The sequence below is a fragment of the Chryseobacterium aquifrigidense genome, assembly GCF_006716485.1.
Classification (GTDB): Bacteria; Bacteroidota; Bacteroidia; order Flavobacteriales; family Weeksellaceae; genus Chryseobacterium; species Chryseobacterium vietnamense.
The window spans coordinates 2733052-2963737 of sequence record NZ_VFPD01000001.1; the positions used below are offsets into that span (position 1 = coordinate 2733052).

Sequence of the window (230686 nt, forward strand, 5' to 3'; positions counted from 1 at the left end):
CAATAAGACACAATAAACTGTCATAGCTGGCCAGATATATTCTATCATTTTCGTCATAAAAAGAGGATCATGTCAATATGAATTGCATAAAAATACACTGATTATCAATGTAATTATTATTAATCCTACAGATTAATTCACCAATCTTCAAAAATTAATCAAAGTTTAACCTAAGAAATAGAGGAAGAATCTTCACGAATGATTATTTTTGATAAAATATACACATTTAGAATGTCAATACACTTTAATCCTAGAGATATTACATGGCTTGCCTTTAATGAAAGAGTTTTGCAGGAAGCCATGGATGAAAAAGTTCCCTTACATTTAAGAATACGTTTTCTCGGAATTTTCTCCAATAATTTAGATGAATTTTTTAGAGTACGTGTTGCCGGATTAAAGCGCGCCATGGATTTTAAGGAAAAAGTGATTGCTGAATCTTTTTATCAGCCGCCATCCAAGATCCTTCAGAGAATCAATGAGATTGTGATGAGACAACAGCTGAATTTCGATAAGACCTGGAAAAAAATCCAGACCGAAATGGCTGAGCATAAAGTTTTCATTAAAAATTCCAAAAATCTGACAGCAAAACAAAAAGAATTTGTCAGACAATATTTCGATGAAGTGGTAGAATCCAATGTAATCCCGATTCTTCTTCATGAAAACACACCTATGCCCTATCTGAGAGACAAAAGTCTTTATCTGGGAGTGGCCATGAGAAAAAAAGACTGGCAGTATTCCAGCAATTATGCGATTATTGAAATTCCGTCCCGTTTTGTAGGAAGATTCGTATTGCTGCCAACAGAAGATCCTGAAGAGAAAAATGTAATGCTTCTGGAGGATGTAATCACCTTCAACCTTCCGCACATATTTTCTTATTTCGGGTATGATGAATTTGCGGCTAATGCATTTAAAGTAACAAAGGATGCCGAACTGGATCTTGATAATGATATCAGAACCAACTTCGCAGAAAAAATAGAAAAAGGACTTAAAAACAGAAGAAAGGGAAAACCTACCCGTTTTGTTTTTGATAAAGATATGGATAAAGCTCTGCTGGAACTCCTTATCAGAAAGCTGAACCTGACTAAGAAGGACAGCATCATTCCCGGAGGAAAAATTCATAATTTCAAACATTTCATGGATTTCCCTGATGTTTTTGAAAAGTATGAAAGACCTGTTGAAAGAACTTCTTTTACGCATCAGGCTTTTGAACATGGGGAAAGGGTGACAGATGTGATTTTAAAAAACGATGTACTCCTTACTTTCCCTTACCATAAGTATAATCCGGTGATTGATCTTCTCCGTGAGGCTGCTATGGATCCTGATGTAAAATCAATACAGATTACAGCGTACCGTCTGGCAAGCAGTTCAAAAATCATTAATGCCCTGATCTATGCAGCCAGAAATGGTAAAGAAGTAACGGTAATGCTGGAGCTTCAGGCAAGATTTGATGAAGAATCCAATCTGGAATGGAAAGATATGCTGGAACCCGAAGGAATTACGGTGCTTGTCGGCATTCCAAACAAAAAAGTACATGCCAAACTTTGTGTCATCAAAAAGAGAGCACACAATAAAACAATTCAGTATGGCTTTGTAAGTACCGGTAATTTCAATGAAAAAACAGCCAGAATATATGGTGATCACCTGCTCCTTACTGCTGACCGGGGCATTATGGCAGATATCAATAAAGTATTCAATGTATTAAAGAAACCAAAAGATGACTTTATTCCTATTTTGAAAACTTGTAAAAATTTATTAGTTTGCCCTCAGTTTATGCGTGAAAAGATTGTTCACCATATCGATAAAGAAATTGAAGAAGCCAAGGCAGGGCGAAGAGCAGAAATCATCGTTAAAGTAAATTCAATGAGTGACCGTGCTCTGATTGAAAAAATATATGAAGCTGCTAAGGCCGGAGTGGTGACCAGAATGATTGTAAGAGGTATCTATTGTGCCGTAAATCAAAAGGAATTCAAAGAAAAAATAAAAGCCATCAGTATTGTAGACGAATATCTGGAACATGCCAGAGTTATGTATTTTTATAATAAAGGGGCCGAAGATATGTACATTTCTTCCGCAGACTGGATGACAAGAAACCTTGACTACAGAATTGAAGCTGCTGCTAAAATCACTGATAAGAACCTTAAGAAGGAATTAAAAGAGATTCTGGACATCCAGCTTAAAGATAACGTAAAAGCAAGGATTTTAGACAAAAAGCTGAGCAATGAATACGTAAGAAATGATAAACACGAATGCCGATCACAAATAGAAACCTATAAATATTTAAAAGCTAAAACAAGCAAGAAATGAAGATAGCAGCGATAGACATAGGGAGTAATGCAGCCCGCCTTCTGATCAATGAAGTGAAGATCAATAACAGAAAACCTGAATTCATCAAGCTGAACCTTCTCAGAATTCCTCTGAGACTGGGAATGGATGTTTTCACGATAGGAAAGATAGGTCCGGAAAGAGAAAAAATGGTCATTGATTCCATGAAAATCTTCAGTGACCTGATGAAAATATATAAAGTAGACCACTACAGGGCCTGTGCTACCAGTGCTATGCGTGATGCTGCCAACGGTAATGAAATTATCAATCTGGTAAAAAATACCTCGGGAATTAATATCGAAATCATTTCCGGTGATGAAGAAGCTACTTTGATCTACGAAAATCATGTTGCAGAAGGTCTCGACAAAGAATTCGCCTATTTATACATTGATGTGGGTGGAGGTTCTACAGAGCTTACCTTCTACGAAAATGGAAAAATGGTTTACGAAAAATCTTTCAATATTGGAACGATCCGACTTCTCAACAATCTTGTTACAATGGACAACTGGAAAGAAATGAAGGATGAAATCAAGAAAAATATAGTCAGTAAAAAACCAATTGTAGCCATTGGTTCGGGAGGAAATATCAACAAGGTATTCTCCATGAGCAAGACCAAAGACGGGAAACCAATGTCTCTGTCTCATCTGAAAAAGGTTTACAAAGAATTCAATGAGCTTTCCGTAGAAGAAAGAATGACCAATTATAACCTGAGAGAAGACCGTGCCGACGTACTGGTACATGCGCTGGGCATCTTCAACAATGTGATGTCATGGTCTGATATCAACAGAATTTTTGTTCCTAAAATTTCTGTAGCAGACGGACTGATCCATAATATTTACAGCCAGTTACAGCACAAAAAGTAACAGCAGATAACAATATTGTAAAGCCAGCCATTAAGCTGGTTTTTTATTTTGGCATCCATTTCCCGCAATATTATTGTGAACGGGATGAAGGCCTTCGAACATAGTTGATAAACGACGAAGCAGTCTCTTATGTTATTAAGTTTTGGCTAAAGCCAATAGGAAGATTTGCCATTTTTAAAGGTGGGTTAAAACCCACCCCTATTGAATTTAATAATACAACTTTTTACTTTTTACTTTTTACTTTTTACTTTTTACTTTTTACTTTTTACTTTTTACTTTTTACTTTTTACTTTTTACTTTTTACTTTTTACTTAATAAAAACTTTTCCAGATTTTAAAGTAAAACCTCATCTTCATCCGTCATACCCATATCAATAGCAAAGCAATGAACCCAATCAAAATAATTCTTACAGGCGCTACAGGAATGGTAGGCGAAGGTGTTTTAATGGAATGTCTTGAAAATCCAAATGTTTCTGAAATCCTGAGCATAAGCAGAAAACCTTCTGGAAAAACACATCCCAAGTTAAAAGAATATCTCGTTTCTGACTTCCTTTCGATTGATCTGAATGATGAAAGGCTAAAAGGATATGATGCCTGTTTTTTCTGTGCAGGAATCAGCAGTGTAGGCATGAATGAAGAAGAATACACCAAAATCACTTATGATATGACCATTCACTTTGCAAAAGCTGTTTTGAACCAAAATCCTGACATGGTATTCAACTATGTTTCCGGGACAAGTACAGACAGTACAGAGAGTGGAAAAATGATGTGGGCACGTGTAAAAGGCAGAACAGAGAATGATTTGAAAAAAATGAATTTCAAGGGAGCTTATAATTTCCGTCCCGGATTCATGAAACCTGTTGAGGGTCAAACCAATGTAAAATGGTTTTTTAAACCTTTTATTTGGATTTTTCCTGTTTTTTTTCAGTCAAAATCATTAACTTTACACGAAGTGGGTAGAGCAATGATCAATGTGACACAAAAAGGGTACCCTACATCTACTTTAGAAATTAGAGATATTAAAAATTTAGCGCTATGAGAGACATGTTAAAAAGAATTGTTCTGGTTATTTTTGTACTCTTGCTTGTGACTGCTGTTTCAGGGTATTTTTATATGCAGAAACATCCTTTGGAAGGAAATAAATCAGGAACGATTTTAAACTTTTCCGGAAAATCAGGAAAATAATATCATACTAAAGCTTCTCATTCGAATATAATTTTATCTTTTATCGGAAAATACACCTATTTTTTAAACATTTCTTAAAATCCCATTAAAATAATTGCGAAACATAAAGTTCATTTTTGTATTCATCTAATTGAAGTAAAAAATGGTCAACAACTACCTATTAAAAGGGTCTATGATTGCCGCCAATGAGATCAGCGGAACTTTATCCATGTATGAAGTGGCCACGCCTGCAACACTTGGAACAGGTGAGATAAAAGCTAAACAGGCCACCTTCAATATATTCCCAAACCCTGTGAACAAAGGAAATACGCTTTATTTCAACAGAAAACAGGATTATGAATTGTATGATATGTCCGGAAAATTGATCGGAAAGGAAAAGAATGCTTTAACAATTAACACGGCCAATCTTTCTACTGGTGTTTATCTTGTAAAAACTTCGGAAGGACAGATCAAGAGAGTCATTGTAAAATAAACATACATTACAGTATACCATTCTATTTGAGGCTTCGGATTTTCCGGAGCTTATTTATTTATAAATAAAAATGATTAGTTTTAAACTTTTATAACCTCAATGAAAACACAATTAGAAAATATTATTCAACATGTCTGGCAAAAAGAAAAGCGAAATCTTTTTACTTTTCTTACCGGTGCAGGGATCTCATCTGACAGTGGAATTCCTACCTATCGGGGAATAGATGGAATCTGGGTAAAAGGAACCCAATTTCACAAACCTGAAGAATTCGGGACCTTACGTTATTTCAGACAACATCCTGAAGAAGTTTTGCAATATTCTCTTTTCAGAAAGAAAATGTTTGAAAATGCTTCTCCCAACGAAAGTCATTTTGAACTTGTAGATATTGAAATGCAACTTCAAAACAGATTTCATTTGATTACCCAGAATATTGACAATCTTCATCGTCGTTCAGGAAGCCAAAGAATTTACGAAATTCATGGAAACAACCGAGAAATAAAATGTTCCAACGGATGTAAAGAAATCCTGAATTTACCTGTAGAAATAAATGGAAAAGAACTGGATGAAGATCTTACCATTAGAGACAAGGAACTTTTAACCTGTTCTCATTGTGGGCATTGGATGCGTCCGAATATTTTATGGTTTGATGAATATTATGACGAAAAAACAAATAAAAAATTTAGTGCACTTAAAATTGCCAAAAACAGTGGTGTTCTTTTTATTATCGGGACTTCCGGAGCAACAAGCCTTCCTATTGCCATTGCCGAAACTGCTCTTAAATATGGAGCTTTTATTGTTGACATTAATACAGAAGACAATAACTTCACAGACCTGATCAAAAATAAAAAGAATACATTAATCATCCGCGAAAAATCAACCGAAGTCCTAAAGACTATTAAAGAAATTATAAAAAAACAAAATCCTAAATCTTATTTAAGATGATTTAACTTTCTAAATGTCTGCACAAATCATTTTATTTCTATATTTATCCTCAACAAAACCCAATTCACTATGAAAAATATTAAAACTGCAGGAATTCTTGCTTTCCTGCTGCTGGGAACAGCTACCGCTTTTTCGCAATCCAGAAAAGTAGAATCTACAAAAGGCGTGGAAAAAACAGAAAGCGATAAGGTTATACATGTAGAAGGTGTAGGCCACAAACTCAATTATACTCTTAACGGAGGGGTTGTTGAAGTAGAAGGTGGCGACAACACCTTAACAGTCAAAGGAAGTGCTAAAAAAATTACGGTTTCCGGAACAGGTAATACAGTATACATCGATAAAGTGGACAAAATTTCCATGGAAGGCGGCGGCAATATGGTCTACTACCGGACTTCCGAAACAAAATCTGGAAAGCCTGATGTTTCTATAGAAGGGGTAGGAAACAAAGTTGTAAAACAATAAAAACATTTTTTCGGAGTCTGAAAAGTTTCATCGGAAACCTGACGGGTTTTTAAAACCTGTCAGGTTTGGTAAGCTTAGTTGGACTCAATATGCAAATAAAAAGACAGGCCTTAAAAAAGCCTGTCTTTTTAAAAAATATCTCAGATATATTTTACTCTACGTTGATTACCTTTTCGATTTCCGGAGCATGTTGTTTGATTGTATTTTCAACACCCAGTTTTAAGGTTGAAAAATTCAATGAACACCCGGAACAGTTACCTAAAAGTTTCACAAACACCTGATTATCTTTCACATCAATAAGCTCAATATCACCTCCGTCTTTATTCAAAAACGGTCTGATGCTTTCCAGAGCTTCCATTACTCTTGTTACGGTATCTTCGTGCGTTATGTTTGTTTCCATATTTTTTCAGTTCAATTCGGTTTTTTCAAATTTTATTGAAATTATTATTATTTTGCTTTTGGCGAGCATCCTGCCATCGTGGAAATCTTCACAGCTTCAGTAGGAGGAAGACTTTTATTTCTTTCCACTAAGCTCTCTACCATTTTTCTGGCAGTTTCTGTGTAGATATCTGCAATTTTGGATCCTTCCTGAAGCGCAGCCGGTCTTCCAACGTCTCCTGCTTCTCTGATGCTTTGGATCAAAGGAATTTCTCCCAATACAGGAATTCCAAGATCTTCCGCTAAATATTGTGCTCCCTGGTTTCCAAAGATATAATATTTATTGTCAGGAAGTTCTTCCGGTGTAAAATACGCCATATTTTCGATCAAACCAAGAACCGGAATGTTAATACTTTCCATCTGGAACATCGCAATTCCTTTTCTTACGTCTGCTAATGCAACATGCTGAGGTGTACTTACAATCACCGCTCCTGTTACCGGCACTTCCTGGATAATCGATAAGTGAATATCCCCTGTTCCCGGAGGAAGGTCAATTAATAAGAAATCCAGCTCTCCCCATGCAGCATCTCTGATCATCTGGTTCAAAGCTTTTGAAGCCATAGGACCTCTCCATACTACAGCCTGATTAGCTCCTGAGAAGTATCCTATTGAAAGCATTTTAACCCCATAATTTTCGATAGGCTTCATCAGATTCTTACCATTCACTTCCACAGAAATTGGCTTTTGCCCCTCTGTATCAAACATGGTAGGAACTGAAGGACCATAGATATCAGCATCCAACAATCCTACTTTAAATCCCATTTTAGCAAGCGTTACTGCCATATTTGCAGAAACGGTAGATTTCCCTACTCCTCCTTTACCGGAAGCAATAGCGATAATATTTTGAATTCCCGGAATTTGTTTTCCTTTGATCTGACTTTGCTGAATTTCACTAGGCTCCGGAGAAACGATTTTAAGTTTTAAATGAATGTCTTCTCCAAACTCACTGGCAAAAGCCTGTTTCATGGCAGCCTCCAGTTTTTTCTTTTCGTGCATTGCAGGTGAATGAGCAGTCATGTCAATATAAACATCGTTACCCATAATCTGAAGATTATTCACCAAATCGTCTACTTCTATTTCTTTAAGGAATTCCTGAACCTTTTCTTTCGTCAACATATAAATATAAATTGTTTACAAATTTACGGATTTTTTCGGTAATTTAGAATCAATAAAATCTATAATATCAGGTGATAAATCAGATCGTTAAAAATTTCTTATTTCTGTTTTTTCATTCTGGCACCACAACCAATCCCAGAAAGCAATTGATATGAAAACGACCTCCTATCCTTCCAAATATGCACAGCCAAAAGGAATTTTCACCGTTGGGAAAACGAAATTCAAATGGTATGACCTCGCCAGTGATCCTTCGGAAGTTTCCCAACAGGACATTGATAGTGCACAATGGTGTATTGAAAATGCTGAAGAAAATTTTAAAAACATCAGTGATCTCGGATTCGTTATTATGCATCGTTGTGGAAAAAACTACCTTTTGTTAGTGTGTACATGGCGAAGTGAAAATGAACTGTGGGAAAGCGTGTATTATGATGGCTCCGGAAAATTTGAAATATGGGACAGGAACAAAACCCACCTCCCTACTTACTGTGTATGGGAAATGGGGATTGTATATCATGAATCTCAGTCATGGAAAAAATATCTGGGATCCGGACGGGAAGAAAAAGACCAAAAAGATTATCTGAAGGATTTCTTTGAGGGAGAAGTTTAAATATTTACACTGTTATTCAGACAAAGGAAGAATCTTATAAAAAGAAGGCATTCTTCATTCCACTCCGTTTCATTCAGAATGGCATGCATCAAATAATTTAAAGTAAGATGATCAATTGGCTCTGTTTTTTTCATCAAACTTTACGTTGCGGTCAGTTCCTTTTACTTTTTTGTTTCCAAAAGTATAGGTTGCGGATACGGTAAGTCTTCGGGCATCGTAATAATTGTTGTAAGAATGAGTTCCTGTGGTATAATAGATTTCCCCCTGGCTTTTCCCTTGTTTTAAGATATCGGAAACAAATACATTCAGCTGAAGGCTCTTTTCCATAAGATTCAGTTTCACCCCTGAGGTAAGATTTCCTGCAAACTTCATGTAGGAATTTCCGGAATTGGAAGGCAGACGGAACCAGTAGTTTAAGATTAACTGTACTGTTTTGCCGGAGTCGACCGATATATTATTCTGAAAATCAAAATCATAGCTACTTCCTTTTCTGGAAAGCGCATCGGTTGCAAAAACATCCGTACTCATATAAGAATAATTGGCGGCGTAATTCGCTTCCCATTTTTTGAAAAAAGTATCAGAATAATTCAGTGAAGCTCCCATACTATTCTGATTGTAGTAGTTTTCAAAAGTACTTATTCTGTTTTCTCCCTTCAGGTTTGCCAGCTGGCCAAATGCGTCCACTGTTCTCTGAAAATAGACTGACGCGGATAATTTTCCTTTATAAACGTAGGAAAGCTCAAAATTATGATTGATAGAAGGCTTCAGGAAAGGATTTCCGGTAAAATAGGAATTGATATTGATGTACCAGCGGTAGGGATTAATCGCACGGAATCCCGGTCTGTTGATTCTTTTGGAATAATTCAGATTGAAAGTATGACTTTCATTGCTTTTATAGCTGATATAAGCCGTTGGAAAAAATTTCCCGTAAGAATTTTCAGTCTGCTGTCCGGAAGTTAAAGAGTTGCCGTTCACCACAGAATATTCATAGCGTAAACCCGCCTTTGCAGACCATTTTTCATTGAATGCCTTTTCAAAACTGATGTAAGCTGCATAATTTTTCTCGTTATATTCAAACTCATTGCTTTTCAAGGGATCAGTAATATATTGTCCGTTCGTTAAGTTCTGATAAAATATACTGGAATTATTATCAAAATTAGTGAATTTAACCCCAGTTTCTGTTTTTGCAAACTGATAAGGTAACGTAAGATCAGCTTGCCCCGAATAAATTTTATAATCTACCATAGAGGGTGATTTTACCACAAATCTGCCTCCCGAACTCTCTGTTGTAGTAAAATCAATAGTGGTTTCCGGAGTATTGGAAAAATAATTCCCTGTAATACTCAGCTTATTATCCTGTTTCCCGAATTTCAGATCATAATATGCACTGACAGTATGCTGTCTTCCTGTAGCTCTGTGCTCTGCATCAGTCAGAAGTGTATTGGTATAAATCCCATTCTGGAAATAGTTTGAAGTATTTCTGATATCCATATTGGAATGTCCGAATCCGAAATCGTAAATAAATCCGACATTGGATTTTTTACTTAACTGATAATCCAAACTTAAATTGGCACCAAGTCCATCCCCGAAATCTCTTCTGTTATCGTTACTTTTAAGACCATCTGCACCTTCTATCCAATAGTTTTCATAAGAATGCTTTTCATTTTTATTCTGTCTCAGCTTTAACGAAGAACGTAGTTTTTCATTCTGATAATTGATCGTTACACTATTTGAATTCCCGGTATAGGTTTGCTGCTGAAGACTGCTGGTAAGGCTTCCACTCCATCCCAGGTTTTGATTTTTCTTTAAAACAATATTGATCAATCCGCTGTTTCCCTGCGCTTCATATTTGGCGGGAGGTGCTGTGATGACTTCAATTTTTTCTATATTTTCGGATCTGAGACTTTTGAGATAAGTAACCAGTTCAGCATCTGATAAATTCAGAATTCTGTCGTTAATCATTACTGCCACTCCACTTTTCCCAACAATGGAAACTCCGGTGTTATCATCTACTTTAACCAGAGGAGTCGTCGCAAGAGCATCCACCGCATCCATCCCCTGTGAGGCAACAGAATTGGATACATTGAAAACCAGTCTGTCTGTTTTTCTCTCTATCAGTTTTTTTCTGGCAGTAAGCGTAACCCCTTCAATTTGTTTTTCATCCTTTTTTTCAATAAAAAAGTCCTGTTTTACTGTTCCGTTAATAGCAATATCTTTATGCGACATTTCAATACCATCCTGGATAAGCCTGATCGTATAGTTTCCGTTTTCTGAAAGTTTCAACGAGTAATTTCCTTTTTCGTCTGAAATAGCAGTCTGCTGCTTCTGATTTTTTACTGCAACCACCTCAACGTAAGGAACAGCATTTCCGGTTTGGGTGATCTTCCCGGTTATACTTTGGGCCAATGCAGCTAAGGGCGACAGCATGATTACAGCAAGTAGTGTCTTCTTCATGAATTATATCGTTTTTAATAAGACAAACCGTAATGGACTTTTATTACATCACTTTTACTGTTTTTCAATATCTTCGTTCTTTAAAATCAAAACATGAAAAAAGGGCTTATTGCATTTTCCATATGTATCACTCAGATTATTTGCGCACAGAATTACTCTCAATATGTCAATCCTATGATAGGAACCGGAGGCCATGGCCACACTTTTCCGGGGGCAATTGTTCCTTTCGGGATGGTACAGCTTTCTCCCGATACGAGAATTGACGGAAGCTGGGATGGATGCAGCGGTTATCATTATTCAGATTCTGTGATCTATGGTTTTTCTCATACGCATTTAAATGGTACAGGTGTTTCAGATTATGGTGATATTATGCTGATGCCCACCATGGGGAATCCAAGCCTGAACAGCAAAGAGTATTCTTCAAAATTTTCGCATAAAAATGAAAAAGCAACAGCAGGATTTTATGCTGTCAAATTAGATAAAAACAATATCGATGTTCGCCTTACAACGACAAAAAGAGTCGGTTATCATGAATACACTTTTAACAATGCTGGCAATGCCAATATTATCTTAGACCTCAATCACAGGGATAAACTTCTGGAAGGTGAAGTAAAAATTATTGATGATACAACCATTGAAGTTTTCAGAAGAAGCGAAGCATGGGCTACCAACCAATACATTTATGCAAGAATTGAGTTTTCAAAACCTATGAAAATTTCAAAAAAAGAGGTCAATGGAAAAGAAGAAAGCAATCTTTTTACCGGAACAAAACTTGCCCTGGCATTTTCAGCCAACGTTAAAAAAGGAGAAAAGATCAGTGTAAAAGTCTCTCTTTCGCCTACAGGCTATGAAGGAGCAGGAAAAAATATGCTGGCAGAAGGACAGTCAAAAGATTTTGAAGCAGTAAAAAAACAGGCACAATCGGAGTGGGATAAAGAACTTTCAAAAATTGAGGTGAAATCCGATGATAAAAACAAATTAGCCGTTTTTTATACTGCTCTTTACCATGTTTTCACACAACCCAATATCAATATGGATGTTGATGGAAAATACAGAGGCAGAGACAACAAATTGTATAATGCCAATGGTTTTGATTATTATACCGTATTCTCCCTTTGGGATACCTTCAGAGGTGCTCATCCGCTAATGACTTTAATTGACAGAAAGAGAACTGCTGATTTTATCAATACCTTCATCAAACAATACGAACAGGGAGGAAAACTTCCGGTATGGGAACTGGCTTCCAATGAAACAGAATGTATGATTGGCTACCACTCCGTTTCTGTCATTGCTGATGCTATGGCCAAAGGAATTCAGGGGTTTGATTATGAAAAGGCATTTCAGGCAGCAAAAGCTTCAGCTATGCAGGATATTTTTGGTTTGAATGCGTATAAACAGAATCATTATATCAGCATAGATGATGAGCATGAAAGTGTTTCCAAAACAGTAGAATATGCTTATGATGACTGGTGTATTGCGCAGATGGCAAAAATTTTAGGCAAAAAGGAAGATTATCAGTATTTCATGAAACGTTCTCAGAACTGGAAAAACCTTTACAATCCCAAAACAGGGTTTATGCAGCCAAGAAAAAACGGAAACTGGTATGAACCTTTTGATCCGAGAGAAGTCAATAACAATTATACGGAAGGAAACTCATGGCACTATTCTTATTCTGTACAGCAGGATATTCCCGGGCTTATTGCAGCCCATGGAGGAAAAGAAAAATTTGAAAAGTTCATTGATGCTATTTTTACCGCTCCTGATAAAACTACCGGAAGAGAACAAGTGGACATTACAGGATTAATGGGGCAATACGCCCAGGGAAATAAACCAAGCCACCACATTGCTTATCTGTACAATTTCGTAGATAAGCCAGAAAAAACAGATGCCAAAATAAAATATATCCTTGATAATTTTTATAAAAACACGCCCGGCGGACTCATCGGAAATGAAGACTGCGGACAGATGAGTGCATGGTATATTCTAAGTTCTATGGGAATTTATTCTGTAACTCCGGGATTACCGGAATGGGAAACCACAACACCTTATTTTGATGAAGTTAAAATTCATCTTGAAGACGGCACAACAAGAACGATTACCAAAAATACAGGAAGAGCTGATTTCAAAAAATTAGGATTCGAAAATGTAAAACCTGTTAAAGATTTTAAATATTCTGAACAAACCGCTTCCCCAGTAATTGCCGCAGACAGAATTTTTGATTTTTCTACCAAAGTAGAAATCACTCCACTGCATCCAAACGACAAAGTATATTATATGACGATGGATGACAGTGACAGCAATAAAAGAAAAACGTTCTCAACTTATAAAGGACCATTCTCCATCACTAAAACCACTCAGGTAATGGCTTATGTTGAAAGAAACGGAGAGAAAAGTTCTGTAACCACTGCTCATTTCAACAGAAGACCTAATTACTGGGATATTAATATTCTGTCAAAAGTGACTCCACAGTACAGCGCTACCGGAAACCTGGCTCTTATCGACGGAATCAGAGGAGATGTGAACTGGAGAAAAGGAGAATGGCAAGGATATCAGGGGCAAAATTTTGAAGCTATTATTGATTTTAAATCCCCCCAGAATATAAAAGCATTATCTTCCACCTATCTTCAGGACAGCAGAGCATGGATTATGATGCCTAAGAAAGTAGAATATTATGCTTCCATGAACGGAAAAGATTTTGTTCTTCTTAAGACGGTTGACAACAACATCGATCCAAAGGATGAAAAAGTACAGATTAAAGACTTTTCTACTGAAATTCTTCCTACCGAAGCCCGATACATCAAAGTAAAAGCGTACTACTTCGGAAAACTTCCGGAATGGCATCAGGGAGCAGGAGGTGATGCGTATATCTTTATTGATGAGATTTCTGCGAAATAAAAAATACAATTATGAAAAAATTATTATTACTATCCTTTATACTTTTAAGTGTCATAAAAGTTTCAGCCTGCTCATGTGTATATGAAACATTAGCATATAATTATCAAAATTCTGAATTTGTAGGTATTATCAAAATTTTGAAAGTATATGACGAAAATACTGAGCAAAGAACCTATAAAGCAGATATTGAAATTGAAAAGATGTATAAGGGAACAACATTCAAAACCATGAATGTGAGAGGACTCATTGGAAATTCCTATTCCGGAGCTTGTGAAATTGATGTACTGCCTAATGAAAGGTATCTGATCTTTTTAAATAAAAATAATAATACGCCTTCCATTTCATCCTGTACTCCAAAATCAAAACTGGAAAATAAACCAACAAAAGCTGAAAATTTGTGGCTTAAAAATAAGGAAAAGGCCTTTACCTATTTAAATAATAATACATTCAGGTTTATAGGCTTACAGTTTTCCCATTGCTATGATGAAACCCAAACTGAATCTAGATCTGATTTATCAAAAATCAGTGGATTCAAGCCTAAGCAGCCTTTTGCCATCTATAAAGTAAAAATAGATGACACATCAAAAATTCAGGAAATTACTCCTGTTACAACTTTTGGAAGTAAGGATAGTATGATAGAAAATATACTGAAAACAAAGATGAAAGTCTTCACGCCGACATCTTTCTGGAATCCCAACCCAAAAGAAGCCCTTTTATTCCTATCTTATCATAAAGAGAATATAAATGACCCATACGGTGAGGTCATCTCCTGTGATTAATACTAAAATAAACCCTTCTTCAAAATTTTGAAGAAGGGTTTATTGGTCAATTCATTCTTTCCGACCATTGCAGGACCTCCGGAAGTTCCATGTCAGAAAATTCGATGTGGATGACTCTTCTTTTCTTTCCATTGGTGGTTCGGTTGGAACCGTGAAGTGTTAAAGGTTTCATCAGCATAATTCCCCCTTTTTCCACGTTGCAGATTTCTTCGGTTTCTACAGTCCAATCAATAGTCTCGGGTCTGTAAATGCCTTTTGCATGAGATTGTGGAACCACTTTCAGCGCTCCGTTGTTTTCATCGGTATCATCCAGATGGATTCTGATGGTATAGATATTTTCCAAAACGTTGAGTGGTGGCTGTACTGCGAACTGATTTTGTTTGGTAGTCCATGGGCCGAAACCTGCCAATTCCAGTTTTTTATCTACAGAAATAGTCAGATCCTGATGATAGGCTACATACCAGTTGGAGGTTTCAGGCTTATCAAAATAGATGCTTTTAACTACAAAATATTTTTCTCCGAAGATTTCCTTTATCACTTCCCTGATATTTTCATTAAACACAAGGTCTTTGATTTCAGGAACTTCTTTTAAAAACTGTCTTATGGCAAAAAGGTCTTCAGACTTTCTGAAATTTTCTTTAGAGGTGTCAATATTTTTCAGCACAAGATTGATATCTTCTAACTCTTTCTGCGAAAACACATTATTAATAACAGCAAAGCCATATTCTTCAATATGGCTTTTATGATTTTTTAAGTTATTTAAACTCATTGATATTTAAATTTTGTCTAATGGTTCAGTTAATTGTCCTTCCCATTTTGAAACCGCTGTAGTTGCCAGTGTATTTCCCAATACGTTCGTCATACTTCTACCCATATCACAGAAATGGTCAATAGGTAAAATCAAAGCAATTCCTTCCGGCGGAATCCCGAACATGGAACAGGTTGCTACGATAATTACCAGAGAAGCTCTCGGAACTCCCGCAATTCCTTTTGAAGTAAGCATTAATACCAAAAGCATGGTAATCTGCTGTCCAAGAGTCATTTCAATTCCGTAGATCTGAGCAATGAAAATTGAAGCAAATGTCATATACATCATACTTCCATCCAGATTGAATGAATATCCTAGAGGTAAGATAAAAGAGACTACTCTGCTGTTACATCCGAATTTCTCAAGTTCTTCAACTAATTTCGGGAATACTGCTTCTGAACTTGTGGTAGAGAAAGCAATCAGCAATGGTTCTTTAATTCTTTTTAAAAGGTCAAAAAGACGGTTTCCTAAGATGAAATATCCTACCAATAAAAGGACCAGCCAAAGCACTCCTATAGCAAAGAAGAAGTCTCTTAAATAAATAGCATATACTTTAAAGATTTCAAACCCATTGGTGGCCACTACAGCTGCAATAGCTCCCAATACTCCAAGCGGCGCAAACCACATAATATATCCTACCATTTTAAGGATCGCATGAGCAATGATATCAAAAAGCTTTACTACAGGTTTAGCATATTCTTCTCCTAAATTAGCCAGTGCAACTCCGAACATTACCGCAAATACAACAATCTGCAGTACTTCATTGGTGGCGAAGGCTTCAAATAAACTTTTAGGAATCATGTGTTTTACAAAGTCTTCCATAGAAAAACTTTTGCTGCTTTTAAGAAGTTCATCAGCAGAGGCAACATCCTGAATCGGTAATTTTGTAACATGCCCCGGCTCCAGCCAGTTAACGAGGATCAACCCGATAAAAAGGGAAATCAGAGAAGCGGAAATAAACCAAAGCATGGCTTTTGTACCTACTCTTCCGATCATTTTAATATCACTCATTTTGGCAATCCCCACTACTAACGTCGTAAAAACCAATGGAGCAATGATCATCTGTACCAATCTGATAAAAACTGTTCCCAACAGTTTTATATTTTTAGAAAATGGTTCTGCACTATCCGGATAGCTCACGTGTACAATACCTCCAATTCCTACACCCAGAAGAAGGGCAATGATAATTGCTATAAAAAGTTTATTCTGTCCTTTCATATATATAGTTCAATTTGCGCAAATATAATGGTTTTTCAATTGGCAGACGATTTTCTTCTATAGAGTTGAATTTCGCATTAAGTTTTTAATCCCTGAAAATTAAAACCCTGGTTTAGAAAATATTGTAAAAAAATTAAGAAACATTTATTGAATTTTTATTCTTTTGGTACAAATTTTATTATTACATTTGAGTGTATAACAACATTAATAAATATACAATATGAAAAAAACTATTGCAATGGCTGCATTAGCTGTAGCTGTATCTTTCGGTGCTATTTCTTGTAAAAAGAAAGTTTCTGATGCCGACCTTCAGACTCAGGCTACAACTATAGTAACTTCTAATCCCAATGCTTCTGTTGAAGTAAAAGAAGGTGTAGCTCACTTAAGCGGTACTTTCGCAGATCAACAGTCTAAAGACGCAATGATTGCAAAATTAAAAGCAATCAGTGGAGTAAAAGACGTAATGGATATGTCTACTATAGCAGCTGCTCCTGCACCTGCACCAGTGGAAACTACTTCTGCTGTAGATCCTGCTGTTCAGAAAAAAGTTCAGGATGCGGTGAAGGATTTCCCTTCTGTAAAAGTAGAAGTTGTAAACGGACAGCTTACGCTTACAGGAAATGTTTCCGGCCTACAGGCTAGAAAAATCAAAGAATCTGTAGATGCTTTGAAAATCGGAAAGTATAACAACAACCTAATCGTAAAATAATTTAAGATGAGCGAATTACAAGATAAATATTCAAGCGTAGTTTCAGCAGCTCAGTCTGCAGGGATTTCCAATCTTCAGGTTCAGGAGCAGGACGGAATTCTTTATGTTTCCGGAAATGCTTCCAATACTGCAGCTAAAGATGCTGTATGGAACGCTTTAGGAGCTATTGATTCTACTTATTCTGCTTCAGATATCAATATTGATGTACAGGTTGCAGGTCTTTCTTCAGGAGCTTCTTTAACAGTAGCAACGGAAGAATCTAATCTTAACATCAGACAGGAGCCTTCTACTGAAGCTGCCGTTGTAGGTAAAGCTGCCAAAGGTTCTTCTGTAACTCTTATTGAGCAAACTTCTGATGACTGGTGGAAAGTAAAAAATGCTGACGGCCAGGAAGGATATGCTTATTCAAGATATTTAAGAGCATAATTTTTATTAAAAAATAATAAATTTTCACAAAAAAAGCATAGAAACATCCCAATTTTGGGATGTTTTTATATTTTTACGGCTCTGAAAAAAAAACTAATGAAGAAAACTCTGTTGCTATTGACTTTGATGTTCACAGTCATTATTCTGCACGCCCAAAAACTACACATTGACGGAAAAATATCAGATTCTGAAAAGAAAGCGATAGAAAATGCCACCGTCTATCTTTTGAAACAAAAAGATTCATCCATTATCAATTACACAGCCACGAACAAGGAAGGTAAGTTTTCTCTGAAGATTGATGAAATGAAAGAACCTTCCATTCTGAAGATTGATGCGGATAAACTATCTTCCTATTCAAAAAAATTCGAAAAAATAGATCAGTCATTATCTCTGGGAGATATTCAGCTGGAGAAGCAAGGTATTGTGAATGCTATTGATGAGGTAAAAATCACAGTTTCTCCGGTAAAAATTAAAAAAGATACCATTGAATTTAATGCTGCCGCTATCAAAGTACGTCCGGACAGTAAAATTGAAGAACTTCTGAAACAGATCCCCGGCGTAGAGATCAGCAATGAAGGAAAGATTACCGTGAATGGAAAAGAAGTAGATCAAATCATGATTAACGGTAAGCCATTCTTTGATAAAGACGGTAAAATTGCCCTTCAGAATTTACCTGCAGATATTATCAAAAATATTCAGTTTACCACCACCAAGACCAAGGAGGAAGAACTCAGCGGAAAAGCAGCCAAATCTCAGAATACCACCATCAATTTTAATATTGATGAAAAGAAAAATAAAGGTTTACTGACAAGACTTACGGTCGGCTATGGATCAGATAAGCGATATGAAGCAAGCGGACTGGCCAGTTATTTTAAAGGAGATACGAAAATAAGTCTGTTGGCTTCTTCCAACAACATCAATTCACAGGGATTTTCGAGAGATGAGGTTTTTGACAGTATGGGAAATGGCCGGAATGCCTGGATGATGCAGGGAGGATCTGTCTCCACGGTAGGAAATGTAACTTACTATAGCCAGGGTGGCGGTGCAAAAGGAATTCAAAGGTCTACAACAATTGGATTAAACTATAGTGACAAGCTGGGAAAAGATGCTGACCTGGATTCTTTCAGTCTGATGCACTCTGATTCTAATATGGAAACAAGATCTAAAGTTTCAAGATCTACCCTTCTGCCCAATTACACCCTTCAGACCAATTCTGAAAGTAACGGAGAAAATGAATCCAAACAATACAATTTTGATACTTCGGCTAAAATTAAATTAGATTCCATGACAAGTATCTACCTTTCTCCAAGGTTTACAAAAAACAGCAGCTTCAGTTTCAATAATTCAAGATCTTCTTCTTTAAGGAATGGCAGTCTTCTGAATGAAAGTAATGCTTATTCAAGTAATGATTCGGAAAGCAACTCATTTAATCCATACCTCTACTTTTCAAGAAAATTCAAGAAAAAAGGGCGTTCGATTTCAGCGAATATGAACAGTTCTATTTCCGAATCTAAAAGAGACAACCTGAACCAGTCTCAAAACACGTTCTATCAACCTAATGGAACAACAGTAGACAACAGGGATCAATTAGCCAGAAATAAAAATCAGAACAGCAGTTTTAATTTTACTGCCGGATATACAGAACCTGTCTCCGATTCTTCAAGTGTAAGTTTTGAAGTAAAATATGAAACAAGATCTGCCAGAGATTTGAGAAATGTAAACGATTTTGATAATACGACAGGAGATTACACCAAATTCAATCAGCTTTTATCCAACAATATGAAGCAAAGAATTAATCAGATCTCTCCTGAGTTCACCTATCAGCTTAATAAAAAGAAACTGAATTTCTGGGCTTCCATGAATCTTGATATTTCAGATATGAAGGTAAATTCTATCTATAACGGACAGCAATATGATCTGCAGAAAAATTTTGTACTGCCCCAATATAATGTCAATCTTTACTATCAGCTGAGTGAAGGAAAAACCTTAAACATTTACAACTATTCCAATTTCACCATTCCCACCGCAGAACAACTGACTCCGTATAAAGATGAATCAAACCCCCTGATTACCTATCAGGGAAACCCTAATTTGAAAAATACCTGGACCAACAATCTTTATCTCTATTTCAGTAATTATAACAAAGTAAAAGATCTCAGCTACTATTTCAATATTGGTTTTACGTACAGAAATAATGACATCATCAATTTTTCTACCTATGATAATGCAGGAAAACAGGTGATCACTTACGACAATGTAAGCGGAAACAAAAGCATCAATGCCGGTGCAGGTTTCAGTAAAACCCTGAAATGGGAAAATAACAAACTTACCATCAACCCGAGATTCAATATGAATTATGCTTACAATAACGGTTTTATAGACGGCCAGAATTTTACCAGCAACACCTATAGTCTTAATCCGGGTCTTAATCTGATCTATGAGATTAAAGATAAAATGACCATCAAGCCTTCTTACAGACTTGGATACAATTTTTCAAATTATACCAATTACAATGTAACGAATGTAAATACAGCCAATCAATCCTTAAAACTGGAACTGACTAATTATATGCTGCAGGGAAGGTTTGTATTTGGGAATGATTTTGAATACAATACCAATTCCAATATTGCTCCCGGCTTTAAAAAGGATTTCTATTTCTGGAATACCAGTCTTGGATATTCATTCTATAAAAAGCAGTTTACAGCAAAGGTGAAAATCTATGATGTACTCAATCAAAATCAAAGTGTAAGAAGAACCATCACCGATTCTTATTTTGAAGACCGTGAAGATCTTATCCTGAAACGCTATATCATGTTTTCCATCAGCATGAAACTGAATAAGTTTGCAGGAAAAAAAACGCAGTAATGCAACACCATACTTTTTAATATATATTTTTGACAACAGCCGGATATTTCCGGCTTTTTTTTGTGAATAACCTAAACTTAACCCCCGAACACCATTACAACTGAAGATGTAATATTCCCATCCTCCGGAGGGGTGGCGAAAATTCAAAGAATTTTTGACGGGGTGGTTTTTACACTAACCTTTTAAACAAGATATACAGATAAACCTATTTTTATTTTTAAATTAGCAGCAAATTTTTTTTATGAAGATCCATATTTCAGTATTATGTATTCTTTTTTTCATTCTAGGAAAAGCCCAGAAAACGGAACAGAAAGATACTTTCGTTAAAGATAATTTCACCAAGAAAGAATTTTATATTCCAATGCGTGATGGAGTGAAGCTTTTCACAGCAGTGTATATCCCAAAAGATATATCAAACAAAAACAAATATCCGTTTCTGATGCAGAGAACCTGCTACAGCATCGCCCCTTACGGAGAAAGTGAATATAAAACGAAGGTAGGTCCCAACGCCTATCTGATGAAAGACAAGTATATTTTTGTGTATCAGGATGTACGCGGAAGATATATGAGTGAAGGTACTTTTACCAATATGACTCCACAAGTAGAACGTAAAACAAAAAAAGATGTTGATGAAAGTACAGATACCTATGATACCATAGAATGGCTTTTGAAAAACATCAAGGACAATAATGGTAAAGCAGGTCAGTTCGGGACATCTTATCCCGGATTCTATACTGCTGTAGGAACGTTGTCACAACACCCTGCTTTGGTAGCTTCTTCACCACAGGCACCCATTTCTGATTTCTGGAATGACGATTTCCTTCACAACGGAAGGTTTATGCTGGGCTATTTCAGAACCTTCCCGGTTTTTGGGGTTCAGAAAACAAAGCCGGAAAAACAGGCTTGGTATATGGATTCTTTCATCAAGCAGACTTCTGAGGATGGCCTGAAATTTTACAGAGATATGGGTACGCTGAAAAACGGATATGAAAAATATTACAAGAATAATTTCTTCATGACAGAAATTATGAATCATACCAACTATGATGAATTCTGGCAAAAAAGAGGACTTCTTCCTCATCTTAAAAATATCAACCATGCTGTCATGACTGTTGGCGGATGGTTTGATGCAGAAGATCTTTCCGGACCATTAAATATCTATAAAACCATCGAAAAAACCAGCCCTAAAGCCAAAAACACGATCGTAATGGGCCCTTTCTCTCATGGTGGCTGGTCTCAGGAACAGGGAAAACATTTCCATAGTGAAACGTATTTTGGGGATAGTATTGCTACCTATTACCAGAAAAATATTGAAACAAAATTCTTCAATCATTACCTGAAAGGCAATACCAAAGAAGATGCAGGACTTCCTGAAGCGCTGATGTATGACACCGGTGCTAAAGAATGGAAAGAATTTGCTTCTTATCCGCCTAAAAATGCTCAGAAAGTAAACTTCTATCTGGCTGATAAGACTTTGAAAAAATCATCAGGACAAGGATATTCTGAATATTACAGTGATCCTGACAATCCTGTTTTAAGTTCAGATCATTTAAAAGATTTCAATGGTTTCACTCCAAAAAATTATATGTCGGAAGACCAGAGATTTGCTGTCGGAAGACCTGATGTATTAACCTTTACTACAGATGTTCTGACTGAAGATATTACATTTGCAGGAGAGATCATGGCCAAACTGAATATTGCTTCCACATCCACAGATGCTGATTTTGCAGTAAAACTGATTGACGTTTATCCTGAAGATTTCAAGCCTGCAGAAAAGAAGGACGGGGTGATCTATGGAAACTATCACCAGATGGTAAGAAGTGAAATTATGCCTGCAAGATTCAGAAATACCAAAGAAAAGGGAGAAGCTCTGGTTCCTAATCAAAAAACGGCTGTTAATTTCAGACTTCAGGATGTGGTTCATACCTTCAAAAAAGGACATAAAATCCAGATTCAGATCAGCAGTACGTGGTTCCCGCTTTTTGCAGTCAACCCGCAGAAATTTATGGATAATCCGAATTTTGCCAATAAAGAGGATTACACCAAAGCATTTATTAAAGTATATGATGACAGCTCTATTGAAGCTGAAGTTTTAAAATAAATTGAAAAAGCTGTTCAGACGAACAGCTTTTTATTTTTGAATACTTACAGTTTATTTTTTAGGTTTTGGCTAAAGCCAGATGCATGTTGATTTATTTGATAAGTGGGCTAAAGCCCACTTCTATTGATGGAAACAGTAAGTTATCTTTATATTTAAAGTAATTAGCTTACGGTCAGATAAAGTAGTATTGAGACTCCTACGGAGTGACAAAGATTGAGAATAAAGTGCCTCAAAAAACTATTCTTCAATGGTTCTGAAGGTCAGATTTACTCTGGGAGTATTCACTTTTGTAGTGGGTGGAAGTCTGTGAAGCCAATTGTCCTGTGTAGTACCTTTCATAATTAATAAGCTTCCGTTTTCAAGGAATACTTCTGCCTTTTCTTTGGTTGTTTTATGTTTGAATAAAAATTTTCTTTCAGCACCAAAAGTCAGAGAGGCAATAGCTCCGTGTTTCTTCAGATCTGTTTCACCATCGCTGTGGTAAGCCATGCCTTCGCTTCCGTCGTGGTATAAATTGAGCAGACATGAATTGTAGGTTTCTCCCGAAACTTCTTCACATTTTTTCTTCAGTTCCAATAGCTCAGGAGTCCAGAATTTGGCATATTTTGTTCTTTTCGAATAGGTATATTCAAAAGCTTTCTCTCCGAACCAGGCTACTTTTCTTTTGGTTAAAATCAGTTTTCCAAAAATTAATGCTTCATCATTCTCCCACGGAATCTGGTTGAGCAGATAATCATAGTAAAAATCCGATTTTTCTTTGGAGAAAACCTTGCCGTAATAATGGACTGTTCCATCGTGTGGAAGTATATTAAGGGGATAATCGGATATTTCTTCGAATAGACTCATCATGATTTTTAATTACATGTTTTTATTATTAAACACAAATGACACCAATATCTTTCACAAATAACACGAATTCAGATCAATAGGAATGGGCTTTAAAATAATTCAACAATCCATTTGGTTTTAACCAAAACTCAAATGTAATATTTCGACTGTAAAAGAAACAAATGCTTTTATATTTAAACACAAATGGCACCAATGTTTTTCACAAATGACACAAATCTTTATATCAATAGGAATGGGCTTTAGCCCATTTAACAAAAATAATCTAATCCATTGGCTTTAGCCAAAATTTAATAATTGTAGAATCCTTTTGTGGTAAAATATTCTACGAGTAAATATGTGATCCTTCCCAACCCACAATAAGCTGCTTCCTATCACTTCCCCATCTGTAGCCTCCCAGATGCCCTGTAGACTGAATCACACGGTGACATGGAATAAGAAATGCAACCGGGTTACTTCCAATGGCTGTTCCAACAGCCCTATAGGCTTTAGGATTTCCTATTTTTTCGGCTAAAGTTCCATAAGTTGACAATTTCCCCATCGGAATGGTCAGCAGGCTTTCCCATACTTTCAACTGAAAATCGGTTCCTTTTAAATGTAATTTTATCGTATTGAGCTGTGTCCAGTCTTTATCGAATATGGACAGTGCATTCTTTTGAAGAGCATCCTGTTTTTCAATAAAAGAAGCATTGGGGAACTTCTGTTTCAGTTCCCCGAATGCTTTTTCTTTATCGTCTTCAAAAGCCATATAGCAGATTCCTTTTTCTGTAGAAGCTGCCAGCAGAGTTCCGAAAGGGCTTTCGGAAAAACTGTAATGAATATTAAGGCTTTTTCCTCCGTTTTTGTATTCTGCCGGAGACATTCCTTCTATTTTTACAAACAGGTCGTGAAGCCTGCTGGTACTGGAAAATCCTGTCTCGTATGCAGTATCAAACAAACTAGCTTTTTCTTCCTTCAATAAATTTTTAGCATGTTCAAGACTGATGAACTGTAAAAATTTTTTCGGACTTGTTCCCGCCCAATCTGTAAAGATCTTCTGAAAATGAGCAGGGCTCAGGTGAATATTCTCTGCCACTTCCTCCAAACTTGGCTGAAGCCTGAAATTGCGCTGGATATATTCTATCGCTTTGGCAATTCTGTTATAATCTATCTGACTTTGTGTGGACATCATACTATTGTTTTTTACCTCACAAATTTCCAAAGAATATACGGCAGAAAAAATCCGATTCTTGCGGAATTAGTTGTTGTTATAAATATCGTTATAAGCAAGCATTTTATAATATAACTTAGCTGCAAGGAAAGCGGTTGGCTTAGCCATTGGAGAATCCATTAATTCTACAATATCAAATGCTACTACATTACATTTTTCAAATACTTTTCTTAATAATTCAAGTGTTGGATACCATTGTAATCCACCTGGCTCAGGAGTTCCTGTAGAAGGAGCAATTGAAGGATCAAAAGCATCAAGGTCTATGGTAATATATACGTTTCCTGAAACTTTTTCCAATACATCATTCACCCAGTTTTCGTTGTTCGCAATCTCGTGAGCAAAGAATACCCTTCCTTCCGGTAAATACTGAGCTTCTTCAGCATCCATAGAACGGATTCCCACCTGAACTAAGTTATGTTTCTGATTAGCTTCAAACACTGCACAAGCATGGTTAGAAGTAGAACCGTGGAATTCAGGACGTAAGTCTGTATGAGCATCCAGCTGAAGAACGGTAAGGTTTTCAAATTTCTCTCCTACTGCACGGATAGAACCGATAGACACAGAGTGTTCACCTCCAAATAAAGTAAATACTTTCCCTTCGTGATTCAAAAGTTCTTTTGTTTTCTGATAAACGGCTTCTGTCATTGCTTCCGGAGTAGAATTTTCAGAAACTTCTCCTGCTAAGTAAACTCCTTGTAGATAAGGTTCTGTTTGAGTTTCAATATCGTAAAGCTCCATGTTTTCAGAAGCGTCTAAGAATAATTCCGGACCTTTATCAGCTCCTTTTCCCCATGTTGAAGTTCCATCATAAGGAACAGTTACCAACATTACCTTTGAATTCTCTAACGTTGCGTTTTCCTCGGGAATTCCTGCGTATGTTCTCATGCTTTATTTAAAAATTTTAATGTTTTAAAATTGAAATATGACCACAAAGATACGAAGAGTTTATGAGTTGGAGAGTAAGAGCGCCGGAGAGTTTATGAGTTACAAACCTGCAACCTATCATCTATCATCTATCATCTATCATCTATCATCTATTATCTATCACCTCTTCCCTTTCCACTCTCAACTCAAATAGCTATTTTTGTACAAAACTCATAATATGCCTTTAAAAGCTGTACTTTTCGATATGGATGGGGTCATTGTAGATACGGAACCATTACACAGAAAAGCTTATTTCAAAACGTTTGATGAATTGGAAATTGCTGTTTCCGAAGAATTATATACCTCTTTTACCGGAGCATCCACCAAGAGAGTCTCTGAAACCTTGATTAATGAATTTAATTTAAATCATACTTACGAAACAATTGCAGGAATCAAAAGGTCTCATTTCAAAGATTATTTTTATAATGATGATGAGTTCGACTTAATTCCTGGAGTAAGAAAACTGATCGAGCATTATCACGAAAATGGGCTCAAGCTGATTCTGGCTTCTTCTGCAACGATGGTAACCATCAATATGGTTTTTGAAAAATTCGGACTGGAGCAATATTTCAGCGGGAAGATCAGCGGAGCAGATTTAAAGGAATCAAAACCTCATCCTGAAGTTTTTCTTTTAGCTGCAGAAATGTCAGGAGAACCTGTGGAAAACTGTATGGTGATTGAAGATTCTACCAATGGGATTCTGGCGGCCCACAGAGCAAAAATTTTCTGTGCAGCGTACAGAAGCCAACATTCCAAAAATCAGGATTACACGTTGGCGGACACTGTGATTTCTGATTATGAAGATCTGGAAATTGATAAAATTTCAAAATATTTTTAAATAAAAAGCTCTCAGAAAAATCTGAGAGCTTTTGTTTTGTATACGTTGGCGAAAAGCCAATTGACTTTTTTAATACCCAAGAAGTTTCAATACATCTTCCGGTTCCTGTTTTTCACGGAAAATTTCGTATTGCAATTCACCGTTTTCATCTTTCTGAATCAGGACGTGTCTTGGCTGAGGCATCAGACAGTGGTGTACTCCACCGTACCCTCCGATAGTTTCCTGATAAGCTCCGGTGTGGAAAAATCCGATATACAAAGGTTTTGTATCACTGAAAACAGGTAAATAAATCGCATTGGTATGCTGTTCAGAGTTATAATAATCATCCGAATCACAAGTCAGTCCTCCTAAGAATACCCTTTCATATGTATCTTCCCAACGGTTAAGCGGAAGCATGATAAAGTGTCTTGAAATAGCCCATGTATCAGGAAGCGTGGTCATGAATGAAGAATCAATCATATTCCACTTTTCTCTGTCATTCTGACGTTTCTGAGAAATGATTTTATAAAGATTCGCGCCACTTTCCCCTACTGTAAAGCTTCCGAACTCGGTATAGATATTAGGTTCTTCTACTCCTTCCTCTTCACAGAATTTTTTGATCTGAGAAACGATTTCTTCCACCATATACTGATAGTCATAATCAAAGTTCAGAGAAGTTTTGATTGGAAAACCACCACCGATGTTCAGTGAATCCACTTCAGGAGCAATTTTCTTCAAACGTGCATATACACGAAGACATTTGTACAATTCATTCCAGTAGTAAGAAGTATCTTTAATCCCGGTATTGATGAAGAAGTGAAGCATTTTCAATCTTGCATTCGGGTGTTCCGCGATCTTCTGACTGTAGTAAGGAATGATATCTTTATATCCGATCCCTAATCTTGAGGTATAGAATTCGAACTTCGGTTCTTCCTCTGATGCAATTCTGATTCCGATATTAAAGGTAGAATCGATGCTTTCCGTAAGTTTATCCAATTCTCTGTAATTATCAAGAATCGGAGTAATATTTTCAAAACCGCTGTTGATCATATCTGAAATCTTTGCCAGATAATCATCAGTCTTGAAACCATTACAGATGACTTCAATATTTTTATCTACTTTCTCTTTTTCATAAAGAGACTTTACAATATCCATGTCATAAGCAGAAGAAGTTTCTATTGAAATATCATTTTTCAATGCTTCTTCCAATACAAAATTAAAATGACTGGATTTTGTGCAGTAGCAGTAGGTATAATTCTTTCTATATTCGGTTTTTTCAAAAGCTTCTTTAAACCAGCTTTTTGCTTTCTGAATATTTTGAGAAATTCTCGGCAGATAGCTAATCTTTAGCGGAGTGCCAAATTGTTCAACTACGTCCATCAGTGGAACGTCGTGAAACAACAAATTGTTCTCAGAAACATTAAATTCCTCAGTAGGAAAATATAATGTCTGATCAATAAGTTCCGAGTACTTTATTTTCATTTCTAAACAAGTGAATTAAGAAATGCAAAATTGCTAAAAAACTTTCATTTTTAGGTGTTAAAATTATTATAATTTTAAATAAACACCCAATATTGAATCTTGTAGAAATTTAACTCTGATAATCAATACGTAAACTTTTGGATATATTCATTCCTTTTGGCTTCTGAAATCCCCAATACCTGCTGAATATATTCATCTGTAGAACCATACTTTTTATTGATCTCCCCAAAAGCTGCATCAAGATACCTTTTTTCTACCCAGCTCAGTTTTTCCAATACCTGTAAATCCATCTTTGGATAGATAAAATGTAAGCGATTGGCAAGACGAAGTCTTTTCTCAACCATATCCTTTCTGTAGTTGTTGGATAGCAGATATTCATTATAAATGGTTTCTTTATCGAACTTCAGAATTGTCAAGATGAGCGCGGTAGTAATCCCGGTTCTGTCTTTTCCTGCGGTACAGTGGTAAAGAACAGGATCTTTAGATTCCAGAATTTCGGTAATAATCCTTTTTATCGTTTCCGGATTTTCAGTAACGTACTCACGATAGAAATCTATCATTCTTTTGTCTGCATCAGATGCATTCACTTTACCTTTCAGAACCAGCTTTCTAGCCTGAGCCAGCTGGTCTCCTTCATCTTCAAACGCTGAATATTTTTTATAAGTTACCGATGCAGGAAGCTGATCCGGTTTCTGAGAGATTTCTTTAGAATTTCTAAGATCAATTATTTCTTTTATTCCCAGCTTATTAATATCATCAAAAGATTTCTTTTTAAGCTTATGAAGATGGGCACTTCTGTAAAAACTTCCCTCTTTTAAAGTTCTTCCTTCTGTATTTTTAATATTTCCTACCGTCCGGAAATTCGTTACTTTTTTAACATGAATTACTTTTTCAGTTTCATTTTTACCATATTCAGGTGTTTCAAAATGCTGTGTTTTGCATGAAACAATACTGCATAATGAAATGGTGAAAACTGATATTTTGATTAGTTTATTCAATAGCCTTTTTTATAATATGTTTTGGCTAAAGCCAATGGACTTTATTTATTTATCTAAACGGGCTAAAGCCCATTTCTATTGATAATTGATTCTTTAATAGATTATTGGATATTCTATTTCACTAATTCCTACAAATAACAAGACATCACCTGATTCATATTCCACGGAAACCTCATCTTCAACAGCGAAATTCCGGGTTCCTATTCTTGAAGTAATGCTTAGGGCTTCTTTGGTCAAAGGCCAGTTGAGTCCTTTTGTAGTGATGTTATTCACTGATGGAAACGGATAAAGAGAAATCATTCTATTTTTCACTCCTTTCAGTGTAAAATGATGGGGAATAAAATAATATTCTGAGAATTCATCATAAAATTTTATTTTCATCTGGTCTTTGAATGCAAAAGCAACGGTAAGATTTCCAAGAAAATGATCCTGCTCGCCACCGCTTCCTCCGAAAACCTCAACCTCTGAAAAACCTTTTTCCTGAATAATTTCCAGCGCTTTGTGAAAATCTGTTTTTTCCTGATCTAATGTAAGGATGAATTTTTCCTCATACATATCCTCATCTGATCCCGAGTGCGAATCGAAATCACCGGAAATAAAATCCAGCTTATCCAGAGGAAATCCCATTCTTTTCAAATAATGGAAAGCACCGTCTGTACAGGCAATCAAACCATAATTTTCCGGATTGGGTAATGATTTTGGGGCATCTCCATTGATGAAAAGTAATGCTCTATCTCTCATTCGGGTTCCAGTATTCTTCCGGTTCATTGTTCAGTTTTGAAATATATCTGGCCAATACAAAAAGATAATCTGAAAGCCTGTTTAAATATTTAATCAGTTCGGGACGTACTTCTTCGGATTCATTCAGAAATACCAGTGAACGCTCTGCTCTTCTGCATATTGTTCTGGCTGCGTGTAAAAAAGTCGCTGATTTGCCTCCTCCAGGCAAAATAAAATACTGAAGTGGCTCCAGTTTTTCGTCAAAAGCATCCATCCATTGTTCCAATTCTTCAATTTCCGTTTCTGAAATAATGATCGGAAGGCGGGATTTCCCATTGGCAAGCATCAGCTTATCCACAGGTGTTGCCGCTTCTGAACCTACAGTGAACAGATCAAACTGTATTTTCTTCAGCTGTCTCAGCACTTCCTGATCTTCGATATGACTTTTTGCAATCCCGATGAATGAATTCAGCTCGTCTATATTTCCATAACTGTCTACTCTGGCACTGGCTTTAGAAACTCTTGTTCCGCCGTATAGTGCAGTCTGACCTTTATCTCCTGTCTTTGTATAAATTTTCATAGTACTAAAATACCTTTTTTTATACAATGTAAAAAGTAAAATATAGTAATAGCTTCCTGTCCGGTCTGAAAAAATAAAACTGACATTAAAAACTAATGTCAGTTAATATTTGTGTATAAAGGTTTTATATCTTTTGAGACTACTTTCCCTTGTTAAGCATGACAAAGCAATGCTGATCTCTTTATTGTAAGATTAAAAAGTATAATTGACGTTGAGCTGAAAAGTGGTTCCGTTAAATCCAAACTGGTTAACTTCCCAAGGATATCTGAACCTTCCTCCAAGGTCCGTTACCACATCTCCTTTGCTGTCTATGACATCCGGATAGATATTAAATAAATTATTTACCACTCCGGAAATTTTAAGGTCATTCGTTATTTTATAGGTTAAAACTACGTCTGTAACTACCTTACCGGAAAACGTCTGATCTTTGGCAGGATCAGTGGCGTGCTGCCAGGTAACAGACCCAAAATAAGTATTGTTTAAGTTAAAATTAAACTTTGTAATATCATAAGAAAGACTCAGAATAGTTTTTGTTTTTGGTCTTGCAGAGGTAATTCTGGACTGTTCTTTTCTGTCAAAAAAGTTTTCTGAGTAACCATTTTGAGCCAAAATAGGTGGAACGGCGATATTATCTACTATTTTAGTTTCATTGTAATTGAAAGCAGCAATAACTCCCAATCTTCCTTTACCAATAGCGGAAGTATTATAATTAGCAACGAAATCTATCCCCTGAGTAACGGTATTTACTGCATTGGTGAAAAACTTCAGGGAGGTTATTTTATTATTGTTTAATATGACTTCCACTGGATTTGTCAGATCCGGACTCCCCGGAGCGCCTGTTTTGTAACCAATATCTCCTGAGAAAAGTACCCGGTCTTTAATTTTTATTCTATAATAATCAGCTGTGATAGTCAGATTTTTAAAAGGTTTTATGGCCAATCCTCCGGTAATGTTAAATGCTTTTTCAGCATTTAATTTAGCCACTCCAAGATCAGATCTTACAATCTGAGAATCATTATTAAAGGTACCCTGATTAGCTACCGTATTCCCTGTAATTTTTGTCTGAACATTGGAATAATAAATCTGGTGTAAGGAAGGTGCACGGAATCCGGTAGAAACAGACCCACGAAAAACCAATTTATCATCTAATATCTTATATCTTGCATTTCCTTTCCAGGAAACATTATTTCCAAAATCACTGAAGTTTTCATATCTCACCGTTCCTCCAAGCAGCAGGTCTTTCGTAACATCCCACTCAGCATTCATATAAGCTCCGATATTCTGACGGTTTTTATTAACTTCATTTTGAGGCTGCAGTCCCGGAAATGATTCTGCACCACTTCCTGTATAAGACGCTTCTTCTCCTGCCTTTGCCTGATAGTTTTCATTGCGTACTTCAGCTCCGGCTCCTAAAACAAGCGCACCAAAATCACGGCTGATATCTATGTTTCCTATAATATTACTGAACTGATGACCACCTGCCTTAAAACGGGTTGGGGAATTGGCACCCAAAGACGTATTAATCGTGTTTGCTACAGCATAATCTACGGCATTAGAGCCAAAAGTCGCACTCCCGTCAAAACTCCATTTTCCAAACATACCTTTCCACCCGGAGGTTAGATTATAATCATAAACATCTGTTTTAAATTCCGGCTGAAAACCATTGTAAGGTTGTCCTTTTGGAGTTAATAAGCCAAAATCTGAAGTTACCCAATAAGGTGTTCTGTACAAAGCAAAACTGGTCCCACTTCTGTACGTTGTCCCCCCAAAAGCATAAAATTTACCTGTTTCACCCGTTGGCAATTCAAAATTGACAAACATATTGCCCACTTTTGTTTCCGGTTGTCCAATGATCATTCCTAAACCAGGGTTAGCCTGAGTCCAGGCATTATCTACACCAAAAAGTTCATCTTTTGTAATAGAGCCGGCACGGTTCGTTTTATTTTGGGAGGAAAATCCTAGTGTAAGATTCAGACTTCCGGTTTTTGCGACTCTGATTCCCATATTGAAATCTGCTCCGATATTAAAACCATCTCCTTTTGAAGTGACACCTGAAAAAAGATTGACCGTACTTTTTCCAACACTGTTCTTAAGAATAATATTAATTACTCCTGCAATAGCATCAGAACCGTATTGTGCAGATGCCCCGTCTCTCAATACCTCTACGTTTTGTAAAGCTGCTGAAGGAATACTTTTCAGATCTGTACCTACTTCACCTTTTCCCGGGGTATCATTTACATAAATTAATGCACTTTGATTTTTTCTTTTACCATTTACCAAAACCAATGTTCTGGAAGGCCCTAATCCTCTTAAATCTGCAGGATCAAAATGAGCCGTTGCATCAGAAACGGTTTGTTGTGATGAATTGAAAGATGGAACGGCATAGGTTAAAGCTTTATCAAAAGTTACCTGCCCGGTGGATTTTAACTGTACAGCAGAAATATTATCAATGGGAATTGCTGAGGTAATGATGGTTCTTGGCTTGGTTCTACCGGTGGTTACCACAACCTCATCTATTTTATTTTGTTTTATGCTGTCCTGAGCATATCCCATTGCACCAGCTCCGCTTAATACTAATGCATAGATTTTTCCATTAAATAAATTATTCTTCATGTCAATTGTTAATTATTCAATAAATCTAGTAAAAAAATTAATATTAAATACAAAAACAAAATATATAATAATAATTCAATTCCATATTTGCGAAAATTATACCATTTCACAAAAAACAAGAATTGATTTACAAAACATAAAGTAATTTATTAATAACATGAAAAAAAATAAATCAATAACATCTTATTTGTATAAAAAAATTAATTAGTTAACTTCAGAAATAAATATGATTTAATTCGTTCTGATAAGTATTTTTCAACGGGTTGAGATTGCTTCGCCTATGGCTCGCAATGAATGAAATGATTAGGAATAAAAAATGGCCGGGAGAAACCGGCCATATCCAAATTATTTATTTACCTCTACGTATTGTATGATGGTCTGATTTTTTGGGTTGTAGATAATGGTACTACTGTTGGGAAATCTTTTCAGTTTATAATACTGAATATTTTTATCGGATTTAAGATCCTCGAGAACCTTGGTATCAAATGTATTGTCAGGAAGAAATTTTGATATAAAGCTTATTTTATCAATAATATTCTGTCCATCAATCTTTCTGGCCGTTTTATCAGATTTCTTTTCGTCCGATGTTGGCTGACCTTCCAAAAATGGCAGCAACACTGCAATGTCGGCTTTATATTTTAAAATATATCCCTGAGGTCTTCCCGGAATTCTGATTTTCTTTCCTTTTTCCTCCGAAACAATAGCAGCTTCGGTACCAGGAAAAACGGTATTGAACTTAACATCTTCGGAATTCGTTATAGAATTAATAGATTCATTTACAGTTTTCTTTACGGCTTCTTCAACAACCTGTTGCGTTTTTTGCTGTACAGTTTCAGTTGTTTTCTGGACGGTCTGGTCAATTTTTTCTTCTATCTTATTGCATGATACTAATAAAAAAGCTGTAATAACAGGCAAAATATACTTCTTCATAATTCTAATAATGGCGATTTCTTTATTAATATACTTTTCTTCTAACGCAAAAGTAGGGATCAATATTTTAAGAAAGAAAAAATATTTTTTTACGATCCGAAATACTACTGACAAACTGTTGTCATAACCCTGTCTTACCTTTGTATCAACAACAAACAAAAACAAAACATTATGACAACTACAGCAACAGCCACTAAACAATTCATGACTTCTGAACAGCTATTACATGACTGGCAGGGACACAGAAATCTGACAAGAAGAGTTATTGAAGCTTTTCCAGAAAAAGATTTATTTGAATTTTCAATAGGCGGAATGAGACCGTTTGCAAAACTGGCAGTAGAGCTGATTGGCATTGGCGGACCTGCTTTGAAGGGAATTGTTGAAGGAACTATGGAAGCTTACAACGAAGAAGCTTTTAATCCAAAAACAAAAGAAGAACTTTTAAAAAAGTGGGATGAACAAACAGAAGTAATCAACCATTATTTCAATATGATTTCTGAGGAGCGTTTCCAGGAAACTTTCAATTTATTCGGAGAATATGAATTTCCGGTATATCAGAACATTCTTTATTTTGTAGACAACGAAGTTCATCACCGTGGACAAGGTTATGTTTATCTTCGAGCATTAGGAATTGAACCTCCTTTCTTCTGGGAGAGATTTTAATAAAGTAAAAAGGCACAATTGCAGAAAGGTTAAACACAACTTATATCTTTTTTTGCGACACAACAAATTTGCTGATTTGCAATTTTGCCTTTTACTCCAAACATTTCATTTATTTGCCTCAATTAAGTCTTTAAACCTCAACAGCTGTCTTGTTGGGGTTTATTATTGATGTCTTTCCACCATTTTAACGAGCATTTCATTCAAACGTGTACGAAGACTTTCCGGCTCCAGAACGGTAGCATAATCTGCAAAAGTGATCAGCCAGCGGGGAAATCCATCACTGATCCATTCTGTCTCAAAGGTGAGCTCCATTCCCTGTTCGGTTTCTACTTCTTCTATCAATCCGTAATATTTTTTAGAATTTACCAAATGATTCATGATCTTTTTGTCAACCAGAAGTTTCGCTTTAACCTTATTTCCATTCGATTTTTTACGGTAATCATTCACTTGTCCGTATTCCTGCAGAAAAGGATTCTGTGTTTTGGAGATTTCCAGGATCCTGTCGATACGAAACTGCCTGAAATCTTTTCTTAAAGTACAATATGCCATGATGTACCAGATATTAAATTCGAAAAACATCCCGACTGTTTCAATAGCTCTGTTATCCACTCTTCCATCTACAGTCTTATATCTGATATTGAGCTGGGTTTTCTCTGCAATGCTTTCCAGAATAATAGGAATTACATTTTTAAGTGAATCTCCGGAATCTGTATGAAAGCTGAAAACATCGATTTGCTTTTCAATATTCTTAATCAGGTTTTTATCAGAATATTTCAGTACAGAACGCACTTTTTCCATGGCCGCCTGATAATGATTTCCCAGACTTTGGTGGGAAAATTTCTGCATCAGTTTTTCAGCAGTAATAAAACTTAACACTTCTTCTTTGGTAAACATAATCGGAGGAAGCTTGTAACCATCCATTAAAGAATAGCCGTTACCCGCTTCTCCAACAATAGGAATACCCGCATTTTCGAGAGTTTTCACATCACGGTAAATGGTTCTGATACTTACATCGAACTTTTCAGCCAGATCCTGTGCCCGTACAACAGGTTTCGACTGTAATTGGGTAAGGATAGCCGTTACCCTATCGAGTTTTTTTAGATAGTGATCGTTCATTATGTAACAAAGCTAAAATTCTTTTTTGAGAAATGAGACGGCTTTTTTTATTAATTTTATTTTTAATCAAACAGTATCTTCTTTATGCTTCATAGTCATTTTGTTCAGTCTATTGAAAAAATTTTAAAACCGGAACAGGCAGTCATAGACGAACTTGTATCCCATCTGGAATCCAAAGCTTACAGAAAAGGGGATTTTCTGTTAAAAGCAGATGAAACGTGCAGATATTTCTATTTTATTGAAAGGGGATTGGTAAAACTGTTTTTTGATAATGGTGATAAAGATTTTATCATGACTTTTTTTACTGAAAATGCATTTTTCGCTGAACTGAGCGGTTTTCTTACAGGACAGCCGTCAAAATACATGATCGTTGCCCTGGAACCTACTGAAGTTCTGCGGGTACACAGAGATGTAATTGAAGGATTATGTAAAAAATACCATACTGCAGAAACACTTTTCAGTAAACTTTATTCCAAAGCTCCGGTGAATATGATGGGAAGGATCAGTGAGATGCTGGAAGACGACGGAAAAAAACGCTACCATAATTTCATGGAGCAAAGACCGGATCTTATCCAACGCATCAGTCTCGGAGATCTTGCAGACTATATCGGAATCACTCAGGTTTCTTTAAGTAGAATAAGAGCACAGAAGTTTTAGTTATTGAAGACCGGATATATATCATCTACCTAACAGTAACTTCCAGCATCCAGCTTTTAAAAATCTTTCCTTATAAAATTTATCATTTGTAAAAAAATTCAGGAAAATACAGTTCTACATTTGTCACATAATTAATCAAAAAAAACAAATATTATGTCACAAAGAATCAACGCATTTGCGATCGGAAACAAGGCTGTAAATGCACTTCACAACATGGGATTTCAGGTTCAAAACTCTTCACTGGACAATTCATTTCTGGAACTGATGTATTTCCGTGTTTCACAAATGAACGGATGTGCTTTCTGCCTGGATATGCATTCCAAAGAATTGAGAGCAAAAGGTGAAACTGAGCAGAGAATATTTCTGGTAAGCGCCTGGAGAGAATGTTCATTTTATACAGATAAAGAAAAAGCCGGATTGTTATGGGCAGAGACTTTAACTGCTTTAAACGGTAAAGAAGTGAATGATGAAATTTACGCAAAGGTAAGTCATCATTTTTCTGAAACTGAAATGGTAGATTTAACTATGGCTGTGATTGCGATCAACAGTTATAACAGAATTAATATTGCCTTTGGAGCAGATGTAGGAGCGTACCAGGTTCCGGAAAAAGCAATGTAACTATGATTACAAAAATGTAAAAAACTCAGCCTGGCCGCTGAGTTTTTTATTTAATTTTCTTTAAAAGTATTCACCAGTTTATCGAGATTCAAACTGCGGGCAGACGCATCAAAAATCTCACGATACGTACCTTCTTTATTGTAAAGCTCATCATGAGTACCATTTTCAACCACTCTTCCTTTTTTCATCACATAAATGGTATCTGAATCCAGAATCTGTGAAAGTGAATGGGAAATAATGATTACCGTTCTGCCTTCTTTTATCGCATCTAAAGAATTTTTGATCTGTTCAGTGGCTATTGCATCCAGGCTGGCTGTAGGTTCATCCAGAAAGATAATGGGAGGATTTTTAAGAAATAATCTGGCAATGGCAATTCTCTGCTGTTGTCCTCCTGAAAGCTGAGTGGCATCATGCTGGTATTTTTCCGGAAGATCCATAATCTGATCATGCAGGTAAGCTTTTTTTGCAGCCTCCTGAATTTTTTCAAAACTGGCATTCATATCTCCGTAACGGATATTATCTTCTATACTTCCCTGAAAGATATGATTTCTCTGGAGTACAAGACCAAGATCACTTCTCAGAAAAGTATTGTCAAATTCATTAAGGTTGACTCCATCCAAAAGAATCTCTCCGGAATCCGGAAGATAAAATTTACACAAAAGATTGATCACCGTTGATTTTCCTGCACCGCTCAATCCTACCAAAGCTGTCGTTTTCCCGTTTTCAATTTTCATGGAAACATTATGTAAAGCTTTCGTACCGTTGGGATAAGTGAAATCAACATTCTTCAGTTCAAAAGTTCCTTTGATTTCTTTTTCTACAAAGTTTCCGTTGGATTCTGTTTCATGATCTGCATTCAGAATATCAAAATACCCTTCGGCATAAATCATGGCATCGTTCATATCATCATAAATCCTGTGGAGCTGTCGGATTGGTGCCGAAACGTTATTAAAAAGCATAATATGAAGCATGATAGCACCGATAGTCATTTGCTGATCAAGCACCAGATAAACGGTTAAAAGAATAATCAGAACAACACCGAACTGCTCAATAAAAGTTTTTAACCCATCATAAATAAAATTGGTTCTTCTTGTGATCATCTGGCTTTCCATGAGTTCCATCTGCAGGTCATATTGTTTTTTTCCTTCAAATTTTTCACGGACAAAACTTTTAATCACCATGATAGAATTGATCAGGTTCAACAGTCCTGATGTCTTTTTTTCTCTCTGATTTCTAAGCTGGCGTCTCACTCCGCCCAGTTTTTTGGCCTGCAGCGAACTGATGTAGAAATAAATGGGAACAATGATCGTAGAAACGAGCCCTACGTACACATTCTGCATATACATAATGATAAGGGCAATGATGGCATTGGAAAAAAGAGGCAGGATATCAATAAAAAAGTTCTGAACTAATCTTGTCAGACTTTCTATTCCGCGGTCTATCCTGATCTGTAACTTTCCGGACTCGTGGTTTTCATCATTAAAATAAGCGACTCTGTAAGTTAAAATCTTATCAATGGCTGATTGTGCCAGCACGGAGCTCACATTAATCCTTATTTTTTCGCCGTAAAATTTCTGTCCGAAGTTGATAAAAATGTTCAACAGCTCTTTTCCCAGTAAAATAATGGAAATAATGATAAGAATATGAATTCCCTCCGACATCGGATGTGGAAGATGAGTAAGCTTGGTGACTTCATCCACCGTGTATTTCAAAACAATCGGGTTGACCTGTGCTGCAAGAGCTCCCAGAAAAGTAAGAAACAGTGTTCCGTAAATCATGGGACGATAAGGTCTGATGAATGGAACAAGTTGTTTATAGATTCCGAATAAGGTAACGGTTCTGTTAAAAGGTTTAGCCATAGAAATCATTTTAAATGAAAAACGTACCGCTTTCAAAAGAAAAAGGTACGTTTTATTATCATGTTCAGCAAGTGAATGTTTATATTTTATCCTTCATACATGTAAGTTGTAAGGTAATGCAGTTCTTTTCTGCTGGCTTCTTTAGACTCTGCTTCTGCCTGTTCTAAAGAATATTGGGAATTGATTTCCTTTTTCTGTAAAACAAATGAATTGTTAGCATTTTTATCCACTACATCATTAAAAATATGTTCAATTTCAGAGTTCGCTAAGGTAGCAAAGCTGACTTCTTCAAAGCCATGTAACAATCGGAGATCATCAAACTGACTGAAATTTTCATTGACAAATCCCTGCAGCTGTGCTTTGGAATCAAAGTTACCAGCCCAGATATTATAAGCATACTTCTTCTTTTTAGGCTTATCTAAAATACTTTGATACACGAAGTTTTCACCCAGATAGGCTTCTCTTACCTGCGGATCATTGGCAAGATCTTCCGGAAGTCCTTCTTTCAGGATCTTTCCTTCAAACATGATATAAGTTTTGTTGGTAATTGCCAGGGTTTGCTGTACGTTGTGGTCGGTAATCAGAATTCCTATATTTTTATCGACAAGACTTCTTACGATTTTCTGAATATCTTCTACGGCAATCGGGTCTACCCCTGCGAAAGGTTCATCCAGAAGAATAAAGTTCGGGCTTGTGGCAAGACAACGTGCAATTTCTGTTCTACGTCTTTCTCCTCCGGAAAGAAAATCTCCTCTGTTTTTACGGACATGCTGTAAAGAAAACTCTTCAATCAGTTCATCACATTTGATCTGTTGTTCACGCTTCGAAAGCTTGGTCAGCTGCAATACTCCCATGATGTTTTCTTCCACAGACAATTTTCTGAAAACGGAAGCTTCCTGTGCCAGATATCCGATTCCTTTCTGGGCTCTTCGGTACATGGCATCGGTAGTGATCTCCTGCTTGTCCAGGAAAATTTTTCCTGAAGTAGGCTTAACCAACCCTACAATCATATAAAACGATGTGGTTTTTCCTGCCCCATTCGGACCCAGCAAACCAACAATTTCTCCCTGTTGAACCTGTACAGAAACGCCTTTTACAACTTTTTTAGGACCGTATTCCTTGATTAAGTTTTCTCCTCGTAAAATCATAGGGCAAATATATCAAAAATATAAACTTCACTTATAGGTTAATATCAACTTGTTTAGGTTAAATGCAAACTTGTTCATTTACAAACCATTGTAACTTTTCATCATTTTAATCTACTCATCATAAAACATCTCAATCAATTACAAATAATAAGAAATGGAAAATTACGGGTATACAAAAACAGAAAATGTGCACAACCAGCAAAGCAATGTTCCTTACCGTTCAGAAAAGAAAATCCCTGCAGCTATATTGGGAATTCTTGTGGGGTGGCTGGCTTTAAATAAATTTTACCTGGGCTATACAAAAGAGGGAATTATTCAATTGGTTCTGAATGTTGTCACTTTAGGTGCAGCCTCCATCATACCTTTTATTGAAGGTATTTTATATCTCTTTATGAGCGATAAACAATTCGATGATACGTATGTGTATGGGAAAAAAGGCTGGTTATAAGAATCAGAAAAATCATAAAAATTCCGGCTGTTCTTTTCAGAACAGCCGGAATTTTATTTTAATACATGCGATCTTATTTATTCAACAAGATAGCTGCTTCTTTTGCAAAATAAGTAAAGATCATATCTGCTCCTGCTCTTTTGAAACATGTTAAGCTTTCAAGGATGGTTTTATCATTATCCAGCCATCCGTTTTGGGCAGCTGCTTTTACCATGGCATATTCTCCGCTTACATTGTATACTGCGATCGGAAGATCAATGGCTTCGCGTACTTTAGAAACAATATCCAGGTAAGGAAGTCCCGGTTTGATCATGATAACATCTGCACCTTCGTGGATATCTTTAAACACCTCATTCAATGCTTCACGGGTATTGTGGAAATCCATCTGGTATGTCTTTTTATCTTTCGGAATTTCCATATCATCTTTCGGAGCACTGTCTAGCGCGCTTCTGAAAGGTCCATAGAAAGAACTTGCATATTTGGCAGCATAGCTTACAATTCCTACATCTGTAAATCCACTTTCTTCCAATGCTTCACGGATGATCTGTACTCTTCCGTCCATCATATCACTTGGTGCCACAAGATCAGCACCTGCTTCGGCATGAGATACTGACATTCTTGCCAGTGCATCATTGGTAGCATCATTTAAAACTTTTCCGTTTTCGATGATTCCATCGTGTCCGTAGATCGAATAAGGATCTAAGGCTACATCGGGCATCACAATCATTCCCGGAACGACATCTTTAATCGCTTTGATGGTATTCTGCATCAATCCGTCTTTGTTCCAGGCTTCTTTTCCTGTATTGTCTTTCAGATGTTCTGACACTTTCATGTACAAATTGACAGCTTTCACTCCCAAAGAAAATAATTCCTTACATTCCTTCACTGTTAAATCTATACTCCGCCTGAAAATACCCGGCATAGATGGGATTGCTTCCTGCTTGTTTTCGCCCTCCATTACGAAGATCGGCATTACAAAATCATCAGTAGTAAGCACATTTTCTCTTACCAGACTTCTGATAGATTCATTAACTCTAAGTCTTCTATTTCTTGAATGTATCATTTTGGAATACTTTTTGAATAAGTTTCTACAAATTTAATATAAGTTCTACAAAAAACTATTGTATGAAATTGTAGAATTTGTTACATTTGTTACATATATTCGAGAAATTATAAATTTGATGAAAAAACTTTTACTTTTATTTCTATTTGCAGGCACTTTTGTTGGGTTTTCCAATAATTTAAAAGCTCAGCTTAGAGAGCCGGGTTCCATCACTCAAAAGGCGGATGATGGTGTACTGCTTGCCTATCCGAATCCTGCAAAGGATTTCCTTATCATTAAGGCAAAAGATTCTTCTTTAAGAATCAAAAGCGTGACTTTTTATTCAATTTTGGGTATGCAGGTCGCTAATTATACGGTAAATATGAACTCCGGAGAGATTAATATTGAAAAATTAAAGCCCGGAAAATATATGATCCGATATATTTTAAGTGACAACACACAGAAAGTTACTCAAATCGTGAAACAATAAATTAAAATCCTGATAATCATCAGGATTTTTTCTTTTACATTAATTCTGTTTTAATATTTCCGTAACTTTCGGGACTTTTTCATACTAATAGTAAAAAAGAACAATTTAATGCTAAAAGCTGAACATATTAAAAAGACCTATAATGCCGGAAAAAAGGTCGCACTGGATGATTTTAGCATCCATGTTCCAAAAGGCAGTATTTATGGCCTTTTAGGTCCCAACGGAGCCGGAAAAACTTCTTTTATCCGTATCATTAACCAAATTACTCAGGCAGACTCCGGAGAAATCCGGATCAATGGTCAAAAGCTGAACCCAGGTCATATTAAAGACATCGGCTATATGCCTGAAGAAAGAGGACTTTACAAAAACATGACTGTTGGTGATCAGATCCTGTATTTCGGGGAACTGAAGGGAATGAGCAAAAGCGATGCTTTGAATGAAGCCAAAAAATGGTTTGAAAAACTGAACATCGACCAATGGTGGAAGAAAAAGCTTTCTGAACTTTCTAAAGGAATGGCTCAAAAAATCCAGTTTGTAGTTACTGTTCTTCACAGACCTCATTTGTTGATTCTTGATGAACCTTTTTCAGGTTTTGACCCCGTGAATGCCAACTTAATTAAGGACCAGATCATTGATCTTAAAAATAACGGAACGACCATCATTCTTTCTACCCACAGAATGGAAAGTGTGGAGGAAATGTGTGATTATGTTGCTTTAATCAACAATTCAAAGAAAATTATTGACGGAAGAGTTTTTGATGTAAGAGAAAAATTCAAGAAAAATATTTTTGGAATTACGCTTTCTGAGGTAAGCAATGATCAGTTTGAAAATTTCAGAAACAAATATGAGATCTTCAACCTATCCAATGAAAATAATCTTGTCTCTTTTGACCTGAAAAACGAAGAAAGTCAGAATAATATTCTTCTGGATCTTGTACAGGTAGGTAAAGTAAGATCATTTGATGAAAGAATCCCAAGTATGAATGAAGTGTTTATTAATGCTGTAAGTAACCATTCTTAATTTTATGAATAATATTTTTTTAATTACCAAGAGAGAGTTTCTTACGCAGGTTAAGAAAAAGTCTTTCATTATATTAACCCTGCTTGCCCCTGTGATGATTATTGCTTTCGGAGCAGTTGTAGGATTAATGTTTAAGGCGAATGAGTCACACAGTATTATAGAAGTGGTTGATAAGAGCGGACTGTTTACCAATCAGCTTAAATCCAATGATAAATTAAACTACGTTTTTGTTTCTGCAGCAGATGAAAAGTCCAAGATTAACAATCTAAAAGGAAATGAATCTCTGGATGGTATCCTGATTCTTCCTGAATTGAAAAATCAGAATTTTGATGGCCTTGAAAAGGAAACCAGACTTATTATCAACAGTAAAATAGGGTTTGATACCAAGCAACAGATTGTATCTGACATCAGCAATGTTGTGAGAAAAGAAAAAATCAAGCAACTGGGCATTCAGGAAACTCAGTTAAATGATCTTGATAAAAACTTTACCTTAAAAACCATTAATGTAACGGATAATAATAAAGAGGATTCTGATCTTGCTTTTGGGGTGAAATCCGGATTAAGTATGGTACTGATGTACGTTACTTTTATGTTCATCATTATTTATGGGGTAAGGGTAATGCGAAGTGTGCTTGAAGAAAAAAATAACCGTGTCGTAGAGATCATTATTTCTTCTGTAAAACCTTTTGAACTGATGATGGGAAAAATACTGGGAGTAACAATGGTTGCACTGACCCAGTTTTTGATCTGGATTACCATGTCTGTTATTGGTGCATTGGTATTAAATACAGGCTTTTCTCCTCTTCAGAAAAATATTCCGGGTGGAAATGAAGAGATTGCAAGCAAACTGGATATGGGACAGCTTGCGACTCAGATTTCACACAGTTTACTGGAGCTGAATTTTCCGTTAATCATTTTTGTATTCATTGTATTTTTCCTTTTAGGATATATTTTCTATAGTTCTATTTATGCAGCTATTGGTTCTGCGGTGGATAACGAAACAGAAACACAGCAATTTACTTTATTTGCGATCTTACCGTTAACATTAGGAATGTATGGGAGTTTTACATTGATGAACAATCCGGAAGGCCCTTTAGGCTTCTGGTTATCAATAATCCCTTTTACTTCACCGGTTGCTATGATTGCCAGAATTCCGTTCGGAGTTCCTGCATGGCAGATTGCACTGTCTATTACATTATTGCTGGTAACCACAATTTTTATGATCTTCCTTGCCGGAAAAATCTACCGTGTAGGAATTTTAATGTACGGAAATAAAGCTACCTTAAAAGAGCTTTGGAAGTGGATTAAGGGATAAGAAGTAAAAAGGCTAAATAATCAATACCTTTATTTTGTAAGGTTTGTAATAAAAAAATCCCGGAAATTTAATTTCCGGGATTTTTTATATTCTGAAATATTCTATTTGAATATATAGCTTAAAGTAAGTGCAATTACCTGTTCTGATTTTTTCTTATCAGTACCCTTGGTTTCTTTTTTAAGACCAGGATAAGTATCACCAAGACCTAAGTCATATTTTACAGCTACTTCAAGTTGTCTTTTGTAGCTATATCCTACTCCCAGTCCAAGTCCCCAGTTAAAGCTCTTCGCCTTACCATTTACACCTGCCGGCTGGTTGGGATCGGTAACATCCGGGTCATAATAAGGCCTGCTTACAGGAGCGTCTTTAACGTTCTGGCTTAGCAAAAAGTTAAATCTAGGTCCTATTAGTCCAAAGAATTCTGATTCTGCTTCAGAAAAATATCCTTTGAAATAAAGAGGCACACTCAGGTAGTTATTAGCATATATTGCATCATAACCGCTTACACCTTTAGCATCTTTATCTTTTCCTGTTTCTCCTGCACCATAGTACTGAACTTCAGGTTGAATAAAGAATTGGTTTGCCTTTCCTACGGGGATCAATGCCAAAGCTCCAGCCTGGAAAGTGTATCTTGGGCCTGAAGGATTGTGGGCGTTAGATACTCTGGAGTAGTTTAAACCTCCTGTTACTCCAAATCTTGTACTTTTCCATTGCACCTGCGCAAATGATAAAGCAGAAAGCGTTAAAGCTGAGGCTAATAAAAGTTTTTTCATATGTTGAGTTTTATATTATCCTAGAATCTTAGCTACAGTAGCACCAATATCAGCAGGAGAATCAACAACGTTAATACCGTTTTCTCTCATGATTTCCATTTTTGCCTGAGCTGTATCTTCAGCACCACCAACGATAGCACCTGCGTGACCCATTGTTCTTCCTTTTGGAGCTGTTTGTCCAGCGATGAAACCTACAACCGGTTTAGTAGATCCGCTTGCTTTGTACCATCTTGCTGCTTCAGCTTCAAGACCTCCACCGATTTCACCGATCATTACAACGGCTTCAGTTTCCGGATCGTTGATGAAAAGTTCTAATGCTTCTCTTGTAGTTGTTCCGATGATTGGGTCACCACCGATACCGATTGCAGTAGAAATACCATAACCTGCTCTTACAACCTGGTCAGCAGCTTCATAAGTAAGTGTTCCTGATTTTGAAACGATACCTACTTTACCTTTTTTGAAAACGAAACCTGGCATAATACCAATTTTAGCTTCTTCAGAAGTAATGATTCCAGGGCAGTTTGGTCCGATTAATCTGCAGTCTCTGTCAGCAATATAAGATTTTACTTTTACCATATCAGCTACAGGAATACCTTCAGTAATACATACGATTACCTTGATACCTGCTTCAGCAGCTTCCATGATAGCGTCTGCTGCGAATGCCGGTGGTACGAAAATGATACTTACGTTTGCTCCTGCTTTTGAAACAGCGTCAGCTACAGTGTTAAATACCGGCTTTCCTAAGTGCTCGCTACCTCCTTTTCCTGGAGTAACACCACCTACTACATTTGTTCCGTATTCAATCATCTGACCAGCGTGGAAAGTTCCTTCGTTCCCTGTAAATCCTTGTACAATTACTTTAGAATCTTTGTTTACTAAAATTGACATTTTATTGTTGTTTTAATTTATTTATTATTTTATTAATGCTCACAAATTTACTTAAATTTCTTTGATTTTAGATAAAACCTTTGGAATTGTTTATTTGAGATTTCTCAGCTTTACTTCTTTTTTCAGATAAGTCTTGAAATCTTCTGCAAACATCCCGATATAGGTTCCTTTTTCAAGATCTCTGTTCACCCCTGTTTTTCCGAGAAGCACGGATCCTGACTCAATTTTGTTACCGGAAGCAATTCCTACCTGTCCCCATAAGGTCACCTCATCTCCGATGATACAGCATCCTGCAATTCCTACCTGAGAAGCAATCAGACATTTTTTTCCGATAACGGTATCATGTCCGATCTGAATCTGGTTATCCAAAACGGAGCCTTCTCCAATGATGGTAGAGTCTGTAACTCCCCTGTCAATAGTACAGCCGTTTCCTATCTCCACGTTGTTTTCAATAACAACATTTCCAACAGATATCAGACGGTCAAAATTTCCGTTTAATTTTCTGTAATAAAATGCATCACCACCTAGTACGGTATTGGACTGGATGATAACATTATCACCGATTTCTGTACGGTCACCAATGACAACATTAGGAAAGATTAAGGTATTTTTCCCGATTTTCACATTGTTTCCGATCACTGCTGAAGAGTGAATCTTTGTACCCTCTCCTATTTCCACGTCGTGAAGTTCTTCTGTGAAATTATAGATTCTGGTAAAATGAGTATTGATTTTATTAAAGTCTCTGAAAGGATCGTCAGAAACTAAAAGTGCTTTACCTTCCGGACAGTCTACTTCTTTATCAATTAAAATTATAGTGGCTGCAGAGTTTAATGCTTTGTCATAATATTTGGGGTGATTCACAAAAACAATATCACCTGGTTTTACCATGTGAATTTCATTAGTTCCCAATACTTCAAAATCTTCCGGCCCTACAAATGCCGAGCCTATTATATCTGCAATCGTTTTAAGCTTTTGCGGAGAATGGAATCTCATAACAATAGATTTTCTTATAAAACAAAATTCGGAGTGCTGATGCAAACCGAATTTATGTAAATTTTATTTATTCTTTTACTCTTTCTAAGTAGCTACCGTCTTCAGTGCTTACTTTAATTCTGTCTCCCGGTTCGATGAACAAAGGAACCATTACTCTTGCTCCTGTTTCAACGATTGCGTTTTTAAGGGCGTTTGTTGCAGTGTTTCCTTTTACACCCGGATCAGCTTCGATAACATCAAGGTATACGGATTGTGGAAGTTCAGCAGAAAGTGGAGTTTCATCAACTTCTTTCAGGATGATTGTTACTTCTTCACCAGCTTTCATAAACTGAGAGTTCTCAATCATTTCTTTATTGATGTATAACTGAGAGAAGTCATCATTGTTCATGAAGTGGAATCCGTTCTCATCATCATACAGATACTGGAACTTTCTGGTGATTACTTTTACTTCATCAATTTTGTGTCCTGCAGAGAAAGTATTATCAATTACTTTACCGTTAGTCACAGATTTTAATTTTGTTCTTACGAAAGCAGGTCCTTTTCCTGGTTTTACGTGAAGAAACTCGATTACTTTAAAAATATCATTGCTATACTCGATGCAAAGACCTTTTCTGATATCGTTACTTGTTGCCATTAATATATATTATCTTTTTTACTTAAATTGTATTGGCTGGCAAGCAAACAGGCAGATTTGCAAATTTGCTTTTTAGCATTTCTCTTAATTACTCTCTTTACCGGTTCCGTATCCTTTTACGATCCCTCTTGGTGAGTTTTGAATAAACTGTAAGATTTCATCTCTTTCAGCCGTTGGAAGCATTTCTTTTTCAATATGGGAAATAGCCTGGGAAACGTTCATCTTCATTTGGAAGATTGCTCTGTAGATTTTCTGGATTTCAAAGATTTTTTCATTCGTAAACCCTCTTCTTCTTAAACCGACAGAATTGATACCAGCATAAGACATAGGCTCTCTTGCTACCTTTACATAAGGTGGAATATCTTTTCTTACCAAAGTACCTCCGGAAATCATTACATGTTTTCCGATTTTACCGAATTGGTGAACTGCTGATAAACCTCCCATAACGGTATAATCTCCAATCTCTACATGACCTGCAATACCACAACCGTTTACGATGATAACGTGATCTCCAATAACGCAATCATGGGCAATATGCGAAGTAGCCATAATAAGGCAGTTCGCTCCTATTTTTGTATATCCTAAAGCCTTTGTCCCTCTGTTTACGGTAACGCACTCTCTGATTGTCGTTTCGTCACCAATAATTACCTGGGTATCTTCACCATCAAATTTCAGATCCTGGGGAATTGCAGAGATTACAGTCCCGGGAAAAATCCTACAGTTTTTTCCTATTCTTGCACCATCCATAATGGTTACGTTAGGACCAATCCATGTTCCTTCTCCAATTTCTACATCCCCTGCAATGGTAGTGAAAGGTTCTACGATTACATTTTTGCTGATTTTCGCACGTTTATCTACGGCTGCTAATTGATGAATCATTTAATCAACTTTATTTTTTGCAACTTGAGCCATAAGCTCTGCTTCTACTGCTACAGTGTCTCCTACATATCCATACCCCTGCATATGAACAATTCCTCTTCTGATAGGCTCAATTAATTCAATTTTGAATATAAGCGTATCTCCTGGAATTACTTTTCTCTTGAATTTCACCTTATCAATTTTGATGAAATAAGTAGAATAGTTTTCAGGATCCGGAACGCTGGCCAATACAAGAATTCCTCCTGTCTGTGCTAATGCTTCTACCTGAAGAACTCCAGGCATTACAGGTTCTTTAGGAAAATGTCCAACGAAGAAAGGTTCGTTCATTGTTACATTTTTCAAACCTACCACGTGAGAGTCTGAAAGTTCAAGAACTTTATCAATTAATAAGAACGGGGGTCTGTGAGGCATAAGCTTCATAATTCCGTTGATATCGAATACCGGTTCTTTTGTCAGGTCAAAATCCGGAACATTTTTCTTTTTCTGCAATTTCCACTGGCGGTTTAGTTTTTTCGCAAACTGAGTATTCACAAAGTGTCCCGGTTTGTTAGCAATAACTTTACCTTTTATTTTTACTCCTGCCAAAGCAAGGTCACCAATTACATCAAGTAATTTGTGTCTCGCAGCTTCGTTAGGATAATTTAAATTAAGATTGTCAAGAATACCGTTTGGTCTGATCGATACATTATCTTTTCCAAAGGCTTTCTTTAATTTTTCTGTTGTTTCAGGCGTAAGATCTTTATCTACATATACAATGGCATTGGAAATATCTCCACCTTTGATCAAACCATGATCTAAAAGCATTTCCAATTCATGCAGGAAGCTGAATGTTCTTGCTGATGAGATTTCGTCTTTAAATTCTGAAATATTTTTAAGAGTAGCATTCTGAGTACCAAGTACTTTAGTCCCAAAATCTACCATGGTAGTTACTTCGTAAGTATCTGATGGAATGATGGTAATTTCCGAACCTGTAGCCGGATCACTGTATGTAAGAACTTCTTTTACAACAAGATACTCCCTTGCAACAGTTTGTTCAACGACTCCCACACTTTCGATAGCTTCCACAAAGTACTTTGAGGATCCATCCAAAATTGGTGGTTCAGAGGCATCCATTTCTAAAATTGCGTTATCAATATCACAACCAACAAGGGCTGCTAAAAGATGTTCGCAAGTGGTAATTTTTACCCCTAATTTTTCTAAAGTAGTTCCTCTTTCCGTTGCTACAACATAATTTACATCCGCTTCTACCTGAGGATGTCCCTCCAGGTCTGTTCTTACAAATACGAAACCTGTATTTTCCTTAGCAGGTTTAATGGTAAGTTTTACTTCTCTACCCGTATGAAGGCCAATTCCAGCAAGAGTTACCTCCTGCTGAAGTGTTTTTTGCATATCACTCATTAGTATTATCTTTTGAGTTATTCTCAAGATTATTTATTCTATTTACTATTCCAGGTAAATTCCTGAAATGAACATAACTCCTTAAATAGTCATTGTAGCTGATTGCGGGTGAACCATACAATGTTTCTCTGTCATTAACACTGGAATTCACACCACTCTGAGCCTGGATTTTCACCTGATTCCCTATTTTGATGTGTCCTACAACACCTACCTGTCCCCCAATCTGGTTCCAGTCACCAATAGTTGTAGAGCCAGCAATTCCTGCCTGTGCAGCAATGACGTTGTTCTGACCAATTTTCACATTGTGGGCAATCTGAATCAGATTATCGATCTTAGTTCCTTTTCCTATTATTGTAGAGCCTATTGTAGCTCTGTCAATACTACAGTTTGAACCAATTTCCACATCATCCTCAATAATCACATTTCCAAGCTGTGGTATCTTTTTGAAGCCTTCAGCTGTTGGCTGGAAACCAAAACCATCCCCTCCGATTACCGTGTTGGAATGAATCACACAGTTATCTCCGATAATACAGTAGTCATAAATTCTGGCACCACTGTCTATCTTACAGTTTTTACCAATTTTCACTCCTTTTCCTATATATACATGCGGATAGATCTGTGATCCTTCTCCTATCTTAGCTTTCTCAGAAACATACGTAAATGCTCCGATATAGGCTTTATCCCCTATAGCAGCTGTGTCATGAATAGATGAGCCATTTTCAATACCTTCTTTTCTTCCCTGCATTTCCTGATATAAATTCATCAGAATCTGAAAAGACAGATAGGCATCTTTTACAACGATTAAGGTAGGGTTATAATGATTTTTCTCCAGAAGTTGTTCCGAAACGATGATAACAGAGCACTTTGAGCTATCCAAATAATGAGAAAATCTATCTTGTGCTATAAAAGAAAGATGTCCTGATTCTCCATTTTCAATTGGTGAAACTCCCGTAATAAGTGCATTCTCGTCACCTATTATTTTTCCGTCAATAAAACTTGCAATTTGCGAAGCTGTAAATTCCATATTCTGCAAAGATAAGAAATTCTATAATTTGCAAACATGTTTTAGTTTCAGATCGTAAATTTTAATATTCTTTAAGAGTCCAATCTGGAGATATCTCTTGGAAACATAAGGATATAGCGGGTTGTCTTATTCACGATCAACCCTGATAAAAGCTGATCTTCCGACTCATGCAGCCTTGTTCTCCTGCCATTTTTATGCAGTAAATAGATGGGCTGTTTCTCTGCATGATAAGGGAATAATTTTCTTTTAATTTCATGTACCAATTCATTACCATTATCGATTCCGAAAAGTTCATTACTCTTTTTTATTTTTTCCTTAATTATTTCCTGATCAAATGGATGTGATGAAATAATTGTTTTAGGCAAATTTCTCTGAATTACACATTGGCACCAATATGATAATACAAAGTCATCCGAATTCTGCCATTCTTTCATTGCCTGAATCACATCATTATCGTCAAGTTTTGTAAATCGTTCTATATCTTCATCCGTTGCAGCACTTTTTTCGCGGTATAAAAAATATTTCAGATTATCGGTAGCAGGAAGTTCTGCTCCCTGAGAAATCAGATACTTTGCTCTTTCCAGAATCTTAACCAAAAGAAACTCTGCTAATGCTGACGTTTTATGATAGTATACCTGCCAGTACATAAACATTCTGGCTGTCAGGAAATTTTCAATGGAATAAATACCTTTTGCATCAATCACCAGCTCGCCTTCATCACAGACATTCATCATGGAAATAATTCTCTGGGTATTAATATTTCCTTCAGAAACTCCTGTAAAAAAACTGTCTCTTTTAAGATAATCCAAACGGTCAACATCCAGTTGGGAAGAGATCAGTTGGTTGAAAAATTTCCTGTGATATTTTCCCTGAAACATTTCAATAGCCATTGACAGCTGCCCTTCGAATTCCTCATTAAGCTTATTCATCAGCAGTAAAGAAAGATTTTCATGATGCCAGTCATCCATCAGCATACTTTCCAAAGCATGAGAAAACGGACCATGACCAATATCATGCATCAGAATGGCCAGCATTGCACCTTTTTCTTCTTCCTCCGAAATTTTCACTCCTTTCTGCTTCAATGTTTCCAGCGCAGTGAACATCAAATGCATCGCACCAAGAGCATGGTGAAATCTTGTATGGGTAGCACCGGGAAATATGAGATTCAAAAGCCCTGTCTGCCCGATTCTTCTTAATCTCTGAAAGTAGGGATGCTCAATGATATCAAATAAAATTTCGTGTGGTATTTTGATAAATCCATGAACGGGATCGTTGATGATTTTTAGCTTATTCTGCATTGAAACGTCAGTATTAGTAAACAAAGTTAGGCATTTTAAAGTTTAGCCATTTATTAAATTACTATTAAAATATAGGGATAAGAGAGTCTTCTACCAAATATTTTTCATCAAAAAGCATCATCATATCCATTATAGAAATTCTTTGGCAGCTATTTATTTTCCATTCAATATTTTTTGAAAACCTTTTGCGACTGTTGTATTAAAGGATTATCTTTGAGAGAAAACACGGCAACCTTTAATGAGAAAGTATTCTCTTTTCCTTTTATTACTTTTAAGTTTAAATTTTTCCGCACAAATGATCACCGGGACGCAGAAGTTGGAATCTTTGTGCAGGGTTTGGGGATTTTTAAAATATTACCATCCTCATGTGGCAAAAGGGAATCTGAACTGGGATAAGCAGCTTTTTCAAAAAATCAATGAACTTCAAAATATTAGTGATAAACAATCTCTCAATCATTTGTATTCTGAATGGATCGAAAGTCTGGGGGAAGTTCCGTTATGCAGAGAATGTTCAGTGAAAGATCAGAAAGTTTATTTTCTCAAAAATTTTGATCTGCGCTGGATTGACAATTCGCAGATTTTCTCTGATGATGTATCTCAAAAGCTTCGTTATATTGAAAGCAACCGGAATCTTGGAGATAATCATTATGTTGGAAAAGGGGGAAGAAAAATATATTTCAGAAATGAAAAATCTTATGGATCCGGATTTACTTCCACAGCGATTAGCCTACTGGAGCTATTCCGTTACTGGAATTATGTAGAATATTTCTTTCCCTATAAATATGAAACCGATCAGAACTGGAATGATGTTCTTACAGAAATGATTCCAAAATTTCTACTGATTGATGATGATGAAAATTTTCACCTGACGTTAGCAGAGCTGGTCACTAAAACAGATGATTCACACGCCTATATTTCGTCGAAAGAAATTCAGCTTCATCTGTATGGCCAACGAAAGGTTCCCGTAGAATATTCCTATGCTGAAGGAAAATTAGTAATTACAAAAATTAATAACACACGGTTAAGACATCAAAGTCAGCTGCAAAAGGGAGATCTTATTTATGATATTGAGGGAAAAACCATTCCGCAGGTGATCAACAATTTGGGAAAATATGTGCCTGCTTCCAATTCATGGGGTAAGGTCAGTAAAATAAAAGACAAACTTCTCTTTAGCAACAATGATTCTGTTGCTTTAAAGATTGAAAGAGAAGGACAAAATCTCGAAATAAAAACCAGAACATATTTAATTAAAGATATTATTCATGAAAAGAATCCTGTTCCAAAAAAGTGGAAATTTATGGATTATGAGAAGAAAATCGGGTACGTGAATATGGGAATTATAGAAAAGGAAGATCTTGATGAAATGTACAGCAGTTTACGATCTACGAAATCCATTATCTTTGATCTGAGGAATTATCCGAAACAAACGATTGTACCCTTAAGCTATCTTCTTCTTCCGAACCCGGCAATCTATTATCAGTTTACTTTTCCTGACACCAGCTATCCCGGAAAGTTCTACATCAGAAAAAATGTCACCGGAAGAAAAAACCCTGAATACTATAAAGGAAATGTCATCGTTTTAGTAGATGAGAATACGCAAAGCCAGGCAGAAACCACAACAATGATGTTCAAGCAGCATCCGAAAGCTAAAATTATCGGGAGCCATACTTCGGGAGCCAACGGAGATGTCATTATGTTTAAAATTGCTGACCTTGACACCCGTTTTACAGGTCTCGGTGCCTATTATCCTGATGGCAGAGAAACCCAAAGAATCGGAATTATTCCTGACATCCTTATAAAACCAAGTGTAGAAGGAATAAAAAACGGAAAAGACGAAGTGCTGGAAAAGGCTTTGGAGTATATAAAAACCACTGATTAAATGAAAAGAAAATGTGAATTATTTTACCGTATTTTCATTTAACTAATATTTAACTTTTAATCTTTCGATTTTGTGAGATTTTAAAAGGAATTGGTCAACATTTTGATACAATAACCATGTAAAAAATAAATTATGTCAGAAAAGATATTATGGATCGATGATGAAATAGATTTACTTAAACCTCATATCGTATTTTTAGAAAAAAAGGGTTACCAGGTTACTCCTGTTAATAACGTGAATGAGGCTTTGGAACTTATGGATTCAGAGAAATTTGCGTTAACGCTAATTGATGAAAATATGCCCGGCATTTCCGGATTGGAAGCAATTCCTATGATTAAGGAAAAAGACAATGCCTTAAAAATCGTAATGGTTACCAAAAGTGAAGAGGAACACATTATGGAAGAAGCAATCGGTTCCCAGATTGCCGATTATATATTAAAGCCTGTAAACCCTAACCAGATATTACTTTCCCTAAAGAAAAACCTTCAGGAAGATAATCTTGTTGAGCAAAAAACAATTTTGCAGTATCAGCAGGAATTCAGGAATCTCTCTATGGAACTTTCGTACCTGAGAACCTACCAGGAATGGGCAGAATATTATAAAAAGATCCTTAGCTGGGAAATCAAATTTGATAAGGTAGCAGACAATGAGTTTGCAGATCTTCTGCAGTCTCAGAAAGAAGAAGCCAATATTCAGTTTGCAAAATTCATTGAGAAAAATTATGAAAACTGGCTGACAGATTCAGATAAGCCGATGATGAGCCACACCCTTTTCAAGGAAAAGGTAAAACCTGAAGTGGAAAAAGAAAAAGTTCTTTTACTGATGGTGGACAACCTTCGCTATGACCAGTGGAAAGTAATCGAACCTCTGTTTACGAAATATTACAATAAAATATCGGAAGATTATTATTACAGTATTCTTCCTACGGCAACACAATACGCGAGAAACTCTTTCTTTGCAGGATTAATGCCATCCGAGATTGAAAAACGTTTCCCGGATAAATGGTTCAATGATAATGAAGAAGGAAATAAAAATGAGTTTGAACGTGATTTTCTTGAAGACCAGATGAAAAGAATTGGTCTTGGATCAAAATCCATGAAGTATCTTAAAGTACTGAACGCGGATTTTGAAAGAAAGATCTACGATGATTTCAATCAGCATAAAAATAATGATCTTTTAGTCATTGTATACAACTTCATTGATATTCTTTCACATGCTAAAACAGACAACCATATTGTAGATCAGCTGATCCGTGATGATAAGACTTTCCGTTCCCTTACGTTCAACTGGTTTGAAAACTCTTCTTTACTGAAGATCATTAAAACGGCTGCTGAAAACGGATATAAGCTGGTTATCACAACAGATCATGGAACGGTATATGTGAAAAAGCCAAGTAAAGTGGTGGGAGACAGAGAAACATCTACGAATATCAGATATAAAACAGGTAAAAGCTTAACGTATGATGATAGTGATGTGTGGGCCATTACCAACCCGGAAAAACTTTTCCTTCCCAAAGGAAATCTAAGTTCTAAATATATTTTCGCTAAAAACAATATATTCCTGGCGTATCCTAAAAATTACAATCATTTTGTTAATTACTATAAAGAAACTTACCAACATGGTGGAATTTCACTTGAAGAGTGTATTATTCCTATCAGCGTATTAGAACCCAAGTAGTTTTTTTCATAGTTTATTTAATTTTGGGTTAAAGGCGGAAAAAATCATTCGATTTTTTCCGCCTCTTTTTTAAGGCACTCATTTTGCATACCAGAAAGCAACCTTAAATAAATATAATCTTATGAAAAAACACATTTTTATTGCAGCAGCATTTGCAACAATATTTTTAACTTCATGTAATAAAGAAAAGAAAGCAGCAGATTCCACAGTCACTCCTGTAGACAGTGTTGCTTCTATCCCTTCTGATTCAGCAGCTGTTTCAGGAACTCAGGATGAAATTGTAAAGAGTACTTCGAAAGACAGCAGCGGAAAAACGTTGGATATGACTTTCAACAATACCAAAAATACCGCTACAGTGGTTTTCAATAATGAAACAATTGAACTACAGGGACAAAAGCCTGCATCAGGAATATGGTATAAAAATGATCATTATGAACTGAGAGGAAAAGGCGAGGAAATAGAACTGACAAAAGATGGTAAAACAGTTTTTAAAAAATAAAATCACTTATTAAAATAAAAAAGCCGGCTTTGAGATTCAAAACCGGCTTTTAAATTTCCGCTTCTTTTTTATAGTTCATATCTTCGTAAAAAATAAATCATGTTTATTATTTCGCTTACTTACAAGAGTTCTGTTGAAGATGTAGAAAGACTTATTCCCCGGCACAATATTTTCCTCAACAAATATTATGAATCCGGGAGATTTATTGCTTCGGGAAGAAAAGAACCCAGAACGGGCGGAATTATCATTGCGAAAGCAGCATCTAAAAAAGAGGTTGAACAGCTCATCACTGAAGATCCTTTTTATATTCACGGAATAGCAGATTATACCATCACTGAATTTATTCCATCCAAATACAATGAAAACTTTAAAATTTTTATAGAAGACTAATGAGATTAATCACATACAATGTCAACGGTATCAGAGCGGCTTTCACTAAAGATTTTCTGGGCTGGCTGAAGACTGCTGATCCGGATATCATCTGTATCCAGGAGAGCAAGGCCGGAAATGATCAGATAGATATCGAAAGCCTTGAAAAATTAGGATATCACAGTTATTGGCATTCCGCGGTTAGAAAAGGCTACAGTGGGGTCGGAATTGCTTCAAAAATAAAACCTAATCATGTAGAGTATGGTTGTGGCATTGAGAGCTATGATAATGAAGGAAGAATCATCCGTGCAGATTTTGACGGATTTTCTGCAATCTCTGTATATGTTCCTTCTGCCTCAAATATTGAGAGACTGGATTTTAAAATGCAGTTCTGCCATGACTTCCTTGAGTATATCAGGAATTTAAAAAAAGAAATCCCCAATCTTATTATATCCGGAGACTTTAATATCTGCCACGAGGCTATCGATATTCACAATCCGGTTGGCCTGAAGAATGTTTCAGGATTTCTTCCTATGGAAAGAGAGTGGATGACGAATTTCATCAATGAGTGTGAACTGATTGACAGTTTCAGATTCTTTAATAATGAACCGGATAATTATACGTGGTGGAGCTACCGCCAAAATTCAAGGGAAAGAAATAAAGGCTGGAGGTTAGATTATAACTTCACTTCCTATAGTTTAAAAGATAAGCTTACAAGGGCTGTCATTCTAAAGGAAGCTGTACATTCTGACCATTGTCCTGCTTTAGTAGAACTTGATGTATAATTGACACTATAAGCATCCATACAAAAAGCCAGCTGAATCAGCTGGCTTTTTTTTAATTTAAATCATAAAATTAATCGACAATTTCATATTCGACCGGAATGGTACCATGACTGATATCCCCGATCTCATCGAACGCAGCTTTAGACATGTCTAAAGATCTTGATGAATGGTAAGGCCCTCTGTCATTAATTCTCACTATTACCTCTTTACCATTTTTAAGGTTAGTTACCTTAACGTTTGTTCCAAATGGAAGCGTTCTGTTTGCTGCAGTAAACTTTGAGTTATCAAAGATTTCTCCGCTAGCGGTTTTTCTACCGTTAAATCTATCGTGGTAGTACGATGCATAACTTGTTTTTTTCGCATCTAAGGCATTACTTGTAAAAGAGTAAACACCCAGGGTTGAAATCATCATTATGATTACGAGAATGAATCTTTTCATCATTTTGAACTTTTATTGGTTTTGACGGAGCAAATGTATCAGGAATCTTTATAAAACCCTATTCGATTTGTTAAAAACAGTTAATAAAATCATAATAAAAAGTTAAACAACCGTGTAACGGCCTATGGATAGGGCTTTTAGATCACACTGTTAAAAAGTGTTAAAAAAAAGCTTAAAAAGTTAATTTAATTAACTAATTTATGCATAATTTAAAAACTAACAAATCAAAACAATCTGATAATCAATTACTTAAAAATAATACATTGTTAAGGTTTTAATCAAACAAAATAATTTTTAAATTAAAATTCTTAAATCCCGGATCTGAAGAACTGACCGCCAGAAGATGTCAGGCCCTCTCCTATCAACTTTCCGTATTAAATTTTAACATCTATATACAGTGTTAAAATTTCAAAGCTTGATTTTACTCAAAAAAGTAATAGGTAGAAATTTTAAAAATTACCTCCATATTATTTATAACCATCAAAAAAATAAAAGAACCTCTCTTCTGTTAAAAGTAAAAAACCAATGATTTCTCATTGGTTTTTGTTATGTAATTAAATAAATTTCTTTATTTTAAATATTCTAATACATAATCATACGTTCCACTCGGATATACTACAGACATACTAGGAGATCCTGTAACAGCAGCTCCGGTAGATGTATCATATGAATACAATTCTCTAGAATATACTGTGTTAGTACCTGCTTTATAAATAGTAATTCCGTACAAAGCTGTAATTCCACCAGGAGCCGGAATTGTTACCGCAGTAGTTGTTCCATTGGCAGCAAAAGTTCCTTTTATACCATAAATCTGTGCGTTGTTTACCTGTCTGTTTGTAACAGTTTCAGTAGTAAGAATATTTTCTTTACCCGCTCCACCTAATGGTAACCATTGTCCTGAAGCAGAAGAAAATGCTGGTGTTGGAGTAGGATTGCTAAAATAGTAAAAACCTACACCTACAGTTTGACCTCCGATACCTGATCCTGTAGCAGGAGTAGTACCAGCAACAGAGTTATATACGATCATACCATCATATGCTGTAGGAAACTTTAATGCATTAGTTACCGGTGTAACAAATGTAAAAGTCGTTAAGTTTGTTCTTGGAACAGATAAACCTTTTCCTAAATTGTTTGATGAAGGGAAACTTGAAGCATCTAAGTAAACTGATTCTCCACCTATGGTTGCATTAATTGTATTATTTGTTTTGATCTGTGCATTAGAAAAGATACCTACAGCTAATAATACAAGAGCAGAAATTTTTTTATTTGTGTTCATTTCACTATTATTTTAAATTATAAACTTGTGCAATACCATGCACCACTGATGAAAGTATACTCTAATGCCGAACCTGATACAGCTGGAGAAGTAGTTGTACTAGAGTGAACACCAGTAACACTAAATCCAGCACCACCTGTAGCATCAACTATTCTGAACTTATCACCTGCAACTGAAGTTGCTACTGCAGGAGCTGCAATAGTTACATTCGTAGTTACCAACATTGATTCATTCTTGTTAATAGCTGTTGATTGTGAAACGTTAGTATATCCAGTTGCAACAGAAGTTCCAACGAAAGGCTTCCATTCAGGAACTGTATTATCGAAATAATAGAAACCAGGGCCGGTAATTTTAACTTTTCTTGCACCTGTTCCTGTTCCGGAAGTAATGTAGACAATGGCTCCGTTCTGAGGTGCACCATATGTTCCACTAGTATCATCCTTAGAAGATAATTCTGCTGCTGTCATACGAGGGACTAGTAAGGCATCAGGTCTAGCATTGTCTGTAGTATTGGCTACTACGTCTAATGTTGCGGCAGGTGTGGTTGTGTTAATCCCCACTCGCCCCTGTTGAGCCTTAGAAACGGCCGAAAGGCCAACAAGCATAATTGCTGTTAATAAAAATTTTTTCATAAGTTTTTAAAGATTTTTAATTACATTTTTTCATCAATATTTCCAAAAAGCTTAATATATCTCAACTTGTGAACACTGAACTAAAAATAAAATATTCAAATAACTATTTCAATTGATTTTTTACTTTATTTCAATGATTAACTTACTGAAATCATACGATTTAAAAATATTGCTTCTTGGGCAAATTTAAGACATAATTTTCGATTTTAAATACATTATAATAGAAAATTAAAAATTCTTAATTATACAAAATATTAACAAATTGATTATCAATAAAATAAAAATAAACTACCGAGAAAATTCTATGTTAATTTTCGTTAATAATTTAATTTTAAAAATGATATTTTTACTTGATTAATAAGCATTTAGCTACACCAATTCTCCATATAAGTCAAATTCTTCAGCAGAGGTAATTTTAACGTCTGCAAATTCGCCAATGGAAATATAGGTATCTTCTGCTGAGACCAAAACCGTATTATCTACATCTGGCGAATCATACTCTGTTCTTCCAATGAAATAATTCCCTTCTTTACGGTCAAAAATACATCTGAATACTTTACCTAATTTCTCCTGATTTTTTTCCCATGAAATTTGAGACTGCAGTTCCATGATTTCTTCTACTCTTGCCTCTTTTACTTCCTGTGGAATATCATCTTCCAAAACATAAGCTGTGGTATTTTCTTCGTGAGAATAAGTAAAGCAGCCTAATCTGTCAAACTTCTGCTCTCTTACCCAGTCTTTCAGCTCCTGGAATCTTTCTTCTGTTTCACCCGGATATCCAACAATCAGTGTTGTTCTGATGGCCATGTCAGGAACTTTTTCTCTGAATTTTCCTAAAAGGGCATCTGTTTTCTCGTGAGTAGTTCCTCTCTTCATAGATTTTAACAGATCTGAATTGATGTGCTGAAGAGGGATATCTATATAATTACATACTTTAGGTTCTTCGCGGATAATATCAAGAACATCTTCAGGGAAGCCGCTTGGGAAAGCATAGTGAAGACGAATCCATTCTACTCCTTCTACTTTTACCAATTCTTTTAAAAGGTCACCTAATGCTCTTTTTTTATACAGGTCCAATCCATAGTAAGTAAGATCCTGCGCAATAAGAATTAATTCTTTTGTTCCTTTTTTGGCCAGTTTCTGAGCTTCTAAAACCAGTTTTTCAATTGGAGTTGAAATATGCCCTCCTCTCATCAACGGGATAGCACAGAAAGAACATGGTCTGTCACAGCCTTCAGAAATTTTAAGGTATGCGTAATGTTTTGGAGTTGTCGTTAATCTTTCTCCTACCAGTTCATGCTTATAATCTGCACCAAGATGCTTTAAAAGTACCGGAAGGTCTCTGGTTCCGAAATATTGATCTACATCCGGGATTTCTTTTATCAAATCCGGTTTATATCTTTCAGACAGACAACCTGTAACGAATACTTTCTCAACCTCGCCTCTGTTTTTAGCATCAACATAATCAAGAATGGTATTGATAGATTCTTCTTTAGCATTATCAATAAATCCGCAGGTATTGATTACCACAATATCCCCACGGTCTTCGTGAACCACTTCTTTGCCATTGGCCTTCAGCTGGCTCATTAATACTTCAGAATCATATACATTCTTGGAACATCCAAGAGTGACTACATTGATTTTCTTCTTCCCTACAGATTTTGTACGCATCGTTTTGATTTTGAGTCTGCAAAGATACAAAATATTGGAGAGTTAAGATTAAAAAATGAAAACCACTTTATAAAAGTGGTTTTCAGGGATATACTTTAAAAGTTTTTTTCTTTAAATCCAGGGGCATTCTGGTCTTTTTCTGAAAGTATGGCATCTTTTTCATCTACCTTCCAGTCGATATTGAGATCCGGATCATTGAATTTCACACTGCCTTCAGATTCTTTGTTATAAAAATTATCACATTTATACGAAAATACTGCATGGGTACTCAATACAGAAAAGCCGTGTCCGAAACCTCTGGGAACATAAAGCTGTACTTTATTTTCGGCCGTAAGTTCTATTCCGAACCATTTTCCGAATGTAGGAGAATCTTCTCTAAGGTCTACCGCCACGTCCCAAACGCTTCCTTCAAGGCAGGAAACCAATTTTGCCTGGGCATGTTCTCCTTTCTGAAGATGCAATCCTCTCAATACTCCATAGGAAGATTTAGAAATATTATCCTGCACAAAGTGCCCGTTCATTCCGGTAAGTTCCTCGAATTTTTTTTCGTTGAACTTTTCAAAGAAGTAGCCTCTTTCGTCTTCAAATATGGTAGGCTCTATGATGTAGCAGTCTTTAAGCGGGGTTTCTTTAATTTTCATAATAGTTAAAAACTCTATTTCAATGTGGTTATTAATGTTTTAAACAAGATCTTTGTATCGTTTCTGAATGACATATTTTCAAAATAGTCCAGATTCATTTTTACCTTGTTTGGAAATAATACTTTATCATTATACGCTAAAGGATCTTCCTGATTATTCAGAAGATATTCTTCATCTCTGTATTTAATACTTGCTTCACAGGTAAGTCCCGGTTTAAGTTCCAGAACTTTTCTATCTGCTCCGGTAAGTTTATCGTAATAGCCTTCAATATCAGGTCTGGGGCCTACAAAACTCATATCTCCTTTTAAAATATTAAACAATTGCGGAAATTCATCCAGCTTAAATTTTCTGAGCGTCTGCCCTATTTTGGAACAGGTTCTCTTCTGTTCATGAATTGTTTTAATTTTAAAAATGGTAAATGGTTTTCCATACTGCCCTATCCGGGTCTGAAAAAAAATTCCATTGGATGATGTATCAAAGCTTGCAATTACATATAAAATAATCAGTACAGGCATAAGAAAAAGGATTAATATTGCCGCTAAGGCAAAATCAAAGACCTGTTTCCAATATTTATACTGATTCATTAAATGATATTAAATTCCAAAGTAAGTATGAACTACCTTTGTTATTCTTTCTCTGTCATCATCAGACAGGTTAGAGCCTGAAGGAAGGCATAATCCGTTATCAAAAAGTTTTTCAGAAACATTCCCGCCATAATAAGGAGAAGTTTCAAAAACCGGCTGTAAATGCATTGGTTTCCAAAGTGGTCTTGATTCAATATTGTCTTCTAAAAATGCATGTCTTAAACCTTCTCTGTCTTTACCTGTAATTTCCGGATCAACGATCACTGCAGATAACCAGTGGTTGGAATAGAAATCATCTCCTGACTCTGAAAATACGGTTACTCCTTCAATATTGCTGAAGAGGTCAACATAGAAACTGTGCATTGCTCTACGCGCAGCCACTCTGTCTTTAAGCACTTCCATCTGCCCTCTTCCTATTCCTGCCACGATATTGCTCATTCTGTAGTTGAACCCGATGTGTGAATGCTGATAGTGTGGTGCATTGTCTCTCGCTTGTGTGGAAAGGAAAACCGCTTTATCTTTATCTTCCTGAGTATGACAAACCAAAGCGCCGCCTCCTGAAGTGGTAATAATTTTATTTCCGTTAAAACTTAAGATTCCAAAACGTCCGAATGTTCCGCATGCCTGTCCTTTATACGTTGAGCCAAGAGCTTCTGCAGCATCTTCTATCACAGGAATCTGGAATTCCTGAGCAATGGCTGTAATTTCGTCCATTTTTGCCGGCATACCATACAGGTGAACTACAATGATTGCTTTAGGTTTTGTTCCTTTCTGGATTCTGTCTTCGATGGCTTCTCTTAGTGCTTTCGGACACATATTCCATGTAACTGGTTCGCTGTCAACAAAAACAGGAATTGCTCCACAATATGCGATTGGATTGGCTGAAGCCGAGAAAGTCATAGATTGGCAGATTACCTCATCACCATGTACAACTCCACACTCGATAAGAGCAAGGTGTAATGCTGCAGTACCTGCAGAAAGAGCAGCTACTTTTGCGTTTCCACCTAAAAACTGCTCCAGATCACTTTCAAATCCGTTAACATTAGGCCCCAACGGAGCTACCCAGTTTTCTTCAAATGCCTCGTTGATGTATTTTTGTTCATTCCCTCCCATATGTGGCGAGGACAGCCAAATTTTAGTATTCATATTTTTGATTCGTAACTTTTATATAATATTTTTTTTGATAATTCTACCCGGATTTCCTACTACAACTGAATAATCAGGAATATCGTTAATGATGACCGCACCGGCACCTATGACACACCATTTTCCTATTTTGATTCCCTGAATTACAGAAGCTCCTATTCCAATCTGAGAGCCTTCACCGACTTCTACTCCTCCGGCAAGTGCCGAATTGGGTGAAATATGAGCAAAGTCTTCAATCACGCAATCATGATCTACAGATGCATTGGTATTGATGATACAATGTTTTCCAATGGCAGTATCTGAATTAATTACCACGCCTCCCATAATTACTGTTCCCTCTTCTATTTTCACTGAACCAGAAATAATTGACTTTGGGTGTATTAACGTACCCATCTCTTTATCAATCTGTTCTGCGATTTTCTTACGGGTGAGATTATTTCCAATTGAAATTACAAGGTGATCTGTATTGTCCGGAATTGTTTTAAGAACCGGAAATCCATAGCATTCTGTTTTACTGATGTCATGATCAATAAAAGCCTTTATTTCAATTCCGGAAGCAGCTGCAATATCTGCTATTACTTTACCGTGTCCGCTTGCTCCAAATAAATACATTATTTTTTCTTTCCTTTAAAAGGTTCTATGGTAACATGTCCATCTGCTGAAATACCTTCTCTTATAAAAACTTTCTTTATGGTAAGGAATATTATTTTCAGATCCAGCATCAGAGATACGTGGTCGACATACCAGACATCTAAATTAAACTTTTCTTCCCAAGAAATAGCATTTCTTCCGTTAATCTGTGCCCAGCCGGTAATTCCCGGTCTTACTTCGTGTCTCCTTGCCTGATGTTCATCATATAAAGGCAGATATTGTACCAATAAGGGTCTTGGACCTATTAATGCCATATCACCTATCAGAACATTAATCAGCTGGGGAATTTCATCAATTGATGTTTTACGGACAAATGATCCTACTGCCGTAAGTCTCTCTGCATCTGACAACAGATTCCCTTCAGAGTCTTTTTTGTCATTCATTGTTTTGAATTTTATAATGGTAAAAATTTTACCATTTTTCCCTGGTCTTCTCTGCAGGAAAAAAGGTTTCCCTTCATTTGCAATGGCCAAAGCAATAAAAAAAACAATAAAGACAGGGCTTATTATAAGCAAACCGGTTAAGGCTAATATAAAATCAAAAACTCTTTTTACAAAAACACGATACATCTTTTTCTTTTCTCTTTATTTTTAAGCGTTAATAATTTTATCATAAGATTGTTGTACCAGAAATTCTCTTTCCAGGAATTTCCTGCTGTTCTCCCTCATTTCTTCAAAGTCGTTTGTATCCATTTCTACAAATTTATCTATTGCTTTTATCATCTCTTGAAGATTCGCTGAATGTACAGCTATACCGCAATTATTCTTAACTACATCTGTTCCGATATCTGTACAAGAGTCGGTAGCGGTAAGAACCGGCAATTTAAACTCAAGATATGAGAGTAAACGGGATGGATAATTTGGGATGGTAAAATCTTTATGCAGAAAGATCAGCCCAACGTCGCATGACTGTACCAGCAGGTCATAATCAGTTTTGGGAATGGCAGATAAAAGCAATGCATTTTTAGGGCGGAAATTATCAAACCATTTCCTCATTCTGCCAAATTCTGTTCCTGAACCCACTATCACAAAAAATAATCTGTCATCTTCAGCTTTAGCTTTTAAGGTTTCTATCACAAACTCAATTCCCTGGGGTTTTCCCAAATTCCCACCGTAGATAAAGATTTTTCTATTTTCCGGGATGCCATACCTGGCGTGAATGTCTTTATATTGGCAAATAATTTCTCTGTTTAAAGGCAAGAGCTCAATAGCATTTGGATTTACCTCCAGTTTTTCTTTAGGAATAAAAGAATTATGCTCCATCACAAATTTTAGATTGGCATCAGACATACACCCAATTTTATCTGAGATCAAATATAATTCTTTTTCTTTATTTCTAAAGTAATTGTAGAGTAATCCTTTCTTAGACATCAGCTGCATATCCACAGCATTTTGCGGGAAGATATCCTTCAGAAGTAAATATGTCTTAGCCTGATCTCTTTTTTTGATATATTTAATAAGGTTTGTAAAAGTAATAGGAGGTGTGGCATAAATAACCAGATCAAATTTTACTTCCGGTAAGTATTTTTTGATTGCTCTCAGAAAGAGTTTATCTATTGTTAAGGTAGAAATTCCCTTTTCAATAAAGTTCGTTTTCTGGATATTAAGTGTTTTTACATTCAGAAAAACAGTATTCCCTTCTTTATTCACTTTTGTTTCTTGATTTTCGCATCTTTCAACAGGGGAAACTATATACAGGTGATGCCCATGCTGGGAAAATTCCCGCATTAAATCTTGATAAATACCACGTTCTTTTAGGGTGTTTATCTTCACTAAGGTAAGAAACATTATATTCATAATTTACTCCAGACTACTCTGTTAATGTAATCGGTATAGCTTAAAATAATTCTAACCGTTTTTTCTGACACATTGGGCATAGAATAATCTGCCACAAGCCTGTAGTTTCTATTTTCTCCTGTTTGCTGCTGCCTAAGCTGTACCAATCCCTGTAATATTCTCTCAGGAGATAATCCCACCATCATTACAGAAGCTTCTTCCATAGCTTCAGGTCTTTCATGTGCTTCTCTAATGTTAAGCGCTCTGAAATTAAGGATTGAGGATTCTTCTGAAATGGTACCGGAATCCGACAGTACTGCATAACTTCTCATTTGAAGAGCATTGTAATCATGGAAGCCAAGTGGTTTCAGAAACTGAATTTCAGATCTTACCTGCACCTGCATTTTATCGATCATATTTCTTGTTCTAGGATGGGTAGAAAAAATGATTGGATACTGATATTCTTCTGCGATTGCATTAAGGCTGTTGATGAGTCCTTTGAAATTTTTATCTGAATTAATATTTTCTTCTCTATGTGATGATACAACAAAATACTTTCCTTCTTCAAGATTTAATCTTGTAAGAACATCGGAATTTTTAATGCTGGGAAGATAGTGATTCAGAACCTCATACATCGGGGATCCTGTTTTAATGATTCTGTCAGCGGGAAGTCCTTCTCTCAAAAGGTATTCTCTGGCAATATCAGAGTATGTCAAATTGATATCTGAAATGTGGTCTACAATTTTCCGGTTGGTTTCTTCGGGAACTCTTTGATCAAAGCATCTGTTTCCGGCTTCCATGTGAAAAATCGGAATCTGTCTTTTTTTGGCAGGAATAGCACATAAGCACGAGTTTGTATCTCCGAGTACTAAAAATGCGTCCGGCTTCACTTCCTCGAGAAGCGGATCTATTTTAACCAAAATATTCCCAATTGTTTCTGCAGCTGTTTTTCCTGCTGCTTCCAGAAAATGGTCAGGTTTCCTTAAGCCTAAATCGTCGAAAAAGATCTGGTTAAGTTCATAGTCATAATTTTGTCCTGTATGGACTACAATGTGTTCTACAGCTTCGGAAGTATCTAAAGCTGATAACACTCTTGATAATCTAATGATTTCCGGCCGTGTGCCCACGACTGTCATTACTTTTAATTTCATCATATGGTTATAAAAAAGTTATTCTTATAAAGTGGAGAACTACAAAGGTAAAAAACGCGAGTAAAGTTTGCGAGAACAACCTGTATTTGTTTTTCAATTTTTCATCATTATTAATAAAAAAAGGATAAAAAATGATTAATGAAGCTAAAAACCAGGATAAATAGGCAAATCTATGAGCGTGATTTACTCTTACCAAAAATAAAAATATAGTATTTGTAAAAATAAAGACGTTCACTATCCTATGATAAGTGACATCTTTTATCTTTTCAATGAATATAAAATAATAAGAGATTGCCATGATAACCGAACTATAAACAATCATATCCCAACGAAATACCTGCTCATCTATATTCTCTGTAAAATATTGGGCTCTTTCATCTGGAATTAAGTTGGCTACGGTATGTTCTATTTCAATTCCAAAAAAATAGGAAACAGGAATTGCCAGTCCCCACATCCAATAGAATTTTCTATCGACTTTATTTACCAATCCTGAGAAGATATATACCAATACCGGAAGTCCCAAAGAAAAATGAGATCCAAATGCTAATATCATGAGTAAAGACTTCCACCATTTGTTTTTAATAAAAACAGCATATAAAAACATTGCGGATGCCATCCCTTGCCTGATACCATATACATTATAATTCCAGTAATAAAGAGAAGCTGTATGACAGATAAAAAATAATATCCAGTGCTTTTTAGAAATATGTTTTGATACCAACACCAACAGTGCTACGGATACTAAACCACATATGACAAAAAAACCTCTCTCATTGGTAATATACGAAGTAAGTAAAATAAAATACCCGAAAAACAAGTCCTTATTCGGCATTGGCGAAATTCCTTCTACACGTGCTATATCAAAGAATTCTCTATACATTTCGGAGTCTGTGAAACCAGTAATCCCGACTGGTCTGGAACCAATAAGGATAACTAAAAATAAAGGAATTAGATAGAAATAGCCTGTATTTCCATCTGTATTGAGTAACCGTTTTTTTGAATAACTATCTATCACAACTGCTGTAACCAGCAATGATGTAAACAGATAGAATACAATTGAAAAAGCAACCGGTGTATACATTTATTTATACTTTTACGAAATATGTATCAGGGTCTTCCGGGTTGAATGCTTCGTTAATCCAAAAAATGGTGTAAAGATCTTCATTTCCTATATTTTTAATATTATGGGTATACCAGATAGGCATATCTACATAAGCGGGTTCATCACCTTTTAAATAAAAATCGAAGATTTCATCAGTATCAATTTTTCTCAATTGGATAAGTGCTTCTCCTTTTATTACTGCAAATCTTTCAATTTTTCTGGTATGGAAATGGTCTCCTCTTGTAATCCCTGGAACTGTTGTAGAGAATGAACACTGCCCACCTATTCCTAGTCTGATTACCTCAACAAAAGCTCCTCTCGGATCTGTATGTTGTGTAAATTTTACAGGATAGTGGTTTTTAATATCGAAATAACAACGGAAAGTATTGAACAAGTTCAGATCAAAAGCTGAGGTAAGTTGTGGAACCTCACCATTATCAAAATATAATCTCTTATAGTTTTCAAGTTTTGCCAATACTTCAGAAACTTTATTTACTGAAGTATGTTTCACTTCGTAAAGCTCTTTAGTATCCGCCGTTTCTATCTGGCCGATGATTTTCTGTACAAGTTCCCCTACGTAGATTAGTTTCACTTCGCTGTCATTATCAATAACAGGAGTTTCGCCATGTGTAAGCTTGTAGCAGAAGGTGGCAACGAAAGAGTTGTAGTTTGGCTTTCCAAAAGGTCCGAAAACATTAGGAATAATCATTCCTGTAAATTTTCCGTCAGCTTTTTTTGCCCAGTCTGCCAAAAGCACTCTTCCTTCTTTTTTTGATTTCCCATACAGGTTATCTTTTTCTTCCTGAGAAGATGATGAAAATAAAACATGAGCCTTTGATCCTGTTCGTTCCAAAGAATCTGTTAATTTCTTTACGAGTTCAATGTTGTTATTGAAAATCACTTCAGGATCCGGATGGCGGTTCATTGCCGCAAGATGTACAATGACATCACATTGTTTTACAAATGCATCCAGCTGATCCGGATGATCAAAAAAAGATCTGTCAAAGTCAATTCTCTTATACTGCTCAGGCTTTAACCCTAGTGTATTGTAAAGATGTGATCCTACAAAACCGTTTTGTCCGGTTATTCCTATTTTTTTCATCATTATATATTTTCAAAATAATCCAGAGGGAAACGATGGTCATCATCAATTTCACCTAAAGAATAGTTTACCATTACTAAAAGTTTCGATCCTTTTTCTTTTGCCTGAATTGTGGAAGCATATCCTGCCGGCATATGAAGCACATGCAATTTTTCGGCGTTCAGCTCAAAAGTAAGAATCTGAAGATCTTTTGAGGGATTTCCCCAATGATCAATTTTAACCAATTTAATAATAAAAGCTCCCAGGATGGCTGCAAACCAGCGTTGTTCTGTTTTATGTCCCGCCCATCCTCTTATATAGTCGATGCTGTTATTCTCAATGCAATATATTCTTTTTATTGCAGAAGCATCATAATTATTATTGAAAAACAAATTTCCTCTTTCATCTGCATATTTTCCGCCTTCAATAATTTCTGGCCTATTCATTCTTTTAGTCCGGATATTGCATTATATCTTCTCCCAATACTTCTTTTCTGATCAAAGGAAGTTTCAGAAGAAGTTGTTTCATTCCTTGTACATCCTGCTGCTTTGTATTATGAGAATGATAATCTTCTATTTTTGAAATGTCTTTCATGCCTTCTGAGAAATACTTATCGTAATTAAGATCTCTGTTATCTGCAGGGATTCTATAGAAATCTCCCATATCTTCTGCTTTCAGCATTTCCTCACGTGTACAAAGAGTTTCGTAAAGCTTTTCCCCATGTCTTGTCCCTATTACTTTGATCAGACTATCTGATTTAAACAATTCTTTCAGAGCCTGAGCCAGATCACCGATCGTTCCCGCCGGTGCTTTATTTACAAAAAGATCTCCTGTATTTCCATTTTCGAAAGCAAATAAAACAAGTTCCACAGCTTCTTCCAATGACATTAAAAATCTTGTCATCTTTGGATCTGTAATAGTAATAGGTTCACCATTTTTGATTTGTTTTACAAATAATGGAATCACAGAACCTCTGGATGCCATAACGTTTCCGTACCTCGTAAGACATACTGTTGTATTTTTCAGATTTCTGGAGGCTGCTACTACAACTTTTTCCATCATTGCTTTTGAAATCCCCATGGCATTGATAGGATAGGCTGCCTTATCTGTACTCAAACAAATCACTTTCTGAACATTATTTGCTTCAGCTGCATCAATTACATTCTGTGTTCCTTCTACATTGGTTTTTAACGCTTGCATAGGAAAAAATTCACACGAAGGAACCTGCTTCAAGGCTGCGGCATGAAAAACATAATCCACTCCTCTCATAGCCTGTTCAATACTTCTGTAATCTCTTACATCTCCGATATAAAACTTCAGTTTATCATTTTTAAATTGATTTCTCATATCGTCCTGTTTTTTCTCATCACGGGAAAAAATACGAATCTCTTTAAAATGATCAGTATTGATAAATTTACGAAGAACAGCTGTTCCGAAAGACCCTGTTCCTCCAGTTATTAGTAATACTTTATTTTGAATATTCATGGAAAATTTTTAATATATTATTATAATGACTGATAAAAGAATAGTTGTTCTTAAAATGTTTCTGAGCATTCAGGCTCATTCTTTTAAAGTCTTGTTCATTCACGTTACTGATCGTTTCTGCAATAGCTTCGGGATCGTTATAATTTACGAAAAAACCTGTTTCATTATCCAGATTCATATACTGAATGTCTCTATATTGGGTTGTAATCAACACACAGCCATTCTTTAATCCTTCTATCAGGGATATAGGCTGGCCTTCTGCATTGTAATTGGTGGGTAGAATCAAAAAGTCTGCATTCTTTAAAAGCTGATCTTTGACTTCTCCCTGAACCAACCCTTTATAGACAACATTGTCTTCCATGTTATTTTCTTTCACAAAAGTAAGAAAGTAATCTTTTGCTTTTTCAACGCTGTCAAAAGTCACATCATCCGAGTTACTTAAAAAGTTTCCACAGAAATAAACCTCTGGAGAAATATTATATTTTTCTTTAAGGATCAGGGACGAATGTAAAACATCCAGATAGCCTTTACTCTCAATAAGATTAGAAAGATACAGAATCACGGGTTTGTTCTGATTGTATTTTTTTTCTATCGGCTCATCATTTTCAAATTCAGGAATTCCATTGGGAACTACTTTTACTTTTCCTTTATAATTGTCTACAAAATCAAAAAGGTCCATATATACTCTGGACAAAACAATAATACAGTCACATTGATCATATGTTTTCTTGATTATTTTCTGAAGGAAAGGAGATTGTTCAAGATAGAACGTTTTAAAATTTCCTCCATGCAAATGGGCTACGATTTTCTTTCCGAATAATGTAGAAATCCAGACGAACATGAAATCCCTGTAAAAACCCAGTCTGGACTGTGCAACAGCAATGTAGATCATCTTTGATTTACCCATCGTAGTCATATAAAAGTAAATCAGTTTGATGCAGGCTGTAAGGTATTCCAGTACCTTCTGAAAATTACTGTCTGTATCTACACTTACCGTGATATATTTGAACGAAATCATTTGCTTCTTCAGTTCGTCCAAAAGCATATCAAAACATATAGACTGACCGCTTATATTTTTAGGGGAGGATTTTACTCCCATTAAAACAAATTTCATCTTTGCAGTTTTATATTACCCGGGCTAAAGATTCTGATAATAACAAATACAATCACCAGAGTAATAGAGTTAATAATAATATTAAGGAGACCAATATTCGAAAAGGCAACAGATCCCGAAATAAAGAGCGTGTAAAAATAAATATATTTAAATCGTCCTTTCTTGCATCCCTGGTAGAGTGTATTGGCAATTCCTCCAAGAAGAAAGTAGGCAATCAATAAACCTATTGCTCCAAAGTTCATATAGGCCGCATAATTACCTACAGGAAAGGATGTCATATAATCATCATCTACACGGTAAGGTTTGTCAATAAACCGTTTTTCGTTCGACATTACTGCCAGATAAAGACCATCATCTCCTTTTGGAAGTTTACTTATATCGCTTCTTATAATGGGATGCAGTAAAATTTTTGCGACATCTACATATCCTTCTCCATACCAAAAGCCATGTCTGTCAAACATATCTATGATAAATAAATACCTATCCAGTCCACTCATATCAGAAAGCAACTGAGAAGACTGATAAGAGTTTTCGTCTTTAGTTGTCATCACAGATACCAATCCTTCATTATTCCATGCGGCCGTTCCTCTGAATTTTGGGATGATATACATTACTCCAAAGAAAAGTGCTATCAGTAAGATATATTTAGGCTTAAAAAATTGTTTTATGGATGCTGGTCTTTTTATTTGTATAACAATAAAACAGAATATAAGCATGTATAATATCTGAGTACGTCCTCCGGTAAGCAGGGAAGATAGCAGGAAGGTAATAAAAAATGCTCCCAGGTTGATCTTTTGTACCAAGTTTAACCGGTCTCTTAAAAGATAGAGATATAATACATAATACCCTATAATCTGCTGGGTGAAATAGATATATCCCAGTTTACTTATATTTTCATTTCTATTGATAAAAATTTGAAAAAGATTATCAAGCTGTAAGGATTTAAAGTTATAAACAGCAAGTAAGTAAAATATAATACTTAATAAAAATAACAAATTCTTACTTTGTCCCACTGTAATTATATCCAGCTTTCCGATCAAAGAACTTAACATTTTTTTCAGAAAAGATACAGTACCAATAATAAAAAAAACAATACAGCCTACGTGCAAAAGAATATACTTGAACAGCAAGTTATCTAAATTATCAGTATCAACAGGAGTGTAGATAACATCAGGATGCTTCACTATATAAAACATATAGGGAGTAGCCAGTACTGAAAAAAACAATATAATATTTATGGGTAAAAGAAAATCATACTTTTCATACCCAAAAATTTTGTAATTCTTCTTAAAAAAGAAAAATACCAGAGTAAGAAATATTATATATAATATTATAAAAAAAGTCATCTAAGCTGTTTTAGAATTTTCTCATTGATAGAAAGAAATGCGGGCCATGAATATTTTTCTTCTGCCAGTTTTCTACATCTTGCAGACATTCCATCCTTTTCAGAATTATTTAATATTTCCAACACTTTTAAAGCTATATTTTTAGGATCTGTAGTAGATATTCCACCTACATTTTCATTGCAATAGGTATCCAGGATCATAAATCTTTCTTCCTCATTATCAGCAAGCATAATAACCGGAACTCCTGAACTGAAAGCCTCAAGTGTTACCAATCCTAAATTGGGGCCGTCCACAGTCTGTAAGTAAAGATCAAACATAGGAATAACCTCATTAACATTATCTATAAATGGTCTCAAAAAGACTTTATCTGATAATTTATAATCTTTTATCATACCTAGCAGTTTTTCTTTTTCTGGACCTTCTCCATAGATAACACCTATTGTATCTTCGTCCTCGATATGTCTGAAGGCTTCCACAAAAAGATCAACTCTTTTTATAGGATAGAGTCTACAACATATTCCTACAATTTTCTTATTCAGAGGTAAATTAAACAGTTCTCTGTTTTTTTTATCAGCAACGTTAAATTTATTGATATCTACAGGAAGCCTGTTGATGATTACTTTGGAAGGCTCGACCTTATTTTTTTGCTTTAGCTGTAAAGATAAGTATTCACTCAGTCCGACAAAAATATCTGTATTTTTATTAGGCAGGTTAGTTTTCCATATAAGTTTTTCTTTGGCATCCGCATTTTCATACACATGCATGGTAATATATATAATTTTAATTCTTTTATAAAAAATTTTCAACAACCAAAAAACTAGTGCAGAATCAGGCTGGCTACAGTATACTGTATTAATACTATTTTCTTTAAGGTATTTTTTTACTTTAAAGATCTTTGAAAGCATTTTAAAAGTATTGGTCTTATCAGAACCGTCAAACTGATGTATTCTTTTTCTATCAATAGCCGGGAAACGTTCCAGTAAATCCATATTGCCGGAAAAAACAGCATAATGAAGATTATCATATTGCTGATCCAAATTTTCGAATAACTGTGCAGAAAAACTTTCTGCCCCTCCAAAACAGAGTGTATTAGAAACAATCAATATGTTATTCATTTCCTTTTAAAATTTGTTTATTAATAATATACATAGAAATACCAAACAAGCTACCACACCAAAGTATATTATATCCTAAAAAAGCAATTACAGAACCTGTAAGACCAAAATAAAACGTAAACGGATAATATAATAATGCGGCAACTACAATCATAAAGACTGAAAAGTATAAGGCCACCTTATTTTTATCCATTACTGTAAATAGATAGTTGTAAGGGATCTGGATGAAATAAACCAAAATTGAAATTAAAGATAGTTTCAATAACCACAAGTGGTTCATATCAAAATTCTTGAAGAGATAATTGATGTAGTCTGAGACAAAATAAGAAATCAATAAAATAACAAGTCCTGCAGCAAATAACGGAACTGCAAGTTTTATTGAATTTATTTTTAACCTGTGAAGTGACACTTTATACCATTCTACCTGCTTATTAATCAGAAAGCTACTGATTGCACTTGTAAAAATAGAAAATATCCCCAGAATGGTAATAATTATACTGAACAGACCAAAATCTTCCGGACTGCATATCTTTTTTACTATAAATAAATTCAGTCTTGCAGATAATAAATATATTGTGCTGCTCATTAACAGTGGCAATGTTCTTTTAAAAAGATCAGTCTGATAAGTATCAAGGAATATGATTTTTTTAGCAATTCCTTTTTCAAAAAAAAGAAGAATAAAGTTGACCAAACACCAGATTATACTGTTAAATAAAAATATATAGCTGATCTGATGCAGATCAAATCCTTTATAAATTCCAAGAAATACAAAAGATATAAGGCTTATATAGTGCATGCTTTTTAATATTGAAAATTTTAAAATTTCCTCCTTAGAAAGCAATGTATAATAATAGGTTTCAGACAAAGAATCAATTCCTCTGGAAACGATCATTAACAATACAATTTCACTGAAAATATCCAGCTCCAATAGTACAAATGAAATAATAAATATAGATAATGAAATCAGGATTCTAATAATATATAAAGATATGGCATATTTATCCCTAAGTTTTGTTTTCAGTACAAAATCACGCCGCATAGTTGTTAATAACGCAACGGCTAAAACACTGGAGACCAACTGCCCCACAGTATTAGCAAATGTAAGTTCTCCAATTTCTGCAAGGGATGCTTTCTTGGAAAAAAAAATAAGGATAACAAAAACTGAAAATCCGGCAATATATTCCGGAGCAGACATCAATAGCATATTTTTGAAAGCTTTAATTTTATGTTTCATAAATCTTCTATTTAGTCTGATTCTCAGAATATTCTTTTGCAGGATTACCTATTACAGTTTTATTATCTCCAATATTACCAACCACATTGCTTCCTATACCAATAAGACTTCCTTTGCCTATTTTTACTCCATTTCTGAAATTTGAAGAGGCTCCCAAATAACAGTTCTCTCCAATGATGACATCCCCACAAATAGTATTATTTGCAGCAACCAAGGTATAATCCCCTATTTTAGCATCATGGTGAACAACAGTATTAGGGAGAATACAAATATGATTTCCTATTTCTGCATTGGCAGTAGCTACTACTCCTGCCATAATAAGGACGTTCTTTCCTACCTTTACATTCCGTCCGATAACAGCTTTGGGATGTATAAGAGTTGTAAATCTGTCAATCTCTATTTCAAGTCCATCAATTATCTGTTTTCTTTTTTTATAAGAATCAGGACTGCCATTGACAGCCAATACTTTGGCTTCAGGAAATTCCTGAAACGCCTCTCTGCTATAGATTTTAATGCCATACTGTTCCATTCCGATCATCGAAGGATTATCAGAAATAAAACCTATACAGCACTGTTCTTCAGACAGACAGTCTAGTGCCTCAATGCCAGTCCCGCTATAGGGAAATATTAATATTTCTTCTTTAGTTTTCAATAGTTTTAAAGTATTCAGCTGTTCTTAAGATACCTTCTTCAAGATCTACTTTTGCTTCAAAGCCTAAAATTTCTTTTGATTTTGCTACACTTGGGATTCTCATTTCAATGTCTGCGCTAAGAGCATCTTTGAAGATGATTTTACTGTTGCTCTTCAACACTCTGCACACAGATTCAGCCAGTCCTAATGTTGTAATAACCGTTCTCTGGTTACCCAAGTTGAAGCTTTCTCCGATAGCTTTGGGATCTTCAATACATCTGATCAGACAGTCTACAAAATCATCAACAAAGCACCAAGCTCTGATTGCTGTACCGTCTCCATAGATATAGATATCTTCATTTTTAAGCGCTTTTTTGATGAAAATCTGTAAAGCACCTTCCCCGGTTTGTCCAGGACCATATACGTTGAAAGGTCTTACAGTAACCACAGGAAGTTTATGCTGCTTGTAATATGCATGAGCCAAATGTTCTCCGGCAAGCTTACTTACTGCATATACCCATCTAGCTTCTCCTACGCTTCCTGCAACCGCAGTGTCTTCTTCTCTACTTTTGAAAGCGTGGCTACCAAAAATTTCAGAAGTACTGAAGTCTACAAATCTGTCTTTTATTCCGTTTATTTTTGCTGCTTCCAACGCATTCGCAGTTCCGATCATGTTTACGCTCATTGTTCTTACCGGATCTTTGATTACAGTATCAATACCTGCAATACCTGCTGCGTGAACAACCACGTCAGCACCTTTCATGCTTTCTGTTAAAAATGCTAAGTCTAAAACATCTCCTTTGATGACCGTCAAATTCTGGTGATTTGCTAACCCACTTGAGCTTAATGTATCTCTGTGAAAGTTATCATACACCACAATTTTATTATTTTCTATGTAATGTTTAATCAGAGTATTGGCAATAAATCCTGCTCCTCCGGTAATAAAAATCGTTTTGTTAGTTATCATTTTAAATAATTTTTTTTTGATTCGTTATATAGTTATATTCTGTTGACTATTTGTGAGATTTTGAAGACGGTATCTTCTGTCAGTTTTTCATACAATGGTAAGGCAATTCCCTTAGAGTATGCTCTGTAAGCATTCGGGAATTTTTCTCTATAATCCAAATTGTATTTGTCTACATAGTATTTCATAGCAGGAATACATTGAGCACCATAGTTTGCCCCAATTTTGTTGCTTCTTAAAAATTCCAGTACCTGACTTTGCTGTAAACTATCGTCAATTAAGACGTGAAAAGTCTGCCATGTATGATTTCTTCCTTCAGGGACTACGGGTAATGTGATCTTTTGGTTTACAATTTCCGATAAATACACATCTGCCAGCGTTTGTTTCAGCATAAGGATATTATCCAGCCTCTGGATTTGGCTGTGAGCCAGTGCTGCCTGAAAGTCTGTCATCCTATAATTGTATCCTGCTTCTACAAATTCCATTCTGCCATCCTGCATTTCAATACCATGATTTCTAAGTATTCTTACCTTTGCTGAATACCCGGCATTATTCGTTGTCAGAATTCCTCCTTCACCGCTGGTAATACTTTTACGCGGATGTAACGAGAATGAACCGAAATCACCAAATGTTCCTACTTTTTTATTATTCTGGGTTGCTCCCAAAGCACATGCAGCATCTTCAATGACATACAGATTATGCTCCCGGGCAATATTCATTATACTTTCTATATCACAGGCTAAGCCAAACTCATGAACCGGAATAATAGCCTTTGTATTCGGAGTAATAGCTTCTTTTATTTTATTGACATCAATATTAAATGTATTTTCATCAATATCTACAAAAATACATTTTGCACCCACCAGTTCCACTACATTAGCTGTAGCCACGTAACTGAATGCAGGTATAATGACTTCATCACCAGCACCAATTCCTAATGTAATTAATGCAAGATGTAAAGTAGAAGTTCCGTTACTCAGAGCTGAAGCATATTCTGCTCCCAAATAATCAGAGAAAAAGGTTTCTAATAAGCCTACATTCTCTCCCTGCACCAGCATTCCAGATTTTAAAACATCCACAACACGGTTAATATCTGTTTCATTAATATCCGGACTTGCCAGTGGAACAAAGTTTGACAACATAATTAGTTTTTTAATTGATAAATCCTTTCAATAATATCTACTACTTTCAACCCTTCCAAAGCATTGGTTGTAATAGTATTTCTTCCTTTTAACACGTCCACTACATTTTCAATAATATAGTGATGGTTGGCTGCAGAACCTTTATATGCACCATAATCATTTCCAGGATTGGTAGGAGGCAGTTCCGGCATTACATAATCTTTCACATTGCATAACTCTACTTTATCCATATACTGACCACCGATTTTAATAGAACCGTTTTCGGCAATGATAATCATAGAACTTTCAAGATTCTGATTCCATACGGAAGTAGAATAATTTAATGCTCCCATCCCTCCATTTACGAAATCGAAACTAATAAATCCTGAGTCTTCAAAATCTGTAAGAGTCTGGTGATTAAAATCAGCAAATTTTGCCTGTATATTGGTAATATCACCGAACAACCAGTACATAATATCGATAAAATGAGAAAACTGTGTAAATAATGTTCCTCCATCCAGATCTTTCTTTCCATGCCATGATTCCGGCTTGTAATATCTATCATCACGATTCCAGTAGCAATTAAGCTGCACCATGTATATTTCACCTAATTTTCCGTTTTCTACCATCTCTTTTACCCAGGCAGAAGGTGGAGAATAACGGTTTTGCATTACGGCAAAAACCTGTTTGTGTTTGTGCAGGGCCTGAAAAATAAGTTTTTCTGCATCCTGCTTGTTCAATGTCATCGGTTTTTCCACAACAATATGCTTTCCGGCATCAATTGCTTTATAAGATTGTTCAAAGTGGAATCCGTTGGGAGTAGCGATATTGATAACATCTGCTTCTATTCCTGATTTCAAAAATTCATCTAATGATGTAAAGAAAGGAACCTCATAGCTTTCAATTCCTAAAGCAGATTTATCCTTTATGTCTATAAGAGCTACAAGCTCACATTCAGAATTTCTTGTGATCATCTCGGCATGTCTCTTGCCAATATGTCCGCAGCCCACTACTGCAAATTTTATTTTTTCACTCATTTGCATATTTAAATTTTTGAAACTTTATTATTTTCTAATTTGTATTTTTCTCCACTTTCTTCACAAACGGCAATATTGTCTGTGTCAAACTGAAGTTTATGCCCAAATTCGCTCATCCAACCCATTTGTCTGGCAGGGTTTCCCACTACCAATGCATAATCCGGAACTTCTTTTGTAACCACAGCTCCTGCTCCGATAAAAGCATACTGACCTATATTATGCCCACAAACAATCGTTGCATTGGCTCCTATGGAGGCTCCTTTTCCTACATGTGTTTTCAGATATTCATTCTTTCTGTTTACAGCACTTCTCGGATTTATTACATTGGTAAAAACCATTGAAGGTCCTAAAAAGACATCGTCATCACATGTTACTCCTTCATAGATCGAAACATTATTCTGAACTTTTACATTCTTTCCCAAAACTACCTGGGGAGAAATGACAACATTCTGTCCAATATTACATTTTTCGCCCAAAGTGCAACCTGTCATAAGATGTGAAAAGTGCCAAATTTTGGTTCCGTTTCCTATTTGACATCCTTCGTCAATAACGGCTGTTTCGTGTGCAAAAAAATCCGACATATCTGCTTTATATTAATTAAAATAATTCTTAATTTCTGTTATAATAATATCCAGCACTTCCCGATCAAATTCTGTATGTACAGGAAGAGAGATAACTTCTTTGCAAAGCCGCTCCGTAACCGGAAGACTAAAGCCATTCTCTACATATTGAAGAAAAGCTTCTTGTTTATAAAGAGGCAAAGGATAATATATCATACTTGGAATATTCTTTTCTGCCAGGTATTTTTGCAATCCATCTCTTTTTCCATTTTTCACTCTAAGGGTATACTGATGAAATACGTGGGTAGAATTCGCTGCTCTCTCAGGAATTTGAATTTCAGATATCCCTGCCAAATTCGCATCATAATAATCTGCCATTCTATTTCTCGAAGCTGAGTACTCATCCAAATGCTTTAGCTTAACTTTCAATACAGCAGCCTGAATCGTATCCAATCTTGAATTACAACCTAAAACTTTGTGATAGTATTTCTTTTCCTGGCCATGGTTGGCGATCATTCTTATTTTGAAAGCTAACTCATCATCATTTGTCATCAATGCTCCTCCATCACCATAGCATCCCAGATTTTTTGACGGAAAAAAAGAAGTACATCCGATATGTCCGATAGTTCCTGTTTTTTTAACAGTTCCATCTGAAAAAGTATAATCAGAGCCGATTGCCTGAGCATTATCTTCTATAACAAAAAGGTTATGTTTTTCTGCAAATTTAAGAATTTGTTCCATATCAGCACTTTGCCCATATAAATGAACAGGAACAATCGCTTTGGTATTGGGTGTAAGATATCTTTCAAGATCTTCCAACTGTATATCGAAAGTATCTTCGTTTACGTCTACCATTACAGGTTTTAATCCTAAAAGACCAATAACTTCAGCAGTCGCTACGTAAGTGAAAGCAGGGCAGATTATTTCGTCACCGGGTTGCATATTAAGGGCCATCATGGCAATTTGAAGAGCATCTGTTCCGTTGGCACATGGGATAACATGCTTTACTCCGAGATATTTTTCGAAGTCCTGTTGAAATTCTTTTACAGCAGGGCCATTAATAAATGCTGTATTGTCTATACATTCCCGAATACCGGCATCTATATCTTCTTTTATTTTCAGGTATTGACCTTTAAGATCAACCATTTGAATTTTCATATTTTAGTTTTTTGAGTGTATATAGAGGTGCGTTTTAACTTATGACAAGTTCACTGATTTTATTTCCTATAGAAAGGCAGGAAGTGGCAGCGGGAGAAGGGGCATTTCTAACGTGAATAATATTTCCGTTTTTCACGATATCAAAATCATCAATTAATCCTCCATTTCGGTCGCAAGCCTGGGCTCTTACCCCTGAACCTCCTGGTACAAGGTCATTTTCCTGTATTTCCGGTAAAAGTTTCTGAAGTGCTTTTGTAAACGCAGATTTGGAAAGTGAACGGTGCATTTCTCCCATTCCTGTTTTTCCATATTTCGCTACGATTTTTCTAAATCCCGGCCATAGCATGGTCTGCATGGCTTCATTGAAGTTGAAATCGAAAAAATGATATCCTTCTTTTTTGAAAGCCAGCACGGCATTAGGACCGGCTTCAATATTATCATCAATCATTCTGGTAAAGTGAACGCCAAGAAACGGAAAACTAGGGTCAGGTACCGGGTAAATAAGGTGTTTTACCAGATATTTTTTTTCATCCTTAATTTTATAATATTCTCCCCTGAAAGGAATAATGACCACATCATTTTTTTCGTTGGTCATTTTGGTTATCTTATCAGAATATAATCCTGCACAGGAAATAAGTTTTTTGGTCTTAAACTCGGAAATATTAGTGCTGACAATAATTTCAGATCCCTTATCAATAATGTTTTTTACTTCATTATTAAATCTCACTTCTCCTCCTAATTCTTCAAAAAGTTCTTTTATTTTTTTGGCGATTCCCGGGTAGTCGATAATTCCGGTTTGTGGAACTTTAATTGCTTTTACGCCTTCACAGTGGGGTTCAATTTCGCGGAATTCTTCTCTGGAAAGATATTTTAAATCCTGAAGTCCGTTTTCAACTCCTCTTTTATATATATTATCTAAAAGGGGTAATTCTTCCTGTGAAGTAGCTACAATAATTTTTCCGCAAAGATCATATCGTATGCCGTATTTCTCAGCAAAGTTAATGACGGAATTATATCCTTCAATACAGTTTTTAGCTTTAAGGCTTCCTGGTTTGTAATAAATCCCGCTATGGATTACTCCACTGTTATGCCCCGATTGGTGCAATGCCACATCGTTTTCTTTTTCCAAAATGAGAATCTTAGAATCGGGATTTTTCAGCTTAGTCTGATAGGCTGTAGCTAATCCTACCAGACCTGCACCAATGATTATGATATCATAATTCATGATCTTTTATAATCTTGCATCAACCAGATTTCTGTCTAAACATGCTTTGGTATCAAAAACCACTGCATTTTCTTTTTTAAGCAGATCCAGATCCATTTCCAGAAACTCATTGTGAGATACTGCAATAATTAATGAATCGTATTTTTTGCCCTCCTGAAGAGTGTCCAGAATATCAATTCCATATTCGTGCTTTACTTCTTCTTTGCTTGCCCACGGATCATAAATATCAACATTTACTCCGAAATCAGCAAGTTCTCTATAGATATCTACAACTTTAGTATTTCTGACATCCGGACAGTTTTCTTTGAATGTAACTCCTAAAATCAGGGCATTCGAATTTTTGATCACTCCTCCTTTTGCAATCAGAAGCTTCACTACTTTAGCAGCAACGAACTTTGCAATAGAATCGTTGACACGTCTACCCGATAAGATAACATCCGGGTGGTATCCTAACTGTTCTGCTTTGTGTGCAAGGTAATAAGGATCTACAGAGATGCAGTGTCCTCCTACCAATCCCGGTTTATATTTAAGGAAATTATATTTTGTTCCTGCGGCTTCCAATACATCATTGGTATCGATTCCCACTCTGTCGAAAATTAAAGCTAATTCGTTAACAAAAGAAATGTTAACATCTCTTTGTGCGTTTTCAATAGCTTTTGAAGCTTCTGCAACTTTAATGCTTGGTGCTTTGTGAGTTCCGGCTGTAATGATTTTCTTATATAGATTATCAACTTCTTCAGCAATCTTTTCGGTGGAACCTGAAGTTACTTTTTTAACACTGGTAAGTGTATTTACTTTATCTCCCGGATTAATTCTTTCCGGAGAATATCCTACAAAAAAGTCTTCGTTAAACTTAAGTCCTGAGTATTTTTCAAGAACCGGTACGCACTCTTCTTCTGTACATCCAGGAAAAACAGTAGATTCATAAATAACAATATCTCCTTTCTTGATGATTTCTCCCAACATTTTTGAAGCAGAAATCAATGGATTCAGATCCGGAGCATTATATTTATCAATAGGAGTAGGAACTGTTACAATGAATACGTTAGCTTCAGCAATATCAGATAACTGGCTTGTTGCTTTATAGCCTAAGGAACCATTAGATTCGTTATATTTTTTCAGTTCGTTATTTAATTTATCAACATCAGCTTCAAGCGTTATATCCTTTCCGTTATTAAGCTGATCAACACGCTGTGTATTGATATCAAATCCAAAAACAGGATAGTGATCTGCAAATTCAAGAGAAAGAGGAAGACCTACATAGCCCTGGCCTATAACCGCTATTTTATATGTTGTTGTCATTAACTAAATTTATTTTTTATTTTTTGAAACCAAGATTGTTCTGTATGCTGGTTATAGCCATAACCATATTTATTACTGTATCCTAAATTTTCCCTGCTTACATCGTTAAGAACAAACCCGACATTAGTGATTTTTTTCTGATCAATATTACGGTTGGCAAATTCCAACAATGCTTTTTCTGTGTATTTGGATCTGGAAACGTAAATGGTTACATCAGAAAGTTCAGCAATAAGGAAAGTATCGGTTACAAGAAGTAATGGTGCAGTATCCAGAATAATATATTCATATTTTTCTTTCAATTCTGCAAGAAGAATCTCATAACGACCGTTAGATAGCAATTCCGTTGGATTTGGAGGAATCATTCCTGAATAAATTACATCCAGGTAAGGATTAAAAGATGATACATGGATAATATCTTCAAGTTTAGTCTCGTCATTGTATAGGTATTCCGTAAGCCCGGCAAGTCCTTTTCTGGCAGGATTATATCGCTGAAGCTGAGGGTTTCTGATATCAGATCCTATGATAATTGCTTTCTTCTTTGGATTGGCCAATGTCAAAGCTAAGTTCACAGATGTGAATGTTTTTCCTTCTCCTTTTACTGTTGAAGTAACAAATACTACTTTACCTTTTTTCTCTTTTGAAAGCATGAAATTCATATTGGTAATAAGAATTCTGAACGCTTCCGCCATGGGAGTAATATCATTCATTTTAACAATCTCAGAATCTCCTTTTTCAAGACTTGGCAATTCTCCAATAATAGGTGCATGCACTAGTTTTTCAAGATCATGTTTTGTAACAATTTTATTGTTGAAGATGGTAGATAGGTAAATAATCAAAAATGGAATTAAAAGTCCCAAAAACAAAGTTGAAATAAGGACTATCTTTTTATTAGGTGCAATAGGACTTGCTAATGCGTATGCTTTATCTATTATTCTCGCTTTAGGAGCGGTAATAGATTCAGCAATTGCTGTTTCTTCTCTTTTTTGAAGTAACAGCAAGTATAAATTTTCCTTGATCTGCTGTTGTCTTTCAATACTTCTGAACATTTTCTCAATAGAAGGAAGTTTAGATATTTTATCTGAAACCTTATTCTGTTCACCAAGATATTCATTTCTTGCCAGCTCAAGACCTGTTTTGTTTCTTTGCAAACTCTGCTCAATAGACTGACGCATTGTGTTGATCTGTTTGGTAATATCTACCACTGTCGGGTTTTCTACAGTTGCAGATTCCAAAAACCTGTTTCTCTGAAGAATCAGTTGGTTATAAGTAGAAATTCCGGCTATAGCTTCAGGATTTTGTAGCCCTACATTGGAAGGTAGAGCCTGATACTGGCCCTGTTTATTTACAAAACTGATCAATGCATTAGTAAGTTCCAGTTGTGCATCTACATCAAGCTGTTTTGCCCTTGCAGCGGCAGAACTTTCCAGACTAATTTTTGCTTCTGTTTCAAGATCTGTAAGGTTATTTTTAGATTTAAATATTTCTTTTTGACTTTCTACATCACCAAGTTCTCCTGTAAGCCTTTTAATTCTGTCTTCGATAAAGTCAAGTGTCTTCTTAGATTCCGAATTCTTATCTAAAATAGCATCATTATTGTATGCTACAACCAAAGCATTAAGTACATCTTGCGCTTTTGTAATCTGTGGATAACTCATATCCAGTTTTAATACAGTAGCATCTTTATTAATTAAGCTTACCGCCACCATATTTTGCAGCATGTCTACTTTAGCATCTACTGTTGAAATGTAAAGTTCAAGATCATTCAGATTTACTTCTTTTAAAGCAGCAGGATTATACTTATCATTTTTAGTGATGATAATATTAGCAAAAGGAAGTCCTATTGTCTTACCATAACCGGTAATAATTTCTTTTTGGGGCTTGTCTGTACTTACGAGAAGTTTCTCCCCTTCTATTTTTAGCAGAACAGGAGTGAAAATCCCCCCCGGTTTCTCATTAATTACCCTTACTTCAATGGGTGAGGTATCCTTATAAAGTTCAATTTTTCTAAGTTTAGACTTTGCAAAAATATCGGTCTGAAGGCTTTTATTAATGACTACTTCTTTCATTAGTCTTTTTGACTTCAGCATCTCAATTTCATTAGCAATACTGTTTGTTTTCAGACCTCCTAAATTTGAAAAATCCGGTAAAACGCCTAAATCATTATTGATGGGAGATGACGAGTTTTTGGCATCTTTTACAAGTACTGTTGTCTGTACATTGTAAATGGGGGTCATAAACTTCAATGCAACATAGCCTATTACCAAAGCAATAAAGGCACTTAGAGCAAACCATGGCCATTTTCTTACATAAGGCTTTACTATTTCATTAATATCAATATTACTTGAACTATTTTCTACTTCTAAAGATGGTGAAGACTGCTGGATGTTCATTAATTTTTTTATTTCTTAAATAAACTTATTACTACTGCTATTGCTGTGATAGCTATAGAAGCTGCCGTAAGGTAAAGAGTCGTATTGGGATTCTGTTTTGCTAAAACATCTTTGGTATTGCTTGAGGAAACAATAATGGCATCCCCTTGCTTAAGATTATAATATGGAGAATTAATTAAATTAGCATCCTGAATATTGATACGGCCATGAGAAACGACACCATTTTCAGTTCTGATAACCAATATATCTTCTCTTTTTCCATATTGTGTCAGGTCACCAGCCATCCCTAATGCATTTAAAACAGTCGCCTGTCCGTTTGCTATAGTATAGTCTCCCTGTCTGTTGACTTCTCCAAGTACTGTAACTTTAAAATTCGAGAGTCTGATATTAATTGTTGGATTAATAACATATCTGGTCATTTTTTCTCTAAGTTCATCTTTAAAAGCGGTCAAACTTTTCTCTGAAGTATTCAGTTTCCCTAATATAGGAAAATCAATATCTCCATTTGCATCTACGATATAAGTTGGTCCTGAAAGTACTGTTGATCCCTGGTTAGGAGTATTTCCGCCGGCCATAGCATTTGTCTGGATAAGTTCTGAGGAAGAATAATTCTGATTAAAAGGTTTTACAACATCCATATCTTTCGCTGTGATCAGAATAACCAACTGATCCCCCACCTGGATTGTGTTTGCTGAATTTTTAGCAGAGGCATTAATTGCAACCTGTTCGATATTCTGCATATAATTTAAATCATTCTTAGCATTAGGATTCACTTTGCAGGAAATCACTAATGAGGATGCCAAAATTACTGCTAATATTTTTCCTTTCATTATCTTGTTAAATTATGCAAATATACATTTATATTTTATCTATTTATCCAGGGCCTCATAGATTGAATTATTGCTTCGGAATTCCGGCACTATTGTTTTAAGAATCCTTACCACTTCCACTTTATCTCTTCGCAGGGAAGCCTTCGTAATTTCTTTGGTAAGCTTGTCTATATCTTCAAATCCCATGGAAGGATCTTTAGAAATCATAATTTTATCATTATGCGTAGGAAGTGTTTTTGCATCGTCGCTCAAGAGTTCTTCATAAAGCTTTTCTCCCGGTCTCAATCCTGTATAGATGATCTTAATATCTATGTTAGGTTCGAATCCTGATAGTTTTATCATTCTTTTTGCCAGATCAATAATTTTTACAGGTTCCCCCATATCAAAGACAAAAATTTCACCTCCTTCTCCCATTGTTCCGGCCTGAAGTACCAGTTCACATGCCTCAGGAATCGTCATGAAATATCTTACAATCTCCGGATGGGTAATGGTTACCGGACCTCCGGCTTCAATCTGCTTTTTAAAATGAGGAATTACAGAACCGTTGGATCCCAATACATTTCCGAATCTTGTTGTAATAAACTTGGTAACGTTTCCTTCCACATTCTGAAGCGACTGCACAAAAAGTTCAGCAGCACGCTTTGAGGCTCCCATTACGTTGGTTGGATTTACAGCTTTATCTGTAGACACCATTACGAACCTGTTCACTTTATACTTGCTGGATAGTTTTGCAACAATCTTAGAACCTAATATATTAACAAAGATAGCTTCATGAGGATTTTCCTCTACCAAAGGTACATGCTTGTAAGCTGCGGCATGATATACCATTGAGAAATGATACGTCTGGAACAGAGATTCCATCCTGTGATGATTGGAGACATCTCCTAAAACAAATTTGAAAGCGATATTAGGAAACTTCTCTCTCATTTCAAGTTCAATTTCATAAAGAGGTGTTTCTGCCTGGTCTAAAACGACAATTAATGAAGGATTGAAGAGAGCAACCTGTCTTACGATCTCGCTTCCAATGGAACCTGCTCCACCGGTTACTAATACTGTTTTATCAAAATGTCTGCTCTTAACTTTTTCATTCTGAATTTTAATAGGTTTTCTATTTAACAAATCTTCAATCTGAAGATTTCTAATAGATCCACCCAGATCACTGTCTCTAAGTTTCTGTACAGATGGAGCCTTAAAAACATTAAGATCCTTCTCTAAAAACAGATTCACCCATGTATTCATCTCATCTCTGGCCATCATTTCTTTAACGATAAGAACGCCGTCAATAATAAGATCTTCTTTGGTATTTTCTTCTATTTTTTCCTTTCCATAAATTGGTTTTCCCAGCAAAGATGCACTTTTGGAGTCTGTTCTTTGTGTCAAAAAACCTACTACCTGATATGGCAAACTCGGATTATCAAGAATAGCACGTGCAATGGCAATAGATTGTTCATCAATTCCCAATACCAGAATTCTTTTTTTAAGGGCGCTTCTTCGGTATTCCCTTACAATATGGAAAAATTCCTTCACATAGAGTCTGAAAAGAAATAATCCCATAAATGAAATTACAAAATAAAGCATCAGATAAGGAGTAAGGATAAACTTACTTCCTGTGATCCAGAAATAGCAGATATTTATTGTTCCGATAGCCAGCATTGTGCAAAAGCAAGATATCAGCAGCTTAAATAAGTCTATAAATGTGGAGTGGCGGATAATTCCGGCATAGGTCTTGAAGGCATACATAAAAGCAGCATTTACAAGGATAATAAAAGCGAAAATCAGGCTTTTATCATCATGATAAATAAATTCCTGTTTGGTAATTTTTGCGATAATGTAAGTGGAAAGAAATAAAGATATTACAAGAATAATAATGTCTATTACAAGAATTATCCATCTAGGAAGATATCTTACGTCTGAGAGATTGACAACATTATCCCCTCCAAATATTGTTTTTCTAAGAGAATTGTACATTGTCTGTATTGGTGTTCATATTTAATTAAGGTATAATATCTTATTATCCAATCAAAGATAATTCTGATACAATCATGCAAAAATAAAATAAATTTATTTCAATATGCTGAAATCAAAAATAAATTTGATGTTGTATTTATAAAATCTAACAATTTCATTGTTATACAGCTAAATCCACAGACAAAAATCATACCATACAAACTGTTTATGAAGGTGATATTCATCTGTACAAATTCTTATTTTAGCCGCTTTTTCTTTAAAAGAATTATTAAATCTTTATATATCAATCTTTTTCAATGAACCGATTGTTTTTTTTCCTAAAAGTCATACGTCAAGTTTTTTTTATTTATTAATATTTAGTCAAAAATATCAATTATTTTCTCATACTCAAAACCTTTACTCATCAAATATTTTATAGTTTTGGTTTTTTTTTGATATTCTTTCAAGCCAGTTTGTTTGGTGTAATAATCATCAAAAATTTTTCTGATTGTTTTCTCATAATCGGCATCATCAATCTCATCAAAACAAGAGTTTATCAACCTCTCTGAAATCTGTTTTTGTTTCAGATTGATCTTAATTTTGTTCTTCCCCCAATGCTTGATGTAAAATTTCCCCCGGATATAGCTCCTGGTAAATCTTTCTTCGTTCAGATAATTTTCTTTCAGCAGAAATAAAATGATTTCTTCCTTTGCTTCATCAATAAGCAAAAATTCTCTCATCTTCTGTTCTACTTCTGCATGGCAGCGATCCTGGTAAACACAATAATTAACCAGTTTCTGTTTAATTTCGTCGAAGGTATAAGATTTCTTTTCCATTTGAATAAAAAAAGAATGAGCAGCTTGCCCATTCTTTATATGATATTGGAATGTCTGTTAGTAATTGAACAGAGCTTTACCTTCCATTAATTCGTTAACTTTCTTTCTTACAGATCCAAGAACTTCTTCATTTTTGATATTGTCTACCACTTCAGAAATTAATCCGGCAATAGTATCCATATCATTTTCTTTCAATCCTCTTGTTGTAATAGCTGCAGTTCCCAATCTGATACCAGATGTTGTAAATGGTGACTTGTCATCAAAAGGAACCATGTTTTTATTACAAGTAATATCAGCAAGTACTAATGCTTTTTCAGTTTCTTTACCGTTTACTCCTTTATTTCTAAGGTCTACCAACATCAGGTGATTGTCTGTACCACCGCTTACGATATCAAAACCTCTGTCTATCATTGCTTTTGATAATGCCTGAGCATTGGCTTTAACCTGTTTTGCATACGTTTCAAACTGTACATCCAAAGCTTCACCGAAAGCTACAGCTTTACCAGCAATCACGTGCTCAAGAGGTCCTCCCTGAATACCTGGGAATACAGCTCCGTCAAGTACCTGGCTCATCATTTTAATTTCTCCTTTTGGAGTTTTGTGACCGTAAGTATTTTCGAAATCTTTCCCCATCATGATCATACCTCCTCTTGGTCCTCTCAGCGTTTTGTGAGTAGTAGTAGTTACTACATGACAGTGTTCGAATGGAGAATTTAATAGTCCTTTTGCAACCAAACCAGCAGGGTGAGCGATATCCGCCCAAAGCGTAGCACCAACTTCATCTGCCACTTCTCTGAATTTAGCATAATCCAAATCTCTTGAATAGGCTGAGAAACCTGCGATAAGCATTTTCGGTTTTTCTCTCAACGCTACTTCTCTCATTTGATCATAATCAATAAGACCTGTTTCCTGCTGAACTCCGTAAGAAACTACGTTATACTGAATCCCTGAGAAATTCACTGCGGAACCGTGAGTAAGGTGTCCTCCCATTGAAAGGTCCATTCCCATAATTTTGTCACCTGGTTTCAAAACTGCAAGATAAATGGCAGCATTCGCCTGAGAACCGGAATGTGGCTGAACATTCACGTAGTCTACTCCGAAAAGTTCTTTAGCTCTGTTGATCGCTAAAGTTTCAACCTCATCTACTACTTCACATCCTCCGTAATATCTTTTTCCGGGATATCCTTCAGCATATTTATTTGTCAGTACACTTCCCATTGCTTTCATTACATTTTCAGAAACAAAATTTTCTGATGCAATAAGCTCTAAACCATGGGTTTGTCTTTGTCTTTCCTTTTCAATCAGGTCGAAAATAATATCCATTTTACTTTTAGTTTTTGAAATTTTCACCCCAAATGTACGGAATTTTCGTCGAGATTTCTCTATTGAAAAAATGATTTTTAAACACTAAAAAATGAAAATACCTATGAATAAATTCAATATTATGATTGTTTTAATTGTCTTAAAAAGCTTCTAAAATTCTTCATCTGACAGTTCCTTATTTACCACTGCACCAGCAAAATTTCCCTGTGCAACGGCATTGGCTACGGAACGCATCATGGTTACATTATCGCCACAGGCAAAAACTCCGGGAACGGTTGTTTTCTGCATCATATCTACTTTAATAAATCCCTGTTCTGTCAGTTCGCATCCCAGATCATCGGAGACATTCAGGTTTTGTTCAAAAGGAATTTTCGCATACAAAGCCTGTAGAGGAATTTCTTTTCCGTTTTTAAAAATTATTTTTTGAATGGAGCCGTTTTTATGTTGTATACTTTCAATTTCATCTTCGTTAAGAATAATTTTATTCTGTTTCAGTTTTTCAAGCTGTTCTTCAGTAAGAGCTGCTTTTCCATTGGTAAACAGAGTGAGATTTTTAGTCAGATTAAAAATCAGTTTTGAAAATTCGTAAGCCATATCTCCATTGGAAAGAATTCCGGTAACCTCGTTTTTTACTTCATAGCCATGACAGTATGGGCAGTGGATCACAGAAATCCCCCAGCATTCTGCAAATCCGGGAATATCCGGCATAATATCTTTAACTCCTGAAGCCAGGATAAGTCTTTTAGCATTAAATTTTTCACCAGACGAAGTTTCAATCTCAAAACCTTCGGTTGTCTTTTGTGTTTTCACTACAGTTCCGTTATAAAATTGAACTGTATTGTATTTTTCGACATCTTTTTTAGCAAGCTGTGCAATTTCCGATGGTGTTTTGCCATCATGAGTAACAAAATTATGGGAATGCGGTGTTTGTCTGTTGCAAGGTTTTCCGTTATCAATAATCAGGACATTTCTTAAAGATCTTCCTAAAGACATTCCTGCTGATAATCCTGAATAGCTTCCTCCTGTTATAATGACATCAAAGTTTTTGTTTTCCATAGCTCAGTTGATAATTGATAATTGATAATTGATAATTGATAATTGATAATTGATAATTGATAATTGATAATGCAAAGTTAACTTAAAATCAATTAATGCAATAAAGTTGCAATAACTTTTATCTATTAACTTTATCCTGTCTGCAAATCATCATTTTTATTCTGATTGAAAACTATTTCCACTCATTTTTGACTTCAGTAATTTCATCCTGAATTCTTTTATTGATATCTATTTTTGCTCCCTGTAAACTGAAAATTGCAGTTCCTCTTTCTCTTGCGTATGGATTGGTAATAGAATCAGTTAATCTTGCAACTTCAAAAAAAGAACCGGATTCTTTAAGTTCTTTCCCTGCTTCAGGAGCATCCTTTATTCTAATGACATTTTTATATTTCCTGCTTACATCGATCCAATTAATATAATCTGCATGAAATGACATTGCCGTAACGCCCGCTTTTGAATAGTAGTTGATAGCTCCGGTCTGACCATAATTATCACACAGCACCATGGTATTTCCGGTTTTTGACAGCCTGGAATATTCTTTATCTACTTTTTGAGCCAGCTCTTTCCAGCCTTGCATATCAGCAAAATCCTGTGGCAACGGATGATCTTTTCCATCTTCCCAGCGAAGAAGTCCGAATTTTTTGTATTGATCCTGGTGAGACACAATATATTCAGGGCTTTTATTCGGGAAGGCTACATTATATAAAGGAAGAAATAAAAGTACAGGGATAAGTACGCTGACCGGTTTCAAAAACCTCTTCCAGCCGTTTTCAAATAGATGTCCGAAAAAAACAGCACCAAAAGCAATATAAACCGGATAAAGCCCTATTGCATAATAATCTTTGCTTTAAAAAACAAAAACAGAGTAATAGTGATGATATAACTCCAAAAGAAAAACCTGAATTTTTCAAAAGGTTTGTACAAAAGCAATGCTCCCAAGCCTGCAACAAGAACAAAAATAACTCCAACAAAAAATAAAATCTGAGATTTCATAAAATCCATTCTATCCACATGCACAAGCTGTTTTTCAGAAAGTTCTTTCATATGATGAATAACCGGAAACTGATTCTGATACTGCCAGAGAAGATTCGGAAAAATAATAATTAAAGCTAAAAGAGCAGCCCAATACACGTGAGGCTGTATAAAAATCTTCCTTTGCTCTGTCAACAGTAATGCAGGAATAAGCCCTAATAATGAAAAAGCAATGTTGTATTTATTTAATATTCCTATTCCGACAATGGCGGCACCAATGTAAAGCCATTTTACTTTTGAAGAATTGAAATATTTAATCAAGGCATAATAAAGGAACAGCCACAGAAAAATTTCTAAAGAGTTGGGCTGAAACAGCATATTTATCCGGAGGAGTACTGAGAACAAAATCCCTAAAGAAGCAAGTATTTTGGCAAAGAGGCTTCCATTAAGTTCTTCAACAACTTTCCATGTCAGTACAATGGTCAAAGCTCCGAACAGCGCTGGAAAAAATTTAACCCAAAAGACGGAATTCCCTAATATTTTAATCATCCATGCCAACCAGGAGTTAACGGGAGGAACGGAGAGATATCCCCATGCAAGATGATTAGCCTGATCAAGATGCAGGTATTCATCTCTGTGCAATTCATACTCAGGACTTATCAACGAGTATTGGAAGGCAAACTTTGCAATGATAAAAAGTAACAGAATCCAGTAGTCTTTTTTCATGGGATATAGTTTGAAATTTAAAAGTAAGACATTTTGAATTCACGATTTGTTACATTCTTATGCCTTTTTGAATTTATTATTAATTATTTCACTTTTTATTTTTTGAATTTTGTCAGCCCAATAGTTAATTTCTTCAATCTTCTCAGGACATTCTTCCATAGGAGTTTTCTGGCAGGCAGCTAAGTATTCCTGATAGGTTTTCAATATATCATTCAGGTATGTTTCATAGTCTTTAGGATTTTCAGGAATATATCCTATTCCGTCGCAGCCACAGGAATGGAAGCATTTTCCTGTTTTAAAAAGACTTTCTACAATCTTCCATTCTTTAACAGCTGTTTTTTTAGGGGCTTTGAAATCTTTCCCCAGATCAGCCATCACATTGCTGCACTCGGGACATTTTATAGTTCTGTTTTCAATCTCTGAAACCATTTTTTGCAGTTCTGCAGTTTCTGTCTTTGTAAAAACTGATCCTACTTTACGAATTACCTTCCCATCAGGCTCATGGTATACTTTTTCTTTTTCTTCCCTTTTTATAATATCATATACATCTTGCTGCTTAAATGATTTTCTGCATTTAAAGCATACGTAATGTGATTTATAAGTTTTCCCGGCGTATCTGCACATTTTTCGTAGATTATCAATTCAAATATAGGAATTTACACTTGTAAAAGGTTTTGGTATAAAAAAAGAATCCCGGAGAAAAAAATTCCTCCGGGATTCACAGTTTAAAAGTGTATAGTGTAGTTTATTATTTTTTATTTGCTTTTTCTTTAAGCTCTTCTTTATCTTTATCAGAAGGGTTCCAAACCTTCACTTCGGTATCTTTTGTGATATTTGATCCCGGAAGAACCTGAACGTTGATTCCGTCACTTGCTCCCAATTTCACATATACTTTTTTGAATTTCCCATCCTTTTGTTTTACCTCTACGAAAGGAACATCTTTTCCTTGTTTCTTTTCATACTGCACTAAAGACTCATCCAATAATAATGCATTTTTCTGAGAACTCAAGACAATTTCACCATTCGCAGAAAAACCTGCTCTAATATACTCATTATTAGGATTAGATACATTACCTTCTACCGGAAATTTAATAGTTCCGGCATTATCTTTCCCTTTTGGAGCAATCATCGTTAATTTTCCAGGGAATGTTTTATTTTGAAGAGCACCGATCACGATGTTCATATCCATTCCTTCACTCAGTTTTCCTGCTTGTGCTTCATCGATTTCGCCTTTAAAGATCAGGACGTTCAAATCCGCCACTGAACAGATTGTAGTTCCCGCGTTAAAGTTATTGGCTTCAATCACCTGACTTCCTGCTTTTACCGGAACTTCAAGTACAGTACCTGAGGCTTTGGAGCGAATTTCTGTAGTAGCCAGGCCTTGTCCTTTAAGTTCAGGAGTTGCTCCTGTTTTAGCGATCTGTAATCTTTTCTGAGCGGTATTCAATTGCTGCTGGGCATTTTTCAACGTCTGCTGTTGAGAATACAGCTGCTGCTGAGAGTTCAGATACTCCTGTTTAGAAGCTACTCCCTGCTTGTATAATTTGTCCTGCATTTCAAACTGCTTTTGCATATTTCCTACATTCATCTGTGCATTGCTGATCTGGATCTGTGCATTCTGAACTTCCTGCTGAGCAGCGTTAACTTCAGAGATGCTTGGAACAATTTTTACAGTAGCAATCAATTGCCCTACTTCTACTTTATCTCCTTCTTTTACTAAAATCTTATCGATAATCCCTGCAATATTGGGTTTGATTTCAATTTCTTCTTTTGGAACAATTTTCCCTGTGGCCATTACTTTATCATCCATATTCTGAACAGTAGGCTTACGGGTAAGGAACTCCTCACCTTCTTTAGAGTTTGATTTTACAAGATAGCCAAGCCCCGAGAACAATGCCACTGCAAATAAAAGCCCCAAGACTATATAAATGGCTTTTTTCCAGGTGAATTTCTTTTTCATATGTATAGTTTATTTTTTATTAAATAGATTGAAAGATTTAAGTTCAAAGTTTGATTCTCTATATTCTTTTTTATTCTTAAATCTTAAAATTGTTTTATTTTCAAATTAATTATTCTGTTCTTAAAGCTTCAATAGGTCTGATCTTTACAGCTCTCTGTGCCGGAATCATCCCGATGATCAACCCCAGAATCACCATGACAGCCATTGCGGCAAATACGTTTCCATAGTTTACGGTGGGATTATAGAAAGGAAATGAATCCTGACCTTGCGTAACGGCATTGAGAATCATGAGGACGAAAATCCCAGACATAAAGCCTATTAATCCTGAGGAGAGTGTAATGACAACACTTTCCAGCAAAATCTGATTTCTCACTTCGGCAGGCTTCGCTCCCAATGCTCTTCTGATTCCGATTTCTTTGGTTCTTTCTTTTACCGTAATCAAAAGGATATTTGAAATTGCAATTACTCCTGCAAGAATAGTCAGTGTACCCACAATAATTGTTAACAGCTGCATTCCCGTAAGGAAACCTGTCAGCTTTTTAAATTCTTTTCCAAGGTTGAAACTTCCGAAAGCATTGGTATCTTCGGGAGATACTTTATTCTTTGTTTTTAACACCTGCTTTACATCTTCTTCCACAGAATTGACGTTGGCATTCGGTTTACTGACAATAGCAAACATGTCTATCTGGTCTCCGGCATTATACATTTTCGTATAAGTGGAAAGTGGAATAAAAGCGGTCTGATCATTTTCAAAACCACCTCCTTTTTTTACACGGAAAACTCCAATTACATTAAAGAAAAGTCCTTTAATATTGATTGATTTTCCTATTGGATTCTCTTTTTTCTTGGAATCAAAGAAGTTTTTATAAATTTCTTCTCCAATGACTACTACATTTTTATTTCCGGAAACATCGGCATCATTGATATAACGTCCGAAAATCAGTTTCTTTTCTGAAATCTTATTTCCTACAGAGTAATCTCCCGTAAGCGAATAGGTTCCGTTTTTTCCGTTTCTGGACATGGCTTCTCCGGGAGTTCCGGTAAAGCTTCCTCTTGCATTTTGGGGCGAAATATAATCTATGGCTGTTACTTTTCTTTTCAGCATTTCCATATCATTCAGGTTCAGGTGAACTTCTCTTCCTTTAGGAAATCCTTCGTATGGAATAGATGTTTTCTGCGCCCACAGGAAGATTGAGTTGGTGGCAAACCCGGAAAATAATTTATCAAAACCATTCTCCATTCCTTTTGCGGCTCCAAGAAGACTTACATACAAAAACATCCCCCATCCTACGCCAATCATGGTAAGAAATGTTCGGAGTTTATTATTCCTTAGTGAATAATAAATTTCCTGCCAAGTATCTTTTTTAAATATGATATTCACCTTGTTGAATTATAAGTTATAAATTATCAGTTTTGAATTCTATTAATTCGTTCTTCTTTTTTGCTTTTTTACTGTTTAGTCTTTGAGCAAATTATTCTGTTCTCAACGCTTCGATCGGTTTGATTCTTGACGCTCTGTATGCCGGTACAAATCCTGCGATCAGTCCTGAGAAAATCAGTGCAATAAATGCCATAATAATGGATCCCCAGCCTACACTTGGGTTTTTGATGAAAAACTCTTCAAGACTGTTACCGATAAGGTTTAGGGTAAGAACACCTATTCCCACTCCCACAAGTCCTGATACGACTGTAATCACAACACTTTCCTGAACAATCAGACCTACGATTCCGCTTGGTTTTGCACCAATCGCTTTTCGTACTCCAATTTCTTTAGTTCTTTCTTTAACGATATACACCATAATGTTGCTGATCCCAATGATTCCGGCAAGCAGTGTCCCTAATCCGATAAATCCTACAATAGCGGTAAGTACCGCCATAAACATGAATGTATCATTCATATTCTTGGCATTGTTCCAGACACGAACTCCGTTTTCATCATCAGGAGAAACATTTTTTCTCGATTTCAATTTATCTTTAAGCTCATCCCCGTATTTGATAGCCTGATCAGGAGTCAGCTTATCACTATATGAAATGTAAGCGATATTTACTGTATCAGAGCCCTTTTTCATCTGTTGCAAGGTGGTAATAGGAACAGTGATATGTCTTTCGTCCCAGTCTCCTCCATCATCTGAAAATACTCCTACCACTTTAAACATGGTTCCATTGATATCCAGTTCTTTTCCTACGGGACTTCCGTTCTTAATCAGGTCTCTCTGTACCATTCTTCCAATGACTGCGACATTTTGCTTTCCCTCCAGGTCTCTTGGAGTAATATATCTTCCATCAATCATTTTCCTGTTCTCAATCACCTGCTCTCCCGGTTCGGCTCCATGAATCTGATAAATCCCGCTTTCTTTACCATATTTCACCATTAAGCTGGCATTATATCTCGGGCTGGAAGCTCCTACATTTTTTTTATCAGCATTAATAAGAAAATCATAGTCTCCATTATTCAGCGTAACTGTACGATCAGACTGCAATCCCTTATAGGCCAATGTTGTTTTTCCTGTAGTAATGGTAATCAGATTTTTGGCATCACCTGAGAATCCTTCAGAGAAAGCATTCTGAAGCCCCGTTCCAATTCCAAAAAGTACAATGAAAATAAACAGTCCCAAAGCTACCGTAAACCCTGAAAGCACCGTCCGAAGTACATTACTACGGATAGAACTGAATATTTCCTGCCAACGATCTAGGTCAAACATAGTTTTTATTTTTTTACTTTGTAAAAAAGTCAATTAGCTGCTCTCTCAATTTTCTTCGAAGTCAATTAACTTTGTTGTCAATTTGTTTCTTCATCAGACTTTAATTACGCTCTAATTATTTTTCACATTTCTAATCTTTTTTCAACATTTTACTTAACAAGATAAATGCTGTTTTTATTAAATTTCCAATTTTTGTTAATTCTTCTATTTGAATATAATTACATTCTATAACGATATCAAAACAAGAATCCAACTCAATGACTGAACCTCTGGCAATTTCAAAATATCTTTTCCTTTCCAGTTCAGATTTTCTTGAACATCCTTCGGTAATATTTAATACTACAGAAGTAGAAGCTCTTCGTATCTGGTCAATTATATTAAACTTTTCATGATCAGGAATTTTAGATAAAACTTTATAACATTCTATTCTTAATTCTCTGGTTGACTGATAAACGTCAAGCTTATAATGGTTCAGTTTTAAAAACATTTTTATTTTTTTTCATATTCATTTGTCTGTGTGTTATAAATTATTGATCCTTCTCATTGTAAATTCACTTGTGAAGCAAAATTGACCATTCACTATTCACTTATAGTACAATCTGCTTAATAAACTCATCACTTTCAATAATTCCGTCCTTCAGTACAACGTTTCTTTTGGTCTGCGCAGCAACATCAGGTTCGTGGGTTACAACGATGATTGTTTTTCCTTCGTTATTGATATCCTGAAGCAGTTTCATAATATCATGAGTAGTTTTGGAGTCCAAAGCTCCGGTTGGCTCATCTGCCAGTACTACTTTAGGATCTGTAATCAAAGCTCTTGCGATAGCTACTCTCTGCTTCTGTCCTCCTGAAAGCTCACTTGGAAGGTGATTAGCCCACTGTGCCAATCCTACTTTCTCCAGGTATTCCATAGCTTTCTGATTTCGCTCTTTTCTCGGCACATTCTGGTAGTACAGAGGAAGGGCTACATTTTCTAAAGCTGTTTTATAATTGATAAGGTTAAAAGACTGGAAAATAAATCCTAAGAATCTGCTTCTGTATTCTGCAGCTTTTACTTCAGATAAATGCTCGATAGGTACTCCATCCAACTCATAGATTCCTGAATCTTTTTCATCCAGAATCCCAATAATATTAAGAAGTGTAGACTTTCCGGAACCGGAACTTCCCATAATGGAAACAAACTCCCCTTCAGAAATATTCAGATTAATTCCTTTGAGAACATGAAGCTTGCTTTTCCCTGTATCGTATGACTTATTTAAATCCTGAATTACTAACATTAAGTGATGTATGTTTTATACCCAATAAGTAGATGATATTTTCAAATTGTTACAAGAATAAAAATTTATTCAAATATTTTTTTGTTTAACACACTAAGCCTTTATTTATAATACTTTATAAAATACCGTTTAACTGTAACTCAGTATTTGTATCTATTTATCCCCAAGATTGCTGTCTAGCCTATTATTCGAGCTAGTTTCATGTAAATGTGGAAAACTTTTCAAGCTAAAAGTCAGCCTATTAGTATTTACCTCTTTCAAAATCAGTTCTTTTTTTCGAACTTTGCTATTAGTTCTTTACAAGAAATATGAATTTGGGGAAGTGAATAACTTTAATTCACAATTCACAGATAAACAAAAAGTTAAGTATTTCCGGAACGTTATCCACAAGGATCTAAATTATTTAATTATAAAGATATTTAATATGGGAATTTTTGATAAAAGAGTAAGTTATAAGCCATTTGAATACCCGGAGGTTCTTCAGTTTGTAGAAGCCATCAACAAATCGTTTTGGGTGCATTCGGAAGTGGACTTTACTGCAGATGTTCAGGATTTTCATTCGCAGTTGGAACCACATGAAAAGCATGCTGTGAAAAATGCGCTGTTAGCCATTGCACAGATCGAGGTGTCTGTAAAGACATTCTGGGGGAATTTATACAACCACCTACCAAAGCCGGAATTCAATGGATTAGGATCTACTTTTGCAGAATGCGAGTTTCGTCATTCTGAAGCATATTCCCGTTTATTAGAGGTATTAGGATATAATGATGAATTCCTTAACGTGATCGAAATTCCTGCTGTAAAAGGAAGAATTGAGTTCCTTGGAAATGCTTTAAAACATGCTAATTCTGCAACACCTAAAGAGTACGTTTCTGCTTTACTCTTATTCAGTATTTTAGTAGAAAACGTTTCTCTTTTCTCGCAGTTTGCCATCATCCTTTCTTTCACAAGATTCAAAGGTTTCATGAAAAATGTTTCCAATATCATTGCATGGACTTCCGTAGATGAGCAGATTCACGCGAATGCAGGAATTTACCTGATCAACAAAATCCGTGAGGAACAACCTGACTTATTAACAGACAGCGATATCGAAGATATCTATACTTTAGTAGATGAGTCTATCGCAAGAGAAGGTGATATCCTTAGCTGGATCTTTGAACTGGGAGAAATCGACAACGTTTCTAAAGAAGATCTTCTTAACTTCATGAAATACCGTGTAGATGACAGCTTGAAGAAAATCAATATGAAAACAAGATACAACATTACTCCTGAGCAGTACAGACCAATGGTATGGTTCGAGGAAGAAGTTTTCGCCAATTCATTAGATGATTTCTTTGCCAAAAGACCTGTAGACTATACGAAGCACGACAAGAGTATTACAGCAAACGATTTGTTTTAATATTGGGGCGCGAGCGAAGCGAGCGTCAAAGCAGTCAGGATCAGGATTAATCCTTTTCTGATTAATAAGTGGAATTGCTGTTCATGAATAAAGCACAAATACAAAAGAAATGATCAATGTAATAGTAACCTATACGGTAAAACCCGAATTTGTTCCGAACAATAAAACCAATATTCAAAAGTTTTTGGAAGATTTTAAAAATTTAGATCCTTCCACCTTTGAATATAAAGTTTTTGTAAAGGAAGACGGTGTTACTTTTGTACATTATTCAAACTACATCAATGAAGAAGTTCAGCATGAAGTTTTGAATGTTCCGTCTTTTAAAGAATTTCAGAGATTAAGAGACGAAAGCGGGCTGAACGGTTCCCACAAAGTAGAAATTTTACAATCAGTACTATAATAAAACAAAATTCCGGAGTGACTCTCTCATTCCGGAATTCGAAAATATAACATCTATGGAAGAGCAAAATTCAAATATATGGTGGCTCAATGAAGAGTCCGAGCAAATGCTGAACAGAGGATATCTGTTGAAAGGTGAAACGGTAGACGGAGCTATCGACAGAATTACCACTGCCGCTGCAAAAAGGTTATACAAACCTGAACTTCAACCGGCATTCAAAGAAATGATCACAAAAGGATGGATCAGCTTCTCTTCTCCTGTATGGGCTAATATGGGAACCGAAAGAGGTCTTCCTATCTCATGTTTCAATGTTCACATTCCGGACAGCATTGAAGGAATCACTCACAAAATGGGTGAGGTCATTATGCAGACTAAAATCGGAGGTGGTACTTCAGGTTATTTTGGGGAATTAAGAAACAGAGGAACCGCTGTAACGGATAATGGAAAGTCTTCCGGAGCAGTTTCATTCATGAAACTTTTTGACACAGCTATGGATGTGGTTTCTCAGGGAGGTGTAAGAAGAGGTGCTTTTGCGGCTTATTTAGATATTGACCACGGAGATATTGAAGAATTTTTATCCATTAAAGATATCGGTAGCCCGATTCAGAACCTGTTTACCGGAGTTTGTGTACCGGATTACTGGATGCAGGATATGATAGACGGTGATATGGAGAAACGTAAAGTTTGGGCAAGAGTATTGGAAAGCCGCCAGCAAAAAGGTCTTCCATACATTTTTTTCACAGACAACGTGAACAGAAATAAACCTCAGGTATATAAAGATTTAGGAATGACGGTGAACGCAAGTAATCTTTGTTCTGAAATCATGCTTCCATCTACTATGGAAGAATCTTTCATCTGCTGTTTATCTTCCATGAACCTTGAGCTATATGATGAGTGGAAAGATACTGATGCAGTAAAATTAGCAGTATACTTCCTTGATGCTGTATTATCTGAGTTTATTGACAAAACTGAAGGTAACTATTACTTACAGGGTGCAAGAAACTTTGCGATGCGTCACAGAGCTCTTGGATTAGGAGTTTTAGGATACCATTCTTATTTACAGAAAAACATGATTCCGTTTGAAAGCTTTGAAGCTACTCAGTTCAACGCAAGAGCATTCAGACATATCAAAGATCAGGCTGAACAGGCTTCAAGAGAGCTTGCCAACATCTATGGAGAACCGGAAGTATTGAAAGGTTACGGATTAAGAAATACCACAACAATGGCTATCGCTCCTACCACTTCAAGTTCTGCAATTTTAGGACAGACTTCTCCGGGAATCGAGCCTTTCTCTTCTAACTATTATAAAGCAGGTCTTGCGAAAGGAAACTTTATGCGTAAGAACAAATACCTTGCAAAACTATTGAAAGAAAAAGGATTGGATAACGAAGAAACATGGAGAACAATTATGCTCAACCATGGATCGGTACAACACCTGAACGAGCTTACTCCTGAAGAAAAGGCGGTATTCAAAACGTTCAAAGAAATTTCTCCAATGGAGATCATCTCTCAGGCTGCACAGAGACAGCAATACATTGATCAGGCACAGTCACTGAATCTTCAGATTCCTTCTACAATGCCTGTAAAAGATGTTAACTACCTTTATATTGAAGCCTGGAAAAAAGGAGTAAAAACACTTTACTACCAAAGAAGTTCATCCGTTTCAAAAGAAATGATGGTTAACTTCGTATCATGTTCAAGCTGTGAGGCATAAGACCAAGTAATAAACACGCTATATTTAAAAAAGCACACTTTTTAGTGTGTTTTTTTATTTATCAGAGCTTTTACAGGCCATTTATGCAAAAAAATTAAGAGATACTCCTTTCTTTACAACAAAAATGTAGCAAAAAAACTTAAAATATTTAAAAGAAAATTAAATCATAATAAATTTTCCTTATTCATTATTACTTAAAATCAAAAAATAAGCACATAAGCAACTAAAAGGAATCTTTTTTAAAAAAAGATATTATATTTATGACATCAGATTGTACACAAAGAGATTTGTATCATTATCTGATAGCTAAAACTCAAATATGAAAAAACTTTTATTTACCTTATGGGTAAGCGGATTTTCCATCGCTTACTCTCAGAATCTGAATTTTTCTGATGCAAAATTTAAAGCTTTAATTCTAAGTTCAAACTCAACGAACCAGATTGCACAAGACTTTAACGGAAATTCTATTGCCATAGACAATAACGGAGATGGAGAGATTCAGCCTTCGGAAGCGCAACAGGTTAAAGTTCTGACGATCAGGTTAGATTCCGGCCAGATGTATATTGACCCTAATGGTGATACATTTGACCCGAATAACATCAACAGTACATACTACAACAGCCATTTGCCAGATGGGATTACAGATGCATTACTGTTCTCCAATCTCGAGGAACTTTATTTCTGGAATACCAAGACGGCCAACATCAGCTTTACAAATAATACTAAAATCAAAAAAGTTCAGGGAAGACCTTTTTATTATGACTTATCACAGGGAGGGCAATATATGGCATCTCCTATTAACCTTTCTTTTGACAACTGTTCAGGAATTCAAAATATTGCCGATATCATCGCCTATCAAATATCTGGTAATCAATGGACTCCTGATGAAAACAGTTTAAGAATAAAAAACTGTCAGCAGATCAACAATAATGCAGTGATTAGTTCCGCCGAGCTTAAAGAGCTGTATATTGAGAATTCCAATATTCAAACTCTTACATTCGATTCCTGTCTATTTCTGGAAAAAATTGCTGTTCCTAATCTGAATACGTTAACCAAAATTTCAGTAACAGGAGGTTTCAGTTCTTCGGGGTATTCAGAACAGAATATTGAACTGATTGCCAATAATTGTACAAACCTGCAGGAGATCATTGCAGATACAGATCATTATGATTCAACAGGATCCTATTTCTCTGATGTAAACCTTAATGGCTGCTCTTCTTTAAAGAAAATAACGGGACTGAATGCACCCACAATTGATTTTAGTACAACAGGACTGATTAACCTTGAAGAATTAGATTGTTCTTTCTATAACAGATACCTATACTCTACCACTTCAGGAATTTATTTTGGGGATGTTAATACTTTAAACCTTGCAGGGCTTCCAAAACTAAAAACCCTGAAGGCTTTTAATCAAAAGATCACCAATAATGTAAACTTCAGCGCCGCTCAAAAATTGGAAAGCATTGATCTCACTAACTCCTGCGGATATATGAATACAGTAAACACAAGTAACCTCCCTTATCTGCATACCTTAAAAACAGATCGGTTTATGAGCAACGGTACACAAGGCGCAAACAATCTCCAGAACATTTTCACCAACAACTGTATTGCACTCACGAATTTCTCATTCGACAATAATAACGATTTAAGAAAACTTGATTTAGAGAACTGTCCGGGACTGCAGAATCTGTCAATCGGGTATATGTTCTCTGATTTAGAAGAAATCAACCTCACCCAATGTACCGGATTTAAAGATATTGCGGTAAGCAACACAAAAATATCCACTCTGGATACCAAAGATTGCGCTAATCTACAATCCTTGAACCTTTCCTATAATGATTTGCTTACTTCAGTTAATACTTCAAATAATACAAATTTAGAATCATTAACATTAGCCAATCTACCTTTGCTTACCCCAATCAATACTGCCGCCAATATTAATCTGAAGAATGTACATTTTAATACCTGTCCTAAGATTATCCAACTTGATCTTTCCACATCATCACATCTGGAATCTGCTACTTTATGGAATATGTCTAATCTCACTTCTGCTAATCTGAGAAACGGTTCTACAGAAGATTTGATTGATCTCACCAATAACAATTCCAATTTATCCGTTTGTGTGGATGATGCTCAACTGAATGAACTTCAGACCATGTATCCTGATATTACATTTACCACAAACTGCAGCAATTCTTTCCTAAAGAGTGACAACGCAAACTTCAATACAAAACAGATCAAAGTCTTCCCTAATCCGGTAAAAGATATCCTGCAGGTAAGCGCCGAAGCTTCTATAAAAAATGTAAAGCTTATTGATTCTCAGGAAAGACTTATTTTTGACAGAAACTTCAGTAAGCCTATTGTAAATATTGATCTTTCAGGCTATCCTACTGCCGTTTATATTATAAAAGTTACAACAGATAAAACCCAGGCTACCAAAAAAATCATTAAAAAATAAGTATCTTCAATACAATTATTTCCATTAAAAATCATAGAAAATTCTCTGGTTTTTTTGGTTTATATTTGTGTTTATTGTTTAATACCAAAACTACAGATATGAAATTCGGACAAGTAGAAGATCCTTCAAAAATAGATTTCACATTACCTAAAGATCATCCTAAAACCAAGGAAATACTGGCCCTCAATAAAAAGGGTCTGGAAAATATTTCAATCGGATGTGCGAAATGGAATAAAACAGACCTTAAAGGCTTCTATCCTAAAGGAACTAAGGATGAACTCACCTATTATGCCACTCAGTTTAATTCTATCGAATTGAATGCAACTTTCTATGGAATGCCAACTCCCGATCAGGTAAAAACCTGGAAAGAAAAAACGCCGGAAAATTTTAAATTCTTCCCTAAGATCACCAATACCGTTTCCCATTTCAGAAGACTGATTGATGTTACTGATCCTGTGACGCATTTCGCTTCTGCTGTTATCAATTTTGATGAAAAACTGGGAATGGCTTTCCTTCAGCTTCATGATAATTTTAAACCCAAGGATTATGACAGACTGGAAAAGTTTGTAAAAGAATGGCCAAAAGAAGTTCCATTAGCCATAGAACTCCGAAATACAGAATGGTTTACCGATGAAGAAATCCTGAACACCACATGTGAACTTTTCGAGGCACATAATATCACCAATATCATTGTAGATACTGCCGGAAGAAGAGACATGCTTCACATGCGCCTTACCACCCCTAATGCATTTATCCGTTATGTAGGAGCTAACGCAGAAAGTGACTACGAGAGACTGGATGACTGGCTGAAACATCTTGCCCAATGGAAAAAAGAAGGCCTTCAAAATCTTTACTTTTTCGTACACCAGAACATTGAAAAAGCCTCTCCTTTACTATCTGCCTATTTTATAAAGAAGATGAATGAAGAATGGAAAACAGATATTCATGTTCCGCAAATGGCAACAGAAAATACCGGAACACTCTTTTAGCAGAGTATAAGACAAATACTAAGATAAAATTTAAATACCTTCATTTCAACTGATATCTCAGACTGCAATGATTCCTTTCTGTAACGAAAAAATTCGTATATTAGAGTATGATGTAATTCACTAAACATTAGCTTTAAAACATAAATTATGGAAAAGGAAATTTGTACAATCAGTATCGCTACCAACTGGCTTGGTGATGACTATATTTTTTATGAAAACCGTACCATAAAAAGAGTATATGATAATCACAGTTTAAATTCCAATAAGAGCGAATGGCTTGACCCCAAAGAAATCAGTAAACAAAATAAGGATAAACTTATCAAAGCCTGTCCTGAAGAATTTAAGGAACAGATTATGCAGATTCTGGATTATCCTTAAGAGAAACTAAAAAGGTAATGAGTATGGGAAACTCATTACCTTTTTTATTTATTTTTTCTGAGAAGCAATACGAGATTGAGAAATAGAAGCAGAAAGTCCAGTGTGATCCAGATTCCCAGTTTTGTATTCTCATAATTATAAGCGTCCACCTGCTTTTTGGCCGCATCAGAAAGCTTCATACTTTGATTGATGTAGTTCTGCACTTCTACAATCTGATCAATATTCTTATTAGGAACAGAATGTTGTGAAAAGTACACCAGGTTTTTCTTTCCAAGATAGCCTACAATCCAGTATTCATCAGACTTATCCATTTTCAGATATTCTATCCTGTAATATTCCGGGCGTATTTTTCCAATATGCTTAGGCTCAAGGGTTGTATTCTGATCTGTTTTATTTACTTTGATCAGATAAAAATCCAATGCCTGCGGAAGTTTATTAACCACCTGTAGCCCCACAGAATTATCCACAAATGCCACAGCACTTTTCTTGATAAACCAATAGGTAAAAACAGAAATTGAAAAAACAACTGTTACAATACGAAACAGCTTTGCCCACTTGGCCATACGTCCCGATTTAACCTTAAACAGGACCAATGAAAGGACACAAGCCAGAAATATGATAAAAATAATAAGTGTCATATTTTACAAAGATACTTCTTCTCTCTATTTTATCATTGTCTGAGGTCAATTTTTTAATTTTAGCCAGTCATAAAAAATGGTTTTTCAACCTTTATTTCCCTTTGAGCTGATAAGTATTTCTTTATATAAAAATGATCCGAACCAAATGTTGTATACTCTATTGGTTCGGATCCTTAATTTTTGATATGCTTAAAGCAGATTCAATTTATTCTAATGGTATCTTCTACTCTACATTCCATTCCTTATAAAACTGGTCCAGGAAATCCAACATATAGTGGTGTCTTTCTTCTGCCATTTTTTTTCCTTTTTCAGTATTCATCATATCTTTCAGAAGCAATAACTTTTCATAGAAATGATTGATTGTTGTCCCGTCAGATTTTTTATATTCTTCTTTGGACATTCCTAATTTGGGTTTTATATCCGGATGATACATCAGGTTATTTTTAAAGCCTCCAAAATTGAATGTTCTGGCAATTCCAATAGCACCTATGGCATCAATACGATCGGCATCCTGCACAATCTGAAGTTCAATGGGAGGGTTTGCCGGAGCCTGATCTCTGTTTTTGAACGAAATATTTTCGATCACAAATAAAACCTTGCGGATGGTTTCTTCAGACACCTTCTGATCTTCAAGAAATGCTCTGGATATTTTGGGAGCAATGGTTTCGTCACCGTTATGAAATTTAGGATCAGCAATATCGTGAAGAAGTGCAGACAATTCTACTACCTCTTTGTCACAATCTTCTGTTTCTGCTATCTGAGCAGCCAGTTTCCAGACTCTTTCAATATGAAACCAGTCATGTCCGGCTTCTGCTCCTTCTAATTTTTCTTTTACAAATGCTACTGTGTTGTCAATCGTACTTTTCATTTATCTGTCAGTTCATTTAAAATAATATCCCAGAGTTTGCTGTTGTAACTTCTAAAAAAATTGATATGCCCTATTTCCTGTTTATCCGATTCTGAAGCAGCTACCAGCCTGTAAGTAGGTTTAAGGTTGGAATAAGTATTATTTAATAAACTTAATACGCCTTTTTCCGTAAGCCATACATCATCTTCAGCGCGGATTACAAATACTTTCTGGGTCAGATTTTTAGAAAAGTCATCGGTTTTTTCCAACAGCTTGTTGGTTGATTTCTTGTTTAAAATTAAGGTTCTCCAGTCATATGCGCAATTTTTTGGAAGACTTTCTCCAAGCCCAAACCAATGTGCAGGAAAATATCCTAACAATGAAGTCGTTAAAGGCTGTGCTATTCCAAAGCCTAAATACGCTTCAACTTTTGTTCTCCCTTTAAGGTTTCCTACAAAGGCATTTTGTGTTCCTACAAAAACAAATTCTTCAAAGATGTTGGAATCTTCATTCATTCCGAGAATGAGTGCGCCTACAGAATGGCCCAGACAGTACTTTTTATAGTCTTTAAACTCTGATTTGATATATTGAGTGACCGCTTTATAATCTTTTGATCCCCAAAGCCTCATAGAGCCATGAAATCCCCTCATATTTTTCGGTTTGGAAAGTCCTATTCCTCTGTAGTCATAGGTAATCACTGTAAACCCCTGTTCGCAAAAGTAGCTGGCAAAAGAAAAATAGACCTGCTGCTTTACCCCTGTTGCTGAATTGATCAGTAATAGTTTCCCATGATCTGTTTCCGGTTTAAACAAATGGGCTGTTAGTCTGATATTATCTTCCGTGGTTAGTATTAGTTTTTCCATAGTATAAAAAGAAAAAATCCACTATAAAAGTGGACATTTTACTTATATGTTTATATTAAGTTTTAAACTTTTGATATGTGGTAAATAGCTAAAAGAAATCTGAGATTCTCGGAAGCCCTGTCTGAGAGCCTTTGCCTCCGGAAACCCTTGATGAAACTTCATTTCCGAATTTCACACATTCTTCAATAGAATTCCCATGGCATAATGCAATGGCAAATCCTGATGTAAATGCATCACCCATTCCCATTTTATATACTTTTTCGTCCTTATCGTTTCTGTAATATTTCATTTCTGTACCATCAAAATAAATGGTTGAATTGGTATCATCTCTTACAAATACCTTATTGAAATATTTTTTAAGAACTTCTTCTCTTTTTTCTTCTCCAAAAATAACGTACAGCTCATTACTTTTAGCCACTATAAAGTCAACCATTTCTAAAATTTCTTCGTTGACTCTCATTGCCGGAGAAGCATACAACCCTACTTTCTTCCCATATTTCTTAGCTTTCCTAACGGTATGCTCCACAACATCCATAGAAACTTCAAGCTGAACCAGCACAAGATCAGTGGTATGAAAATATTTATCCGCTTCGTCTATATGCGATTTGCTAAGATACTTGTTGGCCGCCGGTACTACCACAATAGCAGCATTTCCGTGAGAAGTCGTCACATAGGCAGTTCCTGTAGCTTCTTTATCTGTTTCATGAACAAATCCTACATTTACATTTTCGCTTACCAGATTCCTCATGATCTGTTGTCCAAGAGGATCCATACCAACGCATCCTATAAAGTATACACTTGCTCCCAACCTGGCTGTACCTACGGACTGATTAGCACCTTTACCTCCAAAGTAACTATCTGATTTGATAGCTAAGACGGTTTCATTAGGCAAAGGAAGTTTTTCGGTTTCAAGAACCAAATCTATCGATGAGCTGCCCACAACAATAATACGAGGTTGTTCTGATGAGAAATTCATTAGCTTTAAAATTTATAACTGACAAAATTGTGTCTCAAAAATAACTAATTTATAATTAACTTATTTCAATAAATTCAGTAATTATTTTCACTGGTTGCTGATCTTTGTTGTAAGCTATATAACTTGCGTAAAATCCTTCTCCATATCCGGTTTCAAAAGCAAATATAGTTCCGGGATGTTCCTTGGCAGGTTTCAGAAAGGCATACTGATCTATTGCTCCATTTTCATCAAAGAAGTAATCATGGAAAAACTCTTCATAGATTCCCATAAAATCACCTCCTTTATTTTGATATAATCTTTGCTCCAGTTCATTAAGGCTGTTTTGGGTATCAACATCCATCAGACATCCCATCCCACTTTCTACAGGATATCCAAAAACCTCGCCCTCCTCAAGATCTTTCATTTTCTGTCCTGCGGTGGTGGCCATTTTCCATTCTTTAATTTCAGAATTATTGAATATAATTTCGGCATAGGCAACACAGTTGCTGTCTCTTTCTTTGTGTAACATTACTGAAAAATCTCCCTTGGGAAATTCTGTAGTGAAAGGAAGCATATCATTAGTGATCAAAGGATCACACGCAACCAGTTTCCCGCTTGAAAGATAAATCTTTCCTACTTCAAAACTTTCCAGCAGCGGACTTTCTACAAAGTCTTTCGAGAATAGTTTTTGTATGTTTTCTATGTGTATCATTGTATTTATTCTTTAAACCATCAGGCTGGATACAATTATTTATGTGTATCCAGCCTGAGATTTTGACAAAATTTATTGTCTATACTTTATAAACTTTTCAGTTTCTCTTCAAGGATCGCAATCTTATCCTGAGCGTCTTTTTGCTTCTTACGTTCACCTTCTACAATTTCCGGCTTGGCATTGGCAACAAACTTCTCATTGGAAAGCTTCTTTTCTACTGAAATTAAGAACCCTTTTAAATATTTTACTTCTTCTTCAGTTTTAGCCTTCTCTTCTCCTAAATCTAAGTTTTCACTTAAAGGAATAGAAACTTCAGTTGCTCCTACAAGGAAAGTAAAGCTTGGCTTATCAGTTTTCTGTCCAAAATGGATTTCAGAAATATTAGCCAGCTTTCTTACTACCGCTTCATTGGCAAATTCAGATGCATTGGTAAATACCTCAACCGCTTCTCTTGGTGAAATTCCTTTTGTCTGGCGGTAGTTTCTAACTCCGGAAATCAATTCAGCTGTGATTTCAAAGTTTTTAATGACTTCTTCATTAAAGCTATCTGCCTCCTTCTGCTGAGCAATAACAAGAGCTTCGTCAATACTTCTCTCTGAAATTAATTGCCAGATCTCTTCAGACTGGAATGGCATGAACGGGTGAAGCAGCTTCATCAATTCTTCAAAGAAATAGATGGTTTTATCATATACTTCTTTAGAAATTCCCTCTCCGTAGTTAGGCTTGATAGCTTCCAGATACCAACCGCAAAAATCATCCCAAATTAATTTATAGATCAGATGCAGCGCATCAGAAATTCTGAACTTCTCGAACTGATCATTAATTTCAGCGATGGTTTTGTTTAATTTATTTTCAAACCATTCGATAGCCTGGTTATCTGTAGCAACAGCCGGCTTATCTTCATGGTTCCACATGTTGATCAGACGGAATGCATTCCAGATCTTCGTCATGAAGTTTCTTCCCTGAAGCATTAAATCTTCATCAAAAAGAAGGTCATTTCCAGCTGCAGAACTCAATAGAATTCCTACACGTACACCATCAGCCCCATATTTTTCCATCAATTCAATAGGATCCGGAGAGTTTCCTAGAGATTTGGACATTTTTCTTCTCTGCTTATCTCTTACAATTCCTGTAAAATAAACATTTTTAAACGGAACTTCTTTTCTGTATTCCAATCCAGCCATAATCATTCTGGCTACCCAGAAGAAAATAATATCTGGACCTGTTACCAGATCAGACGTTGGATAATAATAGTTGATATCTTTATTTTCAGGATCAAGCAATCCGTCAAAGACAGACATTGGCCATAACCATGATGAGAACCATGTATCTAATGCGTCATCATCCTGTCTTAAATCTTCAAGATTAGCAATAATTCCTTTTTGTTCTTCTAATACTACAAGAGCCTGATGCTTATCTTCAGCTACTACGAAATCATTTTCTCCTTCTCCATAGTAATAAGCAGGAATTTGCTGTCCCCACCAAAGCTGTCGGGAAATATTCCAGTCACGGATGTTTTCCATCCAGTGCTTGTAGGTATTTTTAAACTTCTCAGGATAGAACTTAACCTCATCATCCATTACTACATCCAAAGCAGGTTTAGCAATTTCAGACATTTTAAGGAACCATTGTACTGAAACCTTAGGTTCAATAACAGCACCTGTCCTCTCGGAAGTTCCTACTTTATTAACATAGTCTTCGGCTTTCAGCAAAAGATCTTTTTCTTCAAGTTCTTTAGCGATTTGTTTTCTTACATCAAATCTGTTTTTTCCTGCATAATGTAATCCATGTTCATTAAGGTTTCCGTCATCATCCAGCGCATCAATCATTTTCAGCTGATGTTTCTGTCCGATTTCGTAGTCATTAATATCATGTGCCGGTGTAATTTTCAAAGCTCCTGTTCCGAATTCAATGTCAACATATTCATCTTCAATAATTGGGATTACTCTGTCAACAATTGGTACGATTACATTTTTACCTTTCAGGTGAGCATATCTTTCATCATCCGGATTGATACATACTGCTGTATCCCCAAAAATAGTTTCAGGACGTGTAGTAGCTACTGAAAGGAATTCTTCTGAACCTTCAATCTTATATTTAAGGAAATAAAGCTTTCCGTTCTGCTCTTTAAATATTACTTCTTCGTCAGAAATATTAGTCTTTGCTTCCGGATCCCAGTTGACCATTCTATAGCCTCTGTAGATCAGTCCTTTATTGTAAAGGTCTACGAAACTTTTGATAACCTGCTGAGAAAGTTTATCTTCCATGGTGAAACGGGTTCTGTCCCAGTCGCAAGAACATCCCAGTTTTTTCAGCTGTTCAAGGATAGTTCCGCCATATTTATTGGTCCAGTCCCATGCGTGGTTTAAAAACTCTTCACGGGTAATATCTGACTTATTGATTCCTTCAGACTTCAGTTTAGCAACAACTTTAGCTTCAGTAGCAATTGAAGCATGGTCTGTTCCCGGAATCCAACAAGCATTAAACCCGCGCATTCTTGCACGACGGACCAGAACATCTTGAATGGTATTGTTCAGCATATGTCCCATGTGTAGTATCCCCGTCACGTTGGGTGGAGGAATGACTATGGTATATGGTGGTTTGTCATTAGGCTCTGAGTGGAAAAATTTGTTTTCCAACCAGTAATTGTACCATTTTTGTTCTGTTTCCTGTGGATTGTACTTTTCTGAAATCTGCATAAATTCTATTTCTTTGGCTTGCAATTTGCAAAAATAGTCTAAAGAAAAAAATTTTTAAGCATGAATTAAAATAATTTTTAACTTTGTTTCACAAAATTTATCTAACAAACGTATTAACATTCAAGAATATGAAAAAATTAATTGCAGGAATTGCATTATTCGGGACATTTGCTCTGGCATCTGCACAAACAATTACATTTGATAAAACGACTTTCGATTACGGAACTATTAAGCCTAGTGCTGACGGTACAAGATTCTTTACTGTAACAAACTCAGGTGATAAGCCTTTGATTCTTTCAAATGTAAAACCTTCTTGTGGATGTACGACTCCTGAATTCAGCCAGGATCCTATCATGCCTGGAAAGTCTGCTAAGATCAAGGTTGGATACAATACAGCTATCCCTGGCCCTTTCAACAAAATGATTGAGGTTTTCTCTAATGACCCTGCAAACAGCAGAAGTGTAATCTACATCAAAGGTAACGTAGATGCTAACGCTCCTGAGCCAAAAGTATTGACTCCTGCTGAACAGAAAGAAGCTGCTAAAGCTGAGAAAAAAGCTGCAAAACTTGCAAAAAAGGCTGCTGCGAAGTAAGCTCTACTCAAAAAAATAAAAGAACCGTCTCCATTGAGGCGGTTTTTTTATTACATTTATGTTTGGTTAGATAGCAGATGATAGGTAATAGGCTACAGGAAATGTATCTAGGTTTGGGCTGAAGCCTTCGGATTTATTTATCTTTAAAATGGCTGGGCTAAAGCCCACCCCTATTGAATTTTAATAACATTTTTACTTTTATCTTTTTACTTTTATCTTTTTACTTTTATCTTTTTACTTTTATCTTTAAATAAAAAAAATATGGACACCGATTTCTCAGATAACTTTAAGGTAAGTGGAAAATTTTCAATAAAAAAAACATCAACCTCTTATAAAGGAAAGCTCACGAAAGAAGAAGGAGAGCAAATGCTGATTCAGGAAAAAGAAAAACTCCGTGAACTGCAGGAAAAATTATATGCTGACGGAAGCCAGTCTTTGTTGGTGGTATTACAGGCTATGGATGCAGCAGGAAAAGACAGCATGATAGAACATGTTTTTGGAGGCGTCAATCCTCAGGGATGTAATGTAACCAGTTTTAAAACACCAAGCTCCAAAGAATATTCTCATGACTTTTTATGGAGACATTACCTTGCTTTGCCGCAAAAAGGAATGATCGGGATTTTCAACCGTTCTCATTATGAAAGTGTTCTGGTATGCAAAGTACATCCTGAATATAATCTGAGTGAAAAAACATGGTCTTCCGTAAAAGATTTTGACAGCAAATTCTGGGAAAACAGATATGAAAGCATCCGTAATTTTGAAAAACATCTTTCACAAAACGGAACTACTATCGTGAAGATCTTTTTACATGTCTCTAAGGATGAACAGAAAAAAAGGCTTTTGGACAGAATAGATGAACAGGAAAAAAACTGGAAATTCTCTGCCGGAGACCTTCCGGAAAGAGCTCTGTTCGATCAATATATGGAAGCATATGAAAACGCTATCAATGAAACATCAAAAGATCACGCACCGTGGTATGTACTTCCTGCAGACAGTAAATGGTTTGCAAGAGTAGCAGCTATCCAGATTATTATTGATACTTTGGAGAAAATGAATCTCAAATATCCTACTCTTTCTGATAAGGACAGACAGGAATTACAGGAATCTAAAAAACAATTGGAAAGCGAATAAAGTAGGTTGGAAGATGGAAGCATGAAGATGGAGGTTTAAAATCATTACGTGTAAAAAACTTCACTCTTCCGGCCTCTGACTTCCAGCTTAAAAAAATCACGAGAAAATCTATAAGCCGGATTTTGTACTTCCGAAGAAGTGCCTGTTATTTATCTACGTATTACATTACTGCAATACTTGAGCTGATTACCCCTCGGCTTTCAGGACGAGCCGCCCCTATTTTCATTGCTGAAAAGAACCGATATACTTATCATTGCACCGCAAAGAGTTTACCTGGTTTCACTACAGCCGAACTGTACCTGCTTTCTGTTGCACTTGTCCTACCCTCACGGGTGACGGATGTTATCCGCTTTGCTGCTCTGTGGTGTCCGGACTTTCCTACCTCCCGTAAAACGGGAAATCAACAAGCCGATTTTCTCGCGAATGCAAAGGTACACAAATTTTGTGGTAAAAAGATAAAAGAGCGAAATGACTCCAAAGCTTTATCCTTATGTAAATGGCGTTAGTTGCTCCATATCCTTCCGTTATTTTTGATGAAAATTATGAATGATGATTCCAAAATATGAAGAACGTATTCGCTATTCTGCTATTTAACTTTTTACCTTTCTACGATTTTTAATTATAATTTTCACCAATTACTACTTTATCATTATCTTCGTGCCATTATATATCTATGGATTCCAGAGAAAAAGAATTTGCGCAGCTTATCAAAGATAATCAGGGATTGATTATTAAAGTATCGCGTCTGTATACCAATTCTCTGGAAGATGAAGAGGATCTTTTCCAGGAAATCGTGTTACAGCTCTGGAGAAGTTATGATTCTTTCAAAGGAAACTCCAAAATTTCCACATGGATGTACCGTGTAGCGCTCAATACAGCCATTACCCTCTTTAGAAAAAAAAGCAAAAGCCTTCCTACGAATGAGCTGGACATCAACCACAGGGATTTTGTGGAAGATGACGATGAAAAACAGCAGCAGGTATCACTTTTGTATACTGTAATCAAGACTCTTCCTAATGTAGAAAGAGCCATTGTCATGATGTATCTTGACGATCTGCCTTACAAGGACATCGCAGAAAACCTCGGAATCACTGAAGTCAATGCACGTGTGAAAATGAACAGATTAAAGAAAACCCTTAAAGAACAGATGGAAAAATATGCCTGAATTTGATTTAGATAGCTTTAAGAAAACGTGGCAGGAACAACCTGTACAGCATAAATATGACAACACTGAGATTCTTCAGATGTTGAATAGAAAGTCACGTAATTATGTGAAATATATTTTCTGGATCAGCGTCGTAGAATTTCTTTTCTTTTCAGTATTAGGCCTGTTTTACTTTTTCCCTGAGGAGGAATCAGACAGTTTCCGCAAAATGCTGGAAAGATTAGGTGCCCAGGAAGCTCCTGAAGTAGAAAACAACTTCGGGCATGCTTATTTAGCTATAAAGGTCTTAAGTTTATTGATCACAGCATATTTTGTACTGAAATTCTACCAGAATTACCGAAGAATCAAGATTGAGGAAAATCTAAAGGGTCTTATTACCAGAATTATTAAATTCAAAACAACAGTCAATGCTTTCATTCTTATCAGCATTGTATTATTGCTAATATTCACTTTTGTACTGGTTGCTTTTATCTTTTATATATTGGATTCTCAGAATATACAGCCAAGTGGTTCAAATCTTACGATTATTATTGTCGGAATTGTTGTAAGCACATTACTGGCGGTTTCTATGATCTGGCTGTACTACAGACTGGTATATGGCACTATTATTAAAAAACTTGATAAAAATCTAAAACAACTTAAAGAAATAGATTCTCAGGAAAGTTAATATACATAGGCATAGTTCGGGATATAATTGTTAATTTTATTCCACCAAATCTTAAACTATGCCCTTATCTTATGTATATGGAACTTCTGAGGTTTCATTATTAGGCCAGACCATCGGAGCCAATCTTAAAAGTACTGTTGAAAAATATCCCCACCAGGAAGCTCTCGTCTGCGTTCATCAAAATTACAGAGCCACCTATCAGGAATTTTATAATCAGACCACCGCTGTTGCAAAAGCCTTATTGTTTTTAGGAGCAAAAGCGGGTGACAGAATTGGAATCTGGGCTTCCAACCGCTATGAGTGGGTACTTTTACAGTATGCGACGGCAAGAATCGGAACTATTCTAGTGAATATCAATCCGGCCTACAGGACTCATGAGCTCACGTATGTACTCAATCAGTCTGCAGTTCGTTTTATTTTTTCTTCTTTAAGCTTTAAAACCAGCAATTATAAAGAGATGGTTGAATATGCGAAAGAAGTATGCCCAACCCTTGAGCACGAAATATTCTTTGATGAAAACTGGGAATACTTTGTGAATAACGGACAGGAAATTTCAGACGAAGTGCTTCACAGTTTTGAAGAACATGTACAGTTTGACGATCCGGTTAATATCCAGTATACTTCCGGAACTACCGGTTTTCCGAAAGGTGTCACACTTTCTCATCATAATATTCTCAATAACGGTTATTTTATTGGTATCAGACTAAAATATACGGAGAAAGACCGCGTCTGCATTCCTGTACCTTTTTACCACTGCTTTGGAATGGTCATCGGAAATATGTGCTGCACAGCTCACGGAGCCTGTATGGTCATTCCGAATGACAGTTTTGATCCGGAGATTACTTTAAAAGCTGTTTCAGACGAAAAATGTACTTCTTTGTATGGAGTACCCACCATGTTTATTGCTGAACTGGCAGTAAAAGATTTTGACACCTATGATTTTTCAAGCTTAAGAACTGGTGTTATGGCTGGTTCCGTATGCCCTCCTGAAATCATGAAGAAAGTGGAAAATCTGATGAATATTAAAGAAATGAGTATCTGCTACGGAATGACGGAAACTTCACCTGTATCTACTCAGACTTTAATAGGAACACCGCTGGAAAAGCAGGTCAGCACTGTAGGAACCGTTCAGGATCATCTTGAAATTAAAATCATTGATGAAAGTGGCAGAACCTTAAAACGTGGGGAGCATGGCGAACTTTGCACCAGAGGATATTCTGTCATGCTGAAATACTGGAATGATCCTGAAAACACTAAAAAAGTGCTGGACGAAGCCCGCTGGATGCATACAGGAGATATGGCAGTAATGGATAAAGACGGCTATATTACTATTTCTGGAAGGATAAAAGATCTGATTATCCGTGGTGGAGAAAATATTTCCCCAAAAGAAATTGAAGATTTTTTATATACTTATACCAACATTCTTGATGTCCAGATTATTGGTGTTCCCAGTGAAAAATTCGGGGAAGAAGTAATGGCATGGGTAAAAGTGAGAAAAGGATTTACCATCACGGCGGAAGAACTTCAGGAGTACTGCAAAGGAAGAATTGCCCATTATAAAGTTCCGAAATACTGGAAATTTGTAGATGAATTCCCAATGACCATTTCCGGAAAAATAAGAAAGGTGGAAATGCGGGAAATTTCAATGAGAGAATTGGGACTTGAAAATGTAAAGCAAAGCTAAAGTTAAAAATAAAACTTAATTACCATAAAAAACAAAAAGCATTTCAGACTGAAATGCTTTTTTATATTTTAAAGTTCTTTTCTTAACCTCGCGACAGGAATATTGAGCTGTTCACGATATTTTGCGATCGTTCTTCTGGCAATATTATACCCCTGTTCTTTCAGAATGACCACTAATGCATCATCTGTAAGTGGTTTTCTCTTATTTTCTTTGCTGATCACTTCCTGAAGATGGGTTTTGATCTCCTTGGTAGAAACTTCTTCTCCATCGTCATTGGTTAAGCTGTCTGAGAACAGATCTTTAAGGTATACAATCCCATTAGGGGTATCTGCATACTTACTTTTTACCACCCTTGAAATGGTAGAGATATCAAAACCTGTAATATCTGCAACATCCTTCAGAATCATTGGTTTCAGGGACTTTTCGTCACCCGTAATGAAATAATCCTTCTGGAACTTTACGATAGCTGTAATCGTCTGTAATAAGGTATTCTGACGTTGGTTAATGGCATCTATGTACCATTTTGCAGCATCCAGTTTTTGCTTGATAAATAAAGCAGCCTGTTTATGTTCCGATGAGTTTTTATCATGGGAATATGTGGTAAGGATATCTTTATATTCTTCAGACACTCTTAGTGTAGGTGCATTCTTGCTGTTCAGCATAGGAACTACCTGCCCGTCTTTCACCTGGATCACAAAGTCCGGAATAATTTCCTGATTGATTGTAATTGTCTGTGTATCAAAGTTTCCTCCAACTTTAGGAGATAGTTTTGATATTTCATCCAGCGCATCTTTCAGATCATCTTCTTCAATATCATATTTCTGAATGATCTTGTTATAGTGCTTATTGGTTAAAGCTTCAAACTGATGTCTTAAGATATTCGCTGCCAAAGAAACGGCTTTATCAGAGCTTACTTTCTTTTCAATCTGTAGTAAAAGACATTCCTGCAGCCCTCTTGCTCCTACTCCGGGCGGATCCAGTTTCTGAACATAATTTTCAAGGATATCCTCCACTCTTTCTTTGGTAGTATAAATTCCCTGTGAGAAAGCAAGATCATCAACAATAGATTTGATCTCTCTTCTCAGATATCCATCTGTATCTAAATTCCCGATAAGGTATTCTGCAATCTTCAGATCTTCATCACTGATATTTACCAGATGAATCTGTTCTGTCAGATAATCATATAAGGACTGGCCTTCCGTTAAAAGACTCTCGTTATCAAATTCTTCATCATCCGGAGAGTAGTTGCTGGATGCGGTTTTATAGCTTGGTTCATCGTCATAGATATATTCGTTGACGTCGAAATCTGTTTCAATGCTTTCTGTACCCTCATCCTGATAAGCGTCTTCCAGGGAAGAATAGTCATCTTCCTTAGAATCTTCTTTCGCAATTTCCAAAGCTGGGTTTTCTTCTAACTCTCTTTCCAACTCCTCTTCAAATTCAAGAGTATGAAGCTGAATAAGCTTCATCAACTGGATCTGCTGAGGAGCCAGCTTCTGTCCTAATTTGAGTTGTAAGTGTTGTTTAAGCATATTCTTATTTACGTTTTAACATAACATATTCTACGAATTTAATAAATTTATTTGATAAAAAACACATTTAGCATGATTTTTGCATTACTTATCCTAATATAATAAACTATTAAATAATAAAAAAAGCCTTAACTTGTGATTAAGGCTTTTTTTATTGTTCTAGAATTCAGCGCTTTTCGGTGTTCTAGGGAAAGGAATTACATCTCTGATATTCGTCATTCCTGTTACGAAAAGAACTAATCTTTCTAATCCTAAACCAAATCCGGCATGCGGTACAGAACCGAATTTTCTGGTATCAAGATACCACCAAAGTTCGTGCTCATCTACGTGCATATCTGCCATTTTCTGTTTTAAAACATCTAATCTTGCTTCTCTCTCCGATCCGCCAATGATCTCACCGATACCAGGAAAAAGAACATCCATCGCTGCAACGGTTTTATTGTCATCGTTCAGTTTCATATAGAAAGCTTTGATTTCTTTCGGATAGTCAAATAATACTACTGGGCTTTCAAAATGTTTTTCAACAAGATATCTTTCATGCTCAGACTGAAGGTCAGTTCCCCATTTTTCAACCGGGTAAGCAAATTTTCCTTTTTTATTTTCTTTAGAGTTCAATAAGATTTCAATGGCTTCTGTATAACTTACACGCTTAAAACGCTTAGCTACCACATTCTGAAGTTTTTCGATAAGACCTTCTTTTGCTCTTTCTTTTTCCGGTTTTGTTTTTTGTTCTTCCGCAAAACGGCTGTCTAAAAACTCAAGATCATCTTTACAGTTATCCAATACATACTGGATCACATATTTTAAGAAATCTTCCGCAAGGTCGATGTTATCCTCAAGGTTGTTGAATGCTACTTCCGGCTCAATCATCCAGAACTCGGCAAGGTGTCTTGTCGTATTAGAATTTTCTGCACGGAAAGTAGGTCCGAATGTATAAATTCTTCCCAATCCCATCGCTGCAGTTTCTCCTTCCAGCTGTCCTGAAACGGTAAGGTTTGTTTTTTTACCGAAGAAATCCTGTGCAAAATCAATTTCACCTTCTTCAGTTTTCGGCATATTGTTCAGGTCAAAATTGGTTACTCCAAACATCTCACCTGCTCCTTCTGCATCTGCTCCTGTAATGACCGGTGTGTTGATATAGAAAAACTGATTCTGGTTGAAGAATGAATGAACTGCAAAACTTACTGCGTGACGTACTCTGAATACAGCTCCGAAAAGGTTCGTTCTGAATCTTAAGTGAGCCTGCTCACGAAGTTTTTCAAGACTGTGTTTCTTAGGCTGAAGAATTGTACTCTGAAGTTCTTCCGTAAAGTTATCCCCTAAAATAATGATCTTTTTAGCGATAATTTCCACAGATTGTCCTGCTCCCTGGCTTTCCACCACTTCTCCTACTACTTTCAGGGAAGAAGCTGTACTGATATTCTTGATAATAGCTTCATCAAAATTTTCGAAATCAACAACTATCTGCAAATTATTAATCGTAGAACCATCATTAAGCGCAATAAAGCGATTAGCACGGAAGGATCTTACCCATCCGTAAACTGTAATGTCATGATGTAATACTTTCTTGTAATCCTTTAGGATTTCTTTGATCGTTTGCTTTTTCATTTGTTGATGATAAATTTTTTATATAAAAATTAATGTCCGCAAAGTTACAAAAAAACAGCGCAACTTGATGATTGCGCTGTATTTAAAATCATTTAACAGGTATTAAAACTTTCAGTTCAGGAAATTCACCTTTTTTCTTCTGCCCATTCTTCTGCATTTTCAGGTTACATTTCCACTCAATATTGTCCTGAACTTCAATAATATCCGGAATAACCCCGGAATTAACACACTTACACTATCACTTTTGAAAAGAATAAAATATTATTTTACTCTGAGTTTTCATGGAATTAGTTTTATTGAAATGGTTATTAGTTTTTAAGTAATACGTTCGTGGTCAATTACCGGGTTATACATCCATTTTTAGACTATACTATACTTTTAAACTGTGTGGCGGATTTACCGGATCTACCGTTTAATGATTTTAAATGATCACTACACTTTACATCTCTAAATTCTGAACAAATACTTCATGAGTTACATTTTAGTTTTCTGGTTATTTTTTTGTTTTTATCCTCTTCATTAATAATTTTTCTGATACAATTCCTGAGCTTGATTTTTTAAATGATCAACACTTTGGAACTGATATCTTGTATTGTGCACATACAAAATAAATGGTTGTGTTTTTACCTGAAGCAAAGATGCAGGAAGTGGAAGAATGACACAAGGGAATGCTTTATAGATTCATAAATTTATATACCTAAAAACATGAATTTATAAGCATTAAACAACTGGAAAATAGCAATTTAAACTTAATCCAAAGACATATTTTCAATTTCTTTCAAGTAGATAGAAAGTGGTGTTCCGGTTCGTTTTTTAAAGGCTAAAGTGAAGGCCTGTTCATTATTATATCCTAATTCTTCAGCGATAAAAGGAATTTTATAAGACCTGAATTTTTTGTCATTGGCCAATCTGCTGATGGCATAATCAATACGAAGATCATTAAGGTAGGTTGCAAAGTTTTTCCCTTTGTAAGTATTGATAATTTCTGACAGATATTTTGAGTTTGTTTTTATTTTTTTGGCAAGACTACCCAACGTAATTCCTTTATTCAAAAACTGATCTTTGTCTTCAAATATTTCAAGCTCTTTTAAAATATTCTGGGCAATATCTTCAGAAATAGTTCGGGATGTTTTGTCCTCAGTATTTTCTGTTTGAAAAGTTTCTGACAACGTCTCCTTTCTCACTTCCATAGCTCTGTTTTTTCCTACCGTGTTTTCATTAACAGATTGGATAAGATCCTGGGCGATCTTCTTATAGTTCTTTTCAGATTTTTTATATTTAAAGTAAACGTTGATAAATAGCAAATGTGAAATCAGCAAAAGACTTAAAACAATATAAAAAAGGCTTTTTCTTTTTGTCAGCTCATTGGTAATGTTTTCTTTTTCCTGCTGAAGTTCCGGAGTATCATACCTTCTGGGAAGCTCTCTGGAAATATATCTGAACTGGTTATCCAGAACCTGATCTACCTTTAGAAATCTGTCTACATAATACAGCTGCTTCTCTGTATCACTGTTTTCTTTATAATAATCAATCAGATAGGTGTATACATCTCTCAGCTCAGGATAGATATAGTTTGTTTTAAGAACCATAGAATCTATCTTCCGGAAAAAGTCTGCTGCCTTGGCTTTTTCCTGAAGTCCGGCATATGATTTTCCCAGATACAAAAGAGTATAATTCTGATCTCTTTTGTCATTACTGTTTGTAAAGAAATATTTTTTACACGCTGATAAGCCGTCAATCGCTTTCTGATAATTTTTCGAATGCAGATGATAATACCCAAGCAGCTCAAGATTCTGATGATAGCGGTAAATATCTCTGTTTTTTTGAGAATTCTTTAAACCTTCCTGTATCAATGCATAAGCAGAATCCATTTTATTGATTTCTATATAGGCATCAGCCAGATTCAATTTGAGAGAGGTCTTTTCCTCTTCATTCATATAATCGGCTTCATAGGCATAATGTTTCAGGACTTTAGTAGTTTCCTCATGTTTTCCGATATAATTATTCAGATAGGCAATACTGATATGTGCCAAAGCAATCTGCCTCTTATTGCCTTCTTTTTTTGCATATTTCAGTCCTAAAATATAATTGTTCAGGGCAGACTGTAGATTATCATTTCTAAAATAAAGGTTTCCCCGTAAAAGATAAATTCTGGCCGGATAGGTATTTTCTTTGAAATTTTGAGTGAGATGTTGTAAGCTGTCAAGATATTTTAATGCATTAGGTAAGTCTTCTTCGAAATGAAGCATAACATATCCTTCAGCAATCTGAGCCTTATTTTTTTCAGATTTTGCCTTTTTAAGATAAGAACTGGCAATACTTTTACTGTTTCCATCTCCTATACGGCTTTTGTAGAATTCTTTATTCAATTCTTCATACGTCCGTTCTTCCAGAGCATTTTTTCCTATCTTGTTGGTCTGTGCAGGGAAAAGCACAATCCCGGTAATCAAAAACAGTAGTAAATATTTTATTTTCATCACTCATCCTAGCTATATTACAAAAATATTATTTTTCTTCAGTAGATGCACCACTCCTTTCGCTTTTTTCCATGTATTGATCAATATTTTCGTTAAAATTGAAGATGATTTATACAAACAGAGAGTACAGGCTGAAGTTGCACTCTTTAGAACATTACTCAAAGAATCTTATCTGTTATCAATTGTTTGAGATTCTTCCTTACACTTCATTCAAAATGACACGCGTTAAATAACACCATTCACGATTTGGATACATCATTCCCCGATTTGGATACATTTCCCTTTTCGTAAGTTTCCATCTTTGTACCATCATTAAAACAAAAAAATATTTAAAAATGGAAACAAAGAAAGTATGGTTCGTGACAGGAGCTTCAAAAGGTTTAGGATTCGAGTTGGTAAAAAAATTATTATCCGAAGGATTTCAGGTTGCTGCTACAAGCCGTACCGTTGAATCACTGATCTCCACCATCGGAGAAACTTCTGAAAACTTCCTTCCGCTCAGCGTCAATATCACGGATAACAACGACATTAAATCTGCCATCGCAAAAACAGTTGACCATTTCGGAAGAATTGATGTGGTTGTCAACAATGCGGGCTATGGACAGATCGGAACGCTGGAAGAACTCACTGATGAGGAAGCAAGAGAAAATTATGCAGTCAATGTTTTCGGAACCTTGAATGTGATAAGAAACGCTATGCCTTATCTGCGCGAACAAAGATCAGGAAACATCTTCAATATTTCTTCTGTTGGCGGATATTCTGCTAACTTTCCGGGCTGGGGAATCTATTGTTCTACAAAATTTGCTGTTGCCGGATTTACGGAGGCACTGGCTGAAGAAGTAAAAGATTTCGGAGTTCATGCGACTGTTGTTTATCCGGGATATTTCCGTACCGATTTTTTAACTAAAGATTCGGTGAAAACACCAGCCAATCCCATCCAGGCATATGAAGCGGCAAGAAATTCAGAGCAAGCGCACCTTAACGAAATCAATGGAAACCAGCCTAATGATCCCGAAAAAGCAGCTGATGTTTTGATTCAGATCAGTAAAGAGAAAAACCCTCCGGTACATTTATTATTAGGTGTAGGAACGATGGAATTTCTGAATAACAAAATTGATATTTTAAAGAAAGACGCTGAGAAATGGGAAAGCCTGACTGTTTCTACTGCAATTTAATAAGATAATCATATCCTTCGGCTCCGCTCCGGACGATATTTCTAATACTTAATATTTTAATTTATATGCATGGATTAAATATAAAATTTTAGAGAAGTCCGTCTGAGCGGAGGCGAAGACTTTTTGAGTCAATGTATTAAACTTTTTATAAAAACAACTAACTTCGTTACATGAAACAACCCGTCCGTTTTAATTCTATATCAGATTTTCATAATTTCTGCAGTCTTCCGAATCCTGAGCATCCGCTGATCAGTTTGATTGATTACAGCAAGGTTCGTTATGTTGTAGAAAATGAAGAACTGAAGTGGATCCAGAATTTTTATTCTATTGGTTTGAAAAAAAATGTCACTCCAAAATTCAATTACGGGCAGCAGCAATATGATTTTGACTCCGGAGTACTGTGTTTTGTTTCGCCACAGCAATACTTGAGTCTGGAAATCAATCCGGATGTAGAAGCAGAACCTACAGGATATTTATTGCTTATTCATCCTGATTTTCTTTGGAACACTTCCTTAACCAGGAAAATAAAGTCATACGATTTCTTCAGTTACCAGGTGAAAGAGGCTCTTTTCCTTTCTGATAAAGAAGAAAAAATTCTTGTTGATCTATTTAAAAATATTGAACGTGAATATCAGTCAAATACTGACAGATTCACACAGGAACTCATCATTGCCCAGATTGAATTATTACTGGTTTACTCTGACCGTTTTTATGAACGTCAGTTTTTCACCAGAAAAAAATCCAGTCACGAATTATTATACAAGTTTGAAGATATTCTTTCTCAATATTTTGAAAACGGAAATCTCCTTGAAAACGGCATTCCTACAGTGAAATGTATTGCCGACCAGATGAATATTTCACCTAATTATCTCGGAACACTTTTGCGTCTTCATACTCAGCAAAATACACAGCAGCATATTCAGAACAAATTAATTGAGTCTGCCAAAGAACGTTTGAGTACCACCAGTTTATCAGTGAGTGAAATTGCTTATGAGCTGGGATTCGAGCATCCACAATCTTTCAGTAAGCTCTTTAAACAGAAGACCAACCAGTCTCCGGGAGAGTTCAGAAAGTTATTCAATTAAATTCCGGAGAGATCAATAATAGAAATGTTAATTTCATTCTATTTTGCTACAAGGAAGTTCATTATTTTTGTTTAAATACTTTTTTAAGATGAAACCTATCCTATTATTGATCTTTATTCTTACTTTTTATTTGTATCAGGGACAAAATAAAAATATAGTTGATGCTGAAAAGATGGAGAATTCCATTCAAAAAAAGTATGCTGGGAAAATTGCCTTTCTTACTCAAAATATACCGCTGGAAAACCTGAAAGATTCAGATTTTCTCAATTCTACAGTATTTCAGGAAAACGGTGATCTTGGTATTCATGCTTTTTTTGATAATTCGCTGGCCAATTATCTTCATCAGCTTGAACCCGGCTGGACTGTGGATGAACTGTTGAAAAATGGAAATTATCAATTCTCATTTTATGTAGACGGGAAACCAATCTATAAAGAAAATCTCAATACAGGTGCTGGTACTCCAGAGAATAAAAAGTTCAAAACTACATTACGAATTCCTCTTATCAGCAATAAAAATGAGGATTCATGGGGAAGGTATTTATGGATGCGTTTTTATATGTCTCATAACGGAATTGATGCTCTGTCAGAAGGAAATCATATTTTAAAAATTGAAATACGTCCGTATCTCAACGCTTCTACACTCAAAACAGGGCCTGTTATTGCAGAAGGTCAAATTAATCTCAATGTTCCCTCCCAAAATATCCCGGAGCAGCAGATCGCCATTCAACCCATTCAATCCAACAGTGGATGGAAGGTTTCTCAGGAAAAAATCAATACAGAAAACATCAGAAATCTGAATAAGAAAATTGCAGAAAACAGATTTAAAAATATTACGGGAATAGTTATTATAAAAGAAGGAAAATTACTTCTCGAAGAATATTTCAACGGATCCGCCAGAGACTCACTACAGGATACCCGATCGGTAGGAAAATCTTTTTCTTCAGCTTTAACCGGGATAGCAATCAATGACGGATATTTAAAAAATGAAAATCAGAATCTGAAGGAGTTTTATGACCTGAAACAGTCTAAAAACTATTCTTCTCAAAAAGATAATGTCACCATAAAAAGCTTACTGACCATGAGCTCAGGATTTGATGGTAATGATGAGGACTATGAATCTCCCGGAAATGAGGAAAATATGTATCCGACTGAAAACTGGGTTAAATTTATATTGGACCTGCCCATGACAGAGAATACGCCCGGAAAAAACTGGAGTTACTTTACTGCCGGAGTTGTATTAACAGGAGATATTTTAGACAAAAAAGTTCCGCAAGGTTTGGAAAAATATGCACATCAAAAATTATTTCAGCCTCTTGGAATTACAAACTACAAATGGCAGTTTACCCCACAGCAAAAGCCTTCTCTGGCAGGTGGATTACGGATGAAAGCACTTGATTTTGCAAAATTCGGGCAACTGTATAAAAATAACGGGATATGGGAGGGAAAAACGATATTGACCAGAAACTGGGTTGAAAAATCTTTCACCAATTATTTCACAGATAATCCTGATTTTGAAGGATATGGATACCTGTTCTGGAGAAAAGTCTATACGGTGGGAAACAACCAGTATGAAGCTTTCCAATCCAGTGGAAATGGCGGAAACAAAATTATTATTTTCACAAAAATCCCAGTGGTCATCGTAATTACAGCGCAAGCTTACAACAAGCCCTATGCCCACCAGCAATCCGAAAAGATAGTACAGGATTATCTTTTACCCGCATTAAAAATGAGTAAATGAATAATCAGTAATGAAATAGATGAGAAAAGAGTGAAAGAATAGCTTATTGCTTATTGCTTATTGCTTATTGCTTATTGCAAAACTATTCGTCTTTTTTAGAAGGAACCAGAAATACATCAATAAGACCTTCAGGAAGTTCCATTTTGATGGTTCTCTCTTCCCTGTCTACTGCAAGAATCCAGTCTTTGATCATAGGAATAACCACTTCTTTTCCATCCAGATTGGTAATGAAATAGACCTGTGCGGTCTGGTCGTTCACAGATCTGATCACGCCACAGTTGTTATCATTTTGATCAAAAATTTCAAATCCGATGATTTCGTGGTAATAGAATTGTTTTCCTGAAAGTTTAGGAAGTGAAGCAAGTGGAAGGTAAACACTTTTACCCAACACCTGATCTACCATAGCTTCAGAAGAGTTTTTGAATGCAAGATTCAGAGCATCAAGCTTGCTCCATGATGATCTTTCAATAAAAAATGGAACCAATAATCCGTTGATTTCAACGAATATTGATTCCAATTTATTGTAAAGCTCGGGTTGATCGGTATCCAATTTAAGGATTACGTTACCCGCAAGTCCATGTCTGCGTGTGATTTTACCTAAAAAATAGCAATCTTCTTTACGCATAACAGGGTTTGTTCTTAAGCTTCAGTGTTTTCTTCAGTTTCAGCAGCAGGAGCTTCTCCTTCTGTAGCTTCAGCAGCAACTTCTTCAGCAGGTGCGTTTGCAGCTTCTTCAGCAGCTTTAGCATCAGCTTCAGCTTGTGCAACAGCAGCAACTCTAGCTTCGTTTACTTTTACTTCAGCTTCTAAAGCAGCTTTCTTAGCATCTGCTTTCGCTGTAGCTAAACCGTCTACTTTACCTTGTACTTTAGCATCTTTAGCTTCTACCCAAGCATTGAATCTTTTTTCAGCTTCAGCTTCGTCAAAAGCACCTTTAGCTACACCACCTTGTAAGTGTTTTTTGTAAAGAGCACCTTTGTAAGATAAAATAGCTCTAGCAGTATCAGTTGGCTGAGCACCGTTGTTTAACCACTCTACAGCAGAATCAACGTTCAATTCGATAGTTGCCGGATTAGTAATTGGGTTGTAAGTTCCTAGTTTTTCGATGAATCTACCATCTCTTCTAGCTCTAGAATCTGCAACCACGATGTGGAAAAAAGGTTTTCCTTTTTTACCGTGTCTTTGTAATCTGATTTTTACTGACATAATGTTTGAATTTTACGGGAACTCGTCCCAGTTAAATATTTAAGAGTGCAAAGATAGTAAAAAAGTTTGAAGTAAAAAGCTACAAGTAAAAAGTTTTATAAAATTCATTTTTTTTAACTGATCAGTGCAAAAGAGAATACTGTTGAAATAATCACAGAAATTAAAACTGCCATAAAAACAACAAAATTATCTCTTGTCTTTCCTGTAATCCCATAGATCACCAAATAGTTGATGATATAAGCAGGCACCAGCAGAAAAAACGAAAACTGTCCGGTAGAGGTAATCACAGCCTTTAAAAAAAGACTCCCGGTAACAGAAGCTATTACAAGTCCTAAAAGGCTTTTAAAAATTACTTTCTCATCTATCTTATCGTTTTCTTTAACTTTTGAAAACTGATCAAACTTATTCAGAATAAAAACCTTCAAATCACTTCTGCCAATCATTTCTGAAGAAATATTTTCAAGAATAACATCTATCTTTTCACCTTTCTGTACTCTTTTATGTACTTCATATGAAATTCTTCCTTTTTCTTTAACTAAAACTTTCCTGTATTCAGCTGCTTTTACAAATTCATCATAATTGAATTTCTGACTGATGGCCTCACGCAGTTCATCATTGACTTTACCTGTATGATCAGTCATATGAAGATAAGCGGCATGCAGATCTTCTTCATTATAATTTCTGTAAATATTCTTCATATTAAACAGTTCCCATATAGAAAAGTCCCAGACATTTCTGGTTTTCTTCAATGGTCAGAGATTCTTTCAGCTCGTCTACAATTTTGGGAGAACTCCAGTAGCACCCGATATTATTCGCTGTGCAGGTAAGGTACATATTCTGTACTGCCATTGAAGTAGCTGCTATTTCTTCCCATTCAGGAACCATACCACTGAAGTTGACTACAATAGAAACTACAACATTGGCTTTATTGATTTTAAAACCGATATCACTGTATTTTTTTTCCAGGAAAAGCTGTTCGGGTGTGATTGCTTTATAGATTGCCTGCATTTCTGATGCCAGCTGTGCTTTTTCTTCGCCTTTGAATATTTTAAAACGCCATGGCTTAGTACGTTTATGATTGGGAGCTAATGCAGCAGCGTTTACAATCTCCTCCAAAACCTCCTGAGGTATTTCTGAATCTGTATAATCCTTCGGGAAAATACTTCTTCTTTGCTCTATGATCTCTTTTAAAATGGATGCCTTATTCATGTAACAAAATTACAAAAAAGATAGAAGCGGCATCAATGAAGTTTACTATGGGGCTGATAGATACTTGAAGTGTATCAAAACTACTTTACTTTTTACTTTTTACTTTTTACTTTTTACTTTTTACTTTACAAAATCTCTATAATCTTCTGATGGATTTTGTTAAGTGTAAATTCATCACCAGCTTTCATGCCCATCATTTTTTTAGCCATGGGGCTTTCCGGAGAGATGGCATAGAACCTGTCTCCCTCAAAAAAGAACTCACCTAATGACACTGATATATAAAACCTGGCCTTGTTGGTGATGACCAACGAGCCAAGCTGTACTCTTTCTGTAGCCGTATTCAGAACCTTTGCCATGTTTCTTTTAAGATCATTCAAAGCTCCCAGCTGTCGTTGCATCTGATAAATCTCCTCCTGCATTTCTTCTCTCATACTGTCATATTTCGGAGTTTTTTTGATGTCACGGCTGGCTTCCAGGGTAAACTCAATAAAATTTTTAAGCTTTTCAATTTTCTCTGCAATGGTAGTCTTCACAAAGTCTCTGATATCACTTTTTTCAAATACAATCTTCTCCATACAATCTATTCTTTATATAAAGATAATATTTTTAGAATAATATTTCAATAGCATATTGTAAAATAACTTTTCGGAAATGAACATTATCCGCAAAAATGAAAGGATAAAAGACTATGGTTAAACCTATGAATAATGATATAAAAAAAGGCCTGTAAAATTTACAAGGCCTTCCGATTAATTATTCAGCAAGTTTCTTCAGATCTCCTAATCCCTGACTAAACATTTTATCCATATTGAAGTTCATCAGTGGTTTCATAATCTTCATCATAGGAGTAAGTTCATTATCAATCATCCATGTCACCCTGGTTCCGCTTCCCTCCTGTTTCATAATGAAATTAGCCTTCATATCTCCTTCAAAAGGTTCTATAAAATGAAGTTTTGTACTCATTTTTTGATTTGGAATAAGCTCAGTAATGGATTGTTCTCCTTCTCCTACATTTTTATCGCCTTTCCAGTGATAAGAATCTCCTAATTTATCTCCATTTCCTGAATACGTAATCACAATATTTTTATCAGCCTTGGAAAAAGGATCCCATTCATTGTAACCTTTTAAAGTACCTACATAAGGCCATACTTTTTCCTGTGGTGCATTGATGACAACAGATTTTTCATAGTGATAATCTTTACTGAAAGCCAGTACGGCAATGACTGCATAGATGATAGCCAGCACAAGGATGGCACCAATGATTTTTAAGAGTGTTTTCATAGTCTATATATTTAAGGTTATTTATTTTAAATCTATTTCAAAATTAAATATTCCCACATCACTCCTTCTTTCCATATGACAAGATTAATTAAAGATAAGGTATTTTTGTCATACCACACGAGTAAGGCATTATTTTTGACCGTTTCAGCTGTGATTCCCAATGAATCATTAAATTTACCTTATATAAAAGATCTAAAATGAATATTTTAACAGAAAAATTTAACACTCCATATCATTCGGCTCCGTTCAGCAGTATTAAAAATGAAGATTATCTTCCTGCATTTAAAGAGTTGATTCAAAAATCTGAAGCAGAAATTAATGCAATTGTCAGCAATCCTGAAGCTCCCACTTTCGAAAATGTAATCGAAGCACTGGCTTATTCAGGAGAACAACTGGATGTGGTTTCCAATATTTTTTTCAACTTAAATTCTGCAGAGACCAGCGATGAAATCCAGCAGATTGCTCAGGAAGTTTCTCCGATCTTAACAGAGTATTCTTCAAAAATTTCTCAAAACGAAGCCCTTTTCAACAAAATCCGGAAAGTATATGATGAAAAGGAAAAATATAATCTCAATGAGGAACAGGAAATGCTTTTGAATGAAACCTACAAAGGTTTTGTAAGAAGCGGAGCTTTACTGAATGAGGAAGACAAAGAAAAATTGAAGAAAATAAGTATGGATCTTTCTGTAAAGTCTTTACAGTTCGGACAAAATGTGCTGGCTTCTACCAATGCTTATTTTAAACATATTACGAATAAGGAAGATCTTGCAGGAATTCCTGAAGCCATCATGGACCAATATGCTGAAGAAGCGAAAGAAAGAAACCTTGATGGTTGGGTAGTAACGTTACAGTACCCAAGTTATATTCCGTTTATGACCTATGCTGAAAACCGTGAACTGAGAAAGGAACTCGCTCTGGCAAATGGTAAAAAATCTTTCGATGGTGGAGAATTCGACAATCAGAATCTGATTAAGGAGCTTTTGAATTTAAAACAGCAAAAAGCTGAGCTTCTTGGGTATAAAAACTATGCTGATTTTGTCCTTGAAGAAAGAATGGCGAAGTCTCCGGTAAAGGTTTTTGATTTTTTAAATGAACTTCTTACCAAGGCAAAACCTTATGCTGATAAAGAAATTGAAGAATTAAAAGCTTTGGCAAAAGCTGACGGAATTGACGAAATGCAAGGATACGACCATGCATTCTACGCTGAAAAACTTCGCAAGGCAAAATTTGATCTTAATGATGAAGAGTTGAAACCTTATTTTCCATTAAACCAGGTACAGGATGCTGTATTTGGATTGGCTGAACAACTTTTCGGACTGACTTTTGAGGAAAGAAACGACATTCCGAAATATCACGACGATGTAAAAGTATATGAAGTAAAAGAGAACGGGACTTATAAATCTCTTTTATATGTTGATTACTTCCCAAGAAAAGGGAAAAGAGCCGGTGCATGGATGACCAGCTACAAAAATCAGTACAAACGAAACGGGGAAAATTCCCGTCCACATATTTCAATTGTCTGCAACTTCAGCAAACCTACAAAAGATACCCCTAGCTTATTGACTTTCCAGGAGGTGACTACTTTATTCCACGAGTTCGGGCACGCACTTCACGGAATGATGGCGGATACTCAATATCCTACTCTTTCCGGAACTTCCGTTAAATGGGATTTCGTGGAACTTCCGTCACAGTTTCTGGAAAACTTCTGCTATGAACCGGAATTCTTAAAAACGTTCGCCATACATTATAAAACAGGAGAAGTTCTTCCTGATGAAAAAATTGAAAGAATAGCGCAGTCTAAAAACTTCATGGAAGGCTACCAGACTTTAAGACAGCTTGGTTTCGGTCTTCTGGATATGAACTATCACACCAAAGTGGCAGAACTGGAGAATGAAAGTGTAAAAGAGTTTGAAGATAAATATACCAAAGCAACCACCCTTTATCCTTCTAACCCAGAAACAGCGATGAGCCCAAGCTTTTCCCATATTTTCCAGGGAGGATATTCTGCAGGATATTATTCTTACAAATGGGCGGAAGTTCTGGATGCCGATGCTTTCCAGTATTTTAAAGAAAACGGAATCTTCAATCCTGAGATTGCAGCCAAATATAAAGTTTTGCTTTCTTCTGGGGGAACAAAAGATCCGATGGAGCTTTACAAGAGTTTCAGAGGCAGCGAGCCGAAAGTGGAAAGTCTGTTGAAAAGAGCGTTTGGATAGGATTACACTATGAAAGAAGAAATCAACAAATTGGAAAATGTTTTTAATCAAACTTTAAAAGCGACCCTTGGCATCATTAATTCTGAAAAAATTGATACAATCCTTGACAACAGAGATTCTGCTGACTTTTCAGATAAATGGATGAAAGCTTATCAGGCAGTTGAAGAAAAACATTTTGATGAGGAAACAGAGGACAAAATAAGTGATATCCGAAAGGAAATTTTTGTTTCCACCTTCAGAACTACGGGTTCTTCAGATCTTCCTGCTTATATTTCCGATGATTTTGGTTTGATCTGCTCCTACTATGTTCATCAGATTGAAAACAGCTGGGTTACCAATTTGCTTTTCACCTATCTTAATCATCAGATTCCAGATGGTGAACTGATGAAAACAGAGAAAACAATGAAAGAACTGATTCATTAGATCAGGAAAAATACAATATAAAAGAACAGCAATTGCTGTTCTTTTTTGTTTCATGATTCACCTGTTGCACTTTATGAAATTTTGTAAATTAGTCGCTTGATAACCTCAAAAACCAATTACCTGATCCATGACCATCCAAGAACAAATTCAAGAATATATCTACAGCCAGCCTGAAAAGAAACGCAAAGATATGCAGGAACTCCACCAGCTCATTCTTGAGATTATGCCAGAATGCAAGCTGTGGTTTCTCGATGGTAAAAACAGTGAAAATAAAACCGTTTCCAATCCCAATATCGGATACGGACTGTATACATTACAATATGCTGATGGAAAAACCAGGGATTTTTATCAGATCGGGATGAGTGCCAATACCACTGGTATCTCTGTCTATATTGAATATCAGCGATAAAACCCATCTGTCAGAAACTTATGGACAGAAGATAGGTAAAGCCAGTGTTACAGGATATTGCATTAAGTTCAAAGCATTGAAAGATATCAACATTGAAATCCTGAAAGCTGCATTACTGGATGGACTTAAAGAGTAAAAAGCTAAATTTGCACTTTATAAATAAACATCCATTCTGTAATTATAAATAATGAGTACGATAACAACAAGATTAGAAAACGTAAAAAAACTTCAGGCTAAAAGATGGGAAAATGAAGACCATTGGGATGCTTTAAACGATCTGTTGGTGAAAGAATTAGATGAAATCTTATTGATTGAACCTGAAAACACTTCAGCTTTAATCAATATTGGTGCTATTTACTCTGATATGGGAGAAAATGAAAAGGCTCTGGAGTATTTAAAAACGGCATTACATTTGGGTTCTAAAGACAAAAATCTTTTTGTAAACCTAGCTATTGTGCTTGTTTATATGGAGAAACATCAGGAAGAGTATTTGGAATATCTTGAAGAAGCTGAGGATAAAACCGAAGATCCTCTTACTTTTAAAGCCTATTTTGATCCTCAGTCCCGTTAAAATCAAATTAATTAAAAACAAAAATCATGTTATTAGCTATCTTACTTCCCTTCTTATCTTTCATGGTCCGTGGAAAAGTTTTCACCGGAATCATCTGTCTTATTTTACAGATCACTCTGATCGGATGGCTTCCTGCTGCAATCTGGGCTGTACTTTCTTTAAACAATGAAAGAGCTGACAAAAGAAATGACAGATTGATTAAAGCGATGCGGGAAAACAAAAGGTAAAACTTTCCCAACCCTACCACAAACAACTCATTTAAAGTTAATTAATAAATACCCTCTATCGTTTTTCAGTTTCTGATCTATAAATTTCATCAAAAAAAATTGCGAAACCGAAAAGTTGCACATATATTTGCAACCATATGGTTTCATATAAAAATCATCAACTATGAGAAGAGATATTTTCCAGGCAATAGCAGATCCCACACGCAGGGCTATTATTGCACTGATTGCAGTACAGGCAATGACACCGAATGCCATCGCAGAGCATTTTGATACCACCAGACAGGCCGTTTCAAAACACCTGAAAATTCTGACTGAGTGTGAATTGGTTACCCAAAATCACCAGGGAAGGGAAATTTATTACTTTTTAGAAATTGATAAAATGAAAGAAATAGATCATTGGCTGGAACAATTCAGAAAAATATGGGAAAGCCGTTTTGAGCAGCTTGATACTTTACTGGCGACATTAAAAAGCCAGCAGCAATAAAATTAATACAACAACCAAACTATAAAATAGTATTATGAAACATCTTCTTCAGTTCGATTTTCTTGCAGACAAAGAAAAGAACACCTTAACGATCAGACGTGAGTTTATGGCCAACCGACAATTGGTATGGGACTGCTATACAAAAAGTGAACTTCTGGACCGCTGGTTTGCCCCAAAACCATTCACTACCAAAACAAAATCCATGGAATTCCGTGAAGGCGGACACTGGCATTATGCAATGGTGGACCCCAACGGAACTGAATACTGGGGCTGGGTAGGCTACCACAAGATCAAACCCATTGATTCTTATACTTCCAGCGATGCATTCTGCAACGAAAAAGGAGAAATCAACACCAATCTTCCTCAGGCAGAATGGGCAGTAACTTTCACCGATAAAAATGAAAATACTCTTGTAGAAACAATTGTAAGCTATGCATCCTTAACTGATCTGGAAACCATTATCGAAATGGGAATGGAACAGGGAATGATGGCCATATTAGAAAAACTTGACGAATTACTGGTAACCTTAAATCAATAAAAAAATGAGTCACAAAATCACAGTTTCTGCTACCATCAACGCAGATGCAAAAAAAGTATGGAATTATTACACCCATCCTGAACACATTACCCAATGGAACTTTGCTGATCCTTCATGGCAATGTCCCTCTGCTACCAATGATATGAAAGTAGGTGGAAAATATGCAGCACGAATGGAAGCTAAAGACGGAAGCTTCGGTTTCGACTTTGAAGCTGTTTATGATGAAATAAAAGAAGGAGAAAACTTTAAGTACACCATGCCTGACGGAAGACAAGTACAGGTTGACTTTAAAGAAAATGCCGGTCAGACTCATGTAGATGTAGCTTTCGATCCTGAAAACCAGAATCCCGAAGAAATGCAGAAAGGAGGCTGGCAGGCAATTCTTGATAATTTCAAAAAGTATACGGAATCAAATTAAAATTTTTCAACCAAGAGTTGATATAAAGCTGGATGTTTACATTCAGCTTTTATTTTTTCATTGATCGGAAAGCGTTGAACTTTAATATTGTTGTAAATTTACTTTTCAAATCTGAGATATCAGAAAGAACAGCAATCTTTGATCCTTGCCAAGGTTTAAGATCTTGATAATGATCAATAATTAAGAATCACAATTTTTGAAGCTATGAAAGAAAATAAATACGATAATCCTTCATTTTTTGATCAGTACGAAAAAATGCTCCGTTCCCAGATAGGACTGGAAGGAGCAGGAGAATGGCACACCTTGAAAAACATGCTGCCGGATTTTCAGGGAAAAGATGTTCTTGACCTTGGCTGCGGTTTCGGATGGCATTGCCGTTATGCGATAGAAAACGGAGCTCAATCAGTCATCGGAATTGATCTTTCGGAAAGAATGCTGGCAAAAGCTCAGGAAATTAATAGTTTGAAAGGAATTTTTTATGAAAGAAAAGCTCTGGAAGATATTGATTATCCTGCTGAAAAATTTGATTTAATACTCAGTTCACTCACATTACATTATATAGAATCATTCGATACCATCGTGCAGCATATTTATAAATGGCTTAGTCCCGGAGGATCATTTGTATTTTCAGTAGAGCATCCTGTTTTCACTGCGGAAGGTGGTCAGGATTGGGTATATGATAAAGACGGTCAGAAAATCTGCTGGCCTGTCGACCGATATTTTACAGAAGGAAAAAGGAACACTACTTTTCTGGGCGAAAATGTAATCAAATACCACCGCACTTTAACGTCTTATTTCAATACCTTATTAAAAGCAGGCTTCAAAATCAAAGAAGTTATAGAACCTGAGCCAGGTCAGGAAATGCTAAAAGAAATTCCGGAGATGAAGGAGGAACTCCGCAGACCTATGATGTTAATCATCTCTGCTGTAAAATAGTTTTTAAAATATAATTTCTTCAGGATAAATTACAAATAACTATATTGTATAACATAGTAATAAAAATTAGTTATATCTTTGCATAACAAAATACATAGATATGATTACTAAAAAGCTGATTACCATTATTGTATTGCTTCCATTTTTTAGTTATAGAATGGATGCTCAGATTAATACCAAAGGATATGAAAAGAAAATTGACAGTATTATTCACACAGAATTTGGGAATAAAAATGAACCTGGCGGTGTTTTTCTGATTACGCAGAACGGAAAAAATCTGTATCGGAAAGCTTTTGGAAAAGCCAATCTTGAACTCGATGTCAATATGACCCCTGAGAATGTTTTTCAAATCGGATCAATGACCAAACAGTTTACTGCTGTAGCAATTCTGATCCTTGAACTGCGGGGAAAACTTAATGTCACAGATCCTGTTTCCAAATACATCAGGGATTATCCCAATGGAAATAACATCACCATGCATCATCTTCTGACACATACTTCAGGAATAAAGGACTTTACTAAAATGAAGTCAATAGCTTCCATCGCTCAAAAAGAAATGAAACCTGAAGAAATGGTAAATTTTTTCAAAAATGAACCTGTTGATTTTGCTCCCGGAGAAAAGTTTGATTATAACAATTCCGGCTATGTCGTTTTGGGATATATCATTGAGCTTGTTTCCGGAACTTCCTATGAAGACTTTATTAAGAAAAATATCTTTGACAAAGCAGGAATGAACCATTCTTATTATGCCTCTGACAGAAAAGTTATTCCTCAAAGAGCTTACGGATATCACAAAAAAGAACAGGGATTTGTGAATAAAACCATCATCAGTTTCAGTGTTCCTTTTTCTTCCGGTTCACTGATGTCTACAGCAGATGATATGTTGAAATGGCAGCAGGCCTTAAACCAAAATTTATTATTGGATTTAAAAGAAACTCAAAAAGCTCTTCAGAAATATAAACTGAATAATGGTGAAGAATTTACTTATGGCTACGGATGGCATTTGAAAGACATCAATGGAGTTCCTGACCGTGAGCATGGTGGAAGTGTCTTCGGATTTAAAAGTATGGGAGTTTATATTCCTGCTGAAGATATTTATGTGATTGGGCTCAGCAACTGCGATTGCCACTCTCCTACTGAAGTGACCAGAAATATTGCAAAAGCAACTTTAAATGAAATCAGAACCTCAGCAAAGAAACCTTAATTTTCATTCTCGCCGCCTTATTTCTGGAAGAACATCATCCGGAACTTTGAAAACACAGATCATTACAAAAATCAGACAGAATATATTAATCAGTAACACAATAGAGAAAGCTTCATGGTAATGTTGCACATCAGGTTTTTCTCCCAGAAAGTAATAGAAAACACTTCCTACGACAACAATTCCGAAAATAGCAGCAATCTGCTGAAAAGTATTGTAAACACCGGAAGCATTTCCCATCAGCTTTTCAGACATTCCCGACAGTGCTATAGCAGCGAGTGAAGGAATGATGGATCCGATTCCCAGCCCATGCAAAAATAATAACAGGCAAAAAACCGGAAAATCAGTTTCCATCCTGAAAAATAACAACTGAAGAATAAGGATCACAATAATAAAGCTAAGTCCTGCCATCAGGGCTTTTTTTCCATATTTCAAAATCAGTTTTACTGAAATAGCAGAGGCAAGGATAAATCCTGATCCCTGAAAAACAATGATCTCTCCGGCCCTCAACGGACTGATTTTTAACCCCTGCTGAAAAAACAGAGATACAATATAGAAATAGGAATCCAGCATAATAAAAAAGAAGGAAACTGCTACGATTCCCAGATTGAAATTGGCGTAGCGGAACAACTCAAAATCAATAAGATAAGAAGATGCATTTCGAATTTTTTTCTTTTGATTTTTAATAAAAGTAAATAAAATTCCTGCTGAAACAATCATTAATAAAACATTTTTAAAACCCAGCCCTGTATGCTCAGATGTTGTCAGGGCAAAAGTAGCACAGAACAATCCTGCAGAAAGAATGAGAACACCGGCAACATCAAAGGATTGTTTCACAGAAATTGTAGATTCGTCAAGTAATTTCAACGTAAGAAAAATTGCCGGCAAACCTATAGGAATGTTGATTAGAAAAATAAGCCTCCAGGGTTCTTCTATCATTGTCAAAGATGAAAAATAGCCTCCGAGAAACTGCCCCAACACAGTTCCTATCCCAATCGTAATTCCGTACCAACCCATCGCTTTGGTCCGCTCATGATGATCAATAAACAATATCTGTATCATCGAAAGTACCTGAGGTGCCATCATTGCCGCACTTATTCCTTGTATAAACCTTGCGATTACTAACTGATAGGCTCCTGCAGAAAATCCACACGCAACAGAGCTTACCATAAAAGCTAATAACCCGATGGTATACATCTTTTTTCTCCCGTAAAGATCACCCAATCGCCCTCCTGTAATAAGCAAAGAAGCAAATCCAATAAGATAGGCTGCAACCATAAACTGTATTTCACCATGAGAAGCATGAAGATCACGCTGTATGGAAGGTATGGATACATTGATAATAAAAATATCCATAATAGTCAGCAATTGTCCAAACAATATCACTAATAATTTCAAATACTTACGTTTCATTATTATATAGATATATCTATTTTTTAAATAGTAAAAAAAATCAGAGTAATAAACCCTGTACCAATTTTTTTACCTGATCAAATGAGTTATTTTCTCTGTTAATCGTGGATGTAATCACCGCTCCTTCTATTAAAAGGAAAATATTTTCTGCTAATAAATCCGGATCTGCCTGCTTCGTTTGTGCAGCATATTCATTTACAATTGTTCGGATCACTTCTTTTTGTTTCTCTTTATGCTGTCTGGCAAAACCAGAAACAGAGGGATTGCCTTCTCCTATTTCGGAAACAATTTTAATGAAGTGACATCCTGCAAATTTTGAAGTCTGCTGAAGTTTTTTCCTGTAATCAATAAGTGCCAGAATTTTTTCTTTTGGTTCTGAAATTTTGGATGTACTGTTTTCAAATCCCTCAAACCAATCCAATTCTTCTTTGACAAGATATGCCTGGAGAAGATCATTCTTGGATGAAAAATGATTGTACAAAGAACCAATCGCAATATCCGCCTCCGCAATAATCTGATTGATTCCCGTTGAATTATATCCTTGCTTATAAAACAGTTCTGAGGCAACTCTGATAATTCTTTCCCGTACTTTTTCCTTTTTCATCTTGAAAATTTTTACAAATGTAGATAAAAAATAGAGAAGTCTATCTATTTTTGAAATTGAGATAAAAACTTTATTTTAGATTCAGTAAATAATCCACTGTATAAACTATGAAATCATGAAACCGATGTTTTCCTTTTTGATATTTTTTTTGCTAATAAGCGTATCTTGCAGCCAGCCACAGAAAACAAATCCTGTAAAAAATATGAAAACCACCAATCCTGTTGTCTATTTTGAAATTCCTGTAAATGATCTCGAACGTGCTGAAAAGTTCTACACTGCTGTTTTCAACTTTAGTTTTGAAAAAGAAATGATAGACCACTATGAAATGGCTTTATTTCCTTTTGAAGAAAAAAACAGTGGTATTACGGGAGCTTTGGCCAAAGGAGAAGTATACAAACCATCCAAAAACGGTGTTATTATTTATTTTAAAACAGAAAATATTGACAGAACATTGGAAAAAGCCGTTAAAAACGGAGGTTCTGTTCTTTATCCCAAAAGAATTGACGAAAAATATGGGTTTGCTGTAGCAGAGTTCGAAGATTCAGAAGGAAACAGAATTGCACTGCATGAAACTGTAAAATAGCTATCCCATTCATTGCATATTATTTTTTTTAATACAGTTGACGCATATTTTGTATATTTAAACAACCATTTGAAATCTAATTTGGTAAATAACTATGGCGGAAGAACTTTATTTCATCAAGACCAATCCCACTATTGCCAAAATTAATTTGTACAATAAGCTCAGCCGTGAAGAAGAGAATATTCTTAAATTTCTTCAGCCTGAAGCGAGAAACACCCTTGAAACAATTAAAGAAAAAATAAAGGATTCTGTTGAAGAGCTTACCCAGGAAGAGCTTTTGCTTATTTTTCAATGGTTTCATCAAGTCTATTCTTCAGATCATGAGGAGACCAAAACACAGCTTTTCATTAATGGTATAGACCTTTTTTATGAAATTCCAACTAATGTTCATGCCGAAAATTTTCTGCAGATTCTTTCAGATTATGAAAAATTGCTGAAACAGGACATGAATTATATTGTGGATTCTAAAAACTTCAATCAGTTTCTGATCTACGGAATCTTTCTTACAGAGATCATCAACAGAAAACAGCATCCGGATAATATTCTTTGTGAATACCTGAAACCGGATAACCAGTCTTTGTATCTTCTGGCAGAAAACCAATGTGATCTGAAAAATTTTGATCCTGCCATCATCCCGGATCTTCAGCATTATTTTACCGATCTTTATGATCTGACTAAATTTTACAAGGGATCTATCATCAAGCTTGAGCAGGAGTAGAAAAATATGTGCAACTCATGTAACATCCTGCATTCAATAATTGTCTTTTATATATAACCGAAAGAAAAGCTGTCTTCAAAAACTAAAATGCAGCAAGAATAATTATTGAACCAGGATAAAAACTATAACATGGCCGGCAGTTTCCTTTTACGATGTGGAACTGCTTGCTTTTTTATGAAAGGCTAAAGAACAGCAAAAGCTTTATGAACAACATTACATTAGATCATCATATCATTATCAGAAAAGGAACTGATAATGATCTCCCGGAAATGTTGCAGCTTTTTAGAGCAACGATAGATGAAGTGTGTAAAAAAGACTATGATCTTCAACAACTTGAAGCCTGGAAATCCGGGTCAGATCATGAAGAAAGATGGATAAAAGTGATCAGGGATCAATATGTTTTACTTGCTCTTACTGAAAATAAAATCGCTGGTTTCTGTACGCTCGATCAGGGAAATTATATTGATCTGCTTTTTGTACACAAAGATTATCAGCATAAAGGTATTGCAACCCTCCTTTACCAACAGATTGAAAAAGAAGCTTTGCTGAATAATAAAAAGGCCCTTACTGCGGATGTAAGCAAAACAGCCAGACCATTTTTTGAAAAATCAGGTTTTGAGGTAGTTCAGGAAAAAACGGTCTCTGTAAAAGGAGTTGCTATGATCAATTATAAAATGATAAAACACCTCATCTCTTAATTTTCAGGCTTATGGAATTACATTCTGAATATAACGAGTACAGAATTTCTGTTCCTCAGGAATTTGAAAACGTATTTACTCATTTTTATTTTGCTGAAAATTCTTCTGAATTCTCCATTACCAAAACGCTTTTACCCACTTATCAGACTATTCTGTTATTTTGTTTTGGAGAAAGTGCTACCATGTCTACCCGGGAAAAGACCGTCATACAGATAGATAAATGTATGGTATTTGGGCCTGTGAGACAAGCTTTTGAATATACACTTCCCTCAGGATCATCTATTTTGGTTGCTAATTTTAAAGATGATGCATTTTTCAGGTTTTTCGGAAAAATATCCATTGAACAGCCGGCAAGACATCCGGATGAACTGCTGGAAGAAAACTGTTTTACAGATCTTTGGCATCAGCTTATCTCATTACATTCAACCTCCGGACAGGTAAATCATATCCTTGAATTCTGTAGACCTTATCTGCAGCACCGGGATCCTACCAGCCAGCTTTTGGGCAGTTTTGAAAATGACCTGTTAAATCCAATAAAAGTAATTGCAGAGCAAACTCAACAGACGGAAAGAAATATCCAGCGTAAGCAGAAAGAGCAGTTTGGCTATTCTTTAAAAGAACTTAACCGCTACAACCGTTTTTTAAAAGCTATAAAAATCATTGAAAAGGAAACAGAAGCACAAAATCCAGTCAAGTGGTTTACCATTATTGATGAATGTGGATATTACGACCAGAGCCAGCTTATTCATGATTTCAGGCATTTTATCAATATTTCCCCGGCTCAGTATTTAAAATTTCAGCAGGAGATCTGTAATCCAAGATCCTGATAGACTGTTTCGTTTTCTTACAATTTTTGAAAGGCACGCCGCAGTACTTTTGTCTCATTAATCTTAACAATCAAAGCAATGAGACATTTAATCATTTACGCACACCCTAACGAAAACAGTTTAAATCACAATATTTTAAACACAGTTGTTGAAACGCTCCAGTCCCATAATCAAGAAATTATCGTAAGAGATCTTTATAAAATCGGTTTTAATCCAGTGCTCTCTCTGAATGATATGCAGGGACAGCGCATGGGAAAAGTTTCGGATGATGTAAAAGCCGAACAGGAATACATTTCGTGGGCAGAGCAGATTACTTTTATCTATCCTATCTGGTGGACCGGACTTCCCGCCATGATGAAAGGATATATAGACCGTGTTTTCAGTTATGGTTTTGCCTACCGCTATGATCAGGGCGTACAGAAGGGACTTCTGAAAGATAAAAAGACGGTGATCATCAATACCCATGGAAAATCTCATGAGGAATATGAAAAAACGGGAATGGATAAAGCGTTGACACTAACCTCTGATAATGGTATTTTTATCTATTCCGGGCTGGAAATCATCAGACATTTATTTTTTGATAAAGCAGATAAAGCGTCTTCTGAAGATCTGAAAATCTGGAAAGATCAGATTAAAAACTTATACGCTGAACATGCACTCAACTATTAATTTTTTTCTTCATAAAACTTATTTAAAAACAGAAGATTTACCTTGTACTAAAGGCTTCTTACCAACTGAATACGAAGATAACGAAATATAGTATAAATATCTTTTCTGTGTATTTTGTTCTCATCAGATTTATGGCATGAAATTAGCTTCAAAAACCGCAAGTAAAATTGTTTTGAACCATTATTTTAAGCCATTAAGATTGATGGATGGTTAAGTTTTTCTTTTAAAACAAATCTTGTTATAACCCTGCAATGCGTCTTAATGGTTTAAATATTGGATTCTCAGGAAATACCTGTATATTTACATAACAATGAAATATCTGAACAGCATATTACGTCTTCCATTCTTCAGTGAATATTACACTCCGGGCTATCGTTCGGGAAGACTTTCTATATCTGTAATCCAATAAAATAATCTAACGTATATATAGAGCCCGGACAATACCTGTCCGGGCTTTTTTCATTTTAAAACTATTCAACATGATTCATCCATTACAAGAAAATGTGGCTATCATCCTGCCGGAAAACGGGCTGGAAGAAAAACTCGCTCAAGCCTCCAAAGAAAACAGAAAACTTTCTATCAAACTGGGGTTTGATCCTACGGCTCCGGATTTGCATCTGGGACATGCCGTTGTTTTAAAAAAACTGAAACAGTTTCAGGATCTGGGACATCAGATTATTATTGTTGTAGGAAGCTTTACGGCAAGAATTGGTGATCCTACCGGGAAAAACAAAGCCAGAAAACCTTTAAGTGCTGAAGATGTACAGCATAATGCCCAGACTTATATCAATCAGCTCTCCAAGGTTATTGATGTAAAAAAAACAAAAATTGTTTTTAATTCTGACTGGCTGGATGCTCTTGATTTCTCTGAGGTGATCCAGCTCCTTTCAAAAGTTACCGTCGCACAGCTGATGCATCGAAATGATTTTAATAAAAGGTTTACAGAAAATACACCTATCGCTATGCATGAACTGGTATATCCGATTCTTCAGGGTTTTGATTCTGTAAAAATAGCATGTGATATTGAAATGGGAGGCACGGATCAGCTTTTCAACTGCACAATGGGAAGACAGCTTCAGGAAGTGCATCAAATGCCTGCTCAGATTGTGATGTGCATGCCATTACTGAGAGGTCTTGACGGAAAAGAAAAAATGAGTAAATCCCTGAACAATATTATCGGATTGACGGACGAACCTAATGAAATGTTTGGAAAAACCATGTCTATTCCTGATGCTTTGATTGAAGAGTTTCTCAACCTTACCACCGATTTTTCTATGGAACAAAAATCAGCGCTTCTTTCCAGAATTTCAGAAGGTGAAAACCCTATGAATATAAAAAAACTGATTGCCAAAAATATCATCAGCCAGTACCATGATCCGGCTTCGGCTGACAATGCAGAACAGTTTTTTATCAATCAGTTTCAGAATAAAAATTCTGAAGAGAAAGTGTATGAACGTGTGGCGATCTCTTCATTGAAAAGTATGGAAAACATAATTTCTCTTGTTGAACTCTGCCATCAGCTTAAAAGCGACCTCAGCAAATCAGCAATCCGGAGGTTAATTGAGAGCGGAGGAATTCAGATCAATACAATCAAAATAACGGACGCTGATGAAAAAATGGAACTGATCCCCCAAACTAAAATAAAAATAGGGAGAAGGGGCTTTTTTGAGTTAATATAAGGCTGGAAGATGGAAGCTGGAGGATGGAAGTTTCTGGCGGAAGTCAAACATCTGAAGTTTTTGACAGGAATATTTTTTTTAAAAACAGTAGTTACAATAAAAAAAGCAGGAGTTCGCTACAGCACAATAGTAACTTCCTGCCTCCTTCTCTCAGCTTCCAACCTTTAATATACGCAATAAGAAATGGGACTGAAAATTGCATTCAGGTAAGAGCGTAATTTTTTATATTTGAATATGGATCTTAACCTGCATTATAAACAAGCTGACGAAACAGATATTAATTTTCTTCTTAATCTCAGAATGAAAACCATGAATCCTCATTATGAAACTTCAGGACTGTCTACTGACAGAGAGACAACTTTACAACGAGTTCTGTACCAGTTTGAAAAAGCTCATATAATTTTTTTAGATCATCAACCGATAGGGCTGTTAAAACTAGACAGAACATTTACCAACATTGAGGTTCTGCAGCTTCAGATTGATCCCTCCCAACAAGGTAAAGGACTTGGAAAAAAGATTTTGTCTGATATCCTGGAGGAAGCTTCATTAGCAGGAAAAACAGTTTCATTAAGTGTTTTAAAAACCAATAAAGCCCAGCATCTTTATAAAAGTCTTGGTTTTAGAATTGTGGATGAAGATCAGTATTCTTATTTTATGGAAACGGAAAGGCAATAGATGTTTTTAAGTTCTGGCTAAAGTGGTTGAATGTTTCCTTTGATCAAATAATTTGACTTTTGTCATTCTGACGAAGGAAGAATCTCACACATAAACAGCCATATGAGATTCTCCATTACATTTCATTCCATTCAGAATGACACTCCGGAAACAAGCCTTGATTATCCGTTAGCCTTTACTGATTGGCCATGGTCACATAGATGAGTCTTCCGCCTTCTTCCGTAGACAACAGTATTTTTTTACCATCAGTGAGTTCTACCATAGAACCTGGTGGAATTTCTTTTTGTTCTGTGATATCTTTCATTCCGGATAATCCTTGATTTACCAATACCCATTTTCCCTGATGGAATGTAAAATATCCTACAGGCATTTTATCCTGCATCGTCAGATTTTCATTTCTTATTACTTTCCTGGAAACATGCCATTTGAACAGATATTGATTATGATAGACCATCAGTCTGTGATTTTCCGGTTTCCAGACCTCATCATCAAATTTAAAATATAAGTCTAAAACCGGTAATGTTCCCTGATGTGGTGTTCCGCAAAAGGGGCATTTTGGATTGCTCGTATTATCAAAGACATACCATTTTTCGGTACAATTCGAATGATGACAGGGTTGGATCAGATCTACAGTTTTCAGCAATGCAGCTTCCCATTCATTGGCAGTAGGACGTCTGATGGGATCATGCAGTCCGTCTATGAATGTTTTTCTGAACAATTCTGAAAGATAAGGCCCTGTAACCGTATACGGAATCTTTTGAGGATCGCCCCAGAAGGCATCCCATTTTCTGAGATGATCTGCTTTTACCTGATTGGAAGGATTTTCCGGATCTTCTACAAACAGCGCTTTTTCTCCCATGGATAAAATTTCATCTTTTTCGGAATCCAGATCCCAGATTTTTCCTCCACGAAGCGGATGTCTTCTCAGAAGATACATATAAATCAGAACAGCGAGTGCGTGCAGATCTGTTTTTTGATTGGGCAAATGTCTTCCGGGATCCTGAAGTTTCAGATGCTGGGTTTTTAAAACTTCAGGCGCAATAAAGTCTGCTGTTCCTATGACTTCCGGCGGAAAGAGCTTGGGAACAACAAGCCCGTCAATATCAATGATACAGGCAGATTTTGTTACGGGATCTACCAGAATATTATTATAAGATAAATCGGAATGTGCCAGCCCCATCTGATGCAGCTTTTTCACTCCCCTGCTGATATTGACTGCAATCTGGAAATAGCTCAGCCAATCCCCAAGCTCCGACTGATCCAGTCTTAAAGGGTATTGCTGATTTCTGAACATGGGAGCCGTAAACCACTTCCCCACTTTATCCTGTCCCTGAATATTATCCGAACCGACATAGCCTTTGGCAAAATAAAATTTATTATGATAAACAGGAACTACAATTCCTGTGAGTGTATTTCTTTCAACAATATCATAAGGCCATCTGAATATTTCGTTCAGAAAGTAGTCTGAAGTATTTCCATTCTGTATGTTTTGCAGATAAGTGGAAACAATCTTTATGATTCTTTCTTTCTGTCCTTCATCCAGCGGATTACGGTAGAAAGCGACTACATATTCTTTATCAGGCGAAAAATAAACATCTTTCACACCGCCCCGGATAGGGTTTTCATCTACATATTCATAGGATTTGGCTGTGTCCAGAACAGAAACAACCTTAATGGTCTTTTTCATGGTATTAATAGATTATTGCCAATGTACGGTCATCATGATTTCCTCTGCTCCAGAAATCGCACCAGATTAAAAGTTCTTCATCAATTTTTTCATCATTGATAAAATCTGCTTTCGTCCGGTCATCATTATTTCCGGCAAGGTCTTCAAAAAGAGTTTTCCAGCTTTCTGTGTCTTCCAGTTTATTTTCTGTGATAAATTTAGGATCATAAATACCATCCGTCATCAGAACCAGATAAGAAAAGTCCTTCACACAGGTGATCCGGAAACGGGAAGCCATTGTATCATTAAAAATTTCTTTCATGGTGATAAAGCGGGTGCCTCCGCCAAACTCACCCACATCCATCTGATTTAAGAGTTTTACTTCAGAAAAATCAGGATTGATGAGATTAATCGGGCAGTCTCCTACTCCAAAGCTAAGAATGACATACCCGAAACTAAACTTTTTAAGTAAAGTAAAAATCAGCGTAGCATGCAGATCACTTACAGACAGAGCATTTTCGGATGCCGTTTGTTCCAATGTTTGATGGACATGTAGAACACTTTCCGATAAAATATTTTTGATGTTTTGCTCAGCATCTGATCGTTCTATATCTGATGAGTCTGAAGCATACATCTGATTGATATTATTTTCAATTCCCCTTACGATCTCCTGCGAATTAAAAAACTGACCTATCGTTGCTGTTGCCAATCTTGAACCTTCTCTTGCAACAGCTGCTGAGCCCGCTCCATCTGAAACAGAAACAATATTCCAGTCTTCTGGAAGATTATACACAGTAAAATCATCTTCACGGAATTTCCCTTCATGGGCATGGGAACGTCCTCTTTTGGAAGCCACCACAATTTTTTTATCTGAAAAAGAACCTTTAAAAGAATCTTCTTCAGATTTATAAAAAGCTGCATTTGTATCGCTGGGAATATTTTTCCACAAATCTTTCGGATCTGCATTGACAAACATCTGTATTTTTTTTGTCTCGATATGCTTCTGATCATGAATGTGATAAAACTGAACATCCAGATGATACATATTGTTGGTAACCGGGGTTCCTGAAATGGTATTGTTTTCAAAAACAAGCCCTGTTTCCTCAAGACCGCTGATATTCCGGATTTCTATATTCGGAAAATCATCCATATCAAGGTTGAATTCATAGAACTGCTTGGCACTGGCATTTTTCAATACCCAATGAGCATCTTTGAACTCTTCTTTTTCTTTAAAAATAACAGCCTGTTCCATCGTCTTCGGCCTGGATTCATCATTTGATTTTCTGAAAAACTTGCCCATCATTAGCCTAAAGTTCTGTTAATATCAAATCCGCCGCCGGAAAATCCGTAATAATCCGACGTTCCACACCATGGACATTTGCTGTATCCTTCTCCTCTCAGGCAGTGAATACCTCCGCATGAACAGGTAGCTAATGCAATGGGATTGGCACAGTGCGGGCATGAAGTTCCTCCGTCCAGTTCTTCTATATTGATTTTAAGATGCGTTTTTTGGTTTGAGGAAAGTCTGTAGTAAGCTTTTTCATCAATTTTATAAGCACCGTCAAGCCTGTAGTATCTTGTAGCCATTCCCGGTATGCTTGATTCTGCGAATGCTTTTTTAAACTTCATCAGATAAAGCTTTTCCGTTTCCTGACATTTTCCATTCAATACAACAAAATTATTATCCGGGAATTTTTGCTCCATTTCGGGATCTACTTTCTCCAGAATAAGAGAATCAATTTTAGACAAATTAATTCCTTCTTTTTTGGCTTCTGTTACGCTCTGGCTGGTTGTTTTAATAGAATCCGTTACCCATTTGAAAAACTCTTTGTAAGAATTCTCATCAGAATTATTGAATAATAGTACATTATCTGCCAGAGAACCGAGAAGTTTATAATTGGTATTTTCCCCAATAGATACTGCAATTGTATTGGATTTCCCGTTATATTTTTGAGTCCATCTTTCAATGGCTTTGGTAGCATCATCCGTGGGAACACCATCTGTAAACAGGAAGACGATAGGTTTCCAGTCGCCTTTTCTTTCGTACGTTGTTTTTACAATATCGCGGTCGATACAATCCATTAGTTTAATTAAACCCTGAGAAAGTGACGTACCGCTTCCAACCGGAATTTTAGGGGGATAAAAACTGATAATATCCTGCATGGGAGTAATGACTTCAGCTTCTCCCGCAAAACCAATCACGGAAATATAAACGGTTTCAAGTGAATAGGGATCTTTTTTTAATTCCCTGATAATATTGGCGATACCTTCCTGTACCTGCTCAATAGGCACTCCTACCATAGATTCGGAGACGTCTACTAAAAAATAAATCGGCAGTCTTCTCATGCTGTAAAGACAATTTTTTAAATAATAATATTAAGCTCCGATGGTGGCGGAGGTAAGGTGATGTTTTCTCCTGTATTCTGTGATTGTCCTCCCTGTGTAATGGAAGAGCTAACCCATTTGAAAAAGGAAGAAAGGGTAATTGCGTCTGTAGTATCCAGCTTTACGACATGATCTGTCAGTTCTTTCAGAAACTGTTCATCTGCTTTCGGGCCTGCAGCGCATCCTACGATAGCACCAAATTCCAGTCCTCTGATTACAGGAATCATCTGCCTGTATTTCTGAATATCTGAAGGTTTTCCATCCGTAAATATAAACAGTAACGGCTGCCAGTCTCCTTTGGCATCAGCAGATTCTTTGACTATTTCTTTCTGAACCAGTTCTGAAACCATTTCCAGTGCTGCTCCTGTATGCGTGGGACCGCTATCCGGACAGGTAATTTCCATGGGATAAAAGCTGGCCAGATCTGTTAAAGGAATGATATTTTTAACTTCTCTATCGAAGGTAATAACACTCAGATGCAGGCTGTCCATCGCCTGCGGATCGGCACGCAGCATACTGATAAGGCCGTTAAAACCATTATTCAAAGCCTGAATAGGTTCTCCATTCATAGAACCTGAAGTATCTAATAAAAAATAAGCTAATAATCTCCTGCTCATTATAGACAAGTATTAATTCTGAAGCCGGCAGAGGCAGTCGGAGACTTCCAGGCCGGCTTTTATTTTGATTTGATAAAATTTTGAGAATCTAGTTGGAATATGCGTATTGCTGTCTCAGAATATCTATAAAGTTATCTGTATGATGCGGCTCTCCTACAGCACGGAACTTCCAGTCGCCGTTATGACGGTATGCTTCTGCAAAAACCATAGCACACATTCCGTTCATACTTGAATCTCCGGAAAGGCTGTATTTCGTAATTTCTTTTCCTGAAGCATCTACTGCACGGATAAATGCATTTTCGATCATTCCGAAGTGCTGGTTATTGGTTCTTCCCTGATAAATGGTAACCAGGAATACGATTTTCTGATAACTCTGATCCAGCTGATCCAGTCTTACAATGATTTGCTCATCATCACCATCTCCTGCTCCGGTTCTGTTATCTCCGGTAAGCCATACATTTCCGCTTGGGTGCTGCATAGAGTTGAAGAAAACCACATCTCCCTGATAAAGGCCCATCTGTCTTCCATCATTGGTCTGTACTGTTCTTCCAAGATTGGCTACTTTTCCGTTGCCATCCAGAAGAAATGCGACTGCATCAAGGTCATATTCGGCTTCTTTACTGAACAGCTTTCCAAAGAATCCACTGCCTTGTTTTCTTACATCCCACCCTAAGCCAATGGTTACTTTTGAAAGATCATACACGCTTTCACCGCGGTCATTCTTTCTTAAATCTATCGTTTGTCCTTTCTGTAAATTAATTGCCATAGTTATAGTTTTTGTGTATTTGATGATTTATTTGATGATTTGCCCTTTGTAGTATTTTTCAAGGAAGAAGCCAAGATCTGCTCTGTATCCTATTCCTGAAGCTTCAAACTTCCAGCTTCCGTTTCTTTTGTACAGTCTTCCGAACTCTACTCCGGTTTCAATGGAGAAATCTTCATCCAGTTCGTATTTTGCTATTTCCTGATTGGAATGATTATCCACTACTCTGATATAAGAGTTTCTTACCTGTCCGAAATTCTGTCTTCTTCTTTCAAAATCCTCAATGGTTACCACGAAAAGAATCTCTTCTACTCTTGAGTCTACTTTATCAAGGTCTATAATAATAGCCTCATCATCGTCACCATCACTGTTTTTACCACTGGGATCATCTCCTGTATGGGTAAGGGCTCCGTCCGGAGAATTCAGGTTATTGTAAAAAACAAAGTATTCTTCACTTACTAATTTTCTGTCAGAATCAATCATGATTGCAGAAGCATCCAGGTCAAAGTCGTAGCCGGTTCCTTCATTCGGATCCCAGCCTAATCCAATCGTCATTTTAGTCAATCCAATCTCGATCTTTTGTCCTTTCTGTAGATTAATGGCCATAGTGTTTTATATTATAATTATTTTTTGCATTAAGATAGAAGTGATTTATGAACTGACCAAATTTATTGATAAAAAAATGCCACAGACAGCTTAATTAAAACGATTTAAATCAAAAAAAGCAATAAAAAAGGTCCAATTAAAAAATTGAACCTTGTATTGTATAGGTTGGTATTGAATTAATTTTCAAATTCTTTATCCGAAACAGAGGCATTTCTTGCTTTGGCCAGCATAGGAATAGATATTAATCCCATTACCAGCATTATCACAATCTGCAGCGGTAAAGAAATAAAGGAATAGGTAAGTCCCATTTCACCACCGAAATCTGCACTTTTTCCTACTGAAATAAACAACGCCATAAAACCATACTTCATAGCCAGGTTATACGCTCCGATTCCTCCGCTGGCAGGGATAATCATACCTAATGTTCCTACAACAATAATGAAGAAACCGTCTGCAAAGGTAAATGCGGATGTTTCAGGAAGGGCAAAGCAAACCAGATAAGCAGCAAAATAATAGCAAATCCAGATTCCTAATGTATAAAGAATGAATTTTCCTTTTTCTTTTAATTTAAAAATGGAAGTAATGCCCTGAAAAATTCCTTTTCCAAAGTTGACAAGTTTCTCTTTTTTATATTTATAAAGTAGGCCTAACCCAATTAAAACCAATATTACAAGACCAATTTTAACGCATAAATAAAATGAATCAAAATCACTTACCCCCAACTTCATGATCTGCCTCTCAAAAAAGTTAGGAACAAACTCTTCTTTTTCATCCTTTTTATCCATTACAAAATGATAGAAAGCAAGAATTGCATTAAATTTAAAAATTCCTGTTAGAAGTAAAAATCCCATCATACATATAAGATCCACTACTCTTTCTAAAATAATAGTCCCAATAGATTTGTCTACAGGCACTTTTTCTACTCCATATAAAGCTGTTGCCCTTGCCACTTCCCCACTCCTCGGGATGGTAAGATTCATCAGATATCCAAATGATATGGACCAAAGTGCATTGGAGTTTGAAATTCTGTGTCCCATTGGCTCCAGCATCAGATTCCAGCGGATCGCCCTGAACCAATACGCCAAAAGACCAAATACCGAAGCAAACAATACCCAGATATAATTAGCTTTTGCCAGTGATTTCTGAATGACTTTAAAATCCAGCCCCCTTAAGGCAAGCCATAAAAAAAAGCCTGCAAAAGCAAGCGATATTACTATTGTAAGTATTGATTTTACCGGACTTTTTGATGTTTTCTCCATGTACTATGTAAGAAGGTTTGTTTTTTCATCCGGGAAAACGATCTTCGGCTGGAAGTCTTTTGCTTCCTCCGGAGTCATCTGAGCATAAGCAATAATGATAATGATATCATCTTTCTGTACTTTTCTTGCTGCAGGCCCATTCAGACATACTTCTCCTGATTTTCTTTTCCCTTTGATCACGTAGGTATCAAAACGTTCTCCGTTGTTCACATTGACGATATAGACTCTTTCTCCCACTACCAGACCGGCAGCTTCTATAAGATCTTCATCGATCGTTATACTCCCTATATAATTAAGGTCAGAGGCAGTTACTCTCACCCTATGAATCTTAGACTTGAAAACTTCTATTAACATGCTGCAAATTTATTAATAAAAATTAATAAAACAGGCCTTTATTAACATTTTAAAACTCCCACAAACACAGGGGTTTAATTTCACAAAACACAAGAAATATAAAAATTACTTATATATTTAACAATCATATGGTCAAAAAAATTAATTGTTTATACACAATTTAGGATTTAATAAATACGAAAAATAATATTAACTTTTTGCTAAAGTCAATACACATAAGCATTTGGCATGATTTTAGTAACCTGTAACGTAGATTTTCTGTGAAAAGTGGAATTATCATATTTTAACTGATTTCAGTGAAAAGCAAAAAAATTTTACAAGTTTTAATAAAAAAATTGCACAATTAGAAAATAGTACTATATTTGCTATAATTACGAACTAACTTTAATATTAAAAATTATGAACAAGTCTGAATTAATCGACGCAATCGCAAAAGATGCAGGTATCACTAAAGTTGCAGCAAAAGCTGCTTTAGAATCTTTCATTGGTAACGTTACAACTACTTTAAAGAAAAAAGACGGAAAAGTTTCTTTAGTAGGTTTCGGTACTTTCTCAGTAGCTGAGAGAGCGGCTAGACAAGGTATTAACCCTGCAACTAAAAAACCAATCAAAATTGCTGCTAAAAAAGTTGCTAAATTCAAAGCTGGAGCTGATTTATCAAATGCAGTTTCAGGTGCTAAGAAAAAATAATCATTCAGATTACAAAAATTCAAGGGCTGTTTCTTAGAAACAGCCTTTTTTTTATTTTAAAAAGATGATAGAGAATTAAACCATTAAGATGTTTTAAGGGGGTAAGAATTATTAAGTTTTGGCTGAAGCCTTTATTATACATAATAAAATAAGCGGGCTAAAGCCCGCTTCTATTGATAATGGAAACCTTGTTGTATTTGAAAAAATAGTCATTCAATAGGAACGCGCTATAATCCTGAGCTTAGTCGAAGGGAGCCGGTTTAAAAATAAATATCAATTCGCACAGCTTTAGCCAAAACTTAAAAGTAAATATAGTGCAGCATATCTTGTCATTATTCTCTGCAAACTAAATAAGTTTTGGCTGAAACCTCTATCATTATGCATAATAAAAATAAGCGGGATAAAGCCCGCTTCTATTGAATTACAGAGTTTATATTTCAAGTGGTTTATCTCATATTAAAACCGTCACTTCTAACCTCTTATTTTACCCTTAAGGAGCCAGTCTTGAAATCTTCCAGTCAAGATCTTCCAGCTGATAAATAATCCTGTCATGGAGGCGGTTGGGTCTTCCCTGCCAGAATTCAATTTCATAAGGTCTTGCAAGATAACCTCCCCAATTGGCAGGTCTTGGGACTTCCGTATTTTCATACTCCTTTTCCAGTTCTTTTAATTTACCTTCCAGAAACTCTCTGTTCGGAATCACCTGGCTCTGCGGAGAGACCACAGCTCCCAGCTGGCTTCCTTTCGGCCTTGAATGAAAATAACCATCACTAAGGTTTTCTGCAATCTTTTCAAGATCTGCTTTAATAATGATCTGTCTTTCCAGATTAGGCCAGAAAAAATGCAGACAGGCTTTATGATTGTTTTCTATTGCTTTTCCTTTTCTGCTGTCATAATTGGTATAAAAAATAAATCCTTCATGGGTATATGCTTTAAGAAGTACCATTCTTGTTCTCGGACACCCATCTTCCTCTATTGTAGAAACTGCCATAGCATTGGCTTCTGAGATCATCGGACTCTCATTGGCTTCCAAAAACCAGTCTCTGAACTGCTCAATTGGATTTTGTTTTATCTCACTTTCAATAAGTTGGGATTTCTCGTACACTTTTCTTTTGTCGTGCAGGTTTTCCATAAATATTTTTTATTAAATTTGAGTATGAATCACTCATACAAAGGTAAAATATTAATCTCGACACCTGACATTTCCGGCGATATTTTTTCACGATCGGTGGTATTGGTTATTGAACATAATGAAAGTGGTGCATTTGGTTTGATATTGAATAAAAAGAACAGCCAGATGAGTAGCAAATTCAAAGATTTTTTTGACTTTAAAATAGAGGTATATGATGGAGGACCTGTAGAAAACGACAAGGTATTTTTCATTGTAAAAGGCAAAAGAGTTACGGAAATCTATACCGATATCACTGATGAATACTATCTTACAGAAGATATTGAAAAGATCATTAATGCGGTTTTAAGCAGTGAACTGGATATTGAGCATATCAAAATATTTTCCGGGTATTCCGGATGGTCTTCGAACCAGCTGGACACTGAGGTTCAAAGAAAAATGTGGACCGTAGTAGATGTTTACAATCTTGATTATACGCTTCCCAATGATCAGACACTCTGGAAGTCTATCATGCAGAATCTGGGAGGAGAATTTCTTCTCTGGGCCAATTCCCCTGAAGATATTTCACTAAACTAAATGCATACTTTTTCGTATCATTCTGATAATTAACAAACTTTAAGATTCTTTTAACCAATTTTAAAGAAAGTTTTTCCGTTCTTTGGGAAACTAAAATCACTGATATGAAAGGTATTACATTACTTGCTTTATCAATATTTTCTACCGCATTTTTATCATTTACTCCTATCAACAAAAAATATATTGTCATCGATGCCGGACATGGTGGAAATGATTTTGGGGCCACTTATGGTGAAATTCTGGAAAAAAATATTTCATTAAGCGTAGCTAAGGAAATCCGGAAAATCAATGAAAGCCAGGACAAATATGAAGTTATTTTAACAAGGGATTCAGACAGCTATCCTACTCTTTCCGAAAGAACAGAGCTGATCAACAAGCTGAACCCTGAAATGGTCATTTCCCTTCACGTTAACAGTTCTCCGCAAAAAGAAAGATCTGACAACGGATTTGAAGTTTACGTTCAGAATTCTGATGTTTCAAAGGAATTGGCTGGAAAAATTTACAAGAAATTCAATGCCCGTAAAATTGAAGAACGCCACAATCTTCACATGCTAAGAGAAACCAAAGCACCTGCTGTATTGGTAGAACTTGGCTTCATTAATAATTCTGACAACAGGAATTACATTACCAGTGAAAAAGGGCAGAAAGAAATCGCACAAAAATTTGTTGAAATTATCAACGAATATTAAATAAAAAAAACAATTTCTGATTTACTCAGAATAAAACCCGGTAAAGGACTTCTGTAACTTTGTTGTTTACCGGGTTTGTCAATTTTTATGAGTTAAAACTTTTCTTCCAGCTTTCTACCAATCCGGAGAAACGGGAGGTTTCAAAAGTCTTGTTTCTTATCTTACCTACAGAAAACATACCTTTCTCGTCAGAAATCATTAAAATTTCTTCAGCTTTCTGAGATTCAAATGCAATAATCTCGTGTTCCTGGATATCTGCAAGGTTATTTTTATGTAAAAAAGTAACAAAATTTTCCATTAAAGGAGAGATGTAGGCTCCTTCTGTCTGCTTTGGCACTTTGATCACATCACCTTCTAAAAAGAGAAGATTTCCGGCAGTGGTACGTGCTATTCTTTTGTTTGGATTCAGAAGAATTACGTCGTCAAGATCATTTTCCTGGGCATAAATCCCCCCATAAATATTTTCCGGACAGTGAACCCTGATATTACTCAAAAGGTTGTTATTAACGTTAATTTCTTTAATCAAATCTAATTCCAAAGGTCTTTGATGAACAGCAAGCACATCCGCCATTTCCGTTACTTCGTAAAAGTAGGAAACAGAAGATTTCGCCAATGTTGCGCCATCATTATTTCTGAACACCTGGAAATTGATAATTCCGTTCCGTACTCCTTTACCTTCAATAATTTCTTTTTGGAAAAGAGTCTGGAAAAACTCCAGGGTATAAGTCAAAGGAATATTGAGTCTCATCTTTCTCATGGAAGCCATCAGGAAAAAGTAGCATTCTTCGTCCATGATCAATCCACCATTTCTTACAAAGAAAGAAACTTTCACTGAGTCTCCCCAAAGAAAAGCTCTGTTCTTTACATTTAACTCGTCTGATGTAAAATATTGATTTTCCAATTTTTGATGTGATTTATTTACAAAAAAATAATGAACGATAAATCGTTCATCAGTTTTATCATTTCATATAGCCCGGTATTATGCCGCACCTAGTTTTATTCTCAGGTTTTCGATAAGATTTTCCCAATACATTGCATTTTCCTCTTCATCACCTTCTTCACAGAAATCTGTAATATTTAAAGCAAGATCTTCTGTAATATCATCAATTGTGATAGTCATTTCAAAGAAATTTTTTGTTCCTTCATCTTCTTCCCATCTGAAACGCACGAAACCTTCAGGCTTATATCTGATCAAAGTGGCCTTCTCAGCAGGTCCTCCACCCCAGCTAAAAAAGAAATCATCGCCTTTCTCTGTTACCTCATCCGCAAACCATTCAGACAATCCCTCTGCAGTCGCCAGATATTCGTATAAAATCTCTGATAAACAGTGCATTGGAAATTCGTAATGGACTTTATGTTTCGCCATATAATCTTTGTTTTATCGTCCCGCAATATATAAATTAATTTTTTTATTACGCAAAAAAACAATTACTTTTTTATAGAATCTGTATGATATTTGTCACTGGATTTAAATCTCTGTGATGTTAAATTTTAAAGCTAAAAGTTACCATGCAAAACATAAAAAAATCTCCCCATTCAGGAGAGATTTTATCTTTAATTTTCATTCAGTATATCGAGAATAATCTGACATCCTTCACGGATTTCTTCCAGAGATAATGTAAGGGGCGGAGAGATTCTCAGGTATTCATTTCTGTACAATTGCCAGAAAACAATAAGCCCTCTTTCCATACATTTTTTGGCCACTTCCAATGTGTATTCAGGAGTTCCCAGGTTAACAGCAAGCATTAATCCTTTACCGTTGATATTTTTGATTTTAGGATGAACCAAAAGTTCTCTGAACAACTTCTCTTTTTCCTCCACTTCATTCATTAAGCCGCTTTCCAGCACTTCTTTTAAAGTAGCGTAACTTGCGGCCGCAATCAACGGATTTCCTCCAAAAGTAGTAATGTGACCCAATTTAGGAGAATGTGAAAGCGTTTCCATGATTTCTCTGGAACTCATAAAAGCTCCTACAGGAACACCGCCTCCCATTCCTTTACCCATGACAAGAATATCAGGAACGATACCAAAGTGCTCGAAAGAGAATAACTTCCCTGTTCTTCCGAATCCCGGCTGTATTTCATCTAAAATTAAAAGCGCTCCTACTTCTTCGCATCTTCTTTTTAATTTGATCAGATAGTCGTTATCCGGAACGAGAAACCCCGCTGCTCCCTGAATGGTTTCAAGGATAACACAAGCGGTCTTCTCCGTAATTTTACCAAAGTCTTCTTCATTGTTAAATTCAATAAAAGACACCATTGGCAGTAAAGGACGGAATTCTCTCTTGTGGGTTTCATTTCCTGAAACACTTAAAGCCCCATGGGTATTTCCATGGTAAGAGTTTTTAAAGGAAACAATTTCCTCCCTTCCAGTATATCTTTTAGCCAGTTTTAAGCTTCCATCGATAGCTTCTGCACCGCTATTCACAAGGTAAGTCACTTCTAATGGATCAGGCGTCGCTTCTGCAAGCAAACTGCATAATGCGACAGGTTTTTCCTGTGCATATTCTCCGTACACCATTACGTGAAGATATTTATCCGTCTGTTCTTTGATTGCATTCACAATTTTAGGATGTGAATGTCCCAAAGTATTGGCAGAAACCCCTGCTACAAAGTCAAGATATTTCTTCCCGTCTGTACCATAAATATAGCTTCCTTCAGCTTTTTCAACTTCAAAACCTGCAGCAAACTTAGTAGTTTGTGCCTGATATAGAAAAAAATCTTTTTGCATTTCAGAAATATTTTATGAAAGTCTAAATCAGTTTTCTTCTTTAGTACCTTTCTTTATTTTTATTTTAGATGTATTGTTGTAATCAAAATCAGAAAGATCATCGAGCTCAGTCTGAATTTTCTGTTTCCAGTCCTGTAGTTTCTGAGTATTAAGGCCATAATTGGTTTCATTGTCTATCAGGGCCTGAGCTTTTGTATATTCAGCTGTCAGATTATTAAACACTTCATTGGCATAAGTAAAACCTTTCCACAGCGTATTTTTATGAATAAGAAGATCTTTACGCATTTTTCGGGCATATACTTCGGCTAAATCAAAATTGACCTGCTGATATTCTATCATAGCCGGAATATTGCGAGAATCAGGATTTATTGATGAAGCACTGCTGGAAAATTTATTGATAATCTTTTTATTAAAATTATTACTTAGCGCATTAAATCCCCTTAACTGATAAGAAAAGTTGATTGCTGATCTGATTGAAATACGATCATCATGGGTAATCAATTTATAATCCTCTTTCTGTAATTTTCGTTCTTTACTCCATACAAATTCACCCGGTTGTAAATCTTGTGAAAAAAACATCAATGGAAAAAATAATAACAGTAACAGAATTTTTTTCATACCTATTGCTTTCTATTTTCTTACTCTCTTTGGTTTTTTAGCTTCTTCTTTAGCTTTTTCGTCGTCAATTGCTTTCTGTGCTTTATCAAACAATTCGCTATCAGCCGTATATTGTATTTCTTCGTTGTTTGGACTGTCTACAAGGATATCCTGCCATTTCCGGATCCGGTCTTTTGTATTCCAGTTGAAATCCGGGAATTTTCTTTTCGAAGGTTCTATCATACTCATAGGATAAGTATCGGAAGCTGCTCCAATACTGCAGGAAATAATCTGGAGTGCTCTTTCTTCAAACAATGCTCCGATAATTCCGCAGGTAGATAATGTAATTCCTATTCTTTCAGGCTTTTTAGTTTCCTGATCAGTATCATCAACATATACGATTGACTGCGCGTTTCCAACTACTCTTGCTTCTTTAATCGCATTTTTCTCATAGTACACCGTCATGAATTTCCCTTTCACCTGATTAAATTCGTCTTTCAGGGTAAGTGAATCTACTTTACTGATGGCAAAGGCATTTCCGATTACTTTCAGAGAGTCAATATCTTCTGTTTTGGTATTGAAATAAGCTTCCACTTTATCTCCTGTAACCTGTTTCTCACCGCTCCAAAGAATCGGGTTGGTATACATATGCATGATTCCGTCTGTTTCATTGAAGGCAATGGAGTCTGCTCTTCCTTGTGCATTGGATTTAAAAATACGTGCCTTTTTAAAAGCTCTCAGATAGCTTTTCTTGATTTTAATATCTAATGTATCCGGTCTTTGGTAAGAGATAATTTTTTCTGCAGCAAAATAAATGGAGTCTTTTTCCATTACTTTTACAGCATAAGGATTTTTAGTCATCATTGCGGAGTCTTTTTTCTCAAAAATTTCTCCATAACCTCCTTTTATATATCTCCTTTCTATAGGATCATCAAGGGTTACATTTCCTGTTGCTTTGCCAAATCCTGAAATCTGATTATAGTACATATCATCACCGGTAAGGATTTTTTCATTATAAAAGATCCTGGAGTTTTTGGTTAGATAAGCCTCTTTGGAATCCATTTTATAAGTTCCTTTTTCCGTGTAGATTCTGTTTCTTGGATTGGTTTTGCTGGTAATGGTTGTAGGACCTAGAAAATCAGCAATTTTTGTATTCTGATTCTGCTTGATGTTGGGTCCTTCTATAGTATACTGAGGGGTTTCAATCTTTACATTTCCAGTAAGATCTACCACTCTTGTATTAAGAAAATAGGTTCCTACTTTGGCATAGGTTACGTTCTGCCCATCAGAAATTGTCCCTCCTGTGTTAAAATAAGCCTGATTAGCCAACCTGTCATAGTACAGGATATCTGTTTTTATGGTTTGTTTAGGATCAGTTAAAACCACATTTTTCCGGGCAACACCTTTCTGGGTATTGGCATCATATTCCATTTCACCTGCTGTGATGACAGATCCGTCGGTGTTCTGAAGTCTTGTATTGCCTATTGCTTTTACAAAGTTTTCTTCATTATACAATACTACTTCATCTGCTGTAAGGATGGAGCCTTGGTGTTCTATCTGAACATTTCCGGTAAAATATTGATTTCCGTCGTATTTTTCAGGGTTTTTCTTGATCTCGTCCGCATGGATGATCTTTACTTTATCTTCAGGTCTCACCTGTTTGGGCTGAGCCGGTGAAGGAGCCTGCAAATAAGGATCTCTCTTCACAGGAGTTTTATCCTGCGCAAAGCTTAGCGTAGAAATAAAGAGTAACAGAAAAAGGGCTATTCTCATTAATTAGTCATTCTTAGTGCCATAGAAATATAGCGAATGAGAATCAATTTTTACGCCAAAAGCTTCTTCAATGGCTTCTTTGATTCCTTGGATTCTTGGGTCACAGAATTCAATAATTTCTTCAATTTCTTTATCAGAGTCTTTTTTGTAGATCACCAGGTGGTCATGCTGTTTGTCAAAATAAGACTTTTCATAAGATGAAGAAGTCAATGTCTTTTCTCCGAACTGATGCTTACGGATTAAGCCAGCATCAAGGAAGATTTCAATAGTGTTGTAAATGGTTGCTTTGGAAACATGATATTTTTTCTGCATCATCAGAAGATACAGATCATCAACGTTAAAGTGATGATCCATATTATAAATCTCTTCCAATATCGTATATCTTTCAGGTGTGTTTCGGAACCCCTTTTCTAATAAGTAGTTTCTCAAAACATCCTTGATCAAAGCTATATTTTTTTCTTTTTGTATTGTATCCATTAAAAAAATTATCTACAAATTTATTGAATTTTATTTAAATAGATAGTATGGTTAAATACGGGTGGCTACGAGTTGTGGCGGAAATACCCGGACTGCTCGATCTTATTATCATAAACTGTTAATTCTGTGATCGGTGCAGATTCTACTTCTACGTTATGCGAAGATACTCCCCAGGCCTTAAAGTCGTCACTTCCGATATACTTTACAAAGTTATAAATGTTAAGAGTAATCTTCTGTTTAACAGTTAAAAGGATATCGTTGATATAGGTGTTATCTATGATCACATATTTAAGATCCGGTGGTATATCATGAGCTCTTAAAGATGGATGGCTGCTTCTTGACGGAATGGTTCCGTCTGCCATTAAATCTTTAAGAACCATATTGAAATAATCATTGATTCTTCGGTCCACTTTAAATCCTAACAGGAAGTTGATTTTATAAACGGTTCCCGGAAGAATTTCATCTACGGTATATCTGAAAGTGTAGGGATCTTCCTGATTCACGATGCTCAGGATGAAGTAATGATCTGCTCTTTTGGGTTGTTTTTTGATAATGGAATAGATAATTTTTGATTCTACTTCATCATTTCTTTTTGCTCTGCTCAGATAAGCCAGATTGGTAGCGTACTTCGGAATAGTTTCGTCCAGTTTCATGTCTTTGAGAATAGACACATATTTTTCTATTTTCACAAACTGGATAAATCTTGTTTTGATCAGTCTTCCGTTATACCATGCATACATAGAAACTCCGATAGAGCCAGCCAATACAACGGTGATCCATCCACCTTCCATGAATTTGATAATGTTGGCACTGAAGAAACCTAATTCAATTGCCATATAAACCATTGCGAAAACCAGAATCAGGACCTTGCTTACTCTGTGTTTCAGCAGCCAGAAGACCAACAGAACTGTGGTCATCAACATCGTCACAGTAATGGAAAGTCCATAAGCAGCTTCCATTTTTCCTGACTCTCTGAAGTGAAGAACAACAATGATACACAGGATAAGAAGTCCCCAATTGATTCTTGGAATATACATCTGTCCTTTTACTCCGGAAGGGTAATCAATTTTCTGATTCGGCCAAAGGTTAAGAGACATTGCTTCTGAGAATATGGTGAAGGAACCTGTAATCAATGCCTGGCTGGCAATAATTGCAGCGGCTGTTGCTAAAATTACTCCCGGAATAATCATCCATTCTTCCATAATTCCAAAGAACGGGTTGACTACAGAGAACCCTGGTTTGCTGTAATTGGTCAAAAGCCATGCTCCCTGTCCAAGATAATTAAGAATAAGCATAATCTTAACAAATGCCCAGCTTATTCTGATGTTTTTAGCACCACAGTGTCCTAAGTCCGAATACAATGCTTCTGCTCCGGTTGTACAAAGGAAAACAGCTCCTAAAATAACAATGGCACTCGGAGAGTTGACAATAAGTTTATAAGCGTAATAAGGGTTAAAAGATCTTAAAATCTCAAAGTTTTCACTTAAATGCATTACTCCCAGACCTCCCAATACTAAGAACCAAACTACCATTACCGGACCAAAAAATTTTCCGATAAAGCTTGTTCCAAACTGCTGTACCACAAAAATGGCAATAAGAATTCCGATGGTAATAGGCACAACGGGGGTGTGCGGATTATAAATTTCAAGACCTTCAATAGCTGACATTACCGTTAGTGACGGTGTAATGACTCCGTCTGCAATAAGGGCTGCAGCTCCAATGATTGCAATGAGGTACAACCATCCTTTCTTAAGGTTTCTTACCAGTGAAAACAAAGCAAGAATACCACCTTCACCTTTGTTATCTGCTCTCAAAGCAATGATCACATATTTTATTGTGGTTTGCAGGGTAAGAGTCCAGATAATACAGGAAAGAGCTCCTTCTATGTATTCATTGAAAGGCATATTGCTCCCCTGGGACCTTGCATTCACAATTGCTTTCATTACGTAAAGCGGAGAGGTACCAATATCTCCAAAAACAATTCCTAGAGACACTAAAACTCCCATAAAGGAAAGCTTCTTTATATCGAAGTGGTAGCCATCTTCTGTAACTTCTGCCATATCAGCTTAATTTATTTTAAAGGCGCAAATTTATACTAATTTTATGACGTCAAGAATTTTTCTTCATGAATATAATAAATGAAAAAACTTCCTTTCGGAAGTTTTTTTCTATAACTATTTTACGTACATCGCTTTTTTGATTTCCTCTTTTACTTTTTCAAGTTTAGGGAACCATTCTGCAAACAATGCTGCAGAGTAAGGTGCAGGTGCATCAGGAGTAGTGATTCTCTTGATAGGAGCATCTAAATAATCAAATGCTTTTTGCTGTACCATATAAGTAATTTCAGAAGATATAGAAGCAAATGGCCAAGCTTCTTCTAAAATAACCAGTCTGTTTGTTTTCTTTACTGATGCCAGAATAGTATCAAAATCAAGAGGACGAACTGTTCTAAGGTCAATAACCTCTACAGAGATTCCTTCTTTAGCCATATCTTCAGCAGCCTGTAAAGCAAGCTTCATGATTTTTCCAAAAGAAACCAAAGTAACATCTGTACCTTCTCTCTTGATATCTGCTTTTCCTAGTGGTAAATAATATTCTTCTTCAGGAATTTCCATTTTATCTCCATACATCTGCTCAGATTCCATGAAAATAACAGGGTCATTATCCTGAATTGCGGTTTTCAGCAATCCTTTTGCATCATAAGGATTTGAAGGAACCACTACTTTAAGGCCAGGGATGTTTGCAAACCAGTTTTCAAAAGCCTGAGAATGGGTAGCTCCCAATTGTCCTGCAGAAGCTGTAGGTCCACGGAAAACGATTGGACAGTTCCATTGTCCACCACTCATCTGACGGATTTTCGCTGCATTATTGATAATCTGATCAATTCCTACCAATGAGAAATTGAATGTCATATACTCTACAATTGGTCTGTTACCATTCATTGCAGCACCCACAGCAATTCCTGTAAATCCAAGTTCTGCAATTGGGGTATCAATTACTCTTTTAGGACCAAACTCATCCAGCATTCCTTTTGAAGCTTTATAAGCACCATTGTATTCTGCAACTTCCTCCCCCATTAAAAAGATGGATTCGTCTTTACGCATTTCCTCGCTCATTGCCTGTGCAATTACCTCACGAAAAGTATATTCTGCCATATTTATTCGAAAAATTTAGACTACAAAAATAGTGATTTTTTATTATACACATCATAAAAAGACGTCTCATTTGACCGAGAAGTCTTTTATTAATTTTATTTAAAACTGATTTTTCTCCTGTAGACTGAGCCCTTTGTAATTTTTCATAAGATCCTGAATACATTCTATACATTCTTTTATCTACAAAAAATGACATCTCATTTCTGAAATGTCATTTAAAATTCTATTTAAACTTATATTAATTAGCTTTCTCCCAAACCTGGGTTCTTCCTAATAAAGATAATCCTAAGTACCCTCTTACGTTCAGTTTATCACCGCTTCTTGTAATGGTACATTTGTATGTTTTTCCTGTTTTAGGATCCGTTATGGTTCCGCCTGTGAATTCATCACCATCTTTTTTCAATCCTCTGATGATTTCCAATCCTAAAAGCGGCTTTCCTTTTCTGTCATCTTTACAAAGTGTACAGTTAGGATCAGTTGGTTTTATTAACAGCTGAGAAACTTTTCCATAATATTTCCCATCTGATTTTTTGTACACTTCAACAATAGATTTTGCCTGTTTTGTCTCATCATCTATCGTTTTCCACTTACCTTCGATCTGTGCAAATGTAAGTACACCACATAAAGAAAGTGCGAACGTTAACAATATTTTTTTCATATTTCTTATAGTTTTAATTTTAATACAATATTCTTATCTACGTATTGATAAAAATATAAATTAATTTTCAACGAACAAAAACTTTTATTATACAAAGCATAAAGAGGCGAAGAAAAGTAAAATCAATAAATACTAAAACAATTAATTTGCCAATCAGCATATTGACTATTTCGCCATTCTATTTTTTGTCTTCTGCCTAATACAGCTTCCTGTTAATCACTCTATCCATATAATCCTGATACCAGGCCTTTGCTATTTTCTTTCCTCGTTCTATTTCAGGATTTTTAACTTCATTCATGATATTTTTTTCAAGGCTCAGATCAGATTTATCATATACTCCGATAATTTCTTTTCCGTCAAAGCGATAAATATAATTTCCGATCATGAACTGATCTGTACTTCCATCCGAGTTGACTACGATGAAAGGATATTTTTTGTCACTCACCAGACTTCTCCCCCAGCTTCGGATTGGTTTATTGTACCCGATAAGGTCTGCCAGTGTAGGATAAATATCCGCCTGCTGTGCTATTTCCTGACTGACTCCTTTTAACTGATACGCAGGATTCGGAGAATAGAAAACCAATGGAACGGCATAACGGTTCATGGCTCTTTCATATTCCGGATAATATACCTGGTTGGTATGATCTCCTGTGAAAACAAAGATCGTATTATTGTACCAAGGCTGTTTTTTAGCGGTCTCAAAATATTGTTTGATCGCATAATCCGTATACTGCATCGGCTCATGGATTTCAATTTTTCCTTTTTTAAATTTCCCGTTGTATTTTTCAGGAATTTTAAAAGGGTGATGTGATGATGCCGTAAATACGGTAGTCATAAAAGGTTGTTTCTTTCCTACATTCTTTGCGAAATACTGAAGGAAAGGTTCATCCCATATGGCCCACATCCCATCAAAATCTTCATCATGATTGTATTCTGTTTTCCCGAAATAATGTTTAAATCCTAAAATATTTCCGAATCCAAGGAATCCCATAGAACCATTCGGTGCTCCATGATAAAAAGAAGTATCATATCCAAGATCATTACAGACAGAAACGATAGACTGAATTTTCTGATTGGAATACGGAGATCCTGTAAATGCATCCGTAAGACTCGGAATTCCGGCCAACACACTGCTCATCCCATGAATAGACTGTCTTCCGTTTGCAAAAGTATTGGGGAAAATAAGACTTTGGGTAGCTAAACTATCCATAAAGGGAGTATAAGAAACGTAGTCTTTAATATTTTTGTCTTTATTGAATGCGCCTGAATATTCTCTCCCGAAAGATTCTACAATGAAAATAACAATATTGGGACGGTTCTCCACTTTTCTGTCATATACTTTATAGGGCTGAACATTGTCTTCGATAAACTTTTCGTCTACAAAGTGAACTTCCTTGAAATTGTTGGTATTTAAAGTCCTGAAAAAGGAAAACGTACTGTTGAGTACCATATTTCCCTGAAGCGGATTTGTCACAAAACGGGTTGCATCCACCATATTGATAGGTCTTGTACTGTGTTTAAAATCTCCTCTTATTCCTCCCACAACCAGCACCGCTGTAATACACAGTGTAAGAATGGAAGTAATAAAGTAAGGAAGTAGTTTCAAAGGTTTCACCTCTTGTACTTTTATCCTTTTATAAAGGAAAACCCATAAGGCCATCAACACAACATACCAAATCAGGACAAAAGGATGTTCTCCCACAGAGATCATCAATGTTTTGGAAACATTAGATTCATGTTCTGCTACCTGAAATACTGCTGAAGTAAGCCTTGCCTGCGAAAATTTATAGTAAATAAAATCCCCGAAATTCATAGCATAAGCAATCCCGTTGGTAATGAAATACAGCCAGAAAAGAATCTTCTGAAAAACTTTCTTTGTATTAATAACCAATGGCAATAAACTAAGGAGTATAAATAGTGCATTGACATATAAAATAGCTGTTGTATCGAAAGCTGTACCATGGAAGGCCAGCTTTATATATTCTGAAACAGAGTCAACTTTAATCAGATCTTTATTAAAGTACCAGAATAAAAGTCTGGCAATCTGATAGAAAAAATAGGCTAAAAAAATCCTGTAAACCAATGCCAGAACTTCCTGTTTTCTAAATCCTTTTAAAAATTTCATGGAGCAAATTTACATCAAAATCACTGTAATGCATTTTTTAGTTCATATTATTTTGAGTTAGAATTTTTAAAAACTGTAATTTTGTGCTTATGGATTTTATAAAGAATAATCTGGCCAATGCCTTAACCCTGGCCAACTTATTTGCAGGTTGTGTAGGGGCAATACATTTAATTTTAGGAGATTATCAGACAACGGCAATCTGTCTTATCCTCTCTTCAATTTTCGATTTTTTCGATGGCTTTGTAGCCAGAGCTGTAAAATCAAACTCCAATCTTGGGCTTCAGCTGGACTCGCTTGCGGATATGGTAAGTTTTGGAGTTATTCCCGGACTTACTATGTACAAAGCTCTTGAACCGTTTGGTGCAGAACTGCTTGGAATGCATTTTCCGTTTGAAATCAAGTATCTGGGACTCATTGTCACTGTATTTTCCTGCCTTAGACTTGCCATCTTCAATCTTGATGAAGAGCAGCGTTATTATTTCAAAGGATTGAACACGCCAACCAACACCGTTTTGCTGTTCGGTCTTTATTATGCCTTTAAAGAAACCGGATCTTTCAGCTTTTTGTTTGATAATGAACTGCTACTGGTTATGCTTACTCTTCTTACTTCATGGCTTCTGATCAGCCCGATCAAAATGATGGCCATGAAATTCAAATCAAAACAACTAAAAGACAACTATCCTAAAGTTGTATTGTTGGTAGGAGGAATTGCCATTCTTGCGATATTCCAGATTGTTGGAATTCCAATGCTTGTTATTTATTATATGTTAGTGTCACTCATTTTTCAGGCACAGTTAAAATAGACTCACTTAAATAAAACACATTCAAATTATTAATAATCGACATGAATTTAAAACTCCATAAACCGCTTTGTATTTTTGACCTGGAAACTACAGGAACCAACATCGGAAAAGACAGAATTGTTGAAATCTGTATTTTAAAAGTAAATCCTGATGCTTCCAGAGAAAGCAAAACATGGCGTGTCAATCCGGAAATGCTTATTCCAAAAGAAAGCAGTGAGATCCACGGGATTTATGATGAAGATGTAAAAGATGCTCCTACTTTCAGAGATATTGCTTCTAAAATTATGGAAATGATTACCGGAAGTGATTTGGGAGGATTTAATTCCAACCGGTTTGATGTTCCGCTTTTGGCTGAAGAGCTTTTAAGAGTAGGAATGGATTTTGATCTGAGTAAATTCAGACTGGTAGATGCACAGACTATTTTTCATAAAAAAGAACCTAGAAATTTAGGAGCAGCTTATCAGTTCTACTGTGGAAAAACATTGGAAAATGCCCATTCTGCAGAGGCTGATGTAATGGCAACGTTTGAAGTTCTGGACGCTCAGGTGGGAAAATATGACGATATTCCGAATGAAATAGCACCGTTAAGCGAGTTTACATTCCATAATAAGAATGCAGATCTTGCCGGATTTATCGGTTATAATGAAAAAATGGAAGAGGTTTTCAACTTTGGAAAATATAAAGGCCAGGGGGTAAAAGCGGTATTCCAAAAAGACTTAGGATATTTCGGATGGCTTCAAAACGCTGATTTTCCTTTGTATACAAAGAAAATTTTCACAAAAATTCAACTCTCAAGCAGGTTTTAAAAATGTCTGATCTGGTTCGTTTTAAATTTTATGAAACTGCCCTTGAAGCTAACAGGGACAAGCAGATACTGAGTGAAAACGGTATCAATAGTTTCATTGCGAATGAGCAGCTGATCCAGTCGGATTGGCTTTTATCACAGGCGGTAGGAGGAATACAGCTTCAGGTGTTTGAAGAAGATGTGGAAAAAGCACAGCAACTCCTGCAAGACTATAAAGACAACGAGCAATATTCGCTGGAAGTAGAACATACCATTGAAGATCCTGAGTTTGATTTTGTCTGCCCGAAATGTGGTTCCAATCACATCTACAGGGATGACAGTGCTACCAGTTTCTTTGGTATTTCTTTCCTGACGAGTCACAAATTCAAATGTTATTATTGCGGGAATGAGTTTACGCATTAAAGCTTTATATGATCAAAAAGATTGGAAAAATTTTACTCATCATCATTCTTGGCTCTCTTGTTTTCATAACGGGAAAGTTCTTATTAGTATGGAACAGCGTAGAAGTTGATCATAGTTTAAGCCAGAAACCTCTTTTTAAATCTTTTGATCAACAAAAACAAACAAGTATTTGGGGTTCAGAGAGTGAAGATATTAAAACCAATGATTTTAAGACAAAATCAGACAGTATAAGTCCAGCATATTACAGGTGTTCTATTAATGAAAATCCAATGCTAAACGTTACATTTTCTGTTGGAGATGGTTTCAGCGGTGGTGGTTTTCAGATAGATATTTTTCAAAATAGATATAAAATCTCTCCCTATTCTTATACTGACAATGTAAAACTTTTTGACTTTTTGGACACAGGAGAATATTATAAAATTTTGGACAGTAAAGTTATTCTGGATAAAGAATCTTATCAAAAAGGAGATAGCCTCTTCGGATATACTGAACTTAAAGTTCAAAGAAGATATGGTCCTGAAAAATATATAGAAGAAGGTAAAGGATATTTTAAAGGTAAAGTAAATTAATTAAGTTATGAAAATAATCTGCATAGGAAGAAACTACAGTGAGCATGCAAAAGAATTAGGAAATGAAATTCCTGAAAATCCTGTTATTTTTATGAAACCGGATACCGCTGTTTTAAAGGGAAATGATTTTTATATTCCTGAATTCTCCAATGATATTCACTACGAACTTGAAGTAGTAATAAAAATTTCAAAAGGAGGAAAATATATTCAGAAAGAAACAGCACACAAACATTATGAGGAAATTGGCCTTGGGATAGATTTCACAGCGAGGGATCTTCAGAGTGAACTGAAATCAAAAGGGCTTCCATGGGAGCTTGCCAAAGGTTTTGACGGTTCTGCAGTGGTAAGCAGTTTCTTCAAAAAAGAGAACTTCAGTCTTGAGAATCTTCAGTTTTCATTATTAAAAAACAAAGAGAAGGTACAGGATGGCAATACGAAAGATATGATGTTCAATTTTGATGACATTGTAGCTTTTGCATCCAAGTATTTTACATTACGAGTAGGTGACCTTATTTTCACGGGAACTCCAAAAGGGGTTGGAAAAGTAGAAGAAAATGATATCCTGGAAGCTTATCTTGAAGAGGAAAAAATCCTTGATATCCGAATATTATAAGTATTTAACATCACAGTCTGACAAATTTTCCCTATCTTTAGGTAACAAAACTAGAGGTTATGATAAATATTGTATTACCCGTAGATTTTGGGGACAAGACAGACCAATTGGTAGAAGGTGCCATAAAATTTGCAAAACAGCTTAACGGCAGAATTTACCTGATCCACGTAGCGCCATCAGATATCGGCTTTGCCATTGGTGATATGGGATTTCAATATTTTCCTGAAGTGGAAGCCAATGAAATCAGAGAAGAGCTGGTGCAGCTTAATAAAATTGAGCAAAGAATCATCAGTCATGATATTGATTGCGAGCACCTTTTAAAACAAGGACTTGCCAAAGATATTATTCTGGAACATGCAAAGGCAAAAAATGCAGATTATATTGTGATGGGATCACATGGCAGAAGCGGAATCTATGATGTATTCGTGGGAAGCTTAACGAAAGGAATTACGAAAAGTTCAAGTATTCCTGTTTTAGTACTTCCAATTCACGACTAAAGAAAAAGAAAATTTTAATCGTTAGTAATAAAAAAACCGATCAGAGCATATTGTCTGATCGGTTTTTTACTATATAACCAATTAATTAACCTTCTTTTTTGTAGATATTCGGATCGTAGTAAGGATGCTTACCTTCCGTTGGAGAATAATAGTCTTTATCTTTGTCACCACCTAGTGTAACCACCAGTACATAGCACCAATAAGTAAATAGTACACAGCAAACTATAAATAGAATCCAGTTTAAAACATTTCCAAACGCATCAAAGAAACCGAAAGTCCATTTGAAAACTTTGCTTAAGAATAGAAAGAAAGACGTCATTATTTTCCTTTTTTAAATTAACTTTGTACAAATTTATAAAAAATGTTTAAATTACTTTCAAAAGAAAGCAATATTTTTTCAATTCCTGTTTATATTGGTTTTCTTCTTTTAGTAGTCGTAATATTTAACATATTGAATTTCAATACTTACGAAGCTATAGTTGCCGGAATAACTTTTCTGGGAATTGCTTTGGGATATTTTTGTTTTCACAGTATTGCCCTTAATTATCAGACCCATCTGCCATTATTTTTATATACTTTTTTTATTTTTGGGCTGTATCCCGGAAATCTGGATATAGGAATTGCGGTTTCTCTGCTTACCAATTCCTTTCTTATCCTGCTACTGACCAGTGCAGATGAAGATATCAGGAAGAAGTCTTATGTTTTGGTGGGATCTATTGTAGCCCTGAACTTTATTTTTCTTCCTACAACATGGCCGATGGCTGTTTTTGTAATTATTCACGTGATTGCAACCTCTGCCAAAATCGGGTTGAATCTTTTCAGATTCCTTTTGGGAATTGTTCTGATCACATTCAGTTATTTTTCTGTAATGTATTTCTGTCAGTTCACCTCATGGAATATTGATTATTTTCCGTTTGGAAGAATGAAACCGGTAACAGATTACACGGAACTTTTACCATTGATTCCTGTGGTTCTGATGCTTATTTATGCCGTATATGACCATTTTAAAAATTATAATAAGAAAAGTCCGATAAGCAGGTATAAATATACTTTCTTACTTGTTTTTTCTGTGGCACAGCTTGTTTCCATCATTTTATATATGAATAAAAGCTACGAATATCTGCTTCTTCTGGCATTTCCTTCAAGCATTATTCTTAGTAGAATGATGAGATTTTTACCCAAATACTGGATGCGTGAAGCCAGTGTATGGCTTATTATTATTAGTTTACTGACCTTTAAAGCAGGTACAGTTTTTGATTTATTTTAGAAAATTATGATTCAGATAGACGATAAATTAATTTCAGAGGAAATTTTTTCCGAAGAATTTGTTTGCAACCTTACAAAATGTAAAGGTGCATGTTGTGTGGAAGGAGATGTGGGAGCTCCGTTGGATAAAAACGAGCTTGAGATATTGGACAGTATTTTTGATAAAATAAAACCTTACCTTACTCAGGAAGGAATTAAAGCCCTTGAAGAACAGGGAACATGGACTACTGATCCGCACGACGGAATGTATGTTACTCCAATGGTGGAGAACCGCGAATGTGCTTATGTAACCTTCGATGAAAAAGGAATTACAAAATGTGGAATTGAAAAAGCATACGAGGATGGTACTGTAGACTGGCAGAAACCTATTTCATGCCACCTTTACCCAATCCGTGTTACAGAATATTCTGCATTTACTGCATTGAATTATCATGAGTGGAATGTATGCAGCGATGCCTGTACTCTTGGAAAGGAGCTTCAGGTTCCTGTCTATAAGTTTTTAAAAACTCCACTGACGAGAAAGTATGGTGAAGAATTTTATACTGTTCTGAGCGAAGCTGCTGAAGAATGGAAAAAAGAGTATGGCTCTTAACTGATAAGGATTTGAATTAAATAACAAAAACCGCAGATTTCTCTGCGGTTTTCTTATTGTAAGTAAAAAGTATGACTAGTTAGCAGCTCCTGCTTTTACAGTAGTTACTTCTATTTTTTTAGTTTCCTCTTTTTTAGCATTTTCCCAACCGTCTTCCGGCATCAAAGTGGCTACAATTCTACCTTTTGTAAGATATTTTTTTGCAACATTCTGAAGATCCTTTACTGTAAGTGCTTTTACTTTATCCTGATAATTTAAGATATCATATTTGTCACTTCCGTCTAACTGGTTCTTAGCAATGGCATTCATCCAAAACATATTATCTTTCAGTTCTGTTTTGTTGTCATTATATTCACCTTCTTTGTATTTATCCAGGTCTTTTTGTTCAGGGCCGTTATCTATAAGCTTCTGAAGCTCTGCAATAGCACTTTTAGTCAGTTTATCTGCATTTTCCGGACCACAAGGGAAATTAATACCGAAACTATAAGTTCCGTACGGTATTTTATTCATTCCTCCTCTTGCACCTCCTCCATAGATACCGCTTTCATCTTCTCTTAATTTTTCGATAACTTTAATAGTAGCTACTTCTCCAAGTGCGGATAATGCTAAAGCTTCTTTCTCATTATACGGAGCCTCTCCGCTGTAAGAGATAGAAACCATACTCTTAGGATCTTTTCCTTTTTTATACACTTTGCTGTAATCTCCGGTCATCGTTCTGTATCCTGTATCTTTATACATTGTTGTTTTTCCTGATGACGGCAGGCTTGCAATATACTGCAGCACTTCTTCTTTAAATTTAGCTTCGTCTATATTTCCTACAAAATAAAACTGGAAGTTTCCGGCATTGGCAAATTTATCTTTATAAATATCATATGCTTTTTTATAGTCCGTATTAGCCCAGTCTTTCTCCATTGGGAAAACTCCGATAAATCTAGGATTCTTCTGATTCATGAATTTTGCATGCTCATTAGAGAAATATGCCTGAGGATTAGACAGCAGGTTATTCAGCATCGCAGATTGCTTTTCCTTATAAGCATTAAAGGAAGCAGGATTATAATTTAAGCTTGTAAAATAAGCATACATCAGCTCCATAGCAGTTCCTAAATCTTTTTGTGTGGTTCTTCCGGAAACCCCTTCAAAAAGAGAAGTTACCATAGGATTCACGTTCACTTGTTTACCGGCAAGATAGTTGGTAAGATCAGCTTTTGAGAATCCTCCTACTCCGGCTTCTGTTAATGCTGAGAATGCAAACTGTGTCTTATTGTAGTCTGCATCGGGGATAAGAGAACTTCCTCCTAAACTTCTTGCTGTAAACACAATTTCATCATCTTTGAAATCTGTTTTCTTGAAAGTAACTTTCGCTCCGTTGCTTAAGGTCCAGGTTGTTGTTCCTAACTTGGCATCTGTTTCGGTTTTAGCAATTTTTCCTTCAGATTTGAAAGGCTTCACCAGATTTTTGATGGCTGCTTTTTCTTCGTAAGGCTTAAGATCAGCCATTTTTACAGCATCAAATGTATTCAGCACCATTGCTTCTGTAGGCATGGTTACATTATCTTTTTTAGGTCCTGTAATTACAATTACCCTGCTGTCATCTTTCACCATTTTTTTGATGATTTCATTGGTTTGCGCAAGGGTAACAGATGGTAAGAAAGATTTGGTATCTTCATATTCCCATGCTATTCCGGGAATTGGTTCCTGCTCCAGGAAGTTTCTCACATACTCATCTATCAGAATTTCACTCTCTGTTTTATCTTTGTTGTTATAAGATCTTTCAAGATTGGAAAGCACCTGAGATTTTGCTCTGTCTAGTTCAGACTGTGTAAATCCGAATCTTTTTGCTCTTTCAACCTCTTCCAATAAGACTTTTAATGCGCTCAGCTGGTTTCCCTCTTTCACCATAGCAAATCCCTGGAACGCTTCTTTACTTCTTGCATATGTTCCCCCATGGTACACAGATCCGAAAGTAAATGGTGGGTTTGTAGAATTGATCAGTTCTCTCAATCTGTTATTTAACATGGTAGTTGAAAGGTTTTCAACAATACTTTGATTGTACTGTTCTACAGTTACGTCAGGCTTATAGGCATCAGCATCTTTCATGATAAACTGTACCATAGAATTAGTAGCATCAGGGTCTGTTTCAATAGCTACCAGAGTTTCTTTGTGATTCGGAAGATCAAAAGATTTTCTTTCTCTGGGCTTTGAAGGGTTTTTATATTTACTGAAATTATCCTTGATTTTTTTTTCAATTTCATCTACATTAATATCTCCTACTACAATGATTGCCATCAGATCCGGTCTGTACCAGTCCTGGTGGAATTTTCGGATAACATCTGGTTTGAAATTTTCCAGCACTTCTTTTTTACCAATTGGAAGCCTCTCTGCATACTGAGATTTATATAAAAATTTAGGAAGATATTTATCCATCATTCTTTTATCAGCTCCAAGTCCCAGTCTCAGTTCTTCCAATACAACTCCTCTTTCTTTGTTGATCTGCTCATCGGAAAGTGTTGCATTAAATGCCCAGTCTTCCATTACTTTCAGCCCTGCATCAAGATTTCCCGGCTTATCCAACGGGACAGGAAGCATATAAACAGTTTCGTCAAAGCTTGTATACGCATTAAGGTGTTGTCCGAATTTCACTCCGATAGACTGTAGAAAGTCTACTAATTTATTATCCGGAAAATTTTTGGTTCCGTTGAAATTCATGTGCTCCATAAAATGGGCCAATCCTCTTTGATTTTCGTCTTCAAGAATAGATCCGGCATTGATTGCCAGACGGAAATCTACTTTTTTCTCAGGTAACGTGTTTTTTTTGATGTAGTACTTCATTCCGTTGGAAAGAGTACCAATTCGTACAGATGGATCCACTGGAATATTCTGTCCAAAGGCATTCGCAGACATCAGGAAAATGACTGCAAATGAAGATAATACTTTTTTCATGGTTATTTGATTTTATTTACGGCTTAAAACTAATATTTATTCACAAGGTGAAGAAATCATTAAATCTATTTTATAGTTAAATTTGAGTTAAAATTATTTATATACTAAAAAAACCGGGAAATTCCCGGTTTTTTTATCTTTTAAAAAGCAATTTTTTATTTGAAATCAGCATCCGAAACTCCGGAATTGATTACCACTTTGCTCGTTTTGATTGTCATTTTCTGACCTCCACCTTCAGCTTCTACTTCAGCAGGGAACTGTATTCCATCTACAGCCATATAGCTTTTAATGGTTGCTTTACCTTCTCCTGCATCCGTCTTATACAAAAGTCCCGTTCCGGCATCGAAATAGAATTTTCCTTTGTCTGAAGACAGTACATTATAGTCTTTTCCATCCAGTTTTTCTGTAGATACAGTCTTGAAATTAGAAGCATCAAATGCTAAAGCATCCATAGGTTTTCCTTTTTTAAGGTCTGCAATTTTGTCAGCAGGAATATCTGTTTTAGTTCCCATCTGATCAAAATATCCTTTCTCACCGTCAAAAAGCTGCACCATTTCTTTCCCCATGAAAGATTGTACAGATTTGAATTTATTCCCTAATTTCTTAGTTGTCATTTGGATTTCCATTCCCTGCACAGCAACTGTGTTATCAGTAATGGTAGATTTTACAGCGTCCAGTTTATCTTTTCCACCTAGTGCTTTGAAATAATTATCAACAACTTCTTTAGGTGTAAGTTTTGATTGTACGGCTTCTGTTTTAGCAGATGCAGCCCCTTTTTTCTGAGCTGCTGCAGGCACTGAGAAAAGTACAGCGCAGAAAAACGGAATGATGATCTTTTTCATATTTATAATAAAGTTTAAAAAGTAAATATAGGAATATTGGCGGACATACAAATAAATAATGAGTAATGAGTAATGAATGAGGAATGATAATTGATAAATGATGGGTGGTGATGGTTGAATAATCTTAGATTGGAGGTGAAATAAAAAAACCGCCAAAAAATTGACGGTTTTCAAATATTTATATCTGGGTATAATTATTTCTTAAGCTCTTCTAAAAATTCGTCGTGAGAAATTTTAGTTTCTTTTTTTGTAGCTTTTTCAAGAATTACATCTTTCAGTTTAGCCATTGCTACTTCAGAAGAAATTTGTCTTACCTGCTCCTGGTCTTTCAACATTTCAACAGCATATTTCTGGATTTCTTCATCCCCTAAGTGGTGGATTCCGTAGATAGCCAATTGGTTTTTCACCAACTGCTCAGCCTGAGCTAATACATCAGCATAGTCAAGGTTGATTTCGTTCTCAGTCATCAATTTACCTTCGATGATCTGATATTTCAACTGGTTTTTCTCAGCTTCAAGAATTTCTTTAGCCTGATCTTCAGACTGGATATTCTGGTTAGAGAATAATAACCACTTCACAAGGAAAGATTCAGGAAGTTTTACTTCTTCTTTCTCTGTTACTTGTTCTAATACTTTATTCACAAAGTGAACATCAGCATTCTGTTGGAAATACTCGTCTAATTCAGTTTTCACTTTATCTTTAAGCTCTTCTTCAGACTTGATGTTTCCTTCTCCGTATACTTTGTCGAAAAGATCCTGGTTAAGTTCAGCTAAGTTTAATGAATAGAAATCTTTTACTTTAACTTCTACCTCATTGTGGTGTAAGTGCTCAACTTCTTCTTTGCTGAATCCTAATTCTTTAGCTAATTCTTCGTCACCTGCAAGAGTTTCTTTAGTCACTTTTACAGATTCCTCCATTTTCAACCCTTTTACCAACTTGAAAGCTTCTTTGTTTTCAGCTGTAATCGTAAGGTTTTTTGGGTGGTGGTGGTGCTCACCTTCAGCATCTTCTTCCACAACCTGAGAAACTTCTAAAGCAATGTAAGAATCTTTAGTGATTTTATCTTGAGGAACCTGCTCAGCGAAACGCTTCTGCATGTTTTCAATACTCTTACCGATTTCTTTGTCAGAAGCCTCTACTTTGTAGTGAGGAGCTTCATATTTAGCTAAATCTATAGTGAATTCAGGCTCAAATCCTACTTCGAAAGCAACTTCTAATTGATCAGCATTGTAATCGAATTCGTTTACTGGCTGAGGAACAGGCTGACCAACTAATCTTAGTTTGTTGTCATTAACATAGTTGTTTAAAGCATCAGAAACTTGTCTGTTGATTTCTTCAAATGCAATACCTGCTTCATATTGTTTTTTAACCATACTCAAAGGCACTTTCCCTTTTCTGAATCCAGGAACTTGCGCATTTTTAGCATAATTAATCAACTGCTTCTCTACTTTTTCTTTGTAGTCAGATTTTTCCAATGTTACTGTAAGCAATGCACTTACATCATCATGGTTTTGTGCGGTAACCTTCATTATTGATTAAAATTTTAGGTTGCAAAAATAGGAATTTTTTATGAAAAAAACCCATTTAAAATCAACTTATAAAGCCAAATATTGTTAAATAAAAAACCACCGGAGAATTCCGGTGGTCCAAACAAGATTAATTGTCCTAATTACTTAGGTTGTATTTTGCCTCAGCATCTGTTTCTCCTCCTACTACGCTTCCCCAGGCAGTTCCTGATTTGGCATCATTTACGCTTTGTGGAGAGTGAATTAGAGTTAATTTTAAGAATGGTTCTGTTCCATCAACAGCTTTTACGACAGTCCATTTTGTTCTTAGTCCTACTCTTTTTCCATCGCTTCTAAGGTCACTACCATCTACTCTTTCTACAGTAATATTAGATTTTGGAAAATCAAAAATTAAAAAATGTTCATTTTTAGCATCAATAATTTCCTGAGTAGCATCTTCATTTCCGTTTTTGAATTTTGCCTGAACAGTATAGGTTTTTCCATTTGTAAGCGGTATTGTAGGTGTTCCCCCTGCCCCGATACTATAGTCATAAGTCTGAGTAGTTCCAGCTGCATCATCTGTCACCAACAAAAGGATGTTGGTAAGTTCTTCCTGAGGAAGATCGTCTTCTTCCGCAGAACCGTTTCTCTGACAAGAAGTAACGGCAGTAACAGTGATGAATAAAACAGCTAATAATTTGATAATATTTTTAGTATTGAATAGATTTTTCATTTTTTAAGAATTTTAAAATTGTAAAATTTTGATTGAATAGTTTTTTGAAATCTTTAGAATCTGTATCTAAAGTTTAAAATAAAGTTTCTTCCCGCCTCATCTGCAAAGAACCTCAAACGGTTCAGATACTCTCTGTATGAGGTATTGAAAAGATTGTTTACGATAAGTCCCGCAGAAAGATTTTTGCTGATGTTGATTCCGGTTTGGATATTCCAAAGTGAATATCCGTTTGGCGGAGTACTGAAATCTATTTCCTTATCCACCAATTCACCATTCACATAAAGTTCTAATGGTGCATTTCGGATCGGGAATCTGGTTTGTTTTAAAAACGTCTGATTTTCAACAGTGAAATAAAAATTATTCCATTTCGGTTTTTTGAACTGCAATGCATTGGAAAAATTTGGTGGCATCATTAAGATCAACGGTTCGTTGTGGGTATCGTCCTGCCCATATACATAACTTCCTTTTCCTACATAGGTAAGATCTTCTGTAAGTTTCCAGTTGATATCCAGATCCACGCCGTACATTTTCGTATCAATCTGCTGATACACCCATTCCGGGAATACCCCTCTGATTGTTCCCTTAATTCCTACCGGAATTTCGTTAATGAAATTTTTAGTGATGAAAAAATATGGGTTTACTGAAACATTTAACCCTTTCAGAACATTAAACTTCGAGTCAACATTCAAATTAAACTGATGTCCCTGTTCATTTTTCAATCCCATGTACCCGGTTTCAATGATACCTGCAGAATGGTGCAGCCCGTCTGAGAATAATTCTGCAACATTAGGAGATCTTCCTACTTTTGCATAATTAAATTTCAGATCAAAATTAGCATTGGGACGATATTCCAGACCAGCATTGAAAGAAACATTATTATAATTAAGTTGAGGGCGTGTTAAAACTCTGTTCTGATCTGTTTTCACATAAAATTGTGGATAAGCATCTGCATATAATTTTTCCCAGTCACTTTTATCATACCATTTGGTTACATCATAACGGGTGAAATCATATCTCGCTCCTGCTTCAAAATTGAATTCAGGAGAAATTTTATATTTGAAAACTGAATAAGCTCCTGCAGAATATTTATCATAATTTGGAATCAGACGTCTTGCTTTGGTTGCCGGATCTGAATAATTGTTTTGAAAGGCAGCATCAATTCCTGTTTCTAAAGACCATTTTTCCCTCTCTAATAAATCATTAAGATTAAACTGATGCGTCATCAGTTCCAGATCCAGTGAAGGTGTATCACTCAACTCACCTCTTCTAATATCATATTCCTGCCTGTGGTTGTATTGATAGCTATATGTTGCAGATATTTTTCCTATATTTTCAAACCTTTTGAAAGCTGAAACTTTTGCAATATGATGTTCAATCACCTGTCTTGGATTATCAATATCATAGCTGAATTTACCTGAATATATTGGAGGGTTGGCCTTCATTGCCCTGTCGTAATCTTCAGAAGTCGAAACGTGTGAATCTCTTAATATCCCAATATTCTGATTTGTCAGGTAATAATCAAAAGAGATTCCTCTTTCATAAGTATTATTCTGAACTGTAAAATTGAAGGAAGAAAAATCCATTCCCGTATTTTTCAAATTATAGTTGGGAGCACTCTGATCACCAAGTTTCTTGATGTTTCCGCCAGATTTGACCGCCCATCCGTTCTTCCAGACTTTAGCTACATCAACATCTAATCCAAGACCTCTTCCGTTGGAAATTCCAGTAAGCCCGACTGAACCTTTGATGGTATCCTTTTTAGGGAAAATTTCCGGTTCCATTACAACTACTCCACCAATGGCATCACTTCCGTATTTCAAAGCGGACGCTCCTTTGATGACATCGATATGTTGAAAATTATTAATATCAACATTAGGAGCATGCTCTACTCCCCATTCCTGCTCAGCAAGACGTACTCCATTATTCAGAATACTGATACGGCTTCCATAAAGCCCATGAATAACAGGTTTTGAAATATTATTTCCGGTTTTCAAAGCAGTTACCCCTGAAATTTTAGATAATAAGTTTCCAAGATTATCTGTAGAATTTTTCTCAATTTCAGATTTATTAAGGGTTTTGACTACCAATGAACCATTGTTCTTATGACTACCATGAATCGTCACAGTTTCGATGTCTTTAATGTGGTGTTCCAGTGTAATCACCAGCTGAACATCCTTATCAACTCCTATATTTTCAGTATAATCATTGCAATCAGGATGCTGTGCGATGAGGGTATACTTTCCTGCAGGAATTTTATCAAAAGAAAATTGACCTTTCTTATTGGTTTTGGCTGTAAAGTTCCCGATTTTAATCACTGCATTTTCCAGCAATGTTTTATCGTGGAAATCGTGAACGGTTCCCTCTACAGTATATGTTTTTTGTGCACTTGTAAATACTGATCCACAAAAGATCAGCAGCAGGCAATATATCAATTTCATTGTAAATAGATTGATTGCGCACCCTTTTCAACAGGGTACATTTTTCGTTAAAATTTGTGGGAAGGGTTAGTTTGATTGTACAGTGTATTCGTGGTAAGAAGTTAGAGGTTGGAAATTAGTAATTGAACATTATTAAATATCAATTACGGATTATCTGCTGTTTTCCAACAACCTTAAACCTTAAACCCTAAACTTTAAATATTGAATTTGAAACATTGAACTTTAAAGTACAAAACTTTAAACCCTGTAGAATCTATGAATTATGCAATTGCGGGCGGTCCCCGAAGCTGGAAAGTGAATTTGGTCTGTGACCAGATTTTCTCCTGGATGGCGATGATTTGTTTTACTTCATGGCTGTAATGCTCAAAAGTAAAACTGAATTCTTCAGGAGCTAATGTATGTCCGGTAACCAAAAAGTGGCAGGCCAGACAGTCGCCAGCTTTCTCTTTAGTAACGGCTTTCGTCATCATATTTTCTGCTTTTTTAAGATGAAAAACCTTAAAATAATCTACAGAATCGTGATGGTGAAAGCTTTGAGAAAGCAGCGCGAGGAAATACACTCCAAACAATAGCTTGGAGATAAAACTCTTTAGGTTTCTGCTTTCTTTAATAATCATGGTCCAAAATTATGAAAATAATTTAATTGTTTCCTTAAACTTTTATTAAATTACTTAATGATTGTTGACAATGGGTAGAAATGAATACGATTTTGTTACAAAAAAAATGCTTCATAACGTTGCGTTGATGAAGCATTTATATTTTAAGTTTAATCCAGTTGGGTTCCAAGATATTCCCACTCCTGTAAAGCTGTATCCAGCTCTTCCTTAGCTTTGTTGTATTGTTCTAAGGTTTCCTCTGAAGGATTCTCTTTGGCAAAAGAAGCTTCCATTTCCTCTACTTTAGTTTCAAGCTCAGAAATTTTCTCTTCTACTTTCTTGATTTTATTCTGAATATTTTTCTGTTCTTTACTAACGATATTAGAAGATTGGCTGCTTGTTACGACAGGTTTTTCTTCTACTTTCTTAGGCTCTACCTTTACTTCACTGTGAAGTTTAGCTTTTTCAGCAGAAATCTCTCTGATGGTTTCTTTCTGTCTGTACTCCAGGTATTCGTTGATATCTCCCAGGAATTCTTTCATTTTCCCATCACGGAATTCGTAGATCTTATCACAAAGTCCCTGAAGGAATTCCCTGTCGTGCGAGATGACAATTAAAGTTCCTTCAAAATTCTGCAGTGCCAGCTTGATAATTTCCTTAGACTGGATATCAAGGTGGTTGGTAGGTTCGTCCATGATCAGCGTATTGAAAGGACGAAGTAACAGTTTACAAAGTGCCAGACGGTTTCTTTCTCCTCCGGAAAGTACTTTTGTCTTTTTAGTAACAGCATCTCCCTGGAAAAGGAAAGATCCTAATAAGTCTCTTACTCTTGGTCTTGTCTCTTCTGTTGCAGCATCTTCTGCTTCTTCAAGAACCGTTTTATTAGGGGTTAAAACCTCTTCCTGATTCTGTGCAAAGTATCCGATATTAACGTTATGTCCAAGATTCCATGTTCCTGAATAATCTTTAATATCTCCCGCCAAAATTTTAGCTAAAGTTGTTTTCCCCTGTCCGTTTTGCCCCAAAAGAGCAATTCTGTCTCCTCGCTGAACGATAAAATCTACATCATCAAAGATCTGCTTCTGTCCGTACGCTTTCCCAAGATTGATAGCTTCGAAGATTACTTTCCCCGGAACCATAGACTGAACGAAACGGATATTGAATTTTGAAACGTCTTCGTTATCAACTTCGATACGTTCTATTTTATCTAATTTCTTAATAAGTGACTGCGCAAAAGATGCTTTGGTAGCACTTGCACGGAACTTATTAATATTATCTTCCATCTGCTTGATCTCCGCATCCTGATTCTTTTTAGCCTGAATCAGTTTTTCACGGCGGTCTTCTCTCATGACAAGATATTTTGAGTAGTTGGCTTTATAGTCGTCAACTTTTTTATTGTTGATATCAAAAGTACGGTTACACACCGCTGTCATAAACTGCTTATCGTGACTTACCAGAACAATTGCTCCCGGGTAGTCTTTCAGGAAGTTCTCCAGCCAGATGATGGATTCCATATCCAGGTGGTTGGTAGGCTCATCGAGAAGCATGATATCATTCTTCTGAAGAAGTAATTTTGCCAATTCGATTCTCATTCTCCACCCTCCGGAAAATTCATCAGTGATTTTTTGGAAATCATCTGCTTTAAATCCTAAACCAAACAATACTTTTTCCATGTCACCTTCAAGATTGTAGGCGTCATGGTTCATCAAAAGGTCATTCAGTTCCGTCATTTTATTAATCAGATCCGTGTAGGAATCACTTTCGTAGTCCGTTCTAACGGTCATCTGGTGATTCACTTCTTCAAGCTCTTCTTTCCATGCATTAATCTGCTCAAAGGCCTGCATGGTTTCTGCCCATACCGTTCTTCCTTTTACAAAATCAAGATCCTGCTTCAGGAAACCAATGGTAACGCTCCCTTCAGTTACCACTTCTCCTTCGTAGAAATTAATTTCTCCGGACAGCATTTTTAATAAAGTGGATTTTCCCGCTCCGTTTTTACCAACGAGACCTACTTTATCATCCTTTTTAATGGTGAAATTGACATTTTGAAATAAATAATTTCCTGAATGGTGTAACCCTAAACTTTGAACCGAAAGCATCTTAATTAATAATTAGTAATGAATAATGAATTTTCGGGTGCAAAAATACGGAAAAAGAAATGAATAGTCGAGAAATAAAAAAACGGCTTCCGGAGAATAGTTCTAACATGGATATAAAGCGGTTGAATCTTGGATCTGCAAAATTCCCTTTAGTTGAAAAACAAACAGATCACAATATCTCAAAATCCGGCATTGGTTCCTACTCAATGTAAAAAAAGGAGACACCATAAGATGTCCCCTAACCTAAATTTAAAACTGAGAAGTTTTTTCACTAATTCTCCCATTCATTCAATACACTAGTTGTCAGTATTTTTATAATAGAACGAACCCATATATCATTATTGGGAACGTTTGTTCCGTAAAGAAAATCTGCAACAAAGCTGTCTTCCGGCAGATGAAGTTCTAAAGAAAGTCTTTTTGCCTGGCTTGTTTCATCAACAGAAGTACTGCTTGAAACATTTAATCCGTTATTGATCAGCTCTATATTAATTTCACGCTGGGTCCTGTACTGAAAACTATCACTATACAATCCGAAGTTCGATGAAATATGAATATAATCTGTAAATTTTCCGAAATCATAGATGGGCTTTTTGTTTGCAGAAAGATCCTTTACATATTCTTTCATTTTAATATAAAACCGGTTAAGAAAAGCATGTCTATTATAATCTATTCCAAAATAGGCTTCATTCTCGGTACTAAATACCGATAATATGGCATTAGTTTCGTCCATCATCAGTTTTCCATATACTTTTGACAGGTCATTGTATACTTTATCACGGCAAACATATGCCTGTGAAAGACCATCCGCAGTTTCCACTTTATATTCTGAGAGTAAAGCATCCCATATTTTATTTCCATCCGCATTGGTTGTTGCATTTCTGATATCTGAAACATAGTTATGCAGATCATCAATATTATTGAAATCTGTAGAAATATAAACAGATTGCGGTCCTTCCAAATATCCTCCTCCAATGTCAGCATGATCTCCAGGGACAAATACTTCCTTCCACACTGACAATTGATTTTCTGATTTTTGGTCCTGCATTGTTTTCGAATTCTCAAAAAAACCTGTAAGTGGAAAGAAAAACCTGCTCTCATTGACCGCACAGAAATGCAAAGCATTCTCTACCTGTGCAGACACTTTCATATTATAGGTATTAAAAGGCCTGGATTCTACCGTATCAAAAAGTCCCAAAAATTTTATTCTGCAATTTCCCACAGCGTAATTTGTCAAAAGCTGATTACAGAAAGTTCTTGCCAGCATACCACCTCTTCCGAATCCGTAGAGGTAGAAATGGTATTCCTTTGTCTCATCATGTGCTGTTTCTTGTACAAAATCAGCAGCTTTCTGAAGTTTATCATCAGATGAATACCCGCTTCCATACGGCGGATTTGCACATGTTGCCATAGCAAAATTATTATCTTCATGCCCTGTCAAAGTACCAATTCCCTCAATATATATCTTTTCATCTCCAATGAATAAACTGTATAATTTATAGATATTGCTGAAAGTGCCGTAGTAGCTTTCATTATTGTTCAGCGGTTTATCCGGTGAAAGAATATTTTCCCCATTATTTCCTGTACCGTCAAAGAAAATCCCGACGGAAATCACTCTGTTATCATTCATGTTTCTACTTTAATTTTTTACTAAAGATCCTGTTTGTGTTTTTTTTCAACTACCATCCCTGAAAGAGACATTTCAAAATAACAGAAGAAAAACAAGGTTAGCTAGAGTGAAAAGTACCAAATAAAAAAATCCGTATTTCTACGGAATCAATTTACATTTTTTCTAAAGCGTAAATATTGTTAACAATGGCATAGATCACTATTCCCACGGTATTCCTGGCTCCTATCTTCTCCAGAATACGCTGTCTGTGACTTTCTACGGTTCTTGGGCTGATAAAGAGTTTTTCTCCGATTTCATTGTTGGTGAATTCCTGACAGATAAGTTTTACCACATCTTTTTCTCTTTCTGAAAGCTCATCTTCTGTTTCAAAAAGAGAGTTTTTCTTGGCAGAACCATTCATGTAGGTAAACAGCATCTGATGATCTTCAGCGGTAAAAAAGACTCCATTTTTATCCACCATCGTAATTGCATCAATAAAGGTTTTCTTATTCGAGTTTTTGGGAAGAAATGCCGATACTCCCAGCTTAACCATGTATCCAAGAATAGAGGTTTTATAATGGGATGACAGGATAATAATTTTAAGATCCGGATATTTTTCTTTGAGGATTTCTACCAGCTCAAACCCGTTCATAGGTTTCATCTGAACATCTACGAGAGCGATATCAGGAAATTCATCTTTTGAAAGTTTTCCGAGGTCTTCTATAAAATCGGGGCCATTATCAGCGGTAAGGCATACCGATATATTTTTTTCATTGGACAGCAACATTTTTACCCCTTCGAGGATCAGCTGTTCATCATCAATCAGTGCTAGTTTGATTTGGGAACTCATGATATTTTGGAATTTTTATGATTAAACGACTTCCTTTATTCGAAAAAGTTTTTTTCCATTTGTGTGTGGCATTCATTGATTTGATGCGGGATTCAATATTTTTGATTCCCATTCCTTTTTTCACTTCTTCATATTCAAATCCCTGTCCGTTATCAGAAATTACCACGGCCATATTTTCGGGATAATCTTTAATATAAATCCAGATATCCGTTGCGTCTGAATGCTTGATTACATTGGTGGTAAACTCCTGAATAATCCTATACAGCTGTACTTCCCCGAAAAGATCTTTCTTTTTATATCCCGGCATCACCTGCAGAGAAATATTGATTTTATGGGAAAGGTTCGCTATTAATTCTTCAACATATAAAACCAGCCCCACCGATTCCAGGTTTACAGGGTACAATGAATGGGAAATACTTCTGGCAGCATCAATCAGGGAAGACATCTGGCCATAGATATTTTTTTTAATCAGCTCATCTCCCTGAGTATCGAGGTTATTCAGCCATAATGAAAGAATATTCAGGCGGTTTCCGATATCATCATGAATCATCACTGCAATTCTTTTTCTTTCTTCTTCCTGGGCTTTGATGTTTTCCAGCACTAATTTTTTCTGATGGAGAACTTCTGCTTCATGCTGCACATTTTTTTCCTTAATAATTCTGGTTATAAAAGCTCTGTAAGCTAGAAGAATAAAGGATACTATAACTGTTATGGTAACAATTATAAGGATCAGCAGGTTGATATTTAGCGTTACTTCTTTAATCTGAAAAAAGTATATAAAAGTGAACAGTACAAAATACTCGAAAGAATATTATTGGCACTGAGAATAGTATAGTAATCGTTTTCCGACAGATTGGCGATCTGATGCTGGATAATAAAAATAAACACCGAAACGGAATAGTAGAAAAAAATACTGGCATCTACCAGAAGAAAGCGGTTCTGGGCGGAGGTATTCTTAATTTCCCGGATCAGGGTAAATCCGGAAAGGCAGATGATCATAATATTGGAAACTACTTTCGCAATATCAGCATTGGCAGGATAGTCAAATCCGTATTTCGAGATCATAAAGCCCGCTGCCATTACACCTACAATCCACAGAGCATATCTTGGCCAGTCCAGTTTCCTGATGAATAAACCTGTCAGCAGGAAAAACTCTCCTGCGATGTACAAAGGATAAAGGAATGAGGTGTCATTCAATCTGAAGATATAAGGCAGGGCCAGATTCAGCAGCTCAATAAAAAAAAGAAAAGCAATACAATAAAAATATTGCTTTTCTTTATGATTTAATATGCGGTATTTTGCTGCCCCCAGCAGTATAACGGATAGGAGCAGTGCATAATTCAGGAATAAAATTGCCTTATAAAGTTCAGCCATTCCTCAGTATATCGTTTTAAAATTCACCTCCAACTTCTACATCCGGAATACGGCAGATAGGAGGACATGGTTTTGCCCAGTCGTATGTATTGGAAATTGATTCGGCTCCAAGTTCTGCATTCCTAAGGTTTTCACGGAAAGAGATAAAAATAAGTGTTACCAGCATTTTCCCATAAATATCATTGTATCTGATACCAAAGGAACAGGTAATACCTGCCAAACCATCATCAGAAAGGCAAAGGTCTGCTGTAGGGACAAAGAATTTTCTGAAGATTCCACTTCCCTGATTTTCTCTGCTCTCTTTATAAAACCAATCCATACCTTGATTTCTCCAGCGTTCAATAGCATCTACAGCTTTATCCTGCTCAAGAATTGGGGTATTGGAAATAGGAAATCCCATATTGGCATTCTTCTCCGTGCTCTCAAGATCTTTCGATAGAACAGCATTTCTAATAAGAGTGTATTCCTGAATCTCCTGAAGTCTCAGATCTTTTTCCATCTCGGTAAGGAAGCTGTATGGATATTCTTTTACATCTATTTTTACCCCATCGTTATTCATAGGATAAAAGATAAGGATCAACCGATCTCTGTAAATTCCTACTGCAGCACAAAAGTCTTTATAATCCTTGAACCCTTTCATCCATTCAAGGTGTTCTCTGGAAATATTAAAAACATAGTTGGTAGGGATAAGTTTTTGAATTTTGGAAAAGTCAGAAAGGGATGCTTTCCACTGGTTTGATGCTGCTCTGCATTCTTCTACAGGCAGCATATAGTCCACAATGTTTAATGTTGACATAAGCATAGTTTTTAGTTCTATAAAAGTATAGAAACAAAACATGCTATGCAAGAGGATTTTAATTAATAATTTTTCACAGTAATATGATAACAGCTCTGTTGCTTCTCTTTGATATAATATATTCTACCAGCCTTCTCATAATACTTTAAAACTTTCTCCAGCGCTACTTCCATCTTCGGATTGTATTTCAGAACATTGTTAAATCTGACATAGGAAATATCAAAAGAATTACCATAATTGTGAGAACTGATCCCTAGTGAGGCATTAGAATTCACTCTTCTCAGCCTGCATTGGTCTTCAAGCGTTCTGGTAATGGACGAAACAGTAAATGTACCTCCTTTGGTATCCTTACTGAACTTGGACCCTATTTTCTCCAGAGTGGTTTTTCCCTTTGATACCATATAAGCTCTGCTGTAATCAAGCCTCTGAACGTGATATCCTTTCCCTGATTTTTTTATTTTGTGGAATTTACCGCTATTGATGTATTTCTGTACTGTTTTGGAATCTTTCAGTAGCTGTACTCCAAAACTCTTTGATGCATCAAGATGAGATTTATAAAGTGGCGTGGGTTCAACCTTCAGTACAGTGGCAAGATCGTAGCAGGGAAAAGCTTTTTTAGCTGCCTGCGCATAATGTAAACTATAAATAAAAGGTACAAAGACCACACAAAAAAACTTTCTCATTCACCGTCCTTTTAAATTACAAATGAAAGATAAAACATTTATGTTATATCTTTCAAAACCGACTATAATACTCTCTGAATAAATCCCAAACAAACTTTACACCAAATTACAGATTTTGCAATTTTTGTTCACTCTTTTTCGAAATATTTTTTCAGTTTTAACTTTTTACTTTAAGATTTAAATTTTACATTTGAGATACTTTAAACAATAAACAACATGATAAAAAAACTTTTCGCTGAATTTTTCGGCACATTTTGGCTTGTTTTCGGAGGATGTGGAAGCGCTGTTTTCGCAGCGGGTGTTCCAGACATCGGCATCGGACTGTTAGGCGTTGCTTTAGCCTTCGGTCTTACTGTTCTTACCATGGCTTACGCCGTAGGCCATATCTCAGGAGGGCACTTTAACCCGGCAGTTTCTTTTGGACTTTTAGCGGGAGGAAGATTTCCTGCAAAAGACCTTATCCCTTACATTGTAGCCCAATGTCTGGGAGCGATTGTAGCAGCAGGATGTCTGTATACGATCCTTAACGGAGCCGGAGCGGTAGAATTCTCAAAACCCGGAGATTTTGCCACGAACTTTTACGGTGAAGCCGTTTACAATGGAAAAGCTTTCAGTATGGGCGCAGCATTTCTTGCTGAGTTTTTATTAACTGCATTTTTCCTTATTGTAATCATGGGAGCCACAGATAAGTGGGCTAACGGTAAGTTTGCCGGTCTTGCCATCGGTCTTGCGCTTACTTTGATCCACCTGATCTCTATCCCGATTACGAATACTTCTGTAAACCCTGCAAGATCACTTTCTCAGGCAGTCTTTATGGGAGGAATTGCAATGTCACAACTTTGGTTGTTCTGGGTAGCTCCTATTTTAGGGGGAGTTGTAGGAGGGCTAATCTACAAGTTCTTACTTCAGAGAGATACTGCTGAAATTGCAGATTAATTTTACAATAATATTCAATGATAAAATCCTGTCAGGCGGCAGGATTTTTTTATTTTTTGGTTCTTGATTTTTTGTAAACGCAAAGATTTTATAAGAGAAGCTTTTTATTAAAGAGAGAGCAAAGTGGTTACAACTACGGCGTTGATGAAGTGATAGGTTTTACAACTGCTTAATAAAAATCAATGAAATTGATTCCTTCTTTGCATCCTTAAGACAAATCAATAAGAAATTAAACTTTGCGTTAATAAAGAATTTTTTTAATCTTATTTCAGTTTTTTGATGTCAAAAGGATTTTTAAAGATCAGTTCTTCATGTTTCCCTTTGATTTCCATTTTACGCTGAAGAAGGTTCAAAGCCATCTTCCTGATAAAAAAATCTTTATCATTCAATTTCCAGTAAGAATCTTCATGCAGCTTTTTAGGCTGGCGAATCAGATAAAATTCGGTATCCCAGGTATCTGCATTGTGATAAAACTCGATGATTCCGCAATGTTCCGGAATTAAAGCAGCATCTACCATTCCCATCGGGAGCAGAAAACTGAAAGAATTACACATATAATCCCCACAGGAAATTTTATCGTGTTTCAGAAATTTTTCTCCGGTGTCTTTATTCAGGTATGATTTTTTGAAATCATTTTTAAAATCACTTTTCGAAAGCTTGATCTCAATTTCGTGACTTCCACCTTCTGAATCAATGATCAGAATGTCCGCTTCCCAATCAGCCTGAAAATAGTTAGTCAGTACAATTTCTTTTTCAAAATCGCAGTGTGAATGAATATAGGCATGTATAAGTTCTTCTATTTTGATCATTTTTTATGATGGTAAAAATATTTAATAAAACGCAATGCCCGCAAAGTTTTTAATATCCAAGTGTTTAAAGGCTCGTAAAGGCGTTTCACTCAGCAAAAGTCAAGCTATTTTATTTATTGTGATTATACAAAAATTGACAAGCGAAGCGAATTGACCATTCACCATTGTTTTCTTCGGCTTAAATCATCAACTCACCAGCAGACTGCAGCCTCTGATATCGGAATGATCTATTCTTCCCAGCACCTGAAATTTATCACCTACAATTTTTCCTAGATCCTGTGTTGCAATAAATGCGCAGGAATGGGTATTGGCAAGATCAATGATATTAATAGCTCCTGTACGGCCTTCTTTTTCGTAAGCCAAAGGATCTTCTGCATTCCGAACCATTATTCTCATCCAGTTGGGACACTCATATTCATTATTTCCAAGGGAATAAGCCTGTGAAAGTAACTCAGTCATTGAATATTCTGAATATATTCTGTCCGTTTTAAGTCCTTTCTGTAAAATTTTCAACAATTCATCCTTGGTCATTTCTTCCTTTCGTCCTTTCATACCACCGGTTTCAATTACGATTAAATTTTCAGGGAAGTTCAGAGATTTTTCGCTTTGCTCAGAATGACAGTAATCAAGAAAGTCTAATAAGGCAAACGAAACCCCGAAAAGAATAACCTTTTTGCCCTGTAATGTATTTAACAATTCAAAAAGTTCGGCATGATTATAAAGAAAATATCCGTTTTCCGGTTTTGCAGACTTCTTCATCAGATAATCTACCATATAAATAAGTGATGAATTTTGTCTTTCAAGATAGCTTGGAAGTAATCCCAGAAAAATAAACTCTTCCGGCTTTCCGATAAATTGTTCAAAACTTTTATAGATACTCTCTTCATACAGCTCAGGATCTGCGATGAAATGCCTGGAAAGGTTCATCTGTGTTGTACCTGAACTTTGAAAGACAAGATCTGCAGCAACATTTTTATCCAGAATCTGATGGTTTTTAAACATTTCAATAGGAAGAAAGGGAATTTTCACCAGGCGATCGACCTCATCGGGATTAACCTTCAGAAAATCAACAAATTTCCGGTATATTTCAACATTTTCATATTGATAACGAAATGTTTTCAATGCGGCATTCAGGAAATCCTGTTCAGTCTGTATGTTGAATATATTTTTCAGTTCCATAATTTTTTGAGTTTCTTAATCCCCGGCTACAGGGCAATTACAGAGATAGAATATTTTTTTAGTAATTTTTTTAATGTATAAAACCAATTTTGGTAGACTTCTTGCAATGAGTTACTTGGAATATGGATTAAAAACAAGAGTGGGTTTTTCCACCCGTTCGAAAGTTACCTCTTTTTAGGGGTAATTTTTTTTTGCTTTATTTTTCAAAAGTTTTCAGTTCAAAATCTTTTTCAAAAACCCCATATGTGAAATAGGAAATCCAGTCTCCAAGGTTGATATATTTTGCATTCTGTTCCAGATCCAGTACCATTGGCAGGTGTCTGTGTCCATAGATAAAGTAGTCAATCTTCTGAGTTTTCAGTTTTTCCTTGGAATAAATAATCAGAAATTCTTTATCTTCTCCCAGAAAAGCTTTGTCCTCTTCTCCGGAGATCATTTTATTTTTTTGGGACATGTATAATGCAATTTTCATCGCAATATCGGGATGAAGCCATTTGAAAAACCATTGCGCCACCGGATTTGTGAATAATTTTTTCATTCTTTTATATCCTTTGTCACCAGGTCCCAGTCCATCTCCATGAGCCAGCAAAAACTGCTTCCCTCCCATTTCAAAATATTGTTTCTGATAGAATACGGTACAACCAATCTCTTCTTCCAGATAATCCTTCATCCAAAGATCATGATTCCCGACAAAGAAATAAATATGAATTCCTCTGTCTTTCAGTTCCGCAATTTTTCCAAGTACCCGAACATATCCTTTGGGAATGACGTGCTTCCATTCATGCCAGAAGTCAAAAAGATCACCCATTAAAAACAAAACCTGAGCATCTTCCTTGATCTCATCCATCCAGCGTATAAATCTCTCTTCGCGCACCTTGCTTTCCTTTGGTGTAGGGGCACCAAAATGCTGATCCGAAGCGAAATACACTTTTTTTCCAGGTTCTAAATTAATTGTTGTTTTTAACACCTTCTGAGTTTTGTGAAAAATTATTGATTATCTTCTGCAAACCATTCTCCATAAGAGTTTTCTGTCTCATGAAGTTTAAGATAAGCTAAAGAAATTCCTTCGGGAAGTCTTGATTTGATTTTAGCAGCAATGGCATACAACATGTTTTCACAGGTTGGCTGGAAGCTGCAGTAGATTACTTTATGTCCTTTCTGCTCAAGGTCATCTCCCAACTCTTTGTGTGGAGACAGTGCATTAACAAGAACCGCATGGTCCCAAACGTCTACGATCTCAGATTTTACGATACTTTTGATATCTCCGAAATCTACCACCATTCCATTTTTAGGGTTTTCAATATCATTAATCGGTTTTCCTTTCACTGTTACAAACAGCTTATAGGAATGTCCATGCATATTTTTACACTTCCCATCGTAGTTGTAAAGCACGTGAGCCGTTTCGAATGTAAAAATTTTTGTAATACGTATCATAGTACAAAGATAGGATAAAACAGCTTAATACAGAAAAGACTGTTTCTATTACAACGATTTTAAAATATTCTTTTTAATCCATTTTTAAAGTCAGATTATTATCTCTGGTTCCATCCACATTCATTGCTTTGTAAGGTGCAGAAAGCCAGCCTTTTTTATTCATGACAAATTTGAACTGATAGGTTTTTCCTTTTTCGAAGTGAGATTTTGGCAGTACCAGTTCAAAAGTATTGTTCTTTTTCAGGCTCATGTAATATGCCTGGTCATCAGGATTCCAGTTATTAAAAGAGCCGGTAACTGACATATTTTTGATATATTCTACACTTTTCTCTTCAGGAAATTGATAAGAAAAAATGATATTATCCTTTTCAGTTCGATAGCCATAGTTTTCTTTTTTAAGATTGGGATGAACAATAGGTTCAGACTTTGTATATTCTTCTGCCACCATGTACGGATCGAGCAAACGTTTATCCATCATACCTGCAATCTGATTGATCATAGGGTAAAAAACCGGAAATTCTTTATATCCGTTGTACATCACTACAATTGCCATATTCTGATCTGGGAAAATCCTGTAAGCACTTACATTTCCTCCTGAGAAATTATAGGATTTTATTGTATTAAATAGGTCCATATCCCAACCATGAGCGAAAGTGATCTCTTTATTTTTGTATTCAAATGGCTTCCACATCAACGCCTGAGTGGCAGGTTTTAGAAAATCATTTTTGCTCAAATGAATGCTCCACTGTAAAAAAGCGGGTAATGCAATCGCCAAACCATTCGCTGAATGTGCTCTTCTCCCTTCTACAAATGTAGACTTTTCATACTGGTGTGTATTCTTATTGTAGACATACTTTACAATTCGGTTAGGAATTTTCTCAATGGAATTGGATGAAAATACGACCTGATTTTTAGAATCTGAAAACTGATTTTTCAGGATATAATCTTCAAATTTCTCTCCTGTTATTTTTTCAATGATCATCGCAATCAGCATGTAGTTGGTCTGATTGTACCTGTAATCACTTCCGGTTTCAAATTCCATTTTTTCTTTTGACAGGCGGTTGATAACCTCAGCGTTGGGTGCATCTGTTGCAATATCACTGAAATTAATCCAGTTAGGCAACCCTGAAGAATGAGACAAAAGATTTTTCACCTTAACATTCTGCCATTCTGCCGGTATATTGTCAATATATTTTGAAATTTCATCTTCCAGAGATACTTTCTCCTTCTCAATAAGCTGAAAAATCCCAATATTGGACATCAGTTTTGTTGTGGAATACACCCTGAACATGGAATTTTGATCTATCTTTTTATCACTTTCCAACGTTTCTGTTCCGTAATATTTCTGAAAAGTTACTTTATTGTTGGTTACAATTCCTACAGCCATTCCCGGTATCTCATTGATTTGAATAACCTTTTTAATATATTGATCAATTGCTTTTGATTGTTCTGCGGTCTGACTGTATGCTGTAAAGAAAAAACCTGATAATACTAGTGTTAAGATAGATGGTTTCATGGGGAGGTTTGTTTAATGTTTCCTTATTAAAAACAGCTGTGAGCCTTATTGTATTACATTAATAGAAAAAATTATCTATTATTTTCTGGTTTTAATTGATCTGTTTCAAAGCCTAATTCATTCAAATAATCCAATCCGTTTTGTATTTCCATTGAATTGAATCCTGACCATCCTTTTTTTAATCCCAATACAATGAACTGCCTGATATACTTTGGCCTATTAAGATTTACCTCATCTTCTGAACCTGTCATTTTATTCACCAGCTTCACACCTGATTGTAAAGGCTGTCCCATCACATAATCATCAACAGTCAAAGATTTGATAATTAAAGGAGTTTGCTTTTGTCCGTTTAAAAATACTTTTACAGTCAAAGTATTAGTCTTCGTTTCGGAATGATATTGATTGGAAACTGAATACAAATATTCTACAGCATTGATGGTTATTTTTCTTAACTTACTTTTCATTACCTTATTTTTCTATCAAGCTGTTTCAAACATTATTTCACCGTTTTTTCAAATCTGTTCGTGATTTTTTGCTCTTTGTCTTTTACAACAATTTCATACTTCCCTTTATCCAGGATTAAAAAATGATGGTCTTTAGAAGTATTGACTTCAATAATATCAGCAGGAATCCCCTGTTTTTCAAACTCTCCTTTCCGGTACGCTAAAACCAATGCCGGATAGCTGGAAACTTTAGAAGCTGGAATTTTATAAAGTGTCCGGTTTCCACGCAGCATCCAATCTGGTCTGCTTTTAACATATTTTGTAACGGGATGAATGATTTTAATATCGGTATATAACTCCTTGTCTTCCCCATTGTATATTTCCTGATTTTCATCTTTTAAAACAACGGGCACTGTATTTTTCACCAGTCTTAAAAGGGGTTCATTAAATTTCAGACTACTTTTTTCTGAAAACTGAGTCTGGTCAATGGTAAAAGGATTGATCCCCGTAAGGTCTGAAAGCCTTCCTGCCATTGTTTTTTCCCAGGATTTATGAACACCTTCGTATGCATGCTGGTAACCACAATAAATGAGGTATTTTCCCTCTTTATTTTTCTGCATAAAATCAAAGATATTTTTTGCTTCTCCAATTTCTCTTTCTTTATTATTTCCTTCAGCTTCGTATGGAAAAAGGGTAAACCCAATTTTCAAAGCATGGTAGATAAAATTTCCGAATTCAGGTTCTTTGGAATAGTAACCGCTGTTGAGGGCTGCAAATTTTGTAGTATTTAAAGAATCATTCGCTAATGTTTCCATTCCCAAATATCTGTAGCCTTTGTCATACAATCCCTGAAGTAAAGAAGAAGCAAAAGTTCTGTGACTGGCGTTATGATGAGCTTCATTCAGGATGACAATCTGTTCATTACCTGCTTTGTCTAAGATATACTCTTTTGCATTAACAGGGATTAATTTTGAAAACCTCAGACTATCTGCTGTGCTCAGCTTTTTTACTCTTCCAAAAGTTATATCCCAACTTTCCAATGCCGGTTTGTATTGTCCGCTTATGGAATAATATGTTGCCGCCATCTGGCTTCTCCAGGATTGACTTTGGGTAGAGTCCGCTACCTTTTTTTTGATATCATCTGTAAACCAGTAAGGGTTTTCCTGGCCATAACCTGCCATGCTTACCAACTGTAATGCCAGTGAATATAAGAGCTTCATGAATATTTAGTTTTTGATTTAATGGTATGCTAAAAAAACTTCTCCAGCCAGTCGTTTTCCAGACGTTTTATTTTTTTGGTTTCAGGATCAAACAAAATCCAGAGTGTGCTTGAATTTACCACAAGTTCATCATTGCAATAGAATTCAACTTTTCTTGGCTGTTTGGCTCCTTCGGGAGTCAGGGGATAGGTTCTTACCGTAATGATATCATCCAGATAAACCTGTTTTTTGTATTGAATATGATGATCCAGAAGCATCCAGGCATCATTTACATATTCTGTTTTATGTTTCAAAACATCCCAGTGTTCTGCGGCTACTTCTTCCACCCAATGCACATACTGTACATTATTTACATGGTTGTTCTGATCAATATGATCTTCTGTTACTTTGATCTGTTTTTCGTACATTAAATTCATTCTCCTGAAAGTTTACTCAAATGTATCATTTTAAAATAAAATTTCTTCATTCAGGCACTTACTTTAACGCACAAAAAAAACGGAATCATAAATTCTGATTCCGTTGTAATATTCAGTATATTGAAACTTTTATTTAGATTTTCCAGCAGGTTTCGTTGGGGTTGCTGTAGCTCCTAATTTAGTTTTTACAAGAGCTGTGATATCTTCACTTCCATCAGTATAAACCAAATTGTTAGATTCATGGAATGATGTATCGAATATAAAATTCAATCCTTTTTCTTTAGCAACAGCAGAAATTACACTCTTTACCTTTTGCTGTAAAGGAGTGTACAATTCACTTTGCTTAGCTGAAATATCTTTAGCCGCCTGTGCTCTTGAATCTTCTATTTTTTTTCCTAAAGTCTGCAATTCTGTTTGTGCTGCCATCAGTTCTTTAGTTACAGCTTCTTTGTTGGCTTCACTAAGAGTCTTTTCTTTAGCCTGTGCTGCTTTTAGTTTAGTCTGATAATCACCGATCATTTTTTCAATTTCAGCCTGCTTAGCTTTAGTCAGGTTATCAATAGTAGTTCCTATAGTGGTTACTTCAGATAAACTTGCAAAAATATCCTCTGTGTTTACACTTCCAACCTTCTGTTGAGCATTTGCAGCATTTGCAGTAAGCGTTAATCCTAATGTAATAAAAAGTACTTTAATTAAATTCATTTTTAATAATATTTTTTTCAGCCCCAAATATAATTCAAATTTCAATTACTTATCATGTAGTATTTATTTCTTTATTATTTTGAGATATCAATACGGTAAAAACAGGTTCAACCCCCTTTAAACAAAAGAAAAACCTTCCCACAGACGAGAAGGTTTAACATCAAAAAATATGGAAAAAAATGACTAATGGAATTGTGCCGTTTCTGTAGAATCTTTCATGGCTACAGTAGCTGAAGCGCCGCTGGTAACAATATTCTGTATTTCATCAAAATATCCGGTTCCTACAAAAGACTGATGTTTCACTGCCCGGAATCCTTTCTGCTGTAATGCAAACTCACGCTCCTGAAGCTCCGAATATCCGGCCATTCCTCTTTCTTTATAAGCTAAAGCCAATTCAAACATGGCGGTGTTCAGGGCATGGAATCCTGCAAGGGTAATAAACTGGAATTTGTATCCCATTTTAGCCAGCTCTTCACGGAAAGTGGACATTTCTTCTACACTCAGTCTTGCGGCCCAGTTGAACGAAGGTGAACAATTGTAAGCAAGCATTTTCCCTGGAAATTTCGCATGAATTCCTTCTGCAAATTTTCTGGCCTGCTCCAGATCGGGATTAGAAGTTTCCATCCAGATCAGATCTGCGTATGGCGCATATGACAAACCTCTATCGATGCCCTGTTCTACTCCGTTTCTCACCACGTAAAATCCTTCAGAAGTTCTTTCTCCTGTCACGAATTTTTTATCCCTGTCATCAATATCAGAAGTCAGTAAATCTGCGGCATCTGCATCTGTTCTTGCAATAATAAGACTTGGAACACCTAATACGTCGGCAGCCAGACGTGCTGCAATCAGTTTATTCACTGCTTCCTGGGTAGGCACTAATACTTTTCCTCCTAAGTGTCCGCATTTTTTTGCAGAAGAAAGCTGATCTTCAAAATGTACGGCAGCAGCTCCTGCTTCGATCATTTGTTTCATCAGTTCAAAAGCATTCAGATTGCCTCCAAAACCAGCTTCAGCGTCGGCAATGATAGGTACAAGATATTCTTTATTTCCTGTTCCGCTTACCGATTGTACCTGATCTGCTCTCAATAAAGCATTATTAATTTTCTTTACCACAGAAGGCACTGAATTGGCTGGATACAATGACTGATCCGGATACATTTCTCCCGATAAATTGGCATCTGCAGCTACCTGCCATCCTGAAAGATAAATTGCTTCCAGCCCGGCATCCACTTCCTGCACCGCCTGATTACCCGTTAATGCACCCAATCCTGCCACATAATCCTGAGTATTCAATTTATCCCAGAATTTTTTGGACATTTCTGTAGCAATAGTATAATCTATGGTATAAGAACCACGAAGTTTTAAAACTTCTGCTGCTGTATAAGGCCTTTTTACACCGTTCCAACGTGGATTTGTCAACCAATCTTGTTCCAGAGCCTGGATTTGTTCTTGTCTTGTTTTCATAATATTTGGATTTTGTTTGATTAGATTTTGGGTTTCGAGATTCGGGATTCGGGGTACGAGGTTCAGGGTTTGAGATATGATTGTCAAACTTTCAGATACTTGTACTCTCCCACTCTCTAACTAAATAAAAGGATATGCTTTAAGGGTCAGAAATTCTTCAAATTTTTCACAGAAAATCAATTCATTGAAAAGTTCTTTGGCAAGGTTAAATTTTCCATGTTGGAAACGGGCTTCTCCTACATACTTTTCAATATTATCCATTTCTTCTTTTTCCCACTGCAATACCATGCTTCGGGTTAATGTTCTGTCATCGCTCAGAACCGCTTCATTTTTCAGCCATTGCCAGATTTGTGTCCTTGAAATCTCGGCAGTTGCAGCATCTTCCATCAGGTTATAAATGGCGGCAGCGCCAGTTCCCATCAGCCAGCTTTCCAGATAAAGAATTCCTACATTGATATTTTTCCGGACTCCTTTTTCGGTAATATCACCTTTGGGAATTTCCAGCAGCTGGCTTTCTGTTATATGATATTCAAATTTTTTATCGATCTGATTTCTGGAAGGCATATGCTCGTCAAAAATTTCTTTTGCCACCGCTACCAATGCCGGATGTGCTACCCACGTTCCGTCATGACCATTTTTCACTTCTCTTTCTTTGTCACTTTTCACTTTTTCAAAAGCCTTTGTATTGGCTTCGTCATCGTCTTTTACCGGAATTTGGGCTGCCATTCCTCCAATAGCATGTACATTTCTTTTATGGCAGATTTCGATCACTCTTTTTGAATAAGCACTCATAAAGGGAGAAGTCATGGTTACCTGATCTCTGTCCGGAACGATAAATTCGGGAAGGTTTCTGAATTTTTTAATGTAAGAGAAAATATAATCCCATCTCCCACAATTCAATCCTGCGCTGTGTTCTTTTAATTCAAATAAAATTTCATCAATCTGAAATGATGCGGTAATTGTTTCTATTAAAACAGTGGCTTTGATAGTTCCCTCCGGAATTCCCAGGTAGTTTTGTGCAAAAACAAAAACCTCATTCCACCATCGGGCTTCTTTATAGTGCTCTAATTTCGGAAGATAAAAATAAGGACCACTTCCGTTTTCCAGAAGCTGTTTTGCATTTCTGAAAAAGTACATTCCAAAATCGGTCAGCGATCCGGAAGCTTTTTCTCCATTAATTTCAATATGTTTCTCAGGAAGATGAAGCCCCCTTGGACGAACCTGTAAAACGGCTGTTTTTTCATTAAGGGTATATGCCTTTCCCTTTTCGTTGACAAAATCAATCTTTCGGTTAATGGCATCAGAAAGATTGATCTGCCCCTGGATACAGTTTTCCCACACCGGCGAGCTGCTGTCTTCAAAATCAGCCATAAATGTAGAAGCTCCGGAATTCAGGGCATTGATAATCATCTTGCGGTCAACCGGGCCGGTAATTTCTACTCTTCGATCCAACATATCGTCAGGAAGCGGAGCACATACCCAATTCCCGTTCCGGATGTCTTCAGTTTCTTTTAAGAACTCCGGAAGGTTTCCCTGGTCAAAATGATGCTGAGTATTTTTTCTTTCTTCTAAAAGTTCAAGTCTTTTATGATTAAAGTTCTGATGAAGCGAAATCAGAAAATCTGCCAAATCAGGAGTAAATATTTCCTCAAACTGCTTCTGCGACTTTATTTCTAACTGAGTCTTTGTTTCCATAACTTATTGATTTTGTGATTTGATGTTACAAACATAAATAAAAATTTTCACAATCAGCGAACGTTCGCTAATTTTATTTAAAAATTATTATGCGAATAATCGCATCTAATTATTTATATTTGAGTAATGAATTCAGAAAGTGACTTTATCAAAACAGTTTTCGGACTAAAACTGAAACAGCAGAGACAAAAGAAAAACTGGTCTCTGCAGGATCTTGCTGTAAAGACAGGATTATCAAAATCTTACCTCAACGAAATTGAGAATGGAAAAAAATATCCCAAGCACGATAAAATTATCCAGCTTTCTGAAGCACTAAGCTGTACTTTCGATGATCTGGTTTCTACCAAGCTGGATAAAAGCCTTGCTCCTTTCAACGAAATTCTTCAGTCTGATTTCTTCAAAGAAGTTCCTCTGGAACTGTTCGGGATCAATAAAAACAACCTTATCAGTATAATCAGTGATGCTCCTAAAAAAGTAACCGCTTTTATCAATGCTCTTATTGAAATTTCTCAGAATTATAATCTGGGGAAGGAAAGATTCTATTTTGCGGTATTAAGGTCTTTTCAGGAATTGTATGATAACTATTTTCCGGAAATTGAAGAAAAAGTAAGGCTGTTTACCCAGGAAAATCACTTAAAAATCGGGAAAAGCTTAAAGTCTGATATTCTGGAGAAAATTCTTGGAGAAAAATTCAGCTACACTATTCAGTCAGAAGATTTTGAAAAATATGGAACCCTGGATAACCTTCGTTCTCTTTTCATTCCGGAGAAAAAACTTTTGCTTCTGAATCAAAAACTGGAAAAGGATCAGAAAACGTTCATCCTTGCCAAAGAAATTGGTTTCAATGTACTGGAATTAAAAAATCGTCCCAATACGTATTCATGGCTGGACTTTGGAAGTTTTGAAGAAATACTGAATAATTTTTATGCTTCTTATTTCGCTGGCGCTTTGCTTATTTCAAAAGAACCGGTTATTGAAAAGACTTCGGAATTTTTTCAGCAAAATACCTGGGAGCCCAAAAATTTCGAAAGCCTGATCAATAGCTTCACCCGTTCACCGGAAACCTTTTATTACCGCCTTACGAATATTCTTTCGGCTGAGATGGGGATCAGGGATCTTTTTTATTTATGTCTGGTCAAAAAGAAAAATTCGGATAAAATTCAGATTTTAAAGGAGCTGCATCTTAATCATCAACAGGCGCCTCACGCCAATGCTACCAATGAACATTATTGCAGAAGATGGATTGCTGTGAAAAATCTCGATGATTTAAAAGAAAATGAGACACAGACAGATGCTCAGATTTCTCATTACAAAGACCAGGGAATAAGCTATCTGGTGATTTCTACCTCACAGAAAAATCCTTTCTCAGATGGAAGTAACAGAAGTTATTGTCTGGGGATTTTACTGAATTCTCAAACGATTAAAAAAATAGGTTTTATCAAGTCTCCTTCTTTAAAAACCATCAACGTAGGAGTTACCTGCGAATCCTGCAGTATTCCTGACTGTGAAGTAAGACAAGCTCCACCGGTAAGACTGGAAAAGGAACATTTTAATCTGAGTATGAAGAGCTCTGTAGAGAAGATCAGGAAGAGATTTGAGAATTAGTATGTGAATAGTGAATCGTCAATTCGCTTCGCTTGTGAATTTTTATTCGGGATGCGAGATTCGAGATTCGAGATTCGAGTTTATTAATAATCAATTTGCTGCTGAAATTTACATGTAACTATATTTATCTAAACGCTGAATTCGCAAAGTTTTCTATTATAATTTTAGAATATTTGCTCGCGAAGACATACACTCAGCAACAAAAAGGTTTTTCCCTTGCTAAATGAAATGATCTTGTGAACAATACAAATTCACCATTGGCTTTGCAAAGCAAAATCTGACAATTATTTTCTATCTTAGTAAAAACACATTCATGATATTAGATTTATTGTTTCCGAATCGTTGCATTCACTGCAACAAAATCATTGACCCTGAACTTTTGGTTTGTGGCCTTTGCTTTAATCAGATTCACTTTACCCATTATGATTATTTCGAAAATAATCCAATCAAAGAAAAATGTAATTTATTTTTCCCTGTAGAGAACACTTTTGCACTGATACAGTTTGAAGAGGAAGGTTTAAGCCGTAAGATTATTCACGACCTAAAATACAGAAGCAGGGAAAAAGTCGGTAAGATTCTCGCAGGCTGGACAACAGAACGTCTGGATTTCAAGAATGAAAAACCTGACTTACTGGCAAGTGTTCCTCTTCATCCCAGGAAACTGAAAGAGCGCGGATATAATCAACTCCATTTGTTCACTGAAACCTTATCTGCATTTTACAACATTCCTTTCGATCACGGATTAATCAAAAGAAATCATTATTCAAAAGCACAGGCTTTAAAAGATAAAAAACATAGATTGGAGTCTTCTAATACATTCTCTGTCACACAAGCTGTTACGGGAAAGCATATTCTTTTGATCGACGATGTTTTTACCACAGGAAATACTGTTTCATCGATTGCTTGGGAAATTTTAAATGCCGGAAATAACAGAGTGAGTGTAATGGTGATGGCAGTGGATGTTTGATATGGAATTCGGGATACGAGTTTCGAGGTGTGGGGTGCAAGTTTCGGGTTTCGGGATTTTATGTGCGGAGCCATAATCAAGAATATTTTCAAACCCTACAATTATCAAACACTCTTACACTTCCACCCCATCTATTTTCACGATTCAATTCTTTTTCCTAATTTTCAGGAAACTATACAACAATGCCCAATCTGATTTTACTGCACGGAGCTTTAGGCCACAGCGACATTTTTAAGCCTTATCTGAATGTTCTGTCATCCTATTTTACAGTTCATACTCCCCTTTTTTCGGGACATGGAGACCAGGAACTTCCTGAAGGCAGCCTTACTATTAAGAAGTATGTTCAGGAATTATCTGAGTATTGTAAGGTGAATAATCTGACAGACGTATCTATTTTTGGACACAGCATGGGAGGTTATGTTGCGCTTTGCTACGCCATGGAAAACCCTGACAATGTAAATTCTGTTATAACACTGGGAACAAAGTTTGACTGGACTGAGGAAGAGGCCATAAAAGAAAGCAAGATGCTTAATCCGGATGTGATTCTTGAAAAAATTCCCCAGTATGCTCAGCTTTTAGAATCTCAGCACGGAACAAAATGGAAACAGCTTCTTCCAGCTATTGCTGATCTGATGATTGATTTAGGTAAAAATCCTCCGCTGGAAAATAATTTTGCCACGATTACCACTCCGGTTCAAATCATGGTAGGTGATAAAGATAATATGGTAACTCTGGAAGAGAGTGCGAGGGTTTACAGAAGCCTTCCTAATGCAAAATTGGCCGTACTCCCGGACACCAAGCATCCTATGGATAAAGTACGACCCAATTTATTATTGAATTTAATAAAAGATTTCTGGAATCTTTCTTAATTTATCGCTGAAGTTTTTCTCCGTAGCTCAAATCTCCGGCATCTCCCAATCCTGGTGTGATATACCCTTTTGAAGTTAAATGTTCATCAATAGCTCCTACCCAGATGTGAGCTTCAGGATATGCATTCCGGATAGTTTCAACTCCTTGTTTCGATGCAATGGCTGCAACAATATGAAGCTGTGTTGGGTTTCCGTTGGTCAGCAAATCTTTGATAGCTTCAATGAGAGATGCTCCTGTTGCCAGCATGGGATCTGCTACGATTAACGGTCTTCCTTCAATGCTTGGACAGGTAAGATAATCCTGTTTGATTGAGAAATAATCGTTGGCATCATGTTTTCGGTAAGCAGCTACAAAACCGCAGTCTGCCCTGTCCAGATAGTTCAGAATACCCTCGAATAACGGAACTCCGGCTCTTAAAATAGTTGTAATAACCGGTTGTACAGCAATTTCCCTGCTTTTTATTGTATCTAAAGGAGTTTGAATTTCTACTTCCCTGTACTCCAGACCTTTACTTATTTCAAAAGCGGCAATCTCCCCTATTCTTTCCATATTCCTTCTGAATCTCATTCGGTCATGCTGGATCGTAACGTTTCTAAGTTCGTTAATCCATTCGTTGACAAGAGAAAATTGTTGCGATAAAATAGTAAGCATGAAAATTTAATTTTAATTTCAGTTAATTGATATTAATTGCTGCAAAATTACAACTAAAAAACGAATTGAAAGATTGGGCTTAAGGAGAAAGTCTGTTCTGATGAAATAAAACCCTCCGGCAAGCTTCGCTTGCCGGAGGGTTTTTGATGAACAATTGTTCTTTATTATTTTTGTCTGAAATACACTTCAATCGGAACTCCGGTAAACCCGAATTGTTTTCTCAACTGATTTTCAGTAAATCTCTTATACGGTTCTTTCACATACTGCGGAAGATTACAGAAGAATACAAACTGTGGTGAAGGCGTAGGAAGCTGTACACAATATTTGATTTTGATATATTTTCCTTTCAATGCCGGTGGTGGTGTCTGTTCGAAGATCGGAAGCATTACTTCATTCAGTTTTGAAGTTTTAATTTTCTTCTTACGGTCTTCATAAACCTCCATAGCTACTTCTACAGCTTTTAAGATTCTCTGCTTCGTTAAAGCTGAAACGAATAAGATTGGAATATCCTGGAACTGACCAATTTTATCTTTGATTGATTTTTCAAAATCACGCATTGTATTGGTCTGCTTATCCTCGATCAAATCCCACTTATTCACAAGGATTACAATTCCTTTTCTGTTTTTCTGAGCCAATCCGAAGATGTTCATATCCTGAGATTCCCATCCCTGCGTAGCATCTACCATGATGATCACGACGTCAGAATATTCGATAGAACGGATCGATCTCATTACAGAGTAGAATTCAAGATCTTCGTTTACCTTAGACTTTCTTCTCATCCCTGCAGTATCTACCAATACAAACTCATGTCCGAATTTGTTATATAAAGTCTGGATACTGTCTCTTGTAGTTCCAGCAATATCTGTTACGATATTTCTTTCAACATCCAATAAAGCATTGGTCATCGTAGATTTTCCTACGTTTGGACGGCCTGCAATGGTGATTTTAGGCAATCCTTCAAACGGATCTTTGTATTCTGTAGTAGGGAAATCTTTAACGATATCATCTAATAAATCCCCTGTTCCTGAACCTGTAGCAGAAGAAAGTGTATAATATTTATCTATTCCCAGCTGATAGAATTCTGTTGCAGGAAGTTCTTCCTTTGCAGAATCTACTTTATTGATAACAATATAAATAGGTTTGTTGGATCTTCTAAGAAGTCTGTAGATTTCGTAGTCTGTGTCAGTAAGTCCTTCTTCTACGTTCATCATAAAGATAATAGAAGTGGCTTCATCCACCGCTAATTGTACCTGCTTACGGATTTCTTCTTCAAAGATATCATCTGTACCTACATCATAACCTCCGGTATCAATTACCGTAAAGTCTACTCCGTTCCAGTCTGATTTTCCGTAGTGACGGTCCCTGGTAACACCCGCTGTAGAATCTACAATTGCTTCTCTTCTTTCTAATAAACGATTAAAAAGCGTGGATTTTCCTACGTTGGGACGTCCAACGATTGCGACAATATTTGACATAAAAAATGTTTAATAATCCTTTTACTTTGCTCAAGGATATGTTATTAATGGGTTACTCCAACTTTTGGAGCCCAATTTTTTGCAAAGATAAGATTTTATTATTTAACGGATCTTTTTAGAATGGAAGCGGGAAGTTATTATTATTCGGATAAATTAATGTAACCCCTGCTCTTCAAATCGAACAGATAATATCCACAAATCTACTGTTTATGGGTAGAAGCAGATTTTTTTTAATTTTTCTTGAAAAATAATTATTTGGATATCAATAAGTAAAGCAATTCAAGCTTCTTTTATGTTAATTAATCTTTAATTTAGATTTTCATATTTAAAATAATTTCTATAATTTCGCGGCATAGAAACAGACCCATGGTGTAGCGGTAACACTACTGATTTTGGTTCAGTCATCTGGGGTTCGAATCCCTGTGGGTCTACATAGCAGGAGAAATGATTATAATTATCGTTTCTCCTGTTTTTATTTTGTGATAATCCATTGTTAATCTGAAAGATATAGTGAGCTACAGCATTAATTCTTATGGTTCGATAATGATTTTTGTAAAATTCAAGTTTTTCAGGAAAAATCGAACCGATAATTTGTCGCTTGACTGCAATATCTCCTTCTGTATAGACTTTCCAGATATTTGTAAGCGTTTCTAATGCTTTTCCTAGTAGCTTTGGTATATCTACTTTATTTTCTATCGGCTTATCATTTAATTGTGTTTCCAGTTTTTCAATCTGCTCTTTATATTCTTTTTTTATTTCAAGATATTCTTCATCGGTGATTACTTCAGAAAGCAGTTTATTTCTCGCCAGAGAAATCCTTAAATTCAACCTATCTATCTCATCAGATATCTTCTTTCTTTCATCCTGTGGGGCTTTTATAAACTTCTGATAGTTATCCAGAAATACTTTTTCTATAAGCTTCTTTGCAGGCTCAGTCATTTCCAATTGCTTTAATCCTTCTTCAAAAACCGAATTGACCAATTCTGCTCTATGGCGGAATCCACAGGCTGCATTGCAATGATAATAGTAGTATCTGTTATTTCTCCCTTTCGAAGCGCTTGCAGTAATATTTTTTCCACATTTTGGACATACCAAAAAACCCCGTAATGGAAAATGCTCACCGGAAAGAATTTTAGTATTAGGTCGCTGAAGTCTCCTTTTACCATCCAGTATTTCTTGCACTTTGTTGAATAGCTCCTCACTAATTAAAGCTTCATGCTGACCCTCTACAAAATGTGCCTCTTCATCTTTGTGTTTTTCTAAAAATACTTTCCCATAGTATATAGGATTTCTTATTGCCACATGAAAAGATGTTCTGCTCACCTTTTTAATTGTTAATTCATTGACTCTTTTTCTGATTTGATTAGAGGCCAATACCCCTTTTGCAATCTCATTAAAAGCCCAGTTCATTGCTGATGCTTCAGGTTCTTGCAGTACAATATACTTTTCACCATTTTCCCTACTTTTATTAGCATAGCCAAATGGTGCTTTTCCCATAACCCTTCCTTCTTTTTTTGCCCTACGCATTCCATAAAACACGTTAAGCGCCCTTCTGTCATTTTCGACTTCAGGCGCTGCCAAATAAATTGCAAGCATCATTTTATTTTCGGGGATAGAAAGGTCTAAAGGCTGGTCAACAGCCTGTGGTTCTATTCCCAATTTTGCAAGTGTACTTATCATTTGATATGCATCCCCAGCATTACGGCTGAAACGGTCCCATTTAGTAAATAGAATAAGGTTTGTCTTACAACTTTTCTTTTTAAGTGTAGTTAAAAGTCTTATCCAGCCGGGGCGGTTAAATGATTTTGCGGAATGGTCTTCGTAGATTATTTGTCCAACAGAGATATTGTTAGATGAACAATATTTTTTTAACCGATCCTCCTGATCTCTTTGTGAATATCCTTTGTCTGCCTGTTCATCAGTAGAAACACGGATGTATAAATCTGCTACCTTCATAATTTTCATGTTTAGTAAATATTAGAGGATAGCTTTAGAAATAAATTATTCAGAACCGAAGTACTGTCTAATAACAGCCGAGGTAAGAGTGTACAGAAACTCCATGATCAATTCTGCCTCTTCCTCAGTTATTTCCACTCCTTCGTTTTGAAAGAATTCTATCACCTCCTCAATAGGCATTTTTTTTATTTTCTTATCCTCCAACACTCTGTATAAATTTCAAATAAAATTATTAGCGAAATTGAATAATAATTTTATTCGGCTTTGAAGGAATATCTATGTCTTTTAATGGCTTTATTTAAAAGCTAGTATTTTCCGTCCACAAAAGAATCGGAGGTTCCACCTTATGTACATTTCAATTGGATTATTATCCATCTACAGCCATGAAGAAATTTTAATCAATCTCTTCCTTTATTCTGGTAAAGTAAATTTCTCCTGATTACACTTATCATCTAATCAATAGTGGAGTCTCTTGCTTTATTCCCAACATTTCTCTAAAGCGTTTGTTTCTTCTCTTATGTATTTTCTTTCCATATCATACATATAAAAAGAACCCACGCCGTTGTATATACAGTAAGTATTTAGTGAGTGTTTCAAGACCTCACCCTGCGGGTGTACAAGCACCCTCTTATTTTTTTCTATCCAATAATTAATTCAATACCTGCTTTTGCAGCTTTGTATCTTATTTTGGTCTGCAACTCATAATAATTCCAGTTTCGAAGCACAAATTCATTATCTTTTGCAATACCGATTTTGTCTTCCTGATTTTTAAGAATAAGTGTTCCTGCCTGCTGTTGGATGCAGAAATCTATAAGTTTCCGACTGTACACATGAAGCCTATGACTTACATATCTGCTTTCCAAATTCTCTGTTTTATACAATGCTTTCTGTTTCCGTTTGGCTCCTTTTCCTGAACGAGCATAGGTTATACCATCTTGAATCCTTTTTTGACTTGCCTGAATGGCAAGCCTGCGATATAAAAACTCCTCTTTTGTGCCAATACTGATTCGCACATTGCCAGCTTTTGCTACAATAGGATGCTCCAAAGACAGGGAAGCTTCTGCGATGATTTCAGGTTGTAAAAGGTATTTTCCTTTTTCAAATTCAAATACTGCGAGCCAATAGATTTTCCCGTCTTTAAGTTGGATCTGTGATGTACAAAGCTTTATTTCACCCCTTAAAAAACGTTCCATTATCAGGCGTTTATCGGAGAAGTCTCTCCCTAAATACGTTTTAACCGGGATAGCGAACATATTGAAGCAAAACGCTTTCTTTTCAGGATCATACTTCATTTTGCTGATGCATTTAACCGGAAGTGGAATGGGAATATCTTTTTTAAAATTCCTCAAAGATTTTAAGCCCTGCCAATAGTCAGCTTTGTTCTTAGAGAAAACGGATTGAATCGTATTGTTCAGGCTTCCCAGAATATCGGTAGGGATTTCTCCTTTGAACCGGTCAAAAACCGTGCGTGCCGTTGTGCTTGTTTTCGAACGTGTAAATATTCCCATTTGATCTTTGTTTGCATCAGCCAGCTTGTATTGGATTTCTTCGGTGAAATAAAAGAAATCTTTAATCATTTCCTGAACATATAGATGGGAAACGATGAAATTAGCCGCCCTGAAACATCGGTTCTGATAACGGTAGAGTTTTTCCCACACCTCCTTTTTCTCAATGAGAGGAACATCGATCAACAGCTGAATTTTTCGGGTAAGTGTAATTGTTGATTTTTCCATTTCATAGAAGGATTTGAGAGGTATTTCGATTTTGTAGATATTGATAAGCATATAGAAACTCCCGATGGACCTGCTTTTCAGAAAGTTTAAGTTCCTTGGCAATTACTATGAAAGAAGATTTTTGTTCGACCCTTCTTTTCAAAATATCAAGTTGTTGACTACTGAGTTTTTCTGACTGTTCCTTGTTATCGAAAGCTTTTTCCTGTGGCTGTTCAAAAGAACTTCTATTAAGAATTTTCCGAAGATCATCTATCGCTCTGTTTACTTCATTACTTATGGCAGTCACACTGCTGCCCATTGCATCCGCAATGGATTTGTACTGAAATCCATATTCAAGGCAAAGCTTAATCAAGTGTCTTCTTTTGGGACTTATTACATTTAAAACCCTATTAACTTCATCAAAATCTTTTTGATCGGACTCCTGACGGATAAGATGCTCTTTATCTTGCATGGGATCATAACCGATAAGATAATCCTGATAATTCTCAAAACGTTCAAGGGAATCAACTAAGCGGGTGAATTTATTTTTTGGAGCATTGAAATAAGATATACAGTCTCTTTTCAAAACAAACCGTAAAAAGCCAAGAATATGATTGGGAGTTTCAATAGAATCACGGTGTAACCAGAGTTTAAGGAAAGTATCCTGCACAAGTGTCTCCACTACAAAATCATCCTCAAGCATTTGTTTTCCAATCCAGAAAAGAAGTCTTTTGTAACGTAAATAGATATGTTCTAAAGAGGTCGGATTACCTTTTTTCAGTAGTTCATATAGCTGATAATCGTTCAATATCCGGGTTGCAGAGTCTGTTCTTTTCATAGCAGTATATTTTAGCTAAATTATTGCTGGAAGAAACTGCTTAGATCAATAAGATTAATTCACTACATCACCCATAATACTAACTCACCACATTTTGCCCAAAAGAAAGGCGTGGAACTCAACTTATAGCATTAGAGGCACTGGTATACCCGTGTACGATAAGAGAGCCCACGCCGCGGTCGTGAGCAAATTTACTTATCTTCTCGTACACATAAAAATTACCAGTTTTCTAATGCGAGATTCTAAGCAATTGCCTCAATATTTTAATTCTATTGGAATAATTGCATTATATTATCTACAAATATACCAAAATTATTTATGTAATCCAAATGGATTACATAAAAGTTATGATTTTTTGCAAAATTGCATTATGGCTGGACTCAACGAAGAAGATATATTGCTAAAAAATAAAATTGCTGATAGAATTAAGTTTCTTCGAGCGAATACTGGTTTGTCTCAATCTGAATTTTCTAAAAAATACGAAATTGACAGGCAAATATTAAATCGTTGGGAAAGTAAAAACAATAAAAGGGGGTTGACAATTTATACAATAGCAAAATTTTGTCATCTCATAGGAATTTCTTTAAAAGACTTTTTTGATTTTGAAGCATAAGAGAATAGAAAATTACTCTTGAACATTTTTTTATAAGATGAGAGTATTTGGGATTTAAAGAAATAAGGTCTTTATATGATTCTCAAGGAAAAAATAATCCTGTGGATGTGTATTTTTCCAAAGAATTTGGAGCTACAAAACTAATTCCTCGACAACTAATTATATTTTCAAAAGAAAAAGGAAAAAAAGAAAGCCAAAATTCATTATAAAAGATTTTAAAAAGCAAGTTTATGATAAAAAATACTACCTGTAAGGTGGAGATTTTTTATCATATCCTTTGGACCTGAACTTGTCTTTTAAAAATCTGAAACAATACCTTTGTTTTCTTTTATGAATTTTTGCAGTCCTTCTTATGACCTCTTTATCTTTTTTCTTTTTTGCTGAACCGGGATATCTTCAGTATTATATTGCATTCTATGATCACCAATGCTCAATAAGGAAAAGATTTCTAAGCTGCTGTCAGGATTTTTAAATACCTCTTCCAGTGATGAAAAAGGAATATTATTTTTTTCAGAAACTTGTTTACAAATAACGTCAAGTATTGTTATAATTTTTCCCTTAGTTGTATCGAATAATTTTGGCTGTTTAAATTTTTCAAACCGTATGGCTTTTATAATGGTATCCTTCACTGAATTGAAATAAATCTCCTTTTCGTTCGTATATTCGGTAACGTTAGACAAAATAAATGACAGTTTGTTTTTTAATATTGATACTTCTTTGATTAACTCGATATTCTTTTGTTGAAGCTCAGTAATTATTTTAGTTTTGGATTGAAGAATTTCTTTATTTTTAAGCAGTTCTGTATTATATGACTTAAAAACTCTCTCGTAGTTTTCAATCGTTTTATCTGTTTTGATCTTAGTAAAGCCTAGAAAGTCATTTTCTTTTACAATAAGATCTTTAAACCTTTTAGAATTGAGCGTTGCTTTTATCTCAGTTATTCTATTGTTTAGCAACAAAAGTTCTTCTTCTTTTTTTTGAATTTTAAATTCTATGGCTTCAAGACGTACTTTAGAACCTGAAACACCTCTGTCCATTTCCAGACATTCAGCCGTAATATCCTGCATTTTTGAATAGTGAAAGGATTGATGCTTCAATGTTTTTCCAGTTTCTAAATCCTGCCAGTCGGCTACTAAATGAGCGTGATAATTGGGTTTCCATTCTTTAGAATCTTTATCATAATGTCCTTCATCTCTATGAATGGCAATTTGAAAAATTCTTATTCTCAGCTCTTCTTCAAGCCTTTTAGAAAGCTTATGCAAATCCTGCATTGTTGTATTTTCTTTAATTACGACTACAGCTTCACGAATTGGCAATGCATTTTTCTGTAATTTCCTGCCGGATTTTTCCTTACAGTAGGCTTCTATTGATTTAAGCCTATCTGGAATTTTATTTTCTACCCAATACTCATTTTTTCCGGTAAGATCCTTTTTTATATAATCGAAGGTTTTTCTTCTCAAATTGTGCGCTTCGGAACCTGTTTTCACAGCCTTAAAATTGATAGATGTTTTCACGACAATAAAATAGTTCACTAATCATTATCTTTAGATAATAAGACTTATGGGGCTTCGATTTTCACTCATTGGCTTAATAAACAAATTAAAAAATAAATCCACATCATGCAGATGTGGATTTATAGCTGATTTTTCCTACCTAATTGATAAAGTACTGTATAAATATTTATGGTATTGAATCAATACCATTAATATCATTAGAATTAAACAGAATAGATAATGTTTATATAACAGACTTTCTATTGATGTCAAATATGTCAATATCTTTTTCCTGAAATATATCTTCTAATGCAGATGTACCATTTTCCATCTTATATTCGAGTTCTTTATCAGAAATAGGAATACACAAAAGCCAATGTACTGTTTTAGTTTCAAGTTTTAGTGGTTGTAATTTGTCCTCCCATAAAAATGGTGATGTAAACATAATATGTTTCATTTCAGAAGTCTCAAAATACATTTCAACAATTCTCATAAATACTGAACCTGGTTGGCATTCCCACCCATTATTAGTAATATAAAATCCTGCTTTGGATAGAATATTTGACAACATTTTGAATTCTCTGTATCCACCAATTAAAAGCTCTATTGGAATGTCTTTAAAGCTATTATTATTCATTTCAATTTTATTGGGGTGATCAGATATTCCTATCGTACCGCAAATTTTTATTCTAGGATAAAGAGGATCATCACAGGTGAAAATATCGATAAAATTCTTTTTTTCTTTGTCATAATGACGATCAATTATTTTATTAATACCAACAATATTTGTAATATAATTAGCCAAATTTTTGTTTTCCATCGGGATTTTCTCAAAAATGAATTTTAGTTTTAAATTGAGAATTATTCTTCTTCATCCTTATGTATTTCAATATTTCCGTTTTTCATTATAAATCTGTATCCGAAAGGTATTGCCAAGTATTGTAAAATATCAGGACGAGCAAAAGCAACATGATAAAAATGAACCATTTTCAATGATTTAATATCGTCATTATAGTCGTCTGTGATAAGATACCAACCACTTTCGTCCTGAGGCGAATCATATCTGATTCCTTCAATATCCTTTCCTTCGTAAACACCATCTGATATGACAACTGATTGATTGAAGTTTGGAAAGAGAGGAATAAGATTCTGCTGCCAACATGCTTCACTTTGTTGCCTAACAACTGATATTGCCGTATCACAACCTTTATTAAAGTTACTACCGTCAGAGTTTGCCTCATATAGATCATAGCAGTTATCTTCATCCCATCTAAATTGTAAAAGCCATGAATAATAGCCGATATTTTGGTTTTCAGAAATAGCAGGTTTACTATCTACAATATAATCTATAATATATTTACTAACCTCTATATAATTTTCGGGTTGATTTTCACCAATTACAACTCTTATTTCTTTATCCAGATAAGTATTTAGCCCTTTAGTTTCAACATAAGTATTATCATTTACGATTATTTCAATTCCTTTGTATCTTATCATATTTTTTAATTAACTCTACTTTTTTAAGATAATCTTAAAATGAAAGTGTCTATTCTAAGACACTTTCTTTAATTATTAACTTAATAGTTTAAGTATTTCCATAGTTCTGGATATTCAATTATGCTTAAATTTCAGATAGTTAGTATTAATATCTTACTTATCCATAATTCTTCAACTCCTCACTCAAATCCTTAGAGAACTCTGTTAGATCAACCACGAATCCAGTTTTATCAAAAACTGGAAAGACATTAATTAAATAACCATGATCAGCAATAAAATCAATAATTTCATCTTCAAGATCATCCAAGTCCAGCTTTTTAACTTGACAATTTTCCCATCCATTAACCTTACAAAGTTCTGTATATTCCTTCGCACTCCATAAAGGAAATAATTCTTCGTCATCAATTTTTGATACTACGTAATCTCCAGTATCGTCTGTGAGAGTATAAAAAATCTCAGAATCAGCTACTTTTTTTATAAAGTACTTATACCTCTCTTTCGGCTCTAAAGCAATAACACTTTCAATCTCTTGTTGATTCATTAGAGTGTACTTAAATGCGTTTCAGAAAGACATGCTTCTTTATAATCAAGAGTATTTTCAGCAAGCATTTTCTCAAAAAAAGACTTTATACCGGCATAATCAATAGATGATGGAATATCTACTGCAATGATTTTCTGTTCATCTATTCCTTCCCATGAACAACCCATTTCTTCAATAGCCTTTGTTACATTTTTTATTTTTTCCTCATTAAAAAATACAATCTGTATAGTACTATGTTCTGAAGCTTGAATTAGATCCTCAAAATATAACTCTCCTTCATCATTCTCAACCGAGATAATATCATCATATGCTAAATTCGGTGCAAAAAAGGGTATGTTTTTTATTTGATATTCCAAATCACTTTTCTTTTCGACCCACAGCTTTTCTTCAGCTATCTCTTGATTAACATCGTAGTACACAACTGTTACTTTATTTTCCATTTTACTAATTTTTAATGTTTATCTAAATTACAACCTCTACACAATACCTGTCCATTATCTGGGTTTCCTCTTCCTCCTTCTCTTTTTCTTTTTATATGATCTACCTGAGTTTCAGTCTTCTCAGGAACTACACCTTTTTTAGACTGCTTTGCTGGTGTAGTTTCAATACCACACATTTCACATTTTACTTTTCCATACTTTAATTCAGACTTTTTGATAACGACTTGTTTACCTGCCTTTGTGAAATCCTTACCTTCTCTTCCAATCTTATTAAGTCTTGCTGCTCTTGCTTCATTCTTTTGAATTGCTTTAACTGATTCGAAAGCTCTTAAAGCAGGAACTTTTCCTCCTTGTACTGTCAACATTCCTTCAGGCCCACCTCCAATGGATAGGGCAATAGTACCCCAATCAAGGGCTCCATTTGCCACTTTTTCTTTGAAGGATTCCTTAGGAACCCCTGTAAGCAAAGTCAGTCCACCATCTCCATCAACTACATATTTATTCCTTACAGCATCATTCGAGAAAAAGTTTGCTGTTCTCACCACATTATTGGAAACAGCAGCCCTTAGACTATTAATACCTCCGCCAATCATCTCCGCAAATTCTACAGGATCACTTGGAAGACTAACCTCATTAACCTTTTTAGCCTCCAAGCCTTCCAGTTCCCTTGCATCAACAACTCTGTTTTCTGAGAAATTATAATGTGATTGATAGTCGTACTGTTCACTTAATGGATCAGCATTAAAGAACCTCGCCATTCCGGCATCATAGTTCCTCCATCTGTAAGAACTCCATTTAGTGTCAATCTGATTTTCCTGTCCTTGTGTAGAGTATCTATAGCTTGGGGTTACTGTACCATTAATATTTAGATCTCCCCCAAACTCAAGCCCGAAAGGATAGTAATGATTGGTCCTGTCTATTTTCAGGCTTCCGGAAGCATCTTTATAATACGCCAGTCTGATGTTTCCTACCTGATCAGTATAGTTGTAAATATACAGATTTTTAACAAAGTCATAATAGCCTTCTGCAGTAGGAACAAAGCTTAATATGTCATCAGTATATTGAAATCCATCCAGATAATCAGTTTTGCTGACGGCTTCCGTCTGTCCTCTTCCTGTTCCATAGGTATAGACTTTTCTCAGTTTGGCTCCGGCAGCATTATACAGGTATTTTGTATTGACATTGTAGGTCTCAAAATCATGTGTATTATATAATTTATTAAATTTTATATAGTTGGGAAGATTAAGATAATTATAGTCTATCTGGAGCATCCCTCTATCCTCATGGGTAATCATATTTCCGTTGCCATCATAAGGAATTGCGGTTGATACAGAAGCCGGATAGCCGGCATAGTTACTTGTAGCATCACTTACCGTATTCACCCTGTTTCCGGTATAAGTATAGGTGAGATCGTCAATCTGCTCTGCTCCAAAATTTTGCAACAATCTATTTCTTTTCAGACTTTGGATATTACCATTTACATCATAGGTAAGACTTTCATTAAAATAGTTATTCTTTGGAAGGGCTGCATTGGGTTCAGAATAAATTCCATTTTTGAGCCTGTCCAATCCATCGTACTGATAATTATATCTTCTAAGCATCCCACCATCAGCAGCCTGCCAGTCTATTTCTGCAATATTCCCATTGTATTTTCCGGTAGAAACCTCCGAATAAACAGGATTATGGTATTTAAGCTCATAGGCAAAAAGTTTTCCATTTAGGTTAGTCGGATCATTCACTTTCGATAGCCAACCTCGGATATTGTAAGTCTGGTCTATAGACTGTAAAGGAGTACCTGTAGTATTTCCTGTTTTTTTATTGGTAAGCTGTCCCAGATCATTGTATGTGTTTTCTACTAATAGTTCTTCTGTTAGACTGTTCACCTTATGATAGAGCTTCAGCAGTCTTTTCTGGTCATCATATACAAATCTTTCTTTGATAAACACCTCCGCATCTGCACTTCCTTTTTTGTGATAAGTATAGCTTTCATCTACCGCGCCGGAAAAATCAAGTTTAAATTCCTTTTTAGTATACCCCCCTAAATGATTCCAGCTTTTTTCACTTACTTTTTCCCCTTTAGTGTTGTAGTAGAAATAGGTTTTCGTCCAGTTATCATCTTCAATGTTTTTTACATAAGCTGCTGTTGACAAACCTTGGGTATTGGCACCTCCGTTCAGAGCCCTGTCTTCGTTCACTACATATTGATCAAGGATTTTTGCAGGTGGAAACTCTTTAGTATCCCTTGGGTAAGAGTCATAGTAATTAACCGTTAAAAGCGTCGTAAAGCCGGACAGAAAATTATTGGTGTAATATACAATGAAGCCATTTTTATCAAACCCATTGGCTGTCTGGCTTTCACTGACCACCTGAGAAGCAAGTGGACTTTGCATTGAAGCTCTTTCTCCACCTGTAATAAGTCCGGTATAGGCAACGCGACCAAATGCATCATACTTGGTCAGCAGCCACAGCCCTTTATTCTTCAGGTTCACATCCTGGGTAAGCACCGGGCGGTCGGCAGCATCGTACACCACAGATTCCCAATCGTCTCTTCCAGGCAGTCTTTTTTCAACCTGCCTGTCCAATCCATCATATCGGTACTGGTAACATAAAGTGTTTACAATATCTGTGGTAACAACATTGCTGTTTTGCTCAATTTTTTTTACCGCCAGAGGGGGAATTACAAATGCTTTTTGTCCGTATTCATTATAGACATAATAGGTATCAACGTTTTGTGTTCCGTCCGTCCGACGTACCAGCACCGTTTCACCACGTCCGTTCTGAAACTGGATAACCGGAGTTCCATCTTCATCGGTTACCGAATTTTTATATAATGTTCCAGCACCATAAAATTCACTGCCTGGAACTATGTATACAGAGGAAACAGTTTTTTTATCTGTTCCTACCGTTGTAGTTACTGTATTGGTGATAAATTTCTTTACTTCTGAGCCTTGATTTACTTCATATTTAAGCTTTTGGGTATGTCCGGATGCCATTTTCCATGGTTCACCCGGCTGAGCTACTTGTTTTACCCTGTCCAATGGAGAATTTTCAATCTCTTTTTCTGTATACGCATTGGTGACACCGTAATAAGAATTAGCCACAGTTTCATTCATAATCCCGGTATGAATGGCAGAATTGAGAGTATTGGCAGGAACAGGAAGAATATCTTTAACCTGTCTTCCAAACCCATCATACGTAATAGGAGTCACCAGATCCTTTCCGGTAGTGGTAGCTTTTACACTAACAATCTGCTTAGGTCGTCCCAAGCCGTCAAAATAGGTAATAGTTTCAGTTTTCTTACTGCAATCACCACTCAGGCAGGTTTTAGATTGGATGTAATTTTCGGTTGTGCTTTGTGCATAGGTCATCATCGCTGTAAACAGCAGACCTAAAAATTTTATTTTTTTCATTTGTGTTTACTGCTTATAGTTATACTTGAATTCTTTAACGACCTTATAGCTGTACGTTCCAGCGTTGTCTCTTTCCCTTACCTGAACCTGTTTCAATCGATTAGCAGTATCATAAACATAAAGTTCTCTTTTTCCTGATGGGGGTGTTATGGTCGTTACCCCTACCAAAGGATTATAGGTATATTTGGTCGTCATTCCAACGGGCTGAAAAGCATCCAGAGCCAATAAGAGTTCAGCTTCTTTGGTGGGATCAACAGCATCTTCATTGGATTTGGTTACAATAGTACTGATCATCCCTTCTACCTGGCTATATAGTGCACCTACAATTTTTGCAATCGGTCTGGTTTTGTTATATCCCCAAACTATACTTACCGGAGTACCGTCTTTCTCCCTGTATTGAAGAATATTTCCTTTTTCATCATATTTTTCATACGTGACATCCTTAGAGGAAACAGTAGGGTTTAAAGTATCATACGAATATTCAGACAGAGGAAGCATTAAGTTTCCGGTAACTGCGTGAGGCAGAGCCGTTGGATAAATAGTTTCTTCCCTGGAAGTCACTTTGGTGATGCTGTTTGCCGTCTGCTGTGTCTGGGTTTCCAATGGAATACCCACCATGTTTTTACCAATCATCAGCTGGTTGTTTTTCTCATGGGCGTACTGATATGTTTTGCCCGCAGAAGTCAGATCAGGGAAAATCGTTTTCTCACTGGTCAGTTGATGATGTTTGGGATGGGCGTAGAAATACTGGGTTTCCGTTTTCATGGCAGTCCCGTTCAGGTAATCTATCGCTTTCTGAGATTTCAGGTACTCAAAACGGGAAATATTCTTATACTGCATAATGTCAAGATTATCCAGTTGATCAGCATAAGTCATTACTGTTCCTATACCTTGCCCGAAACAAATATCTTTATAAGTGGCAGTTTGGTTATTAGCTCCGGGATTAATGCAGTTTTTATATCCGTCAAATGCTGTATAGTGATGTGAATGGCTGGCACTACAATAGGTGTAATCCATAGTTCTTACAACATCCTCTGCTGTGCAGGTTCTTGTTACATTTTGCGAAACCGGATTATCATAATTTTTTCTGATCGAAAAACCATCTACCTGATATTTGCGGCTGTCATCCTCTTCATAGTTCATTTCAACTGTACGAACCAGATTATTTCCGCTGTCCAAATATTTTGTCAGTTTCTCTTTTCCGTTATTCCATCCAAAATTGGTCAGCACAGAGTTTCTGATATTGTTTCCATAGATCACTTTACCAAAATCATCCGACTCTGTTGAATAATAATGGATGATATTTGATTTTCCCTCTACAATTTCCTGTACCGTTTTATAAAATACATTGGGATGGGTCGCAAAGAGCTGATTGATATTGGTTGAAGTGATGGTATAGTATGGGAACCTCTCTACTCCAGTGGGAAAGCCTCCGCCATTATTCCCCGGATTAGGAGTGGTACTACATGTCCTTGTATAGTACAGCTGTTCTTCAAATTGAGGCTCTCTTAATACAGTAGCTTCTGTATTCTGTTCACCCAGATCATGGTAAACAAAATTTCTGGTCGAAGCCACTCCGTTTTCGGTAGTGTCCACAATTTTAGCAATCCTTAACCCACCAATAGGTACCTCTCTGTCTCCTCTTACTTCAAGCGCTTCAGTATAGCTTGCTGCTGCCTCTGCCTGTACGCAGAGAAAAAGTGTTGTAAGATTTAGAGTGAGTACTTCGTTTTTGGAAACCATTGCATAATAGGCATAGGGGGAGGGAAATGTAAGGGAAGTGGTTGGGCTTGTCATCATGCCACTGGATGTTTTTTGATATAGCGTAACACTTTCTCCATTGGCACGTTTAAGATTAGCAACAGCTCGGTGTTTACCGGCAACCTCCCATTGGGAATCACAAGCATCACTATTGAACCATGCTCCTCCACCTATGGTGATCTCCTCATTTTTAACGGGTATAAACGTAGTTGAATTAGTTACCTGCGGACCGCTGCTTCCTTTCTCTGCTCCAATCTGAACACCCGTTTTCTTTTCAGGAATAAGCACAACATTCTTTTCTACGGATGTATTATTTTCGTAGAAAAATTCTGAATATCCTTTAGTCGGATACGTAATCTTTTGCAGTATTCCGATAGATGTTTTAGAAGGATTAACACTTCTCATAGAAGATTGGTAGCCGCTCCAATTTATGATTTCTATAATTGAAGGGATCAGATTGGTATTATTTGTAGCGCCATTGAAATACCCCCAGTCATCCCTGCCGAATGAAAGTCTGGGTGGGAATTGGTCAGGCTGGTTATATTGAAAACTGTATACACTGCCTGCCACACTATCAGAAACAGAATTCAGAAACAATCGGTTATTAGAGGTTAAGGTATAATTTAAGGTAACATCATTGATAATACTATTATTGATCTTTTTGGTGACTTTTTGCAATCGCTTGTAATCCGCACTTCCTCCAGACTGGAAGTAATCAAATATAATTTCGCCATAGGAAGGGTTATTACTGTATATTCTTTTAATCTGCTTACCATTGACCGTCTGGTTGTGGCTTATCAGTTCGCTGACCTGCGGGTATCTGATAAATGCAGGGTTTCCGCAGGAAGACAACATAGGTCCTCCATTAGGGCTCGTATAGGATAAAGTCTGTGACTGGCTCATGGTGGCTGTATATCCGCCATCCACATTTTCAATAAATACAGTTTCTCCGGTAGAGATATCTTCAATCTTTGTCAGATACCAGGCTGTGGTAGAAATACTGATCAAAGAATGTCCTGCACCAGCAGTACGGTTGGAAGTGGATTCTTTATCTGTAAAATAGTATTTGGTTCCATTATCAACAGTTATGGTAAATGAATCTCCACCGCTCACCCCTTCAATAATGACATCTTTTTGAGAATAAATAACAGGAATTCCTTTCTTGTCAAACACAAATTTGATTTGCATTCCACCAAAGTTAGCCATATATAAATCCTGCTCTGTATCTACATTATCATTGGAAGCATCCTGAAAAAATTGCATGGCAATAGGATTATTAGGCCCTATATCATCAAAATTGGTCGGAATAGAAACATTAGATAGATTGTTTTCATCCGGAAGATCACGGATGACTCGTGTAATCACTCCTCCTGAAACCATAGTCCAACCGAGTCCAGTAGAACCGTTCATATCATCTACTTTGATTCCATTGGAAAAATAATTAAGTCTGATGGGAATAGTAATATTTCCGGCCGCAAAGGACGTTACAGGAATATCTACATTAGCATTTCCTGTAAACAAACTTACCGGAAGGTTTCCAAAGGAGCCCAGTTTATAGGACTCCGCTGATGGTGGGATGATATTCGGAAGGGTGGATGATTTGCTTCCTGTAGTTTGTGCTAATGCTGTTCCAAGGGACAAGCAAAAAAACAAACTGGTTATATTTTTTTTCATTGTGTTTTTATTTCTTAATTAATTTGGCATTCGCCGTTTTATTGGTATCAGTTTTTATCGTCACCAGATAGGCTCCCTGCACCAAAGCTTGGGTATTGATCTTCGTGACTCTGTTTTTGGTTTTTATACTTTGAAGTTGTCTTCCGCTCATATCGTACAACAGAATATCAGCATCTTTGAAGTCAAATCCGATTTCCACGTAAGCATAATCAGACACAGGATTCGGATAGATTTTGATATCGTATTTTTCGATTAACTGGTCTACCTGTTTATCGCCCAGTTTTACAATTTTCCAGTTTTCTTTACCCAGTTCTTCTGCGCTAGTTCCGGCCAGAATAATTGAACCGTCTCTGTTGAGTTTCAGATCTGAAAGTCTTTCTTCTTTTTGTCTGGATTCTCCTTTTACATGTTTTCTCCACTGCTCATTTCCATTCTGATCAAGGTAGAGCATCCAGAAGGTTTCATCATCGGTTTGGATTCTTCCTTCAGCCTGGGTGTACCCCCCCAACAGAATGCCTTTAGACTTATCGCTTCCATCTTCCAGCCTCCCACTTACCACACTCATTCCCATCAAAATATCTCTGTTCTTGAAATTATAGGATTTCTGCCACTGCTCTTCACCTCTTTCATTGAGAGCAATCAGCCAAAGGTCTGTTCCTTCTTCCAATCCAACGGTTTTATTTCCCGATCTTTCTGATCTGGATTCTCCACCAATGATAAAACCCGTAGAGGTTAGTGCCAGGGTTCTCAAATGATCATCTCCTTTACCTCCGAAGTTCTTTTCCCATTCTACTTTTCCGTTTTTATCGAGTTTTACGATCCAGTAATCTCCTTCACCGTAATTGTTACTAGCCTTGGAATAAGAGTCGATCTTCAAACTGCTTCCAGCCTCCAGCTTCCCGCTTCCCGCCTTTACTTCAGAACTCCTTGAATAAATCCCCAGTAATGCTCCTCCATCTCTCGTTGGAATCATCTTTTCCAATTCATCTAAACCTTTTCCGCCTAAAATTAATTGGGAGAGTTCTTTTCCGTTTTTGTCTAATCGGGTAATTAAAACATCTTTTGAACCGTATCCTTTGGGTGAGTTCTGTACGTTTCCGACCACAAAGAATCCTAAATCAGTAGCCTGGATAACCGCTCTGGCTTCTTCATCGGAAGAGCTTCCTAACGTTTTCTGCCATAATTCATCACCGAATTCATTGATCCGGATCAGCCAGATATCTGAACCGCCTTTGGAATCGTCTTTCTTATCCAAACCTTTCCCCGAATACGAAGTACCTGCTAACAAACTTCCACCATCCTGTGTAGTAACGGTTGCTGACAGATAATCATGATTCCGCCCGGAAAAATATTTTTCCCACACTTCTTCTCCCTGCTGGTTTAGTTTTACTAAGTGAAAATCATAACCGTTGTTTTGCTTATTTGCTTGCAGAAGTTTGTCGCTCTGAATTGAGCTTCCCGTGATCACATACTGCTGATCGATGGTTGTAGTAACCTGGCTTAAAAAATTCTGGGTGGAGGATTTTATATCCTTCTGCCACACCACTTCCTGAGCAGATATTCCCAGGATTGTGCATAACATAAATGCACACTGATAAATTTTTCTCATTGATTGTGTAATTGACGTGTAAAAATATAGCTAATACTTAATATACGTACTCCGTAAAAAACCCATATTTTCATGAATTTTTCTTAACATATATAGTATTGCATAAATAAAATTGGATCATGGTACAAAGCTATATTAGCATGGCGTCAAACTATGTCGCATTAATAATAAGTTTTGTTGACTACACAGTTGAAGAAAAAAGAAAAAAGGAAAATGTATTTATAATTTATAATGAATATAGACTTGTACATACATTTATATTTGAAAACAAAGACAACAACATTAAACTTAATGTTATTGTTCTATATGATTTAAGTTAATACCATCGAATGGATCTATGGTATTAATAAAAAAGCATAAAATTAGTCGTACAATAAATAGTACTTAAAGATAAAGAAACATTATTAATATATGCTTACACTCATAATATCTAATCAAAATTTCTTACCGATTCAAAAGTCTCACAGAGCGAAGCAGCAACTTTGTTAGGACGTAAGGACTTTCAAAGTTGCGAATGAGCTCCTAACTTCTCCGTGTAGTTGTAAAATCGCACGCATTTTTAATAAACAATAGATTTGTTCTTAAAACAAAATTTAAAATAAATTACTTTTCACAAAGTACCCTTAATTTTGATTAATGGTTTAAAAAGCACAAACCTACTTTAAGGTTTCCTCCTAAAAGGTGAGTTTCTAAAAATAGGTATATACTTACTTGGCTACAACAGAAAAATTTTTAAGCTCAATCCTTAATATCTGCATCAATAAAAGGCTTCTAATTTTGACTTTCATTGACAATCGAAGCCAAATAGTTCCTCGCACTGCCATTGTACAGACATACCTCATTTTCAGGATTAATTTTCTGAAAAATGAAATTATGCTCCATAAGGAAACTGTCAGTAAGGAAATGTGGGAACTTCTCCAAAGGTTGATGAAAGATGAAATACTAAAAGATTTTAATCTCGTTGGAGGAACTTCTTTGAGCCTTCAAATCGGTCATAGATTGAGCATCGATATAGACCTGTTCTCCACTAAAGAGTTTGATGAGCAAGCCCTGCTAAAACATTTGACAGGCAAACATCCTACGGTGAAGGTAAGGGATATATTTAGCAATACAATCCTGCTTGATATAGGTGAGGTCAAGGTCGATATTCTAGCACATCAATATCCATTACAAAAAGCTTTTGAGACAAAGGAAGGTGTAAGGTTAGTATCACTAGAGGATATAGGAGCGATGAAACTTCATGCTATTTTTCAAAATGGTACACGGATAAAAGATTTCATCGATATGCATTTTCTCTTGGAACACAATCCGCTTAAGATTTATCTGGAATCTTATCAAAACAAATACAATGGCAACCCTGTAATGGCTTCATACGCTTTATTGTACCATGACAACATAGACATGGATGCAAAAGTGAATATACTGAAAGGAAAGAAAGTTGATATGGATACGATGAGTGAGCGATTAAAAAAAGCGGTCAATGATCCATTGCTAAAATTCGGAGAAAGGCAAGAATCTCCTAAAAAAAGCAGAGGATTTAGACGCTGAAATACATAATGTAAAGCTGAAAAATCGTATATTTATAGTATGGAATCAAGAGCAAAAATAAATAAAATTCCAAATCTCGACCGTGTTTTTTTCTGGGATTTTGACATTGATGCAATGGACTTTATGCAAGCCTATAAGACCATTATTGCCCGAATTGTAGAACGTGGAGGTCAACAGGAGATTGATGAGATCATCCATTTTTACGGGTATGAAAAAGTAATCACTGCTATCCGCGACGAAATTTACTTTCTGCCCAATTATGCTATCGAAAAAGCCCTGAAATTTTTCCCTGAACTTAAAAAAGAAGAAATGCATTGCTATCTAAATAGAAAGGGCAAACCTTATCACTGGATATAATTTTTGCAAACTTTATTCCGAAACTCAAAAGCAATCGTTTTTTGAGCTTTTATTGTTTAATTTTTTGTTATGGTACTAATAACCCTCATGAAAGGAATTTAATATTTCTTCAGTAAACATATCTATTAATAGATAATCAGAAATTACTTGGAATATTTATTTCTACTTAATAGTTTTCAGCCAACTTTGATAAATTGGAAACCAAACTCGATCACCATTTGACCCGTTGCATAGAATAATAATACCGTTTTTAGTTGGGAGATCCAAAAACATAGCCGCACTCCAGCCTGCATTTTCACCCGTATGTCCAATGGTTCTAAAACCTTCATAATTCATAAACCGATAGCCCAGGCCGCTTTCGCCTTCATTGGAGCTTGGAAGAACAGGTGTCTCCATTAACTTGATGGTGCTTGGCTTCAAGACTTTATTCAATTGATGATAATTAGGTTTGATAGACAATTCTGCAAAATGTGCCAGATCTTTAACTGTGGTCTGAAGTCCTGCCGCTGCTTTTTCAGTGAAGATCCGGTTTTTTATAGGATTACCATTCTCGTCATATGCCGTTGCTGAAGTAGCCATCATTTCTACTGTCCATTCATAATTGGTATGCTTCATTCCAAGCGGCATGAAGATATTATTTTTCATATATGTGGCAAAACTTTGGTTTGTTTTCTCTTCCAGAAGCAGTTGTGCAAGAGTATAGCCTCCCCCGGAATAGTCCCATTTAATTCCTGGCTCACTGATAAGATGTACGGTTTCACCATTCCGTTTGGTTTTTCCGTTCAGTGATTCTTCCAGACTTAGCAGTGGTATTCCTTGGTCCGATCCGCCGTAGCCGTGTACAGAAAGTCCTGCAGTATGGCTCAAGATCCGTCTCAGTGTTACTTTTGATCTGTCAAATTCAGATTCCGGCAGATGCCATCGGGTTAGATATTGATCAATTGGATCATCCAGCTTGACAAGATCTTTTTCACTAAGTTGCATAAAGCCCCAGGCAGAGATCAGCTTGGAGATAGAGCCAATATTAAAGATCGTTTCAGAAGTTACAGGTTTTTTGCTTGCAAGATCCGCATAACCAATCGATTGTAACCAGGCGACCTTTCCATCCCGGATCACAGCTACTGCAACTCCGGGAACTTTATTCTTTAAAGTAAGTTCATGACCTAACTTCTCAATTTCAACATATAGAGAATCTGTCTTATACGGAATTTTATTCTGTAATAAGCTTGCTGTCGAACAAGAAAAAATGATTCCCGAAAAAACAATTATAAAAGCACTAAAAAAACAAGTTTTCGAACAAATATTATTTCTCATTCTCCAATTTTCAGGTTTATAGACTATACTAAACATTCAGCAATTTATTAAAAATTACGATAGTACTATCTAATCGTTTTTTGAGATTCAGTTATATCTATTATTAACATCGTAGCTTGGCGCAGTTGCAGGCTGTTTTATTTTTTACATTGTTTGCACCATTTATTATTTCTAATTACCTTTTCTGGAATTGCTTCCCATTGATGATTATTTTCACAAATCCAATTTAGTTTTATTTTGTAACCCAGATATTCACTTGATATACATTTACCATTTTTGCTTTCAGCAATTTTATGCATAAATTCAATATCATATTTTCTTCTGCTCAATCCAGACTTATTTCTACCACAAATTGGACACCAATATCCAGTTGTTACATTTGATGGCTTTGATGAAAACTGATGTCCAAGTTTGCATTGCCATAAAAGATGCGTGTTATTGTTAATATATTTTTCAGATAAACATTTTCCTTCGAATTTGTTTGCTAAAATTTGCATATCTTTTATTGTTTGATTTCTACCTAAACAATTTGGACACCAAGAATTACTATTTTTTATATTATTTGCAGCAGCTCTCCATTTATGACCTTTTTCACATTGCCATTCTAACGGTTCAAAAATCCCTAAATATTGTTTTGATAACAACTTACCTTTTTTACTTTCTGCAATAATTGATAGT

Annotated in this window: 218 protein-coding genes, 1 tRNA gene, 1 other RNA gene and 2 pseudogenes (1 of these 222 cut by a window edge); 78 read left to right on the top strand and 144 right to left on the bottom strand. The window is 35.9% G+C overall.

The genetic code is table 11. The features are described from left to right. Positions 1-231: 231 nt before the first annotated feature. The 7 genes from ppk1 to FB551_RS12210 all read left to right on the top strand — a co-directional run bounded on the left by ppk1 (position 232) and on the right by FB551_RS12210 (position 6245). The gene (gene ppk1 / locus FB551_RS12180) at positions 232-2304 is read left to right on the top strand and encodes a polyphosphate kinase 1 (RefSeq protein WP_047434406.1); all 2073 of its coding nucleotides are present in this window, start codon (positions 232-234) and stop codon (positions 2302-2304) included. Next, positions 2301-3185, top strand: coding sequence for a Ppx/GppA phosphatase family protein (locus FB551_RS12185; protein WP_047434407.1), 885 nt, complete (start codon positions 2301-2303; stop codon positions 3183-3185). The genes ppk1 and FB551_RS12185 overlap by 4 nt, the downstream gene beginning before the upstream one ends. A gap of 384 nt (positions 3186-3569) precedes the next feature. Continuing rightward, complete coding sequence (locus tag FB551_RS12195) at positions 3570-4223, top strand: NAD-dependent epimerase/dehydratase family protein (RefSeq protein WP_142017715.1); 654 nt, start codon at positions 3570-3572, stop codon at positions 4221-4223. Beyond that, positions 4220-4369: a hypothetical protein gene (locus FB551_RS23285; RefSeq protein ID WP_156106575.1), complete on the top strand. Its 150-nt coding sequence runs from the start codon at positions 4220-4222 to the stop codon at positions 4367-4369. The genes FB551_RS12195 and FB551_RS23285 overlap by 4 nt, the downstream gene beginning before the upstream one ends. Before the next feature lie 142 nt (positions 4370-4511). Further along, positions 4512-4841: a T9SS type A sorting domain-containing protein gene (locus tag FB551_RS12200; protein WP_226798682.1), complete on the top strand. Its 330-nt coding sequence runs from the start codon at positions 4512-4514 to the stop codon at positions 4839-4841. A gap of 99 nt (positions 4842-4940) precedes the next feature. Further along, the gene (locus FB551_RS12205) at positions 4941-5783 is read left to right on the top strand and encodes an SIR2 family NAD-dependent protein deacylase (protein ID WP_142017716.1); all 843 of its coding nucleotides are present in this window, start codon (positions 4941-4943) and stop codon (positions 5781-5783) included. A gap of 69 nt (positions 5784-5852) precedes the next feature. After that, a complete protein-coding gene (locus FB551_RS12210; RefSeq protein ID WP_142017717.1) occupies positions 5853-6245 on the top strand; it encodes a DUF3060 domain-containing protein in 393 nt (130 codons plus the stop codon). Between the two features lie 151 nt (positions 6246-6396). Here FB551_RS12210 and FB551_RS12215 read toward each other — a convergent pair whose 3' ends face one another. Continuing rightward, positions 6397-6645, bottom strand: a complete 249-nt coding sequence (locus FB551_RS12215) for a NifU family protein (protein WP_002977212.1) — start codon at positions 6643-6645, stop codon at positions 6397-6399. Between the two features lie 47 nt (positions 6646-6692). Next, the gene (locus FB551_RS12220) at positions 6693-7799 is read right to left on the bottom strand and encodes an Mrp/NBP35 family ATP-binding protein (RefSeq protein WP_034699248.1); all 1107 of its coding nucleotides are present in this window, start codon (positions 7797-7799) and stop codon (positions 6693-6695) included. A gap of 151 nt (positions 7800-7950) precedes the next feature. Here FB551_RS12220 and FB551_RS12225 point away from each other — a divergent pair, with 151 nt between their 5' ends. After that, complete coding sequence (locus tag FB551_RS12225) at positions 7951-8406, top strand: hypothetical protein (protein WP_142017718.1); 456 nt, start codon at positions 7951-7953, stop codon at positions 8404-8406. A 111-nt stretch (positions 8407-8517) separates the two neighbouring features. Here FB551_RS12225 and FB551_RS12230 read toward each other — a convergent pair whose 3' ends face one another. After that, positions 8518-10860 (bottom strand): outer membrane beta-barrel family protein, encoded by a 2343-nt coding sequence (locus tag FB551_RS12230; protein WP_142017719.1) that lies wholly within the window; start codon positions 10858-10860, stop codon positions 8518-8520. Between the two features lie 93 nt (positions 10861-10953). On the opposite strand from FB551_RS12230, the gene FB551_RS12235 reads away from it, so the two are divergent. Continuing rightward, the gene (locus FB551_RS12235; RefSeq protein WP_142017720.1) at positions 10954-13755 is read left to right on the top strand and encodes a GH92 family glycosyl hydrolase; all 2802 of its coding nucleotides are present in this window, start codon (positions 10954-10956) and stop codon (positions 13753-13755) included. 11 nt (positions 13756-13766) lie between these two features. Beyond that, complete coding sequence (locus FB551_RS12240) at positions 13767-14534, top strand: hypothetical protein (RefSeq protein WP_142017721.1); 768 nt, start codon at positions 13767-13769, stop codon at positions 14532-14534. Positions 14535-14580: 46 nt separating this feature from the next. On the opposite strand, the gene FB551_RS12245 is transcribed toward FB551_RS12240, so the two are convergent. Continuing rightward, positions 14581-15303 carry a phytanoyl-CoA dioxygenase family protein gene (locus FB551_RS12245; protein ID WP_142017722.1) on the bottom strand — a complete coding sequence of 241 codons (723 nt, stop codon included), beginning with the start codon at positions 15301-15303 and terminating at the stop codon, positions 14581-14583. Positions 15304-15309: 6 nt separating this feature from the next. After that, entirely contained in the window at positions 15310-16560 is a 1251-nt protein-coding gene (locus FB551_RS12250; protein ID WP_047434424.1) for a dicarboxylate/amino acid:cation symporter, read from the bottom strand. Positions 16561-16780: 220 nt separating this feature from the next. Here FB551_RS12250 and FB551_RS12255 point away from each other — a divergent pair, with 220 nt between their 5' ends. From FB551_RS12255 to FB551_RS12270, 4 genes are all read left to right on the top strand, one after another. Continuing rightward, on the top strand, positions 16781-17269 hold the full coding sequence (locus tag FB551_RS12255) for a BON domain-containing protein (RefSeq protein ID WP_047434427.1): 489 nt from the start codon (positions 16781-16783) through the stop codon (positions 17267-17269). 6 nt (positions 17270-17275) lie between these two features. Further along, positions 17276-17695: an SH3 domain-containing protein gene (locus FB551_RS12260; RefSeq protein WP_047434430.1), complete on the top strand. Its 420-nt coding sequence runs from the start codon at positions 17276-17278 to the stop codon at positions 17693-17695. 96 nt (positions 17696-17791) lie between these two features. Next, entirely contained in the window at positions 17792-20560 is a 2769-nt protein-coding gene (locus FB551_RS12265; RefSeq protein WP_167497850.1) for a TonB-dependent receptor, read from the top strand. Positions 20561-20801: 241 nt separating this feature from the next. After that, the gene (locus FB551_RS12270) at positions 20802-22661 is read left to right on the top strand and encodes a CocE/NonD family hydrolase (protein WP_142017724.1); all 1860 of its coding nucleotides are present in this window, start codon (positions 20802-20804) and stop codon (positions 22659-22661) included. 237 nt (positions 22662-22898) lie between these two features. Here FB551_RS12270 and FB551_RS12275 read toward each other — a convergent pair whose 3' ends face one another. The 3 genes from FB551_RS12275 to speB form a co-directional block, all read right to left on the bottom strand. Further along, positions 22899-23507 (bottom strand): alpha-ketoglutarate-dependent dioxygenase AlkB family protein, encoded by a 609-nt coding sequence (locus tag FB551_RS12275; protein WP_047434435.1) that lies wholly within the window; start codon positions 23505-23507, stop codon positions 22899-22901. A gap of 325 nt (positions 23508-23832) precedes the next feature. After that, positions 23833-24675: a bifunctional helix-turn-helix domain-containing protein/methylated-DNA--[protein]-cysteine S-methyltransferase gene (locus FB551_RS12280; protein WP_142018108.1), complete on the bottom strand. Its 843-nt coding sequence runs from the start codon at positions 24673-24675 to the stop codon at positions 23833-23835. 69 nt (positions 24676-24744) lie between these two features. Continuing rightward, entirely contained in the window at positions 24745-25602 is an 858-nt protein-coding gene (speB, locus tag FB551_RS12285; protein WP_047434440.1) for an agmatinase, read from the bottom strand. A 217-nt stretch (positions 25603-25819) separates the two neighbouring features. On the opposite strand from speB, the gene FB551_RS12290 reads away from it, so the two are divergent. Further along, on the top strand, positions 25820-26479 hold the full coding sequence (locus FB551_RS12290; RefSeq protein ID WP_142017725.1) for an HAD family hydrolase: 660 nt from the start codon (positions 25820-25822) through the stop codon (positions 26477-26479). Positions 26480-26548: 69 nt separating this feature from the next. On the opposite strand, the gene FB551_RS12295 is transcribed toward FB551_RS12290, so the two are convergent. The 6 genes from FB551_RS12295 to FB551_RS12320 form a co-directional block, all read right to left on the bottom strand. Continuing rightward, positions 26549-27940: a type III PLP-dependent enzyme domain-containing protein gene (locus FB551_RS12295; protein WP_047434446.1), complete on the bottom strand. Its 1392-nt coding sequence runs from the start codon at positions 27938-27940 to the stop codon at positions 26549-26551. 122 nt (positions 27941-28062) lie between these two features. Further along, a complete protein-coding gene (locus FB551_RS12300) occupies positions 28063-28938 on the bottom strand; it encodes a tyrosine-protein phosphatase (RefSeq protein ID WP_142017726.1) in 876 nt (291 codons plus the stop codon). 93 nt (positions 28939-29031) lie between these two features. After that, entirely contained in the window at positions 29032-29679 is a 648-nt protein-coding gene (locus tag FB551_RS12305) for a thiamine diphosphokinase (protein WP_142017727.1), read from the bottom strand. After that, positions 29669-30238: a cob(I)yrinic acid a,c-diamide adenosyltransferase gene (locus FB551_RS12310; RefSeq protein ID WP_047434450.1), complete on the bottom strand. Its 570-nt coding sequence runs from the start codon at positions 30236-30238 to the stop codon at positions 29669-29671. Before FB551_RS12310 ends, FB551_RS12305 begins: the two co-directional genes overlap by 11 nt. A 192-nt stretch (positions 30239-30430) precedes the next feature. Next, positions 30431-32851 carry a TonB-dependent receptor plug domain-containing protein gene (locus FB551_RS12315; RefSeq protein ID WP_142017728.1) on the bottom strand — a complete coding sequence of 807 codons (2421 nt, stop codon included), beginning with the start codon at positions 32849-32851 and terminating at the stop codon, positions 30431-30433. A gap of 345 nt (positions 32852-33196) precedes the next feature. After that, positions 33197-33781 carry a hypothetical protein gene (locus FB551_RS12320; RefSeq protein WP_142017729.1) on the bottom strand — a complete coding sequence of 195 codons (585 nt, stop codon included), beginning with the start codon at positions 33779-33781 and terminating at the stop codon, positions 33197-33199. A 171-nt stretch (positions 33782-33952) separates the two neighbouring features. Here FB551_RS12320 and FB551_RS12325 point away from each other — a divergent pair, with 171 nt between their 5' ends. Further along, positions 33953-34444, top strand: coding sequence for a DinB family protein (locus FB551_RS12325; RefSeq protein WP_047434459.1), 492 nt, complete (start codon positions 33953-33955; stop codon positions 34442-34444). 162 nt (positions 34445-34606) lie between these two features. On the opposite strand, the gene FB551_RS12330 is transcribed toward FB551_RS12325, so the two are convergent. Next, on the bottom strand, positions 34607-35560 hold the full coding sequence (locus FB551_RS12330; RefSeq protein WP_047434461.1) for a helix-turn-helix transcriptional regulator: 954 nt from the start codon (positions 35558-35560) through the stop codon (positions 34607-34609). Between the two features lie 84 nt (positions 35561-35644). On the opposite strand from FB551_RS12330, the gene FB551_RS12335 reads away from it, so the two are divergent. Together FB551_RS12335 and FB551_RS12340 are read left to right on the top strand one after the other, a co-directional pair. Next, the gene (locus FB551_RS12335; protein WP_142017730.1) at positions 35645-36217 is read left to right on the top strand and encodes a Crp/Fnr family transcriptional regulator; all 573 of its coding nucleotides are present in this window, start codon (positions 35645-35647) and stop codon (positions 36215-36217) included. Positions 36218-36370: 153 nt separating this feature from the next. After that, positions 36371-36835 (top strand): carboxymuconolactone decarboxylase family protein, encoded by a 465-nt coding sequence (locus tag FB551_RS12340; protein ID WP_142017731.1) that lies wholly within the window; start codon positions 36371-36373, stop codon positions 36833-36835. Between the two features lie 50 nt (positions 36836-36885). Here the strand turns inward: FB551_RS12340 and FB551_RS12345 are convergent, their stop codons facing one another. Both FB551_RS12345 and lptB read right to left on the bottom strand, forming a co-directional pair. Then, complete coding sequence (locus tag FB551_RS12345) at positions 36886-38613, bottom strand: ABC transporter ATP-binding protein (protein ID WP_052187160.1); 1728 nt, start codon at positions 38611-38613, stop codon at positions 36886-36888. Between the two features lie 503 nt (positions 38614-39116). After that, positions 39117-39842 (bottom strand): annotated as a pseudogene (gene lptB, locus FB551_RS12350) (LPS export ABC transporter ATP-binding protein); the annotation flags it as partial. A 154-nt stretch (positions 39843-39996) separates the two neighbouring features. Between lptB and FB551_RS12355 the strand changes: the two are divergent. Next, positions 39997-40290 carry a TM2 domain-containing protein gene (locus FB551_RS12355; RefSeq protein ID WP_142017733.1) on the top strand — a complete coding sequence of 98 codons (294 nt, stop codon included), beginning with the start codon at positions 39997-39999 and terminating at the stop codon, positions 40288-40290. 73 nt (positions 40291-40363) lie between these two features. On the opposite strand, the gene hemB is transcribed toward FB551_RS12355, so the two are convergent. Continuing rightward, complete coding sequence (hemB, locus tag FB551_RS12360) at positions 40364-41353, bottom strand: porphobilinogen synthase (RefSeq protein WP_142017734.1); 990 nt, start codon at positions 41351-41353, stop codon at positions 40364-40366. Positions 41354-41471: 118 nt separating this feature from the next. Here hemB and FB551_RS12365 point away from each other — a divergent pair, with 118 nt between their 5' ends. The 3 genes from FB551_RS12365 to FB551_RS12375 all read left to right on the top strand — a co-directional run bounded on the left by FB551_RS12365 (position 41472) and on the right by FB551_RS12375 (position 44157). Beyond that, positions 41472-41822: a T9SS type A sorting domain-containing protein gene (locus FB551_RS12365; RefSeq protein WP_047434475.1), complete on the top strand. Its 351-nt coding sequence runs from the start codon at positions 41472-41474 to the stop codon at positions 41820-41822. Positions 41823-41930: 108 nt separating this feature from the next. Beyond that, the gene (locus FB551_RS12370; protein WP_142017735.1) at positions 41931-42842 is read left to right on the top strand and encodes an ABC transporter ATP-binding protein; all 912 of its coding nucleotides are present in this window, start codon (positions 41931-41933) and stop codon (positions 42840-42842) included. Positions 42843-42846: 4 nt separating this feature from the next. After that, a complete protein-coding gene (locus tag FB551_RS12375) occupies positions 42847-44157 on the top strand; it encodes an ABC transporter permease (RefSeq protein WP_142017736.1) in 1311 nt (436 codons plus the stop codon). A 101-nt stretch (positions 44158-44258) separates the two neighbouring features. On the opposite strand, the gene FB551_RS12380 is transcribed toward FB551_RS12375, so the two are convergent. From FB551_RS12380 to FB551_RS12415, 8 genes are all read right to left on the bottom strand, one after another. Further along, complete coding sequence (locus tag FB551_RS12380; RefSeq protein WP_047434482.1) at positions 44259-44930, bottom strand: porin family protein; 672 nt, start codon at positions 44928-44930, stop codon at positions 44259-44261. 15 nt (positions 44931-44945) lie between these two features. Further along, positions 44946-45818, bottom strand: coding sequence for a succinate--CoA ligase subunit alpha (gene sucD / locus FB551_RS12385; protein WP_034699171.1), 873 nt, complete (start codon positions 45816-45818; stop codon positions 44946-44948). A 90-nt stretch (positions 45819-45908) separates the two neighbouring features. Beyond that, positions 45909-46811 (bottom strand): UDP-3-O-(3-hydroxymyristoyl)glucosamine N-acyltransferase, encoded by a 903-nt coding sequence (locus tag FB551_RS12390; protein WP_047434485.1) that lies wholly within the window; start codon positions 46809-46811, stop codon positions 45909-45911. A 67-nt stretch (positions 46812-46878) separates the two neighbouring features. Next, positions 46879-47445: an elongation factor P gene (gene efp, locus FB551_RS12395; protein ID WP_047434488.1), complete on the bottom strand. Its 567-nt coding sequence runs from the start codon at positions 47443-47445 to the stop codon at positions 46879-46881. 84 nt (positions 47446-47529) lie between these two features. Then, positions 47530-48324, bottom strand: a complete 795-nt coding sequence (lpxA, locus tag FB551_RS12400; RefSeq protein WP_047434491.1) for an acyl-ACP--UDP-N-acetylglucosamine O-acyltransferase — start codon at positions 48322-48324, stop codon at positions 47530-47532. After that, positions 48325-49722, bottom strand: coding sequence for a bifunctional UDP-3-O-[3-hydroxymyristoyl] N-acetylglucosamine deacetylase/3-hydroxyacyl-ACP dehydratase (locus FB551_RS12405; RefSeq protein ID WP_047434493.1), 1398 nt, complete (start codon positions 49720-49722; stop codon positions 48325-48327). Further along, on the bottom strand, positions 49715-50746 hold the full coding sequence (gene lpxD / locus FB551_RS12410) for a UDP-3-O-(3-hydroxymyristoyl)glucosamine N-acyltransferase (RefSeq protein ID WP_047434496.1): 1032 nt from the start codon (positions 50744-50746) through the stop codon (positions 49715-49717). The genes FB551_RS12405 and lpxD overlap by 8 nt, the downstream gene beginning before the upstream one ends. A gap of 71 nt (positions 50747-50817) precedes the next feature. Continuing rightward, the gene (locus tag FB551_RS12415; RefSeq protein WP_142017737.1) at positions 50818-52044 is read right to left on the bottom strand and encodes an HD domain-containing protein; all 1227 of its coding nucleotides are present in this window, start codon (positions 52042-52044) and stop codon (positions 50818-50820) included. 295 nt (positions 52045-52339) lie between these two features. On the opposite strand from FB551_RS12415, the gene FB551_RS12420 reads away from it, so the two are divergent. The 5 genes from FB551_RS12420 (at position 52340) to FB551_RS12440 (ending at position 57253) form a co-directional block, all read left to right on the top strand. Further along, positions 52340-53923, top strand: a complete 1584-nt coding sequence (locus FB551_RS12420; RefSeq protein ID WP_167497851.1) for a S41 family peptidase — start codon at positions 52340-52342, stop codon at positions 53921-53923. 132 nt (positions 53924-54055) lie between these two features. Continuing rightward, entirely contained in the window at positions 54056-55600 is a 1545-nt protein-coding gene (gene porX / locus FB551_RS12425) for a T9SS response regulator signal transducer PorX (protein ID WP_047434504.1), read from the top strand. 121 nt (positions 55601-55721) lie between these two features. Continuing rightward, complete coding sequence (locus tag FB551_RS12430) at positions 55722-56099, top strand: MliC family protein (RefSeq protein ID WP_142017739.1); 378 nt, start codon at positions 55722-55724, stop codon at positions 56097-56099. A 99-nt stretch (positions 56100-56198) separates the two neighbouring features. Beyond that, entirely contained in the window at positions 56199-56489 is a 291-nt protein-coding gene (locus FB551_RS12435) for a YciI family protein (protein ID WP_142017740.1), read from the top strand. After that, a complete protein-coding gene (locus FB551_RS12440; RefSeq protein WP_047434509.1) occupies positions 56489-57253 on the top strand; it encodes an exodeoxyribonuclease III in 765 nt (254 codons plus the stop codon). Before FB551_RS12435 ends, FB551_RS12440 begins: the two co-directional genes overlap by 1 nt. Before the next feature lie 70 nt (positions 57254-57323). On the opposite strand, the gene FB551_RS12445 is transcribed toward FB551_RS12440, so the two are convergent. The 41 genes from FB551_RS12445 to FB551_RS12640 form a co-directional block, all read right to left on the bottom strand. Beyond that, on the bottom strand, positions 57324-57695 hold the full coding sequence (locus FB551_RS12445; protein ID WP_047434513.1) for a septal ring lytic transglycosylase RlpA family protein: 372 nt from the start codon (positions 57693-57695) through the stop codon (positions 57324-57326). Positions 57696-58260: 565 nt separating this feature from the next. Continuing rightward, positions 58261-58968, bottom strand: a complete 708-nt coding sequence (locus FB551_RS12450) for a hypothetical protein (RefSeq protein WP_047434519.1) — start codon at positions 58966-58968, stop codon at positions 58261-58263. Between the two features lie 17 nt (positions 58969-58985). Beyond that, positions 58986-59573: a hypothetical protein gene (locus FB551_RS12455; protein ID WP_142017741.1), complete on the bottom strand. Its 588-nt coding sequence runs from the start codon at positions 59571-59573 to the stop codon at positions 58986-58988. Positions 59574-59969: 396 nt separating this feature from the next. Next, positions 59970-61271, bottom strand: coding sequence for a 30S ribosomal protein S12 methylthiotransferase RimO (gene rimO, locus FB551_RS12460; protein WP_047434521.1), 1302 nt, complete (start codon positions 61269-61271; stop codon positions 59970-59972). Between the two features lie 95 nt (positions 61272-61366). After that, on the bottom strand, positions 61367-61912 hold the full coding sequence (gene rfbC, locus FB551_RS12465; RefSeq protein WP_142017742.1) for a dTDP-4-dehydrorhamnose 3,5-epimerase: 546 nt from the start codon (positions 61910-61912) through the stop codon (positions 61367-61369). A 14-nt stretch (positions 61913-61926) separates the two neighbouring features. After that, positions 61927-62496: a sugar transferase gene (locus FB551_RS12470; RefSeq protein WP_047434527.1), complete on the bottom strand. Its 570-nt coding sequence runs from the start codon at positions 62494-62496 to the stop codon at positions 61927-61929. 9 nt (positions 62497-62505) lie between these two features. After that, on the bottom strand, positions 62506-63642 hold the full coding sequence (locus FB551_RS12475) for an aminotransferase class I/II-fold pyridoxal phosphate-dependent enzyme (protein ID WP_142017743.1): 1137 nt from the start codon (positions 63640-63642) through the stop codon (positions 62506-62508). Between the two features lie 18 nt (positions 63643-63660). Beyond that, entirely contained in the window at positions 63661-64254 is a 594-nt protein-coding gene (locus tag FB551_RS12480; protein ID WP_142017744.1) for an acetyltransferase, read from the bottom strand. After that, positions 64254-64862 carry a sugar transferase gene (locus FB551_RS12485; protein WP_142017745.1) on the bottom strand — a complete coding sequence of 203 codons (609 nt, stop codon included), beginning with the start codon at positions 64860-64862 and terminating at the stop codon, positions 64254-64256. The genes FB551_RS12480 and FB551_RS12485 overlap by 1 nt, the downstream gene beginning before the upstream one ends. 21 nt (positions 64863-64883) lie before the next feature. Beyond that, positions 64884-66089, bottom strand: a complete 1206-nt coding sequence (locus FB551_RS12490) for a glycosyltransferase family 4 protein (RefSeq protein WP_142017746.1) — start codon at positions 66087-66089, stop codon at positions 64884-64886. Next, positions 66086-67222: a non-hydrolyzing UDP-N-acetylglucosamine 2-epimerase gene (wecB, locus tag FB551_RS12495; protein ID WP_047434542.1), complete on the bottom strand. Its 1137-nt coding sequence runs from the start codon at positions 67220-67222 to the stop codon at positions 66086-66088. Before wecB ends, FB551_RS12490 begins: the two co-directional genes overlap by 4 nt. A 4-nt stretch (positions 67223-67226) precedes the next feature. Then, complete coding sequence (locus tag FB551_RS12500) at positions 67227-68300, bottom strand: EpsG family protein (RefSeq protein WP_142017747.1); 1074 nt, start codon at positions 68298-68300, stop codon at positions 67227-67229. Between the two features lie 4 nt (positions 68301-68304). Beyond that, on the bottom strand, positions 68305-69423 hold the full coding sequence (locus tag FB551_RS12505; protein ID WP_142017748.1) for a polysaccharide biosynthesis C-terminal domain-containing protein: 1119 nt from the start codon (positions 69421-69423) through the stop codon (positions 68305-68307). 2 nt (positions 69424-69425) lie between these two features. Next, entirely contained in the window at positions 69426-69848 is a 423-nt protein-coding gene (locus FB551_RS12510) for a WxcM-like domain-containing protein (protein ID WP_047434551.1), read from the bottom strand. Positions 69849-69852: 4 nt separating this feature from the next. Further along, on the bottom strand, positions 69853-70887 hold the full coding sequence (locus FB551_RS12515) for a polysaccharide biosynthesis protein (RefSeq protein WP_047434552.1): 1035 nt from the start codon (positions 70885-70887) through the stop codon (positions 69853-69855). After that, entirely contained in the window at positions 70871-72001 is a 1131-nt protein-coding gene (locus FB551_RS12520) for a glycosyltransferase family 4 protein (protein ID WP_142017749.1), read from the bottom strand. Before FB551_RS12520 ends, FB551_RS12515 begins: the two co-directional genes overlap by 17 nt. Then, positions 71998-73227, bottom strand: coding sequence for an O-antigen polymerase (locus FB551_RS12525; RefSeq protein ID WP_142017750.1), 1230 nt, complete (start codon positions 73225-73227; stop codon positions 71998-72000). Before FB551_RS12525 ends, FB551_RS12520 begins: the two co-directional genes overlap by 4 nt. A gap of 116 nt (positions 73228-73343) precedes the next feature. Further along, the gene (locus tag FB551_RS12530) at positions 73344-74462 is read right to left on the bottom strand and encodes a glycosyltransferase family 4 protein (protein ID WP_142017751.1); all 1119 of its coding nucleotides are present in this window, start codon (positions 74460-74462) and stop codon (positions 73344-73346) included. Beyond that, positions 74455-75696, bottom strand: coding sequence for a lipopolysaccharide biosynthesis protein (locus tag FB551_RS12535; RefSeq protein ID WP_142017752.1), 1242 nt, complete (start codon positions 75694-75696; stop codon positions 74455-74457). The genes FB551_RS12530 and FB551_RS12535 overlap by 8 nt, the downstream gene beginning before the upstream one ends. Positions 75697-75703: 7 nt before the next feature. Continuing rightward, a complete protein-coding gene (locus FB551_RS12540; RefSeq protein WP_047434567.1) occupies positions 75704-76348 on the bottom strand; it encodes an LbetaH domain-containing protein in 645 nt (214 codons plus the stop codon). Continuing rightward, on the bottom strand, positions 76338-77294 hold the full coding sequence (locus FB551_RS12545; RefSeq protein WP_047420821.1) for an NAD-dependent epimerase/dehydratase family protein: 957 nt from the start codon (positions 77292-77294) through the stop codon (positions 76338-76340). Before FB551_RS12545 ends, FB551_RS12540 begins: the two co-directional genes overlap by 11 nt. Positions 77295-77326: 32 nt before the next feature. Next, positions 77327-78433 carry a DegT/DnrJ/EryC1/StrS family aminotransferase gene (locus FB551_RS12550; protein ID WP_142017753.1) on the bottom strand — a complete coding sequence of 369 codons (1107 nt, stop codon included), beginning with the start codon at positions 78431-78433 and terminating at the stop codon, positions 77327-77329. Between the two features lie 2 nt (positions 78434-78435). Then, a complete protein-coding gene (locus FB551_RS12555) occupies positions 78436-79449 on the bottom strand; it encodes a Gfo/Idh/MocA family protein (protein WP_047435881.1) in 1014 nt (337 codons plus the stop codon). An 8-nt stretch (positions 79450-79457) separates the two neighbouring features. Continuing rightward, on the bottom strand, positions 79458-80030 hold the full coding sequence (locus FB551_RS12560; RefSeq protein ID WP_047434571.1) for an acyltransferase: 573 nt from the start codon (positions 80028-80030) through the stop codon (positions 79458-79460). 12 nt (positions 80031-80042) lie between these two features. Next, positions 80043-81167 (bottom strand): DegT/DnrJ/EryC1/StrS family aminotransferase, encoded by a 1125-nt coding sequence (locus FB551_RS12565; protein ID WP_142017754.1) that lies wholly within the window; start codon positions 81165-81167, stop codon positions 80043-80045. 34 nt (positions 81168-81201) lie between these two features. Further along, on the bottom strand, positions 81202-82392 hold the full coding sequence (gene lhgO / locus FB551_RS12570; protein ID WP_142017755.1) for an L-2-hydroxyglutarate oxidase: 1191 nt from the start codon (positions 82390-82392) through the stop codon (positions 81202-81204). A gap of 6 nt (positions 82393-82398) precedes the next feature. Beyond that, positions 82399-83694 (bottom strand): nucleotide sugar dehydrogenase, encoded by a 1296-nt coding sequence (locus FB551_RS12575; protein ID WP_142017756.1) that lies wholly within the window; start codon positions 83692-83694, stop codon positions 82399-82401. Continuing rightward, positions 83694-86084, bottom strand: coding sequence for a GumC family protein (locus FB551_RS12580; protein WP_142017757.1), 2391 nt, complete (start codon positions 86082-86084; stop codon positions 83694-83696). Before FB551_RS12580 ends, FB551_RS12575 begins: the two co-directional genes overlap by 1 nt. An 8-nt stretch (positions 86085-86092) precedes the next feature. After that, entirely contained in the window at positions 86093-86914 is an 822-nt protein-coding gene (locus FB551_RS12585; RefSeq protein ID WP_047434585.1) for a polysaccharide biosynthesis/export family protein, read from the bottom strand. A 39-nt stretch (positions 86915-86953) separates the two neighbouring features. Then, positions 86954-88882 carry a polysaccharide biosynthesis protein gene (locus tag FB551_RS12590; protein ID WP_047434588.1) on the bottom strand — a complete coding sequence of 643 codons (1929 nt, stop codon included), beginning with the start codon at positions 88880-88882 and terminating at the stop codon, positions 86954-86956. Between the two features lie 356 nt (positions 88883-89238). Then, positions 89239-89697 (bottom strand): regulatory protein RecX, encoded by a 459-nt coding sequence (locus FB551_RS12595; RefSeq protein WP_082002025.1) that lies wholly within the window; start codon positions 89695-89697, stop codon positions 89239-89241. A 57-nt stretch (positions 89698-89754) separates the two neighbouring features. Next, positions 89755-91020, bottom strand: coding sequence for a serine hydroxymethyltransferase (gene glyA / locus FB551_RS12600; RefSeq protein WP_047434590.1), 1266 nt, complete (start codon positions 91018-91020; stop codon positions 89755-89757). Positions 91021-91170: 150 nt separating this feature from the next. Beyond that, positions 91171-92076: an NAD(P)/FAD-dependent oxidoreductase gene (locus tag FB551_RS12605; protein WP_142017758.1), complete on the bottom strand. Its 906-nt coding sequence runs from the start codon at positions 92074-92076 to the stop codon at positions 91171-91173. 172 nt (positions 92077-92248) lie between these two features. Then, positions 92249-92827 (bottom strand): hypothetical protein, encoded by a 579-nt coding sequence (locus FB551_RS23625; RefSeq protein ID WP_317129676.1) that lies wholly within the window; start codon positions 92825-92827, stop codon positions 92249-92251. A gap of 74 nt (positions 92828-92901) precedes the next feature. Further along, positions 92902-93774 (bottom strand): glycosyltransferase family 39 protein, encoded by an 873-nt coding sequence (locus FB551_RS23630; RefSeq protein WP_310017800.1) that lies wholly within the window; start codon positions 93772-93774, stop codon positions 92902-92904. A 57-nt stretch (positions 93775-93831) separates the two neighbouring features. Beyond that, positions 93832-94398 carry a hypothetical protein gene (locus FB551_RS12615; protein ID WP_142017759.1) on the bottom strand — a complete coding sequence of 189 codons (567 nt, stop codon included), beginning with the start codon at positions 94396-94398 and terminating at the stop codon, positions 93832-93834. A gap of 124 nt (positions 94399-94522) precedes the next feature. After that, positions 94523-95734 (bottom strand): efflux RND transporter periplasmic adaptor subunit, encoded by a 1212-nt coding sequence (locus FB551_RS12620; protein WP_185150209.1) that lies wholly within the window; start codon positions 95732-95734, stop codon positions 94523-94525. 109 nt (positions 95735-95843) lie between these two features. Continuing rightward, on the bottom strand, positions 95844-97115 hold the full coding sequence (locus FB551_RS12625) for an ABC transporter permease (RefSeq protein ID WP_047434606.1): 1272 nt from the start codon (positions 97113-97115) through the stop codon (positions 95844-95846). A 91-nt stretch (positions 97116-97206) separates the two neighbouring features. Continuing rightward, the gene (locus FB551_RS12630) at positions 97207-98436 is read right to left on the bottom strand and encodes an ABC transporter permease (RefSeq protein ID WP_047434610.1); all 1230 of its coding nucleotides are present in this window, start codon (positions 98434-98436) and stop codon (positions 97207-97209) included. Between the two features lie 130 nt (positions 98437-98566). Continuing rightward, positions 98567-98923 carry a four helix bundle protein gene (locus FB551_RS12635; RefSeq protein ID WP_142017761.1) on the bottom strand — a complete coding sequence of 119 codons (357 nt, stop codon included), beginning with the start codon at positions 98921-98923 and terminating at the stop codon, positions 98567-98569. A 100-nt stretch (positions 98924-99023) separates the two neighbouring features. Then, positions 99024-99713 (bottom strand): ABC transporter ATP-binding protein, encoded by a 690-nt coding sequence (locus tag FB551_RS12640; RefSeq protein ID WP_062673972.1) that lies wholly within the window; start codon positions 99711-99713, stop codon positions 99024-99026. 424 nt (positions 99714-100137) lie between these two features. On the opposite strand from FB551_RS12640, the gene FB551_RS12645 reads away from it, so the two are divergent. From FB551_RS12645 to FB551_RS12670, 6 genes are all read left to right on the top strand, one after another. Then, positions 100138-101112, top strand: a complete 975-nt coding sequence (locus tag FB551_RS12645) for a ribonucleotide-diphosphate reductase subunit beta (protein WP_041461620.1) — start codon at positions 100138-100140, stop codon at positions 101110-101112. 109 nt (positions 101113-101221) lie between these two features. After that, positions 101222-101512, top strand: coding sequence for a hypothetical protein (locus FB551_RS12650; protein WP_142017762.1), 291 nt, complete (start codon positions 101222-101224; stop codon positions 101510-101512). Positions 101513-101567: 55 nt separating this feature from the next. Continuing rightward, positions 101568-103226, top strand: coding sequence for a ribonucleoside-diphosphate reductase subunit alpha (locus FB551_RS12655; protein WP_047434618.1), 1659 nt, complete (start codon positions 101568-101570; stop codon positions 103224-103226). A gap of 319 nt (positions 103227-103545) precedes the next feature. Next, entirely contained in the window at positions 103546-105684 is a 2139-nt protein-coding gene (locus FB551_RS12660) for a T9SS type A sorting domain-containing protein (RefSeq protein WP_142017763.1), read from the top strand. Between the two features lie 98 nt (positions 105685-105782). After that, positions 105783-106673: a DUF72 domain-containing protein gene (locus FB551_RS12665; RefSeq protein ID WP_047435883.1), complete on the top strand. Its 891-nt coding sequence runs from the start codon at positions 105783-105785 to the stop codon at positions 106671-106673. Positions 106674-106820: 147 nt separating this feature from the next. Beyond that, positions 106821-107051, top strand: a complete 231-nt coding sequence (locus tag FB551_RS12670) for a hypothetical protein (protein ID WP_047434622.1) — start codon at positions 106821-106823, stop codon at positions 107049-107051. Positions 107052-107095: 44 nt separating this feature from the next. Here the strand turns inward: FB551_RS12670 and FB551_RS12675 are convergent, their stop codons facing one another. The 6 genes from FB551_RS12675 to FB551_RS12700 form a co-directional block, all read right to left on the bottom strand. Continuing rightward, on the bottom strand, positions 107096-107689 hold the full coding sequence (locus FB551_RS12675; RefSeq protein WP_142017764.1) for a hypothetical protein: 594 nt from the start codon (positions 107687-107689) through the stop codon (positions 107096-107098). 223 nt (positions 107690-107912) lie between these two features. Further along, positions 107913-108557 (bottom strand): HD domain-containing protein, encoded by a 645-nt coding sequence (locus FB551_RS12680; protein ID WP_047434625.1) that lies wholly within the window; start codon positions 108555-108557, stop codon positions 107913-107915. Further along, the gene (locus FB551_RS12685) at positions 108554-109399 is read right to left on the bottom strand and encodes an alpha/beta hydrolase family protein (protein WP_142017765.1); all 846 of its coding nucleotides are present in this window, start codon (positions 109397-109399) and stop codon (positions 108554-108556) included. The genes FB551_RS12680 and FB551_RS12685 overlap by 4 nt, the downstream gene beginning before the upstream one ends. An 88-nt stretch (positions 109400-109487) precedes the next feature. Next, the gene (locus FB551_RS12690; RefSeq protein WP_047434628.1) at positions 109488-110375 is read right to left on the bottom strand and encodes a ribokinase; all 888 of its coding nucleotides are present in this window, start codon (positions 110373-110375) and stop codon (positions 109488-109490) included. 55 nt (positions 110376-110430) lie between these two features. After that, positions 110431-111066: a DUF4241 domain-containing protein gene (locus FB551_RS12695; RefSeq protein ID WP_142017766.1), complete on the bottom strand. Its 636-nt coding sequence runs from the start codon at positions 111064-111066 to the stop codon at positions 110431-110433. A gap of 86 nt (positions 111067-111152) precedes the next feature. Beyond that, complete coding sequence (locus FB551_RS12700; RefSeq protein WP_142017767.1) at positions 111153-113765, bottom strand: valine--tRNA ligase; 2613 nt, start codon at positions 113763-113765, stop codon at positions 111153-111155. Between the two features lie 128 nt (positions 113766-113893). On the opposite strand from FB551_RS12700, the gene FB551_RS12705 reads away from it, so the two are divergent. Both FB551_RS12705 and FB551_RS12710 read left to right on the top strand, forming a co-directional pair. Further along, positions 113894-114358 carry a DUF1573 domain-containing protein gene (locus tag FB551_RS12705; protein WP_034699021.1) on the top strand — a complete coding sequence of 155 codons (465 nt, stop codon included), beginning with the start codon at positions 113894-113896 and terminating at the stop codon, positions 114356-114358. Between the two features lie 261 nt (positions 114359-114619). Then, positions 114620-115489 (top strand): polyphosphate kinase 2 family protein, encoded by an 870-nt coding sequence (locus tag FB551_RS12710; RefSeq protein WP_047434639.1) that lies wholly within the window; start codon positions 114620-114622, stop codon positions 115487-115489. Positions 115490-115584: 95 nt separating this feature from the next. Here the strand turns inward: FB551_RS12710 and rnpB are convergent. Continuing rightward, positions 115585-115909: RNase P RNA component class A (gene rnpB / locus FB551_RS12715), an RNA gene on the bottom strand. Between the two features lie 253 nt (positions 115910-116162). Between rnpB and FB551_RS12720 the strand changes: the two genes are divergently transcribed. Genes FB551_RS12720 through FB551_RS12730 form a run of 3 tightly spaced genes read left to right on the top strand, consistent with a single transcriptional unit; the run spans position 116163 to position 119005 of the window. After that, complete coding sequence (locus FB551_RS12720) at positions 116163-116654, top strand: RNA polymerase sigma factor (protein WP_002976998.1); 492 nt, start codon at positions 116163-116165, stop codon at positions 116652-116654. Continuing rightward, on the top strand, positions 116647-117321 hold the full coding sequence (locus FB551_RS12725) for a hypothetical protein (protein WP_047434643.1): 675 nt from the start codon (positions 116647-116649) through the stop codon (positions 117319-117321). Before FB551_RS12720 ends, FB551_RS12725 begins: the two co-directional genes overlap by 8 nt. A gap of 58 nt (positions 117322-117379) precedes the next feature. Continuing rightward, positions 117380-119005 (top strand): AMP-binding protein, encoded by a 1626-nt coding sequence (locus FB551_RS12730; protein ID WP_047434646.1) that lies wholly within the window; start codon positions 117380-117382, stop codon positions 119003-119005. A 68-nt stretch (positions 119006-119073) separates the two neighbouring features. On the opposite strand, the gene rpoN is transcribed toward FB551_RS12730, so the two are convergent. The 3 genes from rpoN to FB551_RS12745 all read right to left on the bottom strand — a co-directional run bounded on the left by rpoN (position 119074) and on the right by FB551_RS12745 (position 124622). Continuing rightward, positions 119074-120537, bottom strand: a complete 1464-nt coding sequence (gene rpoN, locus FB551_RS12735) for an RNA polymerase factor sigma-54 (protein WP_047434648.1) — start codon at positions 120535-120537, stop codon at positions 119074-119076. A gap of 159 nt (positions 120538-120696) precedes the next feature. Next, positions 120697-122145, bottom strand: a complete 1449-nt coding sequence (gene asnS, locus FB551_RS12740) for an asparagine--tRNA ligase (protein WP_047434650.1) — start codon at positions 122143-122145, stop codon at positions 120697-120699. 749 nt (positions 122146-122894) lie between these two features. After that, entirely contained in the window at positions 122895-124622 is a 1728-nt protein-coding gene (locus tag FB551_RS12745; RefSeq protein ID WP_142017768.1) for a helix-turn-helix domain-containing protein, read from the bottom strand. Between the two features lie 335 nt (positions 124623-124957). Between FB551_RS12745 and FB551_RS12750 the strand changes: the two genes are divergently transcribed. From FB551_RS12750 to FB551_RS12760, 3 genes are all read left to right on the top strand, one after another. Next, the gene (locus FB551_RS12750) at positions 124958-125797 is read left to right on the top strand and encodes an SDR family NAD(P)-dependent oxidoreductase (RefSeq protein WP_047434654.1); all 840 of its coding nucleotides are present in this window, start codon (positions 124958-124960) and stop codon (positions 125795-125797) included. A gap of 170 nt (positions 125798-125967) precedes the next feature. Beyond that, positions 125968-126882, top strand: coding sequence for a helix-turn-helix domain-containing protein (locus tag FB551_RS12755; protein WP_142017769.1), 915 nt, complete (start codon positions 125968-125970; stop codon positions 126880-126882). Between the two features lie 88 nt (positions 126883-126970). Continuing rightward, positions 126971-128620, top strand: a complete 1650-nt coding sequence (locus tag FB551_RS12760) for a serine hydrolase domain-containing protein (RefSeq protein ID WP_142017770.1) — start codon at positions 126971-126973, stop codon at positions 128618-128620. Between the two features lie 82 nt (positions 128621-128702). On the opposite strand, the gene rimM is transcribed toward FB551_RS12760, so the two are convergent. From rimM to FB551_RS12790, 6 genes are all read right to left on the bottom strand, one after another. Then, complete coding sequence (gene rimM / locus FB551_RS12765) at positions 128703-129245, bottom strand: ribosome maturation factor RimM (RefSeq protein ID WP_047434663.1); 543 nt, start codon at positions 129243-129245, stop codon at positions 128703-128705. A 14-nt stretch (positions 129246-129259) separates the two neighbouring features. After that, a complete protein-coding gene (locus tag FB551_RS12770) occupies positions 129260-129826 on the bottom strand; it encodes a 30S ribosomal protein S16 (RefSeq protein WP_142017771.1) in 567 nt (188 codons plus the stop codon). 113 nt (positions 129827-129939) lie between these two features. Continuing rightward, positions 129940-130524: a hypothetical protein gene (locus FB551_RS12775; protein ID WP_047434668.1), complete on the bottom strand. Its 585-nt coding sequence runs from the start codon at positions 130522-130524 to the stop codon at positions 129940-129942. Between the two features lies 1 nt (position 130525). Beyond that, positions 130526-131035, bottom strand: a complete 510-nt coding sequence (locus FB551_RS12780; RefSeq protein WP_047434670.1) for a nitroreductase family protein — start codon at positions 131033-131035, stop codon at positions 130526-130528. A 125-nt stretch (positions 131036-131160) separates the two neighbouring features. Beyond that, a complete protein-coding gene (locus FB551_RS12785; protein WP_142017772.1) occupies positions 131161-131610 on the bottom strand; it encodes a GreA/GreB family elongation factor in 450 nt (149 codons plus the stop codon). Between the two features lie 178 nt (positions 131611-131788). Further along, complete coding sequence (locus tag FB551_RS12790) at positions 131789-132316, bottom strand: SRPBCC family protein (protein WP_142017773.1); 528 nt, start codon at positions 132314-132316, stop codon at positions 131789-131791. 197 nt (positions 132317-132513) lie between these two features. On the opposite strand from FB551_RS12790, the gene FB551_RS12795 reads away from it, so the two are divergent. The 11 genes from FB551_RS12795 (at position 132514) to FB551_RS12840 (ending at position 139742) form a co-directional block, all read left to right on the top strand. Beyond that, on the top strand, positions 132514-134532 hold the full coding sequence (locus tag FB551_RS12795) for a M3 family metallopeptidase (RefSeq protein ID WP_142017774.1): 2019 nt from the start codon (positions 132514-132516) through the stop codon (positions 134530-134532). A 9-nt stretch (positions 134533-134541) separates the two neighbouring features. Further along, positions 134542-134955 carry a hypothetical protein gene (locus tag FB551_RS12800; RefSeq protein WP_142017775.1) on the top strand — a complete coding sequence of 138 codons (414 nt, stop codon included), beginning with the start codon at positions 134542-134544 and terminating at the stop codon, positions 134953-134955. Positions 134956-135082: 127 nt separating this feature from the next. After that, the gene (locus tag FB551_RS12805) at positions 135083-135364 is read left to right on the top strand and encodes a hypothetical protein (RefSeq protein ID WP_226798683.1); all 282 of its coding nucleotides are present in this window, start codon (positions 135083-135085) and stop codon (positions 135362-135364) included. After that, the gene (locus FB551_RS23515; RefSeq protein ID WP_226798684.1) at positions 135348-135500 is read left to right on the top strand and encodes a hypothetical protein; all 153 of its coding nucleotides are present in this window, start codon (positions 135348-135350) and stop codon (positions 135498-135500) included. The genes FB551_RS12805 and FB551_RS23515 overlap by 17 nt, the downstream gene beginning before the upstream one ends. A 51-nt stretch (positions 135501-135551) precedes the next feature. Continuing rightward, positions 135552-135935, top strand: coding sequence for a tetratricopeptide repeat protein (locus FB551_RS12810; protein WP_142017776.1), 384 nt, complete (start codon positions 135552-135554; stop codon positions 135933-135935). Between the two features lie 26 nt (positions 135936-135961). Further along, complete coding sequence (locus FB551_RS12815; protein WP_202967943.1) at positions 135962-136162, top strand: YqaE/Pmp3 family membrane protein; 201 nt, start codon at positions 135962-135964, stop codon at positions 136160-136162. 163 nt (positions 136163-136325) lie between these two features. Then, a complete protein-coding gene (locus FB551_RS12820) occupies positions 136326-136646 on the top strand; it encodes an ArsR/SmtB family transcription factor (protein ID WP_142017777.1) in 321 nt (106 codons plus the stop codon). A 34-nt stretch (positions 136647-136680) separates the two neighbouring features. Beyond that, entirely contained in the window at positions 136681-137184 is a 504-nt protein-coding gene (locus FB551_RS12825) for an SRPBCC family protein (protein ID WP_142017778.1), read from the top strand. A gap of 4 nt (positions 137185-137188) precedes the next feature. After that, entirely contained in the window at positions 137189-137602 is a 414-nt protein-coding gene (locus tag FB551_RS12830; protein WP_142017779.1) for an SRPBCC family protein, read from the top strand. A 204-nt stretch (positions 137603-137806) separates the two neighbouring features. Beyond that, positions 137807-138538, top strand: coding sequence for a class I SAM-dependent methyltransferase (locus FB551_RS12835; protein ID WP_142017780.1), 732 nt, complete (start codon positions 137807-137809; stop codon positions 138536-138538). Between the two features lie 100 nt (positions 138539-138638). Beyond that, a complete protein-coding gene (locus FB551_RS12840; RefSeq protein WP_142017781.1) occupies positions 138639-139742 on the top strand; it encodes a serine hydrolase domain-containing protein in 1104 nt (367 codons plus the stop codon). 3 nt (positions 139743-139745) lie between these two features. Here the strand turns inward: FB551_RS12840 and FB551_RS12845 are convergent, their stop codons facing one another. Both FB551_RS12845 and FB551_RS12850 read right to left on the bottom strand, forming a co-directional pair. Continuing rightward, entirely contained in the window at positions 139746-141152 is a 1407-nt protein-coding gene (locus tag FB551_RS12845) for an MFS transporter (protein WP_142017782.1), read from the bottom strand. Positions 141153-141192: 40 nt separating this feature from the next. Next, entirely contained in the window at positions 141193-141756 is a 564-nt protein-coding gene (locus FB551_RS12850) for a TetR/AcrR family transcriptional regulator (protein ID WP_142017783.1), read from the bottom strand. A gap of 202 nt (positions 141757-141958) precedes the next feature. Between FB551_RS12850 and FB551_RS12855 the strand changes: the two genes are divergently transcribed. From FB551_RS12855 to FB551_RS12885, 7 genes are all read left to right on the top strand, one after another. Next, on the top strand, positions 141959-142339 hold the full coding sequence (locus FB551_RS12855; protein ID WP_142017784.1) for a VOC family protein: 381 nt from the start codon (positions 141959-141961) through the stop codon (positions 142337-142339). Positions 142340-142433: 94 nt separating this feature from the next. Beyond that, positions 142434-143057 (top strand): hypothetical protein, encoded by a 624-nt coding sequence (locus tag FB551_RS12860; RefSeq protein ID WP_047434710.1) that lies wholly within the window; start codon positions 142434-142436, stop codon positions 143055-143057. A gap of 203 nt (positions 143058-143260) precedes the next feature. After that, the gene (locus tag FB551_RS12865) at positions 143261-143755 is read left to right on the top strand and encodes a GNAT family N-acetyltransferase (protein ID WP_142017785.1); all 495 of its coding nucleotides are present in this window, start codon (positions 143261-143263) and stop codon (positions 143753-143755) included. 11 nt (positions 143756-143766) lie between these two features. Beyond that, on the top strand, positions 143767-144582 hold the full coding sequence (locus tag FB551_RS12870) for a helix-turn-helix domain-containing protein (protein ID WP_142017786.1): 816 nt from the start codon (positions 143767-143769) through the stop codon (positions 144580-144582). Positions 144583-144660: 78 nt separating this feature from the next. Further along, positions 144661-145251: an NAD(P)H-dependent oxidoreductase gene (locus tag FB551_RS12875; protein WP_047434714.1), complete on the top strand. Its 591-nt coding sequence runs from the start codon at positions 144661-144663 to the stop codon at positions 145249-145251. A gap of 479 nt (positions 145252-145730) precedes the next feature. Beyond that, positions 145731-146930 (top strand): tyrosine--tRNA ligase, encoded by a 1200-nt coding sequence (gene tyrS / locus FB551_RS12880; RefSeq protein WP_142017787.1) that lies wholly within the window; start codon positions 145731-145733, stop codon positions 146928-146930. 234 nt (positions 146931-147164) lie between these two features. After that, complete coding sequence (locus FB551_RS12885) at positions 147165-147605, top strand: GNAT family N-acetyltransferase (RefSeq protein WP_142017788.1); 441 nt, start codon at positions 147165-147167, stop codon at positions 147603-147605. Between the two features lie 175 nt (positions 147606-147780). On the opposite strand, the gene FB551_RS12890 is transcribed toward FB551_RS12885, so the two are convergent. The 8 genes from FB551_RS12890 to panD form a co-directional block, all read right to left on the bottom strand. Further along, positions 147781-149292 carry a helix-hairpin-helix domain-containing protein gene (locus tag FB551_RS12890; protein ID WP_142017789.1) on the bottom strand — a complete coding sequence of 504 codons (1512 nt, stop codon included), beginning with the start codon at positions 149290-149292 and terminating at the stop codon, positions 147781-147783. Between the two features lie 4 nt (positions 149293-149296). Then, positions 149297-150574: a PP2C family serine/threonine-protein phosphatase gene (locus FB551_RS12895; protein WP_142017790.1), complete on the bottom strand. Its 1278-nt coding sequence runs from the start codon at positions 150572-150574 to the stop codon at positions 149297-149299. Next, positions 150574-151617, bottom strand: coding sequence for a TerY-C metal binding domain-containing protein (locus tag FB551_RS12900; RefSeq protein WP_142017791.1), 1044 nt, complete (start codon positions 151615-151617; stop codon positions 150574-150576). Before FB551_RS12900 ends, FB551_RS12895 begins: the two co-directional genes overlap by 1 nt. Positions 151618-151634: 17 nt before the next feature. After that, entirely contained in the window at positions 151635-152273 is a 639-nt protein-coding gene (locus tag FB551_RS12905; protein WP_047434726.1) for a vWA domain-containing protein, read from the bottom strand. Between the two features lie 88 nt (positions 152274-152361). Next, positions 152362-153039: a TerD family protein gene (locus FB551_RS12910; protein WP_047378866.1), complete on the bottom strand. Its 678-nt coding sequence runs from the start codon at positions 153037-153039 to the stop codon at positions 152362-152364. Positions 153040-153066: 27 nt separating this feature from the next. Continuing rightward, on the bottom strand, positions 153067-153642 hold the full coding sequence (locus tag FB551_RS12915; RefSeq protein ID WP_034698933.1) for a TerD family protein: 576 nt from the start codon (positions 153640-153642) through the stop codon (positions 153067-153069). A 176-nt stretch (positions 153643-153818) separates the two neighbouring features. Further along, positions 153819-154901 (bottom strand): lysylphosphatidylglycerol synthase transmembrane domain-containing protein, encoded by a 1083-nt coding sequence (locus FB551_RS12920; RefSeq protein WP_142017792.1) that lies wholly within the window; start codon positions 154899-154901, stop codon positions 153819-153821. Positions 154902-154904: 3 nt separating this feature from the next. Further along, positions 154905-155255 (bottom strand): aspartate 1-decarboxylase, encoded by a 351-nt coding sequence (gene panD / locus FB551_RS12925; protein WP_002976902.1) that lies wholly within the window; start codon positions 155253-155255, stop codon positions 154905-154907. A 399-nt stretch (positions 155256-155654) separates the two neighbouring features. Between panD and FB551_RS12930 the strand changes: the two genes are divergently transcribed. After that, complete coding sequence (locus FB551_RS12930) at positions 155655-155945, top strand: HU family DNA-binding protein (RefSeq protein WP_002976900.1); 291 nt, start codon at positions 155655-155657, stop codon at positions 155943-155945. 490 nt (positions 155946-156435) lie between these two features. On the opposite strand, the gene pdxH is transcribed toward FB551_RS12930, so the two are convergent. Next, the gene (gene pdxH / locus FB551_RS12935; RefSeq protein ID WP_142017793.1) at positions 156436-157077 is read right to left on the bottom strand and encodes a pyridoxamine 5'-phosphate oxidase; all 642 of its coding nucleotides are present in this window, start codon (positions 157075-157077) and stop codon (positions 156436-156438) included. Positions 157078-157101: 24 nt separating this feature from the next. On the opposite strand from pdxH, the gene FB551_RS12940 reads away from it, so the two are divergent. Beyond that, complete coding sequence (locus FB551_RS12940) at positions 157102-157650, top strand: YqgE/AlgH family protein (protein WP_047434736.1); 549 nt, start codon at positions 157102-157104, stop codon at positions 157648-157650. Between the two features lie 104 nt (positions 157651-157754). Beyond that, positions 157755-158339, top strand: coding sequence for an N-acetylmuramoyl-L-alanine amidase family protein (locus FB551_RS12945; RefSeq protein ID WP_047434739.1), 585 nt, complete (start codon positions 157755-157757; stop codon positions 158337-158339). A gap of 85 nt (positions 158340-158424) precedes the next feature. Here FB551_RS12945 and FB551_RS12950 read toward each other — a convergent pair whose 3' ends face one another. From FB551_RS12950 to FB551_RS12995, 10 genes are all read right to left on the bottom strand, one after another. Next, complete coding sequence (locus FB551_RS12950) at positions 158425-159240, bottom strand: aminotransferase class IV (RefSeq protein WP_142017794.1); 816 nt, start codon at positions 159238-159240, stop codon at positions 158425-158427. Positions 159241-159318: 78 nt separating this feature from the next. Next, the gene (locus FB551_RS12955; RefSeq protein ID WP_034696870.1) at positions 159319-159705 is read right to left on the bottom strand and encodes an START-like domain-containing protein; all 387 of its coding nucleotides are present in this window, start codon (positions 159703-159705) and stop codon (positions 159319-159321) included. A 188-nt stretch (positions 159706-159893) separates the two neighbouring features. Next, on the bottom strand, positions 159894-161069 hold the full coding sequence (locus FB551_RS12960) for an aspartate aminotransferase family protein (RefSeq protein WP_142017795.1): 1176 nt from the start codon (positions 161067-161069) through the stop codon (positions 159894-159896). Between the two features lie 27 nt (positions 161070-161096). Continuing rightward, positions 161097-161687 (bottom strand): hypothetical protein, encoded by a 591-nt coding sequence (locus FB551_RS12965; RefSeq protein ID WP_142017796.1) that lies wholly within the window; start codon positions 161685-161687, stop codon positions 161097-161099. 12 nt (positions 161688-161699) lie between these two features. Next, entirely contained in the window at positions 161700-163439 is a 1740-nt protein-coding gene (locus FB551_RS12970; protein ID WP_047434747.1) for an OstA-like protein, read from the bottom strand. 3 nt (positions 163440-163442) lie between these two features. Continuing rightward, entirely contained in the window at positions 163443-163916 is a 474-nt protein-coding gene (locus FB551_RS12975; RefSeq protein ID WP_002976876.1) for a Fur family transcriptional regulator, read from the bottom strand. Positions 163917-163981: 65 nt separating this feature from the next. Beyond that, positions 163982-165976 carry a KUP/HAK/KT family potassium transporter gene (locus FB551_RS12980; protein ID WP_047434751.1) on the bottom strand — a complete coding sequence of 665 codons (1995 nt, stop codon included), beginning with the start codon at positions 165974-165976 and terminating at the stop codon, positions 163982-163984. Between the two features lie 114 nt (positions 165977-166090). Further along, positions 166091-167071, bottom strand: coding sequence for a pyruvate dehydrogenase complex E1 component subunit beta (locus FB551_RS12985; RefSeq protein WP_047378880.1), 981 nt, complete (start codon positions 167069-167071; stop codon positions 166091-166093). Between the two features lie 238 nt (positions 167072-167309). After that, a complete protein-coding gene (locus tag FB551_RS12990) occupies positions 167310-167729 on the bottom strand; it encodes a DUF2147 domain-containing protein (protein ID WP_047434752.1) in 420 nt (139 codons plus the stop codon). Positions 167730-167925: 196 nt separating this feature from the next. Continuing rightward, complete coding sequence (locus FB551_RS12995; protein ID WP_142017797.1) at positions 167926-169854, bottom strand: LTA synthase family protein; 1929 nt, start codon at positions 169852-169854, stop codon at positions 167926-167928. An 89-nt stretch (positions 169855-169943) separates the two neighbouring features. Here FB551_RS12995 and FB551_RS13000 point away from each other — a divergent pair, with 89 nt between their 5' ends. The 6 genes from FB551_RS13000 to FB551_RS13025 are packed head-to-tail and all read left to right on the top strand — an operon-like array spanning position 169944 to position 173543. Beyond that, a complete protein-coding gene (locus FB551_RS13000; protein ID WP_142017798.1) occupies positions 169944-170657 on the top strand; it encodes a CDP-alcohol phosphatidyltransferase family protein in 714 nt (237 codons plus the stop codon). Between the two features lie 41 nt (positions 170658-170698). Then, a complete protein-coding gene (locus FB551_RS13005) occupies positions 170699-171463 on the top strand; it encodes a 3'-5' exonuclease (protein ID WP_047434759.1) in 765 nt (254 codons plus the stop codon). 2 nt (positions 171464-171465) lie between these two features. Then, on the top strand, positions 171466-171864 hold the full coding sequence (locus FB551_RS13010) for a putative signal transducing protein (RefSeq protein WP_142017799.1): 399 nt from the start codon (positions 171466-171468) through the stop codon (positions 171862-171864). An 8-nt stretch (positions 171865-171872) separates the two neighbouring features. Continuing rightward, positions 171873-172433 carry a hypothetical protein gene (locus FB551_RS13015; RefSeq protein WP_047434765.1) on the top strand — a complete coding sequence of 187 codons (561 nt, stop codon included), beginning with the start codon at positions 171873-171875 and terminating at the stop codon, positions 172431-172433. A gap of 7 nt (positions 172434-172440) precedes the next feature. Then, a complete protein-coding gene (locus tag FB551_RS13020) occupies positions 172441-173046 on the top strand; it encodes a fumarylacetoacetate hydrolase family protein (RefSeq protein WP_142017800.1) in 606 nt (201 codons plus the stop codon). Positions 173047-173105: 59 nt separating this feature from the next. Beyond that, positions 173106-173543 (top strand): universal stress protein, encoded by a 438-nt coding sequence (locus FB551_RS13025; protein WP_047434768.1) that lies wholly within the window; start codon positions 173106-173108, stop codon positions 173541-173543. 85 nt (positions 173544-173628) lie between these two features. Here the strand turns inward: FB551_RS13025 and FB551_RS13030 are convergent, their stop codons facing one another. Further along, entirely contained in the window at positions 173629-173862 is a 234-nt protein-coding gene (locus tag FB551_RS13030) for a DUF6341 family protein (protein WP_047434770.1), read from the bottom strand. 42 nt (positions 173863-173904) lie between these two features. Between FB551_RS13030 and FB551_RS13035 the strand changes: the two genes are divergently transcribed. Next, complete coding sequence (locus tag FB551_RS13035; protein WP_047434772.1) at positions 173905-174810, top strand: DUF6427 family protein; 906 nt, start codon at positions 173905-173907, stop codon at positions 174808-174810. A 6-nt stretch (positions 174811-174816) separates the two neighbouring features. Next, positions 174817-175401: a DUF3109 family protein gene (locus FB551_RS13040; protein ID WP_142017801.1), complete on the top strand. Its 585-nt coding sequence runs from the start codon at positions 174817-174819 to the stop codon at positions 175399-175401. Between the two features lie 75 nt (positions 175402-175476). Here FB551_RS13040 and FB551_RS13045 read toward each other — a convergent pair whose 3' ends face one another. The 13 genes from FB551_RS13045 to FB551_RS23290 form a co-directional block, all read right to left on the bottom strand. Next, entirely contained in the window at positions 175477-178341 is a 2865-nt protein-coding gene (locus FB551_RS13045; RefSeq protein WP_142017802.1) for a M16 family metallopeptidase, read from the bottom strand. Positions 178342-178496: 155 nt separating this feature from the next. Continuing rightward, complete coding sequence (locus tag FB551_RS13050) at positions 178497-179183, bottom strand: hypothetical protein (RefSeq protein WP_047434776.1); 687 nt, start codon at positions 179181-179183, stop codon at positions 178497-178499. Positions 179184-179377: 194 nt separating this feature from the next. Further along, positions 179378-180712, bottom strand: a complete 1335-nt coding sequence (locus FB551_RS13055) for a trigger factor (protein WP_142017803.1) — start codon at positions 180710-180712, stop codon at positions 179378-179380. 136 nt (positions 180713-180848) lie between these two features. Next, positions 180849-181421, bottom strand: a complete 573-nt coding sequence (locus FB551_RS13060) for a hypothetical protein (protein ID WP_047434782.1) — start codon at positions 181419-181421, stop codon at positions 180849-180851. A gap of 53 nt (positions 181422-181474) precedes the next feature. After that, positions 181475-183859 (bottom strand): TonB-dependent receptor, encoded by a 2385-nt coding sequence (locus tag FB551_RS13065; protein ID WP_142017804.1) that lies wholly within the window; start codon positions 183857-183859, stop codon positions 181475-181477. Between the two features lie 260 nt (positions 183860-184119). After that, positions 184120-184476, bottom strand: a complete 357-nt coding sequence (locus FB551_RS13070; RefSeq protein WP_226798685.1) for a hypothetical protein — start codon at positions 184474-184476, stop codon at positions 184120-184122. Positions 184477-184625: 149 nt separating this feature from the next. After that, entirely contained in the window at positions 184626-186554 is a 1929-nt protein-coding gene (locus tag FB551_RS13075; protein WP_142017805.1) for an ABC-F family ATP-binding cassette domain-containing protein, read from the bottom strand. Between the two features lie 271 nt (positions 186555-186825). After that, positions 186826-188181 carry a T6SS phospholipase effector Tle1-like catalytic domain-containing protein gene (locus tag FB551_RS13080; protein WP_142017806.1) on the bottom strand — a complete coding sequence of 452 codons (1356 nt, stop codon included), beginning with the start codon at positions 188179-188181 and terminating at the stop codon, positions 186826-186828. 151 nt (positions 188182-188332) lie between these two features. Continuing rightward, positions 188333-189010: a response regulator transcription factor gene (locus FB551_RS13085; RefSeq protein WP_047434794.1), complete on the bottom strand. Its 678-nt coding sequence runs from the start codon at positions 189008-189010 to the stop codon at positions 188333-188335. Further along, a complete protein-coding gene (locus tag FB551_RS13090) occupies positions 188979-189650 on the bottom strand; it encodes a sensor histidine kinase (RefSeq protein WP_226798686.1) in 672 nt (223 codons plus the stop codon). Before FB551_RS13090 ends, FB551_RS13085 begins: the two co-directional genes overlap by 32 nt. A gap of 110 nt (positions 189651-189760) precedes the next feature. Next, entirely contained in the window at positions 189761-190384 is a 624-nt protein-coding gene (locus FB551_RS13095; protein ID WP_047434796.1) for a hypothetical protein, read from the bottom strand. A 16-nt stretch (positions 190385-190400) separates the two neighbouring features. Then, complete coding sequence (locus FB551_RS13100; RefSeq protein ID WP_226798687.1) at positions 190401-191180, bottom strand: hypothetical protein; 780 nt, start codon at positions 191178-191180, stop codon at positions 190401-190403. Positions 191181-191242: 62 nt separating this feature from the next. Beyond that, positions 191243-191863, bottom strand: a complete 621-nt coding sequence (locus FB551_RS23290) for a DUF5715 family protein (protein ID WP_047434802.1) — start codon at positions 191861-191863, stop codon at positions 191243-191245. Between the two features lie 219 nt (positions 191864-192082). On the opposite strand from FB551_RS23290, the gene aqpZ reads away from it, so the two are divergent. Next, the gene (gene aqpZ / locus FB551_RS13115; RefSeq protein ID WP_034696881.1) at positions 192083-192799 is read left to right on the top strand and encodes an aquaporin Z; all 717 of its coding nucleotides are present in this window, start codon (positions 192083-192085) and stop codon (positions 192797-192799) included. Positions 192800-193062: 263 nt separating this feature from the next. Here the strand turns inward: aqpZ and FB551_RS13120 are convergent, their stop codons facing one another. From FB551_RS13120 to aceB, 11 genes are all read right to left on the bottom strand, one after another. After that, on the bottom strand, positions 193063-193608 hold the full coding sequence (locus tag FB551_RS13120; RefSeq protein WP_047434806.1) for a hypothetical protein: 546 nt from the start codon (positions 193606-193608) through the stop codon (positions 193063-193065). 186 nt (positions 193609-193794) lie between these two features. Continuing rightward, positions 193795-194787: a LuxE/PaaK family acyltransferase gene (locus FB551_RS13125; RefSeq protein WP_185150210.1), complete on the bottom strand. Its 993-nt coding sequence runs from the start codon at positions 194785-194787 to the stop codon at positions 193795-193797. Between the two features lie 196 nt (positions 194788-194983). Further along, complete coding sequence (locus FB551_RS13130; RefSeq protein WP_142017810.1) at positions 194984-195754, bottom strand: UDP-2,3-diacylglucosamine diphosphatase; 771 nt, start codon at positions 195752-195754, stop codon at positions 194984-194986. A 20-nt stretch (positions 195755-195774) separates the two neighbouring features. Continuing rightward, entirely contained in the window at positions 195775-196221 is a 447-nt protein-coding gene (locus tag FB551_RS13135; RefSeq protein ID WP_047097353.1) for a 6-pyruvoyl trahydropterin synthase family protein, read from the bottom strand. A 73-nt stretch (positions 196222-196294) separates the two neighbouring features. Next, complete coding sequence (locus tag FB551_RS13140) at positions 196295-197737, bottom strand: serine hydrolase (RefSeq protein WP_142017811.1); 1443 nt, start codon at positions 197735-197737, stop codon at positions 196295-196297. A gap of 71 nt (positions 197738-197808) precedes the next feature. Next, a complete protein-coding gene (locus tag FB551_RS13145; RefSeq protein ID WP_047434813.1) occupies positions 197809-198201 on the bottom strand; it encodes a hypothetical protein in 393 nt (130 codons plus the stop codon). A gap of 32 nt (positions 198202-198233) precedes the next feature. Further along, positions 198234-199400 (bottom strand): hypothetical protein, encoded by a 1167-nt coding sequence (locus FB551_RS13150; protein ID WP_142017812.1) that lies wholly within the window; start codon positions 199398-199400, stop codon positions 198234-198236. 29 nt (positions 199401-199429) lie between these two features. Continuing rightward, positions 199430-199816, bottom strand: coding sequence for an acyl-CoA thioesterase (locus FB551_RS13155; RefSeq protein ID WP_142017813.1), 387 nt, complete (start codon positions 199814-199816; stop codon positions 199430-199432). A gap of 129 nt (positions 199817-199945) precedes the next feature. Next, a complete protein-coding gene (locus FB551_RS13160; protein WP_142017814.1) occupies positions 199946-200518 on the bottom strand; it encodes an OmpH family outer membrane protein in 573 nt (190 codons plus the stop codon). A 183-nt stretch (positions 200519-200701) separates the two neighbouring features. Continuing rightward, on the bottom strand, positions 200702-201982 hold the full coding sequence (gene aceA, locus FB551_RS13165; protein ID WP_142017815.1) for an isocitrate lyase: 1281 nt from the start codon (positions 201980-201982) through the stop codon (positions 200702-200704). 120 nt (positions 201983-202102) lie between these two features. Further along, entirely contained in the window at positions 202103-203677 is a 1575-nt protein-coding gene (gene aceB / locus FB551_RS13170) for a malate synthase A (protein WP_142017816.1), read from the bottom strand. A gap of 126 nt (positions 203678-203803) precedes the next feature. Here aceB and FB551_RS13175 point away from each other — a divergent pair, with 126 nt between their 5' ends. The 3 genes from FB551_RS13175 (at position 203804) to FB551_RS13185 (ending at position 207118) form a co-directional block, all read left to right on the top strand. After that, positions 203804-205282, top strand: coding sequence for a helix-turn-helix domain-containing protein (locus FB551_RS13175; RefSeq protein ID WP_142017817.1), 1479 nt, complete (start codon positions 203804-203806; stop codon positions 205280-205282). 313 nt (positions 205283-205595) lie between these two features. Continuing rightward, positions 205596-206249 carry a ComF family protein gene (locus FB551_RS13180; protein ID WP_142017818.1) on the top strand — a complete coding sequence of 218 codons (654 nt, stop codon included), beginning with the start codon at positions 205596-205598 and terminating at the stop codon, positions 206247-206249. A gap of 182 nt (positions 206250-206431) precedes the next feature. Beyond that, entirely contained in the window at positions 206432-207118 is a 687-nt protein-coding gene (locus FB551_RS13185; protein ID WP_142017819.1) for an alpha/beta fold hydrolase, read from the top strand. A 1-nt stretch (position 207119) separates the two neighbouring features. Here FB551_RS13185 and upp read toward each other — a convergent pair whose 3' ends face one another. Then, complete coding sequence (gene upp / locus FB551_RS13190; protein WP_047434840.1) at positions 207120-207770, bottom strand: uracil phosphoribosyltransferase; 651 nt, start codon at positions 207768-207770, stop codon at positions 207120-207122. A gap of 164 nt (positions 207771-207934) precedes the next feature. After that, entirely contained in the window at positions 207935-209245 is a 1311-nt protein-coding gene (gene der, locus FB551_RS13195) for a ribosome biogenesis GTPase Der (RefSeq protein WP_047434842.1), read from the bottom strand. Positions 209246-209605: 360 nt separating this feature from the next. Here der and FB551_RS13200 point away from each other — a divergent pair. Next, positions 209606-209676: transfer RNA gene (locus FB551_RS13200), tRNA-Gln, on the top strand. A gap of 586 nt (positions 209677-210262) precedes the next feature. Here FB551_RS13200 and FB551_RS23520 read toward each other — a convergent pair. The 3 genes and pseudogenes from FB551_RS23520 to FB551_RS13220 form a co-directional block, all read right to left on the bottom strand. Then, positions 210263-211210: pseudogene (locus FB551_RS23520) on the bottom strand (recombinase family protein); the annotation flags it as partial. A gap of 629 nt (positions 211211-211839) precedes the next feature. Beyond that, positions 211840-212934, bottom strand: a complete 1095-nt coding sequence (locus tag FB551_RS13215; protein WP_142017821.1) for a hypothetical protein — start codon at positions 212932-212934, stop codon at positions 211840-211842. 1 nt (position 212935) lies between these two features. Next, the gene (locus FB551_RS13220) at positions 212936-213751 is read right to left on the bottom strand and encodes an RNA polymerase sigma factor (protein WP_142017822.1); all 816 of its coding nucleotides are present in this window, start codon (positions 213749-213751) and stop codon (positions 212936-212938) included. Positions 213752-213983: 232 nt separating this feature from the next. Here FB551_RS13220 and FB551_RS23525 point away from each other — a divergent pair, with 232 nt between their 5' ends. Beyond that, positions 213984-214364, top strand: coding sequence for a helix-turn-helix transcriptional regulator (locus FB551_RS23525; protein ID WP_226798688.1), 381 nt, complete (start codon positions 213984-213986; stop codon positions 214362-214364). A gap of 350 nt (positions 214365-214714) precedes the next feature. Here the strand turns inward: FB551_RS23525 and FB551_RS13230 are convergent, their stop codons facing one another. The 8 genes from FB551_RS13230 to FB551_RS13265 form a co-directional block, all read right to left on the bottom strand. Further along, positions 214715-215896 carry a hypothetical protein gene (locus tag FB551_RS13230; protein ID WP_142017823.1) on the bottom strand — a complete coding sequence of 394 codons (1182 nt, stop codon included), beginning with the start codon at positions 215894-215896 and terminating at the stop codon, positions 214715-214717. A gap of 205 nt (positions 215897-216101) precedes the next feature. Next, complete coding sequence (locus tag FB551_RS13235) at positions 216102-216677, bottom strand: suppressor of fused domain protein (RefSeq protein WP_142017824.1); 576 nt, start codon at positions 216675-216677, stop codon at positions 216102-216104. A gap of 41 nt (positions 216678-216718) precedes the next feature. Further along, positions 216719-217354, bottom strand: a complete 636-nt coding sequence (locus FB551_RS13240) for an immunity protein Imm33 domain-containing protein (protein WP_142017825.1) — start codon at positions 217352-217354, stop codon at positions 216719-216721. A gap of 157 nt (positions 217355-217511) precedes the next feature. After that, a complete protein-coding gene (locus FB551_RS13245) occupies positions 217512-217895 on the bottom strand; it encodes a DUF2750 domain-containing protein (RefSeq protein WP_142017826.1) in 384 nt (127 codons plus the stop codon). Next, complete coding sequence (locus tag FB551_RS13250; protein ID WP_142017827.1) at positions 217895-218335, bottom strand: DUF4265 domain-containing protein; 441 nt, start codon at positions 218333-218335, stop codon at positions 217895-217897. Before FB551_RS13250 ends, FB551_RS13245 begins: the two co-directional genes overlap by 1 nt. A gap of 11 nt (positions 218336-218346) precedes the next feature. Beyond that, positions 218347-221745, bottom strand: a complete 3399-nt coding sequence (locus FB551_RS13255; protein ID WP_142017828.1) for a DUF6443 domain-containing protein — start codon at positions 221743-221745, stop codon at positions 218347-218349. Between the two features lie 6 nt (positions 221746-221751). Then, complete coding sequence (locus FB551_RS13260; protein ID WP_142017829.1) at positions 221752-225180, bottom strand: hypothetical protein; 3429 nt, start codon at positions 225178-225180, stop codon at positions 221752-221754. A gap of 7 nt (positions 225181-225187) precedes the next feature. Then, on the bottom strand, positions 225188-226789 hold the full coding sequence (locus tag FB551_RS13265; RefSeq protein ID WP_142017830.1) for a T9SS type A sorting domain-containing protein: 1602 nt from the start codon (positions 226787-226789) through the stop codon (positions 225188-225190). Positions 226790-227500: 711 nt separating this feature from the next. On the opposite strand from FB551_RS13265, the gene FB551_RS13270 reads away from it, so the two are divergent. Both FB551_RS13270 and FB551_RS13275 read left to right on the top strand, forming a co-directional pair. Then, positions 227501-228337, top strand: a complete 837-nt coding sequence (locus tag FB551_RS13270) for a nucleotidyl transferase AbiEii/AbiGii toxin family protein (RefSeq protein WP_226798689.1) — start codon at positions 227501-227503, stop codon at positions 228335-228337. Positions 228338-228376: 39 nt separating this feature from the next. Further along, complete coding sequence (locus FB551_RS13275; protein ID WP_142017831.1) at positions 228377-228694, top strand: DUF6922 domain-containing protein; 318 nt, start codon at positions 228377-228379, stop codon at positions 228692-228694. 162 nt (positions 228695-228856) lie between these two features. Here FB551_RS13275 and FB551_RS13280 read toward each other — a convergent pair whose 3' ends face one another. After that, the gene (locus FB551_RS13280; RefSeq protein ID WP_167497853.1) at positions 228857-230008 is read right to left on the bottom strand and encodes a serine hydrolase domain-containing protein; all 1152 of its coding nucleotides are present in this window, start codon (positions 230006-230008) and stop codon (positions 228857-228859) included. Between the two features lie 137 nt (positions 230009-230145). Further along, a protein-coding gene (locus FB551_RS13285; protein ID WP_142017833.1) for a zinc-ribbon domain-containing protein crosses the window boundary here: on the bottom strand, positions 230146-230686 show its 3' end. 989 nt of this gene lie beyond the right edge of the window; the window shows 541 of its 1530 coding nt (coding positions 990-1530); its start codon lies off the right edge, out of view — the gene reads right to left on this strand; its stop codon occupies positions 230146-230148.

What these genes read in the sequence shown, in the direction of transcription:
- FB551_RS12860 (WP_047434710.1), top strand. Translation starts at nt 142,434, where the DNA reads ATGGCGGAAGAACTTTATTTCATCAAGACCAATCCCACTATTGCCAAA.
- FB551_RS12960 (WP_142017795.1), bottom strand. Translation starts at nt 161,069, where the DNA reads ATGCAAAAAGATTTTTTTCTATATCAGGCACAAACTACTAAGTTTGCT.
- FB551_RS13140 (WP_142017811.1), bottom strand. Translation starts at nt 197,737, where the DNA reads ATGAAACCATCTATCTTAACACTAGTATTATCAGGTTTTTTCTTTACA.
- FB551_RS12810 (WP_142017776.1), top strand. Translation starts at nt 135,552, where the DNA reads ATGAGTACGATAACAACAAGATTAGAAAACGTAAAAAAACTTCAGGCT.
- FB551_RS12560 (WP_047434571.1), bottom strand. Translation starts at nt 80,030, where the DNA reads ATGTCGGATTTTTTTGCACACGAAACAGCCGTTATTGACGAAGGATGT.
- FB551_RS12345 (WP_052187160.1), bottom strand. Translation starts at nt 38,613, where the DNA reads ATGATTTACGGAACACTGTTTCTTACTTTTCTGGGAGCTCTTGCAGCA.
- FB551_RS12640 (WP_062673972.1), bottom strand. Translation starts at nt 99,713, where the DNA reads ATGTTAGTAATTCAGGATTTAAATAAGTCATACGATACAGGGAAAAGC.
- FB551_RS12620 (WP_185150209.1), bottom strand. Translation starts at nt 95,734, where the DNA reads ATGAAAAAGAAATTCACCTGGAAAAAAGCCATTTATATAGTCTTGGGG.
- FB551_RS13235 (WP_142017824.1), bottom strand. Translation starts at nt 216,677, where the DNA reads ATGGAAAACAAAAATTTGGCTAATTATATTACAAATATTGTTGGTATT.
- FB551_RS12615 (WP_142017759.1), bottom strand. Translation starts at nt 94,398, where the DNA reads ATGTGCAGATACGCCGGGAAAACTTATAAATCACATTACGTATGCTTT.
- FB551_RS12305 (WP_142017727.1), bottom strand. Translation starts at nt 29,679, where the DNA reads ATGAGAGATAGAGCATTACTTTTCATCAATGGAGATGCCCCAAAATCA.
- FB551_RS12705 (WP_034699021.1), top strand. Translation starts at nt 113,894, where the DNA reads ATGAAAAAATTAATTGCAGGAATTGCATTATTCGGGACATTTGCTCTG.
- FB551_RS12890 (WP_142017789.1), bottom strand. Translation starts at nt 149,292, where the DNA reads ATGAAAAAGACCATTAAGGTTGTTTCTGTTCTGGACACAGCCAAATCC.
- FB551_RS12575 (WP_142017756.1), bottom strand. Translation starts at nt 83,694, where the DNA reads ATGACAACAACATATAAAATAGCGGTTATAGGCCAGGGCTATGTAGGT.
- FB551_RS12310 (WP_047434450.1), bottom strand. Translation starts at nt 30,238, where the DNA reads ATGAAAATTTATACAAAGACAGGAGATAAAGGTCAGACTGCACTATAC.
- FB551_RS12850 (WP_142017783.1), bottom strand. Translation starts at nt 141,756, where the DNA reads ATGAAAAAGGAAAAAGTACGGGAAAGAATTATCAGAGTTGCCTCAGAA.
- FB551_RS12965 (WP_142017796.1), bottom strand. Translation starts at nt 161,687, where the DNA reads ATGAAAAAAATTCTGTTACTGTTATTATTTTTTCCATTGATGTTTTTT.
- FB551_RS12195 (WP_142017715.1), top strand. Translation starts at nt 3,570, where the DNA reads ATGAACCCAATCAAAATAATTCTTACAGGCGCTACAGGAATGGTAGGC.
- FB551_RS12335 (WP_142017730.1), top strand. Translation starts at nt 35,645, where the DNA reads ATGCTTCATAGTCATTTTGTTCAGTCTATTGAAAAAATTTTAAAACCG.
- FB551_RS13000 (WP_142017798.1), top strand. Translation starts at nt 169,944, where the DNA reads ATGGATTTTATAAAGAATAATCTGGCCAATGCCTTAACCCTGGCCAAC.
- FB551_RS12760 (WP_142017770.1), top strand. Translation starts at nt 126,971, where the DNA reads ATGAAACCTATCCTATTATTGATCTTTATTCTTACTTTTTATTTGTAT.
- FB551_RS12895 (WP_142017790.1), bottom strand. Translation starts at nt 150,574, where the DNA reads ATGATGGGCAAGTTTTTCAGAAAATCAAATGATGAATCCAGGCCGAAG.
- FB551_RS12920 (WP_142017792.1), bottom strand. Translation starts at nt 154,901, where the DNA reads ATGGAGAAAACATCAAAAAGTCCGGTAAAATCAATACTTACAATAGTA.
- FB551_RS13125 (WP_185150210.1), bottom strand. Translation starts at nt 194,787, where the DNA reads ATGGAACTGAAAAATATATTCAACATACAGACTGAACAGGATTTCCTG.
- FB551_RS12800 (WP_142017775.1), top strand. Translation starts at nt 134,542, where the DNA reads ATGAAAGAAGAAATCAACAAATTGGAAAATGTTTTTAATCAAACTTTA.
- lhgO (WP_142017755.1), bottom strand. Translation starts at nt 82,392, where the DNA reads ATGAATTATGATATCATAATCATTGGTGCAGGTCTGGTAGGATTAGCT.
- FB551_RS12390 (WP_047434485.1), bottom strand. Translation starts at nt 46,811, where the DNA reads ATGAGATTCCATTCTCCGCAAAAGCTTAAAACGATTGCAGATATAATA.
- aceB (WP_142017816.1), bottom strand. Translation starts at nt 203,677, where the DNA reads ATGGAAACAAAGACTCAGTTAGAAATAAAGTCGCAGAAGCAGTTTGAG.
- FB551_RS12255 (WP_047434427.1), top strand. Translation starts at nt 16,781, where the DNA reads ATGAAAAAAACTATTGCAATGGCTGCATTAGCTGTAGCTGTATCTTTC.
- FB551_RS12795 (WP_142017774.1), top strand. Translation starts at nt 132,514, where the DNA reads ATGAATATTTTAACAGAAAAATTTAACACTCCATATCATTCGGCTCCG.
- FB551_RS12975 (WP_002976876.1), bottom strand. Translation starts at nt 163,916, where the DNA reads ATGGATACAATACAAAAAGAAAAAAATATAGCTTTGATCAAGGATGTT.
- FB551_RS23290 (WP_047434802.1), bottom strand. Translation starts at nt 191,863, where the DNA reads ATGAGAAAGTTTTTTTGTGTGGTCTTTGTACCTTTTATTTATAGTTTA.
- FB551_RS13260 (WP_142017829.1), bottom strand. Translation starts at nt 225,180, where the DNA reads ATGAAAAAAAATATAACCAGTTTGTTTTTTTGCTTGTCCCTTGGAACA.
- FB551_RS12750 (WP_047434654.1), top strand. Translation starts at nt 124,958, where the DNA reads ATGGAAACAAAGAAAGTATGGTTCGTGACAGGAGCTTCAAAAGGTTTA.
- FB551_RS12415 (WP_142017737.1), bottom strand. Translation starts at nt 52,044, where the DNA reads ATGCAGAATAAGCTAAAAATCATCAACGATCCCGTTCATGGATTTATC.
- glyA (WP_047434590.1), bottom strand. Translation starts at nt 91,020, where the DNA reads ATGGATATTATTTTCGACCTGATTGAAAAGGAAAGACAAAGACAAACC.
- FB551_RS12845 (WP_142017782.1), bottom strand. Translation starts at nt 141,152, where the DNA reads ATGAAACGTAAGTATTTGAAATTATTAGTGATATTGTTTGGACAATTG.
- FB551_RS12970 (WP_047434747.1), bottom strand. Translation starts at nt 163,439, where the DNA reads ATGAGAATAGCCCTTTTTCTGTTACTCTTTATTTCTACGCTAAGCTTT.
- FB551_RS12900 (WP_142017791.1), bottom strand. Translation starts at nt 151,617, where the DNA reads ATGAGAAGACTGCCGATTTATTTTTTAGTAGACGTCTCCGAATCTATG.
- FB551_RS13015 (WP_047434765.1), top strand. Translation starts at nt 171,873, where the DNA reads ATGATCAAAAAGATTGGAAAAATTTTACTCATCATCATTCTTGGCTCT.
- lpxD (WP_047434496.1), bottom strand. Translation starts at nt 50,746, where the DNA reads ATGGAATTTACAGCTTCGCAAATTGCAAGTTTTATTGACGGAAAAATA.
- rimO (WP_047434521.1), bottom strand. Translation starts at nt 61,271, where the DNA reads ATGCGTACAAAATCTGTAGGGAAGAAGAAAATCAATGTAGTCACTCTT.
- FB551_RS12510 (WP_047434551.1), bottom strand. Translation starts at nt 69,848, where the DNA reads ATGAATAGGCCAGAAATTATTGAAGGCGGAAAATATGCAGATGAAAGA.
- FB551_RS13265 (WP_142017830.1), bottom strand. Translation starts at nt 226,789, where the DNA reads ATGAGAAAAATTTATCAGTGTGCATTTATGTTATGCACAATCCTGGGA.
- FB551_RS13180 (WP_142017818.1), top strand. Translation starts at nt 205,596, where the DNA reads ATGATATTAGATTTATTGTTTCCGAATCGTTGCATTCACTGCAACAAA.
- FB551_RS12945 (WP_047434739.1), top strand. Translation starts at nt 157,755, where the DNA reads ATGAAAGGTATTACATTACTTGCTTTATCAATATTTTCTACCGCATTT.
- FB551_RS12490 (WP_142017746.1), bottom strand. Translation starts at nt 66,089, where the DNA reads ATGAATATAATGTTTCTTACCTTAGTGAAGATAAACACCCTAAAAGAA.
- FB551_RS12475 (WP_142017743.1), bottom strand. Translation starts at nt 63,642, where the DNA reads ATGAATACTAAAATTTGGCTGTCCTCGCCACATATGGGAGGGAATGAA.
- FB551_RS12455 (WP_142017741.1), bottom strand. Translation starts at nt 59,573, where the DNA reads ATGCTTGTTGGCCTTTCGGCCGTTTCTAAGGCTCAACAGGGGCGAGTG.
- FB551_RS12535 (WP_142017752.1), bottom strand. Translation starts at nt 75,696, where the DNA reads ATGAAACATAAAATTAAAGCTTTCAAAAATATGCTATTGATGTCTGCT.
- FB551_RS12910 (WP_047378866.1), bottom strand. Translation starts at nt 153,039, where the DNA reads ATGGCAATTAATTTACAGAAAGGACAAACGATAGATTTAAGAAAGAAT.
- FB551_RS12375 (WP_142017736.1), top strand. Translation starts at nt 42,847, where the DNA reads ATGAATAATATTTTTTTAATTACCAAGAGAGAGTTTCTTACGCAGGTT.
- FB551_RS13085 (WP_047434794.1), bottom strand. Translation starts at nt 189,010, where the DNA reads ATGAGTTCCCAAATCAAACTAGCACTGATTGATGATGAACAGCTGATC.
- FB551_RS13100 (WP_226798687.1), bottom strand. Translation starts at nt 191,180, where the DNA reads ATGTCAACATTAAACATTGTGGACTATATGCTGCCTGTAGAAGAATGC.
- FB551_RS12915 (WP_034698933.1), bottom strand. Translation starts at nt 153,642, where the DNA reads ATGGCCATTAATCTACAGAAAGGACAAAAGATCGAGATTGGATTGACT.
- FB551_RS12645 (WP_041461620.1), top strand. Translation starts at nt 100,138, where the DNA reads ATGGGAATTTTTGATAAAAGAGTAAGTTATAAGCCATTTGAATACCCG.
- FB551_RS13145 (WP_047434813.1), bottom strand. Translation starts at nt 198,201, where the DNA reads ATGAAAAGTAAGTTAAGAAAAATAACCATCAATGCTGTAGAATATTTG.
- FB551_RS12660 (WP_142017763.1), top strand. Translation starts at nt 103,546, where the DNA reads ATGAAAAAACTTTTATTTACCTTATGGGTAAGCGGATTTTCCATCGCT.
- FB551_RS12755 (WP_142017769.1), top strand. Translation starts at nt 125,968, where the DNA reads ATGAAACAACCCGTCCGTTTTAATTCTATATCAGATTTTCATAATTTC.
- FB551_RS12825 (WP_142017778.1), top strand. Translation starts at nt 136,681, where the DNA reads ATGAAACATCTTCTTCAGTTCGATTTTCTTGCAGACAAAGAAAAGAAC.
- FB551_RS12320 (WP_142017729.1), bottom strand. Translation starts at nt 33,781, where the DNA reads ATGAAGAAGTATATTTTGCCTGTTATTACAGCTTTTTTATTAGTATCA.
- FB551_RS12695 (WP_142017766.1), bottom strand. Translation starts at nt 111,066, where the DNA reads ATGATACACATAGAAAACATACAAAAACTATTCTCGAAAGACTTTGTA.
- FB551_RS13255 (WP_142017828.1), bottom strand. Translation starts at nt 221,745, where the DNA reads ATGAAAAAAATAAAATTTTTAGGTCTGCTGTTTACAGCGATGATGACC.
- FB551_RS12630 (WP_047434610.1), bottom strand. Translation starts at nt 98,436, where the DNA reads ATGTTTGACCTAGATCGTTGGCAGGAAATATTCAGTTCTATCCGTAGT.
- FB551_RS12325 (WP_047434459.1), top strand. Translation starts at nt 33,953, where the DNA reads ATGACAACTACAGCAACAGCCACTAAACAATTCATGACTTCTGAACAG.
- FB551_RS12580 (WP_142017757.1), bottom strand. Translation starts at nt 86,084, where the DNA reads ATGAACATCCAGCAGTCTTCACCATCTTTAGAAGTAGAAAATAGTTCA.
- FB551_RS12675 (WP_142017764.1), bottom strand. Translation starts at nt 107,689, where the DNA reads ATGACACTTATTATTTTTATCATATTTCTGGCTTGTGTCCTTTCATTG.
- FB551_RS12250 (WP_047434424.1), bottom strand. Translation starts at nt 16,560, where the DNA reads ATGAAAGGACAGAATAAACTTTTTATAGCAATTATCATTGCCCTTCTT.
- FB551_RS12445 (WP_047434513.1), bottom strand. Translation starts at nt 57,695, where the DNA reads ATGATGAAAAGATTCATTCTCGTAATCATAATGATGATTTCAACCCTG.
- FB551_RS13220 (WP_142017822.1), bottom strand. Translation starts at nt 213,751, where the DNA reads ATGAAAAGAACAGACTCTGCAACCCGGATATTGAACGATTATCAGCTA.
- FB551_RS12835 (WP_142017780.1), top strand. Translation starts at nt 137,807, where the DNA reads ATGAAAGAAAATAAATACGATAATCCTTCATTTTTTGATCAGTACGAA.
- FB551_RS13010 (WP_142017799.1), top strand. Translation starts at nt 171,466, where the DNA reads ATGTCTGATCTGGTTCGTTTTAAATTTTATGAAACTGCCCTTGAAGCT.
- wecB (WP_047434542.1), bottom strand. Translation starts at nt 67,222, where the DNA reads ATGATGAAATTAAAAGTAATGACAGTCGTGGGCACACGGCCGGAAATC.
- FB551_RS12315 (WP_142017728.1), bottom strand. Translation starts at nt 32,851, where the DNA reads ATGAAGAATAATTTATTTAATGGAAAAATCTATGCATTAGTATTAAGC.
- FB551_RS12875 (WP_047434714.1), top strand. Translation starts at nt 144,661, where the DNA reads ATGAGACATTTAATCATTTACGCACACCCTAACGAAAACAGTTTAAAT.
- FB551_RS12590 (WP_047434588.1), bottom strand. Translation starts at nt 88,882, where the DNA reads ATGTACAATTCTCTTAGAAAAACAATATTTGGAGGGGATAATGTTGTC.
- hemB (WP_142017734.1), bottom strand. Translation starts at nt 41,353, where the DNA reads ATGATACATTCAAGAAATAGAAGACTTAGAGTTAATGAATCTATCAGA.
- FB551_RS13070 (WP_226798685.1), bottom strand. Translation starts at nt 184,476, where the DNA reads ATGATTATTAAAGAAAGCAGAAACCTAAAGAGTTTTATCTCCAAGCTA.
- FB551_RS12980 (WP_047434751.1), bottom strand. Translation starts at nt 165,976, where the DNA reads ATGGCAGAAGTTACAGAAGATGGCTACCACTTCGATATAAAGAAGCTT.
- FB551_RS13075 (WP_142017805.1), bottom strand. Translation starts at nt 186,554, where the DNA reads ATGCTTTCGGTTCAAAGTTTAGGGTTACACCATTCAGGAAATTATTTA.
- FB551_RS12235 (WP_142017720.1), top strand. Translation starts at nt 10,954, where the DNA reads ATGAAAAAAGGGCTTATTGCATTTTCCATATGTATCACTCAGATTATT.
- FB551_RS12270 (WP_142017724.1), top strand. Translation starts at nt 20,802, where the DNA reads ATGAAGATCCATATTTCAGTATTATGTATTCTTTTTTTCATTCTAGGA.
- FB551_RS12295 (WP_047434446.1), bottom strand. Translation starts at nt 27,940, where the DNA reads ATGAAAATAAAGTACTCGGAACTTATTGATCAGACATTATATTTTCCT.
- FB551_RS23525 (WP_226798688.1), top strand. Translation starts at nt 213,984, where the DNA reads ATGCGAGATTCTAAGCAATTGCCTCAATATTTTAATTCTATTGGAATA.
- FB551_RS12720 (WP_002976998.1), top strand. Translation starts at nt 116,163, where the DNA reads ATGGATTCCAGAGAAAAAGAATTTGCGCAGCTTATCAAAGATAATCAG.
- FB551_RS13080 (WP_142017806.1), bottom strand. Translation starts at nt 188,181, where the DNA reads ATGAATGATAACAGAGTGATTTCCGTCGGGATTTTCTTTGACGGTACA.
- FB551_RS12995 (WP_142017797.1), bottom strand. Translation starts at nt 169,854, where the DNA reads ATGAAATTTTTAAAAGGATTTAGAAAACAGGAAGTTCTGGCATTGGTT.
- FB551_RS12805 (WP_226798683.1), top strand. Translation starts at nt 135,083, where the DNA reads ATGACCATCCAAGAACAAATTCAAGAATATATCTACAGCCAGCCTGAA.
- porX (WP_047434504.1), top strand. Translation starts at nt 54,056, where the DNA reads ATGTCAGAAAAGATATTATGGATCGATGATGAAATAGATTTACTTAAA.
- upp (WP_047434840.1), bottom strand. Translation starts at nt 207,770, where the DNA reads ATGCTTACTATTTTATCGCAACAATTTTCTCTTGTCAACGAATGGATT.
- FB551_RS12655 (WP_047434618.1), top strand. Translation starts at nt 101,568, where the DNA reads ATGGAAGAGCAAAATTCAAATATATGGTGGCTCAATGAAGAGTCCGAG.
- FB551_RS12635 (WP_142017761.1), bottom strand. Translation starts at nt 98,923, where the DNA reads ATGTTTTTAAAACTGAACCATTATAAGCTTGACGTTTATCAGTCAACC.
- FB551_RS12730 (WP_047434646.1), top strand. Translation starts at nt 117,380, where the DNA reads ATGCCCTTATCTTATGTATATGGAACTTCTGAGGTTTCATTATTAGGC.
- asnS (WP_047434650.1), bottom strand. Translation starts at nt 122,145, where the DNA reads ATGAAAAAGCAAACGATCAAAGAAATCCTAAAGGATTACAAGAAAGTA.
- efp (WP_047434488.1), bottom strand. Translation starts at nt 47,445, where the DNA reads ATGGCAACAAGTAACGATATCAGAAAAGGTCTTTGCATCGAGTATAGC.
- FB551_RS12355 (WP_142017733.1), top strand. Translation starts at nt 39,997, where the DNA reads ATGGAAAATTACGGGTATACAAAAACAGAAAATGTGCACAACCAGCAA.
- FB551_RS13030 (WP_047434770.1), bottom strand. Translation starts at nt 173,862, where the DNA reads ATGACGTCTTTCTTTCTATTCTTAAGCAAAGTTTTCAAATGGACTTTC.
- speB (WP_047434440.1), bottom strand. Translation starts at nt 25,602, where the DNA reads ATGAGAACATACGCAGGAATTCCCGAGGAAAACGCAACGTTAGAGAAT.
- FB551_RS12930 (WP_002976900.1), top strand. Translation starts at nt 155,655, where the DNA reads ATGAACAAGTCTGAATTAATCGACGCAATCGCAAAAGATGCAGGTATC.
- FB551_RS13040 (WP_142017801.1), top strand. Translation starts at nt 174,817, where the DNA reads ATGATTCAGATAGACGATAAATTAATTTCAGAGGAAATTTTTTCCGAA.
- FB551_RS12665 (WP_047435883.1), top strand. Translation starts at nt 105,783, where the DNA reads ATGAAATTCGGACAAGTAGAAGATCCTTCAAAAATAGATTTCACATTA.
- FB551_RS13060 (WP_047434782.1), bottom strand. Translation starts at nt 181,421, where the DNA reads ATGAAAAATCTATTCAATACTAAAAATATTATCAAATTATTAGCTGTT.
- FB551_RS12785 (WP_142017772.1), bottom strand. Translation starts at nt 131,610, where the DNA reads ATGGAGAAGATTGTATTTGAAAAAAGTGATATCAGAGACTTTGTGAAG.
- FB551_RS12480 (WP_142017744.1), bottom strand. Translation starts at nt 64,254, where the DNA reads ATGTATTTATTTGGAGCAAGCGGACACGGTAAAGTAATAGCAGATATT.
- FB551_RS12815 (WP_202967943.1), top strand. Translation starts at nt 135,962, where the DNA reads ATGTTATTAGCTATCTTACTTCCCTTCTTATCTTTCATGGTCCGTGGA.
- FB551_RS12470 (WP_047434527.1), bottom strand. Translation starts at nt 62,496, where the DNA reads ATGAATCAGTATAAATATTGGAAACAGGTCTTTGATTTTGCCTTAGCG.
- FB551_RS12420 (WP_167497851.1), top strand. Translation starts at nt 52,340, where the DNA reads ATGATCACCGGGACGCAGAAGTTGGAATCTTTGTGCAGGGTTTGGGGA.
- FB551_RS12820 (WP_142017777.1), top strand. Translation starts at nt 136,326, where the DNA reads ATGAGAAGAGATATTTTCCAGGCAATAGCAGATCCCACACGCAGGGCT.
- FB551_RS12870 (WP_142017786.1), top strand. Translation starts at nt 143,767, where the DNA reads ATGGAATTACATTCTGAATATAACGAGTACAGAATTTCTGTTCCTCAG.
- FB551_RS13160 (WP_142017814.1), bottom strand. Translation starts at nt 200,518, where the DNA reads ATGAATTTAATTAAAGTACTTTTTATTACATTAGGATTAACGCTTACT.
- rimM (WP_047434663.1), bottom strand. Translation starts at nt 129,245, where the DNA reads ATGCGTAAAGAAGATTGCTATTTTTTAGGTAAAATCACACGCAGACAT.
- FB551_RS12485 (WP_142017745.1), bottom strand. Translation starts at nt 64,862, where the DNA reads ATGTATCGTGTTTTTGTAAAAAGAGTTTTTGATTTTATATTAGCCTTA.
- FB551_RS13025 (WP_047434768.1), top strand. Translation starts at nt 173,106, where the DNA reads ATGATAAATATTGTATTACCCGTAGATTTTGGGGACAAGACAGACCAA.
- FB551_RS13155 (WP_142017813.1), bottom strand. Translation starts at nt 199,816, where the DNA reads ATGAATTTAATGTACGAAAAACAGATCAAAGTAACAGAAGATCATATT.
- FB551_RS13175 (WP_142017817.1), top strand. Translation starts at nt 203,804, where the DNA reads ATGAATTCAGAAAGTGACTTTATCAAAACAGTTTTCGGACTAAAACTG.
- FB551_RS12530 (WP_142017751.1), bottom strand. Translation starts at nt 74,462, where the DNA reads ATGAATAACATATTGATTGTTTCTAATACACTCTGTTTTGGAGGGGCA.
- FB551_RS13095 (WP_047434796.1), bottom strand. Translation starts at nt 190,384, where the DNA reads ATGGCTGAACTTTATAAGGCAATTTTATTCCTGAATTATGCACTGCTC.
- FB551_RS12885 (WP_142017788.1), top strand. Translation starts at nt 147,165, where the DNA reads ATGGATCTTAACCTGCATTATAAACAAGCTGACGAAACAGATATTAAT.
- FB551_RS12365 (WP_047434475.1), top strand. Translation starts at nt 41,472, where the DNA reads ATGAAAAAACTTTTACTTTTATTTCTATTTGCAGGCACTTTTGTTGGG.
- ppk1 (WP_047434406.1), top strand. Translation starts at nt 232, where the DNA reads ATGTCAATACACTTTAATCCTAGAGATATTACATGGCTTGCCTTTAAT.
- FB551_RS13240 (WP_142017825.1), bottom strand. Translation starts at nt 217,354, where the DNA reads ATGATAAGATACAAAGGAATTGAAATAATCGTAAATGATAATACTTAT.
- FB551_RS12260 (WP_047434430.1), top strand. Translation starts at nt 17,276, where the DNA reads ATGAGCGAATTACAAGATAAATATTCAAGCGTAGTTTCAGCAGCTCAG.
- FB551_RS12700 (WP_142017767.1), bottom strand. Translation starts at nt 113,765, where the DNA reads ATGCAGATTTCAGAAAAGTACAATCCACAGGAAACAGAACAAAAATGG.
- lpxA (WP_047434491.1), bottom strand. Translation starts at nt 48,324, where the DNA reads ATGATTCATCAATTAGCAGCCGTAGATAAACGTGCGAAAATCAGCAAA.
- FB551_RS13245 (WP_142017826.1), bottom strand. Translation starts at nt 217,895, where the DNA reads ATGAATCAACAAGAGATTGAAAGTGTTATTGCTTTAGAGCCGAAAGAG.
- FB551_RS13020 (WP_142017800.1), top strand. Translation starts at nt 172,441, where the DNA reads ATGAAAATAATCTGCATAGGAAGAAACTACAGTGAGCATGCAAAAGAA.
- FB551_RS12775 (WP_047434668.1), bottom strand. Translation starts at nt 130,524, where the DNA reads ATGAAGAATATTTACAGAAATTATAATGAAGAAGATCTGCATGCCGCT.
- FB551_RS12595 (WP_082002025.1), bottom strand. Translation starts at nt 89,697, where the DNA reads ATGGAAAAGAAATCTTATACCTTCGACGAAATTAAACAGAAACTGGTT.
- FB551_RS12840 (WP_142017781.1), top strand. Translation starts at nt 138,639, where the DNA reads ATGATTACTAAAAAGCTGATTACCATTATTGTATTGCTTCCATTTTTT.
- FB551_RS13280 (WP_167497853.1), bottom strand. Translation starts at nt 230,008, where the DNA reads ATGAGAAATAATATTTGTTCGAAAACTTGTTTTTTTAGTGCTTTTATA.
- FB551_RS13215 (WP_142017821.1), bottom strand. Translation starts at nt 212,934, where the DNA reads ATGGAAAAATCAACAATTACACTTACCCGAAAAATTCAGCTGTTGATC.
- FB551_RS12990 (WP_047434752.1), bottom strand. Translation starts at nt 167,729, where the DNA reads ATGAAAAAAATATTGTTAACGTTCGCACTTTCTTTATGTGGTGTACTT.
- FB551_RS12605 (WP_142017758.1), bottom strand. Translation starts at nt 92,076, where the DNA reads ATGGAAAACAAAAACTTTGATGTCATTATAACAGGAGGAAGCTATTCA.
- FB551_RS12770 (WP_142017771.1), bottom strand. Translation starts at nt 129,826, where the DNA reads ATGTCAGTAAAAATCAGATTACAAAGACACGGTAAAAAAGGAAAACCT.
- FB551_RS12200 (WP_226798682.1), top strand. Translation starts at nt 4,512, where the DNA reads ATGGTCAACAACTACCTATTAAAAGGGTCTATGATTGCCGCCAATGAG.
- FB551_RS12545 (WP_047420821.1), bottom strand. Translation starts at nt 77,294, where the DNA reads ATGATAACTAACAAAACGATTTTTATTACCGGAGGAGCAGGATTTATT.
- FB551_RS12370 (WP_142017735.1), top strand. Translation starts at nt 41,931, where the DNA reads ATGCTAAAAGCTGAACATATTAAAAAGACCTATAATGCCGGAAAAAAG.
- FB551_RS13250 (WP_142017827.1), bottom strand. Translation starts at nt 218,335, where the DNA reads ATGGAAAATAAAGTAACAGTTGTGTACTACGATGTTAATCAAGAGATA.
- FB551_RS12830 (WP_142017779.1), top strand. Translation starts at nt 137,189, where the DNA reads ATGAGTCACAAAATCACAGTTTCTGCTACCATCAACGCAGATGCAAAA.
- FB551_RS12515 (WP_047434552.1), bottom strand. Translation starts at nt 70,887, where the DNA reads ATGAATATTCAAAATAAAGTATTACTAATAACTGGAGGAACAGGGTCT.
- FB551_RS13050 (WP_047434776.1), bottom strand. Translation starts at nt 179,183, where the DNA reads ATGAAAAAGATCATCATTCCGTTTTTCTGCGCTGTACTTTTCTCAGTG.
- FB551_RS12585 (WP_047434585.1), bottom strand. Translation starts at nt 86,914, where the DNA reads ATGAAAGGAAAAATATTAGCAGTAATTTTGGCATCCTCATTAGTGATT.
- FB551_RS23630 (WP_310017800.1), bottom strand. Translation starts at nt 93,774, where the DNA reads ATGAAAAAAGACTACTGGATTCTGTTACTTTTTATCATTGCAAAGTTT.
- FB551_RS12985 (WP_047378880.1), bottom strand. Translation starts at nt 167,071, where the DNA reads ATGGCAGAATATACTTTTCGTGAGGTAATTGCACAGGCAATGAGCGAG.
- sucD (WP_034699171.1), bottom strand. Translation starts at nt 45,818, where the DNA reads ATGTCAATTTTAGTAAACAAAGATTCTAAAGTAATTGTACAAGGATTT.
- FB551_RS13065 (WP_142017804.1), bottom strand. Translation starts at nt 183,859, where the DNA reads ATGAAATTGATATATTGCCTGCTGCTGATCTTTTGTGGATCAGTATTT.
- FB551_RS13045 (WP_142017802.1), bottom strand. Translation starts at nt 178,341, where the DNA reads ATGAAAAAAGTATTATCTTCATTTGCAGTCATTTTCCTGATGTCTGCG.
- FB551_RS12505 (WP_142017748.1), bottom strand. Translation starts at nt 69,423, where the DNA reads ATGAAAAAAATAGGAATAACCGGACAAAACGGTTTTGTAGGATCACAT.
- FB551_RS12430 (WP_142017739.1), top strand. Translation starts at nt 55,722, where the DNA reads ATGAAAAAACACATTTTTATTGCAGCAGCATTTGCAACAATATTTTTA.
- FB551_RS12955 (WP_034696870.1), bottom strand. Translation starts at nt 159,705, where the DNA reads ATGGCGAAACATAAAGTCCATTACGAATTTCCAATGCACTGTTTATCA.
- tyrS (WP_142017787.1), top strand. Translation starts at nt 145,731, where the DNA reads ATGATTCATCCATTACAAGAAAATGTGGCTATCATCCTGCCGGAAAAC.
- rfbC (WP_142017742.1), bottom strand. Translation starts at nt 61,912, where the DNA reads ATGAAAATTAAAGAAACCCCGCTTAAAGACTGCTACATCATAGAGCCT.
- FB551_RS12210 (WP_142017717.1), top strand. Translation starts at nt 5,853, where the DNA reads ATGAAAAATATTAAAACTGCAGGAATTCTTGCTTTCCTGCTGCTGGGA.
- FB551_RS12680 (WP_047434625.1), bottom strand. Translation starts at nt 108,557, where the DNA reads ATGAAAAGTACGATTGACAACACAGTAGCATTTGTAAAAGAAAAATTA.
- FB551_RS12650 (WP_142017762.1), top strand. Translation starts at nt 101,222, where the DNA reads ATGATCAATGTAATAGTAACCTATACGGTAAAACCCGAATTTGTTCCG.
- FB551_RS12550 (WP_142017753.1), bottom strand. Translation starts at nt 78,433, where the DNA reads ATGTTGTCAAACTTTGTTCCACTGGCAAGTCCGGATATTAATGAAACA.
- FB551_RS13005 (WP_047434759.1), top strand. Translation starts at nt 170,699, where the DNA reads ATGAATTTAAAACTCCATAAACCGCTTTGTATTTTTGACCTGGAAACT.
- FB551_RS12940 (WP_047434736.1), top strand. Translation starts at nt 157,102, where the DNA reads ATGAATCACTCATACAAAGGTAAAATATTAATCTCGACACCTGACATT.
- FB551_RS12265 (WP_167497850.1), top strand. Translation starts at nt 17,792, where the DNA reads ATGAAGAAAACTCTGTTGCTATTGACTTTGATGTTCACAGTCATTATT.
- FB551_RS12240 (WP_142017721.1), top strand. Translation starts at nt 13,767, where the DNA reads ATGAAAAAATTATTATTACTATCCTTTATACTTTTAAGTGTCATAAAA.
- FB551_RS13275 (WP_142017831.1), top strand. Translation starts at nt 228,377, where the DNA reads ATGGAATCAAGAGCAAAAATAAATAAAATTCCAAATCTCGACCGTGTT.
- FB551_RS12500 (WP_142017747.1), bottom strand. Translation starts at nt 68,300, where the DNA reads ATGTATACACCGGTTGCTTTTTCAATTGTATTCTATCTGTTTACATCA.
- FB551_RS12275 (WP_047434435.1), bottom strand. Translation starts at nt 23,507, where the DNA reads ATGAGTCTATTCGAAGAAATATCCGATTATCCCCTTAATATACTTCCA.
- FB551_RS12205 (WP_142017716.1), top strand. Translation starts at nt 4,941, where the DNA reads ATGAAAACACAATTAGAAAATATTATTCAACATGTCTGGCAAAAAGAA.
- FB551_RS12565 (WP_142017754.1), bottom strand. Translation starts at nt 81,167, where the DNA reads ATGAAAATTCAAATGGTTGATCTTAAAGGTCAATACCTGAAAATAAAA.
- panD (WP_002976902.1), bottom strand. Translation starts at nt 155,255, where the DNA reads ATGTTAATAGAAGTTTTCAAGTCTAAGATTCATAGGGTGAGAGTAACT.
- FB551_RS12745 (WP_142017768.1), bottom strand. Translation starts at nt 124,622, where the DNA reads ATGAAAATAAAATATTTACTACTGTTTTTGATTACCGGGATTGTGCTT.
- FB551_RS12330 (WP_047434461.1), bottom strand. Translation starts at nt 35,560, where the DNA reads ATGAACGATCACTATCTAAAAAAACTCGATAGGGTAACGGCTATCCTT.
- FB551_RS13055 (WP_142017803.1), bottom strand. Translation starts at nt 180,712, where the DNA reads ATGAAGGTTACCGCACAAAACCATGATGATGTAAGTGCATTGCTTACA.
- aceA (WP_142017815.1), bottom strand. Translation starts at nt 201,982, where the DNA reads ATGAAAACAAGACAAGAACAAATCCAGGCTCTGGAACAAGATTGGTTG.
- rpoN (WP_047434648.1), bottom strand. Translation starts at nt 120,537, where the DNA reads ATGCTTAAACAACACTTACAACTCAAATTAGGACAGAAGCTGGCTCCT.
- FB551_RS13150 (WP_142017812.1), bottom strand. Translation starts at nt 199,400, where the DNA reads ATGAAGCTCTTATATTCACTGGCATTACAGTTGGTAAGCATGGCAGGT.
- FB551_RS12230 (WP_142017719.1), bottom strand. Translation starts at nt 10,860, where the DNA reads ATGAAGAAGACACTACTTGCTGTAATCATGCTGTCGCCCTTAGCTGCA.
- FB551_RS12280 (WP_142018108.1), bottom strand. Translation starts at nt 24,675, where the DNA reads ATGTCCACACAAAGTCAGATAGATTATAACAGAATTGCCAAAGCGATA.
- FB551_RS12405 (WP_047434493.1), bottom strand. Translation starts at nt 49,722, where the DNA reads ATGAGTGATATGCAAAAAACACTTCAGCAGGAGGTAACTCTTGCTGGA.
- FB551_RS12555 (WP_047435881.1), bottom strand. Translation starts at nt 79,449, where the DNA reads ATGAGTGAAAAAATAAAATTTGCAGTAGTGGGCTGCGGACATATTGGC.
- FB551_RS13185 (WP_142017819.1), top strand. Translation starts at nt 206,432, where the DNA reads ATGCCCAATCTGATTTTACTGCACGGAGCTTTAGGCCACAGCGACATT.
- FB551_RS13035 (WP_047434772.1), top strand. Translation starts at nt 173,905, where the DNA reads ATGTTTAAATTACTTTCAAAAGAAAGCAATATTTTTTCAATTCCTGTT.
- FB551_RS12685 (WP_142017765.1), bottom strand. Translation starts at nt 109,399, where the DNA reads ATGGAAAAACTAATACTAACCACGGAAGATAATATCAGACTAACAGCC.
- FB551_RS12790 (WP_142017773.1), bottom strand. Translation starts at nt 132,316, where the DNA reads ATGAAAACACTCTTAAAAATCATTGGTGCCATCCTTGTGCTGGCTATC.
- FB551_RS12905 (WP_047434726.1), bottom strand. Translation starts at nt 152,273, where the DNA reads ATGAGCAGGAGATTATTAGCTTATTTTTTATTAGATACTTCAGGTTCT.
- FB551_RS12380 (WP_047434482.1), bottom strand. Translation starts at nt 44,930, where the DNA reads ATGAAAAAACTTTTATTAGCCTCAGCTTTAACGCTTTCTGCTTTATCA.
- FB551_RS13120 (WP_047434806.1), bottom strand. Translation starts at nt 193,608, where the DNA reads ATGATCAAAATAGAAGAACTTATACATGCCTATATTCATTCACACTGC.
- FB551_RS12290 (WP_142017725.1), top strand. Translation starts at nt 25,820, where the DNA reads ATGCCTTTAAAAGCTGTACTTTTCGATATGGATGGGGTCATTGTAGAT.
- FB551_RS12220 (WP_034699248.1), bottom strand. Translation starts at nt 7,799, where the DNA reads ATGTTGACGAAAGAAAAGGTTCAGGAATTCCTTAAAGAAATAGAAGTA.
- FB551_RS12340 (WP_142017731.1), top strand. Translation starts at nt 36,371, where the DNA reads ATGTCACAAAGAATCAACGCATTTGCGATCGGAAACAAGGCTGTAAAT.
- der (WP_047434842.1), bottom strand. Translation starts at nt 209,245, where the DNA reads ATGTCAAATATTGTCGCAATCGTTGGACGTCCCAACGTAGGAAAATCC.
- FB551_RS12440 (WP_047434509.1), top strand. Translation starts at nt 56,489, where the DNA reads ATGAGATTAATCACATACAATGTCAACGGTATCAGAGCGGCTTTCACT.
- FB551_RS12185 (WP_047434407.1), top strand. Translation starts at nt 2,301, where the DNA reads ATGAAGATAGCAGCGATAGACATAGGGAGTAATGCAGCCCGCCTTCTG.
- FB551_RS12865 (WP_142017785.1), top strand. Translation starts at nt 143,261, where the DNA reads ATGAACAACATTACATTAGATCATCATATCATTATCAGAAAAGGAACT.
- FB551_RS12725 (WP_047434643.1), top strand. Translation starts at nt 116,647, where the DNA reads ATGCCTGAATTTGATTTAGATAGCTTTAAGAAAACGTGGCAGGAACAA.
- FB551_RS23285 (WP_156106575.1), top strand. Translation starts at nt 4,220, where the DNA reads ATGAGAGACATGTTAAAAAGAATTGTTCTGGTTATTTTTGTACTCTTG.
- FB551_RS12215 (WP_002977212.1), bottom strand. Translation starts at nt 6,645, where the DNA reads ATGGAAACAAACATAACGCACGAAGATACCGTAACAAGAGTAATGGAA.
- FB551_RS12450 (WP_047434519.1), bottom strand. Translation starts at nt 58,968, where the DNA reads ATGAACACAAATAAAAAAATTTCTGCTCTTGTATTATTAGCTGTAGGT.
- FB551_RS12670 (WP_047434622.1), top strand. Translation starts at nt 106,821, where the DNA reads ATGGAAAAGGAAATTTGTACAATCAGTATCGCTACCAACTGGCTTGGT.
- FB551_RS12855 (WP_142017784.1), top strand. Translation starts at nt 141,959, where the DNA reads ATGAAAACCACCAATCCTGTTGTCTATTTTGAAATTCCTGTAAATGAT.
- FB551_RS13135 (WP_047097353.1), bottom strand. Translation starts at nt 196,221, where the DNA reads ATGATACGTATTACAAAAATTTTTACATTCGAAACGGCTCACGTGCTT.
- FB551_RS12690 (WP_047434628.1), bottom strand. Translation starts at nt 110,375, where the DNA reads ATGAATTTCTCATCAGAACAACCTCGTATTATTGTTGTGGGCAGCTCA.
- FB551_RS12225 (WP_142017718.1), top strand. Translation starts at nt 7,951, where the DNA reads ATGAAAACGACCTCCTATCCTTCCAAATATGCACAGCCAAAAGGAATT.
- FB551_RS12780 (WP_047434670.1), bottom strand. Translation starts at nt 131,035, where the DNA reads ATGAATAAGGCATCCATTTTAAAAGAGATCATAGAGCAAAGAAGAAGT.
- FB551_RS12435 (WP_142017740.1), top strand. Translation starts at nt 56,199, where the DNA reads ATGTTTATTATTTCGCTTACTTACAAGAGTTCTGTTGAAGATGTAGAA.
- FB551_RS12710 (WP_047434639.1), top strand. Translation starts at nt 114,620, where the DNA reads ATGGACACCGATTTCTCAGATAACTTTAAGGTAAGTGGAAAATTTTCA.
- FB551_RS12245 (WP_142017722.1), bottom strand. Translation starts at nt 15,303, where the DNA reads ATGAGTTTAAATAACTTAAAAAATCATAAAAGCCATATTGAAGAATAT.
- FB551_RS12520 (WP_142017749.1), bottom strand. Translation starts at nt 72,001, where the DNA reads ATGAAATTTGTTTTAATGGGAGTAAAATCCTCCCCTAAAAATATAAGC.
- pdxH (WP_142017793.1), bottom strand. Translation starts at nt 157,077, where the DNA reads ATGGAAAACCTGCACGACAAAAGAAAAGTGTACGAGAAATCCCAACTT.